Below are 230,686 nucleotides of genomic sequence, written 5' to 3'. Positions count from 1 at the left end.
AGATGTAATGTTTCACCAGCACATACTAACTCAACTATAGAATTATTTTTCCAACCTAACCTCGCAGCATCTCCAGAATTAATGATTAATATTGCTGGTGATATAGATTTTTGAAATATTGTTGAACGTTGACTCATTTCTTCACTACCTAATAAATTATAGTAAGGAGCAATATGATAGTAATTAGTAGTTGTTATGAACGGTTTTGGAATAGATGTAAACCAAGGTAAAGTTTCTTTATTTAATACAAATAAACGTATGCCAGGATCTCCATAACGTAGTTGATCGCCTACTTCAATTTGAAATTTATTCCATGCTTGCGGTGAATTCCAACCTGGAGCCCAAGCAAAAGGTATTTGTGAACGTGGTGCATTTGGTTGATTATTACCTTCCATTGAAAAAGCGAACATAGTATCTTTATCTTGCGGTTGACGTTGTTCATGTACATTTATATTAGCAAGCACAGAAGTACGTCCACTTATACGATGTGGAGAACGTGATAATTTCTGACCATGAACTCGAAAGGTAGAATTTGGAGCAGCATCTTTAATGCCTTTAAGTTGAGGTAGAGTATTAACTATTGAAGTAATAACCTGATCTAATATTGTCCAATTAACTTCACGATTTTGCACAATACTATGTAATGAATGTAACCAACGCCAACTTTCTAATATAACAATATTTTTATCGTAAAAAGTAGGATCATAAACTTGAAAAAATCGTTGAGCACGTCCTTCATAATTAATCAAAGTACCATCACTTTCAGCAAAACTAGCAGTAGAAAGAACTAATCCTGCTTTTTCTACAGTCTTCGTACGTTGATGATCTATTACAATCACATTAGAAGTATTTTTTAATGCAGAATCAACTTTAGCTTTTGGTGCATAACGGTAAAGATCATTTTCTAATACGATTAGAGCATCAGCTTCTCCTTTACTAAGTATTTCAAGTGCATTATCAAGAGATTTACCTCCTATCATTCCAATACCAATACTATTTGAAGCTGAAGTTAATAACGTAATACCAACATCTGATCCACGTATTTTTAAAGCTTTTGCAATATTCGCTGCAGCTTCAATTAGTGCACGGCTACCTGAATGAACACCAGAAATAATTAAAGGTTTTTTAGTATTAGAAAGTACTTCTACTATAATTTCTATTTTTTCCTTAAGGTTATTATCAAAACCAATAACTTTTGGTGCCCTTGAATCTATAGCATTAGCAATAGCAAATCCTAATCGAGCTTGCTCCTCTATTGAAGCATGATAACTCCATTTTGCAATATCATCTAAACTAGTCTTATCTACATTAGTAATAAACAAAGGATTTTTAGCATTTTGACTAATATTAAAAACAGCTGAAACGTTCCAATCAGAAATTTGTTGATTAGCTGCTATTTCATATGCTCTATTTTTTATAGCTTGACGTACAGAAAGTGCTAAACGTGCAGCAACTTGGGTAATATCTTCCCCTAATATCAGCACTGCTGTGTAACTTTCGATTTCACGTAAAGAAGGAGAATAAATGCCTCCTTCTTGTAAAATTTTTAAAATTAACTCGAGATTATTATGTTCAATATATGGGATTCCAGTTGAAAAATTTTTTTCACCTACTAACTGACGTAGCGCAAAATTGCTTTCTATACTGGCACGTTGTGAACCTATGCCAATGACACGTTTTGCTTGGCGTATAATATCTGCAGCTGCATTTACTGCTTGTTCTGCATTCAAAACAATACGATCTTTACCACGTAACTGTTCTGGATGACGTGGGCGATCTTTACGGTTTACATATCCATAGCCGAAGCGGCCACGATCACATAAAAAGTAACTATTAATATTAATATTATATCTATTTTCAATATGATGTATTTCACCATACCGTTCACTAGGACTAATATTACAACCTATACAACATTGTTGACAAATACTAGGTGCAAACTGCATATCCCATTTACGATTATATTTTTTAGAGTGAGTTTTATCAGTAAAAACTCCAGTTGGACATATTTCAACTAAATTTCCTGAAAATTCGCTTTCTAATATTCCATCTTCTACTCGGCCAAAGTAAAGATTATCGTGAGTACCGTAAACCCCTAGATCCTTTCCATCTGCATAATCTTTATAATATCTAACACATCGATAGCAAGAAATACAACGATTCATTTCATGAGAAATAAACGGTCCAAGTTTTTGATTATGGTGAGTACGTTTATTAAATCGATAACGACGTGAATTATGTTCTGTCATTACAGTCATATCTTGTAGATGACAATTACCACCTTCTTCGCATACTGGACAATCATGAGGATGGTTTATCATAATTAATTCTATCATACTTTTGCGAATTTTTTTTACTTCAATATCATTAATAGAAATGAAATTGTAATCTAAAATCGGTGTCATACAGGACATGACAAGACGACCTTCAGAATCTTCAAAGTTTTTAAATTGCTTAACAGCACATAATCGGCAAGATCCTACACTTCCTAGTGCTGGATGCCAACAAAAATAAGGAATGTCAAATCCAAGAGACAGACAGGCCTGTAATAAATTGTTCGCTTTATTGATATCATATTCTTTACCATCGATATAAATTTTAACCATAGTGCAATACTTCCGTAAAGATCATTATAACATGAGCATGAAATATATATTTTGCTTATATCTTGTATTTGTTTATTAATTATATTTTTTTCAATAAATTTGGCTGAATACCTTGAATCGTTTTAATTTGAATAGTATTAACTGACTGTGATTTAATACCAGCTTCGAATTCTTCACGAAAATATTTGATTGCACTTTGTAATGGCTCGATAGCTCCAGGCGCGTGAGCACAAAAGGTTTTACCTATACTTAACTGGTAACATAGATGCTGCAAAGTCTCAATATCACCAGGATGACCTTTTTTTTGTTCTAATGCACATAAAATTTTTACACTCCAAGGTAAACCTTCACGGCATGGAGTACACCATCCACAAGATTCACGAGCAAAAAAATCTTCTAAATTACGAACTAATGATACCATATTGATTTCATGATCTACTGCCATTGCTAATGCTGTCCCTAATCGACTTCCTGCTTTGCTAATACTCATGAAATCCATTGGTAAATCAAGATGATGTTCTATTAAAAAATCAGTTCCAGCCCCACCTGGTTGCCATGCTTTTAACTTTAATCCATTTTGCATTCCACCAGCATAATCTTCAAGAATTTCACGTGCAGTTACACCAAAAGGTAGTTCCCATACGCCAGGATTATTTACACGTCCTGAGAATCCCATCATTTTAGTACCAGTATCGTTACTCTTAGAAAGATTATTATACCAATCAGTACCATTTAAAAAAATCGCAGGAATATTTGATAAAGTTTCAACATTATTTATACATGTTGGTTTACCCCATAATCCATTAGTTGCTGGAAATGGTGGCTTAAATCGTGGATTAGGACGGCGACCTTCTAATGAATTAATCAGAGCAGTTTCTTCACCACAAATATAACGTCCAGCACCTATATGTAAAAATAAGTTGAAATTAAAACCAGTATTAAAGATATTGTTACCTAACATACCAATATGAGTGGCTTCATTAATAGCTCGGCGAAGGTTAATAGCTGCTTTAATATATTCACCACGTAAAAAAATATAGCCGCAGTAAGCTTGTAATGCAAAAGCACAAATAAGCATACCTTCTAATAATTGATGCGGCATTTGTTCCATTAATAAACGATCTTTATAGGTACCAGGTTCCATTTCATCAGCATTACATATCAGGTAACATATTGTAGATTTATTTTTCGGCAGTAAACTCCATTTTAATCCAGTAGGAAAACCAGCACCGCCACGTCCTTTAAGACCAGATTTTTTCACTAATTCAATTATATTTTCTGGATTCATTCCTTTTAATGCTATTTTTGCTCCTACATAACCATTTTTACTACAGTATTCATCAATCCAGACTGGTAGTTCATCGTTACGTAATCTCCAGGTAAGTGGATGTGTTTCCGCTGTACGAATAATTTTTTTAATTGTCATCTATACTGTTCCAATAGATTAACTATTTTTTCTGCTTTTAAATGAATATAAGTATCTTCATTTATCATAATAGTTGGTCCCTTATCGCAATTACCTAAGCAACAAGTTGGTAACAGTGTAAAATAACCATCTAAAGTAGTTTGACCAGGTTTGATATTTAAATAATCTTCTAATGCTTTTTGAATTTTCTGATATCCCATGATATAACATACTACGCTATCACAGTAACGAATTACATAACGGCCAACTGGTTGTCGGTAAATATGACTATAAAAAGTTGCTACACCTTCTAGGTCACTAACAGAAATATTTAACATATCTGCAATAGCTTTAATAGCATTATCGGAAATCCAACCTCTATTTTTTTGAACAATTTTTAATGCTTCAATTGAAATAGCTCTGCTATCTTCATAATGTTTTTTTTCTTCTTCAATAGCATCTTGTTCTTCTTTTGTAAGAAAAAAGACTTCATCGTTGTCAATCTTTGTAATATAATCTCTTCGATATTGCATAATTAACGATCCACATCTGACATAACAAAATCAATACTACCTAAATATACTATAAGATCAGACACTAAACTACCTCGTATTACTGATGGGATCTGCTGTAAATGCGGAAAGCTTGGTGTTCGCACACGAGTACGGTAACTCATAGTATTTCCATCACTAATTAAGTAATAACTATTGATACCTTTAGTTCCTTCAATCATCTGGAAAGATTCATTTGCCGGTATTACGGGACCCCAAGATACTTGTAGGAAATGAGTGATTAAAGTTTCAATATGCTGTAACGTCCGTTCTTTAGGAGGAGGTGTGGTTAATGGATGTTCTGCTTTAAATGGTCCTTCTGGCATATTTTTTAAGCATTGTTTTAAAATATGTAATGATTGCCATATTTCTTCCATTTTAAGTTGAACACGAGTATAAGCATCACTAACACCTCCACCAATTGGTATTTCAAAATCTAAATTTTCATAACCAGAATAAGGTCGCCATTTACGTACATCAAAATTTAGTCCAGTAGCACGTAAACCTGCTCCAGTTACCCCCCATGCCAAAGCTTCATCCAAATTATAAGCTGCTATTCCTTTTGAACGAGCTATTAATATCGTATTACGTAAGGCTATTTTATCATATTCTTTTAAGCGCTTCGGCATCCATTCGAGAAATTCACGTAATAAACGATTCCATCCTTTTGGTAAATCATGTGCTACACCACCGATACGAAACCATGCTGGATGCATACGAAATCCCGTAATTGCTTCAATGATATTATAAATTTTTTGTCTATCACTAAATGCTAAAAATACTGGTGTCATAGCTCCAACATCTTGAATAAAAGTGGAAATATATAATAGATGACTATTAATACGAAATAATTCAGATAACATAATACGAATTAATTTCACACGATCTGGAACAGTAATACCTGCTAATTTTTCTACTGCTAATAAATAAGGCATCTCATTTATACAACCACCAAGATATTCGATACGATCAGTATAAGGAATGTAACTATGCCATGATTGACGTTCCCCCATTTTTTCTGCACCTCGATGGTGATAACCGATATCTGGAACACAATCGACAATTTCTTCTCCATCAAGTTGTAAAATAATACGAAATACACCGTGTACTGAAGGATGATTTGGACCAAGATTAAGAAACATAAAATCTTGATTGGCATTACTACGTTGCATACCCCAATGTTCTGGTTTGAAAGTTAAAGATTCCATTTCTAGATCTTCTTTTTGCTTACTCAACATAAATGGATCAAATTCAGTAGCACGCGCTGGGTAGTCTTTACGTAAAGGATAACCTATCCAAGTATGTGGCATTATAATACGAGTAAGGTGAGGATGGCCATTAAATATAATTCCAAACATTTCCCAAGTTTCACGCTCATACCAATTAGCATTAGCAAAAATTTTAGTAATACTTGGTATATTTAGATCTTTTTCTGATAAAGCTACTTTGATTATAATATCTTGATTTCGTTCAATAGATAATAAATGGTAAAAAACAGAAAAATCTGCAGTTGGTATTCCATTACGATTGATACGAAAACGCTCATCTATACCATGCAGATCATATAACATAATGTATGATTTTGGTAATCTATGTAAAAATTCTATAATTTTAAGGATTTTCTCACGCTCTATCCATATGACTAAAATACCAATGCGAGTAGCTTGAATATTAATGGCCCCTTCCCCAAAATGATTAACCAATTGTTTAATTACTGGATCATCTGAGTGATCTTGAGTTTGCCATAAAGGATGATTGAGCTCTTGTGTAGTTAAATCTGCCATACTTTTAATTACTGTTCCGAGCTGTTGTAATTAGATATTTAATAATTCAGGATAGAATAATATACACATACTGATTCTGAATCTCCATTAATAATGAATAAAAATTCATACATTATCTGGAGTTCTTAAATTTCTAACAGTGATACGTTGAGCACGTTTTTTTTTACGCTCAGATTCCATATTAGCTCGATAAATACCTTGTTCTCCTACCACCCATGAAAGTGGACGACGTTCTTTACTTATAGATTCACGTAATAATAATAAAGATTGTATATAGGCTTCTGGACGAGGAGGACATCCAGGAACATAAACATCAATAGGAAGAAATTTATCTACACCTTGTACTACTGAGTAAATATCATACATACCACCAGAGTTAGCACAAGAACCCATAGAAATAACCCATTTTGGTTCTAGCATTTGATCATAAAGACGCTGAATAATAGGAGCCATTTTTATAAATGGGGTACCAGCAATAACCATAAAATCAGCTTGACGTGGAGAAGCTCGCATTACTTCTGCACCAAAACGTGCAACATCATGTATTGCAGTAAATGATGTTGTCATTTCTACATAACAACAAGATAGCCCAAAATTATAAGGCCACAGGGAATTTTTACGTCCCCAATTTACCATATTATGTAAGGCATGCTTAAGTTTTCCCATATATACATTACGATTAACGTGCTGTTCTAAAGGATCTTTAACAATTTCTTGTTTTTGTAAAGGATAACTATCATGATCACTTTTATTTTGATCTATACGTGTCAACGTGTAATCCATTTCATTTACCTTGTTTTTTACTTCTCATAAAGTTTAAAGTTGCTTTTTTATTAATAGTAGTTTTATGGATAAGATTTTCTTTAATCAAAACACGACGGTAATTTGGTGTCCAATTTAAAGCTCCAACACGTGTTAAATAAATTAATCCTATTAAAAGGATAGCAATAAATATTGTAGCTTCTATAAAACCAATCCATCCATTTTCACGAATGGAAATAGACCAAGCGTATAAAAAAAGTGCTTCGACATCAAAAATAACAAAAAACATTGCAATTAAATAAAATTTAGCTGAAAAACGAATATGAGTATCACCTACTGATTGAATGCCGGATTCAAATGGAGTGTTTTTATATCGTCCATGTGCACGACCTCCTAATAACCATCCTCCTAATAGCATAAAAATACATAAATTAAGTATGACAAAAACAAAGGCTATAAAAGACCATTGCTGGGCTATAATTGTTGTGGTAGTTGACATATTTTTACCTTGAAAGTAATAACAACATCTCGTTCTATTACAAGGTTAAGAAAATATAATATATTATTTTCTATGAAAATCATGGTATTATTTTATTAAAAATTAATAGAAATTTTACTTCTTTCTCTAATATTTTGTCAACTTTCAATCAATAAAAATACTTATTTTATAATATATAAAATATTGAAAATATTAAAAATAATTTGTATATATTTTTTTATATTATATTTTATATATGTAAATATTCATAAAATAAATATATAAACATAATTGAAAGTATTAAATAAATTTTTTAATAAAAAAATACTTATTTTATTAAATGTTTTCTAATAATTACTAGATAATTAGTATTATTTTAGTATCTAAATATTATTAGATACTAAAATATATAAAATATTTAAATGTAAGAAAATTTAACAATTAAATTAACTTTAAAATGATATTTATATATAAATATAGCAAAAATATTATTTCTTATAAAATAAGATAAATTTAATTCTAAATAGCAAATTTAATAAGCACTATTTGTAACGGTGAGTAATATGAATTTACAAATTAATAAATCTAATAAACTCGATCATGTTTGTTATGATATTCGTGGAGATGTTTTAAAAGAAGTAACCAGGTTAGAAAAAGAAGGTCATAAAATTCTTAAACTAAATATTGGAAATCCTGCTTCTTTTGGATTTGAAGCACCTGATGAAATTTTAGTTGATGTAATTCGTAATTTACCAACCGCACAAGGATATTGTGATTCTAAAGGATTATATTCTGCACGTAAAGCAATTATACAATATTACCAAGCACGGGGTTTATATAATATTAATATTGAAGATATTTATATTGGTAATGGAGTTTCTGAACTTATATTACAATCCATGCAAGCTTTATTAAATAGTGGGGATGAAATGTTAGTTCCTGCACCAGATTATCCACTTTGGACTGCAGCTATTTCACTTTCAAGCGGTAAAGCAATTCATTATTTATGTGATGAAGATTCTAATTGGTTCCCTGATATTAATGATATCCGTAATAAAATTACACCACGTACTCGTGGTATTGTTATTATTAATCCTAATAATCCAACCGGTGCAGTATACAGTAAAGAAATTCTATTGGAAATTATAGAAATTTCCAGACAGCATAATTTAATTGTTTTTTCTGATGAAATTTATGATAAAATTTTATATGATGGAATTGAGCATTATTCAATTGCATCATTAGCACCTGATATGTTAATAGTTACATTTAATGGGTTATCTAAAACATATCGTGTAGCTGGTTTTCGTCAAGGTTGGATGGTATTAAGCGGACCTAAGACACATGCTAAGGGATATATTGAAGGATTAGAAATCCTATCCTCAATGCGTTTATGTGCTAATGTACCAGCACAACATGCTATACAAACTGCATTAGGAGGTTATCAAAGCATTAATGAATTTATTTTTCCAGGGGGTCGTCTATACGAACAAAGGCAACATGCTTGGAAACTACTTAATGATATTCCTGGTATAAGTTGTGTAAAACCTCAAGGTGCACTTTATATGTTTCCTCGTATTGATACTAAAAAAATCAAAATTATTGATGATGAAAAAATGGTACTACATTTTTTATTGCAAGAGAAAGTTCTTGTAGTTCAAGGTACTGCTTTTAATTGGCCATGGCCAGATCATATACGTATAGTTATTTTACCACGAGTAGATGAATTAGAGATAGCTATCGGTAAATTTCGTAGTTTTTTACAGAAATACTCTTCTTAATATAAAAAATTTATTATGATTAAATAATTGATTTGTAATCTCATTATAATGAGATTACAAATCAATTAAATGTTTATAAGCATATGTAGTACTAATAAATAAATTTTCTTTTTTTCTGTTATTGAATAACTATTTCTCTCTTTAATTATGCGAATGCGAACAAGAATTACTCGTATATTCCATACCCATTTTTTTGCTTCTTTTTTATCTCAAACTAATTAATTGCTGCTGGTTGCTAATACGTAATGTTCGTGTTGAAAATGTATTTTCACATAGTCTATAACTGGCAATGGTAGCTAATGTTCTTGCAATTATCAAAAATGAAAAATTCAATAGTAAATTTAATGCTGACCTTATTACAATGCTAACACTTTATTATGATGTTAATTATAGTTAAATTCTTAATAACTATTAAATATGAATATAAAAAAATTTAAAGAATGGCCCAATAGAAACTTATTAAAATACTACCGTCTGAATATCTTTACAGTTAAGCAAGATAATGCAATATCTTGCTTAAAATGTTTGGAAGACCTTTCAACCAAAAATAACAAGTTTCTTTTAGTAAAGAAAAAATCAGAAACAACCTTTATTCAACTCAAAAAAATAAAGATTAATTAGTATTAATATTATTAATATTGGAATTAACAGTATTAATTTATTATAATATATTATTTATATCAAATTTTAATTATCTATTTAGTATAGATGAATTCTTTATATCTAGTTTTATATAAATATCATTATATACGATTCCATCTGGCAAATAGATCTTGAGGTAAGTCAATATTTAATTGATCAATTATACGATTAATAGTTTGATCTATCAACTCTGTAATTGTTTTTGGATTATGATAAAATGCAGGTATAGGTGGCATAATAATAGCACCTAGTGCAGCGGCAGTTGTCATCATACGTAGATGTCCAATATGTAGAGGAGTTTCTCGTACACATAATACTAATTTATTGTGCTCTTTGAGTACTACGTCAGCCGCACGAGTTAATAAATTATTACTATAACTATGTACAATACTAGAAAGTGTTTTTATTGAACAAGGTATAATAATCATATCCAATTTTTTAAAAGAACCAGAAGAAATACTGGCGGAAATATCTCGTATATCATAAACTACATTTGCTAATTGCTTAACCTCACGTAAAGTATAACTAGTTTCTAGTGATAATGTCTGACGAGCTGCTAGACTCATTACTAAATGTGTTTCTATTTTTTCTATCGGCTTAAGTATCTGCAATAAACGTATACCGTAAATTACTCCACTAGCTCCTGAAATACCAATAATAATTTTTTTCATTTTTCAGGTTTTAACTTTAAATATTAAAATAAAATATATAATAACTCTTATTAATTAATTTTGTTTTTTAATCAGATTATTATAATAAAAATAAAAAAATTACAGGTAATATTATTTTTTAATATACACTTATAATAAATAACGTATTTAGTCTTCGTTATGTAACTCTAAATTTTCCATTTCGTTTTGTCGAGCTATCTCTTTAGCATCATCATTACGCAGCAATTGTAAATATTCAAAATATTTTTGATCAACATCTTTAGTTACATAAATCCCGTTAAATACTGAACTTTCAAAACTTGTAATATTAGGATTATCTTCACGTACTGCTTCAATTAAATCTTCTAAATCTTGAAATATTAGTGCATCAGCTTTAATTAATTGACAGATTTCTTCTACTTGACGGCCATGTGCTATTAATTCAGTTGTATTTGGCATGTCGATACCATAGACGTTAGGATAACGAATTTCTGGTGCTGCCAATGCTAAATAAACTCTTTTAGCACCTGCTTCTCTAGCTAATTCAATTATTTGTTCAGATGTTGTACCTCGTACAATAGAATCATCAACAAGTAAAACATTTTTACCTTGAAATTCTGCACGATTAGCATTTAATTTACGACGAACAGCATTACGTCGTAACTGTTGCTCTGGCATAAGAAAAGTTCTACCTACATATCTATTTTTTACAAAACCTTGACGATAAGGTCTTCCTAGAATACGTGCGATTTCTAATGCAACATCAGTAGATGTTTCTGGAATTGGTATTACTACATCAATGCTAAGATCTTTCCATTCACGTGCAATTTTCATCCCTAATTTAGTACCCATTCGTACTCTAGCACTATAAACCGAAATTTTATCAAGAAAAGAATCAGGACGAGCAAAGTATACATATTCAAATAAACATGGATTACTTTTTGGAGTATCAGCGCATTGATGTGTAGATAATTTACCATTTTTAGTAATGTAAATAGATTCGCCTGGTTCTACATCTCGAATAAATTCAAATCTTAAAGTATCAAGAGCTACACTTTCTGATGCTACCATGTATTCAATTTTATCTGCAATTTTTCGTTTTCCAATTACTAACGGTCTGATACCGTGTGGATCACGAAAAGCAACCATTCCATGACCTATAATCATAGCAACAACTGCATAAGCACCTCGTACCTGTTTATGTACAGCTGTCACAGCAGAAAAAATTTCTTTTACTTTAAGAGGATAATGCTGAAAGCGATTCAGTTCTTGTGCAAAAATATTTAATAAAATTTCAGAATCTGAGTTAGTATTTACGTGCCTACGACTTACTTTGAATAATTGTTTACGGAGTTCATATGTATTAGTCAAATTACCATTATGTGCAAGTGTAATACCATAAGGAGAGTTTACATAAAAAGGTTGTGCTTCTGATGCACTAAAGCTACCAGCTGTTGGGTAACGTACATGGCCGATTCCAATATTACCCTGCAAACGTTGCATATGATATGCTTCAAATACATCTCTTACTAAACCGTTCCCCTTACGTAGACGAAAGCAATTAAATGAATCGATTGTACAAATACCAGCAGCATCCTGCCCTCTATGTTGTAGCATTGTTAAAGCATCGTAAATAGATTGATTTACTGACATAAAACTAGTGATACCAACGATACCACACATTTATTATTTCCTTATTAATAACCATCCATTTAGATGGTGTTATCGGAATAAAGCTTGACGGGATTTTTTGGTAAAACAATTTAACCATATAATTAAATTGTGGAATCAATTTAGATTGCTGCCAGTCATAACTTTTAGGAAAAGAAGTAAAGATATTTAAAAAAAAGATAATAGCAGAAATAAAAATTATACCACGTAATGCCCCAAAGCATCCACCTAATACTCTATCTATACCTGATAGAGTAGTTCTTTGGATTACAGAACTAATTACATGATTCACAATTGCTCCAATAATTAGTATTGTAAAAAATATTATTATAATAGCAATACTATTATTAATAAGCTTATCATTAGAATTTGTTAACCATACTACTAAATAACTATAATAATGAGTAGATATAAAAAATGCACATATCCAAATAATACAAGATAAAGTTTCTTGGATAAACCCTCGAATTACGCTCACTACAATAGAAAAAAAAATGACTCCAATAATAAAATAATCAATCCAAATCATATTTTTATCCAACAATGCATAAAATTGAACGTATCTTTTTAAAGAAATTTTTTAGTTATATACTCCTATTATTTTCATAAAAAAAATTTTTCTATTCTAATATTTGCATTAATTTTTACGTTAAAAAAAATTAATATATAGCTGATATCCATAAATAAATATTAATTATTTTTATGTTTTTATGAGTTTAATAATTTATTAAAAATAAATATATTATCGCGTATTGATTTATTAGGCCATAAAGACCTAAAACATTTTTCAACTTACTTAGTAAAAATTTTAATTTCTTTTTTAAAAAATATAATCTAATCTAAATATGGCTAATTTTGTTTTATAGTGAAATTAACGAAGCACTCACTTAGAGTAAATAGCTAAAAGGATGTAATTATTTTTAGATTTTATTTACTGTAATAGCGTTTTAAAATATTCTAAGTTAGATAATATATACTTGATCACTAGATATTTTTTATTTGATTTATTTAATAATATTAATCTGCTTATTCTGAGATAAATATTGTATCAGGATTTTCATTCTTTAAAAGTATTTTTATTGTATTTACATCAATAGAATCATGTAATAAAGGAATGTTTTTTTATTTTCTTGTATATTTTTTATATTGTGTTTATGTAAATGTACATTACTAGTTTCATTTTGATAATTGTTAATATTATTATTAAACTTTTATAAAATAGATTTATTTTAGGTTGAAGGTAAAATTATTTTTCTATTTAGTTCTATCTTCTATCTTCTATCTTTTATCTTTTATCTTTTGAATAAGTAAGATAATAATAATTATCTCTTCTTTTTTGTGTTTTTTTAGTATTTAATATGTTATGTAATATTATTACATAAATAATTATTAAAATTATCGAACCAATTAATCGATGTTGAAATTTACTTTTCATTTCAATTATTTTCTTTTATTAATTGCATGACTAATGCTACAGTATGGAAAGAACCACATACTAAGATTATATCTTTAGAGCTAACCCTACTAAATACAGCTTTCCAAGCATCAGCTACGTTATCAAAACTTTCACCACTATTGAGATATGACATTAGCTTTTTAGCTGGAACACCACGAGGACCATTAAGAGATACACAATACCAATAATTAACTTGTGGTAACAATGCTGCTAGTGTATTTTTAATATTTTTATCATTCAACATTCCAATTACTACATGTAATTTAGATGTTTTTTTGATTTCTTTTAACCTAGAAGCTACATAACAAGCAGCATGTGGATTATGCATTACATCAAGGATAATATGAGGGAACTTTTGAATTATTTGAAAACGACCTGGCAGTGTTACTAACGGTAAATATTTACGAATAATATCTTCATTTAACTTTAGATTAGAAGCACGTAATGCAGTTAAAGCAGTAGCTGCATTTTGTAACGGTATTTGTGGTAATGATAAATCATATAATTCACCATAAGTATCCTGTAAAATCCATTTATCGCTTATTTTTTTCCACTGCCAATCTCTATTACACTGTAACAATCTAGCTTTCTTTTCTAATGCTACATCAATTAAACTTTTAATAATATTAGTTTCACCTACAATAGCAGGTTTTCCTTTACGAAATATACCAGCTTTTTCGCGTCCAATACTCTCAAGGTTGTTACCTAATAATTTAGTATGTTCAAGAGCAATACATGTGATTATGGCTATATCTGAATCAATAATATTAGTAGCGTCAAGACGTCCACCAAGACCGACTTCTAGAATTACTACATCTAGATTAGCTTCACGAAATAAATATAATGCTGATAATGTACTAAATTCAAAATAAGTTAATAAAATATCACCGCGGTGAGCTTCTATATTAGCAAAACTATTACAGTGTAAAACCTTATTTAAAGCCGTACCTTGTATACGAATACGTTCAGTGTAGTGCAAAAGATGTGGTGAGCTGTAAACACCTACGCGATATCCCATTGCTATTAGCAAAATTTCAAGCATATGACACGTAGTACCTTTACCATTAGTTCCACTAACTGTAAAAATAAATGGAGCTGGTTTTATCAATAAATCAAGTCGATTAGCAACATGTTTAATACGATCTAGATTTAAGTCAATATAATGAGGATGTAAATGTTCAATATAATGAAGCCATTCGTTTAAAGACCAGCTAGTTTTAGGAAAATTTAAAATATTCATATATTATATTTATTAAAATTAATATTTTACAATAAGATATTAATATCTACTACATGGTTATATTAATATTTTCTTATTTTATTGATTTATTTTTAACTCTGTTCTCTATGTCACTTACAGGTGCTGAAAGATGCATTATTTTTGCTAATAAACTTGCTAATTTAAGACGCATATCTGGACGACGGATAATCATATCAATAGCACCTTTTTCAATCAGAAACTCACTACGTTGGAAACCAAATGGCAGTGTTTCTCGTACAGTTTGTTCAATCACACGTGGACCAGCAAAACCAATTAATGCTTTAGGTTCTGCAATATTTAAATCGCCTAGCATAGCTAAACTAGCAGAGACACCACCCATAGTTGGATCTGTAAGTACAGAAATATAAGGTAGACCAATCTTTTGGATTTTTGCTAATGCAGCACTAGTTTTAGCCATTTGCATTAAAGATATTAATGCTTCTTGCATTCGTGCGCCACCACTAGCAGAAAAACAAATTAAAGGACAATTATCTTTTAAAGCCTGATCTACAGCAAGTACAAAACGTATTCCTACGATCGATCCCATGGAACCACCCATAAAGGAAAATTCAAATGCAGCTGCTACTACTGGTATTGTATATAATTGACCTTTCATAGCTACTAAAGCATCTTTTTCATTCGTTTCTTTTTGTGCCATACTTAACCGATCTTTATACTTTTTTGAATCACGAAATTTCAATAAATCTTTTGGTTCAAATTCACTACCCAATTCAGTTATAGAACCTTGATCTAATAATCTAAGTAAACGATTACGTGCACTTATGTGCATATGATGATCACACTTAGGACAAACTTCAAGATTACGCTCTAATTCAACGCGATATAATACTTGACAACAACTATCGCACTTTGTCCATACTCCTTCTGGTATACTTGCCCTCCGAGAATTGATTACTTTATTTTTACTTCTACTTAATATCCGTTCAATCCAGCTCATTAATGACCTTTTTATTTAATGCTTACCTAATCTCAACCTTGATTATTATTGTAATTATCTATATTATATTAAGCTTAGCTAAGCATATAGGTTATCATTTAATAATTCACTTACTTTAGAGATATATAAAAAATAACTAAATTAAGGAATTATGTGAAGACATTTCATGTATATTTAAGCTAATTTAACAATGTCAAAAACAAATAATTACTTATTTAATAATTGACTCATATAAAAAAATAAAATATAAACTGCTTATTTTATTTATTGAAATAGTAATAATAAATGAAATAATTTATATATATTTTAATCAATTAAAGTTATTAAAAATAAAAGATAATAACTATTATAAAATTAATTTTTAATATTAAATAACTTAAAGTTTATTTATCATGAAATTATAACAATCATAATCATTTATAATCCTTAAATATATTATAAAATATAATATTTTTTAATTAAGATTAATGACCTTTATAAAATAAAGATATTGACATTTTCTATAATTAATTAATAAGTAATAATGGATGAGGAGTAGATTGTGGTAATTGAAAATGAGGCGGATAATCTACTGAGACTAAATATAAACCGCTAGCTTTTGCAGTGCTCGCTGCCAAATAACGATTTTTAGCAAAAAGTAATTTTGCCATCCAGCCTTCTGTTTGTTTACCACATCCTATTTCTATAAGACTGCCAACAATATTTCGTACCATATGATACACAAAGGAATTAGCTTTAATATCAACAATTACATATGAACCTTGACGAATAATATTCATATGCATTAGATTACGCCATGGTGTATGTGACTGACAGTGCATAGCACGAAAAGAAGTAAAATCGTTCATTCCTATTAGACACTGTCCTGCACGATGCATTTTTTCTGTATCTAATGGATAATAAAAATGAGTTATACCTTTAGATAAAATTGCAGAACGAAGGCGTTGGTTATAAATTAAATAAAGATAACGTCGAGCGATAGCACTAAATCGCGCATGAAATTCTTCTGGAACTATTTTTACCCAACGTATGGCAATGTCATGAGGTAAATTTGAATTTACACCTAATGTCCAAGCACTTTCGGTACGTTGTGCAGTTGTTCTAAAGTGAACAACTTGACCAATACTATGAACTCCTACATCAGTACGTCCAGCACAAAACACATTTATATTATGATTGGCAATTATAGATAATGCTTTTTCTAACTTTTCTTGTATACTAGGTACTGATTTTTGACGCTGCCAACCATAATAGCCACTACCATCATATTCTATACCCAATGCTATTTTTATAATTTTCTTTTTTTTAAATATCATTTAATTTATATTTTAATATTATGATAAGAAAAATTTATTATATTTATAAAATGTAAGTAATTCTATTATTGCAACATAAAAATGTTATTTAATCTTATTCTATAAATTCTAATATTAGAATAATGAATAATGAATAATGAATGTAAATTGATTTTTAAGTTTACATAAAAATTTTAATAAAATTTATTATATATGGAATTTTGAAAATCATTTCAAAAAATATTTAAATTAATTGAAATAGCACTCAAATAAAAATGATTTTTTATAATAAAAGTATTTATACTAATTACTGTAGAGTAGCATTAAAACCAAGTTTATTTAGTATAGTAACTGTTTCCGTATTGTCACAGATAACTTGTAAAGATGACCATTCACGACGTTCTTGATATTGAGCACGTAAGAGATCAAAATCTATATGATCTATTGCAGTTAACTTTCTTAATAATGTATCATCTCGTCGTACATCATATATTAAGTGTATTAATCGTTTTAGCTTATACTGATCAATATTACCATGTAATGTTATAGTACTAAATTCCGGTTTCGGTAAAAGATTTTCTAATATTATCTGTTGAGGTTTATCTATAAAATTACACCAAGATTCAAATATTTGAATTGTACCACGTGTTTTCCCTTCAAGCGTATAACCAGCAATGTGTGGAGTAGCAATATCTATTTTATTTAATAATTCTAATGATATATTCGGTTCTTCTTCCCAAACATCTAATATTACGCTGATATCTTTACGCATAGTTAATATTTGTAAAAGTGCTTTATTATCGACCACTGAACCACGACAAGTATTAATTAAAATTGTATTTTTCTTTAGTGAATTAAGTAAATTTATATCTACTAAATGCCAACTCTTATATAATCCATCTATAAATAATGGTGTGTGAAAAGTAAGTATATCAGCTTTTGCTACTAATTCATCTAATGAATAAAAGATTTCTTTATCTCCACGATTCTTACGAGGAGGATCACATATTAAAGTTTCTACTCCTAAAACTTTTAAGCGTTTATTCAGACAATTACCGATATTTCCTGCTCCTATAATACCTACAATTCGATTACGTAGATCAAAACCATCGCGTTCTGCTAAAAAAAAAAGTACGGAAAAAATATATTCAACTACTGCAATAGAATTACAGCCAGGAGCAGAAGAAAAACTAATACCTTTTTTTTTTAGTACATGATAATCAATATGTTCAGTACCAGAAGTTGCAGTACCAACAAATTTTATCGATGTATTATCTAATAATTTAGCATTAACATTAGTAATAGATCGTACCATTAATCCAATAGTATCTTTAAGTTCTATTTTTGATAATTCACGTCCTGGTACTGATAAGACTTTACCAGTACGACTAAATAGTTCATAGGCATAAGGCATATTTTCATCAACAATAATTTTCACTATAATAATCCTATTTCATCAGAATAAGAAAGTATTTTCGTAAAAATAATATTTTTTCTAAAATAACCTGAAAATCTATTCATTATTTATAATAATAAAAGATTATTTAACTCATAAATAAATATAAATATATTTAAAGCAATCTATCAAAAAAATATCTTTTAAATCTTAAATAAAATACATAATTTAATAATTTAATATTTATATAAAAATTACTTGATGTATGTTTTTAAATAGAAAATTAATAAAATAAAAAACGTTAAATAGTATAATTTATATAAAATGAATAATTTTATTTATTTTTTTAAATTTAGCATTTTGATTAAATTAAAATATATAAAATCAGTATATAATAAATAGAAGTTAAATAACTAAATAGTTAACAGTAAAAATTAATATATAGTTTATTAAAAAAAAAATTAAAAGTAGAATACTATTCTCATATAATTTTAATATTCAAGTTTAACCCTTAAGTATTTTTTTAAGAATTATAATTCTTTTAAATTAATATTTAAAGATATATATAAATATATATTATTTATAACATTTTATTTTAAATTTTTTATTATTTTTTATACTTACACATTGTAAGTGTTGCATTAGTACCACCGAAACCAAAACTATTAGACATAACAGTTGTTAATATTTTTTCTGTAAATTGAGTTACGATCTTCATACTTTGAGCAGCTACATCTAACTCTTCTATATTAATACTAGGAGCAATAAAGCTATGTTTAAGCATCAAAATAGTATAGATTGTTTCTTGTACTCCAGAAGCACCTAAAGAATGTCCAGTCATTGCTTTAGTAGAAGAAATATTAGGTATATTATTTCCAAATACTTCTCTTATTGCATTTAATTCTTTTACATCTCCTAGCGGTGTAGATGTTCCATGAGTATTAATGTAATCAACTGGTACATCTATATCTTGTATTGCCATTTTCATGCACCTGATAGCTCCTTCTCCTGAAGGTACAACCATATCTAGTCCATCTGATGTAGCACCACAACCTATAATTTCAGCATAGATATAAGCATCTCGTGCTAACGCATGTTGTAACTCTTCTACTACAATTATTCCACCACCACCTGCAATCACAAATCCATCTCGATTAACATCATAGGTACGTGAAGCTTTAATAGGAGTATTATTGTATTTAGTTGAAAGTGCTCCCATAGCGTCAAATTCACAAGCCATTTCCCAGCTTAATTCTTCACCACCACCTGCAAATACAATATCTTGCTTACCTAACTGAATTTGTTCAACTGCATTAATAATACAATGTGCAGATGTTGCACAGGCTGAACTAATAGAATAATTAACCCCGTAAATTTTAAACGGTGTAGCAAGGCATGCTGATACACCAGATGCCATTGCTTTAGTAACCATATATGGACCAACACCTTTTAATCCGCGTGGACCGCGCATTGCATCAGCACCTAATACTTGATAACGAGGAGAACCACCTCCTGAACCAACAATTAAACCTACTCGTGGATTATTTTGATATTGTTTTTCAGTAAGATTTGAATCTTGAATCGCTTCATTCATAGATAAATATGCATAAATTGAGGCATCACTCATGAAACGCACAATTTTTCGATCTATAAGACCATTAGTATCTAGCTTGACATTACCCCATACATGACTGCGCATACCAGCTTCTTTCATCTCTTGAGAGAAAGTAATACCAGAACGGCCTTTACGTAAGGAAGATAATACTTCTTCTTGGTTATTACCAATACTAGAAACGATACCTAGGCCAGTAATCACTGCACGTTTCATTATACTAATCCTCATTATACTGCTTTTAGATTTTAGATTTTAGATTTTAAATTTTAAATTTATTATTTTATTATTTATTAGTGCCTTAATTTAAAACTACAAGCTATACTAATTTAGTTTAATTATTTCCTTTTATCAATTTAAGTTATATAATTACTCCTACTAAAATAGTCTAGTATTAGAAAAGTATTTCTCAGTTTCATCCTTTATTAAATATATATAATCCTTTAAATAAAATAATATATTTTTGATTAATTTAAATTCACATTTTTTAATATAAATTAATTCAAAAAAAAATTACTATATAAATATATAAGATATCTAATTCATGTTATTTCATAATATTTTATTATATATAGAGATTAATTCATTAATCTCTATATATAATGGTATAATATGAAATATATTGGCTGGTTTAGTTTTGACAACAATAATTATAACTATAATATTTTTTATTAAATTAGAATTTAATATCTACAAAAATTTATCATCAATGGAAATAAATTTTATTTATAATTATGTATAATTATTTTTTATTAATAATGTTTTTTAATATCAAAAATTAAATATTATGTAGTGATTACCATCATTTATAATAATGAATTAATTCACAGTCACTAGTATTCTATTTATTTAAGAAAATTAATTTAATTATTTTTTATTAATATTAATATTAATATTAATATCTCTATAATTATAAATTAAATGCTATTATTTATTACGAAATAAGATCATAAATATGATAATATTACAAATATGAATTTAATCATTTTAAAATAAATGACTGTAAAATATTTGAGATGTATACTATATATTATGTAATATATGTAATATATGTGTATAATTAAGCTAACTTCATTATTACATATCTTAAGTAGGTTAATTAATTAAAATTACTTAATTAAATTAATCGTACATCAATTATTTTATACTACAATTTTTAGTTTTATTAATTTTTTTTTATTAATGGTAAATAGTAAATTAATAAATATTACTATTTTAGCCTAGAAATGCTAAAATATTCACATTGTGCACGATGACGTAATAGGTGATCCATAATAATAATAGCTATCATTGCTTCAGCAATAGGGACTGCACGAATACCTACGCATGGATCATGACGACCTTTTGTGATTATTTCTGTTTCTTTGAAATCATATGTAACGGTTTTTCCTGGTACTCTAATACTAGATGTTGGCTTCATTGCTAAATTAATATTAATAGTTTGACCACTACTAATACCACCTAAAATACCACCTGCATGATTACTTTGAAAGCCGTTCATATTAATTTCATCACGATGTTGACTTCCACGTTGTTTAATAACTTCAAATCCATCACCAATTTCTATGCCTTTCACTGCATTAATACTCATTAAAGCATGGGCTAAATCAGCATCTAAACGGTCAAATACTGGCTCTCCTAATCCTGGTGGTAAGTTTTCTACTATGATAGTAATTTTAGCTCCAATAGAGTCACCATCTTTTTTTAATTGACGTAATAGTTTATCTAATGCTTTTAATTGAGATGAATCAGGACAAAAAAAATGATTTTCTTCTACAATATCCCAATTTTCTAGTTTACACACTATATCCCCTACTTGTGCTACATAACCATGTACTTTAATATGATGCTTTATTTGTAAATATTTTTTGGCAATTGCTCCTGCTGCTACACGCATTGCAGTTTCACGTGCAGAAGATCTCCCACCGCCTCGATAGTCACGTATGCCATACTTATGTAAGTAAGTATAATCTGCATGACCTGGACGAAATATATTTTTATTATGATTATAATCTTGAGAACGTTGATCTATATTATTAATTAATAAACCAATAGGAGTACCGGTAGTTAAACCTTCAAAAACACCAGATAAAATTTGTATTTGATCCAATTCTTGTCGCTGAGTAGTATAACATGAAGTACCAGGGCGACGACGATTAAGATCGTGTTGAATATCATCTTCAGTAAGAGGAATATTAGGAGGCATACCATCAATTATACATCCAATCGCAATACCATGTGACTCACCAAATGTAGTTACGCGAAAAAGTTGCCCTATGCTATTTCCAGCCATTCTTATTTCTCCTCATTATATATTTAAATAATGTACAATTTATCTATTTTTATTAATTTCTCATATTTTAATAAAAAGAAAAATGATGTTGGGAAGCAACAATTTGTTCCCGTGTTAACATAAATACTCCATCTCCACCATTGTTAAATTTTAACCAAATAAAAGGAATATCCGGGTATTGTTCTATGATATGAATCATGCTATTTCCGACTTCACAAATTAGTATACCTTGTGTAGTAAGATAATCTGGAGCATAAGCTAAAATTCGGCGAATTAATTTTAATGGATCTTTACCTACTGTTAGACTTAATTCTGGTTCATAATGATATTCTTTTGGTAAATCTTTCATATCTTTTATATTTATATATGGAGGATTTGTAACAATTAGATCATATTTTATTTGTGGCAAACCACAGAAAAGATCTGCACGAATCAGTGTGATATAATTATGCATGTTATGTCGTTCAATATTTTTTTCTGCAACTGCTAATGCATCCAGAGATATATCTACACCTTTAACTTCAACACCAGGAAAAGCATAAGCACAGGCAATAGCAATACAACCACTTCCAGTACACATATCTAAAATATGATGTGGATGTTCGCTAATAAGCCCAATAAAACGTTTTTCAATTAGTTCAGCAATTGGTGAACGAGGTATAAGCACGCGTTGATCAATGTAGAATTCATAACCACAAAACCAGGCCTTATTGGTTAGATAAGATACTGGCACACGTTCATTAACACGACGAATAATTAGTTCTACTATACGATTTCTTTCGCTAAGAGTTAGACGTGTATTTAACATATCATCTGGAATATCAAGTGGTAACCAAAGAGTAGGTAATACTAATTTTAAAGCTTCATCCCACGGATTATCAGTACCATGACCATAACAAAGATTTGCTGCAGAAAATCTACTAAAGGACCATCGTAGCATATCTTTGATAGTATGTAACTCATTTACTGCTTCATCGACAAAAATTTTGTCCACATAACCTCCTATAAGTTAAAAAAATGTTTTAGCTTAAATATTAAACTTAAAGATTTAATTTTCTATCTTGGAATCATTTCCTAATAGAAATAGAAATAGAAATAGAAATAGAAATAGAAATAGAAATAGAGTGATATCATATTAACTGGAGTTAGATATAATATCTTCTCTTATTATATTAATAAATACAATTATATTAATTCTAACTTTTAATTTATAGTTAAGAATAATATGTACAATAATATATAGATTATAAAAAACTCGAATTTTTATAGATATTTATCTAAAAAATAAAATATTTATGAATTATTTATTATTATTTATTAATTATCAGAGTAATCAAAAGACATATTATTCCACCTATATTTTTTTTATTTCTATTGTATTTCTATGATTACTTATCAATATCTTTTAAGTCATTTTGTATAGCAATAGTATTTGGATTATTATCCAACGATAACTTTCCTCCATTAGAGATAAAATTATGGCGTTGGAAATAAGAATTACGAATAAAGATATAAGGATCTTGCTGTTGAAATAAAATAGTATTAAAATCTAATAACTTTGCTCTTGTTTCTATATTTTTCAATATCCATTTTCCAATTGACATAGGTAAAGTAAGGAAATTTAACGTTGGATAAAGCATATCAATAAGAGCTCCACCATCCTCACGAATAGTAAAACTAGAATAAATAGGTAATTCAATATAAGGACCATATCCGATACCATAATATCCTAATGTATCACCAAAACGATATGAATCTTGGGAGATTAATTTAGTATTAGTTTTTTCTGCAATATCAATAATGCCTGCTAAACCAAACGTAGAATTTAGAAAAAATCTTGTAAAATGAATCATTGCTGTACGTGGTTCTCCAATTAAGAAAGCATTAACCATACTTGCTGGCTCATCTAAATTGCTAAGAAAATTATTAAGTCCAATACGAGCTGGTATGGGAATGTATTCACGCCAAGCTAAAGATATAGGTTGAAAAACATAAACATCCAATATTTTATAGTTAAATTTAAATATGATACGGTTGAAACTTTCTAAAGGGTCTTGACGAAATATGGTTTCTAAGTTATTAGTTGATTTTAAATTAGCACATCCTATTAAAAAGATACTACTAGTTAATGCCAAATATACCGTCAGGCGGTTACTCATTTTCTTTTCTCTATATATTTATTTATTTATTTATTTGATGAATATATATCGTTTTAAAAATTATTTATTCAAGTAAGTATTTTTTAATAATAAATTATTCATTGTTTTAACTAATTATTTTAATACTTATTAAGTAATAATATTAAATATATTGTATATATATTGATATTTTAAATTACAATTAATTAATATATATCATGATAATAATAACGTAATATTTGAAAACCAATATGATGCTTTTCAAAGAAAATATACAGCAAATAAAATATTAATACTGAAAAATAAGAGTATAACCAATAAATTAATGTTTCATTTATTTATAAAATATTTAGAGAAATAAAATCTAATGGATTAAAACATATAGTTATATTAGTATTGAATTACTAAACATTTATATAAAAATATAATTTAAAGAGTTTTATTTAATTTTAAATGTCCCCTTAGTTAAATGGATATAACGGGCCACTCCTAAGGGCTCATTGCAGGTTCAATTCCTGCAGGGGATTTACTTAATCTATGATTTTAAATTCGTGTTTAATCGTACTTAATGAATATGCAGTATATACATCTTTGATATTTTGATTCTAATTTTTATTCAATTTAAAATGATAAACTTAAGAAACAATAGAACAATAATAGATTTCTTTTCTTAATAATCATAAATTTATTAAAATATTAAAATAATGAAATATATCCATGATTTTAATAAAAAATCTATTAAGATAATCTTAAAACAATTTAAATGTTTGTTTATTAATTAAACATCTACTATTTATTTTTTAAAATAACTATATGTATATATTACAAGATACATCCAAGTGACTGACGTAAATAAGCACCAGCTCCTAAAAGGCCTGGTTGATCGTGAGTAATCATGTAAACAGGAATATCTACTAAATAGTTACGAAAACGACCTTTATCTTCAAATGCAGAACGAAATCCAGATGCTTTAAAAAAATCAAGAAAACGTGGAACTATACCTCCAGCAATATACACACCACCAAAAGTTCCTAAATTTAATGCTAGATTACCTCCGAAACGCCCCATAATAATACAAAAAAGCGTTAAAGCACGACGGCAATCAATACAGATTCCATGTAAGGCTCTTTCAGTCACATCTTGTGGTTTAAGTAATTTAGCTTCTCGTCCATCGGCTTTTACAATAGCGCTGTATAAATTAACCAATCCAGAACCAGAAAGAATACGTTCAGCAGAAACATGTCCTAAATCTTTACGTAGAACAGCAAGTATATCTACTTCTTCTTCACTATTAGGAGCGAAATCTACGTGTCCTCCTTCACCAGGTAAACTAATCCATTGTTTACCAACATGAACTAAATAGCTTACTCCTAAGCCAGTCCCCGCACCATAAATTGCAATAGGCTTATCTTTAATCGGCTTTTTACCACCAAATTGAATTACATCTATTGCAGATAGCATTGGAATAGACATCGAAACTGCTGTAAAGTCATTAATTATTTCGAGATGTGCAAATCCTATTTTTTCTCTCATCTTATTTTTAGAAAAAAACCAATCATGATTAGTCATTTCTACATAATCATTAGTAATCGGACATGCAATAGCAATACATCCATCAATAATATTTTTCTGTTGCTCATCCATATAACGTTTAATTACTAATTCTAAATTATTATATTCTGATGTTGAAAATGTTTTGATATGAGATATTGTTCCTGTCTCCATCTTACATAAAGCGAGACGTGCATTAGTACCACCTACATCGCCAACCAAGGCGTATTTGGCCATTATTTTGCTGCTCCGCTGACTTCATAAATAATTATAAGACCTATAAAAGTCTAATAAAACAACAATGGTAATTAATAATGACATATATGGATATTCAATTAGGACAAATAAGAAATTACCTATTAATTATTATCATTGCAAATAAATAATGATCTGAAATTTAATTATAGTTTTATTCATATAATGCATAGGCCATTGAATTAATTTATTGAGGGATTTTAAATTCTTAATACAAAATCTTTCATTATTTTAAATAATAAAAATTAAATAAATCAATAATTGGTGAATTGTATTTAGTATGTTATAGATATATTATAAATATATTGAATTTAATAAAAATAATTTATAATATAAATATAATAATTAATATAAATAATATAGTGATTTTACTTTTAGCTGTAATTTTTTAGATAAAAAAATAATATTTAAGTTTTAAAGAGTGTTTTATTACACAGATTAATTTTATTATTTATATTTTAAGTTTATTAAAAAATAATATCAATTGTTTTTTTATTCAAGAATAAATATAAATTTATATTTATTAAACAAATAAAGAAAAAATATAGTTTTATTTTAATAAATACATTAATAATTTTATAATTATGACCAACCTAATACTTCTCCTATTAATAAATAAAAATTTAGTGAAATAATTAATATTACAATAAAACGTCCTATATTTTGCGTTAAAGGTGAATTTACTAATTCATCCCCCATAACTTCTCTATTGCCTGTAAAAGATAGCAGGGGAATTAGTGCCAAAGCAATTCCAAAACTAAGTAACACTTGACTCATAACTAAAATTTTAGTTGGAGTGCAACCAAGCCATATAATCAGAAAAGAGGGTAGCATAGTAATAGTTCGTCGAATTAATAAAGGAATATGAAAACGAATAAAACCTTGTATTACTACTTGCCCAGCTAATGTACCTACAATAGTAGATGATAATCCTGCTGCTATTAAACTTAAACTAAATACAGTAGCAGCCGCATGATTAAACAGAGGTTGTAATGTTATATACGCTTGTTCTAAATCCACGATCTCAGGATGATCATGAAAATGAAAAGCAGCTGCAGCCATTGCCATCATAGCTAGATTTACAAAACCTGCAGTAGTCATAGCTATTGCGATGTCTAGTTTAGTAGAAGAATATCGTTGCTCTTTATTCCTATTGTAGTTGTTTTGTGTTAATGCTGAATGTAAATAAATTACATGCGGCATAATAGTTGATCCTATTACGCCAGCTGCAAGAAAAACAGCATTAGAATTTGGTAAAGAAGGTAATATTGTACCAACTAATAGTTCACTCATTTTAGGTTGAGAAAAAAACAGTTCAACAATATAGGATATAGCAACGAATAATAATAAACTACCAACTATTAATTCTAATTTTTTTTCACCACGTTTTTGTAGAGTTAAAATAAAAAAAGTAGCTATCCCAGTAAGCATTGCTCCCTGTAGTAGAGAAACACCAATTAATAATTTAAAACCAAGAGCTGCTCCAATAAATTCTGCAAGATCAGTAGCAATAGCAATAATTTCTGCTTGTATCCAATAGAACCATACTGCAGGACGTGGAAATCGATCTCGGATGTGTTCTGCAAGATTTTTATTAGTAGCAATACCTAATTTAGCGGATATTAATTGAATTAACATGGCCATAATATTAGCCCATCCAACTACCCAAAGTAACTTATAACCATATATTGCACCAGTTTGGATATTAGTAGCAAAGTTACCTGGATCAATATATCCGATAGCTGCAACAAAAGCAGGTCCCAGCAAAGCAAGCTTAATCTTTTGAGTTCCACGAACGATACGTTGGTTAATACGACTTTCTGACATAATTTCAACCTCGTCTTAACGTTCGTTAACCTTTGCAATTTATAGGGTATTCAGAACAAGTTAATATTATGAAAATAGATATTGCTATTAAGCATAGCAATTGCTATTTATTAGATTGAAAATAAAACTTCAAAGAAATGAAGTCTTTTTGCTATTTACTTTAGTTACTTTTTTTAAAAAATCTTTTCTAAAAAATATTCAAAAAAAATATATAACATTAAATTTAAACTTAATTTAAAATTATTGAAATGTCCTAATTTGATATTATATATCAATTGTTTATTGATATATATCTTAATCATTAATAATGTAAATATTTAAATAATTAATGGTTGTTTTTTATAAAATTTTCATATTATCAATGTATATATAATTTATTTATCAATGTATATATAATTTATTTATCAATCTTATTATATTCAATTCTATACTGTTTACTATTTATTTTATGAATATATCAAAAATTTTTAAATCAATGATGATCGAAATCATATAGTAATATATACCATGCAGTATTAAGAATGAAAATATATATTGAATATATTTCATTAATTAAATAATTTAAAAATAATAATGGAGCTAAGCGGATTTGAACCGCTGACCACTTACATGCCATGCAAGTACTCTACCAGCTGAGCTATAGCCCCTTTTATAATTAAAAAATTATTTTTAATATATATCAATTTCAAATATAAATCATATTTAATAGAATATTCTATGTCAAGATTAAATTTTCATAAAATTAATTATTATAAATTAAAAAGAACAATAATGATTATTTATGAAATATTATTGAATTTTATTAAAAAAATCTTTAATTTTATTATTAAATTCAATCGTAATCATATTTGTAATATTAATTACATTATAACTAAACTATCTATAGTAGAATATTTTAGTTGCTTGCATAAGTAATTAACTTACTTATTTACATTAGCCGATAAAATTTATTTTTATATGCTTTACATAAGAATTTACATAGGAAAATGAAGATCAAAAGAATCATCTAAATATCTAGTAAAATAATTTATTTTACTTCTTTAGTGATAAAATCTATTGCTTTATTAATACGATCTATACTACGATTACGTCCTATAGCTTTTATTGTATAAGCTAATGTAGGAGATTGACTAGTACCTGTTACAGCAACACGTAATGGCATACCTACTTTACTAATTTCAATTGACAATTCATTACAAGTATCTTGAATAGCATAATTTATATGTTCTACATCCCATTTTTCATCACTAATAATAGCTAATTTATTACGTACTATATGTAATGGTCGACATGCTGTTAAGTTAAGATATTTTTTTGCTGCTTTAATATCAAATTCATGAAATTCTTCATAAAAATACCGACTAGAAGAAGCAATATCTACTAAAGTTTTACAGCGATTACCTAATAATGTTACTAGTTCTACTAAATTTGGACCTATCCGGGTATCGATGTTATTCTGTGCGATATGCCATTGTAGTTGTAGTACTACATATTCAATTGGTAACGCATTAATGTAATGTTGATTTAACCATTGTAATTTTTTAATGTTAAAAACACTAGAAGATTTACTGATAGCGTCAAGAGAAAATAAATTAATCATTTCTGAAACACTAAAAATTTCCTGATTACCATGTGACCAACCTAAACGTACTAAATAATTTAATAGTGTTTCAGGTAAATATCCCTCTTTCCGATATTGCATTACGTTCATCGCACCATGACGTTTAGAGAGTTTCACACCGTTATGCCCAAGAATCATAGATACATGGGCATAAGTAGGAACATTAGCACCAAGAGCTTTTAAAATATTGATCTGACGTGGTGTATTATTAATATGGTCTTCTCCACGAATAACATGAGTTATATTCATATCCCAATCATCTACTACTACACAAAAATTATAAGTTGGAGAACCGTCAGTACGACTAATAATTAAATCGTCTAATTCCTCATTACTAAATATAATTCTACCTCGAATTTGATCATTAAAAACTACTAAACCTTTTTTTGGATTACGAAAACGTACTACATACGGTTCATCCATGGAATGTTTTTTATGATTATCTCGACAATAACCATCATAACGTGGTTTTTTATGTTGTTCTATCTGTTTTTTACGCATAACGTCTAAGCGATTCTTTGAACAATAGCATTTATATGCAGTACCTGATTTTAACATATTATTAATAACAGAATTATACCGATCCATACGTTTTGTCTGATAATATGGTCCTTCATCCCAGTCTATCCCAAGCCAGCTCATGCCATTAATAATAGATGTTATGGCTTCTGGAGTTGCACGTTTTAAGTCAGTATCTTCTATACGTAAAATAAATTTACCTTTATTATGACGAGCATAAAGCCAAGAATAAAGAGCAGTACGAGCTCCACCAACATGTAAATAGCCGGTAGGACTAGGAGCAAACCGAGTTCTGATATTCATAATTATCTTAAATAAGCAAGTTTTATGTCATTTATAATGAGATATATCATAACAGATAAATGAAAATGTTAATTCATTGAATGTTTTTTGTTAATGATTCAATTTAAATCTAATACATATTTTATATATAATAAAAATATTGACTCTTTTTTAAAGACCTTTATAATACAGTTTGCAGGGTGATTAGCTCAGTTGGTAGAGCATCTCCCTTACAAGGAGGGGGTCGGCGGTTCAAATCCGTCATCACCCAATGTTTATTAATTATAAATTTAACCTGCTATAACAATAAAAATAGTAATATACTATATTAAAATTTACTATATTATATAGTATATTACTTATTTTATCTATTTAGTTTTTCATATTAATTTAGGTATAACATTATATTAGGGTCGTTAGCTCAGTTGGTAGAGCAGTTGACTTTTAATCAATTGGTCGCAGGTTCGAAACCTGCACGACCCATTAAAATTTATATTATGATTAAACATTACTTTAATTTTTTATGATAAAATCAAAATACTTATTCCCTAAAATATTTAATTTATAAAATCTAGAAATTAATTAAATCATATAATATCCTTTAAAATCTAATATATAGATAATATTTATATTTTTCCTCGTACTTACTACTTAATAATTACTATTAAATAATCTTTATATATATAAATCTATAAACATAAATATAAATATAGATATAAATATATAAACATACAATATGAACAATATAAATATTATATGAAGGATTTTATCGTTAAGATGATAGAATCGATTAATAATATTTAACAGTTTAAATAAATATAGTAATAGAGTTAATAACTTTTTTAAAAATAACTGGATTATAATATGTTCTTTTTAAGATTTGATTCAATTATAATCAAACTTATTATCACAGTAGTGTTTGCTAATTTTTTTCCTATACAAGGTAAATATCTTAATCTATTTAAGTGGTTTACTACTTTAGCAATTGCTTTTTTATTTTTTATGCATGGAGCGAAGCTTTCACATCAAAAAATTATTGCAGGTAGCAGTCATTGGCGTTTACACTTATGGATTATATGTAGTACTTTTATTATTTTCCCTTTAATTGGTATTTTAATTATATGGTGGCATCCACTAAACTTAAATAATGAAATTTATACGGGATTTATTTATCTATGTATTTTACCAGCTACTGTACAGTCATCTATTGCTTTAACATCAATAGCTGGTGGAAATGTGGCAGCTGCTGTTTGCAGTGCTTCTACTTCCAGTTTTATAGGAGTATTTATTTCACCATTATTACTAAATATAATAATGAATATACATAAAGATCTAACAAATAATACTTTAGAACAAATAACAAAAATTATAATGCAATTATTACTTCCATTTGTATTAGGTCATTTTTCACGTCGTTGGATTAGTTATTGGATTGAAAGAAAAGATAATTTAATTAATAAAACTGATCAAATATCTATTCTACTCATTGTATATTTAGCTTTTAGCGAAGCTGTAATAAATAGAATTTGGCAACATGTAGATATTAGAACATTCCTATGTATTTTAATAGGAAGTATACTAATACTTTGTACTGTTTTATCTATAAATTTTATAGTTTCAAGATTATTTAGATTTAATCGCGCTGAAGAAATTGTAGTATTATTTTGTGGTTCAAAAAAAAGTTTAGCAAATGGTATACCTATGGCAAATATTTTATTTCCTATTAGTTCAGTAGGAATGATTGTTTTACCATTAATGATTTTTCATCAGGTACAACTACTAGTTTGTTCTTTCCTTGCTAGAAAATATAGAATCCATAAAAAAAGTCAATAATATAAAATATGAATATATTATTTATATTTAAATAAGTACTTTATTATCATCATTTAATTTATTTTTATATATTTTTACATTCATTAAACCATTTTTTTTATTATATTTATTACTTATTTTTTTATTATATTTATTACTTAATATTGTACTTAATAATATTGTATTCTATTAACTTAAAATATTAAATTTAATCAATTTAATTATTAGAGATATCTAATAATGTGATAAATATAATCCAATATTTATCAATTCATAGATGATTCTAAGGTTATTCTCCTCATCCATAAAATGACGAATATGCATTGCTACTATCTTACCAACATCTGGAACCATGATTAATTCATCAATTTTTGCATCTATTATTTTTTCTAATTTGCTAAAGTAATTAGCCAGATTAATAGCAGTTGTTTCTCCTACTTCTCTTATACCTAATGCATACAAAAACCGTGCTAAAGTAGTATTTTTAGCCTGATCTAATGAGTATATTAACTTTTTTGCTAATTTATAATTTACACGATCTAATTTAATTAATTGATTAACAGTTAAATGAAATAAGTCAACAGGTGTCTTAACATATTGTTTATCTACTAATTGTTCAATGATCTTCTCACCAATACCATCTATGTTCATAGCACGACGCGACACAAAATGCTTAAGTGATTTTTTGAGTTGAGCACTACAAATAAAACCACCCATACATCTCATTATAGCTTCGTCTTTTGCACGTTTAACATCTGATCCACAGATAGGACAATGAAGAGGAAAAATAACTTCACTTGTACTTTTAAGATTAGTCGATTTCACTACACTAACTATTTTAGGAATAACATCACCAGCACGATGAATTACTACCATATCACCAATACGTATACCTAAACGTACAATTTCATTAATATTGTATAACGTTGCATGACTTATAATAACACCAGCAATTGGCACTGGATCTAAATGTGCAACAGGAGTTATAGTACCTGTACGACTAACTTGAAATTTAATATCTCTTATACATGTAATAACCTCTTCTTTAGCAGGAAACTTAAAAGCTATTGCCCAACGCGGTGCATGAGTCACAAAACCGAGTTTACGTTGTAAATTATGAGAATTAATTTTTATTACTACACCATCAATATCGAATCCGAGCATTGAACGTTTATTATGAATCTGATTATAAAATGCACATACTTCATCAATATTATATGCTATACATATATGATCACTTACTGGTAATCCCCATAATTGAAATTGTTGTAAACAATGCCAGTGACTAACAGGTAATTTACCCCCTTCTATAACTCCAACACCATAACATAAGAAAGTAAGAGGACGTTGTGCTGTAATACGTGGATTAATTTGGCGTACTGATCCAGCTGCTGCATTACGTGGATTAGCAAACAATTTATCTCCATTGTAATAGGCTTCTTTATTTAGTTTTTTAAAACCATTTTGTGTCATAAATATTTCACCACGTACTTCAAGAAGATTTGGAATATTTTTACCTTGTAAACGTAATGGAATATCCTTAATCATACGAACATTAGCCGTAATATTTTCTCCTATAATACCGTCTCCACGTGTTGCAGCACTAATTAATAAACCATTTTTATATAGTAAACTAACAGCAATTCCATCTAATTTTAGTTCGCAGCAGTAACTTATATTATCAGTTATTTTTAACCGGTTCTGTACTCGTTTATTAAAAGATATGAAACCATCTTTATTAAAAACATTATCTAAAGATAACATAGGAATTTTATGACGTACTTGTTTGAAAATTTTGAGAGGTGCAGCTCCTACTGTTTGTGTAGGGGAATCAGACGTAATTAAGTTTGGATATAATCTTTCTAACTCGCATAGCTGAAACATTAATTCATCATATTTTTTATCTGAAATTATAGGTGCATCCAGTGTGTGATAAAGATGTTCATGATGACGTAATATAGTACGCAAATAATTGATGCGTTTATGAATTGATTTCATAAATTCTCTATTAAATACAAAATCTGAAAATGATATTTTTAAAATCTTATTAATATACTTTAAATTATCTATTCATACTTTTAAAAATACGTTCTTTATAAATTTTAATTTTTTTTGTCGTCATTATATAACGTTCATCATCTAAAACTATACCATTAATATCTTTAGCTATAAAATGTGCTGATTGTAACATTAATTTAAAGTTCTGATTTGCATCTCCGTATGAAGGTAATACCATGAATATAGATATGCCAGGGGTAGTAAAGTTATTCATTCTACTTGGATTAAAAATTCCAGGTTCTACTATATTTGCCAAACTAAATAATATAGGTCCACTTCCTGATGGATTAAGATGACGATGAAATATATTCATATCACCAAACTTAAATCCTGCTTGTAAAATAATTTGAAGAAGAACTTCTCCATTAATTTTTCGCCTGTTATTAGCGACAACGTGCAATATTAATATTAATTTTTCTTCTTTCTTACTACCTATAGTATGCTGAGAAGATAATGTAGGTAAATTTAAATATGCATATTTGTTTTTGTTAAATATAGATATAGTTTCAAGTTCTTGATTTTTTTTTTCTGAAGATGATTTTTTATTCATTAAAGAATTAATTAAGTTAATCTCTTTATGTTCTAATTTAGTACTTGATTTATTTATTGAATATTCATTCGATATGATGTATTGATACATTTTGAATTTATCATATAAAAATTTTTCGTTACATAGTGGTATTTTGTCATATAACCCATGTTGATACAGCCTAATATTAGGCATATACAAGTTACTAGTAAATAAAGTAGTAGGAAAAACTATACTAAAATCATATGCATTTTTTTTACAAATTCGAATTTCTCTAACACTGTTTTTATTATTGGAAATATTTTGTTCTATCTCTTTACTATTTTTCATAAATCTATTTTTGAAATTTTTAAATAAAGTAAATAAGTATATTCGGTTAATACATAATTTATGACAAAATAATACTACTATAATAATCGATCCAATCACTATTAAAATTAGACGCAAATCTTGCATCATTATTATATTCTCTATTTTTTGATAATATTTACTATATCATTGGTTTTATTACATAAGTAATATAATTATATTTAAGAATCAATCTTTCTAAAAAAATATTAGTATTATTTTTAATAAAATAAAATAAAATAAAATAAAAATAAACATTTTATATATTAAAAAATTAATAATAGATGTTAAATGTATTAATTTTTTATTTACATCGATTAAATTTTTTTAATTAAGTAATCTACTTTATTTATAAATCCATACATACGAAGACTGTAGAATGTATCGTAAATATTAAATGAGGATAATATATTTACTTAAGTCTTTATATTTGTAAAGTCTATCTTAGATATAAGATTTCTTTTTCTAATTTAAAATAAGATGTATATATAATATGAAATTATTTAATACTTATTTTTATCATTTTAGGATAGATTATGAGTAAAATTTATGAAGATAATTCTTTAACAATCGGTCGTACTCCTTTAGTTAGATTAAATCATATTGGTAATGGTTATCTTTTAGCTAAAATTGAATCTCGTAATCCGAGTTTCAGTGTTAAGTGTCGCATTGGCGCTAATATGATTTGGGATGCAGAAAAACATAAAAGGTTAAAACCAGGCATCGAATTAATCGAAGCAACTAGCGGGAATACCGGTATCGCTCTTGCTTACGTAGCCGCTGCAAGAGGTTATAAATTAACATTAACTATGCCAGAAACAATGTCAATTGAACGACGTAAATTATTGAAAGCTTTAGGAGCAAATTTGATATTAACAGACGGTACGAAAGGAATGAAAGGCGCTATTATAAAAGCTGAAGAGATATTAGCAAATAATATAGATAAATACATTTTATTGCGGCAATTTAGTAATCCAGCTAATCCAGCTATTCATGAAAAAACAACTGGTCCAGAAATATGGGAAGACACAGATGGTAGAATAGAAGTATTAATTTCTGGTGTTGGTACTGGTGGAACTATTACCGGTATAAGCCGTTATATTAAGAATACCCAAGGTAAAACAAATATGGTAACTGTTGCAGTAGAACCTACTGATTCACCAGTGATATCCCAAACTTTAGCAGGACAAGATATAAAACCTGGTCCACATAAAATTCAAGGAATTGGTGCTGGTTTTATTCCAACTAATCTTGACCTAAAACTTATTGATCATGTTGTAACTATAACTAATGAAGAAGCTATTAATACTGCAAAATTATTAATGCAAAAAGAAGGAATTTTAGCAGGTATTTCTTCTGGTGCAGCAGTTGCAGGGGCATTAAAATTGCAAAAAAATAAAAATTTTCAAAATAAAAATCTTGTTGTGATATTGCCGTCTTCTAGTGAAAGGTATTTAAGCACAACCTTGTTTGATGAAGTTTGTATCGAAAAAAGTAATTAATAATTATAAATAATTACTTTCATATACTAGAATTCATAATAATTTTAATTATAAAAAATAAAATTTATTTTACGTATTATTTAAAAAGTTATTTATGTAATCTTTATTAATAGTTTTAAATTAATTAATAGTAATTTTTAACTTATTTTAATATGTATAGTATTTAAATATATTTTTTCTAAACAATTATTAAAAATTAAAATATTCTAGAAAAAAGATCATAATGTAACTGTATGCTTCCATGATAAAGCCTTGTCAGAACGTAACTGTATGCTTCCATGATAAAGCCTTGCTTGCTGTAAACCAATAAATAGACGTTCTCCATAGATTGGTTGAATATTTTCATCATCATAAATTACAGAAAAAGGTTGTCCATTCCAATCAATCGGCTGAACCATTAATTGCCAAAAGTGACCGCGAGGTCTAATTTCTATTACATGTACTGGTAAAGGAGTATCAAGATTACTTTGACGAGAGATATCAATCTCCCAAGGACGTAATAAAAGTTCTATATCTCCTTGATACGATGGTATATAACCTAAAGACCAATGATAGGCAGCAACATAAAATTTTGAACCATACATTTTAGCATCAAAACGATTAATATCCCCAAGAAATTCAAGTACAAAACGAGTTGCTGGTTTACGCCATACTTCATCTGGTATACCTACTTGTTCAATATTTCCTTGGCGCATCACAACTACAATATTAGCTACTTCCATAGCTTCTTCTTGATCATGAGTTACAAATACACTAGTAAATTTTAATTCTTCATGTAATTTACGTAACCATCGACGTAGTTCTTTACGCACTTGTTCATCAAGAGCACCAAATGGTTCATCAAGTAATAAAATTTGTGGCTCTATTGCTAATGCCCGTGCTAAAGCTACTCGTTGTTTTTGCCCACCAGAAAGCTGCGATGGAAAACGTTGTGATAAATGGGAAAGGTGTACCATTTCTATTAAATTCATTACAAGTTCTTTGATTTTAGTTTTAGATGGTCTCTTACAGCGTGGTAATATCTTTAATCCAAAAGCAATGTTATCAAATACCGTCATATGTCTAAAGAGTGCATAATGTTGAAATACAAATCCTACTTGTCGATCACGTGCATGTAGGCCACTAATATCCTTGCCATTAAAATAAATGCTACCACTATTTTGATGCTCTAATCCAGCGATAATACGTAAAAGAGTAGTTTTACCAGATCCAGATGGCCCTAATAAAGCTACCATTTGTCCTGAAGAGATACTTAAGTCAATATTATTTAATACAGTAATACTACCAAATACTTTATTAATTTGTTGAATTTTAATACCCACAATAACTCTCCGGCTGGTTATTTGATTATTTCTATTTTAACCGCCACTGAATGAAACCTTTTAAAAATAAAATTATAATAGTCATTAACGTCATTAACGCTGCAGCAGTAAAAGCACCTATAATATTATAATCTTGATGTAATAATTCTACTTGAAGTGGTAAAGTATAAGTTTCACCGCGAATTGAACCAGATACTACTGAAACTGCTCCAAATTCGCCAATTGCTCGAGCATTTACTAATACAACACCATAAATCAATGCCCAACGAATATTTGGCAATGTGACATACCAAAACATTTTCCAACCAGATGCTCCTAATAATACTGCAGCTTCATCTTCATGGCATCCTTGGCTAAGCATTATCGGTACTAGTTCACGTACTATAAATGGGCATGTAATAAAAATTGTAACTAATACTATACCAGGCCACGCAAACATAATTTGAATATTATTCATATCAAGCCAATGACCAACCGGTCCATTAATACCCCAAAACAAGAGATACATTAAACCTACTACAACCGGTGATACGGCAAAGGGAATATCAAATAAAGTTAAAAGTAACTGACGTCCAGGAAAAATAAAACGTGTTACTAACCATGCTAACATAGTGCCAAAAAATAAGTTAACTGGAACAGTAATAAGTGATATTAAAACAGTTAACCAAATAGCATGTAACATGTCTCTATCTTTTAAATTATTAATAAATATAATAATGCCTTGATTTAATGATTCCCAAAAAATAAAAATTATAGGAACTACTAATAATAATATAGAAATTATAATTCCAATACTAATAAGTAACCATTGAATTATCTTAGAATGGTGATTATGAACAAAATTTAATTTCGAAATATTAACCATTGCTAGTTTCCTAAACGATATCCAAAGTTACTTTGTAATGAATTAATTATAAATAGTAATAATAAAGAAACTGCTAAAATTACTGAAGCTATAGCACTAGCTGTTATATAGTCAAATTCTTGTAATCTCATAAAAATCATGAGTGATATAACTTCAGTTTTCCATGCAATATTACCAGCAATAAATATTACAGTTCCAAATTCACCAAGACTACGAATGAAAGATAATACAGTACCCGATAGAAGAGCAGGAGCTAATTCTGGAAGTATGACCCTACGAAATATTTGCCATGAACTTGCACCTAAAGTTTGTGCAGCTTCTTCATATTCTAAACTTAATTCTTCTAATACTGGTTGTACAGTACGAACTACAAAAGGAATACTAGTAAAAAGCATAGCTACTACAATACCAAGCCAGGTATATGATACCTTAATATTAAGGGGCTTTAAGAATTGACCGTACCATCCATTTATTGAAAATAGTCCTGCTAACGTTAAACCTGATACTGCAGTAGGTAATGCAAATGGTAAATCAATTAAATAATCAAGCAATGTACGACCAGGAAAGCGATAGCGTGTTAAAATCCAAGCCATCAGCATACCGAAAAATGCATTAAAAACTGATGCTATACCTGCTGATAAAAATGTTATTTTATAGGCAGCAATTAATTGAGGACTAGTAATAATTTTCCAGTATTGTAAAAAAGTAATTTTGGATAATTGCATTATTAGTGCACTAATAGGAAGTAGTAAAATTAAGTAAATAAATAAAAGACTAGTACCTAAACTCAATCCAAAACCAGGTAAAACATTTTTTCTTATTGGGACAAACATTATAAATTATGTCCTATTGCTAGTAATTTACTTAACTCACCTCCATTAGAGAAATGAATTTTCATTACATTATCCCATCCACCAAAAGTATCATTTACATTAAAAAGTAATACTTGAGGAAAAACTTTTTTGTATTTTTCCATGATACGATTATTATTAACTCTATAATAAAAACTAGTAATAATTTTTTGAGCATCATATGTATAAAGATATTTTAAATAGGCTTTGGCAACTTCTATAGTTCCATTATGTTTGACATTTTTATCTATCCAAGTTACTGGAAATTCAGCAAGAATGTTTATTTTAGGGACAATTACTTCATATTGATCTTTGATATATTGATTATGAATATTATTGACTTCAGATTCAAAGCTGATCAGAACATCTCCTAAACCATGTTCAGCAAAAGTAGTACTAGCAGCACGACCACCAGTGTCAAATACTTCTACATTTTTAAGCAATTTTACCATAAAAGCTTCAGTTTTATTTTTATTATTACCATTAGTACGATTTATTGCACCCCAAGCAGCAAGATAAGTATAACGACCATTACCTGACGTCATTGGATTTGGGAAAATTAATTTTACATTATTACGTACTAAATCTAACCAATCGTAAATGTGTTTTGGATTACCTTTACGTACCAAAAAAGCCATAGTTGAATAAAAAGGAGAACTATTATTTGGCAGGCGATTTTGCCAATTTGAAGGAATAAGATTACCTATAGTATGTAATACTTGTACATCTGTTACTTGATCGTAAGTAACAACATCTGCATGTAGTCCTTGTAATATAGCCAACGCTTGTTTAGAAGAACCAGCATGAGACTGTCTAATAATTAACTTATTATGTGGATGAATAATATCCCATTGTTGTTTAAAATTAACATTAAGAGCACTAAATAATTCACGTGCAACGTCATATGAGCTATTAAGCAAGGATGTTGCTTGTACTGCTTGTACTATTATTAGTGAAAGTATGATACTAGCAAGAAATTTTCTTAACACAATTAGTGTCATATTGTACCTTATTAAAATATTTATTACAGCAATAATATTAGATGTTATCAGTGTATTTATAACTTTAAATAAATTACCAATAATTTTATATATCTTTTAGGGATTTTAAATTTTTTAAAAGAATAAGCCTTGAATATAGAATATAAATTCTTATTATAATGAATAGCTATATATACTAAATGTAATATTCATTAATTGTTTAATAAGTTCATTTAAAAGATAAAATACTTTATAAAGTATAAAATTATTAAAAAAGGATAAAAATAAGGATAAAAATACATAATAGATATTAATAAAATATTTTATATATTTATGATATATTTGAAGTATTTCTTGAATAGTAGAAATTTAAATTCAATATTAATATTAAATAGTTCAAATTATAGAATTGATATATAGCCTAAAAGGTTTTATTACAAGATAATATAAATCTTAATAGTAATTTAACATAATTAATAGTCTTTTACTTATTTAATTTTTTAGAATTTTATTCTTTATGAAAATAATATATTAAATTAAATTATTAGAAATATTCTAATGCTAGTAATGGATGTAGTTGTTTATTTAATGCGAGAATAGTACTTGAATAAGCTAGATTCCATTTTTCTTATTTTCTTACTTCTATGATACTAAAACATTGGTATCAAATAGTTTTTAATTTATGTCAACTATTTAGAAATAAAATATATTCTCGATATAACAATGGTGTAATAACTATTTTTATTTAAATGATTATAATGAATAGCGTGGAATAGGTGGATTATTTTGCGATGATATGAATAGTCTAGATTTTTATTATTATTTTTATTTTACAAAAGAAATTAGTAAAGGTTTTCCTCAAGCATATTTCCTCATAGTACAAAAATATAAATTACTAACATGAGGTAATCGTGAACGTCAATTTCAATTATGTAGAAATTTATTATACGACCAAAGTAGACTATTTAGTCTACAAACTGATGTACGAAATACATCTATTCTTATGTCAATACTAGCTTTAGTACTTTAGAAAAATGATTGTCAACCTGAACTCAGAACAACTGAAGTAATTTTATACGATATTTTTTATCGGTAAAAGAATTGTTAAAATAAATAATTATTATTTAATAATAAATTTTTTTTATACTGACGACAGGTTAGTCGTCAGTATAAATTTATTATAAATTTACAACGATATGACTTTGGGCTTCTACAACTGCTAAAGAGACCATATTAACAATACGTCTTACGGAAGAAATTCTTGTTAATATATGTACTGGTTTACTAATACCCATGAGTACCGGTCCTACAGTAACACCTTCTGAATAAGAAACTCGTAATAAATTATAGCTAATTCTTGCTGCTTCAACATTAGGCATAATGAGTAAGTTAGCACTACCTTTGAGAGGACTATCAGGCATTAATTCACGACGTATACTTTCTACTAATGCTGCATCACCATGCATCTCACCATCAATTTCTAGTTCAGGCATACGATTCTTAATTATTTCTAATACTGTACGCATTTTACATGCTCCAATAGCATTTGATGTACCGAAACTAGAATGAGATAAAAGAGCTACACGTGGTTCTATTCCAAAACGACGTACTGTTTCGGCTGCTAATAATGTAATATCTACTAATTGTTCGGAACTTGGATCTTCATTTACATATGTATCAGCGATAAAAGTATTACCACTAGGTAATAAAAGTGCATTCATTGCACCAGCTACCTTTACATCATCTCTAAATCCAAAAACTTTTTCTACTATATCATAATGTTCTCGATAGTCTCCGATAGTGCCACAGATCATTGCATCTGCTTCACCACGATGAACCATAAGAGCACCAATTAATGTTGGATTTCCAATTACTGCACGTTGTGCTGTTTCTGGTGTTACACCACGTCTTTTCATTATTTGATAATATTCATTCCAATATTCTTTAAAACGTGGATCTGATTCATTATTAACAATTTCAAAATCTTTACCAGGTTCTATTTTTAATCCTTGTTTTTTTAAACGCATAATAATTACATTAGGACGTCCAATTAAAATAGGTTTAGCTAATTTTAACGATACTAATTCCTGAGTAGCATGTAATACACGAACTTCTTCTCCTTCTGCTAATACTACGTACTTTGGATCTTTACGGGCCTGGGAGAAAATAGGCTTCATAAATAAATTTGTTTTATAAACAAATTCAGTAAGCTTTTCGCGATATATATCAAAATCATCAATAGGTTTAGTAGCTACACCAGAATCCATCGCTGCTTTTGCTACAGCAGGTGCGATCTGTACTATTAAACGAGGATCAAACGGTTTAGGAATTAAATATTCAATACCAAAATCTAAATTTTGATCTTCATAAGCAGATGCGACAATATCGCTATGTTCTGCTTGTGCTAATGCAGCAATAGCATGTACTGTTGCTAACTTCATTTCTTCATTAATCGCTGTTGCTCCTACATCTAGTGCACCTCGAAAAATAAAAGGGAAACAAAGTACATTATTTACCTGATTAGCAAAATCAGAACGACCAGTACAGATAATAGCATCTGGACGTACTTGTTTAGCTAATGGAGGCATAATTTCAGGTTCTGGATTAGCTAAAGCTAAGATCAATGGATCTCGAGCCATTTTTTTTACCATCTCTGGAGTTAATACTTTAGGTCCTGAGCAACCAAGAAAAATATCAGCATCTTTAATTACGTCATCTATAGTTCGAGAACCATTATCTTTTATTGCATAATTTTTCTTTGTAACTGTTAAATTTGGTTCTCGTCCAAGATAGATAACTCCTTTAGAATCACATACTATAATATTATTTTTATTCATTCCTAATGCAACTAGTAAATTAAGACAAGCAATGGCAGAAGCACCTGCTCCAGAAACGACTAGTCGTACATTAGAAATTTTTTTATTTACGATTAATAAAGCATTGAGTACAGCAGCAGTACAAATAATAGCAGTACCGTGTTGATCATCATGAAATACTGGTATATTCATACGTTCTCTTAAAGATTTCTCAATATAAAAGCATTCTGGTGCTTTAATATCTTCTAGATTAATACCACCAAAAGTAGGTTCTAAGGAAGTTATTATTTCAATAAGTTTATCAGGATTATTTTCGTTTATTTCAATATCAAAAACATCAATGCCTGCAAATTTTTTAAATAATACTCCTTTTCCTTCCATTACAGGTTTACTAGCTAGTGCTCCTATATTGCCAAGACCCAGTACAGCAGTGCCATTAGATATTACCGCTACTAAGTTTCCACGAGCAGTATATTTATGTGCGTCTAAAACATTTTTTTTAATTGCTAAACATGGTACGGCAACTCCTGGTGAATATGCTAATGCTAAATCACGCTGTGTTGCTAGTGGTTTAGTAGGTGATACTTGAATTTTGCCAGGTGAAGGATATTGATGAAAATCAAGAGCACTTTGTTTTAATTCATTATCCATTGATAATCCTTTTGCACAGTTTAAAAAAGATTTATTATAAGTATTAACAGCGCAAAAGATGGTATACAAATTTAAAAATTTTTATAAATCACAGATTGTAATAAATTACATATTATTTTAACAATAGATGTGATTCTTATAATCTTTTAATTATTTAAATCATGTAATGGATACTATGTTTTTAAAATTAAATGTTCACTTAAAAGTAAGTATAACAATTGTCAAATTATTTTAAATTAACCTAATAAAGATTTTATCTTTATAAATATTATTTATTACTAAGTAATGGAGTTGAGAAATGAACCAACTAGACGCATTAAGACAGTTCTCTACAGTAGTAGCAGATAGTGGAGATATTGAATCTATTCGACATTATCATCCTGAAGACGCAACTACTAATCCTTCATTAATTCTTAAAGCTGCTAATTTTCATGCTTATAAATACTTAATTAATGACGCTATACAATATGCTAAAAGACAAGGTGGAAATAAAGAGACACAAACTATTAATGCAAGTGATAAAGTAGCTGTTAACATAGGTATGGAGATACTTAAAAATATACCGGGGCGTGTATCAACTGAAATAGATGCTCGATTATCTTTTGATCGTAACATGTGTATTATTAAAGCAGAGAAATTAATAAGTATGTATGAAGAGTATGGTATTAATCGTTCTCGTATTTTGATTAAATTAGCTTCAACTTGGGAAGGGATTAAAGCTGCTGAAGAATTACAAAAAAAAGAAATTCAATGTAATCTTACTTTACTATTTTCTTTTGCACAAGCACGCGCTTGCGCTGAAGCTAATGTATATCTAATTTCCCCATTTGTAGGACGTATTTATGATTGGTATAACATGCGTCAACCTTTAGAACCATATGATGTTGATAAAGATTGGGGTGTAAAATCAATACATCGCATTTATAATTACTATAAAAAATATCGTTATAATACAATTATAATGGGTGCAAGTTTTCGTAAAATAGAGCAAATCTTAGCTTTAGCAGGATGTGATAAACTTACTATATCACCTAAATTATTACAAGAATTAGCCAATAATCACATACCTGTAATACGCAAGCTAATGCCATCTATTGAATGTTTCCATAGACCTTTATCACCACTGTCTCAAGCAGAATTTTATTGGGAGCATAATCAAGATTCTATGGCTGTAGAAAAATTATCTGATGGTATTAGGCAATTTGCAATAGATCAGAAAAAATTAGAAGATATGTTAGCAAATTATCTGTTTAATTAATTATAAAAATACCTTCCTTCCTAGAAGGAATGTTATTCTCAATTAATATCAAAATAAAGATATATAGTATAATACTAAAAACAGTATAAAATAAACCATTTACCAATTAAGACTAATCGCTTAATGATTAAATATGTAAAATACATATATTAATTATAAAAATAATATTTTTTTGAATTATTAAATGTAATGAAAATTTCATAGAAGAATAGTTTCTAGGAGTTTAAATAAATTAAATATTAAAAAATAATAAGCTTAAAATAATTACATTAAACCTCTATATTATTTTGAAATAATATTCAATTTAAATGTACACAAATATACTATAGTTAGTATAACTTTTCTCTTAAATTATACTAATACATATATAAAACTAATGTTATAAAATAAGTAATTAACATTATCAATATGTAAATTGCTTATACCTTTAAATATATGATGAAAAATTATTATTATTATTATTATTATTTATTAAGTGTTTTAAATATATAAATAATATTTTCTTTAATAATAGAATTATTGCATTAAATAAAAGATGTATGCTTTTATTAGCATCATCTTTTATAATATCTTTAGTTTTTTAAAAGGCATTGTTTAAGCTTCTTCTAATCCATTATTAGCTTCAAGGATTACCAATAATTATGGTAAAAATAGATGAGCGTGGTCAGACTCATCTTAACGATCCATTAAGTAAGTATACACCTTTTAGTATGCACGTACCTACTTTTAACGGTCGACCGATTAGTTTAATTCACTTATCTAAACATACTAGTAGTCTTCCAAGAGAACAGCCAAGAGGTAAAATACATCGTCAGGTTTTTGTTTTGTCAACTAAATTAGTTTGTTGGAAATAGTTATAAAAAGCCGAATTAAAAAATATATTTGGATTATATGCAAATTATTCTAATTTAGGTTATTACTTACTAATTGATACAGTATCTAAGGCAGCTAATTTATGACATCCAGAATTTCTAAAACAACTAGTTACCCGTCCATTAAAAATGAGAAACACTACTTTTATACCTTCAATAGAACAATGTCGACGCTTGATGATTCCAGCGCTAGAAGCTAGTCTATGCAGTAATACTATAGCTGCTACAGGTAGCAGTGGGATATATTCTACACCTGAATACATGAGCCGAACTTATAAAAAAATAAAAATTATTATAACTAAAATATTTATCAAATAAATCAATATTTTATAAATTAATATCTTAATGTAATATATAATATGATGATTATTTATAATTACACTTATTATTTTTCATTATGATGTTTTGTATAAAAATATAAGTATATCAGAAAATATTACTAATAATAGTATATTTTTTAATAGTTGGATTTAGTATAAAAAAATATAGAAAGATGGATGTTATTATTTAATTTAAGTATTTCATCTATTTTAATAGATACTATAAACTTCTAATACTGTAGAACAATATTAGAATAATATTAAAATACTAAAATAATTATTTGCCATAATAACTATTTGCCATATTAAGTAATTTTTTAGGGGCAATTATAATATGTTATGTCCTGTTATTGAATTAGCTCAGCAACTTATCCGTCGTCCATCTCTTAGCCCTAATGATGCTGGATGTCAAGATTTATTAATTGCACGTTTAAAAAATATTGGATTTTCTATTGAACGAATAAATATTAAAGACACTCAAAATTTTTGGGCTACTCGTGGTAAAGGTAAAACACTAGTATTTGCAGGCCATACTGATGTTGTATCGCCTGGTAATACTAATCTCTGGACTACTCCTCCTTTCGAGCCAACTATTAGAAATGAAATATTGTTTGGCCGTGGTGCTGCTGATATGAAAGGTTCATTAGCAGCAATGATAGTTGCAGTTGAGCAATTTGTGATACAACACCCCAATCATAAAGAAAGATTAGCATTTTTAATTACCTCTGATGAAGAAAGTAATGCTTTAAATGGTACATCAAAAGTAGTTGAATATCTTATTGAACGTAATGAACAGGTAGCATATTGTTTAATAGGTGAACCTTCTAGTATTAAATTTGTAGGTGATGCAATAAAAAATGGTAGACGCGGCTCAATAACAGCTAATTTAACCGTATATGGTGTACAGGGTCATGCAGCTTATCCAGATTTAGCTGATAATCCAGTACACAGAGCAATCCCTGTGTTAAACGAATTAATAGAAACAAAGTGGGATCTAGGAAATAATTTTTTTCCACCAACAAGTATGCAAATAGCTAATATACAAGCTGGTGTTGGTAATAATAATGTTATTCCGGGTGAACTTTTTTTACAATTCAACTTTCGTTTTAATACTGAATTGACAGATCAAATGATCAAGGAGCATGTAACTAAATTACTTAATCGCCACCAATTATGTTATTCAATTACATGGAATATTTCAGGTCAACCATTTCTAACATCTAACGGTGAATTGATGGATGCCGTAATTAATTCCATTATGTATTATAATAAAATTAAACCTAAAATATTAACTAATGGAGGTACTTCTGATGGACGGTTTATCATAAAAATAGCTGAACAAGTAATAGAACTTGGCCCTGTAAATTATACTATCCATAAAATTGATGAATGTGTAAAAATAACTGAATTACAGAAATTGAGTCACATGTATAAAAGAATAATGGAACAGTTAATTACTTGATAACAAGTGAAAAAAGCGAGGTAAAATATATGGAATTATTAAAAGACTATTGGTGGATCTTTATCCTAGCATTAATTATAGGTGTTTTAATAAATACATATGAAGATCTAAAGAAGATCGACTATAAAAAGTATATAACTAACAAAAATGATTTAAACAGACGCGATACTTTTAATAAAAATAAAATAAATGATCAACATCATACTACTAATAGAAAAAATGATTAAATGATTATTTATAAAATATAAATATATTTAAATTTTGAGCGTTCAATGAACTTACATTGCACGCTTTCATTATTAGTACATTAATACTAAATTAGTATTAATAATTAATTATCTAATTGATAAATTACTAGTTTAAAATTTAAAATTATAAAGATTTTATCTATGATATATAAGAAAACATAAGAATTCAAATTAGATTTAAAATCTAAATATTAAAATAATACTAATTTAGTTTAATGGTAATTTTTCTAAAAAAATAAATTAGTCGTATATTTCTATATTTATTATTTTGTAATTAGATTATTAAAAATTAATTTTTTATATCTTTAAATTAAATTTAATATTTATTAATAAATATTAACTCCTAAACGATATGCTACAGCTTCATAAGCTTCAATTAAACCGCCTAAATTTTGACGAAAACGATCTTTATCCATTTTATTCATAGTAGTTTTATCCCATAAACGCATAACGTCTAATGACACTTCATCTCCTAATATTACTTCTCCTTTAAACAGACCGAATTCTAATTTAAAATCGACTAGAATAAGATCAACACTATTAAAAATATTAACTAATATATTATTTATATTATAAGTTAACTCACGTATTTTCTCTAAATCTTTAGTACTTACCCAATTAAAAGTATTACAGTAAGATTCATTGATCATTGGATCATGTTTTGCATCATTTTTAAGAAAAAGTTCAAATAATGGAGGATTTAAAATTACTCCCTCTTCCATGCCTAATCTTTTTGACAATGATCCAGCTATACGATTACGTAATATACATTCTACTGGAAACATTTTTAATTTTTTCACTAAAACTTCATTATCTGATAATAATTTTTCGATTTGTGTAGGAATAAATGCTTCCTCTAGTTTCATCATAAAAAAACTATTTAATTTATTATTTATTATTCCCTTACGATCAAATTGTTCGATTCGTATACCATTTCCTGATGATGTATCATTACGAAATTCAAGTATCAATAGTTCTGGGTTATCCGTGCTATATAGAGTTTTTGCCTTACCTCTATATAACTCATTTCTTTTTTGCATCTTTTTAATCCAAACATAAAATAAATTATATTAATTAATATTTTCTGATACCTAATAAACAATGTTTAAATAAAATGATATTTATTTTATTAGTATATTCTTAGCACAGTTAATGTTTTGGCGGACGGATATCAAGTTTTTTCCCTAAAGGACCATTAATTATTTTATTTGGTATATCATACTCTTCATTTTTTAAAGGTAAAGTTATACCTTTAGGAATCTTTAAAGTATATGGTGTAAAAGTTTGTAAGTAAGATTCATTAGTACTAAATTTACGACTATAATTTTGTTCATTAAAGCACGATGACAACAAAATTAAAGTGCAGAAAACTAACGTTACACGTTTAAATAAATACATTATTGTTACCTTAATTTATATTAGACCTGCTTTAATCATTGCCTGAGTAATTTTTATTTGGCCAGAATTAGTAAGAGGAGTCATTGGCAAACGTAACGTATCTTGGGCTATTAATCCTAATTGTTTTGCAGCCCATTTAACAGGTATAGGATTAGGTTCACAAAAAAGCATTTGATGTAAAGGCATAAGACGTTGGTTTAAACAACGTGCTTCAGGTAAATTACCTTGCTGTGCTAATGCACATAATTGTGCCATATCATGTGCAGCAATATTAGCTGTAACTGAAATGACACCTTTACTACCTAATCGCATAGAATCTAGTGCATTAGCATCATCACCACTTAACAATATAAAATTATTATCAACTAATTCTTGAATTTGACTAAATCGCGATAAATTACCACTTGCTTCTTTAATTCCAATAATATTTTTTATTTCGGCTAATCGAGCTATAGTTTCAGGGAGCATATCACAACCAGTTCGTAACGGTACATTATATAGTATCTGAGGTAAATCAGTATTATTTGCAATAGCTCTAAAGTGTTGATATAAACCATCTTGTGTTGGACGGTTATAATATGGAGTAACAGTAAGACAAGCAGCTATGCCCGTATTATTAAAACTTTTTGTTAAAGATATACCTTCAGCAGTAGAATTTGCACCAGTTCCTGCAATAATAGGAATACGACCATTAGATAAATCTAATGTCATCATAACTACACTAATATGTTCGTCATGACTAAGTGTAGCTGATTCACCAGTAGTACCAACAGAAACAATAGCTGTAGTACCATTAGCTATATGATAATTAATTAATTTTTTTAAACTTATACGACAAATTTTACCTTTATCGTCCATTGGAGTAATAAGTGCAACAATACTTCCATTAAACATTGAAAATCCCCCGAAAAACATAAATATTTCATATTATTTTGTATATTTAAATAAAAAACTAAGACTATAATCATAATAATGAATTATATCTTCATATTTTTTTATAAGCATATTTAACATATATACTGCCATATCGGGTTATTTATAGTAAGATAATCATCTTAATAATATTATTAGGTATAATTTAATAATATCTGAACTCAAATGAAATTATATATTTTATTTTTAATTAAAAATATTCAGTTATAAATATTTGATTAAGTATATTATTATATATATATATACAATACTAAATAAAAACAATATATTGATTTCTATTAATATTACTTAATAATGATTATTTATTAATTATTAAATGTACTATCTACTTATTAAATAAACTTTACATTATACCTTAAAGTAAAATACACCGGAATTATTTTTTATAAGCCAAAAGTAATTAAAAATTATTATATTTTAGTAGTATAACTTAATAAGTCTTAGAGTTATGCTCTTAGTTTAAGCAATTAAAAAATTAAAAAATTAAAAAATAATTCTTATATTAAATTGAATCTAGTAATTTTTATCATGATGATATATCACCTACATAATTGTTCTAAAATTATTCTAAAAATGGAGAAATATAATGAAAGCCTTAAAAGTTGGTGATACAGCACCAAAATTTATTTTGCCTGATCAAGATGGAGAAAAAGTAAAATTAATTGATTTCAAAGGACAACGTGTATTAATTTATTTCTATCCTAAAGCAATGACACCAGGTTGTACCATCCAAGCCTGTGGTCTACGTGATAATATGGAAGAAATTAAAAAAGCTGGTGTAGAAGTAATTGGTATAAGTACTGATAATAAAGAAAAACTTTTACTTTTTGCTGAGAAAGAAGTATTAAATTTTACATTATTATCAGATGTAGATCACAAAGTATGTGAACAATTTGGAGTATGGGGTGAAAAAACTTTTATGGGTAAAACTTATAATGGTATTCACCGTGTTTCTTTTTTAATTGATAATGATGGTAAAGTAGAAAAAGTATTTGATAAGTTTAAAACTTCCAATCATCATAGTATAATTTTAGAATACTTAAAAAATCATGATTGTTTTGGTTAATATTAAATATATTTTAATCTGAGTAGGATATTTAAAAAATAGTATTTAAATACGACCTATAAAATTTTAAAAATTATGTAAAATTAGTTTTTAAAAAGTTTACAAAAAAATAATTTAAAGTAGATATTAGTGCTACTTTTTTAATAAAAGTAAATACTGAGTAAATACATGGATTATATTTAATAGGTCGTTAATATCCTAAATAAAAGAAAAATGTACAAGATATTATAAGAATTTTAGAATCTTTATATATGTAATCATATTGACTAATCTTTATAAGATTATATCTATATAATAACGATTTAAAGTTTCAATACTTCTTTAACAAATGGAATAGTTAATTTACGTTGTGCGCTAATTGAGGCATTATCAAGACGATTAAGTGTATTAAATAATGTACGTATTTGACGATCAAGACGTTTCAATAAAAAACGTCCGACATCTTCTGATAATTCAAATCCACGTAATTCAGCGCGCAACTTCATTGCCTGTAACTTATCTTCATCAGATAATGGATGCAAGCGATAGATTTGTCCCCAATAAAGACGTGATGTCAAATCTGGTAAATCTAAATTAAGCTGATGCGGAGGACGATCACTAGTAATCATTAGTAAACAATTTTTTCCAATTTCTAAAATACGATTATATAGATTAAAAATTGCCATTTCCCATTCAGTTTCACCAATAATACATTCTATATTATCAATACATACTAAAGCTAGGTATTCCATCCCTACTAAAACTTCAGGTACAAACCAAGTACGTTTATCTAATGGCACATAACCAACAGCTTCACCTTGTGATGACATTTCAGCACAAGCAGCATGCAATAAATGGCTACGACCTCCACCTTCGCGTGACCATACATAAAAATAGTTAGCATCACTATGTCTATGTAATAGTGCTCTTTGTACTGCTGAAAGAAGAGACAAATTTTTTCCTGGCCAGAAACTAGCAAAAGTCTCGTCATCAGATAAATAGAGTGGAAGAACGAGTTGTAAAGGTATGTTCAGAAAGACCTCTGAAGATGCATTAGCCGAAAATTATAAGAATATATATTAATTATTAAAAATAGATATCGATACAAATTATACTGCAGTTTGCTTAGTTTGCTTTTATAATAACTATGTACCTTTAATAGAATAGAATCACGTAATAAATAAGATAGCATTATTAGTAATAATCTAATACTAAAAAAGTTTATAATAATATGGTATTTTAGTGATTTATCACTCATCAATTAATTCCTGAATTGCCATAACTCATTAAGGTAAAAGTAATTAGTTATTCCGTTATAATTAATGATTTATTTAAAAAATAATAAATACTCTCCTTAAATACTGCATTTTTTTAAGGAAAAATGTAATTTTCAAAAATATTTCTTAAAGTATTTAAATAATTAATTAATAATATTTTTTATAATAGATTATAGTCAATAATGTAAATAAAACCTAATAAAGAAAGTATTTTTATGTTCTTGATTGAACTTTATGAATTATCTTATAAGTGAAATAATATAAACATTATTATGTTAACTATTTTTATCAATTGATTTATATTAAAGAAATAAAATATATATATGTGTATCTAATAAATAAACTTATGTGTATCTAATAAATAAACTTTAGTTATTTTAATTTTTTAAAAAATATTTGGTATAATTATTATTGATTGTAAATCATAACTTTTAAAAATTAATAAGTCTAGATTTTTAGCTTAATTTAATTTAATATAAATATATGTAGTACATATATTTATATTAAATTATTTATTATTGAATAATATAAATAAAATTTCTTTGATAAATAAAGATCTTCAATTAATAATTATTTTTTATTTATTTTTATATATAAAAAAGATAGATGTCTTAATAAAAATATGGATTCTTCTTTTTAAGAAGATGTATTGCACATATTAATATATTTACGATACATCTTCTATTGTGTACATATAATATACTGACTCAATTTTTAAAAAAATAAATATATTTACAAGAATTAAATTCAATTAATAATCGAATTTAATTTCAAAACTCTATTGGAGATTTTTAATGCTCAATAAAGTAGGTCTCACATATGCTGATTCTGGTGTTAATATTAATACTAGTAATAATTTAATTAGTATTATCAAAAATGCAGCATATAAAACTCGACGTCCAGAAATAATAGGAGAATTAGGTGGTTTCAATACTCTTTGTTCAATACCACAAAAATATCGAGAGCCTATATTAGTTTCAGGAACTGATGGTGTTGGCACTAAACTTCGTTTAGCAATTGATCTAAAACACCATCATAGCATTGGTATCGATCTTGTTGCAATGTGTGTTAATGATTTAGTAGTTGTAGGTGCTGAACCAATTATTTTTCTAGATTATTATGCGACTGGCAAATTAGAACTTGATATTGCATCAGTAGTTATTACTAGTATTGCTAAAGGATGCTTGGCATCAGGTTGTACATTAGCAGGAGGAGAAACTGCTGAGATGCCTACTATGTATCAAGATAAAGATTATGATATAGTTGGTTTCTGCATAGGTATAGTAGAAAAATCAAAAATTATTAATATTTCTAAAGTACAGGATGGAGATGTATTAATTGCATTAGCTTCTAACGGCTTGCACTCAAATGGATATTCTCTAGTACGCAAGGTCTTAAAAGTAAGTAACACAGATCCTAAAACCAAACAATTAGATAGTAAATTACTAGTAGATTATCTTTTGGCTCCTACTCGTATCTACGTAAAAAATATATTAAATTTAATGAAAAATATTAATCTTCATGCCATCGCTCATATTACAGGAGGAGGATTTTGGGAAAATATTCCTCGTATATTACCAAATAATACCCAAGCAATAATTGAAGAAAGTAGTTGGCAATGGCCACCTATTTTTAAATGGTTACAGAAATCAGGAAATATAGATCGCTATGAAATGTATCGTACTTTTAATTGCGGTGTAGGAATGATTATTATCTTAAATTCAACAGATGCAGATAAAGCAGTTCAATTAATGAATGATTATGGTGAACGAGCGTGGAAAATTGGAGTAATAAAAAAATCTAGTGCAAAAGAGCGTGTGATTATTAAGCCATGAAAAAATTAGTTGTATTAATTTCAGGCAATGGAAGTAACCTTCAATCAATTATTGATGCTTGTGCAAACAAATATATTAATGCTAACGTAGTAGCTGTTTTCAGCGATAAACCTAAAGCATATGGGTTAATTCGTGCTCAAAATGCTAATATACCTATTCATGTTTTAAGTGATAAAAATTTTGTTAACCGCGAAATATTTGATTCTCATTTAATTCAAAAAATTGAATTATATACTCCAGATTTAATAATTCTAGCTGGTTATATGAAAATTTTAAGTGATTTTTTCATTATAAAATATCACAAGAAAATAATAAATATCCATCCTTCATTATTACCAAAATATCCAGGACTTTATACTCATCGTCAAGTTTTGAAAAATAGAGATAAAGAACATGGTACAACAGTACATTTTGTTAATAATAAATTAGATGGTGGTCCAATTATTTTACAGTCTACTATTCCGGTATTTATCGAAGATACCGAAAAAGAAATTATAAAACGAGTAAAGTACCAGGAACATATTATTTATCCATTGGCAATAAGATGGTTTATAGAAGATCGGTTAGAAATAAGAAAAAATGTTGTAACATTAGATGGTCTTATCTTACCGAGTCAAGGATTATTATATAATAAATAATTAATTATTCCCATTCGATAGTTGCTGGTGGTTTACTAGAAATATCATAAACAACACGAGATATTCCATTAATTTCATTAATAATTCTATTTGAAACACGACATAAAAAATCATACGGCAAATTGACCCAATTTGCTGTCATGAAATCAACAGTTTCAACCGCTCTTAATGCAATAATCCAATCATATGTACGACTATCTCCCATAACACCAACAGAACGAACTGGAAGAAATATAGTAAAAGCTTGGCTTACTTTATTATATAAATTTGCTTTATGTAATTCTTCAATAAAAATAGAGTCAGCATGTCGTAGTAAATTACAGTATTCTTTCTTTACTTCACCCAATATACGTATTGCTAAACCAGGACCTGGAAATGGATGACGGTAAAGCATATCATACGGTAATCCCAATTCAAGACCAATCTTACGAACTTCATCTTTAAATAGTTCTTTTAATGGTTCAATTAATTTAAGATTAATTTTTTTTGGTAAGCCTCCTACATTATGATGTGATTTAATTATATGGGCTTTTCCACCAGTCGTAGATTTTGCAGATTCAATAATATCTGGGTAGATAGTACCTTGAGCTAACCATTTTACATTAATTATTTTACTAGCTTCTTTTTCAAAGACTTCAATAAACACTCTACCAATAATTTTACGTTTAATTTCTGGATCTTGTTCTCCAATTAAAGCTTTAAAGAAATAATCTTCTGCTGAAACATATAAAATATTTAAACCGAAGTAATCGCCGAACATTTCTTTAACATGTTGTGCTTCATGGGATCGAAGTAACCCATTATCTACAAAAATACAAATAAGTTGTTTACCAATAGCATAATGTAATAATATTGCAGTTACAGATGAATCTATACCACCTGAAAGGCCAAGTATAACTTTATCATTACCTATTTTTTCACGAACATCTTTAATTATTTCTGTAATAATTTTTGATGGAATCCACAAAGGTTTACAATTACAAATATCATAAACAAAACGTTTTAATATATGTAAACCTTGAACAGTATGTGTTACTTCTGGATGAAATTGTACACCATAAAAGTGTTTTTTTTCATTAGCAATGATAGCAAATAAACAAGTTTCTGTACTCGCAATAGTAATAAAGTTTACTGGAATCGAAGTAACTTTATCACCATGACTCATCCAAACATTTAATATATGATTACCGTTTTTATTAATATCATCTTTTATATTATGTACTAATATACTTGGAGCTTTTAATTCCACTTGAGTGTAACCAAACTCACGTTTATTTGCTTTTTTAACAGTACCACCTAATTGCATTACCATAGTATGCATACCGTAACATATCCCTAATACAGGTATATTTAGTTCAAATATATATTTTGGTACACGTGAACTATTTAATTCAGTAGTACTTTCAGGACCACCAGAAAGAATAATACCGTTTGGATGAAATTGACTTATTTTCTCTTGACTAACATCATATGACCAAAGTTCACAGTATACTCCTAATTTACGTATACAACGTACAAGCAAATGTGTGTATTGAGAACCAAAATCTAAAATTAAGATACTATATTTATAATTTTTTTTATTTTTCATGAATAATATTTCCATGAAACATATTAATGTTAAAATAATTTAAGATAATAATAAATTTTTAATTATATTAGGACATTATAACTCCCATATGGTAGTTTGGTGACTCTTTAGTTATAGTTACGTCATGTACATGACTTTCATTTATACCAGCAGTACTAATACGAACAAACTCTGCTTTTGTACGCAGCTCATCAATAGTAGCACATCCAGTAAGTCCCATACAGGAACGTAAACCACCCATTTGCTGATGCACTATCTCTTTCAAGCGTCCTTTATATGCTACACGACCTTCAATTCCTTCTGGTACTAATTTATCAGCAGCATTATCACTTTGAAAATAGCGATCTGATGAACCTTTTGACATCGCACCCAATGAACCCATACCACGATAAGATTTAAAGGCACGTCCTTTATATAGTTCTATTTGTCCTGGAGCTTCTTCAGTACCTGCTAATATAGCACCTACCATTACCGCAGCAGCACCAGCTGCTATTGCTTTTGCAATATCACCAGATAAGCGTATACCACCATCAGCAATAACTGGAATACCAGTACTTTCTAGCGCTGCCACGGCATCAGATACTGCAGTAATTTGTGGAATACCTACTCCGGTAACTATACGGGTAGTACAAATAGATCCTGGACCAATACCTACCTTGACTGCACTAACACCAGCTTCTGCAAGTGCAAGTGCACCTTTACCAGTAGCTACATTACCACCAATAATATCTAAATGAGGATATTTAGCACGAGTTTGACGTATACGTCGTAAAACTCCTTCTGAATGACCGTGAGAAGAATCAATAAGTAATACATCAATACCTGCAGTAACTAAGGCATCAATACGTTCTTCGTTACCTATGCCTACACCTACTGCTGCTCCAACTCGTAAACGACCATGTTCATCTTTACATGCATTTGGTTTGCGTTCTGCTTTCTGAAAATCTTTAACAGTTATCATTCCTAATAAATGGAATCTATCGTCGACTACTAATGCTTTTTCAATACGTTTTTCATGCATTTTTTGCAATACAACACTACGTATTTCATCTTCTTTTACTGTTACTAAATATTCTTTTGGTGTCATTACTGCTGTTACTGGTTGCGTTAGATCAGTTACAAACCTTACATCACGGCTGGTAATAATACCTATTAATTCTTTTTTAATATTTACTACTGGGTAACCAGCAAAACCATTACGCTTTGTTAATTCTTTTACTTCTATTAAACTTGTAGTAGGTAGAACTGTCTGTGGATTCGTTACTACACCGCTTTCATATTTTTTTACTTTACGAACTTCATCTGCTTGACGTTTAATTGACATGTTTTTATGTATGCAACCTAAACCACCTTCTTGAGCTAATGCGATAGCTAGACTGGCTTCTGTAACAGTATCCATAGCAGCCGAAATAATAGGAATATTTAAACGAATATTTTTTGTTAGCTGAGTACTTAGCTCGGCTGTATTAGGTAAAACGGTAGAATAAGCAGGAACAAGTAAAACATCATCAAAAGCGAGAGCTTCTTTAGCAATTCTTAGCATAGCAATATCTCAACTTAAAGTAAAAATAGAAATATATAAAATATTGCTATAACAATATACAATTCTAAATAAATTATCTCTAGCCTTTTTTAGGAAAAGAATGAACTTTATAAAGTATAATAATATTTAATTTAAAATAGAATATTTTATAGATTTTGATTCAAGATAATTTTATTTAGTTATTTTTAATTAAATAGTAATAAAATTATACTATTTATACTACTAAATATATATAATTATTGGGATAATAATCCTTACATAAGAATATAAATTCTTCTAATTAATTATTAATTAATGTTTGTTGTTTTTCACATATTTTATTAAACGTTTACGTTTACGTTGTTGATTTGGAGTCAATATATTACGCTTAGCTGCATAAGGGTTAATGCTTTCTTTAAAAGAAATTCGAATAGGTGTACCGATTATATTTAAGGCATCACGAAAATAATTTATTAAATAACGCTTATAAGAATTGGATAAATCTTGCAATTGGTTACCATGAATAACGATAGTAGGTGGATTATATCCGCCTGAATGTGCATATTTTAGTTTTACTCGCCTTCGATTATGCACTAATGGCGGTTGATGATGATTTACAGCCATATTCATTATTCTGGTTAATAAAGCAGTACTGATATGCTTGGTAGCATCATCATATGCTTTATTAATCAATTTAAATAATTTATCAATACCAAGGCCATGTAAAGCAGAAATAAAATGAATATTAGCAAAATTAATAAAGCTAAAACGTAAGTTAATTGTTTTTTTTATTTGTATTTGGATGTTTTTAGACAAAATATCCCATTTATTGATTACAATTACTAAGGCACGACCATGATTTAATATTAAGTTAAGTAGTGATAAATCTTGATCTAAAACACCTTCATAAGCATCAATAACTAAAATTACTACGTTTGCACTTTCAATGGCTTTCAAAGTTTTCATTACTGAAAATTTTTCGACTATATTAGAAATTTTACTACGTTTTCGTACTCCAGCAGTATCAATTAATATATATTGGCGACTATAACGTTTCATAGGAATATAGACACTATCACGTGTAGTTCCTGGAATGTCATAAACGGTAACACGCTCTTCGCCAAGCATACAATTAATTAAAGTTGATTTACCTACATTAGGACGTCCAATAATAGCTAATTTTATTGGTATATTATCATTTTGACTAATTTTTATTGAATTAAAAGATTTATGATATTTTTCAGCAATTAAATTTTTCCAGTTAACATAACTTAAATCATTACTTGATATTTGTAAAGAAATCTTATCTATATACGGTAGTAAATCAGTTTCTAGTAGCTTAATTATTCCACGGTTATGTAAAGCGGTAATTGGATATATTTTCCCTAATCCAAGTGCATGATAATCTATCATTGCTGTTTCTAAATTCATGCCATCAATTTTGTTAGCTATTAGAAAAACTATTTTATTTTGCAAGCGTAAATATTTTGCAATTTCATAATCTGCAGATATTAGACCAATACGAGCATCTACCATAAATAATACTATATCAGCTTCTTTAATTGCTAATAATGATTGTTGATAACTAATATTTTTATTATTTTGTGAAGTATTATCAATACCACTAGTATCTATAAGAATAAATTTACGACCTTGTATTTTACATAGCCCATATATACGATCACGAGTTAAACCGGGAAAATCAGCTACTATTGCATCTCGAGTACGAGTTAAAGTATTAAATAAGGTAGATTTACCTACATTAGAATGTCCAACTATAACTACAACTACCACAATACTTTCCTCAGTTTAAAAATCAATTATGATACTATTAGCAATAAATAAATTAAAAGATAATCAATAGAAAATATTTGAAGATGTTCATAGTGTGATGGCATATAATTTGCCATCTTTAGATTGAATTAAGATTTTATTATCTGCTACTGTTAGTTCATTTTGAAAACCATAATTGTTTAATTTCTGTTGAGCTACAAGATTTCCATTAGATATATTAATCCAATATACATAACCTTTACTATCGCCGACTACTAAATATTTTTTAAACAATACTGGACATGTAAGATCGCGATGTACAAAATTATTTTGACGCCAAATAAATTTAGTGCCATCAATATTATATGAAAAAATAATATCATCCTGATCAACTAAATAAATACGATTTGCATTGATTATAATATTTTTTATATTTCCAAGTTTACGTCTCCATAAGATGTGTCCTGAATGTAAATTCAATGCTGTTAACTTTCCATTATATGCTGCTGCATACACCATATCATTTAAAATAATAGGAGTCATATCTACATCATGAAAGTAATCAATTGATCTTATGCCGCTAAGTTGAAATATACTTTGTTGCCAAAGTATTTCTCCCTGATCTAAAAGTATGGCTAATACTCGCCCATTATCAGTGCCAACAATAGCTAAACCATCCATAGTAATTGCTGGAGTAGATTCACCGCGTAATGATAAGGATGGTATCTCTATATTAATACTCCATTTAATTTTACCGTTATTCTTATCAAGTCCTTGTAACATTCCATTAGTTGTATGCAATAATACTAAACCATTATCACTAATTACTGGTGTTGATAATACTTCACCTGCTACTTGGCTTTTCCATGCTATACTACCATCGGTCTTATTTAGTGCATAAACAAATCCTCTTTCACTACCAATATATATAAGATCTCCATTAATAGTAATACCACTAGATAATAGAGCAGAGGTATAATTTGAGTAAATATCCTCTTTTTTAAAAAGAAATACTTTCCATTTTCTTTTGCCGGTATTAGCATTGAATGCTTTTACAACACCAAATCGATCAGCTGCATATACAGTATTATTTTCCCATACAGGATGTAGGGTTGAGTAGAAATCACCAAATCCATCACCTACATTAACATCCCATATGATTTTTGGTATAAATTTTTTCTTTACCTGAGAAAATAAAGAATTTTTGGCTATCTTTGCTTCTTTTTTATTTAATAGGGAACAACCATTCAGTAGAATGATAAAAAATAGTATTGGCAAAAAATATTTACGTGATTCCATGTACGTTATTTTCCTTGATTTAATTTAGATTATTTAATTTTTTTTGTAAATAGTGTATCAAATCAGGAGAAACTTGCGATTTAATTACTTTTGTCCATATATCACGTGCACCATCTTTATCACCTTTTTTTAATAAAGCTTCACCATGTATATAGTCTATAATACTACTCCAATTATTATTTTTAATTCTTTTAAGAGTAATAAGAGCTGTATTAAGTTGATTATTCTGTATTTGAATACGAGCTAAACGTAGAGATATTATTGCCTGTAAATTAATATCTTTAGTATCTTTTAATCCATATTCTAAAATATTTATAGCACTACTTAATTGATTTATATTAATATATTGCTTAGCTAAAAATAATGATGCTAATGCACCGTAAGTATTATGATTTTTAATAACAAAATTAGTCATATCTTTCATAGTTTTCAACTTATCAGTTTGTATGTTTTTCATTAAATTTTGGTACTGAATTGAACTAACTTTATACATTTTTTCTTGATAATTAGACCAAAAATACCAAAAACCAGCTATCGATATAACTCCGATAATCAAAATAAATATAAAGGAAGTACAATTTTTAGAAAAACATCTATTTAATGAATTTAATTTTTTATTTCTAAAGTAAAGTTCCACGTAATAATCTTCCTTTTAATAATTAAATATTCCTATGCTTATTGAAGTAATATTTGCAATATTTTAGTTATTTCAGATTGAGCTAGAATCTGCTGGTTTCCTGTACGCATGTCTTTAATAATAACTTGATCTGTCTGTACTTCATGTTCACCTAATATTAATGCTATACGTGCACCACATTTATTAGCACGAGCAAATTGTTTTTTTAAATTACTACCAAAGTTAGTTATTATTTTTACTGTAGGATCAGAGTCGCGTAACTTTTCTGCTAATTGAATAGCAGCACACTGTACACTTTTCCCTGATGCGATAATGTATCCATCTATAATATTTTTTGGTTGAAAAGTTTTATTAATAGTTTTTAATAATAATACTAAACGATCTAGTCCTATAGCAAATCCTATTGCTGGTGTAGGATGTCCGCCCATTTGCTTTACTAAACCATCATAACGACCACCACCACAGATGGTACCTTGTGAACCGAGGTTATTAGTTACCCATTCAAAAACAGTATCATTATAATAATCAAGGCCACGTACTAGGCGTTCGTTTACTTTATATTTAATACCGTTATTTTTTAATAATGTACATAAATTATCAAAATGTGCATGTGATTTTTTATCCAAAAAGTTACTAAGTGGTAATGCATAGTTAAGTAGTTTTTGAATAGTAGGGTTTTTACTATCTAGTATCCGTAAAGGATTAGTATACATACGTCGTATGCAATCATCATCTAATACATCCTTATGATGTTCTAAAAAATTTATTAAAGAACGACGATAACTATTACGTACTTCTAAAGAACCAATAGAATTTACTTCTAACTTAACATACTCTGTAATACCAAGTACTTTCCAACAGCGATAGCTTAATATAATTAATTCAGCATCAATGTCTGGTCCTTGCCAACCAAAACTTTCTACACCTATTTGATAAAACTGGCGATAACGTCCTTTTTGAGGTCTTTCATAACGAAACATTGGACCTATATACCATAATCGCTGTTGTTGATTGTATAAAAATCCGTGTTCAATACCGGCACGTACACAACCAGCAGTACCTTCTGGACGTAATGTGATACTTTCACCATTATTATCTTTAAAGGTATACATTTCTTTTTCAACTATATCAGTAATGTTCCCAATTGCTTTATTAAATAATGATGTATATTCAACAATAGGTAATCTAATTTCATTATAACCATAGCTAGATAATACTTGTCTTAACTTTTCTTCAATAAATTGCCAAATTATAATATCCGAAGGTAAATAATCTTTCATACCACGGATTGCTTGAATATTTTTTACCAAATTAAAATCCCTTAATCCTAAAACTTATTCAGTTCCACATTGGAATAAGTAATTATATTAATTCAATTATCTATAAACAATTATAAATTGTATCATTTTAATTTTTTTTCTATTCTTGAATCTTTTGTATTTTAATTAAATTACTATTATTAAGTATTTTAGCCTTAGCTCTAATACGTGTTTCTAATTGAGAAATAATATCTTGATTATCAATTCGATATTTTTGACGTATACCATCTTCATAAAAGCTACTTTTCTTGTTACCTCCAGCTATTCCTAATGTTGCTACCATAGCTTCACCAAGTCCATTTACTACACAACCAATAATAGATATATTCATCGGAGTCATAATATCTTCTAAGCGTTTTTCTAATTCATTTATAGTTCCAATAACATCAAATTCTTGACGTGAACAAGTTGGACAAGCAATAAAATTAATACCTCGTGAGCGGATGCGCAGAGCTTTTAATATATCATAACCAACTTTTACTTCTTCCACTGGATCAGCAGCTAATGAAATACGCAAAGTATCACCAATTCCTTCTGTTAACAGTATACCTAAACCAATTGCTGATTTAACTGAACCTGTACGTAAACTACCAGATTCTGTTATACCTAGATGTATCGGTTGGTCAATGGCTTGTGCTAATAAACGGTAAGACTTAACAGTAAGCAATACATCAGATGCTTTAACACTTACTTTAAATTGATCAAAGTTAAGACGATTAAGATAATCTATATGACGCATAGCGGATTCAAATAATGCTTCTGGTTTTGGTTCAATATATTTTTTTTGTATATCTTTTTCTAGAGAACCAGCATTTATCCCAATCCTAATTGGAATATTATGGTCACGTGCACAATGTACTACTTGTTTAATCCGTTCATAATTTCCTATATTACCTGGATTAATACGTAAGCAATCTACACCGTATTTAGCTACTTGAAGAGCAATACGATAATCATAATGAATATCTGCTACTAGTGGTACATTAACCTGTTTTTTAATTAATTTAAAAGCTTCAGCAGCATCCATACTAGGTACCGATATACGAACAATATCTACACCAGCTTGTTCCAACGCATAAATTTGATTAACTGTAGCTTGCACATCTGTAGTTTTAGTATTAGTCATAGACTGAACTGTGATAGGTGCACCATCGCCAATTGGTACCTTACCAACATAGATTCGTGTAGATTTATGTCGGACAATAGGTGCTTTATTATACATATTTTTCTCCATAAGTACCTTCAAGTTAGACTACGTTCCATTAGTATAACAACTAACAAGTTGATCATTATGAATAAAATATTTTTAAGTTAAACATATTATTTCTAAATATAGATAATATCTTGAATTTTTCTGTTATGAATTTATTTTTAAGAAAAGAAACCAATTTATCTGATAAAGATTTATTCTTTTAAATCATTAAAAAAATAATAAAAACTATTATAAAAATAATAATAAAACAAATAAAAATAATCAAAAAATAATTATTTTTTTTATTTTTTTTAATTTTTATTTTAGAAAAATTTTTTTGTGTTGTTATTATTGGTAGTAAATCATCTTCCGATACATGGACTAAACGCGCATAAGAACGAATATAACCACGAATGAAGGTGGATGCTAAACCAATTGTAAATTTATCCTCTTCAATATCACGTACAATAGAAACTTTTAGGCATAAACGTTCAGCGACATTTTGTTGAGTTAATCCTATCTGTTCACGAGCTAACCGTAAACAGCTACCTATAGAATGATGTGTTGTAGATTGCTTTTTAGTTCCTTCAGTATTCATTAGTTATATAACATTGGTACTGTATAATTTATAAAAACTTAATACTTATATCTACCAAGTAAACATAAGTCACGTATTTAGCTATAATTTTACTAAATTTTACTATTTTTTACCTTTTTTTCTTATATTTATTATTATATTGTAATAATACTTTATTTATTGTGATGAATAAAACATAATAGTTAATTTAAATTATTAATTCACCGCATTGAGTTAATTTTTATATTTTATAAAACTTTAGTATCTAATATCATAATTATACATATTAGTATAATATAGAATATTAATATTCTACTATTTTTATTTAATAGTTGAATAATAGATTATTAATATAATTAATAAATAATATTTCTATAAATAAAAATAAAGAAAGATAAAAAATAATCCATTATTAATAATAATTAATAGTTTGCTTTAATATCTAAAAAGTTATAAATAGTATATAAATACTACTTTAATTTTTAAAGTCTAAATTGTGATATTTTTAAAATTATTTTTTTATAAATAATTAATATTCATGGCATTTACTAATATAAATATTCTCTTAAAATATATAAAAATTATAATTTAAGAAATTTATAAGTTCAATTTACTATAATAAATAGTATAACTTAGAAAAATATTCTCTAATATAAAATATTGTAATTCATAGATTAGTAGATTTCGTTATAAATATTACGTTTAGTACGACTAATTACATTTCCAACTAATTGACCACAAGCAGCATCAATATCATTTCCTCTCGGTTTACGAACTATAGAAATAAATCCATGTTTTATTAATATTTCAGAAAAACGAACAATACGGTTATTAGAACTACATTCATAAAATGATCCAGGAAATGAATTCCAGGGTATTAAGTTTATCTTACAAGGAATATTTTTTAATAAAGTAGCTAATTCGTAAGCATGATCAGTACTGTCGTTTATGTGATCTAATAGAACATATTCAATAGTAATAACTCCCTTATTAGCATTACATTTTTCTACATATTGTTTTGCTGAATAAAGAATATCTTTAATATTATATTTCTTATTAATAGGCATGAGAGAATCGCGCAACTTATCATTAGGAGCATGAAGAGAAATTGCTAAATTGATATCAATCATATTCCTCATTATATCTAATGCAGGGACTATCCCAGAAGTAGATATAGTAATACGACGCTTAGAAAATCCAAAACCAAAATCGTCTAACATAATTCTTATTGCTGATACTACGTTATTTAAATTAAATAAAGGTTCTCCCATACCCATCATGACAATATTAGTAATAGGACGACGATGACTAATATTTTTTTCAGCACTAATTCTTTTTATAGCTAACCAAATTTGACCGATAATTTCTGAAACATGTAAATTACGATTAAAACCTTGTTGAGCTGTTGAACAAAATTTACAATTTAAAACACAACCTATCTGTGAAGATAAGCATAGAGTTGCACGGTTTTTTTCCGGAATATAGACAGTTTCAACTAATTGATCTTTTACACAAACTGCCCATTTAATAGTACCATCCTTAGAGTGACTTTCTTTAACTATTTTTGGAGTACGAATTTCAGCAATTTGCATAAGTTTATTTCGTAATACTTTAGTAAGGTTAGTCATATATCTAAAATCATCACAAAAATAATGATATATCCATTTCATTATTTGATCAGCACAATAATATTTTTCGCCCATTTCAACAAAAAATTGACGCATATGTTGACGACTAAAATCTAATAAATTAACTTTTATTTTCTGAGGAATAAAAACCACAGGTAAGATACATGATGACTTAAGAATTTGTTTAGGCATAAATTTTCTTTTGATTTCTTTTATTTATTTACTTCACTGTAGATAAATAATACAATTACGTATCTCATAAAATTTTATAATTTTTTTAAAAATCAAGTTCTCAAATAAATTTCATCTTTACTAAAAAAATAAGCAATTTCTCGCTTTGCAGACTCTAAAGAATCAGAACCATGTATTATATTTTCAATTAAGCTATCTGAATAATCAGAACGTAATGTACCAATTAAAGCCATTTCAGGATTAGTAGAACCAATCAATTCTCTTTGACCCTGAATAGCATTTTCTCTTTTCAGTACAGAAATTACAATTGGACCAGAAACCATAAAATTAATTAAATCTTTATAGAAAAAACGGTTTTTATGTTCAGAATAAAATCCTTCTGCTTGTTCATTTGTTAAATGAAGCATTTTTAAAGCAATAATTTCAAAATTAGCACTTTCAAACCGTTGATATATAGTACCAATTAAATTTTTAGCAACAGCGTTTGGTTTAATAATAGAAAAAGTGTATTCAATTGCCATCAATCATCCTAAATAATTATTATTTTTGATAAATTAATATGTTTTAAAAAGTTTTTTGAGTCTTTTAAAAAATGTTAACTATTAGTAAACTATTATAAAATATATAAAATTTTATTTTAATTATATTATTTTTTTCAAAATAATATGAAAAATATAATACAAGCATGTTACTATAAATACTAAAATATTAGAAGCAAAAATATAAATAAAAAATTGAGAAAAATTTATATTTTATTTACTACATCGTTAATTAGATTAATAGCATATTGAATTTCTTCTGTAGTAGTAAATCGACCAAAAGAAAAACGTAATGAGCTTTGTGCTACTTTTTGTTCCAGACCCATAGCACGTAATACATAAGAAGCTTCTAGTCTAGAAGAAATACATGCAGAACCAGAAGAAATGGCTAGATTTTTTAATGCCATAATAAGTAATTCACTTTCTATATTAATAAAACTCACGTTTAGAATATTAGGTGCTCCATACTGGAGCGAACTATTAAAGGTAACATTGAGAGCATTAAGTCCATGCCATAATTTTTGACGTAATACTTCAAGACGCACGATTTCTTTGTTATCTTTTAATTCATGACATGCAAGACGACATGCCTCGCCCATACCAACAATTTGATGTACAGGTAATGTACCAGAACGAATTCCACGTTCTTGTCCACCACCATGCATTTGTGGTTCTATTTGTACAGGTGGTTTGCTGCGTATCCATAATACCCCAATACCCTTTGGACCATAAATTTTATGTCCTGAAAAAGAAAGAAAATCAACTGGTAACTTATCAACATCAATTGGTAATTTCCCTACACTTTGAGTAGCATCAACGTGAAATAGAATATTATGTTCATGGCATATTGTACCTAATGCTGCAATATCTTGTATGATACCAGTTTCGTTATTTACATGCATTAAAGATACTAATATAGTATCTTTACGCAAAAATGATTTAAGCAATTCAGTTGTAATAATACCTTTAATATTGGGCTTTAGAAATTTTATTTCAAAACCTTTCTGTTTAAGTGCTATACAACTATCAATAACTGTTTTATGTTCGGTTTTACTAGTAATAATATATTGTCCACGTGATTTATAAAAGTATGCTACGCCTTTAATAGCTAAATTATTAGCTTCGGTTGCACCAGAAGTAAAAACAATTTCTCTTGAGTCAGCGTTGATTAACTGAGCAACTTGATTACGAGCTAAATCAACTGCTTCTTCAGCTTGCCAACCAAAAATATGAGAATATGATGAAGGATTACCAAAAATCCCATTTAATGTAAGGCATTGTAGCATTTTATTCACAACACGGGGATCTACTGGTGTAGTAGCCGCATAATCTAAGTAAATCGGTAACTTCATTACACTAAAAATCCATGTAGAAATAGTAAATTTTACAAATCAATTTTATATTAATAAATAAAATTAAACAAAAAATTGCTAAAAGCATGAATTAATATTTTTTAAAAAAAATAGCAAAAATATTTTTTGATTATATTAAAATTTGTAATTATTAGTTTTTAACTAAAAAAGCTTAATTTTAGAAAATCATATCAGATTATTATCTATAAAAATATAATTAGTTTAGTTATGTAACTAAAAATTTTTTATTTTAATTCGCTTAATTATATAAGCAATTATTTTAAAACTTTTTTAAAGTTATATATAAAAGAATATTTATAATTCTTTTTAAGAATATTTTGATATTAATTTTTATATTATAAATTACTCATCATACACGACTTGAACTATTGATATACAATTATAAAATAAAATAACATTTTAATTAATTTAAAATATTGAATAATGCATAATAAAATCTTGATTAATTATCATTAATCATCTATTAGTAAGTAAAGTTATTTATTAATTACTAACTTTGTATTTAAAATATTGTAGTGAGATATTTAAATCTATTTTTAAATATTATATAATTAAATTAAAAATTCTATAAATTTAATTGAATCTCTATTGAAATGATATATAATTTTAGATATATTTATTTATTCTAAGCATAGTTAGATATTGATTGAACTTATTATATAAATACTATTTTCTAGCTCCTGAATATCCAATGAGATATACCGATGCATCCGATGCTGAATATTGCTTTACGTGCTGTGCGTAAGGCGGGACATTTGATTACAAAAAATTATGAAAATCCGGATATCATCGAAAATAATAAGAAAATTAAAAGTAATTTTATTACTAAAATTGATTATGTAGAGGATATACTTATTGAAATAATTCATAAATCTTATCCAGAACATACAATCATTACTAAAAAAAATGGTGACTTAGTTAATAATCAAGACATTCAATGGATAATAAATCCACTAAATGGTCGTAATAATTTTATTAAACGTTTCCCTCATTTTTCTATTTCTATTGCTATAAGAATTAAAGGACGTATCTCAATAGCAGTAATTTATGATCCAATGCGTAATGAGCTATTTACTGCAGTACGAGGACAAGGAGCGCAGCTTAATGGTTATCGTTTGCGTGGTAGTAATGCAAGGGAGCTAAAAGGTAGTATTCTAGCAATCGGTTGCCCTTTTAAGCGAAAGACTAATTCACATGATTATACTTACTTAAATTTACTAAATAAAATATATAATCAACATGCTGATTTTCGTTATACTGGGTGTAAAGCATTAGATTTAGCTTACGTAGCTGCTGGCCGTGTTGATGGTTATTTTGAATATGGCCTAAATCTATGGGATATTGCGGCCGGAGAACTATTAGTACGAGAAGCTGGTGGTATCATTACTGACTTTATTGGTGGGCATAACTATATAGATTCAGGTAATATTGTTGCTAGTAATACACGTATATTAAAAATAATATTATATAATATGAATAATGAATTCATTGATTAATTAAAACATTAATAACTGAAATAAGGCGGTTGAAAATCCAGCCGCCTTTTTTATTATTGAGATTGATTGTTTAAAACATAGTTATTATGTTGATTACGTCTACCTATATGTCCAAATATTGCAGAAAATATCGCTTCTATTAGTAATATAAAAAAGACAAACCAACTTGCCTTAGTAGTAGCAGCAGTTATACTATCTGTTAATTTACGAGTTTTTTGTTTATTTTCCTCGTACATGATTTGTACTGCCTTTTGATAATTCTGTTTAGTTTGTTTAATAATTTTTTCTATTTCCTGAAAATTTTTATTAGTATGTAATTTTATAATGTTTCTTAATTTATCACAATCTATAGCTGCTAAGTGATTAGAGTTACGGTTAATAACATTTTTAATCCAATCATTAATATCTTTATCAATATCTCGTACATTTTTAATATTATCTTCAATTGGATTTTGAGTAGTATTATATACTGGACCAATATTAGTATTACTTTGAAATTTTTCTGATTGTAATTCTATTATATTAGTTTGTTGCAACATATTCTGTAATGTATTTTGTAAATTATCAAGATTAAGGCTATTGTTTTGTTTTTTTCCCGGTACTAAATTATCTATTGAAGGTAAAACATTAGAGATTGTATGATGATTATCAATTGGATTTATATTAGGTTTTATAATATTAAAAGCACACGTAATTAAACCATTAGCTAAAGACATTGTCAGCCATAAAGTAATAATAGTACTAGTGCCAAACATTAACAAACCATGCAATAAACCATCATATTGCGCCATTCGACCAGCTATATAACTTCCTATTGATATTGCAAATAACATGTTAAATATAGTCCAAACCAAAGTACCTGTACCAAGATATTGAATGGTATTTTGTTCTTCTTGTGGATTAATAGTAGTAGTACCAATAGCTATACCTAAAAGTCCTAGTAAAATATGTATAGTCAGCGTAGTAATTACTCCAGCAAAAATTGCACTCCAAGAAATGCGCTTCATCAATAATACTTCTTCACCTTCGTAAACGATTTTTCCAGTAGGATTATTAATCCAAGTTTCAGACATAATCGTTCTCCTCTTAGATCAAAATATAAAACAATAAACTGCATAAGAATAAAAATACTAAACTTTTTAATTGTTACTATTTCAGCTTAGACAGAGAACGATATTTTCTCCAGAAAGATACTAAGTTAATTTATTAAAGAAAAATAAATGTAAATAATATTTATTATATATATTAAAAATAAATTACATTATTTTTATATTCTTAAAATATTTTAATTAAAGCTTAAATTTTCCTTAAATAAAAACTATAACTAAAATTAATCTATTCATCTAATATAGAAAATGTATATTAAGCTTATGATTTTATTATAATAATATATTGATAATACTCAAGACTTTTTCTTATGCAAAAAAAATATTGTAATTATCTTACTTTGAAATTGATTTTATGAATCATTTTATATATTATTATATTGTAATTATAATATAATAAATTAAAGTAATTGTTAAAAATAATTAATAAACCATAAAGACTAACTAATAATAATTTACAAACTAATGAGTCTTATATTTTAAATCAAACATATCGTTATCTTTTATAAAGATTATTTTTTATAAATAAAACTTTTAATTTTTTATTAATTATTAAAAATAAAATATTTAATATTAAATTAGTTTAGATAAACAGGCAAACAAGAGCAAATATATAACACCTTCTTTTTAATACGTTCAATGATAACATTATCATTGATGTTATCTAATATAGTAGCAATCCAATTTGCTAGCTCACGCACTTCATTTTCTTTAAAGCCACGTCTAGTAACCGCTGGTGTCCCAATACGAATACCAGAAGTAATAAGAGGACCTTTGGGATCATTGGGAATACTATTTTTATTTACAGTAATATTAGCTCGACTTAAAGCAGCATCTGCTTCTTTACCAGTTATTTTTTTGTTTATTAAATCTATTAAAAATAAGTGATTGTAAGTATTATTAGAGACAATAGTGTAACCACAATTAATTAATTCTTCTACCATAACTCTAGCATTTTTCAACACTTGGACCTGATAGGTTTTAAACTTTGGATGCATTGCTTCTTTAAAGGCAATAGCTTTACCTGCAATAACATGCATCAATGGACCACCTTGACTACCAGGAAAAACAGCGGAATTTAATCTTTTATATAGATTTGGATTTCCATTTTTTGCTAAAATTAATCCACCTCGTGGTCCAGCTAAAGTTTTATGCGTAGTTGAAGTTACAATGTGAGCATGTGGAAGTGGATTTGGATAAAGATCTGCAGCAATTAAACCGGCAACATGTGCCATATCAACAAAAAAGTATGCATTTACATTATTAGCAATTTGACGCATTGTAGCCCAATCACATATACCAGAATAAGAAGAAAACCCACCAATAATCATTTTAGGTTTATGTATTTGAGCAAGTTGAGCTAGCTCATCATAATTAATTTTACCATTTTTATCTATCCCGTAAGAAATTACTTTATATAACTTACCAGATAAATTTACTGAAGCACCATGTGTTAAATGACCTCCATGTGCTAAGTGCATACCTAAAATTGTATCTCCTGGCTTAAGAAGAGCACTATACACTGCAAAGTTGGCTTGAGAGCCAGAATGTGGTTGAACATTAGCATAATCTGCATTAAAGAGTAATTTAGCACGTTCTATTGCTAATCTTTCAATAATATCAACATATTGACATCCACCATAATATCGATTTCCTGGATATCCCTCAGCGTATTTATTTGTTAATTTTGAACCTTGTGCCTGCATAACAAGTGGACTTGTATAGTTTTCAGAAGCAATAAGCTCAATATGTGTCTCTTGACGTATTCTTTCTTGTTCTATTGCCTGCCATAATTCCGGATCATAATCGGCAAAATTTATATTGCATTCTAACATTCATATGCCTCTAATAAAATAACTATAATTCACTTAATTAAACATTAAGATAAATAATATAATAAGATTATTAAATATATATAATAAGTAATGTACTAATTTATTTATATTCAATATAAATAAAATTTAAATATCATTTAAATTTTTTAAAATTTGAATTATTTAATATTTATTAATTATAAATTGTACTTTATATACTAAACTTAAAAATAAATAAATAAATTAGAATTAACTAATTAATTCGTTAAGGAAAGCAATAGAATTAAAATTAAATATATGAAATTTTCATTTAAATCTTAATTATGCAAAATATTTACGAGCATTATAAAAAATATACATCCATGGACTATCTTCACCCCATTCTGGAGGATACCATGAGTTATTTATAGTACGAAATACACGCTCAGGATGAGGCATCATAATTGTTACACGACCATTTTCATTAGTTACAGCTGTAATACCATTTGGTGAACCATTTGGATTAGCAGGGTAATGTTCAGTAACATTACCAAAGTTATTAATAAAACGTAATGCGATTAATTTTTTATTCTCTAATTCAGATAAATGTATATTATCACGCACTTCAACTAAGCCTTCGCCATGAGATATGGCTATTGGAATATGTGATCCAGCCATGCCATCTAGTAACAAAGATGGGCTAGGTGTAACTTCTACTAAGCTAAAGCGTGCTTCAAAACGTTCAGATTTATTCTTCACAAAACGCGGCCATAGTTCACTGCCAGGAATTAATTCGCGTAAAGCTGCCATCATTTGACAACCATTACAAACACCTAAAGCTAATGTTTGTGGCCGATCGAAAAACTTTTTAAATTGATTGCACATCTTATCATTAAAAATAATAGATTTTGCCCATCCTTCTCCAGCACCTAATACATCTCCATAAGAAAAACCACCACAAGCAACTATCATTTGGAACGTTTCTAGATCATGAAGACCCATAAATAAATCATTCATATGTACATCAATAGCTGTAAATCCTGCACGATTAAAAGCAGCAGCCATTTCAATATAAGAATTCACACCTTGCTCACGTAGTACAGCAATACGAGGTTTAATACCAGTAGTAATACTTATTGTAGCAATATCTTCTAATTTAAAAGTTAAATGAACATTAAGACCTGGATCATTATTATTTTTTTTAGCTGCATGTTCTTGATCTGCACATATAGGATTATCACGTAGGCGTTGTATTTGCCAACTAGTTTCAGCCCACCAAGTACGTAATACAGTTCTACTTTCACTATATATTAGGATATCATGAGAATAAATAAGAAAGTTATCTCCTGGTAAAGCTTGACCAATTATATGAATATTTTCCCTTAATCCATACTTAGTAAATATTTCTTGTATTATGGAAAAATCTGTTTTTTTAATCTGCAGTACAGCTCCTAGTTCTTCAGTAAATAATGAAGCCAATACATCTTGTCCTAATGGAGTTATATCTACTTTAATTCCACAATGACCAGTAAAAGCCATTTCTGCTAATGTTACTAATAAACCACCATCAGAACGATCATGATAAGCTAATATTTTTTTTTCAAAAATCAGTTTCTGAATAACATTAAAAAAATTAGTTAATTGTTCTATATTGCGTATATCAGCTGATTTTTCTCCTAATTGAGAATATACTTGAGACAGTGCAGTAGCACCAAGAGTATTTTTACTATTACCTAAGTCTATTAATAGTAATAAATTATCATGATTTGTATGTAACTGTGGAGTGATTGTTAGTCTTACATCTTTAATACGTGTAAAAGCAGTGATTACTAACGATAAAGGTGAAATAATTTCTCGTATTTCATTACCTTGTTGCCACCGAGTTTTCATTGACATTGAATCCTTACCCACTGGAATAGTAATTCCTAACTTAGGACAAAGATCTTCTCCTAATGCTTTTACTGCTTCATAAAGTCCTGCATCTTCATTTGGATGGCCAGCTGCTACCATCCAATTTGCAGAAAGTTTTACGCGTTTTAACGAACCGATAGCAGTTGCAGAAATATTAGTAATAGCTTCACCAACAGCTAAACGACTAGAAGCAGCAAAATCTATTAATGCTACAGGAGCACGTTCTCCAATAGCAAAAGCTTCACCGTAATATCCATTAAAACTAGCAGTTGTTACTGCACAGTTAGCAGTAGGAACTTGCCATGGACCTATCATTTGATCACGTGATACCATACCAGTAATACTACGATCACCAATTGTTATTAAAAAGTTTTTTTCTGCTACAGTTGGTAAATGCAATACACGATATATAGCATCTGATAAACTAATTTGTTTAGAATTAAATTCTATAGTTCTTAATTGATGTTTAACAACATTACAACAAAACTTTGGCAGTTTGCCACAAAATAGATCAATTGGTGTATCAATTGGTTTATTATGGAAATAATTATCTATAATGATTATTTTTTTTTCTTTAGTAACTTCACCTACAATGGCATAAGGTACACGTTCACGCTGGCAAAAGTTATGAAATAGAATAATTTTTTCAGGTAATATAGCTAAAACATAACGTTCTTGAGATTCATTACACCATATTTCTAATGGACTCATACTAGGTTCGTCATTTAATATATCACGTAAATTAAAGCTACCACCGTATTGGCTATAGCTAACTAATTCAAACATAGCATTAGCTAATCCACCAGCACCAACATCATGAATAAACAAAATAGGATTATCTTCACCTAATTGCCAACAACGATCAATTACTTCTTGACAACGACGTTCCATTTCCGGATTATCACGCTGTACTGAAGAAAAATCTAAATTAGTGTCTAGTTGTCCAGAAATCATTGAAGAAGCTGAACTACCTCCTAAACCAATGTTTAACGCCGGTCCACCTAATACTATTAATTTAGTACCTACCAAGATGTTTTTTTTTTTAACATGATCAGCACGGATATTGCCAATCCCACCAGCTAACATTATGGGTTTATGATACCCACGTATTTCAATACCGTTATGGCTATGAACTTGTTGTTCATATGTACGGAAATAACCGTTTAAAATCGGACGACCAAATTCGTTATTAAATGACGCACTACCTAACGGTCCTTCTATCATAATATCTAGTGCTGTTACAATATGATTAGGTTTACCAAAATCCTCTTCCCATGGTTGGATAAATCCTGGGATTTTTAAGTTAGATACAGAAAAACCAACCAAACCAGCTTTTGGCTTAGCACCACATCCAGTAGCACCTTCGTCGCGAATTTCACCGCCAGATCCAGTTGCTGCACCTGACCATGGGAAAATAGCTGTTGGATGATTATGAGTTTCTACTTTCATTAATATATGAGAATATTCTTTATGAAAAGAATATTCTCCTTTTTGTGTATTAGAATAAAAACGATCTATTTTAGAACCTTCCATTATTGCAGCATTATCTTTATAAGCAGATAATATATATTCTGGATTTTTCTTATAAGTATTTTTAATCATTTCAAATAATGACTTAGCTTGTCTTTTACCATTTATTACCCAATCAGCATTGAAAATCTTATGTCTACAATGCTCAGAATTAATCTGAGCAAACATATAAATTTCTATATCAGTTGGATTTCTACCTAATTTATTAAAAAAATCAAATAAATAATTTATTTCATTATTATTAAGCATTAATCCTAATTTAATATTAATTTTTTCTAAAGACTTTAGTCCTTTATTAAGGATATCAATTATCTTAAAAGATTTTGGGTTATTATAAGAAAATAATTTATGTGCATCATTAAAATCAAAAAAAACTGTTTCTATCATACGATCGTGTAATAAATTTATTAAAATAGACCATTGGATATCAGTAAGTTTTGGTGCATGTATATAAAATGCTATGCCACGTTCTAAACGTCGTATTTTCAGTAAATGACAATTATGTACAATTTCAGTAGCTTTAGATGACCATGGTGAAATAGTACTAGGGCGTGGTGTGACAACTAATAAACGACCTTTTGCCATCTTTTTAATATTAGCATAAGGACCATATTGTAGTAATTCTTTTAATTTGACTTGTTCTTTTTTACTTAGAGCTACATTTATATCAATGAAATGAACATATTCAGTATAAATTTCTTTTACGGGTAAATCAGCATTTTTAAATTTAGTTAAAAGTTTTTTTATACGAAATGTTGATAAAGCTGGTAAACCATGGAAAATTTCTATCATGAATAATTTCTCGTTTTTTAAGCGCTATTTAAAATTAACTTCATTGAAGGCATAGAAAAACTGAAGGTTTCATAGATAATTAGTATTTTTATAAAAGTAATAATAAAGATTATTTAAAAATTAGAACTTTTATTCTAATTTAACATTAGAGAAATTAATTAATATAATGAATTTTATATATATCATTATATTAAAAAATTTGTATACTTATTGTAAGTATATTAACTAACAAAATAAAATATAAGATTTTATTATATTTTTATTCATTAGTTTATTTATTTTTTTATAAAATTTACTTAAAAAGATGGAAAATAATATCTTCTTAAAAAAATAAAATTATATTGAATGTTTTATTTATTATTAAAACTTACTAATTTTTTTTAATTAAAATACAATTTTTTACTTTATTTTCTTTGCGACGTATATAAAAAAAATCGGTTAATAATTTTGAACATTCTGTTGCTAAAATACCATTATAAACTTTAATTTTATAATTTATTCCAAAATGAGTCATCATATTCATTAATAAACTAGATGTTCCAATTTTCTTATCTTTAGCACCATATACAAGTTTAGTAATACGACTATGTAAGATCGCACCTATACACATTACACATGGTTCTAGAGTTACATATAAAGTAATATCATCGGGTAATCGATAATTTTTCAGTATTTTTCCACCTTTTCGTATAGCTATAATTTCTGCATGACAAGTAGGATCATTATTAGAAATTGCTTGATTCCAACCTCTACTAATTACTTTATTCCTTTGAACTAATAAAGCTCCAACTGGTACTTCGCCTTGTTTTAAAGCACGATTAGCTAATTCTAATGCTTTATGCATCCAATATTCGTTAATTTTTGTAAGCAATAGCAGATTCCTATAGAATGAAAGTGTTACTTAACATATATATTATTAACATATATATTAAAAGATTAATTTAAAAAATAGATTATTTTATCTTTCGTAACTGACCTTTTGATGTCACTCGCCAACGATTTTCACAAAAATAAAGTAAAGAATCATCTTTTTTACTATCACTATATCCACTATAAAGTTGGAGCGGTGTTCCAATTTTAGCTGATAGCTGAGATACTTTTTCGTGTCCTAAACAGCGCATTGTTAATATAAGTCCTCCGTAACTTAATTTTATTTGACTAGCAAGTAATTTTATACGTGGTAAAAAAAAAGAATCGAAATAAACTTTTTCAACAATTGACTGAGGAGAACCAGTTATTACCCAAACATCAACATCATCTCTAGTAAGGTATTCATTTAAACGCTGTTGAACTATTGGGAAAAATTTTATACGTTTACGAAACCATATAACAAATTGATCTTCACATTGATTCAGATGCTTTTTACTATATCCGAAAGTAATTGACCAAAGTAACACACTCATTGGCCAACGAGCTGTATATCCTTTAATCAACATACCTAGTATTATTACTGGTATTAATAATACTATTAGTAATATATTGAAAGGATGATGACATAATAAGTAAAATATAAAATTACCAAACATATCTTGTTTATGTAAAGTACCATCTAAATCAAAAAAAACAACTTGTCGCTTTTTATTTTTTATATAAGAACTTTTATTCTTCATCTAATTAAAAATCTTAAATAATTATTTCAAATATTTTAGATATAAACAAAGTAAAAAATTATTTATATAATGTATAATAATTAATTATATAAATCATTTAATTACCTTAAATTATACTTTAACACTAATTAAAGTATTAATATGTATTTATTGATTAACTTTCTAGTATAACAGTAGCATAAGCATAATGATATTCATCAGCTAAAGTAACGTGCGTTTGCTTCACTCCAATCTTACAAGCCATCATTTTAGCATGTTTAAAAAAATGTAAGCCAGGTTTACCTAGTACATCATTATATACTTCAAACTGATTAAATGCTAATTGACCACGAATTCCAGTACCAAAAGCCTTAGCAGCTGCTTCTTTAACCGCAAAACGTTTAGCAAGAAATCGTATAGGCCTATTATGTGTTTTATATTTTTGCCATTCAGTTATACTTAAAATACGAAGGGCTAAATTATCTCCGAAACGTTCAATTACCTTTTCGACACGTTTAATTTCTATAACATCACTACCAAGACCAAGAATTGCCATCAATTACGTGCTTCCCGTATTAGTTGTTTCATTTCTTTAACTGCATTATCCAAACCAATAAATAATGCACGTCCAATAATTGCATGTCCTATGTTTAACTCATTGATTTCTGGAATAGCAGCAATTGGTTGTACATTATAATAATTTAATCCATGGCCAGCATTAATTTTTAATTTTAAACTTGAAGCAAAGGAAGCCGCATCACGAATAAGTTCTAATTCATTAGCATCGTGTTTAAGATTTTTTTCGTATTTAGAAGCATATAATCCAGTATGAAGTTCGATATAAGGTGCTCCAGTAGCTGCAGCTGCTTCGATTTGACGATGATCAGCATTAATAAATAAAGAGACTCCAATACCAGATTGACTTAGTTGCTGCACGAATGCATTGATCTTATTATATTGTTTAGTAATATCTAATCCACCTTCAGTAGTTAATTCTTGACGCTTTTCCGGTACTAAACAAACAAAATGTGGCTTAATTTTACAAGCAATGGCAATCATTTCGTCAGTTAAAGCAATTTCTAAGTTCATACGTGTCTGAATAGTTTTATAAATAAGAAATATGTCGCTATCAGAAATATGACGACGATCTTCACGTAAATGAACAGTAATTCCATCAGCACCTGCCTGTTCAGCAATAAGTGCAGCTTGTACTGGACTAGGATATTTTGTACCACGTGCATTACGTACAGTAGCAATGTGGTCAATATTTACTCCTAATAACAATTCAGACATAATATGAACAATCCTCAATAATTATAAATTATGAAACGAAAAATAATATAACTCATTAATTAAACATAAAATTCATCGGTATTTTTAAATATTTAAATGTTATTTTTTCTAAAAAAATCTTAAAAATCTTAAAAATCTTAAATTAAGAAAAAATCAATCAAAATACAAATCAAAATATATAGAAAAAAAATATGGTTAAATATTTATTTTTTTATGTAACCTATATTAATATTCTATCCATTTAGATTTTACTTTAACTAATAACTTAAGGGATACTTTTGACTTAAAGATTGATTCCATGTCTTTACGCGATTTAATTCCAATAGTTTTAATTTTAACTCCTTTATTTCCAATAACTATTCTTTTTTGACCATTACTTTTTACAAAAATTAAGGCATAAATATTATAACCTTTTTTTCTTTCAAACATAAATTTATGTATTTCTACATTAACAGAATATGGTAATTCAGCGCCAAGAAAACGCATTAATTTTTCACGAATTATTTCAGATGCCGTGAAGCTTAAAGAGCTATCTGTAATATGTGTTTTTGGATAAAGATGATTAGCTTGAGGAATACATTTATGTGTAAATTGAATGATTTTATCAACATTTTTTCCTGTTTTAGCAGAAATAGGAATAACTTCGAAAAAATTCATTTTTTGACTAATAAATTTAATGTGAGGTAATAAAATATTTTTTTCTCTAATTGTATCTACTTTATTAATTGCTAATATAACTGGTACTTTAGCATAATGTAATTTATTAAGCATTAATTCATCATCTAATATCCATCGCGTACCTTCTACAACAAAAATTACTAGATTAACATCAAGAATAGAACTAGTATTAGTAGCAACACGATTTACTAAACGGTTAACAAAACGGTTTCCTTTTGTATGCAAGCCTGGAGTATCTACATAAATGGCTTGGTAAGCTCCTTCAGTATGAATACCTATAATACTTTGGCGAGTAGTTTGATGTTTCTGAGAAGTAATTGATACCTTATGTTTTAATAATTGATTTAATAAAGTTGATTTGCCAACATTAGAACGACCTACAATCGTAATGAAACCACAATAATTTTTAAATTTGCTCATTTGAATAATATTTCATATGATACCAAGCTTGATTAATGCCTGTTCAGCAGCTGATTGCTCTGCTTTACGACGACTAGAACCTATACCAATTATTGGATCTAGTATACTACTTACTTGACAGTGAATGGTAAACTCTTGATCATGTGCTTCACCACATACTTGTACTACAATATATGAAGGTAATGGTAAATGACGACCTTGTAAATGTTCTTGTAAACGTGTTTTAGGATCTTTTTGTTTATCTCCAGGACTTATTAAGTCAAGTCTCTTCTGATACCAATGAATAATTAATTTTTCAACAGTATAGATGCTACTATCAAGAAAGATACTACCTATTAATGCTTCTAAAGAATCAGCAAGAATCGATTCTCGACGAAATCCACCACTTTTTTGCTCACCTGGTCCTAAATGCAAACATTCTCCAAGATGAAATTCACGAGCTATCTCAGCTAAGGTATTACCACGAACTAATGTAGCACGCATACGACTCATATCACCTTCGTCTACATGAGGAAACCGATGATATAATACATTAGCAATTACATAGCTAAGAATAGAATCACCAAGAAATTCAAGACGTTCATTATGCTTATTACTAGCACTACGATGAGTCAATGCTTGATATAATAATTCTGGATAATTAAAAATATAGCCCAGTTTGCGCTGAAGCTTGTTAACAAGAATGGGATTCATGCGATTCTATTTCTTCTGTACATCTATTACTCTGCTTAAAAAATAAAAGGATGATATATAATATTCTTCTTAGTACATGGTCTTCTTTCTTAGGAAGCCAATACATTTTTATCAATTTTATCAATAATATTGAACTTATGATCATTTAATACGCCCAATACGATTTAATCGTATGTTAGTTGGCCATTGCCCTTCTTGTTTTTCAAAACTCATCCAAATAGCAACTGCTTTACCAACTAAATTTTTTTCCGGTACAAATCCCCAGTAACGACTATCAGCACTATTATCGCGATTATCACCCATCACAAAATATTGTCCTTGAGGAACGATCCAAGTAGATTTTGGTTGGCCCGGTTGTTGATAATACATATTTACTTGACTCTGTACTTGATTTAATAACAATATATCGTAAGATACATTGCCTATTTTCTCTTTGCGTGTATCAAGACGTAAACCACTATACATATTTTTTCCTTGTAATACCTGATAAAAGCCGTTAATTACTTTTTCACCAAAAAAATTGAAGGTTTGAATAAAGGAACTGGGTTGAATATCTGTATAGATAATTGGTAATTTAACAATAGAATTCTTTTTTTGTTGAGTAAAACTTACTGTTAATGTTTTGCTCAACGGATTAAAAATTATTTTATCACCAGGTAACCCAATTATACGTTTAATATAATTAATACTAGGATCTTTAGGATATTTAAATACTGCAACGTCGCCGCGTTGTGGGTACCAGGTAGGAATTATTGTCGTTTGAGTAATAGGATCTTTAATTCCATAAGCAAATTTTTCTACGATAATAAAATCGCCAATCAATAATGTCGGCATCATTGAAGCAGAAGGAATTTGAAACGGTTCAAAAATAAATGATCGTATAATTAGTACTATGGCTAGTACTGGAAAAAGCGATGCAATGGTTTCTAACCAATATTTTACAGTTTTAATATTTAAAATTTTATTTACATTAGTAACAGATTTTTTTTGATAGCTCTCTGAAAACCATTTTAAAAAACACCAAATGATACCTGTTATTAAGGTAGAAGTTATTAAAATCAAGGCAAATATATTAGCCATTTAAATTTCCTTATTAGTTGTTTTTACCAATATGTAAAAAAATAAGAAATGCTTCCTTAGGTAGTTCAACGTTACCAATTTGCTTCATCCGTTTTTTACCTTCCTTTTGCTTTTGTAAAAGTTTTTTCTTTCGGCTAATATCACCACCATAGCATTTGGCTGTAACATTCTTACGAAGTTGTTTAACTGTTGAACGAGCGATAATATGGTTACCAAGTGCAGCTTGAATTACAATATCAAACTGCTGACGTGGAATTAAATTTTTCATTTTATCTACTAATTCACGACCACGATACTGTGAATTATTACGATGAATAATTAACGCTAATGCATCAACACGTTCTGAATTAATTAAAATATCAATACGTACCATGTCTGAAACTTGGAAACGTTGAAAATGATAATCTAATGATGCATAACCACGAGATATTGATTTTAAACGATCAAAAAAATCAAATACTACTTCTGTCATCGGAATTTCATAAATCAATTCAACTTGAGTATCGTGATAAACCATGTTTTTTTGAATACCCCGTTTTTCTATACATAACGTAATAATATTTCCTAAATATTGCTTAGGTAGTAACATGTGGCATTCAGCAATAGGTTCACGAAGTATTTTAATTTTATTGAGAGCTGGTAGTTTCGCAGGGCTGTCTACATATATAATTTTGCCATCTGTAGTTTCTACTTCATAGATTACTGTTGGAGCAGTAGTAATAAGATCAATATTATATTCGCGCTCTAAACGTTCCTGAATGATTTCCATGTGTAATAAGCCAAGAAATCCACAACGGAAACCGAACCCTAAAGCACTAGATCTTTCTGGTTCATAAAATAACGAACTATCATTTAAGCTAAGTTTACCTAATGCCTCTCGAAAAGCTTCATAAGAATCAGATTTCACTGTAAATAAACCAGCATAAACTTGAGGTTTTATTTTTTTAAATCCTGGTAATGCTTTATTTGTTGGATTACTATATAAAGTTAAAGTATCACCTACTGGTGCACCGATGATATTTTTAATAGAACATACTACCCAACCTACTTCACCACATTTTAGCTCAGTGCAATCAATCTGTTTTGGTGTAAAAATACCTAAACGATCAGCTTTATATACCTGACCACTACTCATTACTTTTATTTTATCACCTTTACGAAGGGTACCGTTTTTAATACGAATTAACGATACTACACCAAGGTAATTATCAAATCTAGAGTCAATAATTAGAGCTTGTAATGGTGCTTCTGAATTACCTTCTGGAGGAGGAATATCTCGAATTAAGCATTCTAGTACTTCTGATATGCCGAAGCCTGTTTTAGCTGAGCAGCGTACTGCATTAGTAGCATCAATGCCAATAATATCTTTGATTTCTTTAACTACACGATCTGGATCAGATGTAGGTAAATCAATTTTGTTAAGTATAGGTATTACTACTAAATTCATTTCCATTGCACTATAGCAATTTGCTAACGTTTGTGCTTCTACTCCTTGATTTGCATCTATTACTAACAATGCACCTTCACAAGCTGCTAGCGAACGTGAAACTTCATAAGAGAAGTCAACGTGGCCTGGTGTATCAATAAAATTAAGCTGATAAATATTTCCTCTAGCTGCTTTATAAGTTAAAGTAACACTTTGTGCTTTAATGGTAATACCACGCTCACGTTCTAATTCCATAGAATCTAAAATGTGTGCTGCTATTATTTTATAGTTATTTTGGCCATTACAAGTCTGAATCAAACGACCAGATAAGGTGGATTTTCCATGATCAATATGAGCAATGATGGAGAAATTTCTTATATTTTTCATTTTATAAAGATCTCCATTTGCAAATTAAATTTAAAAAGGTAACTGTATATAATAAAATCATATAATTTTATTAATAGACAAATAAACATAAAACTCCGTAAAAATAAAATAGTAATTTTTTTATTTAAATTTTAAAAAATAGATAAATTAAATAATTGCATAATCATTTCCTATAACTAGATGTGATTTTTAAAATTTTATTTTTTGCTGAGGATTAATAGATTAATTTTTTTATGTTTCTCAAGAAATAATGCTATTCTTTGTGTTATATAAAAACTTATGATTACACCTAAAATTGCTCCATAAACTGAAGCAAAATTTATATGAAATAATATTTCAAATATGATACTGAATAAAAAAATGCTAAATAATGGTATTATATAAACTAATATTGCTGAATATAATAAAATATGATCATGTACGCCTACTTCAATAACTTGACCAGGTTCTAAAGGAACTGAAATTTTCACTTTTATAATATAATTTTTACATGTTTTAATTATGTCATTATTAGTTAAACAATAAGTATTGCAAGTATTATTAGATTTTTTATAAAAAAGAGTTGCAATCCCTTCTTTCCATTCTACAACAATCATCCATCTTCTAATCATATAGATCTCCATAGTAATATTCATAATACTAATTAAAAGAAAATAATAATTTGTTGTAATCATTTAATTAGTCGGTATTTATGTTGAATTAAGATCATATGATACATGATAGTAATAAAATGGAATAAATTATTATTATATACTGACTCACATTAAGTATATTTAATAAACTAAGCATAAATACTAAAGGGATAAATACATTATAATTTTTTAAAAAGAATTGAGAATTCAATATAGAAAATATAAATTTAGAAGGTATGATGTGTTCATTTCTAGTATGTATTATTATTTACTTTGATCTAGATACTTTAATAAAGTAATAATAATCTATATTTTTATAACTTTTTATAAAAATATATATACGATAACTTTATTTATACATTATAATCAATAAATAATATTTATGATTAAAATTTTAAATCTCAATTTATAAAGAGTACTTTATTTTTATATATTACCAGTATTTAATTATAATGTGGAATGTTATTCTTATGACTTTTAAAAAAAAATAATGATATTTATTTACTTTAATATATAATAATAATACGTAGATTACACATACTTTAATATAAAGATAATTAAATTTATATAAAGATAGTTAAATTTATGTATATTATATAAAATTACTTATGATTAAATATTTTTAATAATTAAAATTATTTAAAATAAAAGGAACTTATCTAGTAAATTACATAATCACATTATAATAGTTTGATAGATAATTTGATTATCTACTTAGAAATAAATAAAAACAATTTATTTCAATGAAAATTGAATAGAATTTTTCTTCTATATTATTCATAATAATACAATTAAAAATTCAAATTATTTATAAATATTTTTTATATTAAATTAATAATTTATTTTTTAGTACGTTTATATGTTTATTAATATTCTTTTTTTAAAAATATTTATATTAATTGAAATTAAGAGTTAATATATTTAATATTTATATTTAATTTCAATTAATATAAATATTAAATATATTAACTTTACTGTTGTATTTTATATGTTAAGATTACTAATAGTATTTATTACACATTATTTCAATTATTCAAAACACAGCGAGTTATTTTTTCTTTTTTTAAATTGTTTATTAAATTAAACATTATGTTATCTTTACACAATTATAGTTGTGATGTACTTATAGTAGGCAGTGGAGCTGCTGGTTTATCATTAGCATTACGCTTAGCACCTTACTATCAAATTATTCTTTTGAGCAAAACAAAAATACAAGAGAGTTCTACTCTTTATGCACAAGGTGGAATTGCGGCTGTGTTTGATGAAAATGATAGCATTGATTCTCACATTGAAGATACATTAATTGCTGGTGTAGGTTTATGTAATCGAGATGTAGTTACATTTATTGCTCAAAATGCACGTCACTGTGTACAGTGGTTGATTGATCAAGGAGTAAATTTTGATAAAGAGTTAAAAAGTTGTGGGCAAATAGGATATCATTTAACACGTGAAGGGGGACACAGCCATCGCCGTATTTTACATAGTGCAGATACTACAGGATATACAGTACAAACAACTTTAGTTAATCATGCTTTACATCATTCTAATATTCGTATTATTGAGTATAGTCATGCAATAGATTTAATTCTTTCTAAACAATTAGGTATTTCTGGACATCGTCGAGTAATGGGTGCTTGGATTTGGAACTACACACGTAAACAAATAGAAATATGTTATGCTCGAACGGTAGTACTAGCAACTGGCGGTGCTTCTAAAGTGTATCAATATACTACTAATCCTGATGTAGTATCAGGTGATGGTATAGCTATGGCATGGCGAGCTGGATGTCGTGTAGCAAATTTAGAATTTAATCAATTTCATCCAACTTGTTTATATTATCCTCTTAATACACAACCATTGCTATTAACAGAAGCACTACGAGGAGAAGGAGCATGGCTAGTTCGTCCAGATGGAGTACGCTTTATGGCTGATTTTGATGCACGAGCTGAACTAGCACCCCGTGATATTGTAGCTCGAGCCATACATCACGAAATGAAGCGATTAGAAGTTAATTGTATGTACCTTGATATTAGTCACCAATCAAAAAAATTTATTATCAATCATTTTCCAATACTTTATAAAAAATTACTTAATTTAGGATTAGATTTAACGAAACAACCTATTCCTATTTCACCAGCAGCTCATTATACTTGTGGCGGTGTAATGGTTAATTATCAAGGAAAAACAGATGTAGATAATCTTTACGCAATTGGAGAAGTCAGCTATACTGGATTGCATGGTGCAAATCGCATTGCATCAAATTCATTATTAGAATGCTTAGTTTACAGTTGGTCTGCAGCACACGACATTATTCAACATATTCCTAAAATTGATTATATTAACATTAATCATACATGGAAACATTACAGTGGTAATGTTAATACTAATGAAGATTTATCTATTAATCGTTATTATAATGAAATAAGATTATATATGTGGAGAGACATGGGAGTGATACGCAACACTCAACAATTAGAATTGCTTAGAGATCAAATTATGTCAATACAGGAAAAAATAAATAAATATAATATTAATATTCATTTTTCAAATAAATTACTTGAATTACGTAATTTAACTCAGGTCTCAGAACTAATGGTACGGTGTGCTTTAAAACGCAAGGAAAGTCGTGGATTACACTATACTTCTGATTTTCCTAAAATGATACAGAATTCTAAGCCAACAATTTTAGTACCTCCAAATTATTTAAAATAAATTTTTAAATTTAAAAAAAGATTTATCAAATAAATAGCCATTCTTAAAAAAAATTTATTAATTTAATAGAATATTTCTAATAGAAATGTACATCAATATAATAAGATTATAAATTTTTTTAAATATTATATTTTAATAAAATAATTTTTAATAATTGGACTTTTAATATATTTAAATATTGTTAATTAGAAAAAAATGACTAATAATACATTAACATGGCATGATTTGTTATCTGAAGAAAAGAAAAAATCCTATTTTATTAATATATTAAAAATATTAAAAAAAAACGTTATTCTGGTATTACTATTTATCCCAAGCAAAAAGATGTATTTAATGCTTTTCGTTTAACTGAATTTAATAATCTGAAGGTAGTAATTTTAGGACAAGATCCATATCATGGTCCTAATCAAGCCCATGGTTTAGCATTTTCTGTTTTACCTAATATGGCAATTCCTCCTTCGTTACGTAATATATATAAAGAACTTAAAACAGATATTCCTGGTTTTACTGTTCCTAATCATGGTTTTCTAGAAAGTTGGGCAAAACAAGGAATTTTATTATTGAATACTACATTAACAGTTGAAGCTGGAAAAGCAAATTCACATGCAAATCTTGGTTGGCAAATATTCACTGATAATGTTATAAAAGTTATTAATAAGCATAGTAAAGGAGTAGTTTTTCTTTTATGGGGATTACATTCACAAAAAAAAAGTATTTTGATTGATAATCAACGACATTATGTTTTAAATGCATCCCATCCTTCACCATTTTCTGCAAATCGTGGTTTTTTTGGATGTAAACATTTTTCACAAACAAATTTTTTTCTTCATAAATCTAGAAAAATATTAATTGACTGGCAACTAATATTAACTTAAATAATCACCAGCCGCACGTAAGCGGCGGCAATAAAAAATTTATAATTTAGCTTGTACTACAGTAACCATTGCTGGACGTAATAAACGACTGTTAAGACTATAACCTTTCTGTATTACCATTAATACATGGTTTGGTGCTATATCTGTAGATTCCATCATGGATATTGCTTGATGAAATTCTGGATTAAAAGGTACATTTGTTTCATTAATTACTTCAATACCAAATTTACGCATTGCATCTAACATAGATTTAAGTGTTAATTCAATTCCTTCAATTATAGGAAAAAGAGTTATATTATTTTTATCCGATACTTCTAATGCTCGTTCTAAGCTATCAATTACAGGTAGTAATTCATTAATAAATTTTTCCAAACTAAATTTGTGTGCTTTTTCAATGTCAAGTTCGGCTCTTCGCCGAACATTTTCAATTTCTGCTTGGGCACGTAACTGTATGTCACGAACACTATTTCTAGACTGCGCTAATTCATCTTCCAATCGCATAATGTGTTGATTATTTATAGAATCAAGTATTTCCTTTGTATTTATGTTTTGTTGTACATCTAACATTTTTTCTAAAACTTGTTCATTAACTTGTTCATTAACTTGTTCATTAACTTGTTCATTAACTTGTTCATTAACTTGTTCATTAACTTGTTCATTAACTTGTTCATTAACTTGTTCATTAACTTGTTCATTAACTTGTTCATTAACTTGTTCATTAACTATTTTTTTTTCTTTACTAGTCATGAATTTCTCCGCTTTATTATACATTCACCCCGCTTGTTGGCTATTATGGGGATCACTTTTACGGTTTCAAGTGAATCTTATTACATTGCGTTTTCATTTAGCTTATTGAGGAATATCTATTCCATGAATAAATTTAATTGTATTGGAATAGTTGGGAATCCACGTATCCCAACTACATTAACCCCTTATAAAATTCTTTATCAATGGCTTACAGCAAAAGGTTATAAAGTACTAATTGAAAACCATATTGCACATACACTAAATTTTAAAAATATTCAATCTGTTAGCTTAGCAGATATTGGGAAAGATGCCGATCTTGCCGTAGTAGTTGGTGGTGATGGTAATATGCTTGGTGCAGCTCGTATATTATCGTGTTATGACATTAAAGTGATTGGTATCAATCATGGTAATTTAGGTTTTCTAACTAATTTAGATCAAGAAAATGCTCAACAACAGTTAAATGAAGTATTACATGGACATTATATTATAGAAAAAAGATTTCTTCTAGAGGCTCAGATATGCAAAAAAGAATGTACTCTACGTATTGAGCAAGCTATGAATGAAGTAGTACTGCATCCTGGTAAAGTAGCACATATGATCGAATTTGAAGTTTATATTGATGAAACTTTTGCTTTTTCACAAAGATCAGATGGTCTTATTATTTCAACTCCGACTGGATCTACTGCTTATTCTCTTTCAGCAGGTGGCCCTATTTTAACACCATCTTTGGATGCAATTGTTATTGTACCTATGTTTCCACATACATTATCGGCACGCCCTTTAGTAATAAATAGCAATAGTACTATTCGGTTACGTTTTTCATCATTAGGTAGTGATCTAGAAATTAGTTGTGATAGTCAAATCATATTACCAATAAGAGAAGGAGAAGATGTTTTAATTCGTCGTAGTGCTAATCATCTTAATCTTATATATCCAAAAAATTATAATTATTTTAATACTTTAAGCTCTAAATTAGGCTGGTCAAAAAAAATGTTCTAATAATTAATTTTATTAATAAAAAGTATAAAAAGACTTTACTTTTAATATAAAATAAATAATTTTATATCAGTTATTTTAATGAGATGATTAAAATCTAATTAATATTGAAAAATAATTACATCATTGAATAATGATTTATGTCAAACTATTAAATCTGATATCTAATATATAGAAATAGTAATATTTGTTATTTTTTACTAAAAAATCATTTCTGTATAAACAAGATAAATACAAATTATACAAGGATCTATAAATGTATAGTAAAATGATGACCATCATAACGATAATTATATTTTTATTAACTACTGGATGTTCTAATATTAAAAGTATCGTGTATCATCCTGATATATATCAAGGAAATTATTTAATAGCTAAAGATATAGCAAAAGTCCATATTGGAATGACACAAGAGCAAGTTGCTTACATACTAGGTGCACCAATGATGTATAGTATATTTGGAAATAATACTTGGTATTATATGGTTCGAAAAAAATTAGGCAATCATCCTATAAAACAACAAACATTAACTTTAAATTTTGATATCAACAATAAATTAATAAAAATTAATAACATCTATTTTACTATAGATAACCAATGAATTAAATAGCATGAAATAAAATAAAAAATATTCTATTTAAAAGAATCTTTTTGTTTATTTTTTATATTATTTATTGCTGTGCGCTTAATACGTTGACGTCTTATCTCTTTTGGATCTCTTATTAGAGGACGATAGATTTCCACTCGATCTCCATTTTTTAATAAACTATTTAATTCTACTAATTTATTGAATATACCAACTTTATTTTTATCTAGATCGATCTCTTTATGTAATACAAGAAAGTTTGAAGCTATAATTGCTTCTTTTACCGTTGTACCTATAGGTACATTTAAGTTACATAAATATTGTTTATAGGTCAATGCATATACTATACTTATTTTGATATTAGACATATTAAAAAATCTCTTCAAAAGATTATATTAATGAAATTTATTTAAGTTAGATAGCTTAAAAATTAAAGACATAATTATTAATATAATTTAAAGTAATTAAAAATTAGTTAATACATTAAGTATTATATATTTATTAATAATAAAAAAATTGAATAATATTCAAAATCTTTCATAGTTAAGATTGAATATCTAATTAGATATATATTTTTTGTTTCTAGTATCAATATTAATTTATATAATTATTCAACTTCAATAGAATAACTGATTTTTTTATATATAAATTATTACCATGTATTAAAGTGATATAACTCATGATAAAAAAAAATATCAAAAATAATTGTAATACTATTACTATTAATAAACGTGCACGTCATGAATATTTTATTGAAAAAGAATTTGAAGCTGGTATAGAGTTAAAAGGATGGGAAGTAAAATCATGTAGAGCTGGTAAAGCTAATATTAGTGATAGTTATATTTTTATTTGTAATAACGAAGCTTATCTATTTAACTCTACATTTCAGCCACTTTCATATACTAATTCATATGTAGCATGTGATCCAAGTCGTAATCGTAAATTACTTTTAAATAAATGCGAATTAAATATTCTTAATAAAAAAGTAAATATTAAAGGATATACGATTATAGCATTATCTTTTTATTGGAGTAATGCTTGGGCTAAAATAAAAATAGGAATTGCACGCGGAAAAAAAGAATATGATAAACGTGTTCATATTAAAAATCGTGAATGGAATATAGATAAAGCTCGTTTAATAAAAAAAAATAATATTTAATAAATTTACTTATATTTTTATATGTATTATATTAATTACTGGGGCTGATTTTGGATTCGACGGGATTTACGAAGTCTGAGGTGCATGCCGAGTTGCAGTAGTACTCGTTAAAAAACTGCAAAAAATAGTCGCAAACGACGAAAACTACGCTTTAGCAGCTTAATATCCTGTTTAAAGCCTTCTCTCTCTAGCCTTTGCTCTTAGGAAGGAGATTAAAGAGGAGTCAAACCAAAAGAGATCGCGTATATAACTTACCTGTGGTTAAAACGTTAAAAATAATCAGGCTAGTTTGTTAGTAGAATGTCTATTATCAGCTAACAAACAAATATAGAAAATAGACTAAGCATGTAGTGCTAATGATGTAGAAATTTCGGACGCGGGTTCAACTCCCGCCAGCTCCATTAATTAGTTAAATTTTTTAATATCTAGTTATATCACTAAAAATAGATATATAAAAATTAGAATAAAACATTATTTATATCATTAATTTTAAAATCAAATTTTATGGACAAAATGTTTAAACGTAATTTATTACAATTGCCTGTAGGACATAGTAAATTATTATTACATTCATGTTGTGCCCCTTGCTCAGGGGAAATAATGGAAACTATGTTATTTTCTGGAATTGATTTCACTGTATTTTTTTATAATCCTAATATTCATCCATTAAAAGAATATACATTACGTAAAGAAGAAAATATTAGATTTGCTGAACAATATGCAGTACCATTTTTTGATGCGGATTATGATGTAAATAATTGGTTTAAAAGGACGAAGGGTATGGAAAGCGAACCAGAACGTGGAGTTCGTTGTACTATATGTTTCGATATACGCTTTGAACGTACTGCCCTTTATGCTTATCAACATGGTTTTTCTATTATTACTAGTTCTCTCGGTATATCCCGTTGGAAAGATATGAAACAAATTAATAGCTGTGGTATCCATGCAGTAGCGAATTATTCTAATATGGTATATTGGGAATTTAACTGGCGTAAAAATGGTGGTTCAAAGCGAATGGTTGAAATTAGCAAACGTGAAAAATTTTATCAACAAGAATATTGTGGTTGTATACACTCCTTAAGAGACAGTAATCGTCACCGCATCACTAATGGACGTGAACGTATTAAAATTGGTGTGAAATATTATTAATAAATTTAAATAAATTGATTTTTTATAATATTAACAATATTATAACTTGTAAAATAAATAATACTAATTAAATCCATCTGAATTCAATGTAATTATAGTCAAATTTAAAACAATATTTATTGTATATAATATGGTTATTTAATAAAGACTAAAATTAATTTTCAATAAAATTAAATAAAAGTTAATTACATTTATTTCTCTTTAATTAAAGTTAAAATTATAAGTATTAGTATTAAATATATAAAATTATATGCTTTTTATAATTAAAATGTGCTACTTAGCTAATATTTAACTATCCCTTTAAAATTATGGATTAAATCATTATTTTTATAATCTTCATAAAAATCATATAATATATATATATTAATTCTTCTCTTAAAAAATATAAATAGATATTCTATAGTACTAAATTAAAAACAGTCTAATAGTTAGCAACTATACTTATAGTATTTATATAATTACTTTATGTGATAAGTTGTTAACATAGAATAATAATTAGAAATTAAATTAAGTAATTTAAGTTTTAAAATAAATTACTGTAATCATTTTTTAAAAGAATTAATTAATTAAGGAAAAGTATATATCATAATGATATGTAACTTTATAGATGTTAAATATCAGCAATACCTTACTAGGCCACTTAAATTATTACAGTTATTATCTGATGTAACTACTCTTTATTCTACAGTAGAGTTTCGTGACTCATTACTGGCACAAATCTTCATAAGTAAAAACATATCTGTATATCCACTTTTTATTTAGAAAAAGACGATGAAAATAAAATGATGATACAATCACTCTATACAGTACTGTAGTCTCGTCTAAAACTTTATATTAGTATTTTTATTGACTTACAGCGTGAGCGACGTGGACGTATTGGCATCTCCAATATAGATACTGCAGAATGGTACAATATAATGTAATGGCATTGCAGCAACATCCAAATATTGAAATTCCTATTTATGAAATCTAACTTAATATTCAAGAGACTTTTGGCGTGTTACAGCTTAAAAGAATTATTACTTAAGATACTCTAATATAGAGTATCACTAACTTAAATAATCTCTATTTACACCAATATGATAGATACTGCTATGTTCGCTATAAACTTATCTATAATAAACAATTAACTGATTCTATGTACTAATAGATTTATAAAAATCTTAAAAAATCTAAAGATGGAATTCGTAATCTACGGAAAAAGTTAAGTAATTTGGCTTTCCAGTTCACAAGTAATGTTGATACTAAATATTAGGTATCACACCTCTAGTTAGATTAGAAAAGAATAGTTTAAAAATAAGACAATTTTACATTTAATATTATGTACTGAGCAAAAAATTAAACTTTGTATACCTTATTTTAATTTACCGAAAATTTTAATAAAAAATTTTATTTATCTATTACGTTACGAGTGAAAAATAGAAATAATTTTAGCAAATAAAACAGCTAATGATTTTTATATATTACCTCAATATCCTTTTAAAATTATTGGTATAATACCATATTATTATGAAATAAATTTATTGAAATATTACATTTCTAATAAACAGATTATAATACGTTTATGGAAGTATTATGTATATGATAATAGTTATCATCTAAAATAAATTTTGGTCGATAATAAACGGATGATGCTTACTGGTAATAATTTAAATCCTCGTGCTTGGTTGATTAATTTAGAAAATACAGTTCTTAGTATACGATCCTTTAAAACAATTAACTCAACAGAGAGAAGAAGAACGGATGTTAATTTGTTAATTATACTATAGTAATTAAGCATTTTTATGCAATAGAAAGTATTGCTGATTATACATCAAATGATAAGGGCATTCATTCGTCATTTACGTACTCTTCCTCTTAATCGTTTGATAAAATATTTAATTGAGTATTTATTTTTCTTTATCTTGAATCTATTAACCTTGAAATAATTTAATTATTTAATGATTTTCATCATTACTCTTGATGATTTATTTGTATGTTATAAAAATAATATTTTTTCTTTTGGTAATCATACTATACTTATAATTTAATATACTCATACACCAGTTATAAATTTTATTTTTAATTTATATTAAATTTTTCAATTATACGATAATATAATTTTTTTTTTTTTTTAAAAATAAACTTATGATCAATGTAGATAATCATTAGAGATGATTATCTACATTGATCACTTCTTAACTATAAAAATTTTATTTTTTATGGAATATATTAATGCGTACTACTCAATATTTACTTTCGACTTTAAGAGAAAGTTCATCTGATATAGATACTATCAGTCATCAGCTAATGCTACGAGCAGGTATGATACGTAAAGTGGCTTCTGGTCTATATACTTGGTTACCTACAGGTATACGTGTCTTGCAAAAGATTAAACATATTATATGTCAAGAGATGCAAAATGTTGGAGCAATTGAAATAGCTATGCCACTAATTCAGCCTGCTAGTTTATGGAAAGAAAGTGGTCGTTGGAAAGACTATGGTTCAGAATTATTACGTATTAAAGATCGCCATAATCGTTTATTTGTTTTTAGTCCAACACATGAAGAATTAATTACTGATTTAATTCGAAATGAAATTTGCTCTTATAAACAATTGCCTATTAATTTATATCAAATACATACTAAATTTAGAGATGAAATTAGACCCAGATTTGGCGTAATGCGTTCACGTGAATTTATTATGAAAGATGCATATTCATTTCATGCTTCCAAAGAATCCTTACAGGATACTTATAATGCAATGTACAATGCTTATAGTCAAATATTCGATCGTATAGGTTTGAATGTTCGGATAGTGCAAGCTGCTACTGGTGCGATTGGAGGAAATATATCGCATGAATTTCATGTATTAGCACAAAGCGGTGAAGACGAGATAATTTTTTCTAATGAATCAAATTATGCATCTAACATCGAAAAAGCTGAAGCATTATCTCCTCACGGTCAGCGACCAAAACCTATGCAGAAAATGGTACAATTCGAAACTCCTAATGTTAAATCAATAAATGATCTAGTTAATCAATATAAAATACCAATTGAAAAAACTATTAAAACATTATTAGTTAAAGCTACTGAAGATAGTGGTCATATACTAGTAGCATTACTATTAAGAGGTGATCATCAACTAAATTTAGTGAAAGCTGAAACATTAGATATTGTAGCTTCTCCCATTGAAATGGCCACTCAAGATCTCATCTTTAAAATATTAAATGTACATGTAGGATCTTTAGGGCCAGTAGGTCTTACTATACCATTAATAGCTGATCGTACAGTAGCAAAAATTAGTGATTTCTGTGCTGGTGCTAACATTGATGGTAAACACCTGAAAGGAATTAACTGGGGACGTGATCTTCCAGAACCACGTATAGAAGATATTAGAAATGTAGTAGCAGGTGATCCTAGTCCAGACGGTAAAGGTATTTTATATATCAAACGTGGAATAGAAGTAGGTCATATTTTCCAACTTGGTACTAAATACTCTGCATCTATGAAAGCTATTGTTCAAGGGCAAAATAAGAATAACCAAATAATAATGAATATGGGTTGTTATGGTATTGGTATAACACGCATAGTAGCTGCAGTAATTGAGCAAAATCATGATAATCAAGGTATTATTTGGCCAATAACCATAGCGCCATTTGCAGTTGCTATTCTACCTATTAATATGTATAAATCCTTCAAAGTAAGACAAATGGCAGAGATGTTATATAAAAAACTTAAGTCTAAAGGCATCGAAGTGATTTTAGATGACCGTAAAGAACATTTAGGAGTAATGTTAACTGATATGGAATTAATTGGAATTCCACATATGATAATGATTAGCGATCGTAATCTTAATAGTAAAGAAATTGAATATAAATCTCGTTCTTCAAATAAGAAACAAATGATCAAACAAGAATATATTATTGATTTTTTACTGAATTTTTTTTATCAGAAATAAGTATATCAATAAATGTTTTAAAGTAACTTTTTACATATAAAATTAATCCATAATAAATCTATATCTAGAATAAATTATAATAACGTAGAATATCATATAATGATTATTGCTAAATAAAAAAATATTTTTACTTTAAAAGTAGAAGATTCTATTAAAAATAAAAATATATTCTTTATTAAAGTAAATAATTATTAATTATTTATTTAAAATTGATTAATTTATTATTTAATCCACATTACTTGCCATCCTTTTTCATTATTGGCAGCACCTTCACGAGTAGTAAATAATCCTGGAGCATCTATTAGTGTTTGATTATAGTAAATTAAAGGAATACGATTACGTTGCCATGGAGGTATACCTAATTCTTGCCAAAGTTTTTTAATTTTTCTTCCACCTATACGGTTTAATAAATGATAATAGCCATGCGCTTCAAAACGAATAATAATTTGTTCGTTTTGTTTTGGTTCACGAAGTCGCGAGATCTCTCTATTTGCTTTTAAATAACCTAAATTTTGAGGTAATTGTAAAGAATAATTACGATTTCCCCATATTAATGTATTGTGAGTTATGGATGGTGACACAGGTAACCAATAAAGTTTATTTCTATAACGACGTATTTCTGATTGATCAAAACGTAAACACGGACATGCATCTTTTCTACTATTCATCACTTCATAAGTAATGTGTTTTAACTTGGCACGAGATGGCATATTTCCTCCATGTATTGCAATCCATCGACGTAATAAAGAATTACGATAAATTTCGTTGATGGATAATAAAGGAGGGAAAAATAATGCTCCTTGATCGTCTATTAACGTTTTTAATTTTTTAGCTAATAGTTGACTTAATAGATTTTCTTGTTCAGCACAAAGAGCTGCACTGCGAGCAACAGCAGTACTAAAACATGGCCAACGCATTTTTAATAAAGGCAAAATATAACTACGTAAAAAGTTACGATCGTAACGAGTATCTGAATTACTTATATCTTCTATCCAGGATAATTTATGTTCAGTTGCATAAATTTCTAATTGATATCGACTCACATTTAATAGTGGACGTAGATGAAGATGTCCATTTACCCATCGTTGTTGCGGCATCGATGATAGACCAGCTGGTCCGCTACCACGTTTTAGAGCAAGTAATAAAGTTTCACATTGATCATCAAGATGTTGCGCAGTAAGTAAACATTCTCCAGGGTTTAATTTTTTAAATAGTGCTTGATATCTAGCATCACGGGCAGATGCTTCAATACCTTTAATATTCTTATCAATTTTTATATATAAAATATCACAAGGTATTTTCCACTGATTACAAATTAATTGGCAGTGTAATGCCCAATTATCAGCATCTGGGCTTAAACCATGATGAACATGTAATGCACGTAATTGCTGATTATAACAAATAAGCTGATGTAGTAAAACAGTAGAATCAAGTCCACCACTAAAAGCTAATACGTAATGCTTATTAGGATTCAGTAGTATATTAAGTTCAGAAAAAAGCATAAATATCATTATCCTTAACTTAAGATGTAACTTTTAATTTTTAATGCTTAATGCTTAATGCTTAATGCTTAATAATCAATATAATTAATATAGTAACATATATAAGTTAATTAATTTTATTTTTGCTTTATTTATAAAATAATTGATATTAATACTAATTAACAATATTTTTTTATTTTTAATTGAAAATATGATTTTTAATTTTCAGACTTCAAATCTGAATTAAATAATTTATTTTAAAGTAAAAAATTCAGTTAAGGTATAATATTTAAATATTAATTAAAAAATATTTTTAAAAAGAATTTATTTGAAAAATAATCCTTAAGCATTATTGTGTATGATACTGAAAATTGAGATATAGGAAATAATATAATTATTATATCAGAATTTTTTTAAATATTCATTTAAAAAAATGATATTATGTTTTTTAACACATTGATTATAAATTAATTAATAAAAATAGTATATATATTTATAATAGTGATCATGAAATATTTTTCAAGTACAACCATAGGTCATGAGTCGTTGATAACGACGATCTAGTAGTTGTTGAGTGCTTAATAAATCTAAATCTGCTAAATCTTTTAAAAGATGTTTTTTTAATATATTAGCCATTTTAATTGGATGACGATGTGCTCCACCTAAAGGTTCTGGAATTATGGAATCAATTAATTGTAATCTTTTTAAACGATCAGCAGTAATGCCCATGGCTTTTGCTGCCAAAGGTGCTTTATCAACATTTTTCCATAAGATAGAAGCACAACCTTCAGGTGAAATAACAGAATAAGTACTATATTGTAACATATTTACTTTATCACCTACTCCAATTGCTAATGCTCCTCCAGAACCGCCTTCACCAATCACAGTACAAATTATTGGAATTTTTAAACTTGACATTTCACGTAAATTATGTGCAATAGCTTCTGATTGACCACGTTCTTCTGCACCGACACCAGGATAAGCACCTGGAGTATCTATAAAAGTTATAAGAGGAATTTTAAAATGATTAGCCATTTTCATCAAACGTAATGCCTTACGATAACCTTCTGGTGCTGGCATACCAAAATTACGTCTAATTTTTTCTTTAATTTCACGACCTTTTTGATGTCCAATAATTATTACTGGACGACCATTAAGACGTGCAATGCCACCAACTATTGCTTTATCGTCTGCATAAACACGATCTCCAGCTAACTCATCAAAATCAATAAAGGCATTATTTATATAATCTAAAGTATAAGGACGTAATGGATGTCGTGCAAGTTGAGCAATTTGCCAAGCATCTAAATCTGAAAAAATTTTACGAATCAAGTCATTTTTTTTTTCACGTAGACGTTGAACTTCTTCATCTAAATTAATACTATATTTATCATTTTGTCGGTTAATTGATTTCAGTGAATCAATTTTTGCTTCTAATTTTACAATTGGCTGTTCAAAATCTAAATAATTAAAACTCATAATATTCCTATTTTAATCAAACTTTAATTCTACTTGATCTACTCCTACTAAAGATCTTAAATCATTTAATAAATGATCAGTAGGAGAAATTAGCCACTCTGAACCGAAACGTAGCTTTGCTCGTGCATCATCTTTTTGATAATAAAAATATATTGGAATATTTCCAGAACGATGAGATCGTAAAAACTTACGGAGGTTATGTAAAAGTTTATTATTTATTTGTTTCTCTGTTAATGAAATTACAACTCCTCGGACATGTTTTTCTCGAACGTCATTAATATCCATAACTTTAGTAGCTGTCATTTTAAGAGTACCTTTACTAAAATCATTAAAATTAACTTGTCCACTAACTATTAAAATTCTATCTCTTTGAAGTAGTTGATGATACTTTTCTAAAATTTTGGTAAATAGGATTACTTCTAATCGACCAGAGCGATCATCAATTGTACAAATACCAATTTTATTACCGCGCTTAGTAACTATTGTACGAGCTTCGACTACTAAACCAGCTGCTACTGTTAATTTACCACGGCCTGTAGGATGAATATCTCTTAAACGTATGTTACCGACATATCGTTTAATTTCGTTTAAATATTGATTAATAGGATGACCAGTAAGATATAAACCAAGAGTTTCACGTTCACCATCAAGCTTTACTTTTTCTGCCCATGGTTTAATTTTAGTAAAATATTTTTCTATTTGCTCTGGTTTTTTAACTAATACACCAAACATATCTTTTTGGCCAATAGCTTCATCTTTAGAATGCTGTTCAGCTGTCTTTATGGCATCATCTAATACATGTATCAAAGCAGCACGATGTAGACCTACACTATCAAATGTTCCAGATATAATTAATTTTTCCAATATATGACGGTTAATTTTTTTAGTACTTATACGTGTACAAAAATCAAAAATTCCTTTAAAACTACCGTGTTTATTACGTGAATCAATAATTGCTTCTATTGGAGCTTCACCTACACCTTTAATTGCTCCCATTCCATATAAAATATTTCCATCACTATTGACATGAAACGCATAAAAGCTAGAATTTATATCAGGTGGTAATACCTTTAACCCTATACGCCAACATTCTTCTACTAAACCAATTATTTTATCATGATTATCCATATCGGCAGTCATTACAGCTGCCATGAATTCAGCTGGATAATGTGCTTTTAGCCATAATGTTTGATATGAAACTAAAGCATAAGCAGCTGAATGTGATTTATTAAATCCATACCCAGCAAATTTTTCTACCAAATCAAAAATTTTCATCGATAGGGTTCCGTTAATACCCATTTTTTCTGCGCCTTCTCGAAATACTGAGCGTTGCTTAGCCATTTCTTCAGGTCTCTTTTTACCCATTGCTCGACGCAGTATATCTGCCTTACCTAGAGTATAACCTGAAAGTACTTGTGCAATTTGCATTACTTGTTCTTGATATAAAATTATACCATATGTATGTTCTAATACTGGTTTTAAACTTTTATGCTGCCATTGACTATCAGGGTAGAATATTTTTTCTTTTCCATGCTTACGATTAATAAAATTATCGACCATACCTGATTGTAGTGGACCTGGACGAAATAATGCTACTAATGCAATCATATCTTCAAAACAATCAGGTTTTAATCGTTTAATTAGATCTTTCATACCACGTGATTCAAGTTGAAATATTGCCGTTGTCTCCGCTCGTTGCAACATATCAAAACTTTTTTTATCATTTAGAGGGATAGTAGAAATATTAATTGGTTCTAACTTGTGCTTTATGCGATTTAAATTAATAATTTTTAATGCCCAATCAATAATTGTTAGAGTACGTAATCCAAGAAAATCAAATTTTACTAATCCCGCATGTTCAACATCATTTTTATCAAACTGTGTAACTTGATTATTACCACTTTCATCACAATACAAAGGAGCAAAATTAGTAATTCTAGTAGGTGCAATTACTACTCCTCCAGCATGTTTGCCAGCATTACGTGTGACTCCTTCTAACTTACGTGCCATATCTATAAGAGATTTAACCTCTTCATCTGATTGATATATTTCTAATAGCTGTGGTTCGACAATAAGCGCCTTTTCTAGTGTTATACCAGGATCATGAGGAATTAATTTTGAAATACGGTCTACAAAACCATAAAGATGACCAAGTACACGTCCTACATCACGAATTACTGCCTTTGCTGCCATAGTACCAAAAGTAATAATTTGCGAAACTGATTCACGTCCATACATTTCTGAAACATGGTCTATCACTTGATCACGTTTTTCCATACAAAAGTCAATATCGAAATCCGGCATTGATATACGCTCTGAATTAAGAAAACGTTCAAAAAGCAAATCAAATTCTAGAGGATCAATATCAGTAATTTGTAATACATAAGCGACTAAAGATCCTGCACCAGAACCACGACCTGGACCAACTGGGATACCTTTATCTTTTGACCACTGAATAAATTCCATAACAATTAGAAAATAACTAGGAAATCCCATTTGATTAATAACGTTTAATTCCATTTTTAGACGTTTTTCATATTCTATTTTCTTTTGTTCTCGTAATTTGTCATTCTTAAAAAGAAATTTTAGTCGTTTTTCTAAGCCTTCATATGACTTCATGATAAGGAAATGTTCAGTCGTCATTTTACCAGTTGGAAAATGCGGTAGAAAATATTCTCCAAGATGCATCGTAACATTACAACGTTTAGCAATTTCTACACTATTTTTTAATGCTTCAGGAATATCAGAAAACACTTTGCACATTTCATCTTCACTGCGCATATATTGAAGAGGACTATAATCACGAGGACGTTTCGGATCGTTTAACATATATCCATTATGAATAGCGACACGAATTTCATGTACATCAAAATCATCTTGATTAAGAAAACAAACTTCATTTGTTGCAACTACTGGTAAATTTTCAGTAATTACTAATTCTACTGCTGCATGTAAGTAAGTTTCCTCATCGGAACGACCAGTTCGTATTAATTCAAGATAATAATTATTAGCAAAATATTTCTGATAAAAACTAAGACATTGAAGAGCTAGTATACGATTTTTTTTTAGTAAACTCCGACCAACATCACCTCGACGCCCACCAGATAAAAGAATTAATCCTTCACCTAAATCAATTAACCAATTACGATCAATAACTGGTCCAATAATATTATTATAACCACGTTGATAAGCACGAGAAATTAGTAATGTTAGATTTTGATAGCCCGTATTGTTTGTAGCAAGAATGGTAAGTTTTGTAATCTCTTTCATTAAATCACTAGTAACATTGAAATCAGCACCAATAATAGGTTTAATACCTGCTTTATGTGCTATACTATAAAATCTTACTAAGCCAAATAAGTTCATGAAATCAGTAATAGCAATCGCTGGCATGTTCAGATCTACTGATTTTTTAATTAGTGATTCAATTTTTGATAATCCATCAATTATAGAATAATCACTATGGGTACGTAAGTGTATAAAATGAGGTTCAGCCATATTAATGGTGGTTTATATTATGGTAGTTGAATAGTTTTTTGTTTTAATTATGACATTGCGTACTGGTTTAAAACTACAACGATGATGAGAGATAGCTCCATACTGTAATAACTTATTTTTATGTAAATTTGTCGGATAACCTTTATGTTTAGCAAATCCATATTGTGGAAATTTTTTATCTAATTCATACATATCAAAGTCACGACTTACCTTAGCAATGATAGAAGCAGCACTAATTTCTTTTACTAAAATATCTCCTTTAATAACTGACTGATAAGGTATAGGTAGTGTTAAATTATAATTACCGTCGATGAGTACAAAATCTGGTACAGTCTTAAGATTTAAAACTGCCCTCTTAATTGCTAGCATTGTAGCATATGAAATATTCATTTCATCAATCTCTGTTGATTCTGCACGGGCTATACTCCAAGCAATAGCTTTATTTTTTATTTGGTAGTTTAATTCGAGACGTTTCTTTTCTGTTAACATTTTTGAATCAGCAAGACCAACAATAGGATTATCTGGATCTAATATCACTGCAGCAGCCACGACTGCACCTACTAATGCACCTCGTCCAACTTCGTCAACTCCAGCAATTTTACTTGCATTAGGGTAAATAAAATTATCCATTTTTAATTATTTCCAATACTGCATCTGCTGCTTGTTCATCAGCATTTAATCTAATTTTTTGATGTAATTCATTAAAAGTTTTCAATATTGTATCGCGTTTAGGACCTCTATGTATTAGTGGCTCTAATGCATCTACTATTGCTAACGGATTGCACTTGTTTTGTAGTAGCTCTGTTACAATTTTTTCTCCTGCTAGTAAATTTGGTAATGCAATATAATTAGTTTTTACTAAAAATTTAGCAATCCAAAAGTTAAATAAGTTCATACGATACCCAACTACCATTGGACATTTAGCCAACATACACTCTAATGTCGCAGTACCAGAAGTGATAATTGTAGCATCACTAGCTCTCATAGCTTGACGGCTATTTTTACCATCTATTAAATACATTGGTAGCTTAGGCGCAATTTTAGACTTAATATTTTCAAAATGTATACGATGTTTATAATTTACCAATGGTACTATAATTTCTAGTAACGGATAACGATAATATAAAATTTGAGCAGCTCTTATGAAATCGGCACTTAACATTTCTACTTCAGCACTACGACTACCAGGTAGTAAAGCAAGACAAATAGAGTTTTTAGATATCCCTAATTCACGACGTATTACTAATTTATTAGGAGATAGAGGCATATAATCAGCTATAGGATGACCAATAAATTTACATGGAACATTAAATAAATCATACAATTTTTTTTCAAATGGAAATAATACTAGTATTAAATTAGTATTACGTTTAATTTTAAATATACGATTTTGACGCCAAGCCCAAATAGAAGGACTAACATAATGAATGGTACGAATACCTATACGCTTAAGATTACCTTCAATTGTGATGTTAAAATCTGGAGCATCTATACCAATAAAAACATCTGGCTGAAGTTTAGTAAGACGTTGTGTAAGTTCATAACGAATTTTTAACAAACTGACTAGACGTCTTGTTACTTCTACGATGCCCATTACGGAAATATCTTCCATTTTGTACCAAGCTTCACATCCTTCTTTTCTCATATGCGGTCCTGGTACACCAACAAAACGTATTTTAGGATAACGTGCCTTTAAAGCACGAATAAGGCCAGCACCAAGAATATCTCCTGATATTTCACCTGCAGTACAAGCGATAGTTAAAGGGCGAACTAACATAGATTACCGGATCAATCCTCGATTAGAACGAGCAAAAAAATCATAGAATAATTTAACTTCATTATGTTTTTTTGCAAGAGCTTCAATTGCTGGTTTAGCCTCTTCCATAGTTTTATTACTACGATATAATAATTTATATGCATTACGAATAGCATGGAGAGCTTCTTTATTAAAGCCACGACGTTTAAGTCCTAAAATATTAATACCAAATGGTGTAGCATGATTGCCTTGAGCAATAATATATGGAGGCACATCCTGCGTCACACCAGAACAACCACCAATTACTACATGAGCTCCAATAGTACACCATTGATGTATTGCTGTCATACCACCAATAATAACGAAATCATCAACAGTAACATGACCACCTAATGTAGCATTATTAGCTAAAATACAACGATTACCTACTATACAGTCATGTGCAATGTGCACATTTACCATAAGTAAGTTACTGCTACCTACTTTAGTTAAACATCCTCCTTGTAAAGTACCACGATGAATTGTTACACTTTCTCGTATTCGGTTTAAATCACCTATTTCAACACACGTTGACTCACCAGCATATTTTAAATCTTGGTTTACTTCACCAATTGAAACAAATTGATAAATTTGATTATTTTTACCAATACGAGTGTAACCATTTAATACTACATGCGATTTTAGTACTGTATTTTCACCTATTTCTACGTTGGCACCGACAAAACAAAAAGGTCCTATATAAACGTTAGCGCCAATTACAGCACCTTCTTCAATTAAAGAACTGGGATGAATGCTAGCGGTTGAATCAATCACTAATTATGCCTCCCGGCTACGGGCACACATCATAGTTGCCTCACAAACAATTTTTTCGTTTACGATAGCAACTCCTTTAAATCGTGTAAGGCCACGACGAGTCTTTTCAAAATTTACTTCCATTATCATTTGATCGCCTGGCACTACTGGGTGCTTAAACCGTGCTTCATCTATACCAGCAAAATAATAAAGTTCACCTGGTTCCAATTTGCCAACACTTTTAAAGGCTAGAATACCAGTTGCTTGAGCCATCGCTTCTAAAATTAAAACTCCTGGAAAAATAGGTTTTCCAGGAAAATGCCCCTGAAAAAACGGTTCATTAACAGAAATATTTTTTACTGCGCGTAAATATTGATGCTCTTTAAATTCCAGCACACAGTCAACTAACAAAAAAGGATAACGATGCGGCAATAGTTCTAAAATTTCTTCAATTTTCAGAGTATGCATTTTATTAGTCAAAATACTCTTCCTATTATAAAAAATATCATGATAACAATACAAGAATCCGCATCGATTAAAATGATCTGTTATAGATCAAAGATTAATTGAATAGAGTTTAGTTTTCTCAATTACAAATACCTACTCTGTTGCTGTGCTTGTTCAGTTTTCCAAAAATATAAAAAAATTAGTAGTATATGATACTATATAAGAAATCTAAAGAACTTAATATTATAATAAAACATTTTAATCATGTTCATTAAGTTTACGTTCTATTTTTTTTAAACGTTTATTCATATTATTTATATTCATAAGTAAAGATGCTGTTTTCCGCCAAATTTTATTAGGTTGTAATGGAATACCAGATGAATATACTCCAGGTTCTGTAATTGCACGTATAACCATACTCATACCGGTTATTGTAACCTTATCACAAATTTCCATATGTCCATTAATAACACTGGCTCCGCCAATCATACAGTGATGACCAACCTTCAAACTACCACCCATGATAACACCAGCAGCAATTGCAGTATTATCTCCAATTATAACATTGTGTGCAATTTGACATTGATTATCTATAATAACACCATTACCTATCAAAGTATTATCTAATGTACCTCGATCAACGGTTGTACAAGCACCAATTTCCACCTTATTTCCTATTACTACAGTTCCTAGTTGTGGAATTTTTACCCATTTACCGCAATCATTAACATATCCAAAACCATCAGAACCGATAATAGCACCAGATTGAATGAGACAATTTTCACCAATTTTAATTTCATGATAAATTGTTACATTAGACCATAATCGTGAACCACGACCAATGTATGTCTTTTTTCCAATAAAACACCCTGCACCAATTACCACATTATCACATAGTTCAACATCAGATTCGATAACTGCATTAGCTCCTATAGCAATATTTTTATCTAGTTTAACTGTTGAATCTATTACTGCACTAGGTGCAATATTTTGTGCTGGTTGTGGCGTTGTATCTAATAATTGTGCAATACGAGCATAAGTTAAGTAAGGATCTTTTACTACTAATGCAGCTGTATGGCAAAATTCTAGATCTACCTCTTTTAGTATTACAGCCGAGGCCTTTACATTAGCAAGCTGTTCCCTATAACGGCTATTAGCAAAAAAAGTAATTTGACCAAGTATAGCTGATTGTATAGAAGCAATTCCAAAGATAGTGATATCTCCATCACCATACAATTTTGCATCTAAATACTCAGCTAAATCAGCCAGTTTAATTGATAACATTGATTATTTAACCTGTTTTAGTACATCATCAGTAATATCTTTTATAGTTGAAATATAAACTATAGCATTAGTATCAATAACAATATTATAGCCCTTACTATCAGCCACTTTCTTTACTGCTTTCTGAATATATTTAAGCAATTTATTACGTTCTTCTATTTGACGTCGATGATTATCTTGATTAAAAGCTTGGGCTTTACTAGAAAGTCTTTCACGTTGCACTATAATCTCTTTTTCAATACGATTACGATCACTAGCTTTCATAGTAGAACTATCACGTTGTAGTTTTTGTATTTTATGCTGTAATTCTCGTTCACGGTTTTTTAAATCAGTAACACGATTTTCAAATTCATCTTTTAGTCGTTGAGCAACAACCGTACGTTGAGGTAATTGTTCAAAAATATTAGACATATTTACCACAGCAATTCTTTCAGAAGCTTGTACATCTAAAGCTATTAGGAAAAAACTTAGTGTTACAGTAATAAATAAATATTTTTTCACTATAAACTCCTTTTTATTACTTTATATAAATCTTTATGCTACTAGCATTAGTCTACTATTATTAAAATAATGCGCTTGTTCTTAATAAACATTTAAACTTATTACCAATTTTTACCAATATAAAATTGAAATTGTTCTAATCTATCTCCTTCAAGTTTTCTTAATGGATATGCAAATGAAAAAACTAACGGTCCTACAGGTGATATCCATTGTAGTGCTACACCAATAGATACACGAATATTAGTAGGATCACTATAGTCAGGAATTTTTGCAGTATAGCTGTCTATGTTATTCTCCCACTTAGTATCCCAAATTGTTCCTGCATCCATAAATATAGAAGTACGTATGCCATTAGAATCACCATCGCCCATAAATGGAGTTGGTATAATTAATTCAATACTAGCAGCAGCTATAGCATTACCGCCTACGGCGTTATTAGATTGACAAAAATAAGTCTTATTAACTTTATGACAATTTGGTAATTTATTTTTTTGTATATAAATAGCTTTTGGACCAATAGCATTAGGACTGAAACCACGGATAATATTTGTGGATGCATTACTATAAAAATTCTCATAGAAAGGCATTTCTTGTCCATAAAATCCATTTCCATAACCTACATGACCATGCCCTAAAAGAACCCAAGTACCATCTGAATTCAATGGTATATATTGCTGTATATCTAAAATATTTTTATAAAATAAAGTGTCGGAACCTGGAATAGTAAATTTACTAGAAAAATTAATATACTTACCACTAGTTGGGAAAAATCCACGATCTAAGTTATTATAGATCCAACCGTAATTAAAGATAAATTCACGAGTTAATAGGTCGTATTTTTTATTAGCATCATAATCATTACCATAATGATATCCAATTGAATTAAGATAACGCCATATTGCTATTTGTGGGTGCATATTTGCAATGTTATTACGTACATAACCTAATCCTGTACGTAATGTATTATTTTCATTAATAGGAAATCCAAAAGTTTCATTTATACCATAACTTTGATTAGTATAATCTAAGACATTTAGGGTATCTGGTTTATAATTATTAATAAATAATTTACTACTAAAACCTATACCATCAACTGTAATATAAGGATTATTAAATGATAAATCAGTATACAATTGGGAATTATTTTTTGTACTACTTATACCTATTGCATTACCTGTACCTAACCAATTATATTGCATGGCCCCTATTAAAAAATTTAATCCACTTTCAGAACCATATCCAATACCGAAGTTCAAATTACCAGTATTATGTTCTTTAATTTTATATATTATATCTACTTGATCCAAAGTTCCTGGTACAGATTGCATATCTACATCAACTTTTTCAAAATAACCTGTACGTCCTAAACGTTTTTTCCCTTTATCAACTAGATTATTGCATAGCCAAGCACCTTCTAATTGACGCATTTCACGACGTAATAGCTCATCTTTAGAAACATTATTACCTTCAAAACGTATTTTACGTACATAATATCGCTGACCAATATCAATATTCATATAAAGAATAACAGTTTTATACTTATCGTTAATTTTAGATTCAATATTTATTTTAGGATAAGCGTAGCCATAATTCCCTAATGTTTTTTTGATATTTTCTTCTATATCAATGATTTTATCTTTATTATATAATTCACCAAATGAAATATTAATTAATTTTTTTATTTCTTTACGATAATCATTTAGATCACCATTTAAAATTACATTCAAAACTTTATACTTTTGACCTTCATGAATATTAATACTGATATAAAGGTATTTTTTATCAGTTGTTAAGTTCATTTGAGTAGAATTAATAGCAAAACGTATATATCCATTATTTAAATAAAAATCTTGCATTCCTATAAGATCATCTAATAATTTTTGTTTATAAAAACTATGAATATTTATAATATTCCACCATGATGATTTATCATGTAATTTAAAATTAGAACGTAATTTTTTAGAGCTATAATCTTTATTACCCAGAATATTAATTTGTTGTATTTTTGCTTTTTTTCCTTCTCGAAATATTAATTGAACATCGACACCATTATATGCTTTATTTTTAACTACTGACTTAACAGTTGCATTATATTTTCCTATATTATAATAGAAATCTTCTAATCCCTTTTCAATAGAAGAAAGTATACTATAATTAATTGGTTCTCCTACGCGTAATCCTAAACCTTCAAGAATTTGTTTTAACTGTTTTTCTTTAAATACTTTATTACCAATCAAACTAATGTTAGCAATAATTTTTCGTTCATTAACTTTTATAGTTAATGAATTGTTTTCACGAAAAACTTGTATATCGTTAAAATTAGCAGTAGAGAAAAGTGAAAGAATAATTTTTCTAATATCACTATTATATACGGTATCACCGATGCTTACTGGTATACGTAAAAGAGCTGTATTCACACTAACTCTTTGTAAACCTTCAAAATTAATTTCTTTTAAAATAAAACCTTTTGCACCATAAACAACAGTGCTGCTAAGTAATATCGACATTATAAATATTTTTTTTATCGCTTTTTTTATTATGCATTTTTCTAACACATTTTATACCTATTTACTTTCAGTTATTACAACCGTGAAAAATCATTGAAAAATGCAAGCCCAGTTAATAGTATTAACATAAGTAAGCCAATACGATAACTAAAAGCTTGAACTTGTTTGGACACTGGTCTACCATTAATTTTTTCAAAGACTAAAAAAAGTAAATGTCCACCATCTAATACTGGTAGAGGAAGGAGATTCATGATACTTAAGTTAACGCTAATTAACGCTAGAAATATCAAATAATCAACTACTCCATATTTTGCTGACAATCCAGCACTCTGCGCAATAGAAATAGGTCCACTAAGATTATCTAATTTTATATCTCCTAATAATAGTTTGCTAATTACAGATACTACTAATTTCATCAATTGAAAAATTTTCATACTAGCTTTATTAAGAGCAGTAAAAAAATCATATTGTTTTACTATTTTATAGTGATCTGGAATTGGTATAATACACGGTATTATACCTACAAAACCTTTAGCTGGATTTTCTTTTTTTGCTTTTGGAATTAATTTTATATTGTAAAATTGACCGCTACGATTTATTGTTAATAACATATTTTTACCAGGATTATTTAATACTTGTTTTGCAAAAGTTTGCCAATCATTTAAAGGTTTATTATTTACTGCAACAATTATATCCCCGGCTCGTAAACCAGCAATACTTGCTGGTGAATTTTCTTGGACATTTGCCAAAGTTGTTTTAATTTTTGGACTTAAAGGTGTTATACCTAAAGTACGTAATAAATCCTGTTGTTCTGAATTAAATCGCCAATTTTTTAAATTTAATTCTTTTTTTTTCGTGATTGTAATATTTTTAATAGATTGTGATACTGTAAAAATTACTTTTTTAGAATTTATTTTACTTATTAATGCTATGTATATTGAATTCCAATCAGGTGTTTCAATATCATCGATAGCTTTAATTTCCATACCAGGTGTGATTTGTGCTTTAGCACTAATAGATCCATTTATAACTTCTCCAATTACTGGCCGAACATGAGGTATTCCATAGATAAATAATCCCCAATATATAAAAATTGCAAAGAGTAAATTTGCTATAGGACCAGCAAAAATAATAGTAGCTCGTTGTAATATTGTTTTACTATTAAATGTTTGACGGTATAGTTTAATAGATAAATTTTCTTTATATCCTTCAAGCATTTTAATGTAACCACCAAATAGAATCCACGCAATAATATATTCAGTACCTCGAGAATCCTTGTAGCTATATATCTTTTTGCCAAAACCAATTGAAAAACATTCAACATGAACACCATAAAGTCGAGCTATCTTAAAATGTGCAAATTCATGTACAGTACTTAAAATAATAAGTGCTAAAATAAAAAATATATAATTCCATATTATATTGATTAACATTAATGCTCATTATTAAATTATGTTAAGTATTATTATTAAACAAATAAACAACGGTATAGCAGCTGTTAAGCTATCAATACGATCAAGAATACCCCCATGTCCAGGAATTAATTTACTACTATCTTTAATACCAACTTCTCGTTTAAACATACTTTCAGTAAGATCACCAATTACTGCAGCGATCATAATAATTAATGTATACATAGTTAATATACTAGGCTTCATGTGCAATGGAGATAGAACTGCAAATAACCAAGAAACTATTAAAGAACAAATTACACCACCAAATACACCCTCCCATGTTTTATTAGGTGAAATTTTTACAGCTAATTTATATTTGCCAAAAAATTTACCAAATACATAAGATCCAGTATCTATACTCCATACAATTAACATTACAAATAATAACCACCATGCTCCTAAAGAACTATCAATATTATATTTATATTGACGAAGCTCAATAATACCTACAAAAAATGGGATCAACGTAAACATGCCAAATAACAAACGCAAGAAACGTGAGCTACGCCACATGGTTGCAGAACTAGGATAAAAAATCATTAAAATTAATGCTATAAACCACCATCCTAGTGATGCAAAAAATATGCTTTTAATTTGGAACTGATAAAGATTATATTGATTAGGTTGAAGTAAAAAAATTAGCAATAGATATAATAATGAGCCATGCATTGTAGTAAGTAAGATACGTTGTTTATGCATTTTAATTCCAGCTAATTGTCCCCATTCATAAGTAGCAAACATGCAAATAATTATAGTTATTATTGCAAAACTTGATAGTGATATAAAAAACAATAAAATTATTATTGAAAATATTAAAATAAGACTTGTAATTAAACGATTTTGCAAAGATTAATCTCCAAAATTAATCATGTATATTTAGTGAAATACCTCCATAACGTCTCTCTCTAAGAGAGAAAGCATGTAGTGCACTTTCAAAAACATGTTGATCAAAATCAGGCCAAAGAATATCAGTAAACCAAAACTCAGCATAAGCAATTTGCCATAGTAAAAAATTACTAATTCGATGCTCTCCTCCAGTTCTGATTACTAAATCTACAGGAGCTAATTCTTGCATACATAAATACGAAGCTAAACTTGCTTCAGTAATTTGATCTGGCCGTAATAAACCTTCTTTAACTTGTTCTGCAAGTTTCTTGGTACCTTGAATAATATCCCAACGTCCACCATAATTAGCCGCAATATTCAAGGTCAATCCATTATTTTGCTGGGTGATTTCTTCTGCAATACGAATACGATCCTGAATATAGTTATTAAAACGGCCTGTATCACCAATAACCCGTAAACATATATTATGCTTATTTAAACTCTTGATCTCTCGATCAAGAGCCCAAGCAAATAATTCCATTAAAGCTGTCACTTCTTGTATTGGTCTACTCCAGTTTTCACTGCTAAATGCATAAAGTGTAAGAGCTTCTAATTTATGGTGGATAGCAAAACTAACGGCACGTCTTACTGATTTTACTCCAGCTTTATGGCCCGAAATACGCATTTTACCCTGATTTTTTGCCCAACGACCATTACCATCCATAATAATGGCAACATGCCGTGGCATACAATATTGTTCATTATCAAGACGATTAGGTTCGTTGAACGACATAACGCGTAATAATTCCTTCATTAGAAAGAAAATATTATTCTGAATACATTATGCTTGCAGTAAAATTTAATCCGTCTAATATGACGGACTATTTCAAAATAATTTTGAGTTATTAAATAATAAGCAATTATAACATTTTTCTTTGAGGGAACAAATAGTGAGTACATTCAATTTACTAAACTAAATCGTGTTAGTAATTTATTAGTATAAAGCCGAGCAAGTCGATCTATCTCCATTACATCTTCAATATTGGTTGGCTCTTTATATGTAAGGGAATTAAGAATTTCTTGATTAATGGCTGCAATATCAACAAAACGAATTTGTCTTTGTAAAAAAGCTGCAACTGCTACTTCATTTGCTGCATTTAATACAATAGTTGCTGTTTGACCTGCTAAACAAGCTTCTATAGCTAATTTAAGGCACGGATATTGTTTATAGTTTGGTTTAGTAAAAGTCAAAGCTTTTATTTGTGTAAAATCAATTGGCGTTACTCTTGAATTGATGCGGGTAGGCCATCCCATGCTGTATGCAATTGGTGTACGCATATCAGGTAAACTTAATTGTGCTAGTACACTACCATCGCAATAACGCACCATAGAATGAATAATTGATTGGGGATGAATTAATATTTCTATTTGAGTATCACTAGCATTAAATAACCAACGAGCTTCAATGTATTCAAGACCTTTATTCATCATTGTAGCTGAATCAACGGAAACTTTACGTCCCATTAACCAATTAGGATGTGTACAAGCTTGATCTGGAGATACGCTAGTTAAATCAGTAAGTGGAATGTCACGAAAAGGACCACCAGAACCTGTAAGAAGAATTGAGTCAATACCATTTTCTTTTAATTTAGCATACCCTAACTGTTGTTGTACAGATAAAGGTAAAATTTGGAAAATAGCATTATGTTCGCTATCCACTGGTAGTAATTGAGCTTTATATTGACGTGCAGCTTCCATAAATAAACGACCACATGTAACAAGTGATTCTTTATTAGATAGCATTACAGTTTTACCGGCGCAAATGGCAGCAAGTGTTGGTTGTAGACCAGAAACACCAACAATAGCAGCCATAACTATATCAACTTCATCAAGCACTGTAAGTTCGCAAGCAGCTTGAACACCGTAAAATACTTCAGTACGAACATTAATTTCTTGTAACTTAGTACGTAGTTCCTTAGCAGATGATTCATCTAACATCGCTGCATAGCGCGGTTGAAATTGCTTACACTGTTGTGTCATTAATGCTACATTTTTACCGGCAACTAAAGCTGTAACAGCATAATAATTCTTGTTTGCTGCTACCACTGCTAAAGTACTAGTACCAATTGATCCAGTAGATCCAAGTAGAGTTAATCGCTTCATAACATATCTCTTTCATAAGCTATCTCTATTGAAGTTATAGATACCAAATGAAGTTATAGATACCAAATTACCGTAGATATAATATAATATTGCTAAATACTTCAAAAAAATTAATTGCTAAATATACATTGGTACAATTAAAAATCCATTAATTCTTTTTCTTTATTTACTAGTTCACTATCAATATATTTGATTTTTTTATTTGTTATTTTTTGTATCTCTTCTTGCATACGATGCTCTTCATCTTCGCTAATTGCTTTATGTTTTAATAATTCTTTAATCTTATCATTGGAATCACGGCGAATATTACGCAAAGAAACACGGCATGATTCTGCTTCTCCTCGAACAAATTTTACTAAATTTTTGCGGCGTTCTTCAGTTAATGTAGGTAAAGGAATACGTATATCATGACCATCAGAATTTGGATTAAGGCCAAGATTAGATGAAATGATCGCTTTCTTGACTAAAGGACTTAATGATCTGTCAAAAATATTAACTCTAAGAGTACGTGGATCTTCTATAATAATGTTAGCTAATTGGCGAATAGGAGTTAATGTGCCGTAGTACTCAATCATAATACCATCAAGCATTGAAGGTGAAGCTCGACCAGTATGTACTTTTTTCATGTTTATTTTTAATGATTCTAAACATTTATCCATTCGTTTTTCAGTATCTTTTTTAATATCATTAATCACGTTAAAAGCCTTACATTTAATTTATTACTAGCCATTTTCCAATGAAAATGGAATTGATAAAATCAATTTTTATGAGTTCATATTATATAATGCTAAAGTATAATGGTTAAGAAATAAAAGATAAATTTATTAATCATAGTCTTATTAAAAATAGATTTTTATTTTTTATATTTTAAATTATTAATGAGTAATTAAAGTACCTTCTAGTTCACCCATTACCATACGACGTAATGCACCAAGTTTATTTATATTAAATACTCGAATTGGTAGTTTATGATCTCGTGCTAGTGTAAAGGCAGCTAAATCCATTACTTTAAGTTCTTTATCTAGCACTTCAGAATAAGTTAATTTAACATATAATGTTGCATCTGGATTTTGTACGGGATCAGAAGAATATACTCCGTCAACTTTAGTAGCCTTCAGTACTACATCTGCTTTAATTTCAATACCTCTAAGACAAGCAGCAGAATCAGTAGTAAAAAAAGGATTTCCAGTACCAGCAGAAAAAATTACAACACGATTATTACGTAATAGACTAATTGCTTCTGCCCAGCTATAGTTATCACATACACCATTTAATGGAATAGCAGACATCAATCTTGCATTAACATATGCACGATGTAAAGCATCACGCATAGCTAGACCATTCATTACTGTTGCCAACATACCCATATGGTCACCAACAACACGATTCATTCCTGCTTGTGCTAATCCCAAACCACGAAATAAATTACCTCCACCAATAACTATACCAACTTGAATTCCTAGCTCAACCAGTTCTTTAACTTCTTGTGCTATACGGTCAAGCACAATAGCATCAATACCAAAACCTTTATTACCTTGCAGTGCTTCACCACTTAATTTTAGTAAGATACGATGATATACAGGCTTTGCCTTGGTGGCCATAGTAATACATTCTTCCTAGCTGATATGATAAATAAAAAATTAAATCTAATTTATTATCCGTTTAAATAAGCAAGAAAAATATTGAAATGAAACTAAAAAATATCAAACCAAAAACATCATTTAAAAGAACTGCTTTTTGCAGTTCTTTTAAAAATTAAGCGTGTGTAAATAAAGCAGTAGATTTTATTACAGAATCAGGCTCAATTTTTTCAATACCTTCACCTATTTCAAAACGAATAAAATTAAGGACATCAGCATTCTTTTCTTCTAGTGCTTGACCAACTGTTTTACTTGGATTAATAACAAAGATTTGACCTTTTAAAGATACTTCTCCAATAAACTTTTTCATACGACCTTCAACCATTTTTTCTGCAATTTTTTTGTTTTTTCCAGATTGCATAGCAATATCTAACTGAACTTGGTATTCTTTTTCAAGTACTTCATTAGATACATCTTCTGGTTTTATAAATTCTGGTTTACTAGCTGCAATATGCATTGCAATTTGTTTACTTAATTCTTTATTTGCATTTTTAGTAGAAACTAAAACGCCAATACGTGTACCATGTTCATAACTATTTAGTTCAATACCTTCTAAAATAGCAATACGGCGAATATTGATGTTCTCACTAATTTTTGCAACTAATGCAATATGTTCTTCTTCAAAATAGGATTTTAAATATTCTATATCACTGATTTTTTGGTGAACGGCAACATTTAAAACTCTATCAATAAAAGCTTTAAAACTATTATCTTTTAATACAAAATCAGTCTGACAATTAATTTCCAAAATTACTGCATAACCGTTAGCAATTTTAGTTTTTATTATTCCATTAGCAGTAATATTACCTAATTTTTTAGCTGCTTTGATTGCACCAGATTTTCGCATTTTATCAATAGCTAGTTTTATATCACCATTTGATTCAATTAATGCTTTTTTACAATCCATTATTCCTGCGCTAGTACGTTCACGCAATTTTTTTACTAATGCAGCAGTAACTTCAGCCATTCTAAAATCCTCGATTTATATTAATTATTTTTATATATTTTTACATTATAAAAAAATTATAAAAAATTTGTTCTTTATAATGCTAACTATGATTGAAGCAAATTCAGTAGATGAAATAAATAAATCTACATTAAAAAACTTACTTTAAATTTTATACATATAATTTAATTTTAAGGGATTTTAAACAAAGAAAATTATATTCATCAATATTTTTAGCAGTATTATCTTAAGGATACTTCTTTAGTTTGATGATAATCAGAAATATTTTGTTTTAAGTGACCTTCACGTATTGTCTGTGAAACAGCCGTTAGATATAAGCTTACAGCACGTATTGCATCGTCATTACCTGGAATAACAAAATCAACTCCATCTGGATTAGAGTTAGTATCAACAATAGCAAAGACTAAAATACCTAAGTTATTTGCTTCTTTAATTGCAATATGTTCGTGATCTACATCAATAACAAATAACGCTTCTGGTAAACCACCCATATCTTTAATACCACCTAAACTGTTTTCCAATTTGGCCATTTCACGATTGCGTATCAAAGCTTCTTTTTTAGTCAATTTATTAAAAGTACCATCTTGAAATTGTTTTTCTAAATCTTTAAGACGTTTGATTGATTGACGAACTGTTTTCCAATTAGTTAACATGCCACCTAACCAACGGTAGTTAACAAAAAACTGATTACAACTTAATGCATAATCTTTTATAGCTAAAGCAGCCGCACGTTTAGTACCTACAAAGAGAATTTTTCCTTTATAAGTAGCTATTTTATTTAATTCAGTTAAAGCTAAATTAAACATCAAGACAGTTTTTTCAAGATTAATAATATGAACTTTATTACGTGTACCGAATATGAATGGTTTCATTTTCGGATTCCAATAACGAGTTTGATGACCAAAATGAACACCAGCTTTAAGCATATCGCGCATGGAGAAAGTTGCCATGATTACCTCATACTTTTATTTTAGGATTTTATTGTACATGTAACTTATACAAACGATTTTTTTCGAAACATCGTGCCATACGTATCGATACATGTATACTTGAGTATATTATTAATTACTAATAAAATATTTATACAGTTTTTAGATTTTATAAAATAAATAATATAAAATGATTAAAAACCGTTAGCGCGTTTATACCATAATGTTTATAAACAAACCAATAATTGTTAACGCTAAAAACTTAAAAGTATTCTAAGTTGATAGCACATTATTGATTATATATATAATACAAAAAATCTTACTATTTTAGTATTAAGTAATTGCGGATTAATTTTATGACTATTTTAATTAAAACACCTGAAGAAATACAGAAAATGCGCGTTGTAGGACGTTTAGCTGCTGAAGTATTAGAAATAATTGGTCCGTATGTTGTTCCTAATGTTACTACAAATGATTTAGACCGTGTTTGTTATGAACATATCACTAATAAACAACATGCAACTTCAGCTTGCCTTGGTTATCATGGCTTTCCAAAATCTGTTTGTATTTCTGTAAATGAAGTAGTATGTCATGGTATTCCAAGTGATAAACATATTCTAAAAGATGGAGACATTGTTAATATAGATGTCACAGTTATTAAAGATGAATATTACGGTGATACTTCAAAAATGTTTATTGTTGGACAACCTACTTTCATGAGCAAAAAATTGTGTCAAGTTACTCAAGAAAGCCTTTATATAGCATTACATTTAATAAAACCTGGAATTCGTTTACGTGAATTAGGTTTTATAATTCAAAAACATGTTGAATCTCAAAATTTTTCTGTAGTACGTGAGTATTGTGGCCATGGTATAGGTAAAAATTTTCACGAAGAACCTCAGATATTGCATTATGATGCAGATGATGGTGGTGTAATATTACAAGCAGGTATGACCTTTACCGTTGAACCAATGGTTAACATAGGAAATTACCAAATTTGTATAATGAAAGATGGTTGGACAGTAAAAACAAAAGACCGTAGCTTATCTGCTCAATACGAACATACCATTTTAGTAACAGAAAGTGGATGTGAAATTTTTACTCTACGTGCAGAAGAGACTATTCCAGCAGTTCTAAAAAACGTTATTTAATTATAGTAAAAGTAAGTTTAAATTATATATATGATTTAAAAATTATATTTTGAAGAAACAATGTTTTTATAAAAAAATTTAAATATTTTTTTTATTACAATTATAAGTTTATAAAGTAACTATAATTTTAGGTAAATCTCTACTAACATAGAATATATATTTTTCATATGTTCAATAATTTTACTTTTAATGCTATATGCTTATAACTAACTTTATTATCCTTCATGAAGGATATATATTATTTAACATATAATTAAATTGAGATTAAATTATATCAGATTATAAAAAAATATTTAAATAAAACATATTGAAATTGTAATTTATAGCAAAATTTGTCTTTGTTATTTATATAATAGATAATTATATATCTACTTAATTTACAATTACAGACTAATATAAGAATAAAAATTACTATTTTTTTATTTTAAATATATAAATTTTTATTATTAAAAATATTAATAATATATTTTTTTGATATAAAATATATTATTAATATAAATATATTTTTTATAAAAATTATTAGATTATTTATATAATTTTAGGTTTAAATATATTATTAACTAGCATAAATATCAAAATAAAATCAAGTTATTGATATCTCCTACCTATCTATTAAACTTAATAAATTAAATTATTTAAAACTAAAATTAATATCTATTTTCTATGATTTAGGAAATAATAATGCAACAATTACAAAAAATTATTGAAAATGCTTTTGAGCATCGTGCTAATATCACATCAATGAACTTTGATAATAAAACGTATGATGCTATTCATAAAGTTATTTATTTGCTAGATAAAGGTAAACTTCGTGTATCTGAAAAAAAAAATGGTAGATGGATAACTTATCAGTGGTTAAAAAAAGCAGTATTACTTTCATTTCGTATAAATGAAAATAAAGTAATAAAAGGTAATGAAACTTGTTTTTATGATAAAATACCAATGAAGTTCGCAAATTGGAATGCAGAACATTTTAAGAAAGCAGGTCTACGTGTAGTCCCATTAGCAATTGTTCGTCAAGGTGCATTTATTGCTCATAATACTGTATTAATGCCATCATACGTTAATATTGGAGCATATATTGATGAAGGTAGTATGATTGATACTTGGGCTACTGTAGGTTCATGTGCACAAATTGGTAAAAATGTACATCTTTCAGGCGGTGTTGGCATTGGTGGTGTTTTGGAACCACTACAATCTAGCCCAACTATTATTGAAGATAATTGCTTTATTGGTGCTCGTTCTGAAATTGTTGAAGGTGTTGTAGTAGAAGAAGGTTCTGTAATTTCTATGGGTGTTTATATAGGTCAAAGCACTAAAATTTATGATCGTGAGACTGGAAAAATTAATTATGGCCGTATACCGGCAGGTTCAGTAGTTGTTTCTGGTAATTTACCATCTAAAAATGGCAATTACAGTCTTTACTGTGCAGTTATTGTAAAAAAAGTAGATACCAAAACACGTAGTAAAACTAGTATAAACGATTTACTACGTTCTTTTGATTAAATACTATTTCTTAAAAATTAAATATTTACTGTATGATATATTTATCATTAGTATTATAAATAATAGTGTTATTTCGTTCATAATATTTAATTATCAAAATAATGAAAATATCAGTCAATATAATAATCGTAAATTAATATATACATCCTTGTAAATTTTATTTTAGAAAGTAAAAAAAACAGGTAAACTTATGAAAATTAATATAGCATCTTAAATTAAGCAACAAATATAAATATTCTTAAAATATTTCATATTTTAATGTATTTAATAATTAGTTTATTTTTACCTTTATTTTTACTGTAAGCGTGTTAATGAATTAATAAAGTAAATTATTTACTGCATAATTAAATATATATGAGTATCTCCACGCTTTATCTTAATCGCTAATACAGTCGGTTTTTTATTAAGAATTTTACGCAGCGTCGCTAAATTCATGACTGGCGTTTGATTAATAGAAATGATGAAATCACCTTTTTTAAAGCCGATACGATCAGCGGCACTACCAATTTTAACTTTATCGATGCGCAAACCTTTATATTTATTATGAGGATTACTAAATTCGGCTCCTTCAATACCAATATATATTTTAGATAACTTTATCTTATCTTTAGCACTTTGTTGTAATTGAACCCTTACCTGAAGTAATTTACCATCACGTAGTAATCCTAAATATAATTTAGCACCTATAGGTAATGATCCTACTTCAGCACGTAGTGATGCAAAACTACTTAGTGGTTTACTATTAATTGATATTATTACATCACCAGCTTTAACTCCAGCTTTCCTAGCTGCAGATTTTGGTAATACTTGACTTACAAATGCACCACGTTGTGCATTCACTTTCATGGCTTTTGCTAATTCAGAATTTAATTCTGTACCTAAAATTCCTAGTTCACCACGTTTTACTTTTCCATATTCTACCATTTGATTTATTAAATTCTTTACCATTGAACTAGGAATAGCAAACCCTATACCAATGTTACCGCCATCTGGTGCTAATATTGCGGTATTTATACCAATAAGCTCACCATTTAAATTTACTAATGCACCACCAGAGTTACCGCGGTTAATTGCTGCATCTGTTTGAATAAAATTTTCATAATTATCTATATTTAAGCCACTACGACCTAATGCAGAAATAATACCCGCTGTTACCGTTTCACCTAAACCATAAGGATTTCCTATTGCTACAGTATAATCACCTACACGTAGGTTAGTAGAATCAGTAATCTTAATAGCAGTTAGGTTTTTTGCATTTTTTAGTTGAATTAATGCTATATCTGATTGTGGATCTTTACCAAGAATCCTAGCATCATAATGGCGTCCATCAATAAGTTGTACTTGTATTTTAATAGCATGATCAACAACATGATTATTTGTAACCACATATCCTTTCTCTGCATTAACTACTACACCTGAACCAAGGACGCGGAATCTTTGTTGATGTGTATTACTGTAATCATCATCATCATCATCATCATCGCCATCTTGGCAAAAAGGAGAACCTTGAAATGGTGAGCCATCTTGACAAAAAGGAGAATTTTCACCAAAAAAACGCTGGAATTGCTGTGGTATACGTGGTGTTTTAACTATAGTTCTTCCTTCAACACTAATACTGACAACAGAAGGCATAGCTTTTTCTAACATAGGTGCTAAACTTGGTAATGGTCGATTTGAAAAAGAAATTGGCTCCATTGCAAATATACTGACAGGGATTAACACTATGCTTAAATTAAGCGCTAGTGCACTTAATATTACTGTACTTTTTTTCATTAGTTTGTGTCTCATTTAAAATTTACAGCTAAACTATTTTAATTGGTTGATAAAGATAACATTTAATTTTTAGCATTAAGTTCCTAGCTAAACGTAAGTATCCATTAAAGTAAAATTTATTACTCAAGATACAATATTCATCCTAATTATTTGTTATGTTACTGCTTGCATCGAATACAGGATGATAATAATGCTCCTACTACAGCACATATGTTAATCCTTATTATGTTTAAATCATTAAGGTGTATATTTTATTAATAGACTTTACAACACTTCTTTATAAATTTTTAAAATATAAAATACCTTTATTTTAATTAGATACCTCATACTTCAGTAGGGAATAATCCTTTATTAAAGTTTAATTGAAATACAGCATAGATGTATTAATAAAGAGTTATAAAACTCTATTAATTTTTTTAATGATATAATATTACATATTAACCGCTTCAGTTCATACCAAAGTAGTCTTTAATAAGAAGCTGTTATTTTGAATAATTTAAATGAACTTTTTATATTTAACATAGTACTCTAGATAAAGCTTATATTTTAGTTACAAGTCTTTTTAAGAAAAGTAAATAAATATATATAATTTTCAGATCAACATATTTAAACATTAAAATTACCTATTTTAATTAAAAAATATTCTATTTTTAACTGATTTCTAGTCTTTATCTATATTAAGATTTAAAGAATTATTATAATTCACTGAAATTTAATGTACTAAGTAAATAATTATAAAAAACTTTTATATAAAAAGATATTTTTTTGATTACTAAAAAATATTTAAGAGATTTATAAATAAAAAAAATAATTAATCTTTAAATAAATAATAATTTTTCTTTAGTTTTTACTTTTCACATAAATATGGTATTTATTAATATTTAATTAAATATAATCTTAATTATTTCATGAATTCATTAAATATATCTATAATTATCACTATGTTAGTTAACTTAACATTAATATTTCCCTAATATAAACACTTATTTAGTAAAATTAATTTACAGTAATATGATATGTATCAAATGAATTAATTGAACATTCCAATTTTAAAAATTTTGATATTTTCAATTAATCATTATACACATAAATAATATGTGTATAGTTAAAATCTATATTTTTTATCTTAATTTTAAGATTATTTATTTATATAATTTATTAATTTATAAATTATATATTATTACATAAATTTTTAATTACATATTCATGTATATTTATTCAATATAATATTATTCGTCATTATTTAGATCATGTAGTTAATTAATTAAGTATTTATGTAATATACGTATATAATATATTTTCAGTACTTTTATTTATAAAAAATGGTCTAATATATCACGTATGTATTATATATGTATGTTAAATACGGTTATTAATATTATAATATAATTAATTGAATTTAAAGTTAAAGTTAAGTATAAAATCAATATAATTATATATATTAAAGTATTTATTTTTTTTATATATAAAATTAAAAATATTAAAATATATCATTAATTTAAATTAATAGGTAATAAATATTAGTTTGATATTTTTATCAAAATAAATTAGGATGTATTATATGAACATATATCCTTTAAAATTAGTATTCATTATTTTTACGGTGAATTACTCTTCAATAAAAAAATCATATCAATAAGATTTGAATAAATTATGTTTACAATAGGAATTATTGGCGCAATGGAACAGGAAATAATGCTATTGCGTGATAGAATTCAAAATTCTCAAACATTAATATTATATCAATATACAATTCATATAGGAGTTTTAAATGATGTTAATATTGTGCTTTTAAAATCTGGAGTTGGTAAAACTGCTGCAGCAATTAGTACTACTTTACTAATATCTGTATTTAATCCAAAGATAATTATTAATATTGGCTCTGCTGGATTATTAGTACCAACGTTACATATAGGTGATATTATCATATGCGATGAAATGTGTTATCACGATGTCGACGTCACATCTTTTGGATATCAACTTGGTCAAATACCAGACTATCCTAAATCATTTTTTTCCGATAAAAAGCTAGTTTTTTTAGCTGAACAAGTAATTAAAAAACTTAACTTACATGCAGCTACAGGCCTTATTGTAACTGGAGATGCTTTCATTAATGATAATAAGATTTTAAAAAGAATTCGCAATAATTTTCCACAAGCAATTGCTGTAGAAATGGAAGCAACATCTATTGCTCAAGTATGTTATCAATTTAACATTCCGTTATTAGTGATACGTGCAATATCCGACCTTGCTAATCAGCAATCTAAACTTGATTTCACAAAATTTCTTAATTTATCAGTTCAACAATTTTCCTTAGTAGTTGAAAAAATTTTAAAAACCTGTTATTTGATTAAATCTCATTAAAATCTAAATAATTTTAATAATCTTGAATAAGATTATATTAATTAAGTTTTAAATGCTTTTCTACAATTATTTTAAGAGTAGTGTACCATAAAAATCTATTAATATGGTTAAATAAATATTTTTTTAATCGCTATATATATAAATAAATATTCTTTATATATTAAAAGAAGAACCACAACTACAAGTAGTTTTTGCATTAGGATTATTGACAATAAAACGAGAGCCATTTAACCCTTCAGTATAATCTACAGAGCCACCAATAAGATATTGTAAGCTAACAGGATCTATAACTAAAAATACTCCTTGTTTTTCAACAATAACATCTCCTTCCATTATTGAATCATCAAAACTAAAAACATATTCGAATCCACTGCAGCCTCCACCAGCTATATGAATACGTAATTTAAGTAATGGATTTTTTTCTTTTGTAATTAAACTTTTAACTTTTTTAGCTGCTACATCTGTAAATTGTACAGGAAATGTTCTTAAATTATTATTCATTCCTATTCCTATTTAAAGATTAAATTGAAAAATAATCTATATTAATAATCATCTAGATAATTAATATAATCAAGTAATGGTATTTAACATCAAGTTATTTTTTATATGTATTTATAAAATTTTATTTATTAAATAAACAATTTTGCTACAAGATCAATAATATAAATTATTATAGAAATAATTTAAAATGAATAAATTAGAAAACCTATATTTTAAAGTAAAATATCTGGTTCCTAGTGATGTCACTTTACCAGTACGATTTTTTATTGGTATAAGTCATTCACTACTTTTTGTTAAAAATACAGATGGTCATTATCTATATGATCTTGATGATAAAATGTACATAGATCATATTTGTTCATGAAGTTCGATACTATAATTGCATAATAATATTACGATGCGTAAGCATTATTTTAAGCGACATAATATGAATTACGTTTTGGTGCTACAATAAAAATATAGATAAAAATGGTTGAACTACTGTGCAAATTAATATCAAGTATGTATATTCTCACAATAGGAATTCTAGAACTTAATCTACTATGAGTATAATTCGTCTAGTTCGTGAATTTACTAATCCTAATAAAATTATTAAATTTGAAGGATGCTATAATAATCATGTTTATTATGTAATTTTTAAAACTGAATGAATCAACTCACTGATTTTAAATTAACTATCATCAATTAGTATACTTATAGGTTTTGTAAAACATGCTTTAATTTTTATTTATTTTGCATTTATAATGATCTATTTTCTGTACAAGCTACATTAAAAATATTCTAATGTTATTGCTTATATTATTATTCAACCAATAAATAACAGTCAATATGAACTACATCCCGTCATAAATAGATTTCTTGCATGGAGTACTTATCTTATGTAATGAATCTAATACACTTTTAATTATAGCAAAGTTATCACTAGATTTTTTATTGATATATGTGGAGTGCAATCTTACTATAAGTAGTTACTCTAAATATCACTTGTCTTAGTAAATAATTGGAAGTAGTTTGCCAATTGATGCTTTTAGTGGATAACGTGATATAGATTATAGATATATAAAGAGATTTGTTTTTTTCATTTTTTAATGTTAAAAAAAGGTATATATCTAGCATCTTCTGCTTTTGAATCTAACTATTGATACATCTCGTCGCTGTTTTGTATTATTATAATAATCTATATATAATGTTTTGAATCTTTTATACCTTTTGAATAAATATCAATGTTTTATTTAGTAGTCAATTTAATTGAACTGAATAAAAATTCATATAATTTAAAAAAATTAGTCGTTATTTAAAATAGAAGTATTACGAATCCAACCACTGCCAGATGTATTGATATTTTTTTGTTTTTCTTTTTCAAGATTTTCTTTTTTGTGACATAGTTGACTAGGGTCTAATGTCCATATTGGAAGTTCACGCCAATAATTATTATTAGTATCAGTACATAAAATATCACCTTCAAAATTAACTTTCATTTGGATAATATCTTCAGGCGGTATCAATATTAATGGTGTAGGTGTTTGATTTTCAAGGTAACGACGATAAATTTGCATAGCCCCACTCGCACCATATAATTTCGAACTTTGATTATTATCACGACCAACCCAAGTAATTACTACTTCTTTACCATCAATACCAGCAAACCAACTGTCAATTAAATTATTAGTTGTACCAGTTTTTCCTGCTAAATAAGCATTAGGATAATTTATTCCTAATGAGCGAGCAGTTCCATGATGTACTACTTGTTGCATAGTATATAATGTTAGATAAGCTACTTGTGCAGGTTCAATACGTTTTGAATATGGTAAACTACGATATAATACTCTTCCATTTTCATCAACTACTGAACGCACTGTTGATAATTCAGCTCGTTTACCTCCACTCGCAATTGATTGAAATACTTGTGTTACTTCAATAGGAGTCAAATTGATTGAACCAAGTAACATAGCTGGTATAGGATGAACTTCACTCTCTGGTACTCCAAGTTTAATCCAAGTATCTACCACAGAATTTAATCCTAATTCCATACCTAAATTTACTGTTGGAACATTCATTGAATTAGTCAATGCATCTACTAACATCACTTTACCTTTAAAAAGATGGTCTTCATTCATAGGCTTCCAAAAAGTACCATTAGACTGTTTAATCGAAATAGGTTCATCTTTAATTAAACTATTAAGTCGATAACTATTTGGCTTACTAAGAGCAGTTAAATAGGTTGCTGGTTTAGCTAATGATCCAATTGAACGACGAGCTTTTAAAGCACGATTATACCCCGCAAAATTTGGATTTGCACCACCTATAATGGCATGTATTTCACCATTAAAACGATCAACAACTACCATAGCTGTTTCTAGGTCCTTTAAACCATATTGTTGTTTTAGTATAGGGATTCCTTCTTGTACTGCTTTTTCTGCAGCATTTTGTAAAATTGGATCTAATGTAGTAAAAATTCGCATGCCAGAAAGATTTTTTCTCTTATTATTAAGCTTTAATTGTAATTCTTTACGTACCATTTGCATAAAAGCTACTTGTGAACTTATCACACCACCTTTTAGTTCTACTTTAAGAGGACGAGTAGAAAGAATTGTATATAATGCTTTATCTATTATATAATGCTTTTCCAATAAATGTAATACCAAATTACGGCGCTCTAATGCTAATTTATGATTATGCCATGGATTATACAATGATGCACCTTTAACCATTCCTACTAGCATTGCTTGTTGATCAATACTTAATTCATTTATTGGTCGTCCAAAATAGTATAAACTTGCTAATGGGAATCCTCTAATTTGATCTTTACCATCTTGCCCAAGATAAACTTCATTAAGATAAAGTTCTAGTATATGATCTTTAGAATAGCTTGCATCTAATATCATTGCCATATAGGCTTCACGAGCTTTACGCCATAAAGAACGCTCATTAGAAAGAAAAAGATTTTTTACCAACTGTTGTGTTAAAGTACTTCCTCCTTGTACTGCATGCCCTGCGTTAATATTAGCCAAAAACGCACGAATAATTGAATGTAAGCTTATTCCATCATGATTATAAAAATGATTATCTTCAGTAGTAATTAGTGTATCTATTAGTAGATCAGGAAAACCTGAACGAGGTACAAATAAACGTTGCTCGCTATTAGGTGACTGTAGCATGGTTATTAAACGTGGATCTAAACGAAATAAAGCAAAATCACGACCAGTATCAAGGTTTTTAATTTTTATTAGTTGATTTTTTTTAAAAACCATACAAGCATAAACTTGTCCTTCTTTACTATCAAAAAAATCAAATGCACGACGTAGCAAGTAAATTGCATTATCTTTAACAACAAACTCACCTGGCTGTTTAATATGAGATACTTGTCTATATTGTATACCTTGTAATAAGGCAATCATATTATTTTGAGTATATAATATACCAGGTTCAACGTTTATCATACGACCGTAAACAACTGCTGGTAATTGCCATACCTTACCGTCTATACGTTTATGAATTTCAGAATAAAGATAAAATCCCCAAACCAATATAATAATTAAAATAAAAACTAAAGAAACTTTAAATAAGCAAATTAATGGCCAGTATTTACTTCTTAACAGATTTTTTTGTTGAGATTTAAACAACACTAAATATGTCTCCTAATCCCATTTAAAATCATTTAAATAAATTATTAACAATAATTTATTGTAATCGTAGATTACAATACTAACATTTATGAAATTAAATCTTTTATTAATTAATACTTAAATAATAGCCAAACTAATAGTTAATCATATTAGTTGATAAAAATTTATGTATTAAATTAATCATAATTAGTATAGATTAATTATTTAATGAATAAATTAAATTTAGTTACTTAGATAACAATATATATTTAATTAGTTTTTAAGAAATTAATTGTAATATCTTTTATATTTTAAATAAATGAACTAATAAAAAACTTATAATGAAATTTTGATTTTTATTTCTTATAAAACTAAATATTAATTTTTATAGTGTATAGGATAAAATATACAGAAAAATATTAAATTCATATAATCACTTAACTATTCTAATGCTTTCACTAAATTTAATAATAATTAAAAAAATATATAATTTTATTGTAAATACAATGTTTACAATATATACATTTTTTTTAACAGTATCTATTATTAACTAAGTAAATTAAATTTAATGTATGAATTGCTAACTTTTATGACTTCTGTTATTTATAGCGGTCTGTTTTCCCTGATGGGAATCGATAGTGTATGCGTGAGTTCTAGGAGAAACAAAATGCAACAAGGACAAAAACATAAAACATCGTCCCTAAGTATTCTTGCTATCGCTGGGGTAGAGCCATATCAAGAGCAACCAGGTGAAGAGTATATGAATAAAGCCCAGCTGAGTCATTTTCGTAAAATTCTAGAAGCTTGGCGTAATCAACTTAGAGACGAAGTAGACCGTACTGTATTATATATGCAAGACGAAGCTGCTAATTTTCCAGATCCAATAGATCGTGCAGCTCAAGAAGAAGAGTTTAGTTTAGAATTACGTAATAGGGATCGGGAACGTAGACTCGTAAAAAAAATTGAAAAAACTCTAAAAAGAGTAGATGATGATAACTTTGGATATTGCGATTCATGTGGTATTGAAATTGGTGTTCGTCGTCTCGAAGCACGTCCTACTGCGGATCTTTGTATTGATTGTAAAACATTAGCAGAAATTCGTGAAAAACAAATGGCAGGTTAGTAACTATAAAAACCGTAGCTTAGTTACGGTTTTTATATAAGCTTATTATATAATAAGTAATATTAATATGATATAGATAATAAAATATTTTGATATTCTTAATTTTAGTTTTTTATAATTTGAATATATCAAATTATAAATATTAAAAATATTTTAAAAAATAAAAAATATGATTTCTGAGCACTTCATAAAAAATTATGATTATTTAATGATTTTACTAATAATAATTTCATCACTCTTTTAAAGAGTGTAATAAGTTCGTAACTTATACTATTATTTTTTCGTAGAGACTGCAACGTGATGAATATGAATAGACGTATAAAAAAATATCGTCTAAATAAATGAAAAATAAAAATGTTATGACTCTCATTCCTAAAGAAAGTCACAAAATATCACGAAAAGATATTAGCAAAAATGCTTTAAAAGTACTCTATAGATTGGATAAAGCAGGATACGAAGCCTATTTAGTTGGTGGTAGCGTACGTGATTTATTATTAGGAAAAAAACCAAAAGACTTTGATATTACAACTAATGCTACACCTGAACAAATGTATCAGTTATTTCGTAATTGTCGCTTAGTTGGTCGTCGTTTTCGTTTAGCCCACGTAATATTTAATTCAGAAATAATTGAAGTGGCTACATTTCGTGGGTATACTCAAACTCAAAAAAAAAATATATTCAATACAAATATATCCCATCGTAGTAAAAATGAAATGTTAATTTATGAAAATACTTTCGGTTGTATTGAAGACGATGCACAACAAAGAGATCTTACTATTAACAGTTTATATTATAACTTAATAGATTTTACTATACGTGATTACGTTAATGGTATACACGATTTACAAACTAGAACTATACGTCTTATTGGTGATCCAGAAACTCGTTATCGGGAAGATCCAGTACGCATGCTACGAGTAGTACGTTTTGCTTCAAAACTCAATATGAATATTGCTACTGAAACAGCTAAACCAATTCCTCGTCTAGTAACAATATTATTAAAGGATATTCCACCATCTCGTTTATTTGAAGAATCTCTTAAATTATTGCAGGATGGTTATGGTGTACGTACCTATCATATGATGCGAAAATATAAATTATTCCAATCATTATTTCCAATTTTAGCTTGTAGTTTTACTGAACAAGAAGATAGTAAAATAGAGAAAATGCTAGTGGAAGTACTTAAAAATACTGATAAACGTATTAATAAAGCCATGAGAACAAACCCAGCTTTTTTATTCGCAGCGATGTTCTGGTATCCATTATTAGAGTTAACTACTAAAATCTTAAAGAATACTAAATTAATCTATTATAATGCCTTTGTATTAGCAATGAACGAAACACTAAATAAAGTTTGTAAAACTATAGCAATTCCTAAACGTATTACTACATTAATTCGAGAGATATGGCAATTACAGTTACGAATGTCTCTTCGCAATAGTAAACATGCATGGAAGTTAATAGAACATGTAAAATTTCGAGCGGCTTATGATTTATTAAAATTACGTGCTGATATCGAAAATAACATAGATTTACAACGATTAAGTCAATGGTGGAATGAATTCCAAACAGCTATATTAACACAACAAAAAAATATGCTAAATATATTAGATTTAGATAAAAATTATTGCTCAGATAAGAAAGTATACAATGTAATCAATCATTCTAGTAGATCAAGTATTATTGATCATAATCCATAATCCATAATCCATAATCCATAATCCATAATGAATCGTGTTTATCTTTCTTTAGGAAGTAATTTAGCAAATCCATTAAAGCAAGTTTATTCAGCCTTAGCTGCTATTAATGCCATTCCAAAAACTAATATAGTTTGCACTTCATCTTTATATCGTACTCCACCATACGGACTTCAAAATCAACCAGATTTTTTAAATGCAGCCGTTGCTTTAGATACCACACTCAAACCAGAAATACTACTCAATCATATACAACGTATTGAATTAGAACATGGACGTATACGCAACAATAATTCAAAAAATTGGGAAGCTCGTACTCTTGATCTTGATATCATGTTATTTGGGAAAAAAGTTATTAATACACCTAGATTAACTATCCCACATTACGATATGTATAATCGTGCTTTTATGCTAGTACCATTAGTAGAAATTATGCCAAAGTTATCTTTATTAAATGGAATAACGGTAGAACAATTACTCGCTAAGCTGGATAGTAGTGCTATTTCTCTTTGGGTTGAATAGCTAAATATTAATTATAAAAAATTATACATTGATATATGTACATGTAACTTTTTTATTAAAATATTTTAGTAAATTCTATCTATCAAAAAATAATGGAGCCTACAATGAAATTTATAACTTTATCTCATTTACGTCAGTTAAAAATCGAAGGTAATAAATTTGCTAGTTTAACAGCTTATGATTTTAGCTTTGCCCGTTTATTTGCTAATGAAGGTATTAAAGTACTATTAGTTGGAGACTCACTTGGTATGACTATACAAGGTCATAATTCTACCTTATCAGTAACTGTAGCAGATATTGTATATCATACTGCTGCAGTGCGACGTGGTGCTCCTCGTGCCATGATAATTTCTGATTTGCCATTTATGAGTTATTCTACCCCACAACAAACTTTTAAAAATGCGGCTAAGCTTATGCGTGCCGGTGCTAATATAGTAAAATTAGAAGGAGGGAAATGGCTAGTAGAAACTGTACGTATGTTAACCGAACGTTCTGTACCTGTATGTGCCCATATTGGTCTTACACCACAATCAATTAATCTATTAGGAGGTTATAAAGTACAGGGTATTGATGAATTAAATGCTGAACGTCTACTCATGGATGCATTAGCATTAGAAGAAGCTAATGCACAGCTATTAGTACTAGAGTGTATACCGGTAAAACTAGCAGAACGTATCACTAAAGAAGTTACTATCCCCGTTATCGGTATTGGTTCAGGTAATGTTACTGATGGTCAAGTACTAGTTATGCATGATGCCTTTGGCATCACTGGTGGACACATTCCAAAATTTGCTAAAAATTTTCTTCAGAAAACTGGTGATATTCGTAATGCTATTCGTGATTATATTTATTCTGTTGAAACTGGTATTTATCCAAGTGCTGAACATAATTTCAAATAACATAGAGGAGATGTACAGTGCTAATTATTAAAAAATTATTTATTTTACGTCATCATATTCTTTTTTGGAAGAAACAAGGAAAACGTATCGCCTTGATTCCTACGATGGGTAACATACATAATGGTCATCTTAAAATGATAGATAAAGGTCGTAAATATGTTGATATTGTTATAGTATCAATTTTTATTAATCAATTTCAATTTGATAGTGTTGATGATTTTATAAATTATCCACGAACACTACAAGATGACTGTAATAAGTTAAATAATCAAAATGTAGATTTAGTATTTATACCTACAGAAATGGACATGTATCCTAATAAGTTAAATAACGAAACATTTGTTGAGGTACCAGGTATTTCATCTTTGCTAGAAGGAACTAAACGTCCAGGTCATTTTCGCGGCGTCACTACTATTATTAATAAATTATTTAATCTTATACAACCAGATATTGCTTGTTTTGGTGAAAAAGATTTCCAACAACTTACTATTATTCGGAAAATGGTGGCTGATATGTTTTTTAATATTGAGATTATTTCAGTACCGATAGTACGTGCTAAAGATGGTTTAGCTCTTAGTTCACGTAATAAATATCTTGATGTTAATGAGCGTAAAATAGCACCTAGATTAAATTATGTAATACAAGATATGGCTAAACAACTTATAGATGGTGTGAATATAAAAAAAATCATAAAAAAAGCAGAAATATTTTTATATCAAGAAGGATTTTTTCCAGATTCCATCGATATTTGCGATATCCAAACTTTACAACCTATTACTAATAAAAGTAAAGAAATAATAATTTTAATAACAGCATGGTTAGGTAGAACAAGATTAATAGACAATAAAATTATTGATATATCTAATTGCAATATTCAATCGCATCTTATATAGAAAAACAGTTATATAAAACAATTTTTAATATTATCATAATAAGTTATAAAATAATTCTTATTTAAAGTACTAATACTAATTAGCAAATATTTATATTTTTTGATGGCAAAAACTGCTCAATATTTTTATTCTGTATTATAAATATTTAACTTTTATTAAACTCATCTTCGTATTTTAAATTAACAATTAAGATCGTAATCCTAAACCAGTGTGAATTAAAGAATAAACTATAATATAAAATATTTTTATAAATATTAATAGTACTGATATTGTTAGCTCTAGCGATACATCATGAATTCTAAGAAATCCATAACGTAAACCACTAATCATGTAAACTAAAGGGTTTAATTTTGATATAATTTGCCAAAATGGAGGCAATAAATTTAAAGAATAAAATACACCGCCAAGATATGTTAATGGAGTCAGTACAAAAGTTGGAATCAAACTAATGTCGTCAAAAGTACGTGCAAAAACCGCATTAAGTAAACCAGCTAAGGAAAATAAAACTGCCGTTAATAGTAAAGTAATAAAAACAATAAACCATGAATAAATATGGAAAGGGACAAAAAATAATGACACTGATATAACAAGGATACCAACACAAATTCCTCTAGCTATACCACCACCTACATAACCAGCTATAATAATATGTGTAGGAACTGGTGCTACTAATAATTCTTCAATATTGCGTTGAAATTTAGCACTAAAAAATGAAGAAGCAACATTAGCATAAGAATTAGTGATGACAGCCATCATTATAAGCCCAGGAACTATAAATTCTATATAGGTGAATCCATTGATATTACCAACACGAGAACCAATTAAATTACCAAAAATAATAAAATAAAGAGTCATAGTAATGACTGGTGGGACTAAAGTTTGAATCCAAATTCGAGTAAATCTGTGGATTTCTTTACTCCAGATTCTTTTAAGTGCTATCCAATATAAACGAGTCATATTTTACTCTTATTTTTAATCTATACACTTAGTCAAACTAATAAACAGTTCTTCTAAACGATTAGTTTTATTACGCATGCTTAATACTTGTATATTCTGTAAATTTAGTTGGCTAAATACGCTATTAAGTCCTTGCTTTCTCATAACATAAACTTCTAAAGTTAAATTATCTATTAAGTGATATCTAAAACCTTTTAATTTCAGTACAACATTATGGGGTGCTAAATCAAAAATAAAAGCTTCACATTGTAATTTAGAAAGCAGCTCTTTTATTGAAGTATTTTCTATTAGCCTTCCTTTTTGAATAATTCCAACATTACGACATAGCATTTCTGCTTCTTCAAGGTAATGTGTAGTAAGAATAATGGTAGTACCTGTATCATTTAGTTCTTTTAAAAAGGTCCACATTGAACGACGTAATTCAATATCTACACCAGCTGTAGGTTCATCAAGAATCAGTAATTTTGGTTTATGCATACATGCACGAGCTACCATGAGACGGCGCTTCATTCCACCTGATAACATACGAGCAGGTTTACTACGTTTACTCCATAGATTTAATTTATTAAGGTATATTTCCGCACGAATTTTAGCTTCTTGACGTTCAACACCATAGTAACCTGCCTGATTAATTACAATCTGCATCACAGTTTCAAAAGGATTAAAATTAAAATCTTGTGGCACTACTCCAACATGTCTTTTAGCCTGAAATATATTTTTTTGTAAATCATAACCAAATATTTTTACTTTACCGCTAGATTTATTTATTAAGGAACTTACAATGCCTATAATTGTAGATTTACCTGCGCCATTAGGTCCTAACAAAGCATAAAAACTACCAATTTCTACTAATAAATTAAGACTCTTTAACGCTTGTATACCACCGGAATAGGTTTTAGTTAACCCAAAAATTTCCAGTGCATAAGTCATTGTAAACACCGTACCTTTCTATAATTATAGAATTAATTGAGAATATATTTAACATACAAAGTATCCAATAGATAATATATTTATTAAATTAATTAATAAAATTCGATAGGATATAAAATGTACTACAATAAAATACTATTTAAATCTTATTATTTTAATAAACTTATACATAATTTAAAGAATATAATTATCTACTTTTTAAAATTTTACAAATGTAATCAATTTACAAAATATAATTATATGATAATATAGTTATATTTTTCTTTATGCAGATTACTTTATGCATATTTAAAGTATATATTCTCATAAATATGAATGTATTAATTTTTTTACATTATTTTAAAATAGTAAAGTTACGTAAAATTAATATACATATAGACACTTATCCTATACATGAGAAATTAATAGTTATAACTTTCTTTTGATAATACAAAATTACTCTTCTTCTTTTTTAAAAAACAAATGAAAGAAAAAAAGAAATATTTTAGTAATGATTCTCAAATATTTTTAATTAAAATATTTTAGTTGTTTTTAATATTGATTGTAATCAACTTTAATCTATATTAATTAATAGTTTAATAATGCAGATAAGAATATATGAAAAAAATTTTTTTTGTTAATGAACATAATTCATAAGTTAGATTAACAATAATGTAAACAAAACACATAATCAATAAATTAAACATTAGCATAGTAAACTAAGCATAAAAAATTATATATTTTTTATAATGGTATAGTAAATATTACTTTTTTCGCTTTATTAGCATATTCTTTTAATTGATTAAAATTAAGATAATTATTAATATTAGTTAAATTTTTATTAAGTTTTGATATAAATTTCCAATACTCGTTAGGAGTAGGTAGCTTACCTAATAATGATGAAACTGTAGCTACTTCTGCGGAAGATAGATACACATTAGCGCCCATACCTAAACGATTAGGGAAATTACGAGTAGACGTAGAAACTACTGTTGCATTATTATTTACACGTGCTTGATTGCCCATGCAGAGTGCACATCCAGGAATCTCAATACGTGCACCACTTTTTACAAAAATATTATAATAACCTTCTTCAACTAATTGAACCATATCCATTTTAGTTGGAGGTGCTAACCACATGCGAGTTAATAATTTTTTTTTATAATTATTTAATAATTCACCAACAATGCGAAAGTGACTAATATTAGTCATACATGAACCAATAAACACTTCATTAATCTTTTCACCTTGTACATCAGATAATAAATGTACATTATCTGGATCATTTGGAACACATAAAATAGGTTCTTTTATTTCTGATAAATTAATAGTTATTATAGCAGCATAATCTACGTTTTTATCAGCTTCTATGAGATTTGGTTCTGCTAACCATGCTTTCATGTTTTTAATACGACGTTCTAAAGTAGAACGATCTCCGTAGCCTTCAAAAATCATCCATTTTAGTAATACAAGATTTGAATTAAGATATTCTATAATTGGCTCTTTATCTAATTTAATGACAGAAGCTGCTGCAGATCGTTCAGCAGAAGCATTAGTTAATTCAAATGCTTGTTCCAATTTTAATTTAGGTAACCCTTCTATCTCTATTATACGACCAGAAAAAATATTTTTTTTATTCTTTTTTTCAATAGTAAGCAAACCTTGTTTGATTGCATAAAGAGGTATAGAATGAACTAAATCACGTAAAGTAATACCTGGTTGAATTTCACCTTTAAAGCGTACTAAAACTGATTCTGGCATATCAAGCGGCATTATACCGGTTGTAGCAGCAAAAGCTACTAGTCCAGAACCTGCTGGAAAAGAGATTCCAATAGGGAAACGAGTATGAGAATCACCACCAGTGCCAACAGTATCTGGTAATAGCATACGATTTAACCAACTATGAATAATTCCATCACCAGGGCGTAGTGATATTCCTCCGCGTTGTTTAATAAAGTTAGGTAAGGTATGTTGCGTATTTAAATCAATTGGTTTAGGATAAGCAGCAGTATGACAAAAAGACTGTATAATTAGATCTGCAGAGAATTTAAGACATGCTAGATCGTTTAATTCATCACGAGTCATAGGACCAGTAGTATCTTGTGAACCAATAGAACTTATTTTTGGTTCACAATAAATACCAGGATGAATACCTTCTACATCACAAGCTCGGCCGACTATTTTTTGAGCAAGAGAGAAACCATTATTATTAATTTTCGTTATTTTTTTTCTTATAAAGATATTGCTTTCAGATGATAAACCAAGTGATTTACGGGCCTTAGAAGTTAAACTACGACCAATAATCAATGGTATACGTCCTCCTGCACGAACTGCATCTAGTATAATTTCATTTTTCAATTTAAAAGTGATTAATAATTCATCCGTATTATAAATATGTACTTCTCCTCTATATGGGTAAATATCAATAACGTCTCCCATATTTAAACAATCAACTTCTAATTCTATTGGTAAAGCTCCAGCATCTTGCATAGTATTAAAGAAAATTGGAGAAATTTTATTACCTAAACATATACCACCATTCTTTTTATTTGGAACATAAGGAATGTTTTTCCCCATAAACCAAAGAACTGAATTAGTAGCAGATTTGCGAGACGAACCAGTGCCTATTATATCTCCAACATAAGCTAATGGAAAACCTTTATTTTGAAGTCTTTGAATTTGTTTTATTGGTCCAATATAACCTGCATGATCTGGTTTGATACCTTTACGTGGATTTTTTAGCATTGATAATGCATGTAGGGGAATATCTGGTCGTGACCATGCATCTTGTGCAGGAGAAAGGTCATCAGTAGTACTTTCACCTATTACTTTAAATACAGTTACTGTAATTTTTTCTTCTAATTTCGGTCTTTTTAGGAACCACTCAGCATGAGCCCATGAACTAATAATTTTTTTAGCATAAATATTGCCATCTTTAGCTTTCTGTTCAATTTTATAAAAATTATCAAATATTAAAATTGTGTGAGAAAGAGATTCAGACGCGATTGGTGCAAATAATTCGTCATCAAGCATGTCAATAAGTCCAATAATATTATAACCTCCTTGCATAGTACCTAAAATTTCTACTGCTTTTTTACAAGTAATCAAAGGGGAATATGTGTTATTTTTTGCAATATCTATTAAGAATTTTGCTTTTATGTAAGCTGCCTCAGCAACACCAGGTGGAATTCGATTAATGATTAGATCTAGAAGAAAATTTTCTTCACCAGCTGGTGGTTTTTTCAATAATTCAGTCAACTCTTTCATTTGGCTTACATCTAATGGTTTAGGAAGAATACCCTGCGCAGCTCGTTCGGCAACATGTTTACGGTATGCTTGTAACACAATTTTTTCCTTATCTTTTTATTTTGTATCTCTTGATTTATTAAATTTTAATCTACTAAATATTTTAAAATGTTTTATTTAATAAATAATTTATGAATTAATTAGATTAATTCATAAATATAATTAATTTATTCATGAATTTATCAGTTTAATTGATAAAAAAATAGTAAAATATATAATTAGAAATATCAATATAAGATAATTATCTGCATATAACACAGAATAAATTATTTTAAAATTATTAATATTTAGTTAAAATTTTTTTATATAAAATACATTGTTAAATATTATTTAACTTTTTACTAAAAGTATTTGATAGTTATTTATTAAATAAATGATTTATATCAGTATAATTATCTATTTTTTGCTTTTGAGTTAGGTAAATCAGTTATACTACCTTTAAATAATTGAGCAGCTAAGCCAATAGATTCATGTAAAGTTGGATGAGCAGAAATTGTTAAAGCAATATCCTCTGCATCACAATTCATTTCAATTGCTAAACCAATTTGACCTAATAATTCACCGCCATTATTTCCAATAATTGCACCACCAATTATACAATTACTATCTTTATCAAAAATTAGTTTGGTTATACCTTCTGTACAATCAGAAGCAATAGCTCGACCTGAAGCAATCCAAGGGAAAATAGATACCTCATAATTTATATTTTTCTCTTTAGCTTGTTTTTCTGTTAAACCTACCCATGCTACTTCAGGATGAGTATATGATATTGATGGAATTGCTTTTGGATCAAAGTAATGTTTAAGTCCTGATATCACTTCAGCCGCTACATGACCTTCATGTATACCTTTATGAGCTAGCATTGGTTGACCGACGATATCACCAATTGCATAAATATGGGGTATATTAGTACGCATTTGTTTATCAACAACAATAAATCCTCTTTCATTAACTTTAATTCCAGCTTTACATAAATTCAAATATTTAGTGTTTGGAGTACGACCAATTGCAACTAATATTATATCGTAACACTTACATATCGGAGAAGATTCCTGGTTTTGTAATGTAACGTAAATACCATCTTTTTTTGATTCAACATTAATTATTTTCGTTCCCATCATTAATTTAAATTTTTTACTAATATTTTTAGTAAATATTTTCATAATATCTTTATCTGCAGTCGGAATAATCCAATCTAGCATTTCAACTATGTCTATTTCTGAACCCAATGCATGATAGACTGTACCCATTTCTAAACCAATAATACCACCGCCAATTATTAAAATACGGTTAGGTATTTCTTTTAACGCTAAAGCAGAAGTAGAATCCCATACACGTGGATCATCATACGGTATAAAAGAAAGCTTAGTAGGATTAGAACCAGCTGCGATAATAGCATTATCAAAATCAATAGTAACAGTATCGTTAATTTTGTTTTTTACTAATAATGTATTTGAATTAATAAATTCACCAAAACCATTAATTATATTTATGTTACGGCTTTTTGCCATTTTGGATAAATTACTAGTAATATGATCAATAACTTTTTCTTTCCATATTCTAATCTTACTTATATCTATTAAAGGAGAACCAAAGAATACTCCTTGTTTTTCAAGACATTTCGTTTCTTCAATTACTTTTGCAATATGTAATAATGCTTTTGAAGGAATACATCCTACATTTAGACAAACACCACCTAGTTTACTGTATCTTTCTACTAATATGGTTTTTAAACCTAAATCAGCGCAACGGAAAGCTGCAGAATAACCTGCAGGTCCTGATCCAAGCACCAAAACTTGAGTTGTTATTTCCGTATTCATTATAAATACCCCAGATTACATTTATAGTGATAAATAATATTTCTATTTTTAATTATTTATATATTAGTAAAATTTATAAAACTATTAACGAAATTATAAGAACATTAACTTTGAATCAATATTCAGTTTAATATTAGTAAGAAAGTAAGAATACAAATGTAATTTACATTACTAAACGACGAATATCTGATAATATACTATTAATAATAGTAATAAAGCGTGCACCATCAGCACCGTCTATTACACGGTGATCAAAAGACAGGGAAATTGGCATCATTAAACGAGGTATGAATTCTTTGCCATTCCAGGATGGTTCTATTGAAAACTTAGAAATACCAAGAATAGCTACTTCCGGTGCATTAATTATTGGTGTAAAATTAGTTGTGCCAAGACTACCAAGACTAGAAATAGTAAAACAACCACCTTGCATATCACTAGCCGTTAACATACCATTACGTGCTTTTTTTGAAGTTGATATTAACTCACTAGCAAGTTCAGTAATACTTTTTTTATTAACATCCTTAAATACTGGAACAACTAAACCATTTGGTGTATCTATTGCTACACCAATATTAATGTATTTTTTTAAAATTAATTTTTCTCCATCTATAGATAATGAGCTGTTGAAACGAGGCATATGTTCTAATACTACAGCAACAGCTTTCATGATAAATACAACAGGCGTTAACTTTAAATCTATCTCGCGTTTTTTTGCTTCATCATTCTGTATTTTACGAAATTCTTCTAAATCAGTTATATCAGCCTTATCAAAATGAGTTACATGTGGTATAATTATCCAGTTACGACTTAAATTATCACCAGCATTTTTTTGTATACGACTTAAATTTATTTCTTTAATTTCACCAAATTTACGAAAATTTATTTTTGGCCATGGTATTATATTTCGATTAATTACATTCTTTTGTTCACTAATTGTTGATGATTCAGAATTTTTAATAATATTTATTACATAATTTTGTAAATCTTCTTTTACAATTCGTTTTTTACGACCAGTACCATTTATTTTTGCTAAATTAATACCAAATTCACGAGCCAAACGACGAATCATAGGTGTAGCATGTACATAAGAATTACTTTTAAAATAGTGAGTATCTTTTAAGTTATTTTTTGAAGAATTTATAGAAGTAATTTCTTGTTCGCATAACATGAGAAGTGATCCAGTACTCACTTTATCTCCAATAGTCACTTTTATTTCTTTTACAATACCGTTAAAAGGTATTGGTAATTCCATTGATACTTTATCTCCTTCTACAGTAATAAGTGACTGTTCAGCTTCAACTTTATCACCAACCTTTACCAGAATCTCTGTGACTTCGACTTCGTCTGATCCAATATCTGGCACTTTAACTTCTATTGCCATGACTCTTTACCTCTTAAACCAGACGTGGATTAATATTATTAGAATTAATTTTGAATTTATTAATTGCTTCCATTACTAATTTTTTATCTATTTGATTTATATTAGCAAGTTGACTTAAAGCAGCAACAACAACATATGATTCATCGACTTCAAAGTAATGACGCAAATTTTTACGGCTATCAGAACGACCAAAACCATCTGTTCCTAACACATGATAATTAGCAGGTACATAATGACGTACTTGCTCAGCAAATAATTTTATATAATCAGTTGATGCAATTGCTGGTGCATCACTTAGTATTTGAGTTATATAAGGTATTCTTGGTTTTTCATTGGGATGTAACATATTCCAACGTTCACAATCTTGACCATTACGAGCTAATTCAGTAAAAGAAGTGACACTATAAACATCAGAGCCAATACCATAATCTTTTGCTAATATCTGAGCTGCTTTACGTACGTGACGTAAAATAGAACCTGAACCAAGAAGCTGTACTTTAGCTATATTACCATCTAAAGTTTCTAATTTATAAATACCTTTACGTATTCCTTCTTCCATACCTTTTAACATTGCTGGCATGTGATAATTTTCGTTTAAAGTAGTTATATAATAATATATATTTTCCTGTGCTTCACCATACATACGTATTAATCCATCATGCATAATAACAGCGATTTCATATGCATATGATGGATCATAGGAAATACAATTCGGGATTGTAAGAGACTGAATATGACTGTGTCCATCTTCATGCTGAAGACCTTCACCATTTAAAGTAGTACGACCAGACGTTCCACCAATTAAAAATCCTCGTGCTTGCTGATCACTTGCTAGCCAAATTAAATCTCCAATACGTTGAAAACCAAACATAGAATAATATATATAAAAAGGAATCATAGGTAAATTGTTAGTACTGTAAGAGGTTGCAGCTGCCAACCAAGATGAACCTGCTCCCATTTCATTGATACCTTCTTGTAAAATTTGCCCTTTTTCGTCTTCTTTATAATAAGCAAGCTGCTCGCAATCCTGAGGAGTATATTGTTGACCATTTGAGCTATAAATACCAATTTGACGAAATAGACTTTCCATACCAAAAGTACGAGCTTCATCTGCTAAGATTGGAACAAGTCGATCTTTTATCGACTTGTTTTTTAACATTACATTTAATGCTCGGACAAAAGCCATTGTAGTTGATATATCTTTTTTTTGTTCTTGTAATAAAGAATTAAATTCTTCTAAAGATGGAATTTTTAATTTTTCAGTAAATTTTGTTTGACGGCTTGGTAAATAGCCACCTAATTTTTCACGTTGATTATGTAAATAGTTATATTCTTCTGAGCCTTTTTTAAAGGTTACATATGGAAGACTATCTATTTTATCATCAGCTATTGGTACATTAAACCTTTTATGGATATGACGAATACCTTCCATATTTATTTTTTTTACTTGATGAGCTATATTCTTTCCTTCAGCTGTTTCTCCCATACCATATCCTTTAATAGTATGTGCCAAAATTACAGTTGGCTGATTTTTTGTTTCTTGAGCTTTTTTTAGTGCTGCATAAATCTTTTTAGGATCATGACCACCTCGATTTAAAGAGAAAATATCTTCATCTGTCCAATTCTGTACTAATTTTGTGGTTTCTGGATATTTGCCAAAAAAATTTTTACGTACATAAGAACCATCACGAGATTTAAATGTTTGATAATCCCCATCTACAGTTTCGTTCATTAATTGAATAAGTTTTCCACTAGTATCTTCTTTTAGTAATTTATCCCAACGACTACCCCATATAACTTTAATTACGTTCCATCCTGCACCAATAAAAATACCTTCTAGTTCATTAATGATTTTTCCATTACCAGTAACTGGACCATCTAGTCGCTGTAGATTACAATTAATAATAAAAACTAAGTTATCTAACTGCTCTCTAGTTGCTATAGTTATAGCACCTTTTGATTCTGGTTCATCCATTTCACCATCGCCAAGAAAAGCATAAACCGTTTGTCTTGTAGTATCTTTTAGACCACGATGGTGTAAGTATTTTAAAAACTTTGCTTGATATATTGCATTTAAAGGACCTAAACCCATTGAAACAGTAGGGAATTGCCAAAAATTAGGCATCAATTTAGGATGAGGATAAGAAGAAAGTCCATTACCATATATTTCTTGACGAAAATTATTCATTTGTTCTTCAGTTAAACGACCTTCTAGGAAAGCACGTGAATAAATACCTGGTGCAATATGACCTTGAAAATAAACAAGATCTCCACCATCTATATGATTACGTGCACGAAAAAAATGATTAAAGCATACTTCATAAATGGTTGCAGAGGATTGAAAAGAAGAAAGATGACCCCCTAAATCTAAATTTTTCTTTGAAGCTCGTAAAACTGACATAATTGCATTCCAACGAACTGCAGAACGAATGCGACGTTCAATAAAAATATTTCCTGCATACTCTGGTTCATCTTCAACAGCAATAGTATTAATATAATTACTTACTACAGGAGAATTTCCTAAAATTTTCACACCACTTTTACGTGCAAAATTTAATACCTGATTAATCAAGTACTGTGCACGCTCAGCCCCTTCTTCATGTATGACCGATTCGATCGATTGTAACCATTCACGAGTTTCGATCGGATCCATGTCATTTTGAAACTTTTCTGACATGGGGTTATATTCCTTGTATTCTATTAAATTAGAAATAGTCTGTTCTTCTATATATGTTTTCTTTAAAATGAATAAGAATAAAACAACAAAATAATTATTTATTTTACATGTTTATTATCCTAATTTTATTGTTTACTCTAATCATGAACAATATATGAAGAATTCACTACAGCTTTGATTTCTTCTTTAAAATAATATCTAGTAAGATTTCTAATGAAAAGATAAGTAAGTAGCTAAAAATAAAATTAATATTGTATTGTATATGTTTGTAAAATTGTTATTACCTTAAAATTTTTAGTACGATTAGTGCTTATTCTAACTAGAATATTATATATAAAATTGTTTATAGTTTTAATAATAGTTTTTTATTTTAAATTAGAGATATTTAGATATTTAGATATTTAGATATTTAGATATTTAATAAATATATACATCTGAAGATAAGATATAATAAATATTAGCTTATTGTTTTATATAATATGTAATTATGAGCAAGTATATCATTAATGTATTAATTTTCTTACGGTAAGATCTTTTTATTATTCTAATATCGCTTATCGGCAAACATATAAATAAATGTGTTATAGATTTTGATCAAATTAATTTATGTAAATAATTACATGACAAGTAATAATATTTGTATTTAATTATTTTATTGAATAACTAACTCACAAATAATATGCTAAAATTATCAAAAATATTATTATTTAAAATTATTAAATATCTTATAAAAATACTATTCATCTTTAACAGTTTAATAAAATCTCAATATGGAATAATTATAAAATTTTACTATTTTAATAAGTAGACCTGTTCAAAGAAGGTACTATTTTAGATAGAATATCCTTTTTACAATAAAAAAATCAAATCATTAATTAATTATATAGAAGTTTATTATTAATATTTATCAAATTAATCAAATATTTTGTTTATAAGATAACTATCTAAAAAAAGAAAATAAACACCTTAACTATACATATACAATTAAAGTAAAAAAATCTTTTTATGTTCATAAACTAATTATATGAAGTTATTTTTTGTGTATTTAAAAAACTTTCTAAAAAATAACTTATTAAATTTCATCAATAACATTTAAATGTTTTAATTGACTTTAAGAATAACTATCTATTCAAAAAACCCCATTTTTATTTAGTTATGATGAAAATGAATAAAACCATTGTATAAAATATTCATAGATAGCCAAAAACCAAAGAATAATTTTTCTACCAAATTAATACAATATTTTAAATAAAATAGCATATTAATTACTTTATTTTAAATAAAGCATCTTAATGATTTTATTTATTAATATGTATAATACAATAAGTAATATTGATTAAATATATTTTGCAAAAAAAATGATAATGTAAGTACTAAGTATAAGTCAGGATCGAAAATCACGAGGTTTGTATGGATAAAAAAAATAATAAAACTTTACATCGGAGTTTACAAAACCGTCATATTCAGCTAATTGCTTTAGGAGGTGCGATAGGTACTGGTCTATTTTTAGGTAGCTCATCAGTTATTAAATCTGCTGGACCATCTATTATTCTTGGTTATGCTATTGCAGGATTTATTGCATTTTTAATTATGCGTCAATTAGGTGAAATGGTTGTAGAAGAGCCAGTAGCTGGGAGTTTTAGTTATTTTGCTTACAAATACTGGGGAAATTTTGCAGGTTTTATTTCCGGATGGAATTATTGGTTTTTATATGTATTAGTCGCTATGGCTGAACTTACTGCAGTAGGCAAATATATTCAGTTTTGGTTTCCAAACACTCCCACTTGGATAAGCGTTACTATATTTTTTTTATTAATTAATGCAATTAATTTAACTAATGTAAAATTATTCGGAGAAATGGAATTCTGGTTTGCACTTATTAAAATAATTGCTGTTATTAGTATGATTATTTTTGGTAGTTGGTTAATTATAAGTAATAACGGTGGTCCACAAGCATCAATTACTAATCTGTGGAATAAAGGTGGTTTTTTTCCAAATGGCATTACAGGGCTTATAATGATGATGGCAATAATTATGTTTTCATTCGGTGGCCTAGAATTAGTAGGTATTACTGCAGCAGAAGCTGAGAATCCACAAAAAAGCATTCCAAAAGCTACTAATCAAGTGTTATGGCGAATTTTAATTTTTTATATTGGCTCTTTAACGGTATTACTATCTTTGATGCCTTGGATGCTTATTACTCAAGATACTAGTCCATTTGTTTTAATTTTTCATCAATTAGGAGAAGCTAAAGTAGCTAATGTGCTCAATGTCGTTATATTAACAGCAGCTCTCTCGGTATACAATAGCTGTGTATACTGTAATAGTCGTATGTTATTTGGATTAGCAAAACAAGGTAACGCACCAAAAGTACTATTGAATCTAGATTGCAATGGCATTCCAGTAAATACTATTTTTTTATCTGCTTCGGTAACAGCATTATGTGTTTTAATAAATTTTCTTATGCCAGGAGAAGCTTTTGGGATTTTTCTATCATTAGTAATTTCTACACTAGTAATTAATTGGGCTATGATTAGTTTAACGCATATGAAATTTCGTAAGAAAAAAGAAAATCAAGATTTAACAATACATTTTAAGGCTATTCTCTATCCAATTGGTAATTGGCTTTGTTTACTATTTATGTTAGCATTAATAATTATTATGTCCATTAATACTGCTACGGTAATATCTGTATGGTTGATCCCTGTATGGTTAATAATTTTAACTATTGGATATTTTATTAAAAAAATAATACAAAAAACTTAATTTCATTTTATTTACATAACCAAATGAAAATGATAATTTCAATTCAATTTTATAATATGCATTATATTCTATCGAAACTTAAATATTTTTTAAAAGCTATTAACTAAATAGGATAAATGTTAAAAACATTATTATCTATTTTATTATTTAAATTATTTAATTCCTTTATATTGATAAGATCATATTTAAAAATTAAAACATATACATTAATTTAAATTAATTATATATAATAAATATATTTATATTATATTGAATAATAATATTTCTACATATTAACAAATTTTAAATCTTAATTTGAATGATTAAATAATAAAAATATTCTTACTACTATTACTTAATTTAATTTTACTAAAAAAAAATCTTATCAAGAAAATATTATAGTATTAATGAAATTAGAATATTTAACTCTATTAAATTTTTATATATATAAATAAACTAATCCCTAATGTTTGGACTATTGAGATGTTATTACACGGTTATACCCATCATAATTTTCAGACTTTAAATAAATATATAGAACAAGATATATCAGAATCTATTAATCGTGCACTTCGAGAAGATTTAGGAAATGAAATTAATGTAGATCATGACATTACAGCTTTAATTTTATCAAAAAATAAAAAAGCTAAAGGACAAATTATTACACGTGAAGCTGGAATTTTTTGCGGTAAGCGTTGGGTTGAAGAGATATTTATTCAGTTAAGTAATAAAAAAGTAAATATTAGATGGTATATAGAAGACGGTCAAAAGGTAATACCTAATCAAGTATTATTTGAACTTGAAGGACCAGCACATTTATTGTTAACGGCAGAACGTACTGTACTTAATTTTATTCAAATTTTATCAGGTATAGCTACAGAAGTTAATCGATATGTCGTAATACTAATATCTGAGAATAGTAAAATTCAAATACTTGATACTCGCAAAACATTACCTGGAATGCGTATTGCGTCAAAATATGCAGTAACATGTGGTGGTGGAATTAATCATCGTTTAGGTCTTTTCGATGCTTTTTTAATTAAAGAAAACCATATTATTGCTAGTGGTTCTATACGAAACGCAGTAAAAAAAGCGATGCAATTGTATCCAAATATACCTATAGAAGTTGAAGTTGAAAATATATACGAATTACAGGAAGCACTTGATGCGAATGTTAAGATAATTATGTTGGATAACTTTAAACTTGATATGATATATCAAGCAGTAGAAATTGTTAATAATCGTGCTTTACTAGAAGTTTCAGGTAATATTAATGAAATAATTTTAAGACAAGTAGCACATACTGGTATTGATTATGTTTCAATCGGTGCTATTACTAAGCATATACATGCACTTGACCTTTCTATGCGTTTTTATTCTATATAAAAAACTTTACAATAAAGATACAGAAGATAAGTAAAGTTTTTTATATAAAACTATTTTTAGTATTATAAATAATAAAGTAAATATACTAGCATGGTATAACTATAATTTTCATTATGATATATACTACAATTATATAAATTTAGTCAAGTAAAAAACAAACTAATTTATATTTTATTGTTTACTACTAGTATAAGTTAATTATTAAAATATTAGGAGAGCGACATGTCTTTTACCGTTGCGCTTACTGGTGGTATTGGTAGTGGCAAAAGTACTATTGCTAATGCTTTTGCAGCACTAGGTGTTAATATTATTGATGCTGATGTTATTGCTAGAGAAGTAATTCAACCAGGATCTCTAGCTTTAAAAGCAATTGTTCAACGTTATAATAAATCTATTTTAAATGCTGATGGTACACTCTGTCGTTCTATATTACGTAAAATTATTTTTGGAAAACCAAAAGAAAGAAATTGGATTAATCAACTATTACACCCATTAATAAATAAACGTACACAACAACTTATTAAAAATTTAGCCACATCACCATATATTATTTGGGTAATTCCATTGTTAATAGAAAATAAAATTCAGTGTTTAGCAGATCGAGTTTTAGTAATTGATATAAATGAAACTATACAATTACAACGTACTAAAAAACGTGACAATATTTTACTTAACCAGGCTAAAAAAATTATTGCTACACAAACTAATCGTGAAAGACGTCTACAATATGCAGATGATATTATTGATAATAATGGTAGATTAGAAAAATCTTTAATGCGTGTTATTGAGCTCCATAATAACTATATTACGCTTTCCAGTATTCGGAAAAATTAATATCATGAGCGAAGTAGTTTTATTTGAACACCCTTTGAATGAAAAAATGCGTACTTGGTTACGCATTGAATTCTTAATAAATCAATTATATGAAACATTACCTATAACAGGTACAATATCAGCTTTATGTCTTTTTCGTGTTTTAAGTGAACTATTAGATCTTTTTGAACGCGGTGATATGCGTACTGAACTATTAAAAGAATTAGAAAAACAACAGCAAAAATTACGATTTTGGGTAGATGTACCCGGCGTAGATGAGCACATTATTCAACAATTAAGAGAAAAATTAAAATATCAATGTCATACATTAATAAGTGCTCCTCGCCTAGGGCAAAAACTAAGAGAAGATCGTTTGATTGCATTGGTACGACAACGACTTAATATTCCTGGAGGATGTTGTAGTTTTGATTTACCTAGTTTACATATCTGGTTACATCAACAACAATCTTTACGTGACATGCAAGTTGAAAATTGGTTAGAATCTCTTAACCCATTAAATAATTCTATTAGTATAATTCTTGACCTAATTCGTCAAACTGGCGTGTTTCATAATCAAACTAGCCTCAATGGTTTTTATCAAAATAATGCTGAAGGAGCTGATTTACTTCGTCTTCAGTTAACTTTAGAAGACAAAATCTACCCACAAATATCAGGATATAAAAGCCGATATGCTATTCGTTTTTTACCGTTAGATAATGAATTAGGTAAAGTACCAACTTGCTTACATTTTGAATTGGCTTGTTGTTAACCCTATATATCATAATTTTAATTATAATAGTTAATATTTCACTATTAATGGTTTATTTAATTTTTTAAAATAGTAAAAATATTATGTAGATAAAAAAGAACAACTTAAATACGCAATGATATGATACACCTCAAAAAAATGACAAAGATCTAGAACTTTAAAATCATCTAAGAAAATTAGATTTTTTATAATAAATGCCCATGGCATTGCTTATATTTTTTTCCTGAACCACATGGACAAGGTTGATTACGACCTACTTTACGATCTTTATTTTTTCTAGTTATTATAGTATTTATATGATTTTTTTTGTTTTCTATATTTATATCATCTACATCGCTTATTGGCTGTTGTACTATACTATATGCATGTTTATAACTATGTTGTTTTTCTATTTTAGGTATATCTTTAAGCATACTAACCTGAACTTTACTTAATATGCTAATTACTTCATATTTCAATGATTCTAACATTGTAGAAAACATAGCAAAAGATTCACGCTTATATTCTTGTTTCGGATCTTTTTGTGCATAACCACGCAAATGTATACCTTGACGTAAGTAATCCATTGCAGCTAAATGTTCTTTCCAAAGAGAATCCAACGTCTGAAGCATTATATTTTTTTCAAAATTACGAATTATGTCAATACCAACCATTTTTTCTTTAAAGGAATACTTTTCTATCACACTATTTATAATCCAATTACGTAGTAGTTCTTCATTTAAAACTTTTTCTTTCTTTAAACAATCATTTATAGAAATATCTAGATCAAAATCATTATATAAACAATGTTCTAATCCTTCTATATTCCACATTTCTTCTAATGAATCTGGTGGAATGTATTTGTTAATAATATTATTTAGAACATCCTTACGTATTTTATTAATAGTTTCAGATATATTAGGTACATCGAGAAGTTCATTACGTTGACTATAAATAGCAAGACGTTGATCGTTAGCTACATCATCATATTCAAGTAATTGCTTGCGAATATCAAAGTTGCGATTTTCAACTTTACGCTGTGCATTTGCAATGGCCTTAGTTACCCATGGATGTTCAATAGATTCATTTTTTTTCATTCCTAGCTTACGCATCATGTTCAATACTCGTTCTGAAGCAAAAATACGCATTAATGCATCTTCCATTGATAGATAAAATCGTGATGAACCTACATCACCTTGTCGTCCAGAACGACCTCGTAATTGATTATCAATACGACGTGATTCATGACGTTCTGTACCGATAATATGAAGACCACCAGCAGATAATACTTCATCATGACGTTTTTGCCATGAAATTTTAACTGCTTTGATTATTTCTTTAGTAGGATTAACTAAAGTAGCTATTTCAGCTTGCCAACTACCACCCAATACAATATCAGTACCACGACCAGCCATATTTGTAGCAATAGTTACTGTTCCAGGTTGTCCAGCTTGTGCAATAATATCAGCTTCTCGTGCGTGAAATTTAGCATTTAAAACATTATGTTTGATTCCAGCAATGGTTAATTCTTGAGAGACAAGTTCAGATTTTTCAATTGAAATTGTACCTACTAATACTGGTTGTTTTCTAGCTTTACAAGAACGAACATCGTCAATGATAGCACTAATTTTTTCTTTTTCTGTCATATATACTAAATCAGGTAAATCTTTACGGATCATTGGACGATTAGTAGGAATAACAATAGTGTTTAACTTATAAATAGATTTAAATTCGAAGGATTCGGTATAAGCTGTACCTGTCATACCAGCAAGTTTTTCATAAAGACGAAAATAATTTTGAAAAGTTATAGAAGCTAAAGTTTGATTTTCATTTTGAATTTCAACATTTTCTTTGGCTTCTATTGCTTGATGTAAGCCATCAGACCAACGACGTCCTTTCATAGTACGACCAGTATGCTCGTCTACGATGATGACTTCACCATCTTTTACGATATAATCAACATCTCTAATAAACAAAGAATGAGCTCGTAAAGCAGCATTAACATGATGCATGAGCATAATATTAGATGATGAATATAAAGATTCACCATGTTTCATAATATCTTGTTTTACTAATAATTCTTCAATTTTAATAAGACCATATTCTGTCATATGTGCTTGACGAGCCTTTTCATCTATCCAGAAATCACCTCCACCATTAAAAGTTTCAGAATCTTCTTTTTCTTGACGTACTAAATATGGAATAATTTTATTCATTTTAATGTATAAATCTGAACTATCTTCTGCTGGTCCTGAAATGATAAGTGGAGTACGTGCTTCATCGATTAATATAGAATCTACTTCATCTATTAAAGCATAATGAAGTTTACGTTGTACTCGTTCTTCTGGACTAAAAGCCATGTTATCACGCAAATAGTCAAATCCATACTCGTTGTTTGTACCATAAGTAATATCAGCAGCATAAGCTTCTCTTTTAGCTACTTGTGATATATCAGGCAAGTTAATTCCTACTGTTAAATCTAAAAACTCAAAGAGAGGTCTATTATTTTCTGCATCTCGCTGTGCTAGATAATTATTTACAGTGACAACATGTACTCCTTGACCACTAAGAGCATTTAAGTAAGCTGGTAATGTTGATGTTAATGTTTTACCTTCTCCAGTTCGCATTTCAGCAATACAGCGATCATTTAATACCATACCACCTATTAATTGTACATCAAAATGACGCATACCAAATACACGCTTACTTGCTTCACGTACTGTAGCAAAAGCTTCTAATAGCAAATTTTCTAAACTTTCACCTTGTACTAAGCGTTCACGAAATTGACTAGTCTTTTTTTTCAGTTCTTTATCCGAAATTTTTTTAAAATCATCTTCCATTTGATTAATAATATCTACAATTTTATACATACGGCGTAATATGCGATCGTTGCTATTACCCCAATATTTAGTAAAAAACTTAATTAACATAATAATTATTCTCAATTTATTTATACGTTCTTTCGATTAAAATATAAAATAAAATACAAATATTAAGAGTTGAATAACGAAAAACTTAATATGAACCATAAATAGAAAACGGTTAGGTAAAAAGAATAAAGCACGTTATAACATATTGAATATTAGCATATTATAATTCTTTATAGTATTAGTTATAGCGTATGATCGGTTAATAGTGATTTCATAATCGACATTATATTAATTTAAAAAAATAAGAATATAACGATACGGGTCGTTACATATTACTTCAGTAATATACTTTATTTTGATTAAAGTAGCACTTTGTTATAGAAGAATAAAATAATTAAAACTAAATTTAAATTAGAAAAAATATTTACTAGTATAAAAATAAAAAATAATATAATTTTTTAATCACTATAAAAAATTATATTCATTTAATGATATTTATTTTACATTAACAAAATAAAATCCAGTAGTTATTCAAATAAACTATTGAAATATATATAAAACTAGTGTTTTTATATTTAAATTATAATATGGCTAAATTAGATATTTTAAATATTAATGGTAATTCAGATTCGTCTTCATATGTAACCCATTCCCAACATTCTTGTTTTGCTATTAGCTCTTTTAATAATTTATTATTTAATGAATGACTAGATTTAAAAGCAGAAAATGCTCCAATAAAATTATAACCACAGATAAATAGATCTCCTATAGCATCTAGCATTTTATGCCGTACAAATTCATCTTTAAAACGTAATCCATCTGCATTAAGTACATGAAAATCGTCAAGACCAATAGCACAATCTAAGCTAGCACCTAAACACAATTTTTTAGATTGTAAATATTTTATTTCATGAATAAAACCGAATGTACGTGCTCGACTAATTTGATCAATAAAAGATTTTGCAGAAAATTTTAATTTATATCGCTGTGAGCTCGAGTAAATTACCGGATGTTTAAAATCAATAGTAACATCAAGTAAAAACCCATTGTAAGGTTTAATTTCTGCCCATTTATCACCATCAGTTACACTAACTAGCTGTTTAATACGTATAAATTTTTTTGCACTATTTACCTCTTTAATACCTGCATTCATCATTAAAGAAATAAAAGGAGCAGCGCTGCCATCCATAATTGGTATTTCAGGTGCATCGACTTCGATAATAATATTATCTATTCCTAATCCAGCAAGAGCAGCGTTTAAATGCTCAACTGTTGAAATACGTATGCCTTTATTATTTATTAAACAAGTATTTAAAATAGTATTGTGAACATATTTTTCATTAACTGAAAAATCAACTGGTGGATTTAAGTCAATGCGACGATAGATAACTCTAGTATTAGCTGATGCAGGTCGCAAAGTTAACGTTACCTTTTTGCCAGTATGCAAACCGATACCAACCGTCCTTACAATATGTTTTAATGTCCTTTGTTTAATCATTGCATATCTCGCAAATCTTTCATCATGCTGAAAGTATAAATAATCGTCGCTAACTAATTCAGCACAAAAAACAAAAAATGAGTTTCATAAAATTTAATCTGCTTGCTTACGTAAGAAAGCTGGTATATCTAAGTAGTCTGGTTCTTTATTAGACGTAGACGATATAGATTGTTCATTAATAATTTTATTAGTTGATTTTTGTTCTTGAGGTAAAGACAAAATACTATTTTGTTGATTACAATGATCTATTGTTGAATGAGGTATTGGTTTTGGAGTCACTAAAGTTATCTCTGAACGTTTATCCATACTAATGCCAGTAGCTACTACTGTCACACGTAGTTCATCATTCATCTCTGGATCTAAGGAAGTACCAATTACTACAGTAGCATTATCTGAAGCAAAGGCCCTAATAGTATTACCTACCGTCTCAAATTCATCAAGCCGAAGATCAAATCCAGCAGTAATATTAACTAAAACACCACGAGCACCTGATAGATCAATATCTTCTAAAAGTGGACTAGATATTGCCATTTCAGCTGCTTCTTCTGCACGATCTTCCCCACATGCAACTCCAGATCCCATCATAGCATAGCCCATTTCTGACATCACAGTGCGGACATCTGCAAAATCGACATTCATAAGACCAGGACGAGTAATTAATTCAGCTATTCCTTGTACAGCACCTTTCAGGACATTATTCGCTGCACTAAAAGCATCTAAAAGAGAAATACCGCGTCCTAAAACTTTTAATAGTTTATCGTTAGGAATAGTAATTAATGAATCAACATGCTTAGAAAGTTCAGCTATCCCTTGTTCAGCAAAAGCCATACGTTTTTTGCCTTCAAAATTAAATGGCTTTGTTACTACAGCAACAGTTAATATGCCTAAATCTTTTGCAACTTCTGCTACAACTGGAGCTGCACCAGTTCCAGTACCACCACCCATACCAGCTGCAATAAATACCATATCTGCACCGTCTAATGCAGCACGTAATGCTTCACGATCTTCTTCTGCTGAAGTCCTACCTACTTCTGGATTTGCACCAGCACCAAGACCTTTAGTAATATTAATGCCAATCTGAATAGTTTGGTTAACTGATGTTTTACGTAATGCTTGTGCATCTGTATTTACAGCAAAAAATTCCACTCCTTCAATACGTTCACGTACCATATGCTCTGAAGCATTACCACCACCACCGCCGATACCAATGACTTTAATCACAGCATCTTTAGTTAGTTCCATAGGTTCAAACATAATTGTTCCCCGTTATGTATTTGTTACTTGGAAATCATCAATACTGTCAACATGATCTCCTTTATTGAAAAGTTAAAATTCTTCTCTTAGCCATTTATGTATTTTTTTAAACCACTTGCTCATTACAGTTTGTTTTTGTGTTTCATTATCACTCATATGTAACTCTTTACCATAATGCAACAATCCTACTGCTGTTGAGTAATATGGCTCTTGAGCATAATCTACTAACCCAGTAATATTTAACGGTTGTCCAATACGAACTTGAGTTTGAAATACGCGTTTTGCACATGCCGCTAAACCATTTATCTGAGATGCACCACCTGTTAATACAATACCAGCTGCCAAATGATGCTTTACTCCTTGATGCTGTAACCTGTTTTGTAATTGTAAAATCTCATTATTAACTAAATGTAACAATTCAGTATAACGTGGTTCAATAACTTCAGCCAAAGTTTGGCGCTGTAGACAACGTGGTGGACGCCCGCCAACACTTGGCACTTCTACATTTTCATCTTTACTAACAATCGAACTTAAAGCACAACCATATCTTATTTTTATTATTTCTGCATCAGTAGGTGGTGTACTAAAAGCATACGCAATATCACTTGTTACTACATTTCCTGCATAAGGAATGACTTTAGTGTAACGTAATGCTCCACCTGTGTAGATAGCTAAATCCATTGTTCCACCACCTATATCAACTAAACATACTCCTAATTCACGTTCATCTTCAGTTAGTACAGAAAAACTAGAAGCTAGTCCAGCAAAAATAAGTTGATCAACTTTTAAGCCACAACGTTCAACAACTTTAACAATATTTTTTGCCATATCATTATGGCATGTAATTAAATGTACTTTTGCTTGCATTCTTATACCAGAAAGTCCTACTGGATTTTTTATTCCTTCTTGATAATCAATTGCATACTCTTGAGGAATAACATGTAAAATACGATGTTCATCCCGAACACGAACAGATTTTGCCGTGTGTACTACATTTTCTACATCATCTGGAATAACTTCTTCTTCAGAAATTGGAACTATACCTATTTCATTTTGACAACTAATGTGTTTGCCAGATAAAGCAAGGTATACAGATGAAATTTGACAATCAGCCATCAATTCCGCCTGTTCAATTGCTCGTTGTACGCACTTTACTATTGATTCTAGATCGTTTACACCACCTTTATCCATTCCACGAGAAGGACCACTACCTACTCCAATAATATTTATCATACCATCAGGCAAAATTTTTCCAATCAAGACAGCAACTTTTGTAGTGCCGATTTCTAATCCTACTACTAGTTTTTTATCCGTTGCCTTGTTTATCATAAATGGTAGCCTGCACTTGATTCTATTACTAATTAAGTTCTTATTCTACTAAATCTAATGATTCTTATACCATCCAACTGCAGCTCCAGAATCATAACGTAAATCAATGTAGCTAATAATCTGATGTTGATTATTGGCTTCTTGTTGTAGTTCTGGATACATTTGAATAAAACGTTTTAACCTATTAATTGTATCACTACGGCCAAGTTCAATTCGTAAATTATCACTAGTAATTAGTTCCCATGAATGACTAACTGTAGTTGAAGCAAGTTTTAATTTATATTTTCTTTTACGTAATACATCATTTATAATATTATAATCATATAGTACTTCTTTTTCTTGGTTTTTTGGACCATATATCAATGGTATATCTTCTTTCTTATTCAAATAATTAGAGGGAATTTTAAATAAAATACCATCAGCATCTATTGCATATAAATCATTCCAATATGCAATAGGAATAAACTCTACAAGATGAATTTTTAATATATCAGGCCACTGCTTACGTATGCTAACCTTTTTAATCCAAGGTAAATGCTTGATGTGTTCTTGAATGATTCGTATGTTTTGCGACATAAACGTTTTTGGATTTCCGCTTATTGATAAAATCGCCTGACGAATATCATTGTGAGTCGTATAATGCATTTTACCAGTCAATAATAATTTAGAAATAGGTAAACGAGATGGGTCATTGATCCATTTAAGTAGTATTAGTATAAAAACTATAATAATGATATTAACAAACCAAAAACATATTATACCAAATAATCTATTGTTTTTTAAATTCATATTTAATTGAAATATTTGTTTTTTTATGTATTCTACCAGAAGAATACATCAATTAGCTAACTCCAAAATACGTGCTACTAACTGTGAAAAACTATATCCTGCATGTTTTGCAGCTATTGGTACTAAACTGTGATTCGTCATACCAGGAGAAGTATTGACTTCTAATAAATAAAAGTTTTCATTCTGATCAGCCATTACGTCTACTCGACCCCAACCACTACAACCCAATACATTCCAAGCTGATAAAACAAGTTGTTGTAATCTTATTTCTTGACTACTACTTAATCCACTGGGGCAGAAATATTGTGTATCATTAACGATATATTTCGCCTCATAATTAAAAAAATCATTTCTCGTTTCAATACGAATAGAAGGTAATACTTGATTACCAATTATACTTACAGTATATTCAGATCCATTAAGAAAAGTTTCAATTAAGACATCTTGATCATAAAGAAAAGCTTTCTGCAACGCTTTACATAAAAAATCTATATTATTTACTAAACTAATACCAAAACTAGATCCTCCACAATTTGGTTTAATAATTAAAGGTAATCCTAGAGAAAAAATTTTCTTTTTTATGTGATCATCCAATCCAGAATCATATTGTGTACGTGTTAACCAAACATAATTGCTTACTGGTAGTCCTTTACCTTTCCATAATAATTTGCTACGGATTTTATCCATTGATATAGCTGAAGCCATAAATCCACTACCCGTATAAGGAATCTGAAGAAAATCTAATACTGCTTGCAACGTGCCATCTTCACCACCACGGCCATGTAGGGCAATAAAAATTTTTGTAAAATTATTTTTTTTTAAATCTAATATTGATACATCCTGAGTATCTAAAGCATGAGCTTCAATACCTAATTCATTTAATCCAGATAAAATTGCAAGACCAGACATCAAAGAAATATCACGTTCTACTGAATTACCTCCCATTAAAACTGCTATTTTATTAGTCATGATGATAAATCTCTACTTTTACTGAACTTGAAGGTTTCAAGTAGATATCAGCAAGTTTACGTGCAATTTTACTTATATTACCTGCACCCTGTACTATGATAAAATCATTACCTGAAAGTAATGGAGCCAGTACTTCTGGTAATGTATCGCATTTGGAAATAAAAATAGGATTAACTTTTCCGTGACTACGGATAGCATGACAAAGTAATTGACTGCTTACTTCAGGAATAGCAGTTTCTCCTGCTGAATAAACATCTAACATAAGAAGAACATCAACTTGAGCTAATACATTAGAAAAATCATCAAATAAATCACGAGTACGTGTATAACGATGTGGTTGAAATACCATAACTAATCTTCTTCCTGGCCAACCAGCACGTGCGGTTTTAATAGTTACATCTACTTCTGTTGGATGATGACCATAGTCATCAACTAGCATAGCACTTCCTGGATGACCATTAATTATTGCTGTATTAAACTCTCCCAAGACATCAAAACGACGCCCAGTTCCTTGGAAAGTTTTTAACGCAATTAATGTATCGCTATCATTAATACCTTCTTCACTAGCTACTGCCACAGCAGCAGCTGCATTAAGAGCATTATGACGACCAGGTGCATTCAATGTAATATGCAATATTGGTTTATCCTTACGAATAAGATTAAAGTACCCCTGTGCACCACATTGTTTATAGTTTTCAATACGTACATCAGCCTTATTACTAAAACCATATGTTGTAATCTGACGTCTAATACATGGAATTAGATCATGGATTACTTCATCATCTACACATAATACTGCTCGTCCATAAAATGGTAAATTATGTAAAAAATTAATAAATGTTTTTTTTAAATTCTCAAAATTTCCTTGATAAGTATCCATGTGTTCAGCTTCAATATTAGTAATAATTGCTACCATTGGCTGTAAATGGAGAAAAGATGCATCACTTTCATCTGCTTCAGCAATAAGATAACGACTACTTCCTAGACGTGCATGTGTGCCAGCAGCTTTTACTAAGCCACCATTAACAAAAGTAGGATCTAGACCACCTTCTGCATAGATACTAGCTATCATAGCAGTAGTAGTAGTTTTTCCATGCGTACCAGCAACGGCAATACCATGACGAAATCGCATTAATTCAGCTAGCATTTCTGCACGTCTAATTATTGGGATACGTTGTTCACGTGCAGCGACTAACTCTGGATTATCCTTCGCTACAGCTGTAGAAACTACTACTACATTTGCATTAGTTACATTTTCTGGACAGTGTTTAAAATAAATAGTCGCTCCTAATAAAGATAAATGATTAGTCACTTGGTTAGGTACAAGATCAGAACCACTAATATAATAACCTTCATTTGCCAACACTTCAGCAATACCTCCCATACCAGCACCGCCAATTCCAACGAAATGAATGTGTCGAACACGATGCATTTCAGGCACAATAGAACGTATTTTTGCTAATTGTTGTGTATTCATATATTTTTGTTAACTGTACCTTTTATAACTTTATATTAGTATTTTCTTTAATTTAAAGTAATTATTAAATTACTTTAATAATTACTTATTTTGCTACACAGATAATTATTTCAGAAACTTTATTTATTGTATTTGCTCTATATATTTGACGAGCTTTTTCTGCCATAGTTAATAACTGAGCTCTATTCAAAGAGCAAATTATTTTTTCTATTGCATCTACAGTAAAATGTGATTGCAAAAAAATTTTTGATGCACCTATTCTTTCTAGAAATAATGCATTTAAGTACTGATGTCGATCCTTATGTGAAAATGGAACAAAAATTGATGGTAAACCTATAGCTATTAATTCGCTTACAGTCAGTGCTCCAGAACGACATAGTACTATATCAGCCCAGGAATAAGCTTCAGCCATATCATCAATAAAATCAACAACTTTATGCTGTATCTGACCAATTGTAATATACGCTTGTTTTACCTTTTCTTGGTCATTCTTTCCAGTTTGGTGCCATATTATGATTTTATCATCTAACTTTGCAGCAACATGTGGCATAATTTTATTAATGATATCAGCTCCTTGACTACCACCCATTACTAATAAACGCAATGGTCCATTACGTCCTTTGAAACGTTCTTTAGGTAAAGGTAATTCTAATAAATTTTTACGTATTAGATTACCAACTGTATCAGCTTTAGGTAAGGTACCCGGAAATGCTTCCATTACTCTAGTAGCTATTTTTGCCAGCCATTTATTAGTTAATCCAGCAACACTATTTTGTTCGTGAATTATTACTGGAATGCCACAACTCCATGCTGCTAAACAACCTGGTCCAGAAACATAACTTCCCATACCAAGTACTACATTAGGAGACCATTCTTTTATAATACGACGAGCTTGCCGCCATGCATTAAAAATTCGTATTGGTGCTAATAGTAAAATTTTTAAATTTTTATTACGTAATCCACTAATACAAATAAATTTAATATTAATTCCATGTTTTGGTACCAAATCAGCTTCTATACGATCGGCAGTTCCTAACCAAAGTACTTGCCAATTTTTTTCTATCATAACATTGGCAATAGTAAGCCCAGGAAATACATGTCCTCCAGTTCCTCCTGCTATTATCATTAGCCGCTTTTTACTCATGTTAAAAACCTCTAATAAATGCTTGAGATGTAGCAAGACGTGTTTCATAATCTATACGTAATAAAAACATGATAGCAATCAACATTATTATAAGACTAGAACCACCATAACTAACTATAGGTAATGTAAGGCCTTTAGTAGGTAAGATACCAGAAGCAGCACCTACATTAATTAATGTTTGAAAACTAAACCATATACCAATTGAACATGCAAAAAATCCAGAAAAAGATTGCTTTATTTCTAATGCTCGTCGACCAATTAACATTGCACGAAAAGCTATAAAAAATAGCAGCAATAATGCTATAACTACACCTATATAGCCTAATTCTTCTCCTAGAATAGAAAAAATAAAATCAGTATGAGCATCGGGTAAATATTCTAATTTTTGAATAGAATTACCAAGTCCTTTACCACATAATTTACCACGACCAAATGCTATAAGTGATTGTGTTAATTGATATCCACTACCAAACGGATCGTTCCATGGATTCCAAAAAGATGTTATACGACGTATACGATAAGGTTCAGCAATAATCAGTAAAACTACTGATCCAATACTTATAATAATGATCGTTAATAAATGCCAAATTTTAGCACCTGCTAAAAATAATATTGCTAATGTAGTAACAAACAACACTACCACTGAACCAAAATCTGGTTGTGCTAATAGTAATATAGATAGCATTAACATAATACCTACAGGTTTACAAAAACCCCAAAATTTATTACGTACTGCTTCTAGCTTACGCATTAAATAATTAGATAAATAACAAAAAAGTGATAACTTCGAAAATTCTGCTGGTTGAATATGTATTGGTCCTAAAATAATCCATCGATATGCACCATTTACTGAATTTCCAATAAGTAATGCAAGAATAAGTATAATGACTGATATGATTAAGATAATATTACTATAATTCTGCCAGAAAATCATTCTAATACGTAGTATAAATGGAGCTACACTAAGTGCAAGCAAGATATAAAGTGCTTCACGTTTAGCAAAATAAAAAGTATCTTTAGTTAAAATCTGTCCGATTGGTATTGAAGCTGAGGTTACCATAATGAAACCAAATATAACTAAACTAAAAGTTGTCCATAATAAGGTACGGTCATATAACGGTATTAACTTATTATTATGTATATATCTTCCAATCATTACTTAATTTTAGAATTTAACAAGGAGATAAAAATATTGGTATAAAATTATTTATTTTTTTTAGCTAATTGTGAAAATATATTGCCTCGATGTTCAAAATTTTGGAATTGATCACAACTACTACAAGCTGGTGATAGGAGAACTACATCGCCTCTTTTTACTCTTACTACAATTAGCTCCATTGCTTGTTGTAAAGTTTCAGTACGTGTAGCTATTTCTGGACGCAAAGCAGCTAGAGTATCACCATCACGACCAAAACAAAAAAGTTTTACATTATCCTTCTTACTGAGATATAATTTTAATCGGCTAAAATCTGCTTTTTTACTGTCTCCGCCAAGTAATAACCATAATGTACCTTGTAATTCATTTAAATTCTTTAAAGCTGCTTCAGTACTGGCAACATTAGTAGCCTTAGAATCATTAATCCAACGTATACCATTAGCTTCATGAATTAACTGAAATCGATGTGGTAAACTAGAAAAAGTAGTTAAAGCTTTTAAAATACAATCACGAGGAATGGAAATTGCATCAGCTATAGCTAGTGCTGATAGAACATTGATATAATCATGTTTATTAAATATACTAATATCATCAATATTGAATATTTTTTTACCTCGTACTAAGAGCCATGTATTACCATCGCACTGATGGAAATGATAATCTCCAATATGTTTACCGAAACTAATATATCTTTTCCCTGTATTATATATTGGAATCGTCCTAATATCATCAGCATTAACAATACAAACATTAGCATTTTTATAAATTCGTAATTTAGCAGCACGATATTGCTGAATTCCTAAAGGATATCGATCCATATGATCTTCTGTAACGTTTAAAACAGTAGCAACCATAGCTTTTAAGCTATAAGTCGTTTCTAGTTGAAAACTAGAAAGTTCTAATACATAAAGCTGTACTGAATATTTTAATAGGTTTAATACCGGAAAGCCGATATTACCACCTACACCTACTGACCACCCTGCTGATTGCGCCATTTCACTAATTAATTTTGTTACTGTGCTCTTACCGTTAGATCCAGTAATAGCTACAATGGGGGCTTGGGCTTCACGACTAAATAACTCTATATCACCTATAATCTCAATACCAGCATTAGCTACCTTTTTTAATAAAGGATGTGATAGTGGAATACCTGGACTCGTTATAACTAAATTACTTTTCAAAAGCCAATCACTATTAATACCACCTAAATAACATTCCACTTGTTTTGGTAATTTATTTAATCCATATGGTGATTTATGAATATCCATAATTCGCGGATTAATACCCTGTGCTAGAAAAAAATTAACACAAGAGAGACCAGTTATGCCAAGTCCAAGGATAACTACTTGTCTACCGCGATAATCAACCATATTAACGTACCTTTAATGTTGCTAATCCAACTAATACAAATATTAAAGAAATAATCCAACAGCGAACTATTATACGTGGTTCTGGCCATCCCTTTAATTCATAGTGATGATGGATTGGAGCCATAAGAAAAATACGTCGACCACGTATTTTAAATGATCCTACTTGTAAAATGACAGATAATGTTTCAATAACAAATACACCACCCATTATTATTAATAAAAATTCTTGACGTAATAATACTGCTAATGTTCCCAATGCACCACCTAAAGCTAATGAACCTACATCACCCATAAATACTTGTGCTGGATAAGTGTTAAACCATAAAAATCCTAAACTTGCACCAATAATAGAAGTACAAACAATGACTAATTCACTCGCATGATGCAAATATGGAATATGTAAATATTCAGCAAATATTATATTACCACTTACCCAGGATATAAGAGCAAATCCAGCAGCTACAAGTACAGTAGGAATAATAGCTAGACCATCTAAACCATCAGTTAGATTGACAGCATTACCAGTTCCTACAATAACAAAATGAGCTAATATAATATAAAAAAAACCTAATTGTGGTGTAATGTCTTTAAAGAATGGTATAACCAATTGGGTTGCTGATGTATTTTTACTTGTAATATATATACCTAAAGCTAAAAATATTGATATTAATGACATCCAAAAATATTTCCAATATGCAGATAATCCTTTAGAATTTCTATGTACTACTTTAATATAATCATCAATAAAACCAATAAAACCAAAACTTAAAAGAACTATTAATACACACCAAATATATGGATTAGATGGATATGCCCAGATCATAACTGAAATAGTAATTGAGATTAAAATCATAATTCCACCCATGGTCGGTGTCCCACACTTACTTAAATGTGATTCAGGACCATCATTACGTACAGTTTGACCAATCTGAAATTTTTTTAACCAAAAAATCATAGATTTACCCATCCAGAGAGAAATAAACAAAGCTGTGAGTAAACTAATTACTGCGCGGAATGTGAGATATGAAAAAATGTTGAAACCAGAATAAAAAAATTCTAAAGATTTAGCTAGCCATACTAGCATTTTGCTTTCTCCTGTAAGCCATATACTATCTGTTCCATGGCTGCCATACGTGAACCTTTAATTAAAATCGTTATATTTTTATATTCACATATCATTATCCATAAATGTTCCAAAAGTAAATTTTTATTAGTGAAATGTTTACCTTTATTACTTTTTTCACTGATTAAATGGCTAAATCTACCAATGCTTAGTATATAATCAATTTCTGCACTTTTAACTAGTTCACCTATTTTGATATGTAATGCTTCTGATTGACATCCTAATTCTAACATATCCCCCGTAACCAGCACACGAAAACCAGGCATATGACTTAATACATCAATAGCAGCCGTCATAGATCCAATATTTACATTATAACTATCATCAAGTACTAATTTATTAGTTGTTAAATAAATTGGGAATAACCTACCAGGACAAGGGGATAATTTTTGTAAACCAGTTTGAATATTAGATAATGATGCATCTACAGACATAGAAAGTGCTGCAGCAGCTAATGCATTGGCAATGTTATGACGACCAGGCAATGGGAGTTTAATATCTATATTACCTCGTGGAGTATGTAAGGTGAAAAATGTACTAGTTGTTTTAAATACGATATCACTGGCGCTAAATTCGGCATTAGTAATTGGTTTAAGAGAAAAACTCCATAATTTCTTATTCACTAAATATGAATACCAGTTAGTCATGTCATTACTATCAGCATTAATAATTGCAGTACCATGTATAGGAAGATTATTAAAAATCTCACCTTTACCTTTAGCTACATTAGCTAAAGAACCAAAACCTTCTAAATGTGATGCTGATAAATTATTTATTAATACAGCTTCTGGGCAAACTAAATTAGTAGTGTAAGCAATTTCACCTTTATGATTAGCACCAAGCTCAATAACTATATAATCATGTTCTTTCGTAAGACGTAATAAAGTCATTGGTACACCTAAATCATTATTTAGATTACCTATATTACATAATGTTTTACCACATTGACTTAAAATAACTGATGTCATTTCTTTTACGGAAGTTTTACCTGAAGAACCAGTGAGTGCTACCACGCGTGCTTTTGATTGTTGGCGAACCCAAGCTCCAAGTTGACCAAAGGCAATACGCATATTAGATACTACAACTTGCGGTATTGAAGTAGGCATAAGTTGATTAACTAAAAGTGCACTCGCACCTTTTGTAACTGCTTCTGCGACAAAAGCATGAGCATCAAAATGTTTTCCTATTAATGCTACAAATAGGCTACCAGTAATAAATTTACGTGTATCGGTAGTAACATTTACAATAGTTAGATCCCTACCATATAGCCTACCACCACTAATTTCTGATAAAGTTTTAAGAGAAATGGGAATCATAGAGATATGCCTAATAAATTAGCAACAGTAAATCGATCGGAATAATTAATACGTCGATTACCAATAATTTGATATAATTCATGTCCTTTACCTGCAATTAATATTATATCATCAATTTTTGCATTCATTATAACATTAGTGACCGCTTGTAGCCTATTAGGAATAATATGTACTCGTTCCGGAGCATATACACCAGAAATAATATCATTTATTATAACTTTTGATTCTTCACTACGTGGATTATCATCAGTTATAATTACTACATCTGCATATCGTTCCGCGATATTACCCATTAATGCTCTTTTACCTCTATCTCGATCACCTCCACATCCAAATACACACCATAATTTTCCTTTACAGTGTAAACGTATTGCTTTCAAAGCATTCTCTAAAGCATCTGGTGTATGAGCATAATCTACAATTACAGTACTTTGTCCTGGTTTAGTAAATACTTCCATACGACCACATACTGGTTTCAGTTGAGAAGCACTGTTAACTAATTCATTGAATGGATAATTAAGAGTTAAAAGAGTTGCAAGAGCTAATAGCAAGTTATTTACATTAAACTTACCAATCAATTGACTATCAATCTTACCTTCACCCCAGCTAGAACTAAAATTGATATGAGATCCAGCATGATGATAATCAATAAATCTAGATTTTATAAAATTGTTAGTATTTAGTTGTAAATTATTTTTAATTGTAACAACAACAGCATTTGGACATTTAATAAACCATCGATGTTCTATTTCATTATTTACATTAATAATAATATTATTAACTTTATGTTCAGAAAAAAGTCGCCATTTTGCTGATTCATAATTTTGTATATCACCATGGTAATCAAGATGATCACGGCTTAAATTAGTTAATACTGCAATTTCAAATGGTAATGCAGCAACACGATATTGCATTAAAGCATGAGAAGAGATCTCCATCACAACTAAGCTAACTTGTTTCTTTGCAAAATTATATAAATTACGTTGTACTTCTACAGCTGAATCAGTAGTATTTTCTGTTAGAGTCAAATATCCGTATAAACCATTACCTATTGTGCCCATCACAGCACTATTTTTACCTAATATATTTGCCCACTGTGCAATCAATTGCGTCGTAGTCGTTTTACCATTAGTTCCGGTTACACCAATAATTTTTAATTTCTTAGCAGGTTGTTGATAGAAGCATCCAGCTAACGAAGAAAGATGTTTTAATAACTGCGACAAATAAATAACTGGAATACCATTAAATTCACGTATATCACCGTCTTTAGCTACACCTTCAGCCTCGGCAATAACAGCAACTACCCCTTGAGATATTGCATGAGAAATAAAATGACGACCATCAAAACGATGCCCTACTACAGCTATAAATAGATCACCATATACCGCAGAACGACTATCTATTACCATATCACGTAATATAATTGAAGGTACATTAGGTACTCTAGAAAAAAGTAAGTCGCGTAAGTTACAGTATGTTACTTGATTGCTCACTTTCTTTTGATACCCCTATTAAGTAATTACTTATTTGTTACTATAATAAAGGTAGTGCATCTGGTGCAATATTCATTGTTCGTAGAACTTTACCCATAATAGCACTAAATACTGGAGCAGAAACTGTACCACCATAATATTTTCCAGCTTGAGGATTATTAATTACCACTACTAGTGCAAAACGAGGATGGCTAACAGGTGCTATTCCTGCAGTATAAGCTATGTATTTATTTATATAATGCCCTTTTGAATTAACTTTCTTAGCTGTACCTGTTTTAATAGCTATACGATAGCCTTTAACAGAAGCTTTTATACCACCACCTCCTGGTAAAGCTACGCTTTCCATCATATGTATAACTGTTTTAACAATATTTTCTGGAAATACTCGTTTACCTAATACTGGAGAATCAACTTTTATAATCGACATTGGATATGTTAAACCATAGCTACCAATCGTTGCATAAACTCGTGCTAACTGTAATGGTGTGACCATAAGTCCATAACCAAAGGAAAAAGTTGCTCTTTCTAAGTTAGACCACCGAAGTTTTTTAGGATATAATCCCTTACTCTCACCAGTTAATCCTATATTAGTAAGTTTTCCTAAACCAAAATTAGCATATGTATTTAGTAAAGCTGATGGTGGCATTGATAATGCTAAACGTGAAACTCCAACATTACTTGATTTTTGTAAAATCTCAGTCAAAGTTAATGATTTATAATTTACTATATCTTTAATTTTATGCCCATCTATATAATAAGGTGTAGTATCCAATATACTATTTTCTTTTATTATCCCATGTTGTAATGCAGTCATAATAACCATAGGTTTTACAGTTGAACCTGGTTCAAAACTATCAGTAATAGCACGATTACGTATAATATAATTAGGTGTATTAATGAGATTATTTGGATTATAGGATGGACTATTTGCTAATGCTAATATTTCACCAGTATTTACGTCTACTAATATTGCTACTCCTGATTCAGCTTTATTAAAATTTGTAGCGTTATTTAATTCTCTATTTACTAATACTTGTAATCGTCCATCAATACTAAGTGTTAAGTTATAAGCTGTATGACTATCTACAGATGCAATATTTTCAATAACATGTCCATAAAGATCTTTACGCACTATACGTTTACCAGGTTTACCAGTTAACCATTTATTAAAGCTTTTCTCAATACCTTCTAATCCTTGACTATCAATATTAGTAAAACCAATTATATGTGCAGTAACATGACTACTAGGATAATAGCGACGTGATTCTTCTCTAAGGTAAACACCTGGAATATTTAATTTTTTTATATATTCTCCAATAGCTGGATTTACTTGACGTGCTAAATAAACGAATCGTCTTTTAGGATTCATATTAATATGAATCCTTAATTGATGAATTGGTATAGATAAAATATTTGATAATGCTTTCCAATGATTTTTTAATGAAAAGCTTTTATGATTATACAGCTCTTTAGTATCTACCCAAATTGCATTAAACGGAACACTAACCGCTAATGGTCGACCACTACGATCATTGATCATTCCACGTGCTGTAGGAATAGATTGCACACGTAATGAACGTAAGTCTGCCTCTTTAATCAATTTATCATTATTAATTATTTGTAACCAAGCAATACGTAATAACAAAGCAGTGAGTGATAAAAAAATATAACTACATAACACTAAAAAACGCCAATTTATAAAACTAAATTGATTTTTTTGTTTATTAAATTGCAGCATTTTCTCTGCACTACTCATTAACTTTAATATTCCTTACGTTTTTTTATTAATATATGTTCCTTATAAAGATCAATATCTTGCATTCGTAATTTATCTTTTGCTATGCGTTCAATACGACCATTATTTCCAAGAGAGTTTTCTTCTAAAATTAAATTACGCCATTCAATATTAAGAGCTTCATGTTCTAATATTAACTGTTCACGCTGTGCAGCTAATAACCGTGTTTTATGTGTAATAGTGATGACAAGAATTGAAGATATTATTACAAAAAAAAATAATATTATAATTTTTCCGAATAGCAACATATCACTATAAATAATATTAACTAAATTAAAACGTTCTTTTCTTACCATAACTATCTTCTAGTAATTAATATTTTTTTTCAGCAATACGAAGTATAGAACTACGTGCACATGGATTTTTTTTAATTTCTATTTTTTCAGGAATTAGTTTTCCAATATTTATTAACTTATAACCACCAATTTCTTTTAATTGCATTTCGCTTATTGGGACACCAATAGGTACTTGCGGCCCACGACTTTGATTACGTATAAAGCGTTTTACTAAACGATCTTCAAGTGAGTGAAAACTTATAATTGAAAGACGGCCATTTAAGGCCAATATAGGAATAACATCTTTTAATAACCTATTTATCTCTTCTAGTTCCTTATTAATCCAAATTCTAATTGCTAGAAAGCTACGTGTTGCTGGATGCTTAAATTTATCCTTTATTGGTATAGCAGCTGTAATAATTTTAACTAATTCTTTAGTGGTCATTATTGGTTTTTTAAAATTTTGTTCTACAATAGCGCAGGCAATACGTTTAGCAAAACGCTCTTCTCCATATTTTTTTAATACAAAAGTTATATCAGCTTTTTTGGCTTTTAATAGCCATTCTGCAGCTGATTGTCCTCGTGTTTGATCCATGCGCATATCTAATGGCCCATCATACATAAAAGAAAAACCTCGTTCAGGATCATTTAGTTGTGGAGAAGAAACACCAAGATCTAGTAAAATACCGTCAATTTTTCCGATTAATCCACGTTTTGTTACATATTCTAGTAAAGACGAAAAGGATCCATGTATAATAGAAAACCGTGGATCTTTTATTTTAGATGCAATAGCTATAGCTTGTGGATCTCGATCAATAGCTAGTAATTTGCCGGTTTTACCTAACTTTGATAGAATCAATTGAGAATGACCACCTACTCCGAAAGTACAATCAATATAAATTCCATTTTTTTTAATATTTAGGCTATTAACTGCTTGTTCTAACATTACTGTATTATGTGTATATTTTTTATACATTATTATAATTATATATATATTGTATAGCAATAAAGCTTATAATTATTTTAAATAAATATTGCTGCACCAGTTAAGATTTCGAATTAATTTAATAAAAATTATTTATAATAACTAACATTAAATTTTTATATTTAAATTTAAACTCTATGTAAGTTGTCTTATAGCAATAAATATTATAAGAGTAAAAGTTACTTAACAAATATATAATATAACTATTATTAGTTTAATACACGTTTATTCATAGTAAGTTAAAATAGTTTAGTTATTATATATTGATGTAAAAAGAAAAATAATTTTAATTAAATGAGTCATAAAAACAAAAAAGATATAAATTAATAAAATAGATGAATATATTTTTTATTGAATAAAATAAATTATTTAATTTAAAAAAAATTAATTTTTAAATACGATTAATCATCATAGAAAACTAATATCATAATTCATTAAATGAATAGTTAACTATTGAATAAGTTAATTAATACAGTTATTAATGAGATAATAAATATATACTTTAAAATCTACTTAAAGCAGAATGTTTATCTATGAAAAATATTTATATCATTCCATCTATGACTTTAATTTTAAATAAACAATATTACTTAAATTAAGTATTTACTTGTTTTAAGTTAAAATATAAATAATTAAAAATTTATACTTTATTTTTATTATGATATTAATCATTTACGAAATGATTAATATCAAGATCCAACAAAATTTTTAAAATATTTTACATTTTAGAGAAATAAATTTTATTGGATAAATACATAATTAATTAAATATACATTAAGATAAAAAATTAATTAAATAAAAAAACATAAATCAAACAAAAATACGTTTAAAATATAATATATAATTATATATCGCTTTTTAATAAAAAGTAAATAAGTATTAAAATATTAAAATTAAAGTTAAGATATAACATCATAAAAATCTTTTGAGTAAGTACATTACGTTAAATAATTAACGCATTATACGATCTCCACGTGATATTCCTACAATACCTGAACGTACTATTTCTACAATTTCTGATATTTCTCTTATAATATTAAGAAAAGCATTTAATTTATTACTAGTACCTGATAATTGTGCTATATATAGTATAGATGTTACATCAACAATTTGACCACGAAAGATTTCTATATTACGCTTTACTTCTTCTCGACTATATCCATTTGATTGAATTTTTACTAACATAATTTCACGTTCAACATATGCAAATTGTCCAAGCTCATTTACACGCAGTACATCTATTAACTTATGGAGTTGTTTTTCAATTTGTTCAAGTATTTTTTCATCTCCTACTGTTTGGATGGTCATACGTGAAAGTGTTGGATCATCAGTTGGGGCTACAGTTAAACTTTCAATATTATAACCACGTTGTGAAAATAATCCTATCACGCGAGATAAAGCTCCTGATTCATTTTCAAGCAAAACTGATAAAATACGACGCATAATTAAGTTCTCTCTATTTTACTTAACCACATATCATTCATGGCACCTCCCTGAATTTGCATCGGATAAACATGCTCATTACTGTCAATAGTTACATCAACAAAGACTAAATAGCCTTTGGATAAAATTTCTAAAGCTAATGTTAATTTTTCTTCTAATTCAGATGGATACTCAATTGAAATACCCACATGATTATAAGCTTCAGCTAAATGTATAAAGTTCGGTAATGATTTCATATAAGATTGGGAATGACGTCCAGAGTAAATCATATCCTGCCATTGTTTAACCATTCCTAAAAAACGGTTATTAAGATTTAATATTAATACTGGAAGGTTATATTGTAGAGCAGTTGATAGTTCTTGAATATTCATTTGAATACTACCGTCGCCAGTTATACAAATCACTGTTTCTTTTGGTAATGCTATTTTTACACCTAATGCAGCTGGTAAACCGAATCCCATTGTACCTAAACCACCAGAGTTAATCCAGCGACGTGGTTTATTAAAAGGATAATAAAGTGCAGTAAACATTTGATGTTGACCAACATCAGAAGCTACGTATGCATTACCTTTTGTTAAATGCCAAATTTTTTCTATAACTGCTTGTGGTTTAATTTTATTACTATTTCTATCAAATTCTAGACATTTATAATTACGCCAATCTTCTATTTTCTGCCACCAATCATGCAATCTATTAAATTGTTGTTTTTTTTCGAATGGAGTTAATAGTTCTAGTATTCTTAATAATGTTTGTTTTGCATCGCCAACTATTGGAACGTCAGCGCTAATAGTTTTAGATATTGAAGTGGGGTCAACGTCAATATGCATTATAGTAGCGTGAGGACAATATTTAGATACATTATTAGTAGTACGATCATCAAAGCGCACACCAATACCAAACACTAAATCAGCATTATGCATCGTCATATTAGCTTCATAAGTACCATGCATACCTAACATTCCTATACATTGTCGATGAGTTCCTGGAAATCCACCAAGCCCCATCAAGGATGTAGTTACAGGAATATTTAATTTTTCTGCCAATTGTAATAATTCTGCTTCACAACCTGAATTAATAACACCACCTCCGATATAAAATACTGGTTTACATGCTGCAAGAAGAGTTTTTAATGCGCGTTTAATTTGTCCTTTATGTCCTTGAAAAGTAGGGTTATAAGAACGAATAGTTATTTTTTTTGGCCAAACATATGGTAATTTTTTTGTTATATTAAGAATATCTTTAGGTAAATCTATTACTATTGGCCCTGGACGACCACTTGCTGCAAGCCAAAAAGCTTTTTTAATTATAATAGGAATTTCTGCGGTATTTTTTACTAAAAAGCTGTGTTTTACTATAGGTCGTGAAATTCCAACCATATCACATTCTTGAAAAGCATCATAACCAATCAACGAAGAATTTACTTGTCCTGATAAAATAACTATTGGAATAGAATCCATATATGCTGTTGCAATACCTGTAATAGCATTAGTTGCACCTGGTCCAGATGTCACTAATACTACTCCAACTTTTCCTGTTGCTCGTGCTAAACCATCAGCCATATGTACTGCACTTTGCTCATGTCGAACTAATATATGTTTGATACCTCCTATTGTTTCTAGTGCATCATAAATATCTAATACTGCTCCACCTGGATAACCGAATACTTGCTTTACATCTAGAGCAATTAATGAACGGACAATCATTTCAGCTCCTGATAACATTTCCATTTTCTATCTCCTCTATAATCGAGGAATTCGATTACTTAACTCAATTCTAATTTACACTATGTCAATAGTATTTCAGTGTCTATTCGTTTATTAATAATAAAAAATTAATCTTTTTAAAATATAAAAATAGAATTTATTTATTTCATGTAAATAATAGTTAATTTATAAATTTTACTAATGTTATTTAATTTTTAATTTATAAAAAATATTAGATATTAAGTTATTAGAAGAAATAAGAGAATTTTAAATAAATATTATATATTTAATAATTATATCTATTTAATTTAAAAAATTTAATTATTAATTTATTAAAATTAAATAATAAATAATATTTTTATTAGGTGTTTTCTTTATTTCATTGATAATAAATATCTTATTGAAATAATTTGCTTTGATTATTAGAATTAAGATTGATAATAATCAAAATTAATAATTAATTATAATGTAATTAGCATAACCCCTCCCCCCGCTTAATCGCGGGTTTTTTTTATGCTAATTACATTAAAGATATTAAAATGTCTAAGTAACATTATAAGGAACATGATTATGAGCCAACAAATTATTATTTTTGATACAACTTTACGTGATGGTGAACAATCATTACAAGCTAGCTTAAGTGTAAAAAAAAAATTACAAATCGCTCTAGCATTAGAAAGGATGGGTATAGACATCATAGAAGCTGGTTTTGCAATTTCATCTCCAGGAGATTTCGAATCTATACAAACTATAGCTAATAATATTAAAAATAGCCGAATCTGTAGTTTGGCACGATGCGTAGAGCAAGATATTGATGCTGCTTATAAAGCATTGTGTAGTTCAGAAGCCTTTCGTATACATATTTTTATTGCTACTTCACCAATACATATTACTACTAAATTACATAGTACAATGCCAAAAATCATTGAACGTGCTGTTTATATGACTAAGAGAGCTCGTAATTATACTAATGATGTAGAATTTTCTTGCGAAGATGGTGGTCGTACTCCACTTGATGATTTATGCCGAATAGTTGAGGCTACTATAAATGCTGGAGCTACTACTATTAATATTCCAGATACTGTAGGTTATACATTTCCAAATGAATACGCAGGAATTATTATGGAATTAATCAACCGTGTGCCAAATATTGATAAAGCAATTATTTCAGTACATACACATAATGATCTTGGTATGGCAACAGGTAATTCTATTGCTGCTATATTAGCTGGAGCAAGACAAATTGAAGGGACGTTAAATGGTTTAGGTGAACGTGCTGGTAATTGTGCACTAGAAGAAATTATTATGGCTATAAAAACACGTCAAAATATGATGAAAGTATACACTAATATTAACTGTAAAGAAATATATCGTACTAGTCAAATTATTAGTCAAATTTGTAATATGCCAATTCCAGCTAATAAAGCAATAATTGGTTCAAATGCTTTTGCTCACTCCTCTGGAATTCATCAAGATGGAGTATTAAAAAATCGTAAGAACTATGAGATTTTAAATCCAGAATCTATTGGCTTGCATAAAATTCAATTAAATTTAACATCAAGATCAGGTAGATCAGCCGTAAAATATCGTATGGAAGAAATGGGTTATAAAGATTCTGATTATAACTTAGATAGATTATATGATGCTTTTTTAAAGTTAGCAGATAAAAAAGGTCAAGTATTTGATTATGATTTGGAAGCTCTAGCGTTTATTAATCAACAAAATGAAGAAGTAGAATACTTTCAACTTAAATCATTCAATATTCATACTGGAACAAATATAATGGCAACTGCTTCTGTACAAATGAAATGTGGTAATGAAATAAAAGCTGATGCTGCTACTGGTAACGGTCCTGTAGATGCTATTTACCAAGCAATTAATCGCATTGTTGGTTTTGAAGTAGAACTTTTAACCTACAAATTAAGCTCTAAAGGTCACGGTAAAAATGCACTTGGTCAAGTAGATATTGTTGTCAAATACTACTGTCGTAAATTTCATGGAGTCGGTTTAGCAACTGATATCGTTGAATCTTCTGCAAAAGCGATGGAAAATGCGTTAAATAGCATTTTTAAAGCTAAACAAGTTAAGAAAGAGTTATTACATCGTAAATTTAATGAACATAATAAAGTATTTTAACATAGAATGGTATAATTATGAAAAATTTTCATATAGCAGTCATGTCTGGTGATGGCATTGGTCCAGAAGTAATGGGACAAGCTATAAAAATTTTAAATGTAATTTGTACTTGTTTTGACCTACATATAACTACTAGTGAATATGATATAGGTGGTATAGCTATCGATCGTTACGGAGATCCATTACCTTCATGTTCTCTTTTTGGTGCTAAACAATCAGATGCTATTCTTTTAGGTTCAGTAGGGGGAAATAAATGGCATTATCTTCCATTAAATAAACAACCAGAATGTGGTGCTTTATTACCATTACGTAAATATTTTAAATTATTTAGTAATATACGTCCTGCAGTGCTTTTTAAAGGAATGGAAATGTTTAGTCCTTTGCGTAACGATATTGCTTCTCGTGGATTTAATATTCTTTGTGTACGTGAATTAACTGGAGGTATTTATTTTGGAACTCCAAAAGGTCGTAAAGGCAATGGACCATACGAACATGCATTTGATACTGAAATTTATTATTATTTTGAAATCGAACGTATCGCACATATTGCCTTTAAAGCTGCTCGTAAGCGTCGTAACAAAGTGACTTCTATCGATAAAGCTAATGTTTTACAAAGCTCTATAATGTGGCGTGAAATTGTTAATGATATTGCTATTAAATTTTATCCAGATGTTCAATTAGAGCATATGTATATTGATAATGCTACAATGCAACTTATTAAGGAACCATCACAATTTGATGTACTATTATGTTCTAACTTATTTGGCGATATTATTTCTGATGAATGTGCCATGATTACTGGTTCAATAGGTATGTTGCCATCTGCTAGTTTAAATGAAAATGGTTTTGGATTATACGAGCCAGCAGGAGGTTCTGCACCAGATATTGCAGGTCAAAATATAGCTAATCCAATAGCACAAATTCTTTCTCTATCCTTATTATTAAGATATAGCCTTAATGCTAATGAAGCTGCTGATAGCATCGAGCGTGCTATCAGTCAAACATTAGAAGCAGGCTATAGAACTTGTGATTTACTAACTAATAATCCATCTGCTATCACTGTAAATACTGATGAAATGGGTAGTATCATTGCGAGTTTTATTGTTAAGGAAAATAAAAATGAAAAACTTATACCAGAAGTTATTTGATTCACATGTTGTCTATGAAGCACCTAATGAAACTCCATTGATATATATTGATCGTCATTTAATTCATGAAGTCACATCACCACAAGCTTTTCATAGACTACGAATAAATGGTCGTACTGTACGACAACCATCTAAAACATTTGCCACCATGGATCATAATGTCTCTACTAAAACAAAAAATATTAACGCATCTGGTGAGATGGCTCGAATTCAAATGCAAGAATTAATAAAAAATTGCTCTGACTTTAATATCGAATTATATGATTTACATCATCCATTTCATGGTATTGTTCACGTTATCGCTCCTGAACAAGGTATTATTTTACCAGGAATGACAATAGTATGTGGAGATTCTCATACTGCTACTCACGGAGCATTTGGTGCTTTAGCATTTGGAATTGGCACATCAGAGGTAGAACATGTACTCGCAACGCAAACTTTAAAACAAGATCGTGCTAAAACAATGCAAATTGAAGTTTTAGGCCATATCCATCCATATATTACTGCTAAAGATATAATTCTTTTTATTATCAGCAAAATTGGCAGTGCTGGAGGTAGTGGTTATGTTGTAGAATTTCATGGATCAGTAATTCAAGCAATGAGCATGGAAAGTCGTATGACTTTATGCAATATGTCAATTGAAATGGGTGCTAAAGCTAGTATTATTGCACCAGATAATACTACATTTAAATATTTAAAGAAAAAAAGATTTTCACCGAAAGGTGAACAATGGAAGAAAGCTATTGCCTATTGGCATACTTTAAAATCTGATAATAACGCTATATTTGATTCTATCAAAACATTAAATGTAACTGATATTGCTCCACAAATCACATGGGGAACTAATCCTAGTCAAGTAATAGCAATCGATCAAACTATTCCTCATCCACTATTATTTGATGATCCAGTTGAAAGAGCATCTGTAGAGAAAGCATTATCTTATATGGATCTTAAACCAGGTGTTAAGCTAACTGATATCACTATTAATAAAGTATTTATTGGATCTTGTACTAATTCACGTATTGAAGATTTACGTGTAGTTGCAGAAATTGTCAAAGGACGTAAAGTTGCATCGAATGTCATGGCTCTTATTGTACCTGGTTCTAATCAAGTAAAAATACAAGCAGAAAAAGAAGGATTAGATAAAATTTTTTTAAATGCTGGATTTGAATGGCGTCTTCCAGGTTGCTCAATGTGTTTAGCTATGAATAATGATCAACTTAATCCTGGAGAACGCTGTGCTTCAACTAGCAACCGCAATTTTGAAAATCGCCAAGGTCGAGGTGGACGTACTCATCTAATGAGTCCTGCTATGGCTGCTGCTGCTGCAGTAAAAGGTCGTTTTTCAGATATTCGTCAATTTATTTAATATATTAAGAAAAATCATGGTAAAAAAATTTACTAAACATAAAGGAATCGTAGTACCACTAGATAATGCAAATGTTGATACTGATGCAATTATTCCAAAACAATTCTTACAAAAAGTAACTCGTACTGGTTTCGGTTCACATTTATTCCATAACTGGCGATTTGAGGATGATGAAGGTTTTATACCAAAAACTAACTTTGTCTTAAATAAATCAGAATATCAATATGCTACTATTTTACTTACTCGTGAAAATTTTGGTTGTGGATCTTCACGTGAACATGCATTATGGGCACTTATTGACTTTGGATTTCAAGTGATAATTGCATCAAGTTTCGCTGATATTTTTTATACTAACAGTTTAAAAAATCAACTTCTACCAGTAAAATTATCTGCATCAAATATAGAATCTATGTTTCAATTAGTTAATAATCAACCAGGTATTTTTTTTGAAGTAGATTTAGAAGAACAAATAGTCATAGCTAATAATAAAAACTATAGATTTTACATAGATAACATTAGTCGTAACTGTATGATTAACGGGCTTGATGATATCAGCTTAACATTACAACACGAAGCTAAAATCATAAATTACGAAAATTTTGATATTTTTAAAAGAATAATTCATAGCAAGTATTATGTATGATATTTTACTATTATTATGTATGATATTTTACTATCATAATACTTTATTATAAAAATTTACATCATAATCAATTATATTAATAACTACACTACATTAACTACTTTTAAAAAGTATTTTCTTAAATGAAATTAAACTTAATTGACTGATTATCTATTTTTTATATAAAATTTATTACTTAGTATAAATAAGCATAAACAAATAAATATTAGAATTTGTTATAATGATATAGCATAATAATACAACAATAGTTAGAGTTTCATTAAAGTAGATATTAATATGATGATATACTGCTTCTTTATGTAAAGAGCAAAATAAATAAACATAATCTTAAAGTACAATTATTTTAAAGAATAATTTTACATGTATTAAATTAAAATTTAATAATAAGATAAAAATAAAAAAATAGATTATTTAGATTTAGATTTAGATTTAGATTTAGATTTAGATTTAGATTTAGATTTATAAATTATATTTAATTTATCTCTCAATTTATTAAAATCATAATATTATTAAATAATAAAAGAAACAATATTTAATTATCATTATATTATGTTAATATTGTTAAGGACAACATTGTATTAGTTCATAATAAAATTATCAACATAATATATGTTTCAGGGAATTATTAAGACTACGTATGAAAAAATATATAATTACTTTACTATCTACTATAGTTAGTTTAACGATTTATAATAAGTGTTTATATGCTAATAATTTAATATCAAAATGTATTCAAAATACACCAAGTAATAAATCTTCTGTAACCAATAGTAATCACAATAAAAATAACCTACCAATTACTATTAAATCTGATTCTAATAATTTAATGTCAAAATGTATTCAAAATACACCAAGTAATAAATCTTCTGTAACCAATAGTAATCACAATAAAAATAACCCACCAATTACCATTAAATCTAATTTCGCTAATGGTACCTATCCAAAATATATAGAATTCAATGGTAATGTTAATTTACAACAAGGTAATAGTAATTTACATGCTGATAAAATACGATTTCATAAAAAACAGTTAAAAAATCAAGATCAAGATAAAGTACCGATACACACTATTGATGCTTTAGGTCATGTACATTATGATGATAATCAAATAATTCTTAAAGGCAAAAAAGTATGGACAGATTTGAATACTAAAGATATTAATGTATGGAATGGCGAATATCAGCTAGTAGGTCGCCAAGGTAGAGGTGCTGCTGAGAAAATAAAATTACGTAATTATGGCCGTTATACAATTATGGAAAATGGCAGCTTTACATCATGCTTACCAAATTTTAATAGTTGGAGTATAGTTGGTTCAACTATAATTCAAGATCGTGAAGAAGAATTAGCTAAAATTTGGAATGCTCGCTTTAAAATTGGCAATATACCTATATTTTATAGCCCTTATTTACAACTACCGACTGGAGACCATCGTCGTTCAGGGTTTTTATCTCCTAGTTTTAATTATGATGTTAACAACGGGTTTAAACTTCAGTTTCCATATTATTGGAATATTGCCTCTCAGGCTGATGTTACTATTATACCTCAATATATAACCAATCGTGGCTTGTATTTGCAAAATGAATTTCGTTATTTAACTCATTTTGGTCAAGGTATATTAAATTTAAATTATTTACCTTTCAATACATTCAATAACCATTTTAAAAAACATAATGAAGAATCTCAAAATTCTGTCAAAAGAAAATTCAATAACTATGATAAATGGTTATTTTATTGGCATCATGATGGATTATTTAATCAGCATTGGCGCTTTAATTTAAACTATACTAGGATAAGTAATCCAAATTACTTGAAAGATTTTGATTATATAAATTTTAATGATGTTGATGGTAAACAACAACTAAATTTATATAATACATTTTCTCATTGGGATTCTACTTTTTCTATTAAAGATTTTCAAATTTTTGATAGAAATAATAAACTTTATAATTTATATCGAGCAATTCCACAACTTGATGTAAATTATCAAAATAATATTGGACCATTTAATATTCATATTTATAGTCAAGCTGTAAAATTCAAGAATGTAAATCGTTATATGCCTCAAACGACTCGCCTGCATTTTGAGCCAACTATAAATTTCCCATTTTTTAATAATTGGATTAGGTTGAACAGTCAGTTCAAATTATTAGCAACATCTTATAAACAAGATGGAGTTAATTATTATAATAATAATATAAAATCTAATAATATAAATTCATTGAATCATGGTGGTTTATTAAAAACTTCAGTTAGTCGAATATTACCTGAATTTAAAATTGATAGTTATATGTTTTTAGACCGTCAAATAACAAAAGGATATACACAAACAATAGAACCACATGTTCAATATTTATATATTCCATATTGTGATCAAAATAATATTTATCTTTATGATTCAAAAATATTACAAACCAATTATAATAGTTTATTTCGTGATCGAACATACAGTGGATTAGATCGTATAACTTCAGCTAATGAATTAAGAACAGGAGTTACTACCCGTATTTACGATAATAATTTTCTTGAACGTTTTAGACTATCTGTAGGTCAAGCATATTCATTTGATCCGTATTTTATAAATAAAAAAAACATGAATAGAAACGAAGGTAATAGTAAAATAACTTGGGCAAGCAATACTTATTGGCAAATAAATGATTATTGGAAGATGAGTGCGGAGCTAAGGTATAATACTCAATTTAATAATATACTACAGGGTAATACAATTATAGATTATCATGTAGACAATAATCGTACGTTACAATTAAGTTATCGTTATACTAATCCTAAATATGTATCTGAAGTTATTAATCATCCAAAATTTTTAAATAATTTATATAATTCTGGAGTATCACAGTTAGGTATCACGGCAAAATGGCCTATTATTAATGATTGGTCAATGGTAGGAAGTTATTATTATGATCTCCATAATAATAGATCAATTGAACAATTATTAAGTATTCAATATAATTCATGTTGTTATGCTATTCGTCTAGGATATAAGCATAAAAGTAATATTTTAGATAACAATAATATTCGTGATGATAATCAAATTTCGTTTAATATTGAGCTACGTGGTTTTAATACTCATGACTCTTCAAATGAAAATGATATTTTTCGTCATCCTATAATTCCTTACCAAAGTACTGCTTTTTGATATTATTATCTTTAATAAAATATTCCATACTTTCACAATTATAATGGATAAAAAATGAAAATTTGGAGAATACTAATTTTTAGTTTAGTGATTATCAATAATATTGTATTAGCAAATCCACAAGTGATAGATAAAGTTGCTGTAATTGTAAATAACGACATAGTGCTAAAAAGTGAAATTGATGGCATAATGAATATTATAAAATTGCAAGCTCAATATTCGGATGAACAGCTTCCTGATGATAAAACATTACGTAATCAAATTATTGAACAACAAATAATGAATCATATTCTTTTAGAAAATGCGATTAGAAATAATATGCAAGTTGAAGATCAAGAGCTAAATACAGCAATAGATAACATTGCTTTACAGCACAATATTAAAACAGAGGAATTACGTAGTCGTTTAGAAGGTGATGGAATTAATTATAATGATTATCGTAATCAAATACGTAAAGAAATATTAATTACAGAAACACGGAATAATGAAGTACGTCAACGTTTTACAATATCTGCTGATGAAGTAAAAAAAATGGCGGAAAAAATTAATTTAGAAAATATTCAAAATATAGAATTAAATATTAGTCAGATATTAATACCTTTATCAGAACACCCTACGAAAAAAGAAATACAACAACAAAAATTACTTGCAAATAAGATAATTGAAAAAATAAAATATGGTTCTAATTTTAATAGATTAGCTCTACGTTATTCAAGTGATGCACAAGCAATAAAAGGTGGGAAAATAGGATGGCGTAAAATTGAAGAAATGCCAATCTTATTTTTCAAAGTTCTTAGTACAGCAAAAATAGGAGATATCATTGGTCCTATACATTCTGATGCAGGATTTCATATTTTAAAAATAAACGATGTACTTAATCATAATGATGATAATGCATTTATTACGGAAAAATTCCATATACGCCATATTTTATTAGAAAATTCTCCTTTACTTAATGATGAACAAGCATTTAATAAATTAAAACAAATTACTATTGATATTAAAAACGGTAAAACTACTTTTATAAAGTCAGCTCAAAAATTTTCTGAAGATAAAAATTCATCTGATAGTGGAGGTGATATTGGTTGGTTTACACCTGAAATGTACGAACCTGAATTACGCAATATTATTCTTAAATTAGAAAAAGGACAAATTAGTGAACCAGTGCAGTCGTCTATAGGATGGCATTTAATTCAAATGATAGATAGATATAAATTTAATAATAAAAGTACAATACAAAAAAATAAAGCATATTTTATTCTATTTAATCGTAAATTTATGCAAGAAATTGAACTTTGGATGAAAGAACAACGAGCTGGTGCTTATATAAATATTATTGAATAATAATGATAAAGAAACATCGTATCATAATAACTCCTGGAGAACCTGCTGGTATTGGTCCTGATATTGTAATCCAACTAGCACAGTTTAAATGGCCAGTTGAGCTTGTAGTATGCGCTGATGGAGAGATGCTTCGTAAGCGTGCTATTCAATTAGGATTACCATTAATATTATACGATTATAAATCACATAACTTACCACAGTTAGATCAAAGAAGTTCATTGGCACTATTACAAGTTGATACTATATATCCAGTAACTGCTGGTAGTCTATTGAGTGCTAACAGTCATTATGTAATCAATACTCTAATACGTGCTTGTGATGGTTGCTTAAATGGTGAATTTGATGCTATTGTCACAGGTCCAGTGCATAAAGGAATTATTAATGACGCAGGCATAGCATTTACTGGCCATACTGAATTTTTTGCTAACCGTACTGCTAGTAGTCGTGTGGTAATGATGTTAGTAGTAGAAAATTTACGCGTAGCGTTAGTAACAACACATTTACCATTAAAAAATGTCTGTAATGCAATAACTTATGATACTTTAGATCAAGTTATTAATATTTTATATAATAGTATGCAAAAAAAATTTGGCATTTTAAATCCACATATTTTAGTTTGTGGCCTCAATCCGCATGCAGGTGAAAATGGACATATAGGCAATGAAGAAGTGGAAATTATTATTCCAACGCTTAATAAATTACGTTACAATGGAATTAGTTTAACAGGTCCTCTACCAGCAGATACTATATTTCAATCGAAGTATTTACAAAAAGCTGATGTCATATTAGCGATGTATCATGATCAAGGTCTACCAGTATTAAAATATTTAGGTTTTGGTAAAGCAGTAAATATTACTCTTGGATTACCCTTTATTCGTACTTCTGTAGATCATGGTACTGCTTTAGAATTAGCTGGTTTAGGTCAGGCGCAAATAGGTAGTCTTAGGTCTGCTCTTAAACTTGCTATTTCTATTATTAATTTATGAATAATAATTTTTATTATGAACAATAATTTTTATAAAGGACATCATATACGTAAAAGTTTTGGACAAAACTTTTTAATCGATCAGGATATTATTAGAAAAATTGTTTCTGCTATTGCTCCTCAAAAAAGTGAATCACTAGTTGAAATAGGGCCAGGATTAGGTGCATTAACAGTTCCTATAAGCGAGAAATTAGATTCATTGTTAACAGTTATTGAATTAGATCGTAATCTTGTTACTCGTTTACAAAATCATTATTTTCTAAGTTATAAATTAAAAATTTATCAACAAGATGCAATAAATTTTGATTTTGGTGCTCTAGAAAAAAAACAAGGTCAACCGTTACGTGTATTTAGTAACTTACCATATAATATTTCTACAAAATTAATATTTCACTTATTTAAGCATCTTATATCTATTAAAGATATGCATTTAATGCTTCAAAAAGAGGTTTCTAATCGATTAATTGCTAAACCTAGCACTAAAGCTTACGGTCGTCTTAGTGTAATGGCACAGTACTATTGTCAAATCATTCCTATACTTGAAGTTCCTGCTAGAGCTTTTATACCCGTACCTAAAGTAGATTCAATGTTAGTACGTCTAGTCCCTCTTTCTTTACCAGCTTATCCAGTAAAAAAATTAAGTTTATTAAGTTTTATTACTTCAAAAATATTTAGCCAACGTCGTAAAATTCTTCGTAATAGCTTAAATAATATCATACCAATAAGTATTTTAAATGAATTGAATATTGATTTATCATTAAGAGCAGAAGATTTAACTGTAATTCAATGCTGCCAATTAGCAAATTGCTTAGATTCTTATAAAACCGAAATATTAAATCATTTAAAGAACTAAATATATATTATAAAATATTACTAAACGGGCTTTTTTATCTGCTATGAGCTAAGTATAAAACATATTTATATTAGTTTTTTTGGAGTTATTAGTGAATACATATTTAATTGGAGATATTCATGGATGTTACGATGAACTTTGTGATTTATTATCACAAGTTAATTTTCAACCTAAACAAGATGAACTATGGCTAACAGGGGATCTCGTAGGTAGAGGTCCTAATTCTCTTGAAGTACTACGCTATATAAAATCTCTTGGTAACTGTGTTCGATTGGTATTAGGTAATCATGACTTACGATTAATATCAATACATTCTGGTATTTGTCGCGAAAAGACACAAGATTTTTTAACAACACTACTAAATGATAAAAATATTAATGAGTTGATATACTGGTTACGTTGTCAGCCATTAATTCAAGTAGATAATAAAAAAAAAATATTGATGACACATGCAGGTATTACTCCTCAATGGGATCTAGAAACTGCAAAATCATGTGCACATGAAGTAGAAACAATTCTTGCTAGCAATAGTTATTGGTTATTACTACATAATATTATGTATAACTATACACCAAATAAATGGATGCCTAAGATGCAAGGATTATCTCGTTTATGCTTTACTACTAAAGTTCTAACTAAAATGCGTTTTTGCTTGTCAAATGGTGAATTAGATATGAGTTGTAAAAGTAATCCAAAGTTTGCCCCAAAATATTTAAAACCATGGTTTATGATGCCAAGTAAAATAGATAGCAATTATACATTAGTATTCGGTCACTGGGCTTCAATAGAAGGAAAAGGCATACCAAATAATATGATTGGCCTAGATACTGGCTGCTGTTGGGGTTATAATCTAACTTTACTACATTGGGAAAAAAAAAGGTATTATATACAAAAATCAAAAATTATTTCTTTTTAAAATCTCAAAGCAATAGTCATAAGGGTTTTGTACATTAGCATTGTAGGATTGACGAAATATAGTTTTCCACTCATTTAATTTATAATGTGGAAATTTAATATTGCCTTTTACTTCAATAGCAACATGAGTAAGATATAGACGATGTGCATATACTAACATTTGTTTATAAATAAGACCACCACCAATTACCATAATTTCTTTAGATTTTCCTGCAACTTTAACTGCTTCATCTAATGAATTTACCCATATTACACTACTACTATCACTATAAGATTTATTTTTATGATGGCTAACTACAATATTGATACGCCCAGGAAGTACTCTTCCAATAGATTCAAAAGTAATACGGCCCATGATAATAGGTTTATTCATGGTATTACGCTTAAACCATACTAAATCTGCTGGAAGTTTCCATGGTATGACATTTTGTATACCAATAACTCTATTTATGGTAAGTGCTGCAATTAAACTTATCATATTAAATACAATATTTAATTATTCTTAATTATAAGAATCTAGTTAAAATTAATTAATAATTTATTGTTAGAAAATTTGTGCATGTAATTTTTGTAATGAAATTACTTTTTTTATTGGATCTATCTTTAATGCCATAGTAGTAGCAAAACTTCCATTTAAAGTTGTATCATAATGTACTTTATATTTTAGGGCACTACGACGAATTAATTTTGAATCTTCAATTGCTTGACGTCCTGCAGTAGTATTTACAATATAGGTATATTCTCCATTTTTTATACGATCTTGAATATGCGGTCGACCTTCATGTACCTTGTTTACTAAACGAGGATTAATTCCAGCTTCACCTAATACAATAGCAGTTCCATGAGTAGCATCAAGTTCAAAGCCACAATTTAATAATTTTGCTGCTAAAACAACAATGCGTTTCTTATCTTCTTCACGTACTGATAATAATACACGACCATTTTTTTTCATGTTACTTTGAGCCCCTAACATGGCTTTAGCGAATGCTTCTGCAAAAGTAGAACCTATACCCATAGTCTCACCAGTAGAACGCATTTCAGGCCCAAGTATAGGATCTACACTAGAAAATTTATTGAAAGGTAAAACAACTTCTTTTACAGAGTAATAAGGAGGTATTACTTCTTTTGTAATACCTTGTTCTATCAATGTCTTACCAACCATTACACGTGCAGCAATTTTCGCCAATGGTACACCAGTAGCTTTAGATACGAAAGGTACAGTACGCGATGCACGCGGATTAACTTCAATAATATATACTTCATTATCTTTTACAGCAAATTGTACATTCATTAAACCACATACATTTAATTCAAAAGCTAATTTTGATACTTGTTCCCGCATTATATTTTGAATTTCATGATTTAAAGTATAAGCTGGAAGAGAACATGCTGAATCACCTGAATGTATTCCTGCTTGTTCAATATGTTCCATAATACCACCAATTAAAATATTCTGACCATCACAAATAGCATCAATGTCTACTTCTATGGCATCATCAAGAAAATGATCCAATAATACAGGAGCATGATTAGAAACAGAAATTGCATTTTGAAAATAATGTTTTAAATCAATCTCATCATAAATAATCTCCATTGCACGACCTCCTAAAACATAAGATGGACGTACTACTAATGGATAACAAATATCAATGGCTTTTTCTATAGCTTGATCAAGTGTATTAACAGTAGCATTAGCAGGCTGTTTAAGATTTAAGTACTGGACTGTTTGTTGAAACCGCTCACGATCTTCTGCTCGATCAATAGAATCTGGACTAGTACCAATAATAGGTACACCAGCTTTTGCTAATGCAATAGCTAATTTTAGAGGAGTTTGACCTCCATATTGGACGATAACACCTTTTGGTTTTTCAATACGTACAATTTCTAATACATCTTCCAATGTAACTGGTTCAAAATACAGACGATCAGATATATCATAATCAGTAGATACAGTTTCTGGATTACAATTTATCATAATTGTCTGATAACCATCTTCATGCAATGCTAACGATGCATGGACACAACAGTAATCAAATTCTATACCTTGTCCAATTCGATTTGGACCACCTCCTAGTACTATTATTTTATTGATATTATGTTTTGGGTTAGCTTCACATTCATCTTCATAAGTAGAATACATATATGCAGTATCAGTATTAAATTCTGCAGCACAAGTATCAACACATTTGTATACTGGATGTAAATTATATTTTAAACGAAGATTACGAATTTCTTCCTCTACTACACCAACTAAATCTGCTATACGAGCATCAGAAAATCCTTTACGCTTGAGGAGACGTAAGAAATCGATATTTAATAAATTTATACCTTTAAGTATTACTTTTTCTTCTAAACGTACTATTTCTTCAATTTGTACTAAAAACCAACGGTCAATATTAGTTAAGTGAAATACGTCATCTACAGATAGACCAAAACGAAACGCATCAGCTATATACCAAATACGCTCAGGTCCCGGATCCTTTAGTTCATGACGAATTTGAGTTAATGCTTCAGTATCATTTAAATTAATTCTTGGCTCAAAACCATTAGCTCCTATTTCTAAACCACGTATAGCTTTTTGAATCGATTCTTGAAATGTACGACCAATTGCCATTACTTCACCTACAGATTTCATTTGTGTAGTAAGTCGGTCATTAGCACCAGAAAACTTTTCAAAATTGAATCGTGGAAGTTTAGTAACTATATAATCAATTGAAGGTTCAAAAGAGGCTGGTGTATTCTTTCCAGTAATATCATTCATTAATTCATCAAGGGTAAAGCCAACTGCAAGCTTTGCAGCTACTTTTGCAATTGGAAAACCAGTAGCTTTTGATGCTAATGCAGAAGAACGTGATACTCGTGGATTCATTTCAATGACCACTAAGCGACCGTCCTGAGGATTTATTGAAAATTGAACATTAGATCCTCCAGTTTCCACACCAATCTCACGTAATATCGCTAATGAAGCATTACGCATATTTTGATATTCTTTATCAGTTAATGTTTGTGCAGGAGCGATAGTAATTGAATCACCAGTATGAATACCCATAGCATCAAGATTTTCTATACAACATACAATTATAGAATTATTATTCTTATCTCGTACTACTTCCATTTCATATTCTTTCCATCCAATCAATGATTCATCTATTAAAAGTTCATTTATCATAGATAAATCTAAACCACGTTCACAAATATCTTCAAATTCTTCACGATTATAGGCAATACCACCTCCAGTACCACCCATAGTAAACGAAGGACGAATAATACATGGAAAACCTACTTCTTCAGCAATTTGTACAGCTTCATCCATAGTATGTGCGATTCCAGAACGTGCTGTATCAAGACCAATATTTTTTATTAGCATGTCAAAAAGACGACGATCTTCCGCTTTACTAATAGTATCTGCTGTAGCACCAATCATAATTACATTAAATTCTTTTAGTATTCCTTGACGATCTAACTGTAATGCACAATTCAATGCAGTTTGACCTCCCATAGTAGGAAGTATGGCATCTGGACGTTCTTTTTCAATAATTTTACGAACTATTTCCCAGTTAATAGGTTCAATATAAGTAGAATCAGCCATATCTGGATCAGTCATTATTGTTGCCGGATTTGAATTTACTAAAATAACACGGTAATCTTCTTCTCGTAATGCTTTACATGCCTGCACACCAGAATAGTCAAATTCACATGCTTGTCCTATAATAATAGGACCAGCACCAAGGATAAGAATGGATTGTATATCTGTACGTTTTGGCATTATCAATTCCCGATTACTTTTGCTTATTTACACAGTAGGCTTTAATTAATTGAATAAAATAATCAAAGAGAACTACTGCATCATGAGGACCTGGATTAGCTTCTGGATGTCCTTGAAAACTAAAAGCTGGTTTATCAGTACGGTGAAGCCCTTGTATGGTTTGGTCAAAAAGTGATAGGTGCATTATACGGAGATTCGTTGGTAAATTATTTTTATCTACTGTAAAACCATGGTTTTGCGAAGTAATCATAACAGTATTATTATCAAGATTTTTTACTGGATGATTACTACCATGATGACCTAACTTCATTTTTATAGTCTTAGCACCGCTTGCTAATGCTAACAATTGATGACCAAGGCAAATACCAAATATAGGAATATCAGTTTTCAAAAATTCTTGGATAGCAGTAATAGCATATTTACATGCTTCAGGATCACCAGGACCATTAGAAAGAAAAATACCATCGGGATTAAAATTCAGTACATGTTTAGCAGAAGTATATGCTGGTACAATTGTTAATCGACAATTTCGATCTACTAACATACGTAAAATATTTCTTTTAACGCCATAGTCACATACTACTACATTAAACAATAATTTTTTAGAACGATTACATTTTAGCATATCATTTACATTATTTTTTAATGTACAACTACCTTGTTCCCATAAATAAGTTTTTCTAGTAGTTACTTCTTTAACTAAATCCATGCCTTTAAGACCAGGAAATGCTTGTATTCTTTTCAATGCTAACATAGTATTTAATTGATTATTATCACCAGTAATAATACAACCACATTGTACTCCTTTTTCACGTAATAATCGAGTTAATTTACGAGTATCTATATCAGCAATACCGACAATGTGATTACGTTTAAGATAAGATAACAAACTTTCTTCACTACGAAAATTGCTAGTTGTTGATGATAAATCACGAATAATTAATCCTTGAGCATAAATTTTACTAGATTCTTCATCATTAATATTAGTACCAACATTACCAATATGAGGACAAGTAAAAGTGATTATTTGACGATAATAAGAAGGATCTGTAAGAATTTCTTGATAACCAGTCATTGATGTATTAAAAACAACTTCTCCAACTGCCAATCCTATTGCTCCAATAGATCGACCATAAAATTTAGTTCCATCTTTTAATATCAAAAGAGCTGGCTTAGTCAAAATGTTCTCCAAATAATAAAAAATCAATAATTTTATATATTAATTTAAGATAATCATCTAGATCAACATCAAAACCGTTATAGTTAATAAATTATATGTATATATTGAATATATAGATATATATAAAAAATATAAAATATAAAAAAAAAAATAAAAGAATATTTTTAGGTTTTAAATAAAGATTAAATTAATTATTATTTCTAATAGAAAAATTCTGATACTTTTATATTTTTAATTAAAATAATTACATGTATATTGTAATCATAAATTATATAGACGAATATCTATTAATTTTTATTGATTAAATAAATTTAACACTTGATTCATATCGTAAAGACCAGCTTTCTTATTTTGAAGCCAATTTGCTGCTTTAATTGCTCCATTAGCAAAAGCTACACGACTAGAAGCTTTGTGAGTAATTTCTAAACGTTCTCCAATATCAGCAAACATCACTGAATGTTCACCTATAATATCACCTGCACGTACTGTAGAAAAACCAATACTATGTGGCTTACGTTGGCTACCATTATTTCCTTTACGTAAGTAAACTGCATGTTCATCTAATTTCCAATCCATTGTATTTGCAATTGTTTCACCTATTTCTAATGCTGTGCCAGAAGGAGCATCAACTTTATAACGATGATGAGCTTCTAATATTTCAATATCAGCATAATCTCCCATTACTTTACTCATTTGTCTTAATAAATTTAGCATTAAATTAATGCCAATACTAAAATTAGGAGTAAATACTATACCAATATCTTTTGATGCTGCTAAAATCTCTTTTTTACCTATATTATCAAATCCTGTAGTACCAATGATCATAGCTTTTTTATGATAACGGCAAATATTTAAATGTACTAAAGTACTTTTTGGACATGTAAAATCTATTAACATATCAAAATCATTTATATTTTTTAATAAATTATCTGTTATGAGTACTCCAACTTTTCCAATGCCAGCTAATTCACCAGCATCTATACCGAGTAATGATGAATTCTTTCTAGTTAAAGCAACTTTTAGTAACATTGCTTTATTGTGATAAACGACTTTAACCAAATGTCGTCCCATACGACCTGAAGCACCTGCAATAGCAATTTTAATTCTATTCATATTTATGTATATCCTTAAATAGCAAATAAATATATGTAATTAAAATTTAAATAATTATAAAAGTATTTTAAGTACTACTATTCTAGTTATACATCAATATAAAAAATATATGAGAAAATATACAAAAAACTTATAATATGATAAATTCATCAAATAGTTAAGATTCTATTACTGTACGGTAGTTGCTATTATATAACTGTTTTGGAAGCTCAAATATAATTTTTTCTTCAAAACCAAATAATTCAGTCACGTCCTTACAACCTAAACTAAGTAAACGTTGAATAACTTGATAAATTAAAATATCTGGTGAAGATGCTCCTGCGGTAATTCCGATATATTTAATATCTTTAAACCATCCTTCTTTAATATCATCTACCGAATCAATTAATTTAACTATTTTACAAGTTTTTTTAGCTACTTCAATTAAACGGTTAGCATTAGAAGAATTTTTAGATCCAATTACTAGCACTATTTCTGTATTAAGAGCTAATACATTCGCCGCTTTTTGTCTATTCATAGTAGCATAACAAATATCATTTTTTCTAGGACCTATAATTTTAGAAAAGCGTTTCTGTAAAAAATTAATGATAATAGAAGTATCATCTACTGATAAAGTAGTCTGAGTCATAAAATATAATTTTTTTTCGTTTTTAACAGTTAAATTGGAAACATCTTCTATCGATTCTACTAAATAAATTCCACCTTTAGGATTATTGTACTGCCCAATGGTACCTTCAACTTCTGGATGACCGGAATGACCTATTAAAATAGCTTCAATACCTTTACGACTAGCACGTGCAACTTCCATGTGTACCTTAGTTACAAGAGGACAAGTAGCGTCAAAAATTCGTGTAAAATTACGTGCTTTAGCTTCTGCACGTACTGTCTGTGATACACCGTGAGCTGAAAAAATTAAAATAGCTGCATCTGGTACTTCATTGATTTCCTCAATAAAAATTACTCCTCTTTCACGTAAGTTTTTTATAACGTAACTATTATGTACTACTTCGTGACGTACATATATAGGAGCTCCATATATTTTTAAAACTTGTTCTACTATATTAATAGCACGTTTAACACCTGCACAGAAACCACGTGGATTAGCTAATAAAATTTGCATAATTATCTCTGAAATAGGATAATCTTCCATAAGAATGTTGTTCTTATAGAACACATAAATCATCATACAATATGACTAAAGAATTTATTTATTTTTTTCTTTTTTAGTAATAAGAAAATTCTGTAATATAATTAATACTCCGCCAAGACAAATACTAAAGTCTGCAATGTTAAAAGTAGCAAAATGCCAATAAATACTAATATAGAAATCAATAAAATCAATTACATATCCATGATATACTCTATCAAAAAGATTACCTAATGCTCCACCACATAACAGAGCATAGGCAATATTAATCAATGTATTATTAACGGGAGTATAATACATCTTTATAAACAATATAGTTACTATAATAACCGCAATACCTGCAAATAACCAACGTTGCCATCCATTTTGATATGCTAAAAAGCTAAAAGCTGCTCCATAATTTTTTGTATAAAATAAATTTAAAAAAGGAATAAGCGACTGAGACTTATGTAATATTGTATTATTTATAATCCATTGTTTACTAGTAAAATCAATAATAATAACTATTAGCGTTAGCCATAACCAACGTAATCCAGTTGAAAATACATTTTTCATTATCACTGTTAAATAAACTTCCGTGTTTCTCCATTGCCGACGACATTAGTATAACAACGATTACATATAGGTATATGTTTAGAATTGTGGCCAATATCAATTGTGTAGTGCCAGCATCGTGGACATTTTTTACCTTGTGCTTTATTTAATATGATTTTTAGATTTTTTGATTCATCGTTTTGTTGCATTTTTTTATTAAACTTAGTGTAATCGGCAATAATAACTTCTGACGTTAATAAAGCAAAACGTAGCTCGTCTCCTAATAATTTTAATTTATTAATAAATTTTTGATCTATGTATAGTGTAACTGTAGCTTCTAAAGAACTACCTATAAGTTTTTCATTACGTGCTTGCTCAATTACTTTATTAACTTCAAAACGTAATTTTAATAATTCAGCCCAATAATCTTCATTAAGATATTCATATTTAGATAGACCAAATAAATTTTTATACCATTCATCCATGAAAACATATTTTTCACGTTTCCCAGGTAAATAACTCCAAATTTCATCGGCAGTAAAAGACATAATAGGTGAGATCCAGCGTACTAATGCTTCAATTATATGCCATAGAGCAGTTTGACAGCTACGGCGTGCTAAACAATCTCGTTTTGCTGTGTACTGCCGATCTTTAATCACATCAAGATAAAACGAACCCATTTCAATAGAACAAAATTGCATTAAACGATTAATTACTTCATGAAAATCATATTTTTCATACGCTTTTAAAATATATTGCTGTGTAATTAGTCCACGACCTACAGCCCAACGATCAACAATAACCATTTCTTCTGGTTTAATACAATCCGTTGTAGGATTAAAATCTTTGAGATTAGCAAGAAGAAAACGAGCAGTATTACGGATACGGCGATAAGTCTCTATAGCACATTTAAAATTTTTATCAGAAATAACTATTTCACTAGAGTAATCAGTAGAAGCTACCCATAATCGGAGTATATCAGCACCTAGATTTTTCATTATCTCTTGAGGTTTTACGATATTACCCATAGATTTTGACATTTTATAGCCATGAGCATCAACAGTAAAACCATGAGTTAATACTTTGTGATATGGTGCCTTTCCATTCATTGCTATACTAATAAGTAAAGATGACATAAACCAACCACGATATTGATCTGTTCCTTCTAAATACATATCGGATATTTGACCATTAAATTCTTTTTTTGATTTAACTACCGTATAATGAGTTGATCCAGAATCGAACCAGACATCTAACGTATCCATACTTTTAATGTACTGATCTTTATCTTGGCTTATTAAATCTTTGATATTTAGATCCCACCATGCTTCAATACCTTTTTGCTCAACATGATATGCTATCTTTTCCATTAATTTTGGTGTATCAGGATGTAATTCTCCAGTTTCTTTATGTAAAAGTAATGCCATTGGTACGCCCCAATAACGCTGACGAGAAATACACCAATCAGGGCGATCCATGATCATGGATTCAATACGTTTTTGGCCCCATTTAGGCATCCATTTTATATTTCTAATTTCTTTTAATGATTGAATCCGTAACCCTTTATTATCCATACTAATAAACCATTGAGGAGTGGCTCGAAAAATAATTGGTGTTTTATGACGCCAACAGTGAGGATAATTATGTTGTAATTTTTCAACATGTAGTAACGCTTTTTTTGCTTTTAGTAATTCAATTATAACATCATTTGAGTTAAAAATATGCATGCCATCTAATATAGGATAAGTTCCTAATAAATAAGTACCTACTGCACTAATTATATTTGTAGTATCTAGATTATATTTTTGACCTATAACATAATCATCAGGACCATGTACAGGGGCAGTATGTACTGCTCCTGTACCGAATTCTAAAGTAACGTGTTTCCCAATAAGTACTTTAGAATAAATACTATCAATAAAAGGATGCTGAAACAGCTCTAGTTCTAACATAGATCCTTTGCATGTACCTATTATTTCCCAAAACTTTATACCTATACGTTGCATTACACTATCCACTAATTCTTTAGCTAAAATTATACTACGTCCTTCTATTTGTATTAGCTGATATTCATAATCAGGATGCAATGAAATACCACGGTTAGCTGGTATAGTCCATGGTGTAGTTGTCCAGATAACTATCGAAACTGGATCTTTTGATTTTATTACACCAAATTTTGTACGAATGATATTTGCATTAATAGCATTAAACATGACATAAATAGAAGGAGATATTTTATCATAATATTCTACTTCTGCTTCTGCTAATGCAGAACAACAATTAAAGCACCAATATACTGGTTTTATACCTTGATATAAGTGCCCATTAGCAATAATTTTACTAAGAGCACGAATGATGTTTGCCTCAATCTGAAAATTCATAGTTAAATATGAATTTTCCCAATCACCTAATACTCCTAAACGAATAAAATCTTTTTTTTGATTTACTACTTGTTCTTTAGCATAACGACGACAATAAGCACGAAATTGTGTTGGACTAACTGTTTTACCAGGTTTACCAATTATTTTTTCAACTTCATGTTCAATTGGTAAACCATGACAATCCCAACCAGGTATATAAGGAGCATCATAACCAGCCATACCTTTTGATTTTATTATAATATCTTTCAAAATTTTATTAACTGAATGACCAATATGAATATTACCATTTGCATAAGGAGGACCATCATGTAAAATAAATATTTGTTTACCTTTTTTAATTGTTCTAATCATATTATACAATTTATCATTATACCACCGTTGTAATATTTCCGGTTCATGTTTAGATAGATTGCCACGCATTGGAAATTTTGTTTCTGGTAAATTCAAGGTAAATTTATAATCACTCATTAATTTCTATTTCCATTTCCATATCTCTATTTCAACTTATTTTTTTAATTCAAAAAATTTACGAGCCATTATGGCATCTTTTTCGATTTGTTTTCTTAAATCTTTTAGTGAAGGGAAACATTGTTCATTACGAATTTTTTTTTTCAAAACTACTTCAATACGTTTATTATATAAATTTAGACATGTATCTATTAAATGGACTTCAAGCTGTTGAGTTTTTCCTTTTATCGTAGGGCGTGTACCAATATTTGCTATCCCAGGAATAGCATGCGAGCTAATACCTTCTATTTCAACAATGAAAACACCTTTTACCGGCATGACTAGATGATATAATGGTATATTAGCAGTAGGAACGCCTATTGTACTTCCTAATCCATTACCGTGCATTACACGACCTGATATACTGAATGGATAACCTAACAGTTGTTCTGCCATTACAAAATCATTTTTTGTTAGTGCTTGACGCACGGCTGTGCTACTTATTCGTTGGTTATTATAATATAAAGTTTGTGTTTTAAGAATTTTAAATTGATACTTAATACTAGCTCTTTGTAATAATAAAAAATCTCCTTTTCGATCATGACCAAAACGGAAATCATCACCAATAGCTAAAAATTTTATATTTAATGTTTTTACTAGTATTTCAAGTATAAAACGTTGTGCAGAATATGAAGCAAAGCTAATATCAAAACGAATACATAAAACTGTATTAATACCAGCCTGTTTTAAATGTTTTAATTTTTCACGTAAACAAGTCAAACGGGCAGGTGCTTTTTGATTAGCAAATAATTCAAGAGGTTGTGGTTCAAAAAGCATTACTAATACTGGTAAGTTGTGCTTATTTCCCTCTTCAAGTAAATGTGCTATTAATGCCTTATGACCACGATGTATACCGTCAAAATTACCAATAGTTAGAAGGCAGCTACGATGCCGCTCTTTAATATTGTAAAGACCACGTATCAGCTCCATTACTAACTCAAAACTGTTAAAAAAATAAAAAAATATAATCTTGAACTAGGTAGTTTACTTAGTTAAACTTAGATAAGATTGAATCTATAATTTTTATGACGATTATGTAACTTATTTACTGTAATTATCATATATCATAGATCAAATAATCTTTTTTAAGATAAATCCTTAAAACAAGTAAATCCAACTATATTTTACATATTTATAAGTAAATGCTAAATAATATTTTTTTAATAAAACTTGATAAATTAAACAAAGCAGTTATAGTTTTTAAATTTTGATTTGTTTAATAATAGTATATGTAGGAGTTGAGTTTTGGCTAATATCAAATCAGCTAAGAAACGTGCTGTAATATCTGCAAAACGTCTTAAGCAAAATGTTAGTAATCGTTCTATGATGCGTACTTTTATAAAAAAAGTATATATAGCTATCGCAACAGAGAACAAGAACAATATATATAATGCATTTAAAAAAATGCAATCTATCGTAGATCGGTATGCTATTAAAGGATTAATACATAAAAATAAAGCAGCACGTCATAAAGCAAAATTAACAGCTCAAATTAGAAAAAGACTAATTTAGTTTTTTTTGTTTTCTAATGCACGAGCCTAGCCAAATAAATGATTTATTTTTTTTATTTTAAACAAAACAGTGTGCTTAATTTGTTGTAGTGCACTGTTTATAGAAGATATGTATCTTTAGTTCTTTATTGTGTTATGTACTTTTACTGTTTTTAAAATATTAAAAGTAATAATCTATAAATGATTATTTAATTTTAATATTTTAAAATCAAAAAAATAAAATACATAATCTTAATAACAAATAACAGTACAACAGAATCTTCTTCTCATTTTTAAATATTACTGTAACATGCTTGCTTTTAAATCAAAAAAAAATAATTTCATATTACATATGACTTAATACGTAATATTGTATATCCAATGAAAGCTGAAAATAAAGATCCGGTAAAAATAGCTAACTTTGATAAGGTAACAAGTCGCTGATGTTCTGAGTCAAAAGCAAGAGAAGCAATAAATATTGACATAGTAAATCCAATTCCACATAATATTCCAATTGCTATAATATCACTTATTGAAGTACCTGAAGGCATAATTGCTAACCGTACTTTCACTGCTAACCAACAAAATAAGCTAATTCCTAAAGGCTTACCTATCAATAGACCTAAAATAATTCCTAATGACTCAGGTAGTATCATATCTCTTAAAGATATGCCATGAAATGAAACTCCAGCATTAGCAAAAGCGAATAACGGTAGGATAAACCAGTTAACCAACCCGGTTAAATTGCACACTAAATTTTTAGCTGGAGAATATCCATTTTTTTCTTTTATTGGTATAAATAATCCAATAATTACCCCAGCTAATGTAGCATGTACACCAGACTTTAGGATAGCTATCCAAAGAATTAGCCCTACTAACATGTAAACAGAGGTATTATACACTCCTCTTTTATTAAGAATAAGTAAAAGTATTATTACACTAATTGCTATAATTAATGGTAAAAACTTAATATGACTATGATAAACGAATAAAATAATAGCAATAGCAACTAAGTCATCAATTATTGCTAATGTCATTAAAAATATTTTTAATGATTTAGATACATGACTACCTAATATTGATACTACACCTAAAGTAAAAGCAATATCTGTTGCAGTTGGAATAGCCCATCCATTTAATTCAATTTCTTTACTATGATTAAATACAAAAAAAATTAATCCTGGTACAATTATACCACCTAATGCACCAATTAATGGAAAAATAGCTTGTTCGTAATGAGATAATCTACCAATTATTAGTTCTCTTTTTACTTCAAGTGAAATCAATAAGAAAAATAATACCATTAAGGCATCATTAATCCAAAATAATAACGGTTTATTAATTTTCACACTACTAAAGTTGATATACACAGATTTATATAAAAAAGATTTATAAATTTCTGAAGTAAATTCGTTATTAGCCAAAATGATAGCTGCTAAAGCCGCTATCATCATCATCATGCCATTATTTGCATTAATTTTTATAAAATTCTGAATTAATTTAATAATATTAGACACTTTTTTTACAACTCCTCCATAAAAGAGAATATTGTTAAGCAGTGCAATTATTGAATAAAAATTAAATGAATATATATTTTTTAAAATATTACAACATAGTTATATAATTATTACTATTTCGTTAAAAATTATTTAAATTTTATAAATTAAAATTAACTTTATCGCACCGTTATGTTTAAAAAATATTTTTAACATTTAATATATAAGAGAGAAATATTCCTTTTTATTAAATTATTCTTAATAATTTAACGTGTTAAATCATCAAAAAATTTTTTTACACTATCAAAAAAATTTTTTGAACGTGGACTATTTTTTCCTCCAGTAAGACTACCAAAACTTTCTCCTAATTCATATAACAGAGATTTTTGTTTATCATTAAGATTAACTGGAGTTTCTACTACAACACGGCATAACAAATCACCTACAGAACCACTACGGACAGATTTAACTCCTCTTCCACGCATACGAAAAAGTCTACCAGTTTGTGTTTCATAAGGAATTTTTAGCTTTACGCGTCCATCTAAAGTTGGTACTTCAATTTCTCCACCAAGTGCTGCCATTATAAAATTAATAGGAACTTCGCAATATAGATTATTATCTTCTCTACTAAATATAGGATGTTTTTTTACTGAAACTTGTACATATAAGTCACCAGCTTGTGCATTCCGTTCTCCAGATTCACCTTCACCGCTAAGACGAATACGATCTCCAGTATCTACACCTGCTGGGATTTTTACTGATAAATTCTTATTACGTTCAATACGACCATGACCATGGCAAGTATTACATGGTTCTTTAATTATGGAACCACGACCATAACAGTTTGGGCATGTTTGTTGTACTGTAAAAAATCCTTGGCGCATCTGTACTTGACCAGCTCCATGACAAGTAGGACAATTCTGCAATTGATTTCTAGTTTTTGCACCGCTACCATGGCAAGTATTACATTCTTTTAACGTTGGAATACTGATCTCTTTTGTTACTCCACGCACTGCTTCTTCTAATGATAATTCCATATTATAACGCAAATCAGCACCACGTGCAGCTCTTTGACGACGTCCTCCACCAAAAATATCACCGAATACATCACCAAAAATATCACTAAAATCAGTAGATCCACTAAAACTATTACTACCCATATTTCCTTGTTCAAAGGCCGCATGACCATATTGATCATAAGCAGCTCTCTTTTGTGCATCAGTCAAGATTTCGTAAGCTGCTTTAATTTCTTTGAATTTAGCTTCAGCTTTTCTATCACCTAGATTACGATCTGGATGATATTTCATAGCTAAACGCTTATAAGCTTTTTTAATTTCCCGTTCATCTGCAGATTTTGATACGCCTAAAATATCGTATAAATCATTTTTTGCCATTTTATCCTGCTCTTAACATGATTTCACGGGCGTAAAAAAAAAATAATTTACGCCCGTGTTCGTTTTAACGGCTATTAGAATAGCCATCAATAGCATAGCTCGGTTAGGAGCCATTATTTTTTATCTTTTACTTCTTCAAATTCAGCATCTACTACGTTTTCATCTTTTTTAGTATTACTATTAACATTATTTTGTTTGTTATTATGTCCCTGTTTTTGACTTAACTCCATTAATTTGCTAGATAATTCCATTAATGCTTGAATTTTAGCTTCTATTTCTACTTTATCTTCACCTTTTAAAACTTTATTCAGTTCATTTAATGCAGATTCAATAGCTGACTTATCTTCAGGAGAAATTTTATTACCTACATCATCTAATTGTTTTCGAGTACTGTGAACAATTTGATCACCTCTATTACGAGTTATAATTAATTCTTCAAATTTACGATCGGCTTCTACATTAGCTTCTGCATCACGAACCATTTTTTCTATTTCTTTTTCGTTAAGTCCAGAAGAAGCTTTAATAGTAATTTTTTGTTCTTTACCACTATTTTTATCTTTTGCTGATACATGTAAAATTCCATCTGCATCTATGTCAAAAGTAACCTCAATTTGAGGCATACCACGTGGTGCTGGCTGAATGCCATCAAGATTAAATTGACCTAAAGATTTATTATCACTAGAACGTTTGCGTTCGCCTTGTAATATATGAATTGTCACAGCAGATTGATTATCTTCTGCAGTTGAAAAAACTTGACTATGTTTAGTAGGTATCGTAGTGTTCTTACTTATCAAAGAAGTCATTACTCCACCCATGGTTTCAATTCCCAATGATAATGGTGTGACGTCAAGGAGTAGCAGATCTTTTACGTCACCCATCAATACTCCACCTTGTACTGCTGCTCCTACTGCAACAGCTTCATCTGGATTAACATCTTTACGAGGTTCTTTACCAAAGAATTCAGCTACTTGAGCCTGTACCATAGGCATACGTGTTTGCCCACCTACTAAAATTACATCGTTGATATCTGATACAGATAAAGAAGCATCTTGTAAAGCAACTCTTAATGGTTCTATAGAACGCGCTACTAAATCTTCTACTAATGATTCTAATTTTGCTCGTGTTACTTTGATATTTAAATGTTTTGGACCACTTGAATCTGCAGTAATGTAAGGTAAACTTATATCAGTTTGCTGCGAAGAAGATAGTTCAATTTTTGCTTTTTCAGCTGACTCTTTTAATCGCTGCATTGCTAAAGGATCATTATGTAAATCAATACCTTGATCTTTTTTAAACTCTGATACCAAATAATTAATTAAACGACTATCAAAATCTTCTCCTCCAAGATGGGTATCACCATTAGTTGCTAGTACTTCGAAAGTTTTTTCACCATCAACTTCATCTATTTCTATAATAGAGATATCAAAAGTCCCGCCACCTAAATCATATACTGCTATAGTTCGGTTACCATGTTTTTTATCTAAACCATAAGCTAATGCTGCCGCAGTTGGTTCGTTAATAATTCTCTTAACATCTAATCCAGCTATACGGCCAGCATCTTTTGTAGCTTGTCGTTGAGCATCATTAAAATAAGCTGGGACAGTAATTACAGCTTCAGTTATTGCTTCTCCTAAATAATCTTCAGCAGTTTTTTTCATTTTTTTTAATACTTCTGCAGAAATTTGCGGAGGAGCCATTTTTTGGCCTTTTATATCTAACCATGCATCTCCATTATCCGAAGCAATGATTTTATAAGGCATTATTTTAATATCGCATTGAACTTCCTCATCCTGAAAACGTCGACCTATTAATCTTTTAATTGCAAACAAGGTGTTCTGCGGGTTGGTCACGGCTTGACGTTTGGCCGGTTGACCGACCAGAATTTCGCCATCCTGCGTATAAGCAATAATTGACGGCGTAGTACGATCACCTTCAGCGTTCTCAAGTACACGTGCCTTAGATCCGTCCATAATAGCAACACATGAATTAGTCGTACCCAAATCAATACCAATAATCTTACCCATATAAACATCTCCTACTTAAATCTTTTTTAAATTTAGGTTGTGTGAAACACACATGCGGTCTAAATAGCGGCTTTCAACTATCTACGTAGGCTTTTTTTGATTTCCCACATTTAATAAAAATAAATGGGGCCGTATTTAAAATGCATCAAGGGTCAAAATAAAAAAATACCTTTCTTTTTTAAATATAATATTATTAAAATATCATAAGTTAAATTGATCAAGATCAATCTCCTTATTAGAAAAAGAATTAGTATTATTGGAAAAAGAATTAGTATTTAATACTTAATATAAAAATTATTCGTTTTAAAATTAGGAATACTATAGAGAATTAATTTAAATACTTTACAGTTATTTAACGTAAATATAAATACAAAAATAAATAAATATGGTGTTTATTTGATTTCATTAATATATTTATATTTTTAATATATTAATTCATATAAGAATAGAATTCTTAGTAACTTTTAAAAAATTTTTAAAAGAATAAATAATACATTAAGATTAATTAACAATAAAACAAAATTCTTATGCATAAGAAAAAATAATATTTAGAAAGAAAATTAATATACTGATTAAGTAATGAATTATTTAATTAATAAATATCTCTTTAGCAAATTATTTTAATTATTAATATTACCAGCTTGGAATCTTTGTGGACGAAAAGATTTTACTATAATAGGATTTGTCTCTACATAAGGACCATTTAAAAGCTGTATAGCATATGGTATAGCAGCAAAAATACCTGGAATTATTAATGTTCCATCTTCAGACTTAAAACCTTCTAAAATTTCCTTAATGGATTTTGGTTGACCGGGAAAATTAACAATTAAAGATTGTTTGCGAATTACAGCAACTTGACGTGATAAAATAGCCGTAGGTACAAACTTTAAACTAATTTGACGCATTTGTTCACCAAAACCAGGAAGTTCACGATCAGCTATTGCTAATGTTGCCTCTGGTGTTACATCACGAAGAGATGGACCTGTACCTCCAGTAGTAAACACTAAATGACAAAAAAGATTATCCACTAATTCACAAATTACATCTTCTATCATTATTTTTTCATCAGGAATTAAACGGGTTTCCATTTTAAATGGTGTTATTAATGCAGTATTTAACCAATCTTCTAAAGTTGAAATACCCAAATCCTGATAAGTGCCATTAATAGCACGATCAGATATAGAAATCAATCCAATATGTAAAATATCCATAGATTTTATCTTTAGTTATATTTGAAGTAAATATAAAAGTAAAATACATTTTTTATATTGCTAATATAATATATAAAAACTATAATTTATTTATATCATGGATCTATACTACCATACTAAAAATCATTTAGTAGTATTCTTTAATTAAATTAAAATAATCAGATAAAATAAAAAGATAAGAATATAATTCTTCATTATGTTTTATTACTATATAAATTATCAAAATAAAATATAATTATTAAGAATTAAAATAATACTTATTCAAGTAAATTAAATAAATGTTTTTTAAAAAATAAATGTATTTAAATAGTTATTTAACTATTATGAAAAACTTTCTTGTATGTATATACTAAATATATTAAATATATAACATAACTTACTAATAAATAATTTATTTTTAAAATATTTTTAAATTCTATTTAGCAAAAAATCACGTAATTTTGGAAAATCTGCTTTTAAGTAGTTTGACATTAATGGTAATTTAATACGATTAGCTAACTCTTTTGGTATAAATAATGGATATCCAAGAATTTTTTCTACATTTTCTTTAAATTTAGCGGGATGTGCAGTACCAAGGAATAATCCATATTCTCCTTTTTGAAGTTTATCTCGAAGTAAAGAATATGCAATCGCTGCATGAGGTTCAGAAATATAACCTATTTCTGCTAGTTGACGTATACTAAATTTAGTATTTTCATCTGATACAGAATCACAAGTTAAATCATTTAAACACCATAACTTACGACGAAATAATTCTTCAATACGAGGCCAATTGTTAGGTTGACTAATATCCATAGCATTTGATAAAGTAGTTATAGTAGTCTTAGGTTGCCATTTTTTATTAATTAAAAATCTAGAAACAGTATCATTAAGATTAGTAGCAGCGATAAACCTCTTAACAGGTAAACCAAGAGTTTTTGCTAATAAACCAGCAGTCAAATTACCAAAATTGCCACTTGGAACAGATAAAACAACTTTATTCCGTTTTTCCTTTGGAATATATTTTATTGCTTGAAAATAATAGCAAATTTGTGCTAATAAACGACTTATATTAATAGAATTTGCTGAATTTAAATTAATAATATTTTTTAACTTTTTATCGTTAAATGCTTCTTTAACTAAGGCTTGACAGCTATCAAAGCTTCCATCTATAGAAATAGTTTCAATATTTCCACCTAAAGTACAGAATAATTTTTCTTGTAATGGACTTATTTTACCTCTTGGATAAAGAATTACTACACGTATATTATTCATATTATAAAATGCATGAGCAACTGCAGCACCAGTGTCTCCTGATGTTGCGGTTAAAATAGTAATTTTTTCATTAGGTTTTAATATATAAGAAAGTATATTTGCCATAAAACGGCCACCGAAATCTTTAAACGCTAAAGTTGGACCATGAAATAATTCAAAACAACCTATATTGTCGCTAATTTCAACAAATGATATAGGAAAAGAAAAAGATTTTTTAACTATTTCTGATATATGATAAGAAGGAATTTCATTACCAATATAAGTAGAAAGAATCTTGCTACTACAACTAAAAAAATCCATTTCTAACATATCATAAATATTACTAGGTGAAAATTCAGGTAATTCAAGTGGGAAAAAAAGTCCTTGTTTTGTTCCCATACCTTGTTTTACAGCTTGAGAAAAACTTACCTGTTCATTATAATCTTCAAGGTTATAAAATTTCATTTTTTATCCTAATTTACGAGCTCCAGTCTTATCAAGACTACAAATATAAATAAATCCTTCTTCATTTTTTATATAATACTTCTTAAGCCAACTTACTATTTTATGTGCTATAGTCATATCATTACATATAGCAAAAAATGTTGGACCAGAACCAGAAATTCCACAAACTAATGCTCCTATATCTATAATCACTTTACGTATATCAATAAATCCTGACATGAGTTTAGTACGATAAGGTTCAGCAATAACATCCTTCATAAGTTGAGTTGCTAATAATGGTTGATTAGTATGACAAGCATGAATAAATCCTGCTAGTAAACGACCATGATTAATAATATCTTCTTTGCTATACTTTTCAGGTAAAATAGCACGTGCTGAAGCAGTAGATATTTGAATTCCAGGGTAAATCATTACCCATATCCATTCATCAAAGCAAGGTACTGTCTGACTAATAATATTATTTTCTTCAATCATGAGTTGCATCCCACCGAGAAAACATGGTGCAACATTATCATAATGTATACTACCGGATATTATACCTTCTATCTTACCCATAAGTACTAATAATTCATGATCGTTTAAAGGTTTATTACAAAATTCATTCATCGCCATTAATCCAGCAACGACTGAACACGCACTAGAACCAAGACCAGAACCAATTGGCATATTTTTTTCTAAAGTTATCGTAACAGGTATATTCTTACCAATTGCTTGGCAAAAGTATTTCCAACAATGGTAAATAATATTATCTTGTAATTTTGTCGGTAATTTTTTGACAAAACGTCCTTTAGTTTTTAGATTAAAGCTAGTAGCAGCCTGTACTGATACACAATCTCCTAAAACAATACTACTATCTACTGGTGAAATAGCTACACCTAATACATCAAAACCTACGCTAACATTACCTATTGAGGCTGGTGCATAAATTTTTACCATCATTAATCTCCTAACTTCTACGGTAAAGTACGTAGAAGATCGGCAAAGACACCAGCTGCAGTTACATTATTGCCTGCACCATATCCTCGTAATACTAAAGGGATTGGTTGATAATATCTGCTATAAAAAGCTAAAGCATTTTCACCGTTTTTCACTTTGTAAAGCGGGTTATTGCTATCTACTGCATCGATTTTTACTTTACAACTCCCATCTTCACCTATAATACCAATAAAACGTAATACTTTACCTACTGCATGTGCCTTAGTAATACGAGTAGCAAAGATATTATCTACCTCTTGTAGACAAAGCATAAATTGTTCAACATTAGCTATTTCTATTAAATTAGATGGTAAAATAGGTTCAATTTCAATATCACTTAATTCTAATTTATGACCAGCTTCACGCGCTAGAATTAGTAGTTTACGTGCTACATCAATTCCAGAAAGATCATCACGCGGATGTGGTTCAGTAAAACCTAGTTCTTTAGCCATAGCAGTAGCTTTTGAAAAAGAGACACCTTCATCTAATTTGCCAAAAATAAAAGATAATGAGCCTGAAAGAATTCCAATAAATTTAATAAGTTCATCTCCAGCATGTAGCAAATTTTGTAAATTTTCTATAACAGGAAGACCAGCACCAACATTAGTATCATATAAAAATCGACGACGTGATTTCATTTCAGCTAAACGTAATTGTTGATAGTAATTCCAACATGAAGTATTAGCTTTTTTATTAGGTGTGACAACATGAAAGCCATCAGTGAGAAAATCAACATATTGATTAGCTATAGCCTGACTAGAAGTACAATCTACTATTACTGGATTTAATAAATGGTATTCGTTAACTAACTTTTTTAAATAGTTAAGATCGAATGGATTTTTAGCACTTTTAAATTCTGATTTCCAGTTACTTAAGTTAATACCATAAATATTAGTCAATGATACTCTTGAATTAGCTATACCATATACGTGAAGATCTATATGTTTTTGTTTTAACCAATTTTGCTGTCGATGTAATTGATCTAATAATGCACTACCAACGCCACCGACACCGATGATAAATACTTCTATAACTTTATCGGTAGAAAATAGTATCTGATGTACTACACGAACTCCAGTAGTGACGTCATCGTTATTAATAACTACTGAAATAGAACGCTCAGATGAACCTTGTGCAATAGCTACTATATTAATATTAGCACGGGCTAATGCAGAAAATAATTTAGCAGAAATACCACCACGAGACATGCGCATACCATCACCTATTACAGATATAATAGCCATATGTTCGCTGATATCTATAGGATCTAATAAAGAAGCTTTTAATTCCAGATAGAATTCTTCTTCTAATGCAAATTTAGCCCTTACTTGTTCACGTTGCGATATACAAAAACTAATACTATATTCTGAAGAAGATTGAGTGATCAGTACTACTGAAATACCTGTACGAGACATAGCTGCAAATATTCTAGCGGCCATACCTATCATACCTTTCATGCCTGGACCAGAAACATTAAATATAGTCATCTTATTAAGATGAGTAATACCTTTTACTTGATCTTCTTCTTGTTTATTTTTACTACATATTACAGTCCCAGTAGATTCGGGATTATTGGTATTCTTAATTAAACAAGGGATATGAAACTGAGCAATAGGCGCAATAGTACGTGGATGAAGAATTTTTGCTCCAAAATATGAAAGTTCCATAGCTTCTTTATAAGACATTGACTTTAGTAAACGTACATTAGGAACTAGATTAGGATCCGCTGTATATACACCATCAACATCAGTCCAAATTTGACAATGGTTAGCATGTAAACATGCTGCTAATACAGCCGCTGAGTAATCAGAGCCATTACGTCCTAACAATACTAATTCACCTTTTTCATTGCCAGCAATGAAACCAGGCATTAAAATAATATGATTAGGTGGAATCTCCATCTCAGTAATTCGTCTTGTAGACTCAACAATATCAACACTAGATTCAAGATAATTGCCAAAAGCTAATAATTTTTTTACTGGATCAATAATAGTCACTTTATGATTACGTGATTGTAATAATGCCTCCATGATAGGAATAATTATTTTTTCACCAAAGCAAATAATTTTAGCATTAATTGCATCCGGACACTGACCTAATAAACCGATGCCGTACAATACTGTTTTTAACTGTACAAATTCTAATTTAATTATTTTTTTTTGTCCTTCATAGTCGAATCCTGATTGCATAGAAGACAAATCTTGCAATAATTTTGTAAAAATAAGTTCAGCATTACTTATAATTGGAGATATATCTTGTCTAGTAATCTTTTTTTCTATCATGGTTACTAAATAATTAGTAATTTTAGCTGGTGCAGAAAGAACAGTAGCAATTTGATCTTGTCGTATATTATTTTCCAAGATATCCACTACACGGAATAAATGTTCAGCATTGGCTACTGATGTCCCGCCGAATTTCAATACGAGCATAGTTAAGATCTCCTGAGTTTTGTGAAAACTTAGATTTTAAGTGCAAGTTAGTTAGTATACATTCTTCATTATCTGCATCTTTATTATCTATATTTATTTTTTCTATATATCAGTTAATACATGTTATTAAATTAATAATTTTGTTATTAAAGTTATTATTATGTATTAATTTACTGTGTAAGAAATAAATCAAGGTGCATGTTCAGTAAATGCATTTACTTATTTTTATATTTTATTTCAAGATTATATTAAGATGAGGAATATTATGAATAATCTATATTAGTAAATAAATTCAAATACATTAAAATTATGTATGCTAATATTATAGTTTTTACTATAATTCTTATGTGAATATCTAAATAAAATATATATTTATTTCATAATAATATAATAATTATGTAATTTATTTTTTTATGAAAACTATTTTAAATAAATAAATTTTAAAAATGATAAAAACAAATTATTATTAACACATTTGAATATTATTTTTTTACATTGAAAATACATGGAATTTCATTCCAATAAATTAAAAATTATATTTATCAAAAGTAACATCTTTAATTTAAATTATTAAATATATTTAAATATATATTTAATAATACACATAAACTTTTTACTTTAAATAGAAAATAAGTTTATGTTATTAAATATAAAAAACCATATTAAATAATAGTACAAAATATTGACCTACTTATAGTATACAATGATATTTATAATATTTAATTTAATATTATAAAATAACCAATAGTAGAATATTACATAATGATTTTATCATATAAGGATATTATTTAATGAACCTTTTCCATTTATCTAGTAAAGTATTATTGAGATGAGAAATATCTCCAGCTGTTTCTACGACCCAACCAGATGCTAACCAAGGATTTTTTTGGTGTTCAACACATGAAATTGAACAATTATGCAAACGAAGACGACGTTTAGAATGAGCAGGTAAACCAAGAATAGTACTTACTAAAACACCGAGAGCCATACCATGACTAACGATCAGCGGACGGCTACCAATAGGTAAATCTAAACAGGCATTAAGTGCATCATGCATACGTACTGCTACTTCTGCCATTGACTCTCCTCCTGGAATACGACCATCCCTAGTACCATCTACTAAAGTTTGACGCCACTTTTCTTCTTCCTGCGTTAAGCCGTCTATAGAACGTTGTTCTAAACAACCCATATTTAATTCACGTAAACGTATATCAAACTTTACTGTACAGCCACAAGAACTAGCAATAATTTCTGCAGTACGACGTGTACGTTCTAAATCACTGGAAATAATGTGAGTAATTCCTAAAGCATTTAAACGTTTACTTACTTGTTGAGCTTGTTGTTTACCTTTTTCTGTCAAAGGACTATCACATTGTCCTTGGATACGTCGAGCTACATTCCATATCGTTTCACCGTGACGAACAAGATAAACCTGTACCATGTTTAATTTCCGTTAATATAATATATATATATTTAATGTTCATACATCTTATAATATTATTCTTGTTAACCTGAATAATAATTTAATTAAATTTTATTTAATAATATTAAAGTCAAATATTATGTAATAATTAATATTACTATGATAGTAAAAATATAAAAAGTTTATTTTGAATATAATTTTTAAATTCACTAGAATATCGTGATATAATTAAAATATTATATAAATACTATATTTTGATTTATAATCATAGTTTAATGTATAAAAATACAATCCTAGATTTTTAAATCTAAAGTACTCAGTCAATTAAATTAATTTTATTAAGTAATAGTGTGACATTAATAAATGCTGCCTATATCAATTAAATAAAATATAAATCCAATTATTTTTAATAATAACTAAATGATTTATAAAAATCACAGAAAAATAATTTTTAATATATTTTAATCAATTAATAAATTTAGGAAATATAATATATTTACTAATTCTTCTATTTACTATTGGAAAAAATCTTATACGATTTACCTAAAAAGTGATGATAGTATCATCATAAACTAGCACATTTTTTACGTGGCTACGAGTTTCTAAAAAAGGAATACTTTAAATAAACTTTATTTAGTTTTTTATTATTTATTTTAAGCTAATTATTGTAATTGGGATAATCCAACATTATATGCCACTAAAGCAAAGGTAAGATTTTGACTACATCGATTATAAATCTAAGTATTAAGTTCCAATTTGAATGTAGATCTGTGGATTTAATAATTGCTTTTTACTTATATAACATGGAATATTATATATCTTTACAGTATTTTTCGCGGTAGAAGGCCCCTAACTTGTATTAATCCACTAGCACCATAAGAAAATCGTTCTAGGCTAATATGCACCTAATCTTGTTGATACTAGATCTTTATCTCAAAGTATATAGTAACTTTAATCTTTAGTATATTAGTATATTAGTGAATCAATTAATCTAGTTCAATTTTAGCAATTATACACCATCTAGTAATATTTACATTGAATGTTAATACAGCAGTTCAGGACGAATACCAACAGCATTTAATAATATTAAAGGTTAAGTACCTATAAATATTATTCAAGCTATATATTTAGTACTGAAGAACAATAAGTATTAGAATATTTATATATGCATTTATGGTATAAATTTATTTGTAGGTTATCAATTAATTGTTCGTTTACTTCTCGTAAATTATTTATACTTCCGATTTCATTCTATTATTATAACAATTATTAATACAGTTAAGTAATTTTTATGAAGGAAATATTTCAATTCATATTGTAGAATACATAGTTTAGTTGTTCTATTTATCGCTAGAAATGCAAATTCCTGTTACACATTTATATATTTATTAATTTATTAATTTTAAATAATACACTATAATAATTTTATTAAAATGAATTTAATTCTTAATTTAATTATGAAAATAAATGGTTTAATTTATAAAAAGATGGTAAAATAAGGGAAAAGAATAAAAATAGATCAAGATTAATAGTTATTAAAGTAATGAATTTAGAATTAACAATCACTACACCATATTTTGATATGATAAAAAAATCAATTATTAAGTTGATCAGTTAAGTAGTTCGAGAATTCCATTAATATTATAGTAATTTTTATTTAATTATTGAAATATTTTAACTTTCATGTAAAATTATTAACGCATTATTAAATTTTTTAAAATCATATAGTCATATTCTATCAATAGATTTTTTTTAGGGACATGACTAAATAATATAATAACATGTTCTATGTTTAAATGTTTTTAAAATTCTTTTTTGACTAATTAATACGAGACAAATTTTCCATGATAATCTAATTTCTCTAAAAATTATTAGATATTTCGGTAATTTACTGTCATCTTTATTAGGTAACATTGCTAAAAGTGATGCTAATTTAAATATTTTAATTATTTTAAAACCATTACTAACTACATTAATAGATACATTGTGATTTGTTATTTATACACATCATGAGAATGTAATATAAAAACCAATATCTAGTGGATTGTGCTTTAAACACACTGTTGCTTTACAAGGATTATTCACTTAAAATAATGCGTACTTAGTTATAGAAAATATACTAAATTCATTAACTGTAATAAAATGATATTAACGATAAAGGATACATCAATATTAATAAATTTTTCGATACTTTAGACAAATTTATCCCTAAATTAAACTACCACTTAATATACACAATACTCCAATTAAATCTGCATGACAAATAATAACATTTGTTTGTTCATTTACTATAGGTTTAGCATGATAGGCAATACCCAATGCAGCAGCTTTTAACATTGGTAAATCATTGGCTCCATCTCCAATAGCTATAGTTTGTTCCGGCGCAATACAATAGCGTTGAGTTAAATTATAGAGAGTCTCTACTTTTACTTGAGCATCTATAATTTTTCCTATTATCTTTCCAGTGAGCTTACCTCTGTAAATTTCTAGTTCATTAGCGATTATATAAGATAAATGTAATATTTGACTCAAGTAATTTGCGCAAAAAGTAAAACCGCCAGAAGCAATAGCTACGTGCCAACCAAATTTTTTTAAGATGTATACTAATCTAGTTAAACCAGGCATTAATGATACTTTATCAAGCACTTGTTGAAGAATATTAGCATCTGCTCCATTTAATATACTTACACGCTTATACAAACTCGTTTTGAAATCTAGCTCCCCAAGCATTGTAAGCTTAGTAATTTCTGCTACTTGATTACCATATCCTGCTAATTCTGCTAGTGCATCAATACACTCAATTTGAATTGCAGTAGAATCCATATCCATAATTAATAAGCCTGGCTTATTTAAAGTAGGAATATTATAGTATGGAGCAACATCAAAACCGGCTTGATGTGCTAATTTAGTTATGTGTTTTGTTAATGGTCCAGATAAATGAATCACTTTATATCCATCAACATACCAGGAATTTAAAAACTTAATATTATTACCAAATTGATTTTTATAATCAATGATTTTCTGTGTATTTGAAACACGTCTATATAATAACCAACTATTTAAACTAATATTATTATTTAAATATATAGATTTATTAGAAATTAAGGAAAGAGGTAACATAAATGCCCAAAAATAAAATATTTAATTTAAAGATAGGTTATAGAGCTGTTAAGTAAAATTATTTAGTATTAACAATTTCTTGTAACGTAAATAAATATAAAAGACATTACCTTTTAAATCTATTTAAGGGAAAAAATTACTATAATATGCTTTTTGTCATTAAGTATTTTTTCTTAAAAAAATAATTTTTATTATAGCATATATGATAGTTCTTTAAAATTGAATATTATTTCGAATATTAATTCTTATAAAGCATTTAATATAATTCTATTATTACGTGATACTATTGTATAATTTAATTATATATTAAATATTTTTTGTTTTTTTATGAACATTAATATATTAATAAAAATTATTTATTCGTATTTTTTATAAAAAATTATGGAAAACATTTTAATTAAACAACTTAATTAATTATTAAGTTAAAAATATAATAATTAATTACCTAAATAATAATTTATTTAAATTTATCATAGTTTAAAAGAATTAATATTAGTAATAATGCATTTTATTTTAACATTCAAATAGAAAAAATTATTAATTATTTTTAAATTATTTCAAATTAAATATTTTAATCGAAAAATGACCTCTTAAAAATAAGCAACAACTTGCATAAGATAATTTCAATCTTATAAAAATATAGTAAAAGAAATAATAGTTATTTTAAATACTTGTTTTTATATATATACTACTCATGGACATTATGGCATATTATATAATAACAATATTAACAACGATAAAATATTAATTAAGCTCGATAAGTAAGCTTTAGTTGCTACATGATGTAGCCTCGATTTTACTATCCCATCAATAGCAATGGTTAAGTACAAGTAATTCTTTATACATTGGATAAAATAGGATTTATGAATATTTCTATATATTCTTATTTTACTAAATTTGCTTCATCATTATATTATCACGTTTCATGAATCTATAGAAAATATCTTAAAAGGTAGTTGTAAAACCATATCAGATGAATCCTATGAACCGTCGAGAAGCTCACAGAGAATCATTGATAAATAAAAATGAAGGAACTGATATGTCTTAATGAGAAAACCAGCTAGTATATATCTTGATTTTATTCGTGAATGAATAACATTACTGTTAGCTGCTTATCAAGTAAACAAATAATATTTTATGATTTAATTTGCTGGACAAAACGAATAATTCATAAGTTTAATGTATAGTGTTAGAAAATTTTGACGCGATTAAACGTGCTGGAGCTATATTAGCTTTAGCTATTTTATTTTTAATGATAAATAATAAAAAATTATTTTTTTTACTAACTATTTTTTAGTATATAAAATATCTTATAATTTTTTAAAATTTATTAGTAGATTAATGGTCTATAAATATCAAAACGATGTTTTTTAGTTGTAATTTTATATTGAGCTAATATGCCTCCTAAAGGAGGTGCATAAAGTGGCCGCTTTACTACAATCCGTTTCTTAGCTAAACAAAAAGCATACTTAATTAATTCATCTGCATCTTCATCTAATCCAACTAATTCTTGAATCACTTGCATTTCCTTTTTAACTGTTGCTTTTTTTTTACGAGAATGAGGATACATAGGATCTAAATATATTACATCTGGAGCAAATTTCATTTTAATTAATACATTTTGACTTATACAATGACACATAGTAAGACGTTCTCGAAGCCACTTACCAATTTCAGGATCAGAATAACCACGTTCCAAACCATCATAAAGCAAGGCTGCAATAACTGGATGACGTTCAAGCATATGCACACGACAACCTAATGATGCAAGTAAAAAAGAATCTCGTCCCAATCCTGCTGTTACATCTAATACACTAGGAAAATAATTTCCTTTGATACCTACAGCTTTCGCTAATGCTTCGCTACGACCACCACCAAAACGACGACGATAATCTAATGAACCAGAAACAAAATCAACAAAAACACTTATTACACTAGATTTATTATATTTAATTAATTTAAGATATTTAGATATCATAACTAGTGAAAATGTTGATTGAATATTCTGTTCTAAATTCCAACGATTCGTCATATTTATCATTTATTTTTATAGATATTTTAAGTATATGAATACTATTTATTTTTATAAATAAGACAATAATATTTTTGCTATTGATGAATGTTTTAATGATTAACAACATTACTATATGATTACTTCATTTTAATATATAAAATATATACTTAATTATAATAATGTCATATTTTAGATTTTAAATACTGCAAAGTCAAATGCTAAATATGTATCTTTAAAAACTGTTCGACATTCTGCTAATAATCTTTCTTGATCTTGGAATAAATAACGTGAACTAAAATGCGTACCAATCATTCTTACTGCTCCTACTTGTTTAGCTACTTCTGCTGCTTGAACTGTTGTAGAATGCCCACGTTGATTAGCCTTTTTCATAAGTGATGCTTCTAGGGTTGTTTCATGTACTATAACATCTGCATTAGCGGCAAGTTGCATCGCTATGCTAGTTGGTGCAGTATCTCCAAATATAGCTAGTATCTTACCTTTTATGGATGGACTAAGGTATTCCAATCCATTAATTTTTCGACCATCTTCTAACTGTATACATTTTCCTTCTTTTAATTGTCTATACCATGGACCACAAGGGATCCCTTCTGCTTTTAAACGTATTGCATCAAGACAACCAATTTTATTGTGTTGTTCAATACGATAACCATAGCATTCAACTACATGATTCATTGGCCATGCTGTAATACGAAACTCTCCATCATCAAATACAAGTCCAGTTTTAATTTCAATAATTTCTAAAGGAAAAGTAGTGAATGAACCACTTATTCTTAAAGCCGTTTCAATAAAGAGGCGAATACCTTTTGGTCCATAAATAGTAATTGGTTTTAGTATTTTTGCCATAGAACGACTAGTCAACAATCCAGGCAAGCCAAAAATATGATCACCATGCAAGTGAGTAATAAAAATTTTTTGTAATTTACCTGGCTTCAATGAGGAACGCATAAACTGATTTTGTGTTGATTCACCACAATCAAAAAGCCAATAATTTTCAGTATCACCATGTTTAGATACTATTAAAACAATGGCTGTTGCATTGCGTTGTAAGCTAGGAGCACCTGCACCAGTACCAAGAAAAATCAATTGCATATTATATATCCTAATATTAGTAAAGAAAAAGTTAATTATCTTGATATTATGCAAGTGAAAACTATAGTAGGATATTTTTTAATTTAATATTTATGGCCAATAACGATTAAGTGCTTGCCATGCTTGTTGAGCTACGACTTCTGTTAACTTCTCTTGTAATACATCATTAAAAACTTCAATACCAACAGGTCCACTATAACCAACACTTTTTAACTTATCAATAAAATTTTCAACTTTAATAATTCCATCACCAGGTAATAAACGCTGATGCCGTGCAATATCCATTAATGCTCCTTTTTCTTGTGGAGGTAAAGCTGCCATGTCACATAACTGTACTGAATATATTCTATCGGCAGGAATGCCATCAAGTTGCGAAGCATCACCACCTAATGCACAAATATGAAATAAATCCACTACTAATCCAAGATTTGGTTGTTTAAGCCTTTTTAAACGTTCCCATGCTCTAGGAAGAGTATTATCTATAATACACCAAGACATAGGTTCATACATAATTCGCATATTGTAACGTGCAGCTTCTAATGCCATCCAACATAGATCTTCATCAATATGTTCTGCTAAACAATCCTCTCGTGTACTAGCTGGAGCTTGAATAGTATCACAACCTAAGTCGCTAGCAATATGAATAAATTCGCGTAACTCTTCTCGTTTATATAATTGATCACAATCTGGTACTCCAGTAAAATCACGTAAAACTTGTAAATTAGTAAAACTTAGTTTTTGTTGCTTAGCAAGTTGTCCTAATCCAATAGCTCCTTGTGCGCTTGCATGAACATCTTCTCGCCAGATTTCTACTTGTTCAAAACCAGCTGCACGAGCAGCGCATAATTTACGTTCTGGTTTACCGCTTAATAATATAAGATTAAGAAATTTAGGATTAGTGATCATTAAGAGACTTCTTATTTATCTAGATAAATTGGTTTATATTTTGACTGTAATATGTAGAGATAGATATTGATATTGATCGTCTAACTCTTTATTATTTTATTTTTAATAAGAAACCCAATAATATAAAACAAAAAAATAAAATATATAGTTGTAATATAGTTGTAATTAAGAATATTATTTCTACTAATATTTACAGTTATATGTAAAATAAATTATACCTACCCTACTTAAATAAAATATTTTAAAAAAATGAATCCAAGTATTATTATAAATTAAGATACTATATTTAATATACAAATAATGTTATCATCTGGTAATAAAAATTAATTTAAAAATTATTTATAATTATAATGAAATAACTTTAATTAATATTAAATGTATCTTCTAGATAAATAAGTATCTTTATTCAAAATAACATTATTTATAAAATAATGTTTAAAAATATTAATATGTAAATTTATTATTTAGATAATTTAACATCGAATCAAATCAAATCATTTTTAAACTTAATTAATATTGTTAATGAAAAAATTTATTTATTAAATATATATGTTAATAAAATAATGACTTAATATAAATATTAAAATATTAACTAAAAACTAATGAATATTATAAAAAATAAAATTTATATTATCATAAATTCTAATTTTACTTAATAAAAGTCAGCAATTAATAGTAATATGAATCATACTTTTTTTATAGCTGTTAGAAAATACTAATATAATAATATGCAAAAAGAGAAATTTTTAGAAAAGAAAAATTTTGTTAATATTAAAACTCGTAATAAAGTTATAAATAAGATAGTAAATTACATTTTTAATTTCACTTTTTGGTCATACACTATTCCTATAGTAACACACTTTTTAAATGCTCTAGAACGTTTTAATAATCGTTTTGGAAAACAGTTTGGAGCTGCTATTACTTATTTTTCTTTTCTCTCTTTAATCCCAATGTTAATGCTTTTTTTTGCAATATTCGGTTATATGTTATCTTTAGATAATAAGTTATTAACTTGCTTAATAGAAGAAAATCTTAATAATATTAATAACCCAACGTTAGATAAAATATTTAGAAATAGCATTAATACTGCTATTCAACAACATACCACTATAGGTATCACAGGTTTGTTGATAGCATTTTATTCTGGTATTAATTGGATCAGTAATTTACGTGAAGCAGTTTGCACTCAGTCATCTGATTTTTTTGAATTCAAAAAATATCATCAAAAAACATTCTGGAAAAGATATTTAATAGATTGCATGTCTCTTATTGTATTAATATTAGCTTTGATAATGACTGTTGCTTTAACTTCTATTGCCGGTAGCGCAAAATTATTAATTATTAACATACTCAAACTAGAAAATATTAAATGGCTGCCTCTAGTAATAACGATTATATCACTTTCTATTTCTATCTTCATAAACTATCTACTTTTTCTATGGATTTTTTGGGTACTTCCATATCATAAGCCACATAAAAAAGCACTATTTCGTGGTACGCTATTAGCAACAATTGGTTTTGAAGTAGTTAAACTTATTCTATCGCTAGTACTTCCAAAATTAATGACATCACCTTCAGGAATAGCTTTTGGTTCAGTATTAGGATTAATGGCATTTTTTTATTTTTTTGCTTGCCTAACCTTATTTTGTGCAGCTTGGATTGCTACTGCCAAATATGTATAAAAATATCTCAATAAAATAAAAGTAAGAAGTTTAATTTTTTAAAGAATAGTTAGTTATTATGATTTAAAAGTTTTATATTTGTCATATAACTACGTAATTTACGACCAACTTTTTCAATAGGATGATTGCGAATTGCTTCATTGATATCACGTAATTTTACATTATCAATTTGTATACTTAAAATTGATTTACCTAAATCTTCTGCTTGCAATGTAATCATAAAATTTTTTAATAACGGTATAGCTGCATTAGAAAATAAATAGTTTCCATATTCTGCAGTATCAGAAATAACCATATTCATTTCATATAAAAGTTTTCGCGCAATTGTATTCGCAATGAGTGGAAGTTCATGTAAAGATTCATAATATGCTGATTCTTCAATAATTCCTGTTTCAATCATGGTTTCAAATGCTAATTCAATACCTGCTTTTACCATAGCTATCATAACTAGACCTTTATCATAATATTCTTGCTCTTCAATTTCTCCTTCAAAAAGTGATACATTTTCTAACAGAGAATTACTAGTTTCTTCACGCCATTTCAATAATTTTTGATCATTATTTTTCCAATCATTCATCATTCCTATAGAAAAATCTCCTGAAATAATGTCATCCATATGTTTTTTATATAATGGTGACATTATAACTTTTAATTGTTCTGATAAAGCATAAACTCGTAGTTTAGCTGAATTAGATAATCGTTCCATCATTAGGGTTATGCCACCCCATTTTAATGATTCAGTAATTACTTCCCAACCAAATTGAATCAATTTCCTAGCATATCCTACATCATAACCTTCTTGAATTAATTTATCGAAATATAACAGAGATCCTGTCTGTAACATACCACATAAGATAGTTTGTTCTCCCATGAGATCGGATTTTACTTCTGCGATAAAAGAAGATTCCAATACACCAGCACGATTACCACCTGTGGCAACAGCCCAAGCCTTAGCCATTGCCAAACCTTCATTTTTAGGATCGTTTTCAGGATGCACTGCAATTAAAGTTGGTACGCCAAAACCACGTTTATACTCTTCTCTTACTTCTGTACCAGGACATTTTGGAGCCATCATAATAACAGTGATATCTTTACGAATTATCTCACCCATTTCAACGATATTAAAACCATGTGAATATCCTAAAGTAGATCCATGTTTCATTAATGATTGAATATTTTTGACAACTGTAGAATGTTGTTTATCTGGAGTTAAATTAATAACTAAATCTGATTGAGGAATTAATTCTTCATAAGTACCTACTTTAAAACCGTTATCTATTGCTTTACAAAAAGACAGATGTTTTTTAGAAATAGATTCAGCGCGTAGTGCATATGAGATATTAAGTCCAGAATCACGCATGTTTAATCCTTGATTAAGACCTTGAGCACCACATCCAATGATGACAATTTTTTTTTCTTTTAAAATATTAATACCATCAAAAAATTCATCATAGTACATAAAACGACATTTACGTAATTGTATCAATTGATTACGTAAGTTTAATGTGTTAAAATAATTATTATTCATGTATACTCCAAAAAATATTATTTTAAATTCATTCTAAATAACTAAACTATTCTAATTTATAAATAAGTTTGCCCTACGAAATAGAAGTAATTATTTAAATGATATATAAACAATATTATATTTATAAAAATTGAAATGAAATTTAAAGAGTAATTAATATCGTAAGATGGATTAACTTAAAAGACTTAAAAATATTTTTTTAAATTTGATTAAAATCTATTATTCTGTTCATGTTAAACAAACTATATATATCAATTTATTTCAAATGAACACTAAAATTAAACTTTTATAAATAAAGATAAGTTATACGATATGTTAAATTATCAAATATCAATAATAAATTATTTCTATCATAAATATTTATAATTAAGATTAATTTGATTACCAAATGTATTGTTAATATACTTTAAGGTTACTTAATCTTAAATATTAAATATAACTATTAATATTTAATATAGATAATTCATAGAAAATAATAATTTTATATCTATAATATTGATTTATCTTGATTTAAATTATTTTAAATTTAAGTGATATTATAAAATCCTAATAAATAGTATATTCTTAATAAAAGTATAGTATATATTCCTTTTATTTTAAAAAGTCAAGAAACTATTTATACACAATATCTTATTGTCTAATATTGTTATTAACATAGTTTAAATTGATTCAAAATTTTTTTGAGATTGAAAATGTATCGTTAGATTCTTCAATAGAAAATAGATTTTCCATACTATACAAAAGAATGATTAATAAAATAATTATTAATTATCATGATAGTCATCATCATATATAATAACTTATTTAGAAAGAAAAAAACGAAATGATGCGTTATTAGATTCATCGTGCCATACATAACCTAATTTATTTAGATGATTTTCAAAATGTATTTCTTGATTATTCAATTCGAATGCTGCTAATACACGTCCATAGTCCCCACCATGACTACGATAATGAAATAATGAAATATTCCAATAAGTACCAATTGTTTGTAAAAATTTTAATAGAGCACCTGGTGCTTCAGGAAATTCAAAGCTAAAAAGACGTTCATACAATGATTTTGATGGTCGACCACCAACCATATAACGCACATGTAATTTTGCAATTTCATTATCTGATAGATCAACTACTTGATAACCATTACTAATCAATTGCTTTATAATTTCTTTACGCTCTTTAATACCGTCGACTAAACGTATACCAACGAAAATACATGCATTATTAATGTCTGAATAACGATAGTTAAATTCAGTAACGACTCTATTATTTAAAGTACGACAAAATTTAAGAAAACTTCCTTGTTGTTCAGGAATCGTAACTGCAATCAAAGCTTCACGCTGTTCACCTAGTTCGCATCGCTCAGAAATATAGCGCAAAGCATGAAAATTTATATTAGCACCTGATAATATGTGAGCAAGACGCTCATCTTTGATGTTATAATGTTGTATATATTTTTTCATGCCTGCTAATGCTAGAGCTCCTGCAGGTTCTGCAACCGCACGTACATCTTCAAAAATATCTTTTATAGCAGCACAGATAGCATCACTGTCTACAGTAATAAGTTCGTCAACATATTTTTGGCATAACCGAAATGTTTCTTTACCAATTCTTTTAACTGCAACACCTTCAGCAAATAATCCTACACGTGCTAAGTCAACCGGTTTACCAACTTTAAGAGCTGCCTTAAGACAAGCTGAATCTTCAGATTCCACTGCAATCACTTTAATTTGAGGCATGAGCAGTTTAATTAGTATTGCCATACCAGCGGCTAATCCACCTCCACCAACTGGAATAAATATACGTTCAAGATTTGAATCTTGCTGTAAAAGTTCCATTGCTAAGGTGCCTTGTCCAGCAATAATTGCTGGATGATCAAATGGAGGAATAAAAATATAACCTTTTTGTTGAGAAATTTTAATTGCTTTCTCATTAGCCTCATCAAAATTGAATCCATATAAATAAGCTTCACCACCAAATGAACGTACTGCATCAACTTTTATATCTGCTGTTGTAACTGGCATTACAATAAGTGATTTAATACCAAGAGTACTTGCTGAAAATGCTACACCTTGTGCATGATTTCCAGCTGAAGCTGTTATCACACCACACTCTTTTTGTTTTTCAGTAAGACTAGCGATCATTGCATAAGCACCGCGTAATTTAAAACTATGAACACAATGATAATCTTCACGTTTAACTAAAATAATATTACTAAGACGTAAAGAAATCTTTTGCATTTTTTGCAATGGTGTCATTTGGATTACATCATATACTGGAGAACTTAATATAGCACGTAAATATTCTGTACTTCCAGGCATATTAGAAAGAGTTCGAAAATTCTTTATCATTAAATTTTAGCACCCTAATTTAGATTTATCTCGTACAGCACCTTTATCAGCACTAGTTGCAAGAGATGCATAAGCACGTAATGCAAAAGAAACCTTACGAATACGTCCACGTGGAGTATAAGATTTGTCTCCTCGAGATTCTTCTTTTTGTTGACGTATTTTAAATTCATTATTTGATATCATAAGGTTAATTGTGCGATTTGGAATATCAATTTCAATAATATCATTATCTTTTACCAAAGCAATGGCACCACCATTAGCTGCTTCTGGTGAAATATGGCCAATAGAAAGACCTGATGTACCTCCTGAAAAACGTCCATCAGTAATGATGGCACAACTCTGATTAAGGCCCATAGATTTTAGGTATGCAGTAGGATATAGCATTTCTTGCATACCAGGACCACCTTTAGGACCTTCATATCTAATTATGACTATGTTACCAGCTAGTACCTTACCAGTTAAAATAGCTTCAACAGCATGTTCTTGACTTTCATATACTTTGGCATAACCTTTAAAAGTTAGCATCTTTTTATCTATGGCAGCAGTTTTTATAATACAACCATCTTTAGCAAGATTGCCATAAAGTACTGCTAAACCACCATCTTGTGAAAAAGCATATTTAATAGCTCTAATACATCCATTTTGACGATCTACATCTAACGTTTCCCAACGGCAAGATTGAGAAAATGCTTTAGTAGTGTGAATTCCTGCAGGACCTGCTCGGAACATTTTTTTAATTGATTCATCTTTAGTAATCATAATATCGTATTTATTTAATGTTTCTCGCAAATTTAAACCTAATATATTTTGTACATGAGTATTAATTAATCCAGCACGATCTAATTCACCTAAAATACCTATGACCCCACCTGCTCGATGTACATCTTCCATATGATATTGTGGTGTACTAGGTGATACTTTACATAAGTGCGGAATTTTACGAGATAATCGATCGATATCAGACATATGAAAATCTACTTCACCTTCCTGTGCTGCAGCTAATAAATGTAGAATCGTATTGGTAGAACCACCCATAGCCATATCGAGTATCATAGCATTTTCAAAAGCGGATTTATTAGCAATATTCCGAGGCAATACACTATAATCATCTTGTTCATAGTATCTTTTAGTTAATTTTACTATTTGTTTTCCAGCATTAATAAATAGATCTTTACGATCGACATGTGTAGCTAATAAAGAACCATTTCCTGGTTGAGATAACCCTAAACATTCAGTTAAACAATTCATTGAATTTGCAGTAAACATTCCAGAACAAGAACCACATGTTGGACAGGCAGATTGTTCAATTTGTTTACTATGATTATTACTAACATTTGGAGCAGCTGCCTGAATCATAGCATCTACTAAATCTACTTTAACAATCTTATTATGTAAGCTAATCTTACCGGCTTCCATTGGTCCTCCAGACACGAAGATGACAGGTATATTCAATCGAAGAGAAGCCATTAACATACCTGGAGTAATTTTATCGCAATTAGAAATACATATCATGGCATCAACACAATGTGCATTAATCATGTACTCTACTGAATCAGCAATTAATTCTCTAGAAGGTAATGAATACAACATACCTTCATGCCCCATGGCAATACCATCATCTACTGCAATAGTATTAAATTCTTTAGCTACACTACCAGCAATATAAATTTGTTCTGCTACTAATTTTCCAAGATCTCGTAAATGTACATGACCTGGTACAAATTGTGTAAAAGAATTTACTATAGCAATAATTGGTTTACCAAAATCGCTATCATTTAATCCTGTTGCACGCCATAAAGCTCGAGCACCTGCCATATTACGGCCATTAATTGTAGTAGTAGAACGATATTTAGGCATGCTTATTACTCCAATATAAAAGTAATACTAATAGTACAATACGCTTTGTATAAATTTATTGACTAATTATAGGTATTTTTACTAAAAAAATACTTTTATTATATTAATACTATTTATTTTATTTAGTTTTATTCATTATAATTAATAAAATTAATACTAATTAATATTGTGACTATTTTAATAAAAATAAAATTTCGCACAAATTTTAAATTTAAAATATAATTCGGTAAATAATATTAATTTTTGGTATCTGGTTAATAACAATTAAATTTATTTATTATAATGAATAAAATCATTAATCCTTATACATAAACTTTTTATTTGTTATTTAAACATAAGTATCTAATAATATAATTTAGGTATATAAAGATAAAATTTGATTAATTAAAAGAAGTATAATAAAAAAGGAAATAATAAGCTTAAATTGAACAGTAGATTCATATAAATACATTATTTGAAGTATTTAGTAGTAATTATATATAATTCATGTTAAATATTTATTTTTATATATAAAATACATAAATTTTATTTCTAAAATAAATAGAATATATATTAATTCATAACTTTATTTTATACGAAATAAGATAATATTTGTAAATATAATAAGTAATTCTATTTTATAGTTTTTTTAAAAAAATAACATTAATTTTTAATATTTTAAAATATTAAAAATAGGGCATAAGTAAAATCAACATACGCCCCATGATATTTTAAAATCAATCATAAGTATCATTAAAATCTTCTATAGAATCTGTATTTGGTTTTCCACCAGATAATGTATGGAATCGCCTAGGATGATTAATACGTGTAATATATTTCATCCAGACACGTTCAGCTTCTGTTTGTGGTTCTCTTAGACCGCGACATACTTCTATAAAAGAACGTTCTTCATCTGTTATTGGTTCGCGTTTTGATAACGCTAGTTCATTGAAGGCATAACCATAACGTTCTAAAATTTGAGCTTCTTTAATAGTAAAATCACCATGACGAGAAAAGCCGCGAGGATAATGTTTATTATCAAAAAAACGATTAGTTGTTATAAAACTATCCATTTATTTTATATTCTCCTGATTAATATATATGAAGTAGGAGTATTAGATAAGCCTGACCTTATATAAAACAAAATATTAAAATATAATAATAAATACTTATTAGGAAAAATTATGGATTTATAATTATTGAAAATTTCCTTCAATTAATATAAGTGAAAAATTGTTGTTTTAAAGAAATAGATAAAACGATTATTTACCTATTTACGTACTTAATTTTTTATATTTATTAATGGTTTAGAAAATTATTTTTTATATGTCAAGTATATGTTAATATGTAATAATATTAAGTGAACTTTAAGTCAACTTTAGTAGGAGTATGCTGTGGGTTTAATGAAGATAGTAATAGTATTTGTATACTAATTAAAATAATGTTATTATTATGTTATATAAGTTTTATTCAAAAAATATCAACTAACGATAGTAAAATAATACGAATTTAAGTTCATAACAATACTTTTTATAAATAGATATCTATTTATAAAAAGTACTTACAAGCAGGGATGGAGGGACTTGAACCCCCAACACCCGGTTTTGGAGACCGGTGCTCTACCAATTGAACTACATCCCTTTAGTAATATTCTCTTTTTTATATTGTTCTATTCTTACTTAGTAAAGAAAGTGTATTTTCAGTATATGTTGCCTGGCAGTTCCCTACTCTTGCATGGGGAATCCCCATACTACCATCGGCACTACGGCGTTTCACTTCTGAGTTCGGCATGGTATCAGGTGGTACCACCGCGTTATTGCCGCCAGGCGAATTCTGTTGATTCATGCACAAAATGCATGAAGTATTTTATAAAATAAGCTGAAACTTTCATAAAACG

Annotated in this window: 168 protein-coding genes, 5 tRNA genes, 1 rRNA gene, 1 other RNA gene and 3 pseudogenes (1 of these 178 cut by a window edge); 48 read left to right on the top strand and 130 right to left on the bottom strand. The window is 28.5% G+C overall.

The features are described from left to right. From nuoG to ndhC, 6 genes are all read right to left on the bottom strand, one after another. Positions 1-2,606 carry the 5' portion of an NADH-quinone oxidoreductase subunit NuoG gene (gene nuoG, locus FD728_RS00885; protein WP_159933877.1) on the bottom strand. 121 nt of this gene lie to the left of the window's left edge, so 2,606 of the gene's 2,727 nt are visible here — the first part of the coding sequence; its start codon is at positions 2,604-2,606; its stop codon lies beyond the left edge, outside the window. Positions 2,607-2,685: 79 nt separating this feature from the next. Continuing rightward, positions 2,686-4,026, bottom strand: coding sequence for an NADH-quinone oxidoreductase subunit NuoF (nuoF, locus tag FD728_RS00880; protein WP_159934458.1), 1,341 nt, complete (start codon positions 4,024-4,026; stop codon positions 2,686-2,688). A 2-nt stretch (positions 4,027-4,028) separates the two neighbouring features. Then, positions 4,029-4,544, bottom strand: coding sequence for an NADH-quinone oxidoreductase subunit NuoE (gene nuoE / locus FD728_RS00875; protein ID WP_159933875.1), 516 nt, complete (start codon positions 4,542-4,544; stop codon positions 4,029-4,031). Between the two features lie 2 nt (positions 4,545-4,546). Beyond that, the gene (nuoC, locus tag FD728_RS00870) at positions 4,547-6,346 is read right to left on the bottom strand and encodes an NADH-quinone oxidoreductase subunit C/D (protein ID WP_159933873.1); all 1,800 of its coding nucleotides are present in this window, start codon (positions 6,344-6,346) and stop codon (positions 4,547-4,549) included. 105 nt (positions 6,347-6,451) lie between these two features. After that, positions 6,452-7,129: an NADH-quinone oxidoreductase subunit B family protein gene (locus FD728_RS00865; protein ID WP_159933871.1), complete on the bottom strand. Its 678-nt coding sequence runs from the start codon at positions 7,127-7,129 to the stop codon at positions 6,452-6,454. Between the two features lies 1 nt (position 7,130). Then, positions 7,131-7,607: an NADH-quinone oxidoreductase subunit A gene (gene ndhC / locus FD728_RS00860; RefSeq protein ID WP_159933869.1), complete on the bottom strand. Its 477-nt coding sequence runs from the start codon at positions 7,605-7,607 to the stop codon at positions 7,131-7,133. A 542-nt stretch (positions 7,608-8,149) separates the two neighbouring features. Here ndhC and FD728_RS00855 point away from each other — a divergent pair. Beyond that, entirely contained in the window at positions 8,150-9,367 is a 1,218-nt protein-coding gene (locus FD728_RS00855) for a pyridoxal phosphate-dependent aminotransferase (protein WP_159933867.1), read from the top strand. A gap of 743 nt (positions 9,368-10,110) precedes the next feature. Here FD728_RS00855 and FD728_RS00850 read toward each other — a convergent pair. From FD728_RS00850 to FD728_RS00800, 11 genes are all read right to left on the bottom strand, one after another. Next, entirely contained in the window at positions 10,111-10,680 is a 570-nt protein-coding gene (locus FD728_RS00850; protein ID WP_159933865.1) for a UbiX family flavin prenyltransferase, read from the bottom strand. A 147-nt stretch (positions 10,681-10,827) separates the two neighbouring features. Further along, positions 10,828-12,342: an amidophosphoribosyltransferase gene (gene purF, locus FD728_RS00845; RefSeq protein WP_159933863.1), complete on the bottom strand. Its 1,515-nt coding sequence runs from the start codon at positions 12,340-12,342 to the stop codon at positions 10,828-10,830. After that, the gene (locus FD728_RS00840; RefSeq protein WP_159933861.1) at positions 12,317-12,859 is read right to left on the bottom strand and encodes a CvpA family protein; all 543 of its coding nucleotides are present in this window, start codon (positions 12,857-12,859) and stop codon (positions 12,317-12,319) included. Before FD728_RS00840 ends, purF begins: the two co-directional genes overlap by 26 nt. A gap of 907 nt (positions 12,860-13,766) precedes the next feature. Further along, positions 13,767-15,026: a bifunctional tetrahydrofolate synthase/dihydrofolate synthase gene (gene folC / locus FD728_RS00835; RefSeq protein WP_159933859.1), complete on the bottom strand. Its 1,260-nt coding sequence runs from the start codon at positions 15,024-15,026 to the stop codon at positions 13,767-13,769. A 73-nt stretch (positions 15,027-15,099) separates the two neighbouring features. Further along, complete coding sequence (gene accD / locus FD728_RS00830) at positions 15,100-16,005, bottom strand: acetyl-CoA carboxylase, carboxyltransferase subunit beta (protein WP_159933857.1); 906 nt, start codon at positions 16,003-16,005, stop codon at positions 15,100-15,102. 506 nt (positions 16,006-16,511) lie between these two features. After that, positions 16,512-17,321, bottom strand: coding sequence for a tRNA pseudouridine(38-40) synthase TruA (gene truA / locus FD728_RS00825; RefSeq protein ID WP_159933855.1), 810 nt, complete (start codon positions 17,319-17,321; stop codon positions 16,512-16,514). Positions 17,322-17,607: 286 nt separating this feature from the next. Continuing rightward, positions 17,608-18,738, bottom strand: a complete 1,131-nt coding sequence (locus FD728_RS00820; protein WP_159933853.1) for a DUF3410 domain-containing protein — start codon at positions 18,736-18,738, stop codon at positions 17,608-17,610. A 565-nt stretch (positions 18,739-19,303) separates the two neighbouring features. Continuing rightward, positions 19,304-20,524: a beta-ketoacyl-ACP synthase I gene (gene fabB, locus FD728_RS00815; protein ID WP_159933851.1), complete on the bottom strand. Its 1,221-nt coding sequence runs from the start codon at positions 20,522-20,524 to the stop codon at positions 19,304-19,306. Positions 20,525-21,518: 994 nt separating this feature from the next. Then, a complete protein-coding gene (aroC, locus tag FD728_RS00810) occupies positions 21,519-22,601 on the bottom strand; it encodes a chorismate synthase (protein WP_159933849.1) in 1,083 nt (360 codons plus the stop codon). 67 nt (positions 22,602-22,668) lie between these two features. Continuing rightward, complete coding sequence (gene prmB / locus FD728_RS00805; protein ID WP_159933847.1) at positions 22,669-23,595, bottom strand: 50S ribosomal protein L3 N(5)-glutamine methyltransferase; 927 nt, start codon at positions 23,593-23,595, stop codon at positions 22,669-22,671. A 394-nt stretch (positions 23,596-23,989) separates the two neighbouring features. After that, positions 23,990-24,760 (bottom strand): MlaA family lipoprotein, encoded by a 771-nt coding sequence (locus FD728_RS00800; protein ID WP_159933845.1) that lies wholly within the window; start codon positions 24,758-24,760, stop codon positions 23,990-23,992. Between the two features lie 434 nt (positions 24,761-25,194). Here FD728_RS00800 and FD728_RS00795 point away from each other — a divergent pair. Then, positions 25,195-25,266, top strand: a tRNA-Arg gene (locus tag FD728_RS00795). Positions 25,267-25,561: 295 nt separating this feature from the next. Here the strand turns inward: FD728_RS00795 and glk are convergent. From glk to gltX, 4 genes are all read right to left on the bottom strand, one after another. Beyond that, complete coding sequence (gene glk, locus FD728_RS00790) at positions 25,562-26,527, bottom strand: glucokinase (protein WP_159933843.1); 966 nt, start codon at positions 26,525-26,527, stop codon at positions 25,562-25,564. A gap of 600 nt (positions 26,528-27,127) precedes the next feature. Beyond that, a complete protein-coding gene (locus tag FD728_RS00785) occupies positions 27,128-28,372 on the bottom strand; it encodes an Nramp family divalent metal transporter (RefSeq protein WP_159933841.1) in 1,245 nt (414 codons plus the stop codon). 574 nt (positions 28,373-28,946) lie between these two features. Then, positions 28,947-29,019, bottom strand: a tRNA-Ala gene (locus tag FD728_RS00780). Between the two features lie 380 nt (positions 29,020-29,399). Further along, positions 29,400-30,815 carry a glutamate--tRNA ligase gene (gene gltX, locus FD728_RS00775; RefSeq protein WP_159933839.1) on the bottom strand — a complete coding sequence of 472 codons (1,416 nt, stop codon included), beginning with the start codon at positions 30,813-30,815 and terminating at the stop codon, positions 29,400-29,402. A 177-nt stretch (positions 30,816-30,992) separates the two neighbouring features. Here gltX and FD728_RS00770 point away from each other — a divergent pair. From FD728_RS00770 to FD728_RS00760, 3 genes are all read left to right on the top strand, one after another. Beyond that, a tRNA-Val gene (locus FD728_RS00770) sits at positions 30,993-31,065 on the top strand. Positions 31,066-31,204: 139 nt separating this feature from the next. Further along, a tRNA-Lys gene (locus FD728_RS00765) sits at positions 31,205-31,277 on the top strand. Positions 31,278-31,658: 381 nt separating this feature from the next. Next, complete coding sequence (locus tag FD728_RS00760; protein WP_159933837.1) at positions 31,659-32,627, top strand: bile acid:sodium symporter family protein; 969 nt, start codon at positions 31,659-31,661, stop codon at positions 32,625-32,627. A 213-nt stretch (positions 32,628-32,840) separates the two neighbouring features. Here FD728_RS00760 and ligA read toward each other — a convergent pair whose 3' ends face one another. Together ligA and zipA are read right to left on the bottom strand one after the other, a co-directional pair. Further along, entirely contained in the window at positions 32,841-34,604 is a 1,764-nt protein-coding gene (ligA, locus tag FD728_RS00755; protein WP_159933835.1) for an NAD-dependent DNA ligase LigA, read from the bottom strand. Between the two features lie 64 nt (positions 34,605-34,668). Further along, a complete protein-coding gene (zipA, locus tag FD728_RS00750) occupies positions 34,669-35,652 on the bottom strand; it encodes a cell division protein ZipA (protein ID WP_159933833.1) in 984 nt (327 codons plus the stop codon). Positions 35,653-36,077: 425 nt separating this feature from the next. Here zipA and cysK point away from each other — a divergent pair, with 425 nt between their 5' ends. Further along, complete coding sequence (cysK, locus tag FD728_RS00745) at positions 36,078-37,043, top strand: cysteine synthase A (protein WP_159933831.1); 966 nt, start codon at positions 36,078-36,080, stop codon at positions 37,041-37,043. Positions 37,044-37,261: 218 nt separating this feature from the next. On the opposite strand, the gene cysA is transcribed toward cysK, so the two are convergent. The 5 genes from cysA to maeB form a co-directional block, all read right to left on the bottom strand. Then, positions 37,262-38,365 carry a sulfate/thiosulfate ABC transporter ATP-binding protein CysA gene (cysA, locus tag FD728_RS00740; RefSeq protein ID WP_159933829.1) on the bottom strand — a complete coding sequence of 368 codons (1,104 nt, stop codon included), beginning with the start codon at positions 38,363-38,365 and terminating at the stop codon, positions 37,262-37,264. A 31-nt stretch (positions 38,366-38,396) separates the two neighbouring features. Beyond that, the gene (gene cysW, locus FD728_RS00735; RefSeq protein ID WP_159933827.1) at positions 38,397-39,230 is read right to left on the bottom strand and encodes a sulfate/thiosulfate ABC transporter permease CysW; all 834 of its coding nucleotides are present in this window, start codon (positions 39,228-39,230) and stop codon (positions 38,397-38,399) included. Positions 39,231-39,232: 2 nt separating this feature from the next. Beyond that, positions 39,233-40,063 (bottom strand): sulfate/thiosulfate ABC transporter permease CysT, encoded by an 831-nt coding sequence (cysT, locus tag FD728_RS00730; protein ID WP_159933825.1) that lies wholly within the window; start codon positions 40,061-40,063, stop codon positions 39,233-39,235. Then, positions 40,063-41,082 (bottom strand): thiosulfate ABC transporter substrate-binding protein CysP, encoded by a 1,020-nt coding sequence (gene cysP, locus FD728_RS00725; protein ID WP_159933823.1) that lies wholly within the window; start codon positions 41,080-41,082, stop codon positions 40,063-40,065. Before cysP ends, cysT begins: the two co-directional genes overlap by 1 nt. Positions 41,083-42,239: 1,157 nt before the next feature. Then, positions 42,240-44,528: an NADP-dependent oxaloacetate-decarboxylating malate dehydrogenase gene (maeB, locus tag FD728_RS00720; protein WP_159933821.1), complete on the bottom strand. Its 2,289-nt coding sequence runs from the start codon at positions 44,526-44,528 to the stop codon at positions 42,240-42,242. A gap of 298 nt (positions 44,529-44,826) precedes the next feature. On the opposite strand from maeB, the gene tal reads away from it, so the two are divergent. Continuing rightward, positions 44,827-45,786: a transaldolase gene (gene tal / locus FD728_RS00715; RefSeq protein ID WP_159933819.1), complete on the top strand. Its 960-nt coding sequence runs from the start codon at positions 44,827-44,829 to the stop codon at positions 45,784-45,786. A 641-nt stretch (positions 45,787-46,427) separates the two neighbouring features. Beyond that, positions 46,428-46,640, top strand: a complete 213-nt coding sequence (locus FD728_RS00710) for a serine hydrolase (RefSeq protein WP_159933817.1) — start codon at positions 46,428-46,430, stop codon at positions 46,638-46,640. A 62-nt stretch (positions 46,641-46,702) separates the two neighbouring features. Here FD728_RS00710 and FD728_RS00705 read toward each other — a convergent pair whose 3' ends face one another. Further along, complete coding sequence (locus FD728_RS00705; protein WP_159933815.1) at positions 46,703-46,921, bottom strand: hypothetical protein; 219 nt, start codon at positions 46,919-46,921, stop codon at positions 46,703-46,705. A 391-nt stretch (positions 46,922-47,312) separates the two neighbouring features. Here FD728_RS00705 and dapE point away from each other — a divergent pair, with 391 nt between their 5' ends. Both dapE and FD728_RS00695 read left to right on the top strand, forming a co-directional pair. Continuing rightward, positions 47,313-48,440 carry a succinyl-diaminopimelate desuccinylase gene (dapE, locus tag FD728_RS00700; RefSeq protein ID WP_159933813.1) on the top strand — a complete coding sequence of 376 codons (1,128 nt, stop codon included), beginning with the start codon at positions 47,313-47,315 and terminating at the stop codon, positions 48,438-48,440. Positions 48,441-48,469: 29 nt separating this feature from the next. Next, positions 48,470-48,667: a hypothetical protein gene (locus FD728_RS00695; RefSeq protein ID WP_159933811.1), complete on the top strand. Its 198-nt coding sequence runs from the start codon at positions 48,470-48,472 to the stop codon at positions 48,665-48,667. Positions 48,668-49,014: 347 nt separating this feature from the next. On the opposite strand, the gene purC is transcribed toward FD728_RS00695, so the two are convergent. From purC to dapA, 3 genes are all read right to left on the bottom strand, one after another. Continuing rightward, a complete protein-coding gene (gene purC, locus FD728_RS00690) occupies positions 49,015-49,728 on the bottom strand; it encodes a phosphoribosylaminoimidazolesuccinocarboxamide synthase (RefSeq protein WP_159933809.1) in 714 nt (237 codons plus the stop codon). A 109-nt stretch (positions 49,729-49,837) separates the two neighbouring features. After that, a complete protein-coding gene (gene bamC / locus FD728_RS00685; protein ID WP_159933807.1) occupies positions 49,838-50,086 on the bottom strand; it encodes an outer membrane protein assembly factor BamC in 249 nt (82 codons plus the stop codon). 15 nt (positions 50,087-50,101) lie between these two features. Then, on the bottom strand, positions 50,102-50,980 hold the full coding sequence (gene dapA, locus FD728_RS00680; protein ID WP_159933805.1) for a 4-hydroxy-tetrahydrodipicolinate synthase: 879 nt from the start codon (positions 50,978-50,980) through the stop codon (positions 50,102-50,104). 625 nt (positions 50,981-51,605) lie between these two features. On the opposite strand from dapA, the gene bcp reads away from it, so the two are divergent. Continuing rightward, the gene (gene bcp, locus FD728_RS00675) at positions 51,606-52,085 is read left to right on the top strand and encodes a thioredoxin-dependent thiol peroxidase (protein ID WP_159933803.1); all 480 of its coding nucleotides are present in this window, start codon (positions 51,606-51,608) and stop codon (positions 52,083-52,085) included. 302 nt (positions 52,086-52,387) lie between these two features. On the opposite strand, the gene hda is transcribed toward bcp, so the two are convergent. Beyond that, on the bottom strand, positions 52,388-53,098 hold the full coding sequence (hda, locus tag FD728_RS00670; protein ID WP_159934456.1) for a DnaA inactivator Hda: 711 nt from the start codon (positions 53,096-53,098) through the stop codon (positions 52,388-52,390). Between the two features lie 1,037 nt (positions 53,099-54,135). On the opposite strand from hda, the gene purM reads away from it, so the two are divergent. Then, complete coding sequence (gene purM, locus FD728_RS00665; protein WP_159933801.1) at positions 54,136-55,176, top strand: phosphoribosylformylglycinamidine cyclo-ligase; 1,041 nt, start codon at positions 54,136-54,138, stop codon at positions 55,174-55,176. After that, complete coding sequence (gene purN / locus FD728_RS00660; protein WP_159933799.1) at positions 55,173-55,814, top strand: phosphoribosylglycinamide formyltransferase; 642 nt, start codon at positions 55,173-55,175, stop codon at positions 55,812-55,814. Before purM ends, purN begins: the two co-directional genes overlap by 4 nt. Positions 55,815-55,818: 4 nt before the next feature. Here the strand turns inward: purN and guaA are convergent, their stop codons facing one another. The 11 genes from guaA to FD728_RS00605 all read right to left on the bottom strand — a co-directional run bounded on the left by guaA (position 55,819) and on the right by FD728_RS00605 (position 69,432). Beyond that, the gene (gene guaA, locus FD728_RS00655) at positions 55,819-57,402 is read right to left on the bottom strand and encodes a glutamine-hydrolyzing GMP synthase (RefSeq protein WP_159933797.1); all 1,584 of its coding nucleotides are present in this window, start codon (positions 57,400-57,402) and stop codon (positions 55,819-55,821) included. A 67-nt stretch (positions 57,403-57,469) separates the two neighbouring features. Further along, positions 57,470-58,945 carry an IMP dehydrogenase gene (guaB, locus tag FD728_RS00650; protein WP_159933795.1) on the bottom strand — a complete coding sequence of 492 codons (1,476 nt, stop codon included), beginning with the start codon at positions 58,943-58,945 and terminating at the stop codon, positions 57,470-57,472. A gap of 291 nt (positions 58,946-59,236) precedes the next feature. Further along, positions 59,237-60,721, bottom strand: a complete 1,485-nt coding sequence (gene der, locus FD728_RS00645) for a ribosome biogenesis GTPase Der (RefSeq protein ID WP_159934454.1) — start codon at positions 60,719-60,721, stop codon at positions 59,237-59,239. An 84-nt stretch (positions 60,722-60,805) separates the two neighbouring features. Continuing rightward, positions 60,806-61,996, bottom strand: coding sequence for an outer membrane protein assembly factor BamB (gene bamB, locus FD728_RS00640; protein WP_159933793.1), 1,191 nt, complete (start codon positions 61,994-61,996; stop codon positions 60,806-60,808). A gap of 19 nt (positions 61,997-62,015) precedes the next feature. Next, entirely contained in the window at positions 62,016-62,633 is a 618-nt protein-coding gene (locus FD728_RS00635; protein ID WP_159933791.1) for a tetratricopeptide repeat protein, read from the bottom strand. A gap of 38 nt (positions 62,634-62,671) precedes the next feature. After that, positions 62,672-63,943, bottom strand: coding sequence for a histidine--tRNA ligase (hisS, locus tag FD728_RS00630; protein WP_159933789.1), 1,272 nt, complete (start codon positions 63,941-63,943; stop codon positions 62,672-62,674). A gap of 109 nt (positions 63,944-64,052) precedes the next feature. Further along, positions 64,053-65,174, bottom strand: a complete 1,122-nt coding sequence (gene ispG / locus FD728_RS00625) for a flavodoxin-dependent (E)-4-hydroxy-3-methylbut-2-enyl-diphosphate synthase (protein ID WP_159933787.1) — start codon at positions 65,172-65,174, stop codon at positions 64,053-64,055. A gap of 190 nt (positions 65,175-65,364) precedes the next feature. After that, positions 65,365-65,742: a helix-turn-helix domain-containing protein gene (locus tag FD728_RS00620; protein ID WP_159933785.1), complete on the bottom strand. Its 378-nt coding sequence runs from the start codon at positions 65,740-65,742 to the stop codon at positions 65,365-65,367. A gap of 653 nt (positions 65,743-66,395) precedes the next feature. Further along, positions 66,396-67,541: a 23S rRNA (adenine(2503)-C(2))-methyltransferase RlmN gene (rlmN, locus tag FD728_RS00615; RefSeq protein ID WP_159933783.1), complete on the bottom strand. Its 1,146-nt coding sequence runs from the start codon at positions 67,539-67,541 to the stop codon at positions 66,396-66,398. A gap of 92 nt (positions 67,542-67,633) precedes the next feature. Then, the gene (ndk, locus tag FD728_RS00610; protein ID WP_159933781.1) at positions 67,634-68,062 is read right to left on the bottom strand and encodes a nucleoside-diphosphate kinase; all 429 of its coding nucleotides are present in this window, start codon (positions 68,060-68,062) and stop codon (positions 67,634-67,636) included. 224 nt (positions 68,063-68,286) lie between these two features. Beyond that, entirely contained in the window at positions 68,287-69,432 is a 1,146-nt protein-coding gene (locus FD728_RS00605) for an IscS subfamily cysteine desulfurase (protein WP_159933779.1), read from the bottom strand. Positions 69,433-70,157: 725 nt separating this feature from the next. Here FD728_RS00605 and suhB point away from each other — a divergent pair. Beyond that, entirely contained in the window at positions 70,158-70,949 is a 792-nt protein-coding gene (suhB, locus tag FD728_RS00600; protein WP_159933777.1) for an inositol-1-monophosphatase, read from the top strand. Between the two features lie 53 nt (positions 70,950-71,002). Here the strand turns inward: suhB and FD728_RS00595 are convergent, their stop codons facing one another. From FD728_RS00595 to FD728_RS00540, 12 genes are all read right to left on the bottom strand, one after another. Then, positions 71,003-72,022 carry a TIGR04086 family membrane protein gene (locus tag FD728_RS00595; RefSeq protein WP_159933775.1) on the bottom strand — a complete coding sequence of 340 codons (1,020 nt, stop codon included), beginning with the start codon at positions 72,020-72,022 and terminating at the stop codon, positions 71,003-71,005. Positions 72,023-72,633: 611 nt separating this feature from the next. Then, positions 72,634-73,890, bottom strand: coding sequence for a serine hydroxymethyltransferase (gene glyA, locus FD728_RS00590; RefSeq protein WP_159933773.1), 1,257 nt, complete (start codon positions 73,888-73,890; stop codon positions 72,634-72,636). 300 nt (positions 73,891-74,190) lie between these two features. Next, complete coding sequence (gene purL, locus FD728_RS00585) at positions 74,191-78,081, bottom strand: phosphoribosylformylglycinamidine synthase (protein WP_159933771.1); 3,891 nt, start codon at positions 78,079-78,081, stop codon at positions 74,191-74,193. A 370-nt stretch (positions 78,082-78,451) separates the two neighbouring features. After that, the gene (gene tadA, locus FD728_RS00580) at positions 78,452-78,952 is read right to left on the bottom strand and encodes a tRNA adenosine(34) deaminase TadA (RefSeq protein ID WP_236261811.1); all 501 of its coding nucleotides are present in this window, start codon (positions 78,950-78,952) and stop codon (positions 78,452-78,454) included. Between the two features lie 82 nt (positions 78,953-79,034). After that, complete coding sequence (yfhb, locus tag FD728_RS00575) at positions 79,035-79,691, bottom strand: phosphatidylglycerophosphatase C (RefSeq protein WP_159933769.1); 657 nt, start codon at positions 79,689-79,691, stop codon at positions 79,035-79,037. A 154-nt stretch (positions 79,692-79,845) separates the two neighbouring features. Beyond that, positions 79,846-80,226 (bottom strand): holo-ACP synthase, encoded by a 381-nt coding sequence (gene acpS, locus FD728_RS00570; protein WP_159933767.1) that lies wholly within the window; start codon positions 80,224-80,226, stop codon positions 79,846-79,848. Then, positions 80,226-80,963, bottom strand: a complete 738-nt coding sequence (gene pdxJ / locus FD728_RS00565; RefSeq protein ID WP_159933765.1) for a pyridoxine 5'-phosphate synthase — start codon at positions 80,961-80,963, stop codon at positions 80,226-80,228. Before pdxJ ends, acpS begins: the two co-directional genes overlap by 1 nt. A gap of 225 nt (positions 80,964-81,188) precedes the next feature. Beyond that, positions 81,189-82,061, bottom strand: coding sequence for a GTPase Era (era, locus tag FD728_RS00560; protein ID WP_159933763.1), 873 nt, complete (start codon positions 82,059-82,061; stop codon positions 81,189-81,191). 12 nt (positions 82,062-82,073) lie between these two features. Further along, a complete protein-coding gene (rnc, locus tag FD728_RS00555) occupies positions 82,074-82,754 on the bottom strand; it encodes a ribonuclease III (RefSeq protein ID WP_159933761.1) in 681 nt (226 codons plus the stop codon). Positions 82,755-82,895: 141 nt separating this feature from the next. Continuing rightward, complete coding sequence (lepB, locus tag FD728_RS00550; RefSeq protein ID WP_159933759.1) at positions 82,896-83,834, bottom strand: signal peptidase I; 939 nt, start codon at positions 83,832-83,834, stop codon at positions 82,896-82,898. Positions 83,835-83,847: 13 nt separating this feature from the next. Next, positions 83,848-85,647 (bottom strand): translation elongation factor 4, encoded by a 1,800-nt coding sequence (gene lepA, locus FD728_RS00545; RefSeq protein ID WP_159933757.1) that lies wholly within the window; start codon positions 85,645-85,647, stop codon positions 83,848-83,850. A 197-nt stretch (positions 85,648-85,844) separates the two neighbouring features. Continuing rightward, positions 85,845-86,258 (bottom strand): SoxR reducing system RseC family protein, encoded by a 414-nt coding sequence (locus FD728_RS00540; protein ID WP_159933755.1) that lies wholly within the window; start codon positions 86,256-86,258, stop codon positions 85,845-85,847. Between the two features lie 1,110 nt (positions 86,259-87,368). Here FD728_RS00540 and nadB point away from each other — a divergent pair. After that, the gene (gene nadB, locus FD728_RS00535; protein ID WP_159933753.1) at positions 87,369-88,991 is read left to right on the top strand and encodes an L-aspartate oxidase; all 1,623 of its coding nucleotides are present in this window, start codon (positions 87,369-87,371) and stop codon (positions 88,989-88,991) included. Positions 88,992-89,186: 195 nt separating this feature from the next. Then, positions 89,187-89,866: pseudogene (gene ung, locus FD728_RS00530) on the top strand (uracil-DNA glycosylase). Positions 89,867-89,905: 39 nt separating this feature from the next. Here the strand turns inward: ung and grpE are convergent. Beyond that, the gene (gene grpE, locus FD728_RS00525; RefSeq protein WP_159933751.1) at positions 89,906-90,613 is read right to left on the bottom strand and encodes a nucleotide exchange factor GrpE; all 708 of its coding nucleotides are present in this window, start codon (positions 90,611-90,613) and stop codon (positions 89,906-89,908) included. 123 nt (positions 90,614-90,736) lie between these two features. Between grpE and nadK the strand changes: the two genes are divergently transcribed. Then, positions 90,737-91,612 carry an NAD(+) kinase gene (gene nadK / locus FD728_RS00520; RefSeq protein ID WP_159933749.1) on the top strand — a complete coding sequence of 292 codons (876 nt, stop codon included), beginning with the start codon at positions 90,737-90,739 and terminating at the stop codon, positions 91,610-91,612. A gap of 253 nt (positions 91,613-91,865) precedes the next feature. Then, complete coding sequence (gene bamE / locus FD728_RS00515; RefSeq protein ID WP_159933747.1) at positions 91,866-92,210, top strand: outer membrane protein assembly factor BamE; 345 nt, start codon at positions 91,866-91,868, stop codon at positions 92,208-92,210. A gap of 32 nt (positions 92,211-92,242) precedes the next feature. Here bamE and FD728_RS00510 read toward each other — a convergent pair whose 3' ends face one another. Beyond that, positions 92,243-92,563, bottom strand: a complete 321-nt coding sequence (locus tag FD728_RS00510; RefSeq protein ID WP_159933745.1) for an RnfH family protein — start codon at positions 92,561-92,563, stop codon at positions 92,243-92,245. Between the two features lie 311 nt (positions 92,564-92,874). Between FD728_RS00510 and smpB the strand changes: the two genes are divergently transcribed. The 5 genes from smpB to FD728_RS00485 all read left to right on the top strand — a co-directional run bounded on the left by smpB (position 92,875) and on the right by FD728_RS00485 (position 98,442). Then, a complete protein-coding gene (smpB, locus tag FD728_RS00505; RefSeq protein WP_159933743.1) occupies positions 92,875-93,354 on the top strand; it encodes an SsrA-binding protein SmpB in 480 nt (159 codons plus the stop codon). A 40-nt stretch (positions 93,355-93,394) separates the two neighbouring features. Next, positions 93,395-93,758, top strand: a transfer-messenger RNA (tmRNA) gene (gene ssrA / locus FD728_RS00500). A 109-nt stretch (positions 93,759-93,867) separates the two neighbouring features. Then, a complete protein-coding gene (locus tag FD728_RS00495) occupies positions 93,868-94,503 on the top strand; it encodes an epoxyqueuosine reductase QueH (protein ID WP_370516238.1) in 636 nt (211 codons plus the stop codon). A 588-nt stretch (positions 94,504-95,091) separates the two neighbouring features. Continuing rightward, positions 95,092-95,265 (top strand): hypothetical protein, encoded by a 174-nt coding sequence (locus tag FD728_RS04725; RefSeq protein ID WP_236261810.1) that lies wholly within the window; start codon positions 95,092-95,094, stop codon positions 95,263-95,265. A gap of 1,452 nt (positions 95,266-96,717) precedes the next feature. Beyond that, complete coding sequence (locus FD728_RS00485; protein WP_159933739.1) at positions 96,718-98,442, top strand: proline--tRNA ligase; 1,725 nt, start codon at positions 96,718-96,720, stop codon at positions 98,440-98,442. Positions 98,443-98,663: 221 nt separating this feature from the next. Here FD728_RS00485 and tilS read toward each other — a convergent pair whose 3' ends face one another. The 18 genes from tilS to rpsB form a co-directional block, all read right to left on the bottom strand. Next, positions 98,664-99,944 (bottom strand): tRNA lysidine(34) synthetase TilS, encoded by a 1,281-nt coding sequence (gene tilS / locus FD728_RS00480; protein WP_159933737.1) that lies wholly within the window; start codon positions 99,942-99,944, stop codon positions 98,664-98,666. Between the two features lie 498 nt (positions 99,945-100,442). Further along, entirely contained in the window at positions 100,443-101,402 is a 960-nt protein-coding gene (accA, locus tag FD728_RS00475) for an acetyl-CoA carboxylase carboxyl transferase subunit alpha (protein WP_159933735.1), read from the bottom strand. A gap of 12 nt (positions 101,403-101,414) precedes the next feature. Continuing rightward, a complete protein-coding gene (gene dnaE, locus FD728_RS00470) occupies positions 101,415-104,900 on the bottom strand; it encodes a DNA polymerase III subunit alpha (protein ID WP_159933733.1) in 3,486 nt (1,161 codons plus the stop codon). Positions 104,901-104,912: 12 nt separating this feature from the next. Then, a complete protein-coding gene (rnhB, locus tag FD728_RS00465) occupies positions 104,913-105,530 on the bottom strand; it encodes a ribonuclease HII (RefSeq protein WP_159933731.1) in 618 nt (205 codons plus the stop codon). After that, complete coding sequence (gene lpxB / locus FD728_RS00460) at positions 105,523-106,677, bottom strand: lipid-A-disaccharide synthase (RefSeq protein WP_159933729.1); 1,155 nt, start codon at positions 106,675-106,677, stop codon at positions 105,523-105,525. The genes rnhB and lpxB overlap by 8 nt, the downstream gene beginning before the upstream one ends. Before the next feature lie 3 nt (positions 106,678-106,680). Beyond that, positions 106,681-107,469 (bottom strand): acyl-ACP--UDP-N-acetylglucosamine O-acyltransferase, encoded by a 789-nt coding sequence (lpxA, locus tag FD728_RS00455; RefSeq protein ID WP_159933727.1) that lies wholly within the window; start codon positions 107,467-107,469, stop codon positions 106,681-106,683. Positions 107,470-107,472: 3 nt separating this feature from the next. Continuing rightward, positions 107,473-107,928 carry a 3-hydroxyacyl-ACP dehydratase FabZ gene (fabZ, locus tag FD728_RS00450; protein ID WP_159933725.1) on the bottom strand — a complete coding sequence of 152 codons (456 nt, stop codon included), beginning with the start codon at positions 107,926-107,928 and terminating at the stop codon, positions 107,473-107,475. A gap of 225 nt (positions 107,929-108,153) precedes the next feature. Continuing rightward, positions 108,154-109,179, bottom strand: coding sequence for a UDP-3-O-(3-hydroxymyristoyl)glucosamine N-acyltransferase (lpxD, locus tag FD728_RS00445; RefSeq protein ID WP_159933723.1), 1,026 nt, complete (start codon positions 109,177-109,179; stop codon positions 108,154-108,156). Between the two features lie 3 nt (positions 109,180-109,182). Continuing rightward, positions 109,183-109,680 carry an OmpH family outer membrane protein gene (locus tag FD728_RS00440; protein WP_236261809.1) on the bottom strand — a complete coding sequence of 166 codons (498 nt, stop codon included), beginning with the start codon at positions 109,678-109,680 and terminating at the stop codon, positions 109,183-109,185. Between the two features lie 101 nt (positions 109,681-109,781). Next, positions 109,782-112,187, bottom strand: a complete 2,406-nt coding sequence (gene bamA / locus FD728_RS00435; protein ID WP_159934448.1) for an outer membrane protein assembly factor BamA — start codon at positions 112,185-112,187, stop codon at positions 109,782-109,784. A 74-nt stretch (positions 112,188-112,261) separates the two neighbouring features. Then, complete coding sequence (gene rseP, locus FD728_RS00430) at positions 112,262-113,620, bottom strand: sigma E protease regulator RseP (protein ID WP_159933721.1); 1,359 nt, start codon at positions 113,618-113,620, stop codon at positions 112,262-112,264. 12 nt (positions 113,621-113,632) lie between these two features. After that, a complete protein-coding gene (locus FD728_RS00425) occupies positions 113,633-114,487 on the bottom strand; it encodes a phosphatidate cytidylyltransferase (protein ID WP_159933719.1) in 855 nt (284 codons plus the stop codon). 16 nt (positions 114,488-114,503) lie between these two features. Continuing rightward, a complete protein-coding gene (gene ispU / locus FD728_RS00420; RefSeq protein WP_159933717.1) occupies positions 114,504-115,259 on the bottom strand; it encodes a (2E,6E)-farnesyl-diphosphate-specific ditrans,polycis-undecaprenyl-diphosphate synthase in 756 nt (251 codons plus the stop codon). Positions 115,260-115,426: 167 nt separating this feature from the next. Continuing rightward, positions 115,427-116,629 carry a 1-deoxy-D-xylulose-5-phosphate reductoisomerase gene (gene ispC / locus FD728_RS00415; protein ID WP_159933715.1) on the bottom strand — a complete coding sequence of 401 codons (1,203 nt, stop codon included), beginning with the start codon at positions 116,627-116,629 and terminating at the stop codon, positions 115,427-115,429. Between the two features lie 137 nt (positions 116,630-116,766). Further along, positions 116,767-117,324 (bottom strand): ribosome recycling factor, encoded by a 558-nt coding sequence (gene frr, locus FD728_RS00410; protein WP_159933713.1) that lies wholly within the window; start codon positions 117,322-117,324, stop codon positions 116,767-116,769. Positions 117,325-117,504: 180 nt separating this feature from the next. Then, complete coding sequence (gene pyrH / locus FD728_RS00405) at positions 117,505-118,230, bottom strand: UMP kinase (RefSeq protein WP_159933711.1); 726 nt, start codon at positions 118,228-118,230, stop codon at positions 117,505-117,507. Between the two features lie 154 nt (positions 118,231-118,384). After that, the gene (gene tsf / locus FD728_RS00400) at positions 118,385-119,236 is read right to left on the bottom strand and encodes a translation elongation factor Ts (protein WP_159933709.1); all 852 of its coding nucleotides are present in this window, start codon (positions 119,234-119,236) and stop codon (positions 118,385-118,387) included. Positions 119,237-119,457: 221 nt separating this feature from the next. Further along, positions 119,458-120,186, bottom strand: coding sequence for a 30S ribosomal protein S2 (gene rpsB / locus FD728_RS00395; RefSeq protein WP_159933707.1), 729 nt, complete (start codon positions 120,184-120,186; stop codon positions 119,458-119,460). A gap of 335 nt (positions 120,187-120,521) precedes the next feature. Here rpsB and map point away from each other — a divergent pair, with 335 nt between their 5' ends. Next, a complete protein-coding gene (gene map / locus FD728_RS00390) occupies positions 120,522-121,316 on the top strand; it encodes a type I methionyl aminopeptidase (RefSeq protein WP_159933705.1) in 795 nt (264 codons plus the stop codon). Between the two features lie 681 nt (positions 121,317-121,997). Beyond that, positions 121,998-122,822: a 2,3,4,5-tetrahydropyridine-2,6-dicarboxylate N-succinyltransferase gene (gene dapD / locus FD728_RS00385; protein ID WP_159933703.1), complete on the top strand. Its 825-nt coding sequence runs from the start codon at positions 121,998-122,000 to the stop codon at positions 122,820-122,822. 333 nt (positions 122,823-123,155) lie between these two features. Here dapD and degP read toward each other — a convergent pair whose 3' ends face one another. Then, a complete protein-coding gene (gene degP, locus FD728_RS00380) occupies positions 123,156-124,595 on the bottom strand; it encodes a serine endoprotease DegP (protein ID WP_159933701.1) in 1,440 nt (479 codons plus the stop codon). Positions 124,596-126,248: 1,653 nt separating this feature from the next. On the opposite strand from degP, the gene mtnN reads away from it, so the two are divergent. Then, positions 126,249-126,959, top strand: a complete 711-nt coding sequence (gene mtnN / locus FD728_RS00375; RefSeq protein ID WP_159933699.1) for a 5'-methylthioadenosine/S-adenosylhomocysteine nucleosidase — start codon at positions 126,249-126,251, stop codon at positions 126,957-126,959. A 153-nt stretch (positions 126,960-127,112) separates the two neighbouring features. Here mtnN and erpA read toward each other — a convergent pair whose 3' ends face one another. Beyond that, positions 127,113-127,460: an iron-sulfur cluster insertion protein ErpA gene (erpA, locus tag FD728_RS00370; RefSeq protein ID WP_159933697.1), complete on the bottom strand. Its 348-nt coding sequence runs from the start codon at positions 127,458-127,460 to the stop codon at positions 127,113-127,115. A gap of 187 nt (positions 127,461-127,647) precedes the next feature. Between erpA and FD728_RS00365 the strand changes: the two genes are divergently transcribed. Further along, a complete protein-coding gene (locus FD728_RS00365; RefSeq protein ID WP_159933695.1) occupies positions 127,648-127,824 on the top strand; it encodes a hypothetical protein in 177 nt (58 codons plus the stop codon). A gap of 919 nt (positions 127,825-128,743) precedes the next feature. Here the strand turns inward: FD728_RS00365 and mrcB are convergent. Beyond that, positions 128,744-131,086 (bottom strand): bifunctional glycosyl transferase/transpeptidase, encoded by a 2,343-nt coding sequence (mrcB, locus tag FD728_RS00360; RefSeq protein ID WP_159933693.1) that lies wholly within the window; start codon positions 131,084-131,086, stop codon positions 128,744-128,746. A 646-nt stretch (positions 131,087-131,732) separates the two neighbouring features. Between mrcB and dksA the strand changes: the two genes are divergently transcribed. From dksA to panC, 5 genes are all read left to right on the top strand, one after another. Next, a complete protein-coding gene (gene dksA, locus FD728_RS00355; protein WP_159933691.1) occupies positions 131,733-132,188 on the top strand; it encodes an RNA polymerase-binding protein DksA in 456 nt (151 codons plus the stop codon). Positions 132,189-132,529: 341 nt separating this feature from the next. Next, the gene (pcnB, locus tag FD728_RS00350; RefSeq protein WP_236261808.1) at positions 132,530-133,888 is read left to right on the top strand and encodes a polynucleotide adenylyltransferase PcnB; all 1,359 of its coding nucleotides are present in this window, start codon (positions 132,530-132,532) and stop codon (positions 133,886-133,888) included. Positions 133,889-133,915: 27 nt separating this feature from the next. Then, positions 133,916-134,407, top strand: a complete 492-nt coding sequence (gene folK / locus FD728_RS00345) for a 2-amino-4-hydroxy-6-hydroxymethyldihydropteridine diphosphokinase (RefSeq protein ID WP_159933689.1) — start codon at positions 133,916-133,918, stop codon at positions 134,405-134,407. A gap of 104 nt (positions 134,408-134,511) precedes the next feature. After that, positions 134,512-135,306, top strand: coding sequence for a 3-methyl-2-oxobutanoate hydroxymethyltransferase (gene panB, locus FD728_RS00340; protein ID WP_159933687.1), 795 nt, complete (start codon positions 134,512-134,514; stop codon positions 135,304-135,306). 17 nt (positions 135,307-135,323) lie between these two features. Continuing rightward, positions 135,324-136,199: a pantoate--beta-alanine ligase gene (gene panC / locus FD728_RS00335; protein ID WP_159933685.1), complete on the top strand. Its 876-nt coding sequence runs from the start codon at positions 135,324-135,326 to the stop codon at positions 136,197-136,199. A 186-nt stretch (positions 136,200-136,385) separates the two neighbouring features. On the opposite strand, the gene FD728_RS00330 is transcribed toward panC, so the two are convergent. From FD728_RS00330 to aceE, 7 genes and pseudogenes are all read right to left on the bottom strand, one after another. Further along, positions 136,386-137,156 (bottom strand): ABC transporter permease, encoded by a 771-nt coding sequence (locus tag FD728_RS00330; protein ID WP_159933683.1) that lies wholly within the window; start codon positions 137,154-137,156, stop codon positions 136,386-136,388. A gap of 15 nt (positions 137,157-137,171) precedes the next feature. Beyond that, positions 137,172-138,086: an ABC transporter ATP-binding protein gene (locus tag FD728_RS00325; protein WP_159933681.1), complete on the bottom strand. Its 915-nt coding sequence runs from the start codon at positions 138,084-138,086 to the stop codon at positions 137,172-137,174. A 723-nt stretch (positions 138,087-138,809) separates the two neighbouring features. Continuing rightward, a complete protein-coding gene (acnB, locus tag FD728_RS00320; protein WP_159933679.1) occupies positions 138,810-141,410 on the bottom strand; it encodes a bifunctional aconitate hydratase 2/2-methylisocitrate dehydratase in 2,601 nt (866 codons plus the stop codon). Between the two features lie 353 nt (positions 141,411-141,763). Beyond that, complete coding sequence (lpdA, locus tag FD728_RS00315) at positions 141,764-143,191, bottom strand: dihydrolipoyl dehydrogenase (protein WP_159933677.1); 1,428 nt, start codon at positions 143,189-143,191, stop codon at positions 141,764-141,766. A 163-nt stretch (positions 143,192-143,354) separates the two neighbouring features. Next, a pseudogene (locus FD728_RS00310) lies at positions 143,355-144,281 on the bottom strand (2-oxo acid dehydrogenase subunit E2); the annotation flags it as partial. 71 nt (positions 144,282-144,352) lie between these two features. After that, positions 144,353-144,569, bottom strand: a pseudogene (locus tag FD728_RS04770) (biotin/lipoyl-containing protein); the annotation flags it as partial. Positions 144,570-144,585: 16 nt separating this feature from the next. Then, on the bottom strand, positions 144,586-147,249 hold the full coding sequence (gene aceE / locus FD728_RS00305; RefSeq protein WP_159933673.1) for a pyruvate dehydrogenase (acetyl-transferring), homodimeric type: 2,664 nt from the start codon (positions 147,247-147,249) through the stop codon (positions 144,586-144,588). A 1,410-nt stretch (positions 147,250-148,659) separates the two neighbouring features. Here aceE and FD728_RS00300 point away from each other — a divergent pair. The 4 genes from FD728_RS00300 (at position 148,660) to zapD (ending at position 152,962) form a co-directional block, all read left to right on the top strand. Next, the gene (locus FD728_RS00300; protein WP_159933671.1) at positions 148,660-150,015 is read left to right on the top strand and encodes an amino acid permease; all 1,356 of its coding nucleotides are present in this window, start codon (positions 148,660-148,662) and stop codon (positions 150,013-150,015) included. 462 nt (positions 150,016-150,477) lie between these two features. Next, the gene (gene nadC / locus FD728_RS00295; protein WP_159933669.1) at positions 150,478-151,380 is read left to right on the top strand and encodes a carboxylating nicotinate-nucleotide diphosphorylase; all 903 of its coding nucleotides are present in this window, start codon (positions 150,478-150,480) and stop codon (positions 151,378-151,380) included. Between the two features lie 222 nt (positions 151,381-151,602). Next, positions 151,603-152,214: a dephospho-CoA kinase gene (gene coaE / locus FD728_RS00290; protein ID WP_159933667.1), complete on the top strand. Its 612-nt coding sequence runs from the start codon at positions 151,603-151,605 to the stop codon at positions 152,212-152,214. 4 nt (positions 152,215-152,218) lie between these two features. After that, positions 152,219-152,962, top strand: a complete 744-nt coding sequence (zapD, locus tag FD728_RS00285; protein WP_159933665.1) for a cell division protein ZapD — start codon at positions 152,219-152,221, stop codon at positions 152,960-152,962. Positions 152,963-153,147: 185 nt separating this feature from the next. Here the strand turns inward: zapD and secA are convergent, their stop codons facing one another. The 18 genes from secA to ilvI all read right to left on the bottom strand — a co-directional run bounded on the left by secA (position 153,148) and on the right by ilvI (position 176,954). Beyond that, on the bottom strand, positions 153,148-155,871 hold the full coding sequence (secA, locus tag FD728_RS00280) for a preprotein translocase subunit SecA (RefSeq protein WP_159933663.1): 2,724 nt from the start codon (positions 155,869-155,871) through the stop codon (positions 153,148-153,150). A gap of 520 nt (positions 155,872-156,391) precedes the next feature. Then, positions 156,392-157,309, bottom strand: a complete 918-nt coding sequence (gene lpxC / locus FD728_RS00275) for a UDP-3-O-acyl-N-acetylglucosamine deacetylase (RefSeq protein WP_159933661.1) — start codon at positions 157,307-157,309, stop codon at positions 156,392-156,394. Between the two features lie 93 nt (positions 157,310-157,402). After that, positions 157,403-158,563, bottom strand: a complete 1,161-nt coding sequence (gene ftsZ / locus FD728_RS00270) for a cell division protein FtsZ (protein WP_159933659.1) — start codon at positions 158,561-158,563, stop codon at positions 157,403-157,405. Positions 158,564-158,635: 72 nt separating this feature from the next. Beyond that, positions 158,636-159,889 carry a cell division protein FtsA gene (gene ftsA / locus FD728_RS00265; RefSeq protein ID WP_159934444.1) on the bottom strand — a complete coding sequence of 418 codons (1,254 nt, stop codon included), beginning with the start codon at positions 159,887-159,889 and terminating at the stop codon, positions 158,636-158,638. Between the two features lie 57 nt (positions 159,890-159,946). Beyond that, positions 159,947-160,681, bottom strand: coding sequence for a cell division protein FtsQ/DivIB (locus FD728_RS00260; RefSeq protein WP_159933657.1), 735 nt, complete (start codon positions 160,679-160,681; stop codon positions 159,947-159,949). Positions 160,682-160,729: 48 nt separating this feature from the next. Next, on the bottom strand, positions 160,730-161,650 hold the full coding sequence (locus FD728_RS00255; RefSeq protein ID WP_159933655.1) for a D-alanine--D-alanine ligase: 921 nt from the start codon (positions 161,648-161,650) through the stop codon (positions 160,730-160,732). Further along, positions 161,643-163,127: a UDP-N-acetylmuramate--L-alanine ligase gene (gene murC / locus FD728_RS00250; protein WP_159933653.1), complete on the bottom strand. Its 1,485-nt coding sequence runs from the start codon at positions 163,125-163,127 to the stop codon at positions 161,643-161,645. The genes FD728_RS00255 and murC overlap by 8 nt, the downstream gene beginning before the upstream one ends. 85 nt (positions 163,128-163,212) lie before the next feature. After that, positions 163,213-164,271 (bottom strand): undecaprenyldiphospho-muramoylpentapeptide beta-N-acetylglucosaminyltransferase, encoded by a 1,059-nt coding sequence (gene murG / locus FD728_RS00245; RefSeq protein ID WP_159933651.1) that lies wholly within the window; start codon positions 164,269-164,271, stop codon positions 163,213-163,215. Between the two features lies 1 nt (position 164,272). After that, a complete protein-coding gene (ftsW, locus tag FD728_RS00240; RefSeq protein WP_159933649.1) occupies positions 164,273-165,427 on the bottom strand; it encodes a cell division protein FtsW in 1,155 nt (384 codons plus the stop codon). Between the two features lie 47 nt (positions 165,428-165,474). Then, positions 165,475-166,797 (bottom strand): UDP-N-acetylmuramoyl-L-alanine--D-glutamate ligase, encoded by a 1,323-nt coding sequence (murD, locus tag FD728_RS00235; RefSeq protein ID WP_159933647.1) that lies wholly within the window; start codon positions 166,795-166,797, stop codon positions 165,475-165,477. 1 nt (position 166,798) lies between these two features. Then, positions 166,799-167,881, bottom strand: coding sequence for a phospho-N-acetylmuramoyl-pentapeptide-transferase (mraY, locus tag FD728_RS00230; protein ID WP_159933645.1), 1,083 nt, complete (start codon positions 167,879-167,881; stop codon positions 166,799-166,801). Continuing rightward, positions 167,875-169,236, bottom strand: coding sequence for a UDP-N-acetylmuramoyl-tripeptide--D-alanyl-D-alanine ligase (gene murF, locus FD728_RS00225; protein WP_159933643.1), 1,362 nt, complete (start codon positions 169,234-169,236; stop codon positions 167,875-167,877). The genes mraY and murF overlap by 7 nt, the downstream gene beginning before the upstream one ends. Then, positions 169,233-170,729, bottom strand: coding sequence for a UDP-N-acetylmuramoyl-L-alanyl-D-glutamate--2,6-diaminopimelate ligase (gene murE, locus FD728_RS00220; RefSeq protein ID WP_159933641.1), 1,497 nt, complete (start codon positions 170,727-170,729; stop codon positions 169,233-169,235). The genes murF and murE overlap by 4 nt, the downstream gene beginning before the upstream one ends. Positions 170,730-170,769: 40 nt before the next feature. Then, on the bottom strand, positions 170,770-172,485 hold the full coding sequence (gene ftsI, locus FD728_RS00215; RefSeq protein WP_159933639.1) for a peptidoglycan glycosyltransferase FtsI: 1,716 nt from the start codon (positions 172,483-172,485) through the stop codon (positions 170,770-170,772). Positions 172,486-172,490: 5 nt separating this feature from the next. Beyond that, positions 172,491-172,820: a cell division protein FtsL gene (ftsL, locus tag FD728_RS00210; protein ID WP_159933620.1), complete on the bottom strand. Its 330-nt coding sequence runs from the start codon at positions 172,818-172,820 to the stop codon at positions 172,491-172,493. Between the two features lie 16 nt (positions 172,821-172,836). Continuing rightward, on the bottom strand, positions 172,837-173,775 hold the full coding sequence (rsmH, locus tag FD728_RS00205; RefSeq protein ID WP_159933618.1) for a 16S rRNA (cytosine(1402)-N(4))-methyltransferase RsmH: 939 nt from the start codon (positions 173,773-173,775) through the stop codon (positions 172,837-172,839). 960 nt (positions 173,776-174,735) lie between these two features. Beyond that, on the bottom strand, positions 174,736-175,227 hold the full coding sequence (ilvN, locus tag FD728_RS00200; protein ID WP_159933616.1) for an acetolactate synthase small subunit: 492 nt from the start codon (positions 175,225-175,227) through the stop codon (positions 174,736-174,738). Between the two features lie 2 nt (positions 175,228-175,229). Continuing rightward, positions 175,230-176,954, bottom strand: a complete 1,725-nt coding sequence (ilvI, locus tag FD728_RS00195) for an acetolactate synthase 3 large subunit (RefSeq protein ID WP_159933614.1) — start codon at positions 176,952-176,954, stop codon at positions 175,230-175,232. 546 nt (positions 176,955-177,500) lie between these two features. On the opposite strand from ilvI, the gene leuA reads away from it, so the two are divergent. From leuA to apaH, 9 genes are all read left to right on the top strand, one after another. Beyond that, the gene (gene leuA, locus FD728_RS00190; RefSeq protein WP_159933612.1) at positions 177,501-179,066 is read left to right on the top strand and encodes a 2-isopropylmalate synthase; all 1,566 of its coding nucleotides are present in this window, start codon (positions 177,501-177,503) and stop codon (positions 179,064-179,066) included. A gap of 17 nt (positions 179,067-179,083) precedes the next feature. After that, positions 179,084-180,214: a 3-isopropylmalate dehydrogenase gene (leuB, locus tag FD728_RS00185; RefSeq protein WP_370516237.1), complete on the top strand. Its 1,131-nt coding sequence runs from the start codon at positions 179,084-179,086 to the stop codon at positions 180,212-180,214. Further along, the gene (gene leuC, locus FD728_RS00180) at positions 180,186-181,583 is read left to right on the top strand and encodes a 3-isopropylmalate dehydratase large subunit (RefSeq protein WP_159933610.1); all 1,398 of its coding nucleotides are present in this window, start codon (positions 180,186-180,188) and stop codon (positions 181,581-181,583) included. The genes leuB and leuC overlap by 29 nt, the downstream gene beginning before the upstream one ends. 16 nt (positions 181,584-181,599) lie before the next feature. Beyond that, positions 181,600-182,226, top strand: coding sequence for a 3-isopropylmalate dehydratase small subunit (leuD, locus tag FD728_RS00175; RefSeq protein WP_159933608.1), 627 nt, complete (start codon positions 181,600-181,602; stop codon positions 182,224-182,226). 637 nt (positions 182,227-182,863) lie between these two features. Next, on the top strand, positions 182,864-185,380 hold the full coding sequence (gene lptD, locus FD728_RS00170; protein WP_159933606.1) for an LPS assembly protein LptD: 2,517 nt from the start codon (positions 182,864-182,866) through the stop codon (positions 185,378-185,380). A gap of 54 nt (positions 185,381-185,434) precedes the next feature. After that, positions 185,435-186,724, top strand: coding sequence for a peptidylprolyl isomerase SurA (gene surA, locus FD728_RS00165; protein WP_159933603.1), 1,290 nt, complete (start codon positions 185,435-185,437; stop codon positions 186,722-186,724). Between the two features lie 2 nt (positions 186,725-186,726). After that, a complete protein-coding gene (gene pdxA, locus FD728_RS00160; RefSeq protein ID WP_159933601.1) occupies positions 186,727-187,710 on the top strand; it encodes a 4-hydroxythreonine-4-phosphate dehydrogenase PdxA in 984 nt (327 codons plus the stop codon). Between the two features lie 15 nt (positions 187,711-187,725). Continuing rightward, a complete protein-coding gene (gene rsmA, locus FD728_RS00155) occupies positions 187,726-188,562 on the top strand; it encodes a 16S rRNA (adenine(1518)-N(6)/adenine(1519)-N(6))-dimethyltransferase RsmA (RefSeq protein ID WP_159933599.1) in 837 nt (278 codons plus the stop codon). Between the two features lie 91 nt (positions 188,563-188,653). Next, on the top strand, positions 188,654-189,478 hold the full coding sequence (apaH, locus tag FD728_RS00150) for a bis(5'-nucleosyl)-tetraphosphatase (symmetrical) ApaH (protein ID WP_159933597.1): 825 nt from the start codon (positions 188,654-188,656) through the stop codon (positions 189,476-189,478). Here the strand turns inward: apaH and folA are convergent. The 8 genes from folA to ribF all read right to left on the bottom strand — a co-directional run bounded on the left by folA (position 189,458) and on the right by ribF (position 201,035). After that, a complete protein-coding gene (folA, locus tag FD728_RS00145) occupies positions 189,458-189,955 on the bottom strand; it encodes a type 3 dihydrofolate reductase (RefSeq protein ID WP_159933595.1) in 498 nt (165 codons plus the stop codon). The two genes, apaH and folA, sit on opposite strands and share 21 nt — an antisense overlap. Positions 189,956-190,021: 66 nt before the next feature. Then, positions 190,022-193,243, bottom strand: a complete 3,222-nt coding sequence (gene carB / locus FD728_RS00140; RefSeq protein ID WP_159933593.1) for a carbamoyl-phosphate synthase large subunit — start codon at positions 193,241-193,243, stop codon at positions 190,022-190,024. Between the two features lie 13 nt (positions 193,244-193,256). Beyond that, on the bottom strand, positions 193,257-194,423 hold the full coding sequence (gene carA / locus FD728_RS00135; RefSeq protein ID WP_159933591.1) for a glutamine-hydrolyzing carbamoyl-phosphate synthase small subunit: 1,167 nt from the start codon (positions 194,421-194,423) through the stop codon (positions 193,257-193,259). 294 nt (positions 194,424-194,717) lie between these two features. Continuing rightward, positions 194,718-195,536: a 4-hydroxy-tetrahydrodipicolinate reductase gene (gene dapB / locus FD728_RS00130; RefSeq protein WP_159933589.1), complete on the bottom strand. Its 819-nt coding sequence runs from the start codon at positions 195,534-195,536 to the stop codon at positions 194,718-194,720. 157 nt (positions 195,537-195,693) lie between these two features. Beyond that, positions 195,694-196,656, bottom strand: a complete 963-nt coding sequence (gene ispH / locus FD728_RS00125; RefSeq protein WP_159934440.1) for a 4-hydroxy-3-methylbut-2-enyl diphosphate reductase — start codon at positions 196,654-196,656, stop codon at positions 195,694-195,696. An 84-nt stretch (positions 196,657-196,740) separates the two neighbouring features. Next, positions 196,741-197,244 (bottom strand): signal peptidase II, encoded by a 504-nt coding sequence (gene lspA / locus FD728_RS00120; RefSeq protein WP_159933587.1) that lies wholly within the window; start codon positions 197,242-197,244, stop codon positions 196,741-196,743. Positions 197,245-197,246: 2 nt separating this feature from the next. After that, positions 197,247-200,066 (bottom strand): isoleucine--tRNA ligase, encoded by a 2,820-nt coding sequence (gene ileS, locus FD728_RS00115; RefSeq protein ID WP_159933585.1) that lies wholly within the window; start codon positions 200,064-200,066, stop codon positions 197,247-197,249. 36 nt (positions 200,067-200,102) lie between these two features. Beyond that, a complete protein-coding gene (gene ribF / locus FD728_RS00110; protein WP_159933583.1) occupies positions 200,103-201,035 on the bottom strand; it encodes a bifunctional riboflavin kinase/FAD synthetase in 933 nt (310 codons plus the stop codon). 315 nt (positions 201,036-201,350) lie between these two features. Between ribF and rpsT the strand changes: the two genes are divergently transcribed. Next, positions 201,351-201,617 carry a 30S ribosomal protein S20 gene (rpsT, locus tag FD728_RS00105; RefSeq protein ID WP_159933581.1) on the top strand — a complete coding sequence of 89 codons (267 nt, stop codon included), beginning with the start codon at positions 201,351-201,353 and terminating at the stop codon, positions 201,615-201,617. A gap of 319 nt (positions 201,618-201,936) precedes the next feature. Here the strand turns inward: rpsT and nhaA are convergent, their stop codons facing one another. From nhaA to serB, 9 genes are all read right to left on the bottom strand, one after another. Then, positions 201,937-203,112: a Na+/H+ antiporter NhaA gene (gene nhaA, locus FD728_RS00100; protein WP_370516235.1), complete on the bottom strand. Its 1,176-nt coding sequence runs from the start codon at positions 203,110-203,112 to the stop codon at positions 201,937-201,939. A gap of 245 nt (positions 203,113-203,357) precedes the next feature. Next, positions 203,358-204,485, bottom strand: a complete 1,128-nt coding sequence (dnaJ, locus tag FD728_RS00095; protein ID WP_159933579.1) for a molecular chaperone DnaJ — start codon at positions 204,483-204,485, stop codon at positions 203,358-203,360. 113 nt (positions 204,486-204,598) lie between these two features. Beyond that, positions 204,599-206,509 (bottom strand): molecular chaperone DnaK, encoded by a 1,911-nt coding sequence (dnaK, locus tag FD728_RS00090; protein ID WP_159933577.1) that lies wholly within the window; start codon positions 206,507-206,509, stop codon positions 204,599-204,601. Between the two features lie 620 nt (positions 206,510-207,129). Next, positions 207,130-207,720, bottom strand: coding sequence for a molybdopterin adenylyltransferase (gene mog, locus FD728_RS00085; RefSeq protein ID WP_159933575.1), 591 nt, complete (start codon positions 207,718-207,720; stop codon positions 207,130-207,132). 408 nt (positions 207,721-208,128) lie between these two features. Further along, the gene (thrC, locus tag FD728_RS00080; RefSeq protein ID WP_159933573.1) at positions 208,129-209,418 is read right to left on the bottom strand and encodes a threonine synthase; all 1,290 of its coding nucleotides are present in this window, start codon (positions 209,416-209,418) and stop codon (positions 208,129-208,131) included. A gap of 3 nt (positions 209,419-209,421) precedes the next feature. Then, a complete protein-coding gene (gene thrB / locus FD728_RS00075; RefSeq protein ID WP_159933571.1) occupies positions 209,422-210,354 on the bottom strand; it encodes a homoserine kinase in 933 nt (310 codons plus the stop codon). A gap of 17 nt (positions 210,355-210,371) precedes the next feature. After that, a complete protein-coding gene (gene thrA / locus FD728_RS00070; RefSeq protein ID WP_159933569.1) occupies positions 210,372-212,822 on the bottom strand; it encodes a bifunctional aspartate kinase/homoserine dehydrogenase I in 2,451 nt (816 codons plus the stop codon). A 784-nt stretch (positions 212,823-213,606) separates the two neighbouring features. Beyond that, positions 213,607-214,263, bottom strand: a complete 657-nt coding sequence (gpmB, locus tag FD728_RS00065) for a 2,3-diphosphoglycerate-dependent phosphoglycerate mutase GpmB (RefSeq protein ID WP_159933567.1) — start codon at positions 214,261-214,263, stop codon at positions 213,607-213,609. Between the two features lie 2,190 nt (positions 214,264-216,453). Beyond that, positions 216,454-217,365, bottom strand: coding sequence for a phosphoserine phosphatase (serB, locus tag FD728_RS00060; RefSeq protein ID WP_159933565.1), 912 nt, complete (start codon positions 217,363-217,365; stop codon positions 216,454-216,456). A gap of 639 nt (positions 217,366-218,004) precedes the next feature. On the opposite strand from serB, the gene FD728_RS04765 reads away from it, so the two are divergent. Further along, positions 218,005-218,130 carry a hypothetical protein gene (locus FD728_RS04765; protein WP_159934436.1) on the top strand — a complete coding sequence of 42 codons (126 nt, stop codon included), beginning with the start codon at positions 218,005-218,007 and terminating at the stop codon, positions 218,128-218,130. A 565-nt stretch (positions 218,131-218,695) separates the two neighbouring features. Here the strand turns inward: FD728_RS04765 and FD728_RS00050 are convergent. The 3 genes from FD728_RS00050 to FD728_RS00040 all read right to left on the bottom strand — a co-directional run bounded on the left by FD728_RS00050 (position 218,696) and on the right by FD728_RS00040 (position 221,395). After that, positions 218,696-219,406, bottom strand: a complete 711-nt coding sequence (locus FD728_RS00050) for a class I SAM-dependent methyltransferase (protein ID WP_159933563.1) — start codon at positions 219,404-219,406, stop codon at positions 218,696-218,698. Between the two features lie 162 nt (positions 219,407-219,568). Beyond that, positions 219,569-220,489 carry a ribonuclease Z gene (rnz, locus tag FD728_RS00045; protein ID WP_159933561.1) on the bottom strand — a complete coding sequence of 307 codons (921 nt, stop codon included), beginning with the start codon at positions 220,487-220,489 and terminating at the stop codon, positions 219,569-219,571. 90 nt (positions 220,490-220,579) lie between these two features. Then, positions 220,580-221,395 carry a sugar phosphate isomerase/epimerase gene (locus FD728_RS00040; protein WP_159933559.1) on the bottom strand — a complete coding sequence of 272 codons (816 nt, stop codon included), beginning with the start codon at positions 221,393-221,395 and terminating at the stop codon, positions 220,580-220,582. A 728-nt stretch (positions 221,396-222,123) separates the two neighbouring features. Here FD728_RS00040 and yhjD point away from each other — a divergent pair. Further along, positions 222,124-223,077 (top strand): inner membrane protein YhjD, encoded by a 954-nt coding sequence (gene yhjD / locus FD728_RS00035; protein ID WP_159933557.1) that lies wholly within the window; start codon positions 222,124-222,126, stop codon positions 223,075-223,077. Positions 223,078-223,126: 49 nt separating this feature from the next. On the opposite strand, the gene ilvC is transcribed toward yhjD, so the two are convergent. The 6 genes from ilvC to rrf form a co-directional block, all read right to left on the bottom strand. Beyond that, entirely contained in the window at positions 223,127-224,605 is a 1,479-nt protein-coding gene (ilvC, locus tag FD728_RS00030) for a ketol-acid reductoisomerase (RefSeq protein ID WP_159933555.1), read from the bottom strand. An 800-nt stretch (positions 224,606-225,405) separates the two neighbouring features. After that, positions 225,406-226,923 (bottom strand): threonine ammonia-lyase, biosynthetic, encoded by a 1,518-nt coding sequence (ilvA, locus tag FD728_RS00025; RefSeq protein WP_159934434.1) that lies wholly within the window; start codon positions 226,921-226,923, stop codon positions 225,406-225,408. 36 nt (positions 226,924-226,959) lie between these two features. Then, positions 226,960-228,810, bottom strand: a complete 1,851-nt coding sequence (ilvD, locus tag FD728_RS00020) for a dihydroxy-acid dehydratase (RefSeq protein WP_159933553.1) — start codon at positions 228,808-228,810, stop codon at positions 226,960-226,962. A 716-nt stretch (positions 228,811-229,526) separates the two neighbouring features. Next, positions 229,527-229,862, bottom strand: coding sequence for a DUF413 domain-containing protein (locus FD728_RS00015; RefSeq protein ID WP_159933551.1), 336 nt, complete (start codon positions 229,860-229,862; stop codon positions 229,527-229,529). A 495-nt stretch (positions 229,863-230,357) separates the two neighbouring features. Beyond that, a tRNA-Trp gene (locus FD728_RS00010) sits at positions 230,358-230,430 on the bottom strand. Between the two features lie 70 nt (positions 230,431-230,500). Further along, positions 230,501-230,616, bottom strand: a 5S ribosomal RNA gene (rrf, locus tag FD728_RS00005). Positions 230,617-230,686: the final 70 nt, after the last annotated feature.

The organism is Pantoea sp. Aalb (assembly GCF_009829985.1).
Lineage (GTDB): Bacteria > Pseudomonadota > Gammaproteobacteria > Enterobacterales > Enterobacteriaceae > SZZU01.
Note: the sequence above shows the minus strand (reverse complement) of the source record. Positions and strands in the feature narration are given on the sequence as shown.

Bases quoted from the DNA above. Each gene is read 5' to 3' on its own strand.
- nuoE (WP_159933875.1), bottom strand. From the start codon at position 4,544: ATGCAATATCGAAGAGATTATATTACAAAGATTGACAACGATGAAGTC.
- nuoC (WP_159933873.1), bottom strand. From the start codon at position 6,346: ATGGCAGATTTAACTACACAAGAGCTCAATCATCCTTTATGGCAAACT.
- FD728_RS00865 (WP_159933871.1), bottom strand. From the start codon at position 7,129: ATGGATTACACGTTGACACGTATAGATCAAAATAAAAGTGATCATGAT.
- ndhC (WP_159933869.1), bottom strand. From the start codon at position 7,607: ATGTCAACTACCACAACAATTATAGCCCAGCAATGGTCTTTTATAGCC.
- FD728_RS00855 (WP_159933867.1), top strand. From the start codon at position 8,150: ATGAATTTACAAATTAATAAATCTAATAAACTCGATCATGTTTGTTAT.
- FD728_RS00850 (WP_159933865.1), bottom strand. From the start codon at position 10,680: ATGAAAAAAATTATTATTGGTATTTCAGGAGCTAGTGGAGTAATTTAC.
- purF (WP_159933863.1), bottom strand. From the start codon at position 12,342: ATGTGTGGTATCGTTGGTATCACTAGTTTTATGTCAGTAAATCAATCT.
- FD728_RS00840 (WP_159933861.1), bottom strand. From the start codon at position 12,859: ATGATTTGGATTGATTATTTTATTATTGGAGTCATTTTTTTTTCTATT.
- folC (WP_159933859.1), bottom strand. From the start codon at position 15,026: ATGAATATTTTAAATTTTCCTAAAACTAGCTGGTCTTTAAACGAATGG.
- accD (WP_159933857.1), bottom strand. From the start codon at position 16,005: ATGAGCTGGATTGAACGGATATTAAGTAGAAGTAAAAATAAAGTAATC.
- truA (WP_159933855.1), bottom strand. From the start codon at position 17,321: ATGATATTTAAAAAAAAGAAAATTATAAAAATAGCATTGGGTATAGAA.
- fabB (WP_159933851.1), bottom strand. From the start codon at position 20,524: ATGAAACGTGCAGTGATTACTGGCCTAGGTATCGTTTCTAGTATTGGT.
- aroC (WP_159933849.1), bottom strand. From the start codon at position 22,601: ATGGCTGGAAATAGCATAGGGCAACTTTTTCGCGTAACTACATTTGGT.
- FD728_RS00800 (WP_159933845.1), bottom strand. From the start codon at position 24,760: ATGAGTAACCGCCTGACGGTATATTTGGCATTAACTAGTAGTATCTTT.
- glk (WP_159933843.1), bottom strand. From the start codon at position 26,527: ATGGCCAAATACGCCTTGGTTGGCGATGTAGGTGGTACTAATGCACGT.
- FD728_RS00785 (WP_159933841.1), bottom strand. From the start codon at position 28,372: ATGTCAGAAAGTCGTATTAACCAACGTATCGTTCGTGGAACTCAAAAG.
- gltX (WP_159933839.1), bottom strand. From the start codon at position 30,815: ATGAATATCAGAACTCGGTTTGCTCCTAGTCCTACCGGCTATTTACAT.
- FD728_RS00760 (WP_159933837.1), top strand. From the start codon at position 31,659: ATGTTCTTTTTAAGATTTGATTCAATTATAATCAAACTTATTATCACA.
- ligA (WP_159933835.1), bottom strand. From the start codon at position 34,604: ATGAAATCAATTCATAAACGCATCAATTATTTGCGTACTATATTACGT.
- zipA (WP_159933833.1), bottom strand. From the start codon at position 35,652: ATGATGCAAGATTTGCGTCTAATTTTAATAGTGATTGGATCGATTATT.
- cysK (WP_159933831.1), top strand. From the start codon at position 36,078: ATGAGTAAAATTTATGAAGATAATTCTTTAACAATCGGTCGTACTCCT.
- cysW (WP_159933827.1), bottom strand. From the start codon at position 39,230: ATGGTTAATATTTCGAAATTAAATTTTGTTCATAATCACCATTCTAAG.
- cysT (WP_159933825.1), bottom strand. From the start codon at position 40,063: ATGTTTGTCCCAATAAGAAAAAATGTTTTACCTGGTTTTGGATTGAGT.
- cysP (WP_159933823.1), bottom strand. From the start codon at position 41,082: ATGACACTAATTGTGTTAAGAAAATTTCTTGCTAGTATCATACTTTCA.
- maeB (WP_159933821.1), bottom strand. From the start codon at position 44,528: ATGGATAATGAATTAAAACAAAGTGCTCTTGATTTTCATCAATATCCT.
- tal (WP_159933819.1), top strand. From the start codon at position 44,827: ATGAACCAACTAGACGCATTAAGACAGTTCTCTACAGTAGTAGCAGAT.
- FD728_RS00710 (WP_159933817.1), top strand. From the start codon at position 46,428: ATGGTAAAAATAGATGAGCGTGGTCAGACTCATCTTAACGATCCATTA.
- FD728_RS00705 (WP_159933815.1), bottom strand. From the start codon at position 46,921: ATGTATTCAGGTGTAGAATATATCCCACTGCTACCTGTAGCAGCTATA.
- dapE (WP_159933813.1), top strand. From the start codon at position 47,313: ATGTTATGTCCTGTTATTGAATTAGCTCAGCAACTTATCCGTCGTCCA.
- FD728_RS00695 (WP_159933811.1), top strand. From the start codon at position 48,470: ATGGAATTATTAAAAGACTATTGGTGGATCTTTATCCTAGCATTAATT.
- purC (WP_159933809.1), bottom strand. From the start codon at position 49,728: ATGCAAAAAAGAAATGAGTTATATAGAGGTAAGGCAAAAACTCTATAT.
- bamC (WP_159933807.1), bottom strand. From the start codon at position 50,086: ATGTATTTATTTAAACGTGTAACGTTAGTTTTCTGCACTTTAATTTTG.
- dapA (WP_159933805.1), bottom strand. From the start codon at position 50,980: ATGTTTAATGGAAGTATTGTTGCACTTATTACTCCAATGGACGATAAA.
- bcp (WP_159933803.1), top strand. From the start codon at position 51,606: ATGAAAGCCTTAAAAGTTGGTGATACAGCACCAAAATTTATTTTGCCT.
- purM (WP_159933801.1), top strand. From the start codon at position 54,136: ATGCTCAATAAAGTAGGTCTCACATATGCTGATTCTGGTGTTAATATT.
- purN (WP_159933799.1), top strand. From the start codon at position 55,173: ATGAAAAAATTAGTTGTATTAATTTCAGGCAATGGAAGTAACCTTCAA.
- guaA (WP_159933797.1), bottom strand. From the start codon at position 57,402: ATGAAAAATAAAAAAAATTATAAATATAGTATCTTAATTTTAGATTTT.
- guaB (WP_159933795.1), bottom strand. From the start codon at position 58,945: ATGCTAAGAATTGCTAAAGAAGCTCTCGCTTTTGATGATGTTTTACTT.
- bamB (WP_159933793.1), bottom strand. From the start codon at position 61,996: ATGGAATCACGTAAATATTTTTTGCCAATACTATTTTTTATCATTCTA.
- ispG (WP_159933787.1), bottom strand. From the start codon at position 65,174: ATGTATAATAAAGCACCTATTGTCCGACATAAATCTACACGAATCTAT.
- FD728_RS00620 (WP_159933785.1), bottom strand. From the start codon at position 65,742: ATGAATACTGAAGGAACTAAAAAGCAATCTACAACACATCATTCTATA.
- rlmN (WP_159933783.1), bottom strand. From the start codon at position 67,541: ATGCCTAAACAAATTCTTAAGTCATCATGTATCTTACCTGTGGTTTTT.
- ndk (WP_159933781.1), bottom strand. From the start codon at position 68,062: ATGGCAATTGAATACACTTTTTCTATTATTAAACCAAACGCTGTTGCT.
- FD728_RS00605 (WP_159933779.1), bottom strand. From the start codon at position 69,432: ATGAAGTTACCGATTTACTTAGATTATGCGGCTACTACACCAGTAGAT.
- suhB (WP_159933777.1), top strand. From the start codon at position 70,158: ATGCATCCGATGCTGAATATTGCTTTACGTGCTGTGCGTAAGGCGGGA.
- FD728_RS00595 (WP_159933775.1), bottom strand. From the start codon at position 72,022: ATGTCTGAAACTTGGATTAATAATCCTACTGGAAAAATCGTTTACGAA.
- glyA (WP_159933773.1), bottom strand. From the start codon at position 73,890: ATGTTAGAATGCAATATAAATTTTGCCGATTATGATCCGGAATTATGG.
- purL (WP_159933771.1), bottom strand. From the start codon at position 78,081: ATGATAGAAATTTTCCATGGTTTACCAGCTTTATCAACATTTCGTATA.
- yfhb (WP_159933769.1), bottom strand. From the start codon at position 79,691: ATGAAGAATAAAAGTTCTTATATAAAAAATAAAAAGCGACAAGTTGTT.
- acpS (WP_159933767.1), bottom strand. From the start codon at position 80,226: ATGGCAATTCTTGGTCTTGGTAGTGATGTTATAGAAATTAAACGTGTC.
- pdxJ (WP_159933765.1), bottom strand. From the start codon at position 80,963: ATGTCTGAATTGTTATTAGGAGTAAATATTGACCACATTGCTACTGTA.
- era (WP_159933763.1), bottom strand. From the start codon at position 82,061: ATGAGCAAATTTAAAAATTATTGTGGTTTCATTACGATTGTAGGTCGT.
- rnc (WP_159933761.1), bottom strand. From the start codon at position 82,754: ATGAATCCCATTCTTGTTAACAAGCTTCAGCGCAAACTGGGCTATATT.
- lepB (WP_159933759.1), bottom strand. From the start codon at position 83,834: ATGGCTAATATATTTGCCTTGATTTTAATAACTTCTACCTTAATAACA.
- lepA (WP_159933757.1), bottom strand. From the start codon at position 85,647: ATGAAAAATATAAGAAATTTCTCCATCATTGCTCATATTGATCATGGA.
- FD728_RS00540 (WP_159933755.1), bottom strand. From the start codon at position 86,258: ATGATTAGAAGATGGATGATTGTTGTAGAATGGAAAGAAGGGATTGCA.
- nadB (WP_159933753.1), top strand. From the start codon at position 87,369: ATGTTATCTTTACACAATTATAGTTGTGATGTACTTATAGTAGGCAGT.
- grpE (WP_159933751.1), bottom strand. From the start codon at position 90,613: ATGACTAGTAAAGAAAAAAAAATAGTTAATGAACAAGTTAATGAACAA.
- nadK (WP_159933749.1), top strand. From the start codon at position 90,737: ATGAATAAATTTAATTGTATTGGAATAGTTGGGAATCCACGTATCCCA.
- bamE (WP_159933747.1), top strand. From the start codon at position 91,866: ATGTATAGTAAAATGATGACCATCATAACGATAATTATATTTTTATTA.
- FD728_RS00510 (WP_159933745.1), bottom strand. From the start codon at position 92,563: ATGTCTAATATCAAAATAAGTATAGTATATGCATTGACCTATAAACAA.
- smpB (WP_159933743.1), top strand. From the start codon at position 92,875: ATGATAAAAAAAAATATCAAAAATAATTGTAATACTATTACTATTAAT.
- FD728_RS00495 (WP_370516238.1), top strand. From the start codon at position 93,868: ATGTTTAAACGTAATTTATTACAATTGCCTGTAGGACATAGTAAATTA.
- FD728_RS04725 (WP_236261810.1), top strand. From the start codon at position 95,092: ATGATATGTAACTTTATAGATGTTAAATATCAGCAATACCTTACTAGG.
- FD728_RS00485 (WP_159933739.1), top strand. From the start codon at position 96,718: ATGCGTACTACTCAATATTTACTTTCGACTTTAAGAGAAAGTTCATCT.
- tilS (WP_159933737.1), bottom strand. From the start codon at position 99,944: ATGCTTTTTTCTGAACTTAATATACTACTGAATCCTAATAAGCATTAC.
- accA (WP_159933735.1), bottom strand. From the start codon at position 101,402: ATGAGTTTTAATTATTTAGATTTTGAACAGCCAATTGTAAAATTAGAA.
- dnaE (WP_159933733.1), bottom strand. From the start codon at position 104,900: ATGGCTGAACCTCATTTTATACACTTACGTACCCATAGTGATTATTCT.
- rnhB (WP_159933731.1), bottom strand. From the start codon at position 105,530: ATGGATAATTTTATTTACCCTAATGCAAGTAAAATTGCTGGAGTTGAC.
- lpxB (WP_159933729.1), bottom strand. From the start codon at position 106,677: ATGTTAGTTCGCCCTTTAACTATCGCTTGTACTGCAGGTGAAATATCA.
- lpxD (WP_159933723.1), bottom strand. From the start codon at position 109,179: ATGTTATCAATTAAACTGGCTGATTTAGCTGAGTATTTAGATGCAAAA.
- bamA (WP_159934448.1), bottom strand. From the start codon at position 112,187: ATGTCGATATTACTTAGCAGCACTGTTGTTTATGGTGCAAAAGGTTTT.
- rseP (WP_159933721.1), bottom strand. From the start codon at position 113,620: ATGTTAATCAATATAATATGGAATTATATATTTTTTATTTTAGCACTT.
- ispU (WP_159933717.1), bottom strand. From the start codon at position 115,259: ATGTCGTTCAACGAACCTAATCGTCTTGATAATGAACAATATTGTATG.
- ispC (WP_159933715.1), bottom strand. From the start codon at position 116,629: ATGAAGCGATTAACTCTACTTGGATCTACTGGATCAATTGGTACTAGT.
- pyrH (WP_159933711.1), bottom strand. From the start codon at position 118,230: ATGGCCACCAAGGCAAAGCCTGTATATCATCGTATCTTACTAAAATTA.
- tsf (WP_159933709.1), bottom strand. From the start codon at position 119,236: ATGGCTGAAGTTACTGCTGCATTAGTAAAAAAATTGCGTGAACGTACT.
- rpsB (WP_159933707.1), bottom strand. From the start codon at position 120,186: ATGGCAACTTTCTCCATGCGCGATATGCTTAAAGCTGGTGTTCATTTT.
- map (WP_159933705.1), top strand. From the start codon at position 120,522: ATGACTATTTTAATTAAAACACCTGAAGAAATACAGAAAATGCGCGTT.
- dapD (WP_159933703.1), top strand. From the start codon at position 121,998: ATGCAACAATTACAAAAAATTATTGAAAATGCTTTTGAGCATCGTGCT.
- degP (WP_159933701.1), bottom strand. From the start codon at position 124,595: ATGAAAAAAAGTACAGTAATATTAAGTGCACTAGCGCTTAATTTAAGC.
- mtnN (WP_159933699.1), top strand. From the start codon at position 126,249: ATGTTTACAATAGGAATTATTGGCGCAATGGAACAGGAAATAATGCTA.
- erpA (WP_159933697.1), bottom strand. From the start codon at position 127,460: ATGAATAATAATTTAAGAACATTTCCTGTACAATTTACAGATGTAGCA.
- FD728_RS00365 (WP_159933695.1), top strand. From the start codon at position 127,648: ATGAATAAATTAGAAAACCTATATTTTAAAGTAAAATATCTGGTTCCT.
- dksA (WP_159933691.1), top strand. From the start codon at position 131,733: ATGCAACAAGGACAAAAACATAAAACATCGTCCCTAAGTATTCTTGCT.
- pcnB (WP_236261808.1), top strand. From the start codon at position 132,530: ATGAAAAATAAAAATGTTATGACTCTCATTCCTAAAGAAAGTCACAAA.
- folK (WP_159933689.1), top strand. From the start codon at position 133,916: ATGAATCGTGTTTATCTTTCTTTAGGAAGTAATTTAGCAAATCCATTA.
- panB (WP_159933687.1), top strand. From the start codon at position 134,512: ATGAAATTTATAACTTTATCTCATTTACGTCAGTTAAAAATCGAAGGT.
- FD728_RS00330 (WP_159933683.1), bottom strand. From the start codon at position 137,156: ATGACTCGTTTATATTGGATAGCACTTAAAAGAATCTGGAGTAAAGAA.
- FD728_RS00325 (WP_159933681.1), bottom strand. From the start codon at position 138,086: ATGACTTATGCACTGGAAATTTTTGGGTTAACTAAAACCTATTCCGGT.
- lpdA (WP_159933677.1), bottom strand. From the start codon at position 143,191: ATGAATACGGAAATAACAACTCAAGTTTTGGTGCTTGGATCAGGACCT.
- aceE (WP_159933673.1), bottom strand. From the start codon at position 147,249: ATGTCAGAAAAGTTTCAAAATGACATGGATCCGATCGAAACTCGTGAA.
- FD728_RS00300 (WP_159933671.1), top strand. From the start codon at position 148,660: ATGGATAAAAAAAATAATAAAACTTTACATCGGAGTTTACAAAACCGT.
- nadC (WP_159933669.1), top strand. From the start codon at position 150,478: ATGTTATTACACGGTTATACCCATCATAATTTTCAGACTTTAAATAAA.
- coaE (WP_159933667.1), top strand. From the start codon at position 151,603: ATGTCTTTTACCGTTGCGCTTACTGGTGGTATTGGTAGTGGCAAAAGT.
- zapD (WP_159933665.1), top strand. From the start codon at position 152,219: ATGAGCGAAGTAGTTTTATTTGAACACCCTTTGAATGAAAAAATGCGT.
- secA (WP_159933663.1), bottom strand. From the start codon at position 155,871: ATGTTAATTAAGTTTTTTACTAAATATTGGGGTAATAGCAACGATCGC.
- lpxC (WP_159933661.1), bottom strand. From the start codon at position 157,309: ATGATTAAACAAAGGACATTAAAACATATTGTAAGGACGGTTGGTATC.
- ftsZ (WP_159933659.1), bottom strand. From the start codon at position 158,563: ATGTTTGAACCTATGGAACTAACTAAAGATGCTGTGATTAAAGTCATT.
- FD728_RS00260 (WP_159933657.1), bottom strand. From the start codon at position 160,681: ATGAATTTAAAAAACAATAGATTATTTGGTATAATATGTTTTTGGTTT.
- FD728_RS00255 (WP_159933655.1), bottom strand. From the start codon at position 161,650: ATGACTAATAAAATAGCAGTTTTAATGGGAGGTAATTCAGTAGAACGT.
- murC (WP_159933653.1), bottom strand. From the start codon at position 163,127: ATGAATACACAACAATTAGCAAAAATACGTTCTATTGTGCCTGAAATG.
- murG (WP_159933651.1), bottom strand. From the start codon at position 164,271: ATGAGTAAAAAGCGGCTAATGATAATAGCAGGAGGAACTGGAGGACAT.
- ftsW (WP_159933649.1), bottom strand. From the start codon at position 165,427: ATGATTGGAAGATATATACATAATAATAAGTTAATACCGTTATATGAC.
- murD (WP_159933647.1), bottom strand. From the start codon at position 166,797: ATGGTTGATTATCGCGGTAGACAAGTAGTTATCCTTGGACTTGGCATA.
- mraY (WP_159933645.1), bottom strand. From the start codon at position 167,881: ATGCTAGTATGGCTAGCTAAATCTTTAGAATTTTTTTATTCTGGTTTC.
- murF (WP_159933643.1), bottom strand. From the start codon at position 169,236: ATGATTCCCATTTCTCTTAAAACTTTATCAGAAATTAGTGGTGGTAGG.
- ftsI (WP_159933639.1), bottom strand. From the start codon at position 172,485: ATGAGTAGTGCAGAGAAAATGCTGCAATTTAATAAACAAAAAAATCAA.
- ftsL (WP_159933620.1), bottom strand. From the start codon at position 172,820: ATGGTAAGAAAAGAACGTTTTAATTTAGTTAATATTATTTATAGTGAT.
- rsmH (WP_159933618.1), bottom strand. From the start codon at position 173,775: ATGTATAAAAAATATACACATAATACAGTAATGTTAGAACAAGCAGTT.
- ilvN (WP_159933616.1), bottom strand. From the start codon at position 175,227: ATGCGTCGTATTTTATCAGTTTTGCTTGAAAATGAATCAGGAGCTTTA.
- ilvI (WP_159933614.1), bottom strand. From the start codon at position 176,954: ATGGAAATGTTATCAGGAGCTGAAATGATTGTCCGTTCATTAATTGCT.
- leuA (WP_159933612.1), top strand. From the start codon at position 177,501: ATGAGCCAACAAATTATTATTTTTGATACAACTTTACGTGATGGTGAA.
- leuB (WP_370516237.1), top strand. From the start codon at position 179,084: ATGAAAAATTTTCATATAGCAGTCATGTCTGGTGATGGCATTGGTCCA.
- leuC (WP_159933610.1), top strand. From the start codon at position 180,186: ATGAAAAACTTATACCAGAAGTTATTTGATTCACATGTTGTCTATGAA.
- leuD (WP_159933608.1), top strand. From the start codon at position 181,600: ATGGTAAAAAAATTTACTAAACATAAAGGAATCGTAGTACCACTAGAT.
- lptD (WP_159933606.1), top strand. From the start codon at position 182,864: ATGAAAAAATATATAATTACTTTACTATCTACTATAGTTAGTTTAACG.
- surA (WP_159933603.1), top strand. From the start codon at position 185,435: ATGAAAATTTGGAGAATACTAATTTTTAGTTTAGTGATTATCAATAAT.
- pdxA (WP_159933601.1), top strand. From the start codon at position 186,727: ATGATAAAGAAACATCGTATCATAATAACTCCTGGAGAACCTGCTGGT.
- rsmA (WP_159933599.1), top strand. From the start codon at position 187,726: ATGAACAATAATTTTTATAAAGGACATCATATACGTAAAAGTTTTGGA.
- folA (WP_159933595.1), bottom strand. From the start codon at position 189,955: ATGATAAGTTTAATTGCAGCACTTACCATAAATAGAGTTATTGGTATA.
- carB (WP_159933593.1), bottom strand. From the start codon at position 193,243: ATGCCAAAACGTACAGATATACAATCCATTCTTATCCTTGGTGCTGGT.
- dapB (WP_159933589.1), bottom strand. From the start codon at position 195,536: ATGAATAGAATTAAAATTGCTATTGCAGGTGCTTCAGGTCGTATGGGA.
- ispH (WP_159934440.1), bottom strand. From the start codon at position 196,656: ATGCAAATTTTATTAGCTAATCCACGTGGTTTCTGTGCAGGTGTTAAA.
- ileS (WP_159933585.1), bottom strand. From the start codon at position 200,066: ATGAGTGATTATAAATTTACCTTGAATTTACCAGAAACAAAATTTCCA.
- ribF (WP_159933583.1), bottom strand. From the start codon at position 201,035: ATGGAGCTGATACGTGGTCTTTACAATATTAAAGAGCGGCATCGTAGC.
- dnaJ (WP_159933579.1), bottom strand. From the start codon at position 204,485: ATGGCAAAAAATGATTTATACGATATTTTAGGCGTATCAAAATCTGCA.
- dnaK (WP_159933577.1), bottom strand. From the start codon at position 206,509: ATGGGTAAGATTATTGGTATTGATTTGGGTACGACTAATTCATGTGTT.
- mog (WP_159933575.1), bottom strand. From the start codon at position 207,720: ATGGATATTTTACATATTGGATTGATTTCTATATCTGATCGTGCTATT.
- thrC (WP_159933573.1), bottom strand. From the start codon at position 209,418: ATGAAATTTTATAACCTTGAAGATTATAATGAACAGGTAAGTTTTTCT.
- thrB (WP_159933571.1), bottom strand. From the start codon at position 210,354: ATGGTAAAAATTTATGCACCAGCCTCAATAGGTAATGTTAGCGTAGGT.
- thrA (WP_159933569.1), bottom strand. From the start codon at position 212,822: ATGCTCGTATTGAAATTCGGCGGGACATCAGTAGCCAATGCTGAACAT.
- gpmB (WP_159933567.1), bottom strand. From the start codon at position 214,263: ATGGTACAGGTTTATCTTGTTCGTCACGGTGAAACGATATGGAATGTA.
- serB (WP_159933565.1), bottom strand. From the start codon at position 217,365: ATGTTACCTCTTTCCTTAATTTCTAATAAATCTATATATTTAAATAAT.
- FD728_RS00050 (WP_159933563.1), bottom strand. From the start codon at position 219,406: ATGATAAATATGACGAATCGTTGGAATTTAGAACAGAATATTCAATCA.
- rnz (WP_159933561.1), bottom strand. From the start codon at position 220,489: ATGCAATTGATTTTTCTTGGTACTGGTGCAGGTGCTCCTAGCTTACAA.
- FD728_RS00040 (WP_159933559.1), bottom strand. From the start codon at position 221,395: ATGATCACTAATCCTAAATTTCTTAATCTTATATTATTAAGCGGTAAA.
- yhjD (WP_159933557.1), top strand. From the start codon at position 222,124: ATGCAAAAAGAGAAATTTTTAGAAAAGAAAAATTTTGTTAATATTAAA.
- ilvC (WP_159933555.1), bottom strand. From the start codon at position 224,605: ATGAATAATAATTATTTTAACACATTAAACTTACGTAATCAATTGATA.
- ilvA (WP_159934434.1), bottom strand. From the start codon at position 226,923: ATGCCTGGAAGTACAGAATATTTACGTGCTATATTAAGTTCTCCAGTA.
- ilvD (WP_159933553.1), bottom strand. From the start codon at position 228,810: ATGCCTAAATATCGTTCTACTACTACAATTAATGGCCGTAATATGGCA.
- FD728_RS00015 (WP_159933551.1), bottom strand. From the start codon at position 229,862: ATGGATAGTTTTATAACAACTAATCGTTTTTTTGATAATAAACATTAT.